Below are 219290 nucleotides of genomic sequence, written 5' to 3' on the forward strand. Positions count from 1 at the left end.
ATGATGAACGGCCACAGGAATGGCCGGCGGCGGCGTTCAGCGGCTGCGGCGGTGGATCCCATGAGTGTGTCCCCGTTCTGTGTGTGTCCTCGTTCGAGGACCGACCTCTCGAGCCACCCACCTACCCCGGGGACTCGGAGACTTCAGCGTAGCAACGTGCCCCGCCGCGCCACCCCGCCCGGCCGCGTAGGCTCGAGGTCATGAGCGAACGCACCACCCACCTGCTGGTGGACGGAGAGAACATCGATGCCACCCTGGGAGGCTCGGTCCTCGGCCGCCGCCCGCACCCGGAGGAGCGTCCGCGCTGGAACCGGCTGATCGAGCACGCCGAGGAGATGTGGGATCAGCCCGTCAACGGCCTGTTCTTCCTGGCCGCCAATGACGGCATGCCCATGCCGTTCGTGCAGGCGCTGCTGGCCATGGGGTACCGCGCGGTGCCCCTGCGCGGCGAGGGCAAGGTGGTGGATCTGGCCATCCAGCGCACCGCCGAAGCCCTGCTGGATCGCGAGGATGACGTCCTCCTGGTCAGTCACGACGCCGACTTCACCCCGCAGATGACCGCCCTGGCCGAGACCGAGGGCCGCCGCACCGGTGTGATCGGGTTCCAGGAGTTCATGGCCTCCAGCCTGCGCGCTGTCCCCGGGATCGAGTTCCATGACCTCGAGTACGACGTCCACGCCTTCACCAGCACCCTGCCGCGCATCCGCATCATCGAGATCGACGAGTTCAACCCGCTCGACTTCATCTGAGTCAGGGGTGCAGCGGCACCAGCAGACCCACAGCAAGGCCCACCACGACGGCGGCCACCACCGGAAGCACCATCCACACCTTCACGGTGGGGCTGGCTTTCCCGTCGGGCTTCTGGTCCGGCTTGGGTGCGGTGAACATCCCGATCACCAGGGCCGCGACCAGTACCGCTGCTGCCGTTCCCGCGCTGAGCAGGGCCTGCGCCACCAGGCTGTCCGTTCCTGAGGAGTCCAGGTGGTCGCTGGCGATCTGGTGGAAGGCGCCTTGCGGGGTGTCGCTGAACAGCAGACCGGACAGCGCGCCCGGGGCGAAGGTCCCGAGGGTGATCAGCCCGGCCCCCGGCGCGCCGGTGATCTGCAGGTTCACGGCGGTGTCTGAGCTGCGCAGCCGGAACAGTGCGATGCCGCAGAGGTAGGCGACTGCCGGGATCACCATCAGCAGTGCGGCGGTGAGGCTGACTCGCACCACCGTGCCAGCGCCGTGCTCCATCAACGTGGTCTGGTGGGTGGGTCCTGCCGGCTCGCCGACCAGGGCACCGAGCAGCGGGACGATCGCCGGCCAGAAGAACACGGTCCACAGCACGGCCAGCACCAGCGCACCGATCGTCAGCATGAACCGGCTGCGCATCACGGCGAGGAACGGATTGCTCATGGGCATGCCAGCAACGCTACCGGGGGCTCACTCGCCGAAGCGCAGCAGCCGATCGTCGCCGGGACCGGGCGAACTGCGGCCATCGGTCCGGAGCGAGCCTTAGGATCAGCTCGACACCGAGGATGAGGAGACCGGGATGATCGTGATCGAGCATGAGGCGCAGGTTCCGGTGGGGGAGTACGGTGCCTGGTTGCCGCCGCACACCGTCCTGCGGCCCAGCCAGGGTGATCCGTTGCCGGACCGTGCGCAGGAGCCTCTCGTGGTGCTGGGCGGGACCATGAATGCGGTCGCGGACGCTGAGCATCCGTGGCTGGCCCCGGTGCGCGACCTGATGGCCGACGCGGTGGACCGTGAGATCCCGGTGCTGGGGATCTGCCTGGGAGCACAGATGCTGGCGGTGGCGACCGGCGGTGATGTGGTGGTGGGTGACCCCGCCGGTCTGGAGCTGGGGGTGACGGACATTCAGCTGACCGAGGCCGCCGCGAAGGATCCGCTGTTCAGCGGGATGCCGGAGCGGTTCCAGGCACTGTCCGCCCACAGTGACGGCTTCCGCCGGTTGCCGGAGCACGCCCAGCTGCTGGCCGAGTCGGACCGGTACTGGCAGGCCTTCCGCGCGGGGACCTGTGCGTGGGGTGTGCAGTTCCACCCCGAGGTGGACCGGGAGACCTTCCGGTGGTGGGCTCGGAACGACATCGGGCAGCATGCAGACCCCAGCGAGGAGAACCTCGAGCGGATCCTTCGGGAGGCCGACGAACGGTGGGACGCGATGGCGCAGACCTCGCGACTGCTGGCCGAGCGTTTCGGCCGGATTGCTGCCGGAACGGCGTGAACAGAGGCAGGATGAAGACATGACGACGACGAAGGACTCCGCTGCAGGCACTCCCATGGTGCGGGAGCTGATGGACGAGCTTGCGGCGCTGGAGGATCACCGGTCGCGGGCGGTGAACGAGCGGCACGGTGATGACCACGGGGTGAACCTGACGAAGCTGCGGGCGGTGGCCAAACGGGTCAAGACCAACCATGGGCTGGGCGTGGAGCTGTGGGGGACCGGGGACACGGCGGCCCGGCTGCTGGCACTGCTGATCGTGCGGCCCAAGGAATTCACGGCGGAACAGCTGGATGCGATGCTGCGGGAGTCGCGCGCGCCCAAGGTGTTCGACTGGCTGGTCAACTACGTGGTCAAGAAGTCCCAGCACGCCGAGCAGCTGCGGGAACAGTGGACCGGCGACGCCGACCCCGTGGTGGCCAGTGCGGGCTGGGCGCTGATCACCGAACGCGTGAAGAAGAAGCCCGAGGGCATGGACTTGGACGGGCTGCTGGACACGATCGAGGTGCAGATGAAGGAGGCGCCGGATCGTCTGCAGTGGGGCATGAACAACTGCCTGGCCGAGATCGGGATCCGGTTCCCGGAGCATCGGGACCGGGCAATCGGGATCGGCGAGCGGCTCGAGGTGCTCAAGGACTACCCGACCCCGCCGAACTGCACCTCCCCGTACGCGCCGATCTGGATCCGAGAGATCGTGCGCCGGAACGAGGAGGAGTGAGCAAGAAGAAGGCGAAGGGACGGTCGGTCGCCAGACCGGAGGCGCCCGAGGCGGAGTACGGGTTCCCCGAGGAGCTGACCACTGAGTTCCCGCGCGAGGTCATCACCCGGGTCGCCCAGAACTATCTGCGCGCACAACGCCCTTACCACCGGATGAGGAAAGCCGTCCACGACCGGTGGGTGCAAGGTGGCAACTGGACCACGGACGAGGAAGAGCGTCGCAGCGAGGAGCTGACGAACAGCCCGTTCTATGAACAGGCCGACAATGAGGCGTACGAGATCATAGCTCTGGGATCCAAGAACGACAGGGACTTCCTGATCTTCGAACTGCTTCGAGGTGCCGAGAACGAATGGGAGTCCAGTCATATGCTGGGGGTTGTCTTCTACCTCGACATCGAACCGCCTCTGCCCCGTGCCCTGCAGACACAGATCCGCAAGGCCATTGCGCTCGATCCTGACCTGGGACCGGTGGCGGAGGACCACCGTTGGTTCGACGAGACCGTGCCAGAACGGCCGAAGCGCAAGAATGGCCCACGCTGGCCGAAGAAGCGCCCCGGGGACGACGGTCCGCTGGAGGTCTACTCGCAGCTACTCTAAACAATTTAGAGTAGCTGCGAGTAGGTCTGAGAGTAGATCGGCCGCAAGGCATCCGATCGCCGGGTGGGACGGACCGAAGCGGAACGGCCCTGCTCGCCTGGTGCCGGTGGGCACTCAGGTGAGCAGGGCCGTCGTCGGGCAGGATCCCGTGAGGGGTGCTGAGGGTCAGTCTCGGACGGGGACCTGGGTCATGGCCGTGGTCTCGCCGTCGCGCCAGATGGTGACGCCCTTGGCCTCCGGCAGGCTGGAGGCGCGGAACACGGGGTCCTGGCCGGCGGCGCGCTGACGGCTGTAGTCCTGGAGCAGCTTCACCGCCAGACCACCCAGCGGAATGATCGCGATCAGGTTGATCGTGGCCATCAACCCCATGAACAGGTCCGCCATGTTCCAGATCAGGGACACCGAGCCCAAGGCTCCGCCGAACACGCACAGCATCACCAGCACGCGGTAGGACAGCACCCAGGGACGGGCCTTGGCCTCGCCGGCCAGGAACTCGATGTTGGCCTGACCGTAGTAGTAGTTGCCCAGGATCGAGGACCACGCCAGGAAGAAGATCACCGTGGTCAGGAACGGACCCGCCCAGGCGCCGACCTGCTCCTGCAGAGCGGACTGAGTCAGGGCGATGCCGGCCACCTCATCGGTCCCGAAGGACGGGTTGGAGAGCAGGATGATGAACGCGGTGGCCGAGCAGACGATGATCGTGTCGAAATAGACGCCCAGGGACTGGGTCAGCCCCTGCTTGACCGGGTGGGACACCGAGGCGGTGGCCGCGGCATTGGGGACCGAGCCCATGCCGGCCTCGTTGGAGAACAGTCCGCGGCGCATGCCCTGCATCAGGGCGGCACCGAACGCGGCACCGGTGATCTGTTCGAAGCCCAGCGCGTGGCCGACGATCAGTGCGATCATGGCCGGCACCTCGGTGATGTTGATGAACACCACGACCAGGGCGAGCACGATGTACGCGGTCGCCATGACCGGCACGATCACGTTCGTCACCGAGGACAGACGACGGATGCCACCGAAGATCACCACGCCGGTCAGCAGGGCGATCACCGCGCCGGTGATGATCGCGACCGTGGGGGAGCCGCCCACATTGGCCTGGACCGAGTCGCTGATCGAGTTGGACTGCACGGCGTTGAACACGAAGCCGTAGGTCACCGTGATGACCACGGCAAACACCGCCGCCAGCCAGGGCTGACGCAGACCGTTCTTGATGTAGTACGCCGGGCCGCCGACGAAGCCCTCCTTGCCGCGCACCTTGTACAGCTGTGCCAGCGAGGACTCCACGAACGCCGTGGCGCCGCCCATCAGCGCCAGGAGCCACATCCAGAACACCGCTCCGGGTCCGCCGATGCTGATCGCGAGGGCCACGCCGGCCACGTTGCCGGTGCCCACGCGGGAGGCCGCTGAGACCGTGAACGCGCGGAAGGCCGAGACGCCGTGGTCGGCATCGTGCCCGCCCGGCTTCTCGGTGATGGTCCGGAGCATGTCCGGCAGGAAGCGCACCTGGACCAGAAAGGTCCGTGCGGAGAAGTACACACCAGCGATCACCAACAGGGCGATGACGATGTACCAGTACTTGTCATTCACCCAGAGGATCTGCTCCGCGAGGGAGTCCATGAAAGATTGCATGGGAACAGGCTAGCGACTGCGAAAACCATCTGCGCGGCTCCAAGGCATGGCGGGGGAAGGAACAGAGAGCGGGGCGTGGCTGAATCGTGTCTTGTGGGGGGGCGTGCCAGGTATAGGATCAGCTCAGACACCGGGGATGTGCCTGGTCAGAGGGGAACAGGGGGAGCGGCGCATGGGGCGCAGAGGCGCGCGGATGTCCGGGGCGGCGGTGCTGCTGCTCAGCGGGCTGTGGATCGCAGGCTGCACCGGGACGGCCGAGGTCCCCGACCCGGGCACCACTGAGCCCCCGGCCGCGCAGCCCGCGCCGGCGGAGAGTCAGCCCGTCCCAGAGGTTCCGGACGAGCCGTCCATGGACGCCGTGGCCTACACGACTCTGATCGACGGAGAGCAGTATGTCGGCCTGAAGGACCAGGTCACCCCCGGCCAGGATTATGGAGTGCGCGTGGTCTGCGACGCCGGCGAACTCGAGTACGAGGTCCGTGCACCCGAGGAGGTAGAGGCATTCTCCGACGAGCAGGTGATCGCCTCCGGACGGGTCTCCTGCCCGGTGGACACGATCCAGGACAGCTTCACCGTCCCCACGGGGGACCCCGGGATCCGGCTGCCCAATGACGGCTCGTGGCAGATCAGCCTCTCCCACATCGACGGTGTGACGAATGCCCTCGCGGAGCTTGTCCCGGCCCCGTCCACCCGCGGCTGAGCGGTTCGTCCCCGAGAGTGGCTCCCCGGGCATATGACCTGACCCCACACACACGGCGACCCGGCACGTGAAGGTGCCGGGCCGTCGTCGGGAAGTGCTGGAGAGGTGAGAGGCGCGGGAGGTGGGCTCAAAGGCCGAGGTCGCGCCCGATCAGCTCCTTCATGATCTCGTTGGAGCCGGCCCAGATCCGGTTCACGCGGGCGTCCTTCCAGGCCTTGGCCACGCGGTACTCGTTCATGTAGCCGTAGCCGCCGTAGATCTGAACACAATGGTCCAGGATCTCGCCCTGCACGTCCGAAGCCCAGTACTTGGCCTTGGCGGCGTCCACTGCGGAGAGCTCGCCGGCGGAGTGCGCCATCACGGCGTCGTCCAGGAACGCCTGGGTGACCTCTGCCTTGGTGACGAGCTCGGCCAGCAGGAACTTGGTGTGCTGGAAGTGGCCGATCGGCTGCCCGAACGCCATGCGCTCCTTGGCGTACTCGATGGTCTCGTCCAGGATGGCCCGCGCGTGGGAGAGTCCGTAGACCGCGGCGCCCAGACGCTCCTGGGGCAGGTTGACCATCATCTGGATGAAGCCGGTGTCCAGCTCGCCGATGATGTTGGCCTCCGGCACGCGCACGTTGTTGAAGAACAGCTCCGCGGTGTCCGACTCGGGCTGGCCCACCTTGTCCAGCTTCCGGCCGCGCTCGAAGCCCTCCATGCCGGCCTCCACCCCGAACAGCGTGATGCCCTTGGCCTTCTTCTCCGGGCTGGTTCGCGCAGCCACCACCACCAGGTCCGCCGAGTAGCCGTTGGTGATGAAGGTCTTGGAGCCGTTGAGCACCCAGTGGTCCCCGTCCTTGACCGCGGTGGTGCGCAGGTTGGCCAGGTCAGACCCACCGGAGGGCTCGGTCATGGCGATCGCGGTGATGATGGAGCCGTCCGCGATGCCCGGCAGCCAGCGCTGATGCTGCTCCGGGGTGCCCAGCTTCACGATGTACGGCGGCACGATGTCCGCATGGATGCCCACGCAGGAGGAGATGGCGAAGCTGGCCTTGGAGAGCTCCTCGAACAGGACGGTGTTGAACCGGTAGTCCTCCGGGTAGCCCCCGCCGAACTCCTCCGGCACCTCCAGCCCCAGCAGCCCCTGCTCGCCGGCCGCGGTCCAGAACTCGCGCGGCAGCGCCTTGTCCTCGATCCACTGCTCCAGGTTCGGGGTGACGTGGCGCTTGACGAACTCGGCGACGGATTCGCGGAAGTCCTCGTGGTCGGTCTCGAAGATGCGGCGGCGCATGGGGGTCCTCTCGGTGGTGTGGGGGCGGTGCTGAGGTGTCCTCCCGAGGGTGCCAACCGCGCGGCCGAAATGCAATACCCGCCGGTAACTTCGTGGTGTGGGTGGGGTGGGGGCGGCGTGAGGGGCGGCGGGTCAACTGTCGTACCCTCTGCGACTTTGCGTACCGACTGCCGGTGCGATATGTCGCAGTGGCGACGCAGAACGCTGGGGTGCGATCAGTGGTACAGGTCAGCCACGCCCCGGCTCGTCCGCCCACGGGTCCGTCAGATCGTCCCCGCCCCTGCGCATCCAGTCCCGGTGCCACGCGGGCATCCACTGCCGCGGCCACCACACAAAGCTGACCAGGCCCAGGCCCAGGAACACGGTGCCGAGCAGGTCGTACACCTCGGTGTCCCCGGGGATCCCCTCCGGTCCGGCCACGAAGCCCAGCGCCAGGAACACCAGGCCCAGTCCCATGAACCCGCCGACCAGGGGGAAGGTGGTGAACGGGACCACGCTGAGCAGCATGCGCGGGAAGAACACCCAGCGGCGCCACCGCCCGGAGAGTGCGAGCACGGCAGCCACCACTCCTGCGACTCCCAGCCCGATCATGATGCTCCACAGCAGCCAGCCCAGCGTCTCCGATGACACGCGCCTCATCCCCTCCTGCACAGCGGACCTGTTCCGCCGGTTCGCCCACGAGCGTATCCGCACCCCGCCCCACCCCGCAGGCGCCGCCGTACAGTGGGAAGCATGGCGTTCCAGTACTGGACAGAGACCGCAGGACACGGGGCCTGGCGCGAGGTGCCCGAGCCCCACGCCGACGTGAGCGCGGGCCAGCTGCGCGTGCGCACCACGGCCACTGCCGTGTCTCGCGGCACCGAGACCCTCGTCCACACCGGGAAGGTGCCGGCCGCCGTCGGGACCCTGATGAAGGCGCCCCACCAGCTCGGCGAGTTCACTTTCCCCGTCTCCTACGGGTACCTCGGCGTGGGCGAGGTGGATGAGGGGCCGCAGGAGTGGCTGGGCGCGCGCGTGTTCGGTCTGCTCCCGCACCACAGTCACCACATCGTGTCCGCGGCGGACCTCCAGCGGATTCCCGACGACGTCCCTCACCACCGCGCCCTCCTCGCCGGAGCGGTGGAGACAGGGCTGAACATCCTGTGGCAGGAGCCGCCGCGGCTGGCGGACCGGGTGGCGATCATCGGGGCCGGGATGATCGGGACGGCCGCCGCGCTGCTGGCCTCCGGCATGGGGCTGGACCGGCTGGAGGTGCTCGAGACCAATGAGGATCGGCGGGAGCTGCTGGCCGGGCTGGGGCTGACCGCCGTGCACCCGGAGCAGGCCGCGGGCGACTGCGACATCGTCATCCACACCTCCGGCTCCGAGCCCGGGCTGGCGCGCGCCCTGGAGATCGCCGGGGACGACGGCACCGTGGTGGAGGCCTCCTGGTTCGGCTCGCAGGCTCCCCGGGTGCCGCTCGGCGCTGACTTCCACGCCCGGCGGCTGAAGATCGTGGCCAGCCAGGTGGGGCAGGTGGCTGAGGGGCGCCGCGCTCGCCGGACCCGGGCCGAACGGCTGCAGACCGCCCTGCGCCTGCTGCGGGACGAACGGTTCGAGGCCCTGCTGACCGGGCAGTCCCCGCGCGAGGAGCTGCCCGCCGTGATGGACCAGATCACCTCGGACACCGAGCTGGCGCGGACCACGCTGTGCCACGTGCTGACGTACTGATTCACCGGAACCACTGACCTTCCACACCACCACACCCCGATCCGAGCAGGAGAGACATGTACAGCCTCACCGTCAACGACCATGTGATGATCGCGCACAGCCTGCCGAACGAGTTCTTCGGCCCCGCCCAGGGCATGCACGGCGCCACCCTGGCCGTGGAGGCCACGTTCTCCCGGGCCGAACTGGACGAGCACGCCGTGGTCCTGGACATCGGGGCCGCCACGGAGATGCTGGACGAGGCACTGTCCCCATTGCGCTACGCCAACCTGGACGAGCACCCCGACTTCGCCGGCCGGCTCTCCACCACGGAGGCCACCGCCGAGTACATCGGCAGTCGCCTGGAGGACGCGCTGGCCGACCAGCCGGACGTGGGCATCACCGTGACCCTGACCGAGAATCCCCGGGCGAAGGTGTCCTACACGGTGCCGGGCCGCCCATGAGCGACTGCGGCCGGCACATTCGCCGTGACCCGAACGACGTGGCGCACCTGGAGCCCCTCCGGGCGCGTGGAGATCGGCCTGCACTTCACCTGATCGAGCCGGACTTGGGGCGAGTCTCCGGCGGGTTGCGGTACAACGAGTCCCTGGCCGCGGGGGCTGACGAGCTGCTGCACCAGACCGGCGTCATCCAGCGGCACTCGGTCCCCGGGGCCTGGCCGCACCCGTCCGCCGAGGATGAGGCCGCCGTGCACGAGCTCGCCGCCACGCTGGACGCCCCTGTGGTGGTGGACGGGCTGATCGGGTCATCGCTGAGCGCCCCGTTGGACCTGGACGTCCCGGTGATCCAGCTGATCCACGCGATCCTCGCCGAATCCGATCCCGCCGCCCTAGACCGCGAACGGGCCAACATGCACGCCGCGGACGCCGTGGTCACCACCAGCCCGCATGCGCTGCGGACGCTCCAGCAGCTCACCGGGATCTGGGCGTCGGTGGCCAGGCCGGGGGTGGACCTCAGGCCAGTGACGGAGGGCAGCCCGGACGGGAACAGGTTCATCTGCGTGGGCGCCGTGGAGCCGAACAAGAACCAGCTCTTCCTCACCGAAGTGTTCGCCGCGCTCGCCGCCCGGGGCCTGGCCGACTGGCACGTCACCTTCGCCGGACCGCACACGGACCCGGACTACGCCGCGCGGCTGGTCCGAGCCTGCGAGCAGTTGCCGCCCGGGACCACCACGGTTACCGGCGAGCTGACTCCCGCCGAGGTCGATGAGCTCTACCGCACCTCCGATCTGCTCCTGCTGCCCTCCGTCCGGGAGACTTACGGTATGGTGGTGACGGAGGCGGCGGCCGCCGGACTGCCCTCCGTCGTCACCGAGGGGACCGGTGCGGAGGACGCTCGGGTGGCCGGGGCCCTTGCAGCTCCCGAGGTCACCGAGTGGGCGGACATCCTCGAGGGGTGGCTCACGCAGCCGTACCGGCACGATCTCCAGCGTCAGGCCGTGCAGGCGCGCAAGACCCTCTACCGCTGGCAGGACACCGCTGACGACCTCTTCCGCGCCCTACACGCCATCTCCCACTGCACCGAGAGGACCCCATGACCGGAGCCGCTCCCGACTGGCTCGAGGCACGTGCCCCCTTCGACGACGCCGCGCGCGAGCAGTCCCTGCCCCTGCTCGAATCCGCTGCGCACACCCTGCTGGAGAGCACCGATCCCGGAGACACCGTCACCGTGGTGGACCTGGGTGCCGGCACCGGCAAGTCCGCGGCCTGGTTCCGCCGCCACCTCACCCCGCTGCTGCCAGACCGCCAGATCGCCTGGCACCTGGTGGACGGCCACGCGCCCTCGCTTGAGCTCGCCGGAGAAGCCTTTCCCGACGCCGGCCGCCTCCTGAGCATGATGTCTGACCTCCCAGCGGCGCTGGGTGAGCACCTGGAGGAGACCTCCGGGCGGCCCGCCCCGGGCAGCCTGCTGCTGACCTGCAGTGCCGTGCTGGACGTGCTGACCCAGGCCGACGTGGACGCCGTGTTGGACACCCTCACCCGCTGCCGGGGGCTGGGGCTGTTCCTGTTGAGCATCACCGAGCACTGGCACCTGGATCCGGCCGACCCTCGGGACGAGCAGCTCGCCCAGGCCTTCACCGACCACCAGCGGTGGGGAGACAAGCTCGGTGCCCACGGTGGTCAGACCATGGCGCAGTCCGCTCGTCAGCGGGGGATCACCGTGGAGACCTCTGAGAGCCCATGGCGACTGCACGCGCCGCAGGATGCCGAGTTCATCCAACGGTTCCTGGCCGAGCGCGTGGCCGCGGTGGTCGAGGCCGAGCCGGACCTGCAGCGTGTAGCCGCCGACTGGCTCGGGCTGCGCACCCGTCAGGCTGGAGGGGACGAGGGTCTGGCTGTCACGGTCGACCACGTGGACGTCCTGCTCAACGCCCGCTGACCGTGGCCCCCTGGATTCGCCGCACCGTCGCCCTGGCGACCACGGTGCTGTTGCTGTGGCTGACCGTGCGGGCCGTCGGCTCTCAGGCACTGCTGGACGCCGGTGCCGTGCTGACCCCACTGGCCTTCTTCGCCGCGCTCACCGCCGGGCTGGTGGTGGCGCTCAGCCAGGCCCTGCGCTGGCGGGTGCTGGCCGCTGCCCAGGGGATCCGCATACCGTTCCGCCAGGCCGTGCGAGACTGCTACGCCTCCAGCTTCGGGAACATGGTCCTGCCCGGCGGGCTCGGGGGAGATGCCGCGCGACTGGTGGTCTACCGGAACGAGGGGCGGCGTCGGTGGTGGTCACCGCTGGTCGCCGTCGGGGCTGAACGGCTCAGCGCTACCACCTGGGTCTTCGCCACCGCCGCTGCCGTCCTGACCGCCGCCGGCGCACCACCTCTGCTCACCCTCCCGGCAGTCCTGGCCGCGGCCGTGTTCCTGGCCGCCGCCGTCGCCTGCACGCGGGGCATGCGTGCACGGCGTCAACTCCTGGTCTGGTCCACCTCTGCCGTCAGCGTGGCCGCCCTGGTCGGACTCTTCCTGGTAGCCATGGCCGCGCTCGGCGGACCGGTCCACGCCCCCGTGGCGCTCATCGGGCTGGCCTCCATGAGCCTGCCGATCGGGGCCGGCGGCTGGGGCGTGCGGGAGTTCAGCGTCGGAGCCCTGGCGCCCACCCTCGGGGCGGAACCCGACTGGGCCGTCACCATGGCCACCGGCTACGGACTGCTCGCCACGGTCTCCACCCTGCCCGGCGCCGTGATCCTCGCCTGGACCGCCCTGCGCGCCCGCGCCGACTCGTCCCGCTAGGCGCAACCCACGCGCGCAGCCCACTCCACCCGCTCCCTGCGCAAAGTGACAAAACCAGGTCACTTGGGTGGGGGCGAGGTCACTGTGCGCTTGGGGGTGGGGAGTCGTGGTCCTTGGCCGCATCGCTGAGCACGAACTCGGTGCAGATGTCCTCGCCGAAGGTGTAGCGGCGGAACGGGGTGCGCAGGGCCTCGGCCATCATGGGGGAGCCCTCGAACCGGATCCCGGGCACGCCGTCGCCGATCAGCACCGGGGCCACGGTCAGGAACAGCCGGTCCAGCAGCCCCGCGGAGAGGAACGAGGACACGGTCTTCCCGCCGCCCTCCACCAGCACCGAACCACTGACGCGCTCCCGGACCACCGCCAGGACCGCGGCCGGATCGACCAGGCCAGCCGAGCCGCCGTCGGGAAGTCTCACTGTCTCCACATGCCCACCCAGGCCGGAGGGCACCTCCGCCTCCGCGCTCACCAGCCACAGCGTGGGGGCGTCCGGGGACTGCAGCACGCGGCTGTCCACGGGGATCCGCGCGTGCGGGTCCACCACCACGCGCAGCGGGTTCTGCCCGTGCACGGCTCGCACGGTCAGCTGCGGGTCGTCCGCGCAGACCGTCCCGGCGCCCACCAGCACGGCGTCCACCGCGGCCCGCAGGTGGTGCAGGTGCGTGCGGTCAGCCTCGCCGGAGACGAACTCGGCGTCCCCTCCGCGCGCGGCGATGAACCCGTCCGCGCTCTGGGCCATCTGCGCCACCACCTCGGGGTGCTCGGCCAGGGTGCTGTAGACCGGGAAGGTGTCCTCCTGCACCGTCAGCGCCGCGGCACCGCCCTCGCGCCCGGCCTCACCGGCCAGCGGATCATGCCGCATCCGGGCTCGCTTGGTCTGCAGGTAGTGCGAGTTCTCCGGGCGGTCCAGCACCGGCAGCACCACGCGGTCGGCCACCGTGATGCCCAGCTGGGTCAGCGCCTCGGCCTTGGCCGGGTTGGAGGAGAGCAGGCGGACGGTGGTGCAGTCCAGATCGCGCAGCATCTCGGCGGCGGCGGTGTAGTCCCGGGCGTCGTCCGGCAGGCCCAGGGCCCGGTTGGCGTCCACGGTGTCCATGCCCTGGTCCTGCAGGGCGTAGGCACGCAGCTTCGCGGCCAGCCCGATCCCGCGGCCCTCATGCCCGCGCAGGTAGAGCAGGATGCCCGTCCCGGCGGCGGCGATCGCGGCCAGCGCGGCGTCCAGCTGATCCCCGCAGTCGCACCGGTGCGAGCCCAGCGCGTCCCCGGTGAGGCACTCGCTGTGCAGGCGCACGATCGGCGCCTCCGCCCGCTGCGGCTCGCCCATCAGCATCGCCACATGCGTCACGCCCTGGTACGTGTAGGCACAGGTGGTGAAGACGCCGTGATCCGTGGGCAGAGAGGTCCGAGACTCAAGGACGAGGGTGTGGGTGTGGTCCTGGTCGGTCTGCTTCATGCGCTTCAGTCTAGGGTCCGGACCGGCGCGGATCGGCGCTCCCGCACCGCCCCGTGGCGCTCCAGCCAGGCGATGTCCCGTCCGAAGGAGACCAGCAGCGAGACCACCGCCGCTGCCGCACAGGTGATGCCCAGTGGTGGGATGCCCACCGCGCTCGAAGTCCCCGCGGCCAGCAGCAGGATGCCCTGCATCGCGGCGATCACCTTGCGGCTGAACAGGGCGGGCAGGCGCCGGCGCCAGGCGGTGCGGACCCTGCCGGTCAGCCGGAACGCGTAGTGCAGCACCCCCGGGATCAGGCACCACACACCCCAGACCGGCACCAGCGCGATCGAGAGGATCAGCACGAACAGCGCGTCCACGTCCTCATCGAACCGCGCGCCGGCCCGCGTGGTCCCACGGCGCCGGGCCACCTGCCCGTCCACACCGTCCATGGCCAGGGCCACCGCGCCCAGCAGCACGGCGGGCCACGGGAACGCGAGGGTCTCCCGGTCCAGCAGCAGGGCGGTCACCACGACGACGGCCGCGCACCTGAGTGAGGTCAGGTCATCGGCCGCGGTCCACGGGTCAGAGCGCCGTAGGCTGCGGGCGGAGCCCGCGACGGCGACCAGGACGCACAGGGCGAGGGTGGCGGGGTGCGGATCGATCTGCCAGCTCAGGATCAGGGCTGTGGCGAGGGCGAGTATGGGCACGGGGAGGCGCCGGGCGGGGTGCCGGGTGCCGCTGACTGCCATCTCTCTCCTGTCCGGAAGGGGGTTGTCTGATGCTACTGGGAGCCCTCCGTCCATCGGTGTGCACAGGGGCCGAAGCGTGCCCGGCCCCGACCGTAGACTGATCCACGTGAACACGCCCGAGACCACTGCGGAGGACTCCGCCGACCGTCCAGCAGGCCCGCAGCACCCGGAGGGCCGGAACTGGCCGCGGTTCCTGGTCATCGCGCTCTCGCTGGCCGGGCTGGTGGTCTGCATCATGTTCATCCAGGGGCTCCAGGCGATCATAGCCCCGGTGTTCCTGGGGCTGAACCTGGTGATCGTGGCCTACCCGCTGCAGGCCTGGCTCAACCGCCGCGGGGTTCCCCGCTTCCTGGGAGCCACCGTCACGGTCCTGCTGGTGCTGGTGGTCCTGCTGGTGTTCATCGGGCTGATCTTCTGGTCCGCCTCGGAGCTGATCTACGCCCTGCCCAAGTACGGACCGCAGTTCAACTCGATCTACGAGGGCATGGTGACCTGGATCGGCAGCTTCGGCGTCACCCCGGACATGGTGCTCAATGAGCTGGGCAACCTGAACATGTCCACGGTCGCCTCCACCGCGGTCAGCTTCATCACGCCGCTGCTCTCCAACGTCTCGGCGGTGATCGGCCTGGTGGTGACCGTGGTGATGACGGTGTTCTTCCTGGCCATGGACTCCGTGGCCGTGGAGCGCCGCGTCGCCCTGCTCACCTCCTCCCGCACCGACATGGGGGTGGCCCTGATCGACTTCGCCCAGGGGGTGCGCCGCTACTGGGTGGTGACCACGGTGTTCGGACTGATCGTGGCCCTGCTGGACGTGGTGGCCCTGGCGATCATCGGCGTGCCCATGATCTGGGTCTGGGGCGTGCTGAGCTTCTTGACCAACTACATCCCCAACATCGGGTTCGTGCTGGGGATGATCCCGCCGGCACTGCTGGGTCTGGTGGAGGGCGGCTGGGGTGCGTTCTTCGCCGTGGTGGTCTCCTACAGCGTGCTGAACTTCGTCATCCAGTCCATCATCCAGCCCAAGTTCACCGGGGACGCCGTGGGCGTGATCCCCACCGTCAGCTTCCTCTCCCTGCTGTTCTGGGCCTGGGTGCTGGGGTGGATGGGCACCGTGCTCGCCCTGCCCGCCACGCTGCTGTTCAAGGCGATCCTGATCGACGCCGACCCCCAGTCCCGCTGGCTCAACTCCCTGATCGCCTCGGATCTGAAGGGCATGGAGGCCCGGGAGCGCGGCTTCACCCGGGCGTTCAACCGCCAGGCCCGGTACGAGGTGGCCGAAGACGGGTTCGGCGGGACTGAGCAGACCGTGCACCCCGAGGACCAGACCCTGGCCACGCCCGATCCGCCCCAGGGCGTCCCCACGGTCGAGCACTGAGCGCCCCGCTGGCTCCAGCGTCCGTTCAGACTGATCAGCTCCTGATGAGCCGACGGACCTGGTCGATCAGCCCGTCCACGCGGTCGATCTGCTCCTCGGCCGCCCGCACGTCCTGCTCCACGGCGGAGCGGATCTCGTCGCCTTTCAGATGGCCCAGGTTGGTCTCCAGGGTCACGACGGCGGCCGTCAGTCCCGCACGCACCGCACCCAACGCTGCGCCCACGTCAGAGAGGACATTCCCGTTGGCGTCGGCGAGGACGGCCTCGGCCACGCCGATCAGCTCCCGGGCACACTCCACCATCCGCTGGGGCGGCTTCACCGCATCCCGCAGGGCGGACTGGATCCGTTCCGAGCGCTCTCGACGTGCGTCCTCGGAGTCCTCCGGCAGCTCGAAGGTCTCCGCGGTGGCCCCGAACCCGGCCTCGTCCTGATCGGCCAGCTTCAGCGCGGTGTCCGCCAGCTCGGCGCACCGCTGCGCGAGGTCCTCGCGATCGCTGAACCGGGCCGCCATGGAGATCAGCCCGGCGGCCAGGGCCAGCTGCACCGAACCGGTGGCGCCGCCGCCCGGGGTCGGTTCGCCCGAGCCCAGCCGCTCCAGGTAGCCGCGGACGGTCTCGTCCCGGATCATGCGGCCGAGGCCGTGGGCCGGGCCGGTCGGGCCGGCTGGGTCAGTCCCACGTGCCGGATGCCCACGCCGCGCTCGTAGACCTGACGGGCCGGCACTGGGATCACCTTGCGTCCCCAGAAGGCGGCCTCCAAGACCTGGTGAGCGCCGTCGTCGTGCTCGTCCTCGAAGGAGGGGACCACCACGGCTCCGTTGACCGGCAGGACGTTGACGTAGGACCAGCCCACGGGTCCGTGGCGATCGGTGAGCGTGGACGGGGCCGGGATGGTGGCGATGTTCAGCGGGCGACCCTGGGCATCCGTCTCACCCTGGAGCAGCTCCAGCGCGGTCTGGCTGACGGCATGGTCCGGGTGGGAGGGGTCATCCTGCCAGTGCAGCAGCAGCACGGTGGGGGAGGCGAAGTTCACCAGCTGATCCACCATGCCGCCGGTGCCGCGCGGACCGGCGTCCCGGGTGAGGCCGCCGGGCAGCCAGATCACCTTGCGCACATCCGTGTACCGGTGGAATTCCAGCTCCACCTGACGCCGGGACCAGCCGGGGTTGCGGGCCGGGTCCAACAGCGCGGCCTCGGAGGCGATCACCGTGCCCTCACCGTCCGTGACGAACGCGCCGCCCTCCAGGGTCATCAGCGACAGCTGCCGGGTGGCCCCGGTCATCTGCGCCATGGTCCCGGTGACCACCGAGTCCGAGAGGTAGTCCAGGCCCGGGCGGCGGCCGAAGCCGTTGAAGACGAAGTCCATCATGCCCAGCGCGCGGCGGCCGTTCGCGTCAACCTTCGCCTCGGGGCCGGTGGTGAAGACGGGTCCGGTCAGACGGATGAAGGGGCTGTCGAAGCGCTGCGGGATCACCGGGACGATCGGGTCCACATAGGTGTGCACCATGGTCCGGTCGGCCGGATCCACCAGCAGGGTCACCGGCTCAAAGTCCGCCACCTCGTGGGCGATCCGGGCCCAGGCGCGGCGCGCGGCGGAGATCTCCCACGGGGTGCTGCCCATCAGGGCGGTGGCCCGGGGGAAGGAGAGCCACATGCGCTCCTGCGGCTCCGTGTCCGCGGGCAGGTGCCAGGAGAGATCGGTCATGGGGTCCTTCCTGGTCAGCACCGTGCGCGCGGTCAGTGACGAGCCGCGGCGGGAAGAGCCGGCGTGGCGCAGGACCACCCCCATGCGACTGCACCTTCCATGGTAGGCGGTGCGCGGGGGTGGATGCCGGTCATCAGCGCACGGTGCGGACCGAGTGCGCTGAGGGCCAGGAGACCAGGGCCAGAACCAGCCCGACGACGGCCAGTCCGGCCAGGATCACGGCCACCGGCGCCAGGCCGAGAGCGGCTCCAAGCGTTCCGGCCAGGGGATAGGTCACCAGGAAGCAGGCATGGGAGAGGGAGAACTGTGCGGCGAACACGGCGGGCCGGGTGCCCTCGGTGCTGTTACGGCGCAACAGTCGGGCCGAGGGGGTCAGCACGGCTGAGGTGGCGGCACCGGCCGCGAACCACAGGGCGAGCAGAATGATGCACTGGGCCGTGCCGTCCGTCCAGTGGATGGCGGCCGCAGTGGCCAGCAGCATCACGGGCAGGGCCGTGGCGCCGGCGACCATGACGGTGCGGTCCGGGCGGCGGGCGAGCAGCCGGGTCATGAGCAGGGCCACCACCATGGACCCGCCGCCGTAGGCGCCGAGCATCAGCGCCACGTCCGGTTGGGGTCGTTCGAGCAGCCCCTGCACCAGGACCACGGTGTTGATGATGACCATGGCGGTGGAGGTGGCCACCACCAGGTTCAGCCCCAGCAGGCCGCGCAGCTCCCGCTCGGCCCAGAAGATCCGGGTGCCGCGGGTGAGCCGGTCCAGGAACGGTGTGACCGGTGGGGCGGGGATGTGCGGCAGGCGTGATGCCGCCACCAGGACAGCGGAGACGATGAAGCCGACCACGGTGCCCACGAAGAGGTTGTGGTAGCTGATCACCGTCAGCAGGGCGGCGGCGATCAGGGGGGAGAGCAACGACTCGAGGTCGTAGGCCAGGCGGGACAGGGACAGCGCCTGGGTGTACTCCTCCTCGTCCGGCAGCACCGAGGGGATGACCGCCTGGAACGTGGGGGTGAAGGTGGCCGAGGCGGACTGCAGCAGGAAGATCAACACGTAGATCTGCCAGGCCTCGGAGACGAACGGCAGGGCCACGGCCACGGCCGCGCGGATCAGGTCAGCGGCGATCAGCACGGGCTTGCGGGGCAGCCGGGCGGTCAGGGCGGTGGCGATGGGGGAGACCACCACATAGGCGATCATCTTGATGGTCATCGCCAGGCCCAGCACGATCCCGGCATCGCCTGCGGCGATGTCGAAGGCCAGTAGCCCCAGGGCCACGGTGAGCAGGCCCGTGCCCAGCAGGGCGATGACCTGGGCGCTGAACAGCTGGGCGTAGGTGCGGTGGCGCAGGACGGAGAGCATGGTCGGTTCAGCCCTCCCGGTGGTGGGGAGGCAGCTGCCCGTGGGCCACGGCGTGCTCGGCCTGGTTCAGTGCCTCGACGATCAGGGTCAGGGCGTGCTCGTCCACGAGCCGGTACAGCACGCTGGTGCCCTGCTGCCGGGTGGTGACCATCCGGGCCATGCGCATGCGCGCCAGATGCTGGGAGACGCCGGAGGGCTTCTTGCCCACCGCCTCGGCCAGGGCGTTGACCGAGAGCTCGCCGTTCTCCTGCAGGGTCAGCACGATCCGGATCCGGGTGGGATCGGAGAGCAGGGTCAGGACCTCGGAGGCCAGGTCGATCTGGTCCGAGCTGACGGTCGCGAGGTCAATCTTCTTATCCGCGTGCATACGCAGATACTAACACCCGCGAGCCCTCACCATCCAGATCACGTGCGCAGCTGATGCCGCGACACGCCGATCCAACCGGCAGTTGTCGTGATCATGATCGGCGGGGTGCGGAGGTGAGTTCGGCGGCGGCCTCCTCCAGGATCCCGCGCACAGCGGTGATCGCCGGCGACTGCGCCGACGAGGAGCGGATGGAGGTGAACACCGTCCGCAGTGGGTCGCCCGGAAGCCGGATTCGCCGCACCGCCGCAGGGGTGTCCACCAGCATGAGTCCGGGCAACAGGGCCACCGCGTTGCCGGAGGCCACCAGGCCCACGTGCGACTGCAGGTCCGAGGAGATGTACCGGACGTCCGGCTCGAACCCGGCGGACCGGCAGACCTGTTCGGCCCAGTGCCGGGTGGCCGTGCCGTCCGGTTCCATCACCCACGGCAGCGGCCGTGCGGTCAGCAGGGTCTCCAGCTCCCGACCCTCCGGCAGGGCCGCGCCGTCCACGCTCAGCTCGGCCGGCACCACCAGCTGCAGGTCGTCCCGCAGCAGCTCCTTGCGGTCCAGCCCGGGCCAGTGCGGGGCGGCGTGCCCGGGGTACTGCTCGGCCACCACCACGTCCACGTCCCGGACCCAGGTCTCATGCAGGGCGGTCTCCGGTTCGTACTGGAACACCTCCAGGCGCAGTTCCGGATGCCGCTCGCGCAGGATCGTCAGCGCGCGGGGCAGCAGGGCGATCGCCGCCGACTGGAACAGGGCCAGCTGCACTCGCCCGGTCACCGAGTTCCGCGCCCGGGTCAGGGCGGTCTCGGCCTCCTCGAGCGCGTCCAGGATCGGGTCGATCCGCGCCACCAGCGCCTGGGCCTCAGCGGTGAGCTGCACGCCGCGTCCGGAGCGGCGCAGCAGCTCGGTCCGGGTCTCGCGCTCCAGCACGGCCAGCTGCGCGGACACTGAGGACGGGGCCATGTTCATGGACTGCGCCACCGCGGTCACCGACCCCCGGATGGACAGCTCCCGCAGCAGCACCAGTCGCCGGACCTCCAGCATCGCCTCTCCCGTCTGACCGTTCCTCACCCCCGCCCCGGAAGCACACCCCGCCGTACGGGGGTGAGGGTCCGGTCCGGGGGTGCAGAATCACGGTGCCACCTGAACCACCACCAGCGTTCGTCTAAGCCGAACGATACCGTGCAGAAACATTCGCTGTTCACGCACGGTGTCACTCAGACACAATCGCTCCATGACTGCCAACACCCCTGCGCACGACTCCGCGCCCACTGCCGGTGCCACCACGCTCTCGCTCACCGACACCCCAGACCCGGCTGACCTGCGACGCCTGGCCCCGGCCGCCGTCGAGCAGGTCAAGACCTGGCTGCAGGATGCCCGTCAGTACCCGGCGAACTTCTCCGCGCGCCAGCTGGCCGGAGTGCTCAAGGACCCCAACGGTCTGGACTTCACCGTGGGCTTCGTGGACCGCGTGGTCCGCCCGGAGGACCCCAAGATCGCCGCCGAGGCGCTGCGCGAGCTGGCCCCCATGGTCCCGGGCTTCCTGCCCTGGTACATGAAGTCGGCCATGGGCGCCGGCGGCAAGGTCGCCCCGTTCGTGCCCCAGGTCGCCGTCCCGGTGGCCCGCAAGGTGCTGCGCGAGCTGGTCTCGCACCTGATCGTGGACGCCACCGAGTCCAAGCTGGGCCCCTCGATCGCCAAGCTCAAGCAGCCCGGCACCCGTCTGAACATCAACCTGCTCGGCGAGGCCATCCTGGGCAAGGAGGAGGCCGAGCGCCGCCTGGACGGGATCCGCACGCTGATCGAGCGTCCGGACGTGGACTACGTCTCGGTCAAGGTCTCCGCCGCCACCGCCCCGCACAGCCCGTGGGCGTTCGACCAGGCCGTCACCGAGGTCACCGAGCACCTGCTGCCGCTCTACCAGCTGGCCGCCAGCCAGGCTCAGGACCCCGCCCAGAACCACACCTCCACGTTCATCAACCTGGACATGGAGGAGTACCACGACCTGGACATGACGCTGGCCGTGTTCATGCGCCTGATGGACCAGCCCGAGCTGAAGGATCTGCCCGCCGGGATCGTGCTGCAGGCCTACCTGCCGGACGCGCTGGACGCCATGATCCGCCTGCAGGAGTGGGCCGCCCGCCGCGTGGAGGCCGGTGGCGCGCCCATCAAGGTCCGCGTGGTCAAGGGCGCCAACCTGCCCATGGAGCAGATGCAGGCCTCCCTGATGGGCTGGCCCGTCGCCACCTGCCCCACCAAGCAGGCCACCGACGCCAACTACAAGCGCGTGCTCAACTACGCCCTGACCCCCGAGCGCACCCGCAACGTGCGCATCGGCGTGGCCGGGCACAACCTCTTCGACGTCGCCCTGTCCCTGCTGCTGGTCCGGGAGCGTGGGCTCACCACGGCGTGGCCGGAGGACGTGAAGGACAGCCAGCCCGACGACGGCACCTCGCCGTCTGCAGGCAGCGGCACCCAGGTGCCCCGCGCCCAGCAGTCGGCACCCGGGCACGCACCGGATGTGGAGTTCGAGATGCTGCTGGGCATGGCCACCGGTCAGGCCGAGGCCGTGAAGAAGGACGTCGGCTCGCTGCTGCTCTACACCCCCGTGGTGCACCCCGGAGAGTTCGACGTGGCCATCGCCTACCTGGTCCGCCGCCTGGAGGAGGGCGCGTCCCAGGAGAACTTCATGTCCGCCGTGTTCGAACTGGACTCGGACCAGCGCCTGTTCGCCCGTGAGGAGCAGCGCTTCCTGGCCTCCGTGCAGGACGTGGACCTGACCGTCCCGGCGCCGGCCCGCAACCAGAACCGTCTGGCCGGGGACCTGGGCGATGTCCCGGCACCGGTGGACGGCTTCGCCAACACCCCGGACACCGACCCCTCGCTGGCGGCCAACCGGGAATGGGGACGTCAGATCATCGCCAAGATCCCCACCTCCACCCTGGGGGTGGACACGGTCCGCGAGACCAAGGTGAGCACCATCGCCGGGGTGCAGGACGTCGTCGGGAAGGCTGTGCAGGCCGGACAGGCCTGGGGTGCCCTCTCCGGGACCGAGCGCGAGGCCGTGCTGCAGAGGATCGGGGACAAGCTCGAGGAACGCCGCGCCGACCTGCTCGAGGTGGCCGCCGCCGAGACCGGCAAGACCCTGGACCAGGGTGACCCGGAGATCTCCGAGGCCATCGACTTCGCGCGCTACTACGGCCGTCTGGCCCGCGGACTGGACGAGGTGCGCGGCGCCACGTTCCAGCCCTCCAAGCTGACCCTGGTCATCCCGCCGTGGAACTTCCCGGTGGCCATCCCCGTGGGTGGTGTGCTGGCCGCGCTCGCCGCCGGTTCGCCCGTGGTGTTCAAGCCCGCCTCGCAGTCGGCCCGTACCGGCGCCGTGGCGTTCGAGGCCATCCGCGAGGGCCTGCGCGAGGCCGAGGTCCAGGACGCCGACCACCTGGTCTCCTTCCTGACCCTGGACCGCAGCGGCGAGGAGAAGATCGGCGAGAGCCTGATCGCCCACCCGGACGTGGAGAAGGTCATCCTCACCGGCGGGTACGAGACCGCGCAGCTGTTCCGCTCCTTCCGCAAGGACCTGCCGCTGCTGGCCGAGACCTCCGGCAAGAACGCGCTGATCGTCACCCCCAGCGCCGACCTGGACCTGGCCGCCAAGGACGTGGTGAACTCCGCGTTCGGCCACGCCGGACAGAAGTGCTCCGCGTCCTCGCTGGTCATCCTGGTCGGCTCCGTGGGCACCTCCGAGCGGTTCCACCGCCAGCTGCTGGACGCCGCCGCCTCCCTGCATGTGGGCTATCCGGACGACCCGCGCTCGCAGATGGGCCCGGTGATCGAGAAGCCCGGCGAGAAGCTCCAGCGCGGTCTGACCCAGCTGGGCGAGGGCGAGTCCTGGGAGCTGGAGCCGAAGCAGCTGGACGAGACCGGCCGTCTGTGGTCCCCGGGCATCCGCTCCGGCGTGCAGCCCGGCGCGGACGCCCACCTGACCGAGTACTTCGGACCGGTGCTGGGCGTCATGCGTGCCGAGACCCTGGAGGAGGCCGTCGGCCTGGTCAACGCCGTGGACTACGGACTGACCTCCGGCCTGCACAGCCTGGACCCGGAGGAGATCGAGTACTGGCTGGAGCACGTCAACGCCGGCAACCTCTACGTCAACCGGGGGATCACCGGGGCGATCGTGCGCCGTCAGCCCTTCGGCGGCTGGAAGCGCTCCGCCGTGGGTGCGGGCACCAAGGCCGGTGGCCCGCACTACCTGCACGGGCTGGGCACCTGGCATGACGAGCCGATCCTGCGCTCCACGCTGCAGACCCCCTCGGCCGCCTCCGCGGCAGGGACCGACGGCGGCGCGGCAGGTCGACTGATCGCCGCGGCCGGGCGCATCCAGGGTGAGGGTCCCTCGGTGGAGGAGCTGAACTGGCTCTCGGCCGCGGCAGCCCTGGACGAGGCCGCCTGGCAGCAGACCTTCGGCGTGGCCGAGGACATCTCCGGGCTGATCGCTGAGCGCAACGTGCTGCGCCACCTGCCGGTGCCGACCCTGATCCGCTGGGAGTCCGGTCCGCTGGTGCACCTGCTGCGTGTGATCGCGGCCGGCCTGCGCTCGGACGCCCCGCTGACGGTCAGCGCCCCCACCGAGCTGCCCGAGGAAGTGCTCGGTGCACTGCGGGCGGCCCGCGACGTGACCGTGGTGGTGGAGGACACCGCCGCGTTCCACGGCCGGGCCCTGCAGCGCACTCGCGTCCCGGCCTCGGCTGACGGCGGCGGGGATCCCCGTGTGCGCCTGGTCCTGGACTGGGACGGCGACCCGGAGGGCTCCCGTGCTGCGGTGAAGGCACTGTTCGAGGCTGTGGACGGGTCCCCGGACCTGGCCGTGTACTCGGGCCCGGTGGTCTCCGCCGGCGACGTGGAGCTGCTGCCGTACCTGCACGAGCAGGCCATCGCCATCACCGCCCACCGCTTCGGCACCCCGGACGGCCTGACCGACCACCTGCTCTGATCGGTTCGGCCCCTCCAGCGTCTGTCTCAACCTCTGCGACTCGTCATACCGGTTATCGGTCTGATGAGTCGCAGAGGGACTGACAGCCCACGATCGGCAGCCTGTCCGCTGTGCGGGGCCTCCTGCACAACTGCCCTGTCCACCCCGGGCGTCCCCAACCCGGGTTACGGATCAGAACGCGACGGGTCCGTCAGGTCAGGCTGAGGGCGTGACACCTCCTGCACCTTCACAGCTCCGCACGACTGCCGGTCTCTCACCGCTGATCGTGACCCACCGACATGATGGTGGCGCGGTGGCTCGCTCCATCGACAGGGACTTCGCCCGTGGAACCCTGGTCCGCCTGGCACGCGGTGTCTACTGCCCCACGGAAGTGTGGCTGAAGGCTGCGCCGTGGGATCGGCACCTGCTCAATGCCGTCGCTCTCAGTCTGGGATCGCACCGTTCACCGGTGTTCGCAGGCCCCACCGCTGCTGCCATCCACGGACTTCCGCTCACGTCCACGCCGTCCATGCTTCATCTCCGAGCCCCCTCCCGTGGGGCCTCCGGCCGCCGCGATCGAAAGACCCCTTACGGCAATCGCACCACCGCCGAGACTCTGCGCCGGGCTCTCGCCAAGACCGGCACCGTCCCGCATCGTCTGCCGGATCTTCCCGTCGTCCACGGCCACTGGAACCTGCCCAGCCACCCCTCTTACCCTGCGCAGACTGTCCCGGTCACCCTCAGCGACGGGACCTTCGTCGGCACGGTCCTCGCCGACCCAGCACCCATCGCCCTGGTGGCCCTGATGCGCACCGGCGACCTCGAACTCGTCGTCCCGCCGCTCGATGCCTACCTCCACCGCCACCCCGACGGTCTCACCACTGTCACCGAGCTCCGGGACACACTCCCCTCCCGGGCCCAGAAGCTCCGGTTCGACTCCGTCCTCGCCCTCGCAGACGCCCGTGCAGAGAGTGCAGGTGAGTCACTGAGCCGGGTGGTGATCCACCAACTCGGCTTCGAGCTCCCCGAACCGCAGGTGGAGATCAGGGACGCTGCCGGCCAGCTCATCGCCCGGGTGGACGGACTCTGGAAGCAGACCGGCCTGGTCGGCGAGTTCGACGGTCTGCAGAAGTACTCCGGCACCTTCGCCGTTTCCACACCGCCCAGCGAGATCGTCGTGGCAGAGAAGCGACGCGAGGATGCTCTCCGCCGAGCCGGGCATGACGTGGCCCGCTGGATCTGGTTGGATCTGCGCAACCCCTCACGGCTCGAACGCATCCTCACCCAGCACAGCGCTCCCCGCCGCCGAGCATGACGTTCAGTACCGTGAACCCATGACCCCCTCGCCCCGCCGCCTGCTGCTCACCGTGCCGGCCGGCATCCTCTTCGGCGTGCTGATGTCCCTCGCCTCCGGCAACTGGGGCATGGTGGGCGTCGGTCTCGTCATGGGCGTGGGCACCGGGCTGGCCTGGTCGGCCACAGCACGTCAGTCCGACTCCTCCACAGCGGACCGGTCCGCCCCCGCCGCCCCCACACACCCCTCAGATCCGCCCCCGCGTCCCACCTCGTCCGCCACAGGTGACAGCATGGAGTCATGATGTCGCGACGGAACTACAGCGGAGGCCGTTCCCAGCCACCCCGCTCGAACTGGAACTCTGCGCTGCAGAACGCCCAGGCGCCGTCCTTCCCGCAGATCAGCCGTGCCGAGATCCGTGAGCTCGTGGGTCCGCAGTCTGCACAACGTGGCTGGATCTACGCCGAAGAGGGCGCCGTCACCCGCCTGCAGTGGTCGATCGACGGCACCGGCACCACGCGCGAGGGCAAGCGCCAGCTCCAGGGCACCCTGTTCGGCACGGTCGCCGGCAGCGGCAACAACGCCTACGGTGCCGCGGTCATCCTCTGGCCGGACGCGGACGAACAGACCATCACCGGCCCCGCCTCCGTCCGGCTCTGGCGTCCCATCCGCAGCTCGTGCACCTGCCCCGTCGCACCGGAGTGCAAGCATGTGGCCGCCCTGATGTACGAGTCCACCAGCCGCGCCCTGCGGGCCGCAAACCCCCACGGCTTTCCCGACGACGGCCCCTCACCTCTCGCAGATCACGCACCGGAGCAGGTGAATGGTCGGGACGGGGACGACGAGTACGACCCGGGCTCTGCACCGTTCAACCCGGCAGACCTGCGCCTGCCGGGGTCCCATGAGGTGCGTCCACCGGAGGCGCTGACCTCGGCCAGGTCCCGTGTCACGGGTGCTGCGCCGATGCCCTACCAGGCACCCCAGCCACCGGCACCGCCGTCCTGGCGGCAGGTGCTCTCCGGCAACCCCGGGGGAGCGGGATCGCGCGGGCCCCTCACCCAGAGTCCTGCCGCTGAGATGCCCCTGGCGATCGGCGTGGAGCTGCGCACCGAACCCCAGCCCGGTGCGCGCCGCTGGGGTGCCACCGCCACCACGCTCGAGGACCTGACGACCCCGGAGAACCGCTTCAGCCTCCGTCTGATCCCGCTCAAACCCGGCGCCAAGGACAACTGGATCAAGGGCGGACTGACCTGGCGTGCGTTCCAGTACCCCGGCACCCAGTTCGGACTGCGCCGGGACCACGCGGACATCTTCGGCCAGCTCTACCGGCTCTACCAGGCCGACAATCCGCACCTGCATGGCAGCGAGGCCGAACTGCAGTGGGAGAGCTTCCGCAGCCCCGCCGCTTGGCTGCTGCTCCAGCGCGCCGTGGCACTCGGCGTGGAGTTCGACCCCCGGGGGATCCTCGGGCACGTCAGCGTCGCCACCGATCAGGCCTCCGTCCACCTGGACCTGAGCGAGACGGATCCGGCCGCCTCCCTGGACACCGTCACGAAGGGGCCCTCACCGATCGCCGTGCGCGTCGTCGTCGGGGCGGAAGGCGAGGAGCTGGAGACCCCGCGCCGCGTGGGCCCCTATGGCGTGTTCATCGTGGAGCTGCCCGAGTCCCCAGGCCGGAGCTCGAAGGGGTCCGTGCGGCTGCGGCTCATTCCCACGGCGGACGAGATCCCCGCCCCCGCTCGGGAGCTGCTGGACCGGGGCGGGCAGATGATCATCCCGAGCGAGGAACAGGGTGAGTTCCTGCGGGAGTTCACCCCGCGTCTGCAGGCCCAGGTCCAGGTGACCAGTGCGGACCAGACCGTGAAGCTGGCCGAGGTCGCCCCGCCGGTGCTGGTGCTGCAGGCCGTCTACTCCGGGGATGACCGCACCGAACTGCGCTGGTTCTGGCAGTACAGCGCCCCGGACCGGCAGCTGCCGGTGCTGCGCAGGGGAGTCGGCGCGGGGCGGCAGCTGCAGCACGAGCAGACTGTGCTGGAGGCCGTGCGACTGATCTGGCCGGACGCACTGGCCACGGACGAGCAGACCTTGGACGGGGTGGCCACCGCCCGCTTCGCCGAGCACATCCTGCCCCGGCTGCTGGACGTGGAGCACGTAGAGGTCAACGTCACCGGAGAGCTGCCCGACTACGAGGAGCTCACCGGGGCGCCGCGCGTGCGCATCACCCAGATGACCACCGAGGACACCACCCGCACCGACTGGTTCGACCTCGGCTTCGAGATCACCCTGGGTGAGCGGCTCATCCCCTTCGTGGACGTCTTCTCCGCCCTCGCCGGAGGCAAGAAGTCCGTGATCCTGCCGGACCGGACCTACTTCAACCTCAATGACCCCGTCTTCGACCAGCTGCGGGACCTGATCGCCGAGGCCCAGCAGTTGGGGGAGTGGGAGCCGGACAAACCTCGGATCAGCCGCTACCAGGTGACCCTGTGGGAGGACTTCGAGGACCTGGCCGAGGAGTCCGTCGAGGCGGTCAGCTGGCGGGAGACCGTCGGGGCGCTGCGGGACCTGAAACAGATCCCGGAGGTCCCGGCCCCCACCGGGCTGGACGCCACCCTGCGTTCCTACCAGCTCGAGGGCTACCAGTGGCTCAGCTTCCTCTACGAGCACCACCTCGGCGGGATCCTGGCCGATGACATGGGACTGGGCAAGACCCTGCAGACCCTGGCCCTGATGGTCCGCGCCCGCCAGCTGCGCCCGGAGGATCCGCCCTTCCTGGTGGTCGCGCCCTCCTCCGTGGTCTCCGTCTGGGCTCAGGAGGCAGCCCGGTTCGCTCCCGGACTGGACGTGCGCGTGCTGGACAGCACCGCCCGCAAGCGCAAGACCGACCTCGCCGAAGCCCGGGCCGGGGCCGACGTGGTGGTCACCTCCTACGCCGTGCTCCGCCTGGACGAAGAGGAGTACGGAGAACTGGAGTGGACCGGACTGATCGCCGACGAGGCCCAGTTCATCAAGAACCGTTCCTCCAAGGTCCACGGGGCCGTGAAAGCCGTGCGGGCACCGTTCCGTCTCGCCATCACCGGCACCCCCATGGAGAACTCCCTCACCGACCTCTGGGCCCTGCTCAACGTCACCGCACCGGGCCTGTTCGCCTCCCCGCGTGTGTTCTCCCAGGAGTACATCAAGCCGATCGAGGACCCAGACCCCTCGGACGACGGCGCACGCCGCGCCCAGGAGCGGATGGCCCGGCTGCGCCGCAGGATCCGGCCGTTCATGCTGCGCCGCACCAAGGACATGGTCGCCCACGACCTGCCCGAACGGCAGGAACAGGTGGTCGAGGTGCCCCTGCAGCCCAAGCACCGGCGTCTCTACGACCAGGTGCTCCAGCGCGAGCGGCAGAAGGTCCTCGGTCTCATCCAGGACCTGGACAAGAACCGGTTCATCGTCTTCCGCTCCCTGACTCTGCTGCGCATGCTGGCCCTGGACCCGGCGATCGTGGACGAGGAGTACGCCGAAGTGCCCTCCTCGAAGCTCGAGGACCTGATGGAACGGCTCCAGGAGATCCTGGCCGAACAGCACCGGGTCATCCTGTTCAGCCAGTTCACCTCCTTCCTGGGCCGGGTGGCCGAACGGCTCTCCGCTGCGGGCGTCACCTACTCGTACCTGGACGGCTCCACGCGCAACCGCGGCGACGTGGTCAATGAGTTCCGCGAGGGCAACGCCTCCGTGTTCCTGATCAGCCTCAAGGCCGGTGGGTTCGGACTCACCCTGACCGAGGCGGACTACGTGATCCTGCTGGACCCCTGGTGGAACCCCGCAGCCGAGGCACAGGCCATCGACCGCGCCCACCGGATCGGGCAGACCAAGAACGTCATGGTCTACCGGCTCGTGGCCGAGGGCACCATCGAGGAGAAGGTGCTGGCCCTGCAGCAGCGCAAGGCCGCCCTGTTCAGCTCCCTGACGGACGAGGACGCCGCATTCAGCCAGTCCATCACCGCCGACGACCTCCGCGAGCTGTTCTCCGGCTCCTGAGGATCGATCATCGCCGCTCCGACCTCGCAGGCTACTCGTCAGTAACCAACCGTGGCACCATGGGGAGCATGCATCTGATCTTCCGCACGCTCCTGCTGCTGATCCGCGCCCGCCGCAAGTCCAAGCTCACCATCTGGGACACCTCGTCCCTCCCGCTGCGCGCCCTGCCCACGGACGTGGACGTGGCCGTGCACATCAACAACGGGATGTACTTCTCCCTGATGGACCTGGGCCGGTTCGACCTGATGATGCGCTCGGGCGTCTGGGACCTGATGCGCCGCAACAAGTGGTCCCCGGTGGTGCAGTCCGAGCAGATCACCTTCCGCCGCTCGATCAACCTGTGGCAGCAGTACACCCTGGAGACCAAGATGCTCGGCACCGATGACAAGTCGGTCTGGTTCGAGCAGCGCTTCGTGGTGGACGGGGAGATCTACGTCCGTGCCTACGTGGCCACCCGACTAGTCAGCAAGGACGGACCGGTCTCCAACGAGGACATCCTCCGCGCCGTGGAGCAGGAACTGGGGCAGCCCAACCCGGACGGCCGTCAGATCCCCGACTGGCTGCACCAGTGGCGCGTGGACGCCGCCCTGCCCGGTTCTCGCAAACCGGCGCCCCACATCTGGTGACCTCGGCCGAGGCGGCCACGGAAAGGCACAACCTATGCATCTGCCCTGGCAGGCACGCCGATTCATATCCCTGATCATCGGGCTGGTCCTCTCGCTGACCTACGCCCTCTGGGGTGTGCCGTTCGTGGGGATGCTGGCAGGTCTCAGTGGACTCTCGCCAGCCGACGCCGCCAGTCCCGCCCCGGCCTGGAGCATGGTCACCATGACGCTGGGTGGACTGCTGGCCTCTGTCCCCGCAGCGGTGGCGTTCGTCGCCTGGGTCCTCGGGGACGCGGCACAGGGTGCGGGTCAGGGCGCCGATATCGCCCGGATGACCCCCATGTCCCCGGAACGCCGAAGAGCGCTGATGAGCATGCGCCTGCTCGGCTGGCTAGTGGTGCTGGGAATGCTGGTGGGCATGATGTTCTCGTCGACTGGGCTGTTCGACTCCTGGTCAGAAGGCATGCGGAGCCTGACGGGGGTCGGACTGGACCTCACGGTCGCCCAGGCTACGGCTGCAGCTGCCCAGATCCAGGCGTTCCCGTTCTCTGCGGCCGGCCTGTTCGCTCTCTCACTGCTCTACTCGGTCCTGCCGGTGCACTTCAGCCGCGCGACGGCGCGGGGCACCTGGGTGCCGTGGAGAGTGTTGGCGTGGGGCGTCGTCATGTGGTTGGCCTGTGTGCTGGTGGCCGTTCTTCCCACGTACCTGGACCTGACGGCGACGAACTGATCTGATCGGGGCCGCCAGGAGCACACCGTCCACCCAGTGAGACAAATCACCTGAACCGGGGCAAGATGGACGGGTGAACAACCGTCTGCTGATCATCGCTGGTCTGTCCCTGCTCGCCGTGGCCACGCTGCTGGCCGCGAACCTCGGTTCTGCGGGCTGGTACATCCTGGCCGCCGTGGTGGTGGCGCTGCTGATCCTGGGGATCTGGGACATGACCCAGAAGCGCCACGCGATCCTGCGCAACTTCCCGGTGCTCGGGCACATGCGCTACCTGCTGGAGTCCATCCGGCCGGAGATCCAGCAGTACTTCATCGAGCGCAACTTCGACGGCAAGCCCTTCGACCGCGACTCCCGCTCCCTGGTCTACTCCCGCTCCAAGGGGCAGGACGACCACAAGGCCTTCGGCACCGAACGGGACACCGGCGAGATCGGCTACGAGTTCCTGCTGCACTCCACCGCCCCCGTGAACCCGCCGGAGCAGATCCCCACCGTGCGGATCGGCGGTCCGGACTGCACCCAGCCGGCCGAGATCTCGCTGATGAACATCTCCTCGATGTCCTTCGGCTCGCTGTCCAAGAATGCCGTGCTCGCCATGAACAAGGGCGCCGGCATGGGCGGATTCATCCATGAGACCGGCGAGGGCGGACTGACCAAGTACCACCAGGGCAACGGCGCGGACCTGTTCTGGGAGATCGGCTCGGGCTACTTCGGCTGCCGCACCCCGGAGGGGAAGTTCAACCCGGCGCGGTTCGCCGAGAAAGCCACCCTGCCGGAGGTCAAGGGCATCACCATCAAGATCTCCCAGGGCGCCAAGCCCGGACTGGGCGGTGTGCTGCCCGGCGCCAAGGTCACCCCGCAGATCGCCGAGGCCCGTGAAGTCCCGGTCGGCGAGGACTGCGTCTCCCCAGCCTCGCACTCCGCTTTCCGCACGCCCCGGGAGATGGTCCGGTTCATCGGCCAGCTGCGCGAGCTCTCCGGCGGCAAGCCCGTGGGCATCAAGTTCTGCGTGGGCTCCCGCACGGACGTGCTGGCCATGTGCAAGGCCATGTGGGAGGAGCGGATCGCCCCGGACTTCATCATCGTGGACGGCTCCGAGGGCGGCACCGGCGCGGCCCCGCTGGAGTACTCCGACCACGTGGGCACCCCTCTGACCGAGGGCCTGATGCTGGTGCACAACGCCCTGGTCGGCGCCGGTCTGCGCCACATGATCAAGATCGGTGCTGCCGGCAAGGTGGTCTCCGGCTCGGACATCGTCAAGCGGCTGATCCAGGGCGCGGACTTCACCATGTCCGCCCGCGCCATGATGATGGCCACCGGCTGCATCCAGGCACAGAAGTGCCACACCAACCACTGCCCGGTGGGTGTGGCCACGCAGGATGAGCGTCTGATGAAGGCCCTGGACGTGGACGACAAGTCCCACCGCGTGCACAACTACCACAAGCTCACCGTGCGCGAGGCGGTCCAGATCATGGCGTCCATGGGCGTCACCGAGCCCTCGCAGCTGAACACCCGCATGCTGCGCCGCCGCGTGGACCACCTGAACACCCGCTCCTACGCCTCGATCTACCACTGGCTGCGCGAGGACGAGCTGCTCAACGAGCCCCCGCGCGGCTGGGCCGCCGACTGGGACGAGGCCGACGCCGACCACTTCGGCGAGCACGCACCCATCGGCTACCTGGACCGCAACCCCCAGTGGCGCGACGAGTTGGTCCCGGAGACCGAGCAGACCCGCACCCGCCGAGCGGTCTCCACCGAGACCTCTGCGCTACCGCTGCATGAGCTGCGCGCCGCTCTGGCCCAGGGCGGTCAGAACGGACACCACGACGACGACTCTCTGGCAGGTGCCTCGGCTCACCGCGGCCAGGGGGCCGGGGGAGCAGGGGTCGCTGAGCAGGGCGGCGACGCGGTGGAGGGTGGCGGACGCGGCTCGTCCGGAACCGGCGGCCAGCAGCGCACCGGTGGCGTCAAGCCCGTCCGGGATGCGGATCCGGCCACCCACGGCACGGACCAGGACCCGGTCTCGTGCCGCACGGACACCGGATCCACCCCGATCGTGGACGACTCCACCCGCCCCGAGGGCCGCCGCGGCTGATGGCTGATCCGCACAGCGGCGGGCTCTCTGCCCCAGAGCTGGAGTACCTGACCCACCTGGAGATCCTGGTGGGCACCCCGGTGGAGGTCGGGCAGACCCACGCGGGACTGCGCCGGATGATCCCCATCCTCGGCGGCAGCGCCACGGGACCGGAGCTGACCGGCACCATCCTGCCCGGCGGCGCGGACTTCCAGGTGCTGCGCTCCGAGACGGTGACGGACCTGGACGCCCGGTACGTGATCGAGTCGGACACCGGCGAACGGGTGTTCGTGACCAACCTGGCCTATCGCACAGGATCCGCCGAGGACGTGGCCGCGCTGGTCCGGGGCGAGCAGGTGCCCGCTGAGCGCATCTACTTCCGCTGCGCGCCCCGGTTCGAGGTGTCCGGCGCGGAGCTGTCCTGGCTGGAGTCCACCGTGGTGATCGGATCCGGCCGCCGGGAGCCGGACCGTGTGGTGATCGACCTCTGGTCGGTGCGCTGAACGGACGGCTACGCTGGCGCCCATGAGCACCTCTGCCGGAACCTCACCCAGCACCCAGACCTCCGTCCCCCAGGTCCCCGAGATCCCCGCCGAGGTGCGCGAGCGGATGCTCGAGGTGTACCAGCACCTGCACTCCCACCCGGAACTGTCCATGCAGGAGCACCGCACGGCCGAGTTCATCGAGACCCAGCTGGACCGGCTCGGGATCGAGCACGTCCGCTGCGGCGGCACCGGCGTGGTCGGGATCCTGCGCAACGGGGACGGACCTGTGGTCGGCTTCCGTGCGGACTCGGACGCCCTCCCCATCGAGGAGGAGTCGGAGGTGCCCTACCGCAGCACGGCCCGCGGCACCCTCCCGGACGGCACCGAGGTCCCGGTCATGCACGGCTGCGGTCATGACACCCACGTGACGGCCCTGCTCACCGCCGCCGAGGTCCTGGCCGCAGACACCGCCCGGTGGTCCGGCACCGTGGTGCTGATCTTCCAACCGGGCGAGGAGACCGGGGCCGGAGCCGCGGCCATGGTGGAGGACGGACTCTGGGACAAGGCCCCGCACCCGGAGATCGTCTACGGCCAGCATGTGATGCCCGGCCTGGCCGGCACCGTCAGCCTGGTCTCCGGGCCGGTCATGGCCTATGCCGACTCCTGGAAGGTGACCCTGTTCGGCGAGCAGTCCCACGGGTCCCAGCCGCAGGACTCGATCGACCCCATCGTCCAGGGCGCGCACATCATCACCCGCCTGCAGGGGATCGTCTCCCGTGAGGTCGCCCCGTTGCGTTCGGCCGTGGTCACCGTGGGCACCTTCCACGCCGGCCTGAAGGAGAACATCATCCCGGACCGGGCGGAGTTCACCCTGAACGTGCGCACCATGGACGACGACGTCCGTGAGCAGGTCCTGGCGGCCATCCGCCGCATCATCCTGGCCGAGGCACAGGCCTCCGGTGCCCCGGAACCGCAGATCGAGGAGCTCTACACCTTTCCCAAGAACCTCAACGACCCGGAGGCCACCCAGGCGCTCACCGAGGCCCTGCACAGCACCCTGGGCGAGGAGAACGTGCTGGAGACCGAGCCGAAGATGGGCTCGGAGGACTTCGGCCATCTGCCCACCGCGCTCGGCGTCCCGTCCGTGTTCTGGTTCTACGGCGGGTTCGATCAGCAGACCGTGGACTCGGGCACCATGCCGGTGAACCACTCGCCCCGCTTCGTCCCGGTCCCCGAGCCCACCCTGTGGACCGCCGCGCGGGCCGCTCTGACCGCCATCCTGTCCCGGGTGGGTCACCGGCCCTGATTCGTCCGCCGGCGGCGTTACTCTGAACCCGTGACCAGCCCCGCCGAGCCAGACCAGCCGCACGAGCAGCACTCCCAGCGCACCCGCACCTCGGGGGCGCTGCTGTTCGTGCTGCTGTGCGCCATGGGCGTGGGACCGCTGTTCAACTACGGCATCTCGGTCTCCTCCGCGCTGGTGATCGAGCAGATGGGCATCACCGCCGGCCAGCTCGGCCTGGTGGTCACCGTGGTGTTCGCCTCCGCCGCGGTCTCCAGCATGTGGCTGGGCCGCCTGGCCGACCGGATGACCCCGCGCGCCCAGCTGATCCTGATCTTCCTGGGCACGGCGCTCGCGCTCGTGGTCGGCGCGTTCGCCCCCACGTACTGGGTGCTGATCATCGCCGCGATCCTGGCCGGACCGGCCCAGTCGATCTCCAACCCCACCACCAACCGCATCATCATCGAGCAGGTCCCGCCGGCGAAGCGGTCCGGGGTGATCGGCGTGAAGCAGTCCGGCGTGCAGGCGTCCCAGCTGTTCTCCGGCCTGTTCTTCCCCGCGGTGGCCCTCTGGCTGGGCTGGACCGGCGCGGCGCTCGGAGCGGCGGCCGTCGCCCTGATCCTGCTGGCCGTGGGACTGCGCGTGGTGCCGGATTCACCTCAGGTGACCGGCCGTCGTCGGGAAGCAGGCGGCAGGGCCGCCCCTTCACAGCAGGGCCCGACGACGGCTCCGTCACCTGACGCTCCCACCTCACCGACGCGTCTGCCCACCACGGTGTGGATCTTCGCGGCGATCGGGATGCTCTCCGGGTTCGGCATGCAGGCCACCAACGTGTACCTGCCGCTGTTCGCGGTGGAGGAGCTGGGGTTCTCCCTGGTGCTGGGCGGGGTGGCCGCGGCGGCCTCGGGCGTGATCGGGGTGATCTCCCGGATCTGGTGGGGACGGCGGATGGCGGCAGGCTGGCGGGCCTCCACCCTGCTGCTGATGATCACCGCCGGGGCCATCCTGGGTGTGGCCGCCTTCCTGGGTGCGGCGGCCTGGCACGCCCCCGCACTGATCTGGGTGGGGGCGGCGCTGCACGGCATCACCGTGCTGGGCGCGAACGTGGTGATCAACGCCGGGCTGATGCTGGTGGTCCCCGCGCATCGGATCGGGACGGCCTCCGGGGTGAACTCGATGGGCATGTACACCGGGTTCGCGCTGGGGCCGCTGGTGATGGGCGCGCTGCGGGACGGCACGGGGGACTTCACCCTGGGCTGGATCACGGTGGCGGGGGTGTACGTGGCGTGCGTGCTGACCGCCCTGGTGCTGCGCGGCTACGGCCAGCGGCATCCGGCCGCCCGCGGCCGGCAGGGCTGAACGCCCGTCCGCAGGTCTACCCTGGAGGCATGACCCCCGCACCCGAGTCCGCTCCCCGCACCGCGGCTGCCGCTGATGCCGCCGCCCCTCCCGCCGGGCCGGGCGGCCCGGTCTGGGCGCGGGCGCTGCTGCTGGTGATCCCGGCCGTCTGGCTGGGACTGCTGATCGGGATCTCGCTGATCGAGGCGCCGCTGAAGTTCACTGCGCCGGGCATCACCATCCCGCTGGGACTGGGCATCGGCCGCCGGGTGTTCTTCGCCATGAACATCGTCGAAGTGGTGCTGGTCCTGGTCCTGCTGATCGCCCTGGTGCGCAGCCTCGGCCGTCCTCCGTGGGCCCGGCTGACCGCACCCGGGACGAACCGGCTCTGGCTGCTCGGACTCATCTCCGGGGGGCTGCTGCTGATCAAGTTCGCCGCCATCCGCCCGTTCCTGAACCAGCGCACCGACGCCGTGCTGGCCGGTGAGTTCGCCGGCGGCTCGAACCTGCACTACGCGTACATCGCGGTGGACGGGCTGTTGATCATCGCCCTGGTGCTGATGCTCGCTCTGACCTCCCGCGCGCTGCTGGCGCCCCCGTCCTCGGCGGCACTGCACCGGTGACCGGGTCCGGCTCCAGCGGCTCCACCGCCAGCAGCAGGCCCGCCCGTGGAGACCTGACCTGGCTGTGGGTGATGGTGGTGGCCGCCATCCTGACCCAGACCTCCCTGAACCTGCTGCGCCCGGTCACCAGCTACCGGCTGATCGAGATCGGGGCGGACGAGGCCGCGATCGGCCTGGCCACCGCCGCCTACGCCATCCTGCCGCTGTTCACCGCCATGTGGCTGGGTCGGTCCACCGCACGGCTGCCCTCCCTGCGCGGCATCATCGCTCTGGGCGCGGCCGTCATGGCGATCAGCGGCGTCGGATTGGCGCTGGGCCAGTCCGTGCTGGTGATCATGGTCGCCTCCGCCGTGCTGGGCATGGGCCACCTGGTCTTCACCATCGCCGGCCAGGCCGCCATCGGCCGGCGCGCCCCCGCCCACCTGATGGACGCCGCCTTCGGCTGGTTCACGGCGGCGTTCTCCGTGGGCCAGATGGCTGGACCGCTGCTCTCCGGGCTCATCCTGGGCAACACCACGCTGGCCGAGTCCGCCACCGACGCCGGATTCGACGACCGCATCACCGCCTCACTCTGGCTCGGCGCCGGCATCTCCCTGCTCGCGGTCCCCGTCATGCTCGCCCTGCGCCCGGACGGCGGCTCCGCCCGCCGGAGGTCCACCACGGACCCCGACGACGGCCTGGCACCTCAGGCGACCCGAGGCACCTCAGGTGAGGGGACGGCGTCGGGAACCGCGTCTGCCGCCGGTGCTGAAGGCAGGCCCACGATGCTCGCCATCCTGAAGGTGCCGGGGATCCCGTCCCACATGTTCGCCGCCCTGGCGCTGCTGGCCATGCTGGACATCCTCACCGCGTTCATGCCGCTGGTGGGCGAGCGGGCCGGAGTGGCCCCGTTCTGGGTGGGCGTGCTGCTGGCTGTGCGCGGCGGGTTCTCGGTGCTCTCGCGCGTGTTCCTGCCGTGGATCTCGCGCCGGTGGACCAGGAACTCGCTGATCCTGGTCTCGTTGCTGGTCTCCGCCGTGGGGATCGGGCTGGTGCCGGTGGCGCTGACCGTGTGGCAGTCGATGCTGCTCGCGGTGCTGTTCATGGCGGCGGGCGGATTCGTGCTGGGACTGGGACAGCCGCTGACCATGACCCAGATCTCCCAGGCCGTCCCGTACACCTGGCGCGGACCAGCGCTGGCACTGCGCCTGGTGGGCAACCGGGTGGGGCAGGTGGCACTGCCGGCCCTCGCCGGTCTGGTGGCCGCACCCCTGGGGCCAGCGGCCGGGGTGTGGTTCGCCTGTGCCGTGCTGGCCGCCTCCGGGGTGGAACGGGTGACCAGCGGCAGGACCGGTCCGGACCGCAGCTAGGTGAGGTGAGCTGGGGGACGGCCCCGGGGCTCAGCGCTCGTCCTCGTCCTCATCCTCGAGGTCGCGCGGGGTCCAGTCATCGTCCGGATTGTCCGGGTCGCGGAACGCCTCGGAGCCGTCGTCCTCGAAGGCCAGATCGTCCTCGTCCTCCTCGGGCTCATCGTCTTCGGAGTACTCGCCGCGCTCCTGATAGTCCGGGACGCGGTTGTAGTCCTCGTCCCCGTCCAGCAGGTAGGTGTCTCGGCGCAGCGGATCGATGGCGTCCAACGAGTCAGGATCGTCCGAGGAGCCTTCGGCGGGGGAGCCGTCACGGCCGTCCTCCGGCGATTCCAGATCGTCCTCGACCTCGTCCACGAACTGCTGGTCGAGCTCATCCTCGTAACGGGACATCACGCACCTCCAGTGGGTCAGTCGGCCCGGGTGGCGGCGCTGGTGCCGAACCCCGGCCGTGTGCGCCCAGTCTAGACCTCGCGGCGGCTGCGCCATAGGCCGATCAGACCCACGGCCAGGGCGGCGAGGAGCAGCAGCGGGACCACCCAGACCCGGGACGAGCTCTGGGAGTCTGAGACCAGGTCACGGGTGTCTGAAGCGTCCGGTCCAGCCTGGTCCTGAGGGGTCTCCACGATCACCGTCTCCGGTGCCAGCGTGGGCTCCTGGACCGTGGGTGCCGCCGGGGCGGTGGTGCTGTCCGGTGGGCTGCCTGGAGCCAGCGGGGCGGTGCCACCGTCTGCAGAGCCGGCCCCCGGACCTGAGCCCAAGGCGATCGGCAGCAGGGGGCCGTCCTGGCGGTTCGACTCGGCAGGGGAGTCGGGGCTGGGCTGCGCGGGCGACGGGGCTGGGGCCGAGGTGGGCGCGGGGCCGGGGGTGCCGGGTGAGGTGGTCGGCGCAGGGGCGGTGGCCGTGGGAGCCGAGGTGGGGGTGGGCGCAGACGTGGTGGTGGGCGCCGGTGCCGGGGAGGACGGCGTGCCGGTGGACGGCGGTGCGGACGTGGGCGCCGGAGTGGTGCTCGGAGCAGGGGCGGGAGTGGTGGGCTCCGGCGTGGGAGAGACGGTCGGCTCCGGTTCCGGCTCCGGTGTGGGGGTGGGGGCCGCCTCGACCTTGACCGTGATCTCGCAGCTGCTCGTGGTGCCCTCTGTGTCAGTGGCCGTGACCGGGATGTAATCCTCTCCGGCGTAGTCGGTGGGGGCGGTGTAGGTGACGGTCAGCCCGGACACGCTCACCTGTCCGCCGGCGGTGGAGCGTCCGGCGGTGATGGTCACTGAGGCGTCGCTGACCTCCACTCGCGCGGATTCGGTGCGGCCGCTGATCACCAGCAGACCCGGGCAGCTCACCAGGGGCGGGGCCGTGGTGGGGGTGATGCTCTCGGACGGTGAGGGGGAGGGCTCAGGCAGGGTGTCGGCCGCGGCCGGGAGGGCGCCGGTGACCAGGGCGGAGCAGAGCAGGGCGGCACCGGTCAGGGCGGAGGCGGTGCGGCGAGGAGAGGTCCTGGGGGATGACTGCGCTCGAATCGGGTTCGCTCGGCTGGGGCTGGGTGACACGGTCGAGTCGACGCGTGGCATGATCTCCCCCTGATCAGCCGAAGTCCCTCTGCAGGGTTGGCCCCGTGCTGCCCGCTCCGTCCAGCGGAACGGGCAGCACCGGCGTAAGAGTTATCGTACTGTGATCTGGCGTCTCGGCAAGGTCTCATGTGAGCGAATGTGACCAGGACCTCAGGTCAGACGCCCCTCCGGCACGGCCACCTTGGTCGGATCGTCGGTGACGATGTGGCCCACGGCGGCATCCACGGCCGCCATGGTCGAGTCGTCCAGGTACAGGCCGGAGGCCTTGACGTTCTCCACCAGCTGCTCCGGACGCGAGGCGCCCACCAGCGCGCCGGCCACATTGGGGTTCTTCAGCACCCAGGCGATGGCCAGCTGACCCATGGTGCAGCCCACGTTGTCCGCCACGGGCTTGAGCTTCTGCACGGCGGTGAGGACCTCGTCGCGCATCCAGCCGGCGATCATCTTCTTCCCGCCGCCCTTCTCGTCGGTGGCGCGGGATCCGGCCGGCGGCTCCTGGCCGGGCAGGTACTTGCCGGTCAGCACGCCTTCGGCCATGGGCGACCACACGATCTGGGAGACGCCCAGGTCCTCACAGGTCGGCACCACCTCGGGCTCGATCACCCGCCAGAGCATGGAGTACTGGGGCTGGTTCGAGATCAGCTGGATGCCCAGCTGCCGGGCCATCCCATGGGCCTCCCGGATCTTGTCCGCCGGCCATTCGGAGACGCCGATGTACAGGGCCTTGCCGGCACGCACCACATCGGCGAAGGCCTGCATGGTCTCCTCCAGCGGGGTCTCCACGTCATAGCGGTGGGCCTGGTAGAGGTCCACGTAGTCCATCTGCAGGCGCTGCAGCGAGCCGTTGATCGACTCCATGATGTGCTTGCGGGACAGCCCCGTGTCATTGGGGCCCTTGGGGCCGGTGGGGAAGTAGACCTTGGTGAACACCTCCAGGGACTCGCGGCGCTGACCCTTCAAGGCCTCGCCCAGCACCACTTCGGCCTGGGTGTTGGCGTAGGTGTCCGCCGTGTCGAAGGTGGTGATGCCCTGCTCCAGGGCGGTGGTCACGCACTGGTGGGCGATCTCGTTCTCCACCTGGGAGGCGTGGGTGAGCCAGTTGCCGTAGATGATCTCTGAGATCTTCAGTCCGCTGTTGCCGAGATACCTGAATTCCATGGATCCACCCTAATGTGCTCTGGCGCACAGGGATACTACGACGACGGCCGCTCACCCGGGTGGGTGAGCGGCCGTGGTGTGCCGGTGCCGGCTCAGAGTGAGCCGGGCGGTCGAGTCAGATCAGAGAGGGCGGACCGAGGCGGCCTGCAGGCCCTTGGGGCCCTGCTGCGACTCGAACTCGACCTTCTGATCCTCCTGCAGCTCCTTGAAGCCGGAGCCCTCGATGGCGGAGAAGTGCACGAAGATGTCAGCGGAGTTGTCGTCCGGAGAGATGAAGCCGTAGCCCTTCTCAGCGTTGAACCACTTGACGGTACCGGTAGCCATGATGGCCCCTTTCATTCGGTGTCGCCCACCGGTGTTCCGGCGGGATGAAGCGATGTGTTGCACCGCTTGCACGACTCCGACAGGCCCGGGGGGCCGGCTGGTGGACCGCTTCAAGACGGACAGCTACTACAACTTCGAGATCGATGGTACTGGCTTCCTCAGTGATTGGACACCGTCCGAAAAGAGCAGACACGGAGTTCGCCCAGAGTTCACCCGTCTGCTCTCACAGGGGTGGTTCGGAGTCCCGTCCGCGCAGCCGATCCATCTGCCGACGGTCGCGTTTGGTGGGACGCCCCGCCCCGCGCTCCCGCACCGGGACGGCCATCATCTCCCGGGGGGCAGGCGGTGGTGAGTGGTCGATGTAGTGCCGGACCGCCTCCGGTGCTCCCACCCGTTTGGAGAGCAGTCCGGTCACCTCCAGGATCCGTTCCCGGCCGGGTTGGCGCAGGCGGATGGTGTCTCCCACCGTCACAGACTGTGCGGCCTTGACCGGGGCGCCGTTGACTCGGACGTGGCCGGCACGGACCGCGGCGGTGGCGGCAGAGCGTGTCTTGTACATGCGCACGCCCCACAGCCAGGCGTCCAGGCGGACGGGGCCGGACGGGGTTCTGGAAGCAGGAGGTGGAGGAGTCATCTCCGACATCGTAGTCAGCGGCCAGGCACAGGTGTCTCGGTGCCCTGGCGGCAGACAGAGAGAGACCCCGGGCCGGCTGCGTGAGGGGAACGCATTCTCGCCGGGCCCGGGGCCTCTATGTCATCACTCGCACCTTGATGAGGTAGTCACCACTGTAGGAGTCGGGTGTGGGAGTGGGCCTGGAGCCAGCTGGGAGGTCGCTGGGAAAGATGCAGGACGTCCTACTGATTCGTCACTGGTTGCCTTCGGCCGTGCGCAGGTTGCGGAAGGCCGAGCGGTGGAACACCAGCGGCTCGTGCTCGCCGGACTGGTCCGAGACGCCGTGGACCTGCAGCAGCACCATCTGGTGGTCCCCGGCCGGCAGCTCGGCGTAGACGGAGGTCTCCAGCCAGAGGGCGGCCCCCTCCAGCAGCACGGCGCCGTCCTCGGTGACCTGCAGGCCGAGTCCGGCGAACCGGTCTCCGTCCTTGCTGGCCATCTGGCGGCAGACCTGGTCATGCCCCTCGGCCAGCACGGAGACGCCGATCCGTTCGGCGCGGCGCAGCCGAGGCCAGGTGCGTGAGGAGTTCTGGACGGCGAAGGAGACCAGCGGCGGGTCGAGGGAGACGCCCACGGTGAAGGAGGAGGCCACGAGCCCCTCCTTGACGCCGTCGGCATAGCCGGCCAGGGCGGCAACGCCGGAGGGGAAGTGGGAGAACGCGTTGCGCAGGGAGAGCGCGGAGAGGTCGGTGCAGAGGACGGTGTCCGTCTCCAGTGCGGTGGACTCGTGAGTGGCCAAGGCGGTCATAATCAGGCCTTCCTGAACGTGCGCGGCTGTGCCAGGGAGATCCTGCTCAGCTGAGCGGTCCCGTCCGGGCTGTCCGGCGGCCCGGACGGGACCGTTGGACTCAGTGACGCTGTACTTGTCACCCGGGGTGGTCCGAGCGACCGAATCATCACCTGGAGCACCCCACTACTGCGTGAGAGGGTTGCCGTCCCGCCAGCCAGGGCTGCATCGGCGGGGACTCGTGATTCTGGGTATGACGCTAGGACAGCGGCCCGGGGCAGGTCAAAGCCCCGTCCACATGCCGGAACGCGGTGCCGGAAACGGGGGCCGCCTTCACGCCACAGAACGTCACACTCAGCTGAACCGCAGCCGCACGGCCGCGCCGTGGGCGGGCAGGCCCTCGGAGTGGGCCAGGGCGGAGATGTTGTCCGCGAGCTCCTTCAGTCCGGTCTCCGCATAGCGGATCTGCTGCTGCAGGCGCAGGAACGTCACCGTGTTCAGTCCGGAGGAGAACCGTGCTGAGCCGCCGGTGGGCAGCACGTGGTTGGACCCGGAGGAGTAGTCGCCCAGCGGGACGGGGGAGTGCCCGCCCACGAACACCGCGCCGGCGTTGGAGATCCGGTCCGCCACCTCAGCGGCGTTCTCGGTGTGCACCTCCAGGTGCTCGGCGGCGTAGGCGTCCGCCACGGTGATCGCGGTGTCCAGGTCCGAGACCACCAGGATCCCGGACTGCTCCCCACCCAGGGCCTGGCGGATCCGCTCCTCCTGGGCCGCGCCGGGCACCTGCTGCTCGATCTGCCGGACCACGTCCGCCGCCAGCTCCGGGGAGGTGGTGATCAGCACGGAGGCGGCCAGGGGGTCGTGCTCAGCCTGGCTGATCAGGTCCGCGGCCACCCAGGCGGCGTCCGCGGTGGCATCAGCCAGCACGGCGATCTCCGTGGGCCCGGCCTCGGCGTCGATCCCGATGGTCCCCAGCAGCGCCCTCTTGGCCGCGGCCACATACACATTGCCCGGCCCTGTCACCAGGTCCACCGGGGCGCAGACCTGCGTGCCGTCGTCGTCCCTCACGCCGTACGCGAACATGGCCACCGCCTGGGCGCCGCCGGCCGCGTACACCTCGTCCACACCCAGCAGGGCACAGGCGGCCAGGATGACCGGGTGCGGCAGCCCGCCGTGCTCGGCCTGCGGGGGAGAGGCCACCGCCAGCGAGGCCACACCAGCGGCCTGGGCCGGCACCACATTCATCACCACCGAGGAGGGGTACACGGCGCGGCCTCCGGGGACATAGAGGCCCACGCGGTTCACCGGCACCCAGCGGTTCACCACGACGGCCCCCTCGCCCAGCTCGACCGTGGAGTCCTCCGGCATCTGGGCGCTGTGCACGCGGCGGGCACGGCTGATGGACTCCTCCAGGGCCGCACGGACCGTGGGGTCCAGCTGCTCCAGCGCACGCTCCAGCGCCTCAGCCGGCACCCGCAGGGAGGGAGGGCGGACACCGTCGAAACGCTCGCCCAGGTCCAGCACCGCCTGGACGCCGCCGTCACGGACCTGGTCCAGGATCGGGCGGACGGTCTCCACCGCGGAGCTCACATCCAGTTCGGCCCGGGGCAGCACGGAGAGGGGATCGACGTCCTGGCCGCGCAGATCGGTGAGGGAGAGCATGGGGTCCTTCCGGAGACGGTGCTGAGACGGGTGAGAGTGACTCAGTCTCCATTCTCCACCTGTCCAGGGAGCGGTGAGTGAACGGTGTCAGACTGGGGTCATGCCCCTGCTGACCCCACCTGTTCAGTCCCTCCTGGCCCCGGTGGCCCTCGCCGAACCCGGGCCCGATCCCACCGGTCCCGTGGAGGAGGCCGTCCCTGACCCGGTGCAGGAGTCCGCTGAGGGCACCGTGGAGGCGATGGGCCCCGTGCTGGGGATCCTGGTCAACATGCTGATCGGGGTGGCCGCGGCCATCGCCCTGGTGGCCGTGGTGGCCCTGGTGCTCAACGTGGTGCTGCGCCGCCGGCCCGAACTGCGCCAGCAGATCCGGCGGGTGCGGATCCCCGTGATGACGGCCCTGGCACTGCTGGCCGCCCGGGTGGCCCTGGGACTGACGGCCGAGGGTGAGCCCTGGTTCGACGCTGTGCGGTTCCTGCTGTTGGCCGGGGTGGTGGCTGCCCTGGGGTGGCTGGCCCTGCGCGTGGTGCGGATCGTGGAGGAACGGCTGCTGGTCAAGTACCAGGCGGCCGGAGTGGACGACCGCCGGGACCGCAAGATCCGCACCCAGACCATGCTGCTGCGCCGGATCCTCAACGCGGTGATCATCGTGATCGCGGTGGCCGCCATCCTGCTGGCCATCCCCTCCGTGCGGGCGGTCGGCGCCGGCCTGCTGGCCTCAGCCGGTGTGCTCTCCGTGGTGGCCGGCCTGGCCGTGCAGTCCACCCTGACCAACGTCTTCGCCGGCGTGCAGCTGGCCTTCACCGACGCCATCCGCGTGGGCGATGTGGTGGACATGGAGGACACCTTCGGCACGATCGAGGAGATCACCCTGTCCTCGGTGGTGGTCAAGATCTGGGACGGCCGCCGGATGATCTACCCCTCCAGCCACTTCACCACCACCCCGTTCGAGAACTGGACGCGCACCGGCTCAGCGCTGTCCGGGACCGTGCTGATGGACGTGGACTGGAATGTGCCCCTGGACGCCATGCGGGAACGGCTGCGGGCCCTGGTGGAGTCCACGGAGCTCTGGGACGGGCGCGAGTGCTCCATGCAGATCACCGACGCCGTGGGCGGCATGGTCCAGATCCGCGCGGTGGTCTCGGCCCGCAACTCCGGTGACCTCTGGGACCTGCGCTGCCTGGTCCGCGAGGACTTCGTGACCTTCTTGCGCGCTGACCACCCGGAGGGCATCTACGCCCAGCGGATGCTCGAGGCCGTCCCCGGGCTGGCCCGCGGGCAGGCCCACGGCCAGGGCGGGCAGGGCAGGACGGGAGCTGCACCCGGTGAGGATTCGCAGCAGCCGCAGCCGAGCGTGCCCGGTGAGGGGACGTCGTCGGGACAGGCCGGAGCCGGAACCCGTGCCGACCGGACCGGGGACACCGTGCCCGGGCCGATCTCGCAGACCTCCCCGTTGGCGCAGGTGAGCGAGGACTCCTCGATGTTCACCGGATCCATCACCGCCGTGGAGCGCAACCGGGAGTTCGCCGGGCCGGGCGAGGCGGCCTACCAGGAGCGCAAGGAGCGGCAGGAGCGGCAGGACCGCAAGGACACCGGGCAGCTGCCGGTGCAGGCCAGGCCGGAGCATCAGCCGGAGTCCGAGGGCCGAGCCGGCTGACGCGCTGACTCGCGGAGGTGCCGGGCCGACCGCGGCGGGGTCAGTCCCTGCGGGCGCCTTTCAGCGGCTCCTTGACGCAGAGCACCGGCTGGTCGATCTCCTTGAGGACGTCGTCGGTGACCGAGCCCATCAGGAACTTGCCGAAGGAGCCGCGGCGGCGGATGCCGACCACCACCAGGGACGGGTCCAGTTCGGCGGCCACGTCCCGGATCTCCTCCACCGTGGAACGGCCGCGGGCGAACTGACGGAACTCCGTGCGCAGTCCGGAGGCGTCCAGCACCTGCTGCAGGCGCTCGGCCTCGGTCTCGTCCACCGCGGCGTCGTGCTTGTGGTCTCCGCCGGGCGTGGCATTGACCACCACCAGGTCCTCGTGGGAGAGGTGGGCCAGACGGATGGCCTCGTCCAGGGCGGCCCGGCTCTCCTCGAATGGGGCGTAGGCGACGAGGATGGTCATGAGCGGGACTTCTCTCCGGTGCGATCGGCAGGGCGGGCGGGGGCGGACTGCTGCGCGCTCACCGTGGACACGGTGGACGCCTGAGGGTCTTTGGATTCCTTCGAGTCCTTCATCTCTTTGGCCTCGTGCCGGGAGAACCACTCGAGCACGGCGTCCGGGCTGAACCGGGCGGCGCGCATCAGGGAGCGGTAACGGCGCGAGGGGATGCAGACGCTCTGCCCCTGGGCGGCGGCGGTGAGTCCCTCGCGGACCACATCATCCACGTCCATCCACATCCACTTGGGGTGCGAGGCGGTCTTGATCCCGGCGCGCTGATGGAATTCGGTGCGCACCAGTCCCGGGCACAGCGCGGTCACCGTGACGCCGTCCGCGCGGTAGCGCACATTGGCCCACCGGCTGAAGCTCACCGCCCACGCCTTGGCCGCCCCGTAGGACCCGTCCGGGATCAGTCCGGCCACCGAGGCCACGTTCAGCACGCGTCCTCCCCCGCGGGACAGGAAGGCGTTGATGGCGGCGTGCGAGAGGGCCAGCGGCGCCTCGATCAGCAGCCGCATCATGGCCAGCTCGTCCTGCAGGTCCGAGGCGTGGAAGTCCGTGGCCAGGCCGGAGCCGGCATTGTTGATCAGCATGCTGACAGGCCGCTCGGCCTGCGTGAGGCGGTCGGCCGTCGACTGGATGCCCTCCTGCGTGGAGAGGTCCGCGGTGATGGCCTCCACGCTGACTCCGTACTGGGCCTCCAGCGCCTGCACCTTCCCGGCCAGCAGCTCCCGGTGGCGCGAGACGATCACCAGGTCATGGCCCTGTCCGGCCAGCTGCCGGGCGAACTCGGCGCCGATCCCGGAGGTGGCGCCCGTGATCATCACCGTCTGCCCGGTCCGCCGGGCACGCACGGGGGCCTGCTGGCGCGGAGCAGGAGTGGGGGACTGGGGAAGGTCGTTCTGGGGCACGCGGTGATCCTGACGCAGCAGCCTGACGGCGAATCGAATGATGCCCCTCCATGCTAGGTCGAGGCACGGACGCACTGAGGGTGGGAAAGGTCACGGTCTGGACACGGACCACGCAGGATCGGTGGCCAGCGCCGCCATGTACTCCACATCCACCCAGGAGTCGTCGAACCGCAGGGCGTCACGGCCGGTCCCCTCATGGCGGAAGCCCACCGACTCATACACATGCCGGGCCCGCGGGTTGAACGCGTACACCTCCAGGCTCACCCGGTGGAGTCCCACCGTGTGCAGGGCGTGTTCCACGGTCAGCCGGGTGGCCTCGGTGCCCATCCCGCGTCCGCGCCCCTCCGGTCCGATCAGGATCCGGAACCCGCAGGAGAGGTTCGGTCCGTCCAGCTCGTTCAGCACGGTCTCGCCCACCACCTGACCGGTGTCCGGGTCCTCCACGGCGAACACCATCCGGTCCGTGGCCTGGGCCCAGTCCGCGTAGATCTGACGCAGCCGCTCCGGGGCGTACGGCTCGTCTCGCTCCCCGCTGCGGTGCACCGACCCGGTCAGCTCGGCGACCTCCGGGTCCTGGAAGATCACCGCCAGCAGCGGGGCATCCTCGGCACGGATCGGCCGCAGCACCACGCGTTCGCCGCGCAGCGTGGGCTTGAGCGAGAAGTCCGGCAGGACCGGCTCCGAGGCCCCGACGACGTCACTCACCTCAGGCGCTCGGCGCGCCGGAGTGCCCGGTGGCAGGGGCCTCCCGCAGGTGGCGCAGATGGGCGGCCATGGTCTGGGTGGCCACGCGCTGCACCGTGCCGGACAGGCCTGGGTAGACCTCGGCGGCCAGTTCCTCGGCGGTGACCGCGTTCCGTTCGGCCTCCGGGCGGGACTGCAGCAGAGCACTGACCTGCTCCAGCCGCTCCTGGCGGTGCGCCCGGTAGTGGGCGGCCACCTGCGCCACCGAGTCCAGGGCCGGGCCATGGGCCGGCAGAACGAGAGCCTGGCCGAGCGCCTCGAGGCGGTCCAGGGAGTCCAGATAGTCGGCCAGGGTGCCGTCCGGATGGTCCAGCATGGTGGTGCCCTGCCCCAGGATGGTGTCTCCTGTCAGGACCGAGCCGGCCGGGCCGTCGTCGGGAAGGTGGAAGCACACCGAGTCCGAGGTGTGGCCGGGGGTGTGCAGGACCTGCACGCGCACGCCTGCCGCCTCGATCTGCTCGCCGGGGGAGAGCGGCTCGGCCTGGCGGCACCACTCAGGGCTGTGAGCCCGGACCGGGGCGCCGCTGCGCTCGTGGAACACGTCCACCGCGCCGGTGTGGTCACCGTGGTGGTGGGTGACCAGGATCAACTCCACCCGCCTGCCGGCCGCCGCCTCCTGCACCGCGTCCCAATGCCGCTCGGAGTCCTCCACCGGGCCTGGATCCACCACGGTCACGGTCCCGGACTCGAGTGCGGACAGCAGGTAGGTGTTGGTCCCGGCCAGGGTCATCCCGGAGGGGTTGTCCGCCAGGACACAGCGGGTCAGATCGGTGGGCTCTGGGGTGGAGGCGGCAGAGGTCATAGGCTCAGTGTATGGATGAGCAGCAGAAGGATCAGCCGCAGAAGCAGGGCGTCTACGTGATGGACGGCCAGGAGTTCTCCCGGGACACGAACTACATCATGGACCGGATCGTGGCTGATCCGGCGGCCGTGGAGGCGATGCCCCGCGAGGAGGTGGACAAGGTCGGGCGCGTGCACGGCGGGCTGACCGAGGACGCCCAGGCCTGGCCCGTGGAGGCCGGCCGGTACCGCCTCGTGGCCGCCCGCGCCTGCCCCTGGGCCAACCGCACGATCATCGTGCGCCGCCTGCTGGGCCTGGAGGACGCCATCTCCCTGGGCACCCCCGGACCCACCCATGACGAGCGGTCCTGGACCTTCGACCTGGACGAGGGCGGCACGGACCCCGTGCTGGGCACCGAGCGTCTCCAGGAGAACTACTTCACCCGCTTCCCGGACTACCCGCGCGGCATCACCGTGCCGGCGATCGTGGACATCCCCACCGGCGGTGTGGTCACCAACGACTACCCGCAGATCACCCTGGACTTCTCCACCCAGTGGACGCAGTTCCACCGCGACGGCGCCCCGGACCTGCTGCCGGAGGAGAAGCTGGATGAGATGCACGAGGTCATCACCCGGATCTTCACCGAGGTCAACAACGGGGTCTACCGCTGCGGATTCGCCGGCTCCCAGGAGGCGTATGACGCCGCGTACGAGCGACTGTGGACCGCCATGGACTGGCTCGAGGAGCGCCTGAGCGGCCAGCGGTACCTGATGGGCGAGACCATCACCGAGGCCGACGTCCGTCTGTTCACCACCCTGGCCCGGTTCGATCCGGTCTACCACGGGCACTTCAAGTGCAACCGCACCAAGCTCGACCAGATGCCGGCCCTCTGGGGCTATGCCCGGGACCTGTTCCAGACTCCCGGGTTCGGGGACACCATCGACTTCGAGCAGATCAAGAGCCACTACTACGAGGTCCACCGGGACATCAATCCCACCGGGATCGTCCCGCAGGGGCCGGACCTGTCCGGGTGGCTCTCCGAGCATCGGCGTGAGGAGCTGGGCGGCTCGCCGTTCGGCGACGGCACCGCCCCGGACCCGGTCCGCGAGGACGAGCGTGTTGAGGCCGGCCACAACCCGATGTATCTGGCCTGATCCGCTGGTCGGCTGGGAGGTGCCGGCCGTCGTCGGGACGCCGTGAAGTGAGGACAGCCTGACCTTGCTGGCGCGACCTGGTGCGGCGGGAGGACACTGATCGCCATGAGCAGCGCACAGACCTCCACTCCCGCCTCAGCCGACCACGCAGAGCGGTCCGAACCGCACAGCAACGGCGACGGCGGCAGGAACCTGGCCCAGAAGCTGAACTGGCTGCGCGCCGGGGTGCTCGGGGCCAACGACGGGATCGTCTCCGTGGCCGCCACCGTGGTGGGCGTGGCCGGGGCGACCACCGGCAACGGACCGGTCATGGTGGCCGGTGCGGCGGCGGTGATCGGCGGGGCGATCTCCATGGCGCTGGGCGAATATGTCTCGGTGTCCTCCTCCTCGGACAGCCAGCAGGCGCTGATCGCCAAGGAACGCCAGGAGCTGGCCGAGGACCCTGAGGGTGAGCTCGAAGAGCTGGTGCAGATGTACCAGGACATGGGTCTGAGCGCGCCGACCGCCCGTGCGGCCGCAGAGGAGATGACCGAGAAGGACGCCCTGGGTGCGCATCTGCGGGCCGAGATGAACCTGCACGAGGACGAGGTGCTCAGCGCGTGGGCCGCAGCCGGAGCCTCGTTCATCTCCTTCCTGATCGGAGCGCTGCTGCCGTTCCTGGCGATCATCCTGACCCCCGAGCCGATCCGCATCCCGGTCACCTTCGGCATCACCCTCGTGGCGCTGGCCCTCACCGGTGCCGTGGGCGCGTGGCTGGGGCAGGCCAGGGTGCTGCCGGCCACCCTCCGTGTGGTGGTGGGCGGTGCACTGGCACTGGCCGTGACGTTCGGCGTGGGTGCCTGGCTCGGCGCCTCCGGGGTGGTCTGACCCGGCTCCTGACGGGCAGGAACCGGGCTGAGAGCAGCCGCTGTGAGCCCCGTCCTTGTGCGTGTCCGCCCCGGCCTGTAGAGAAGACAGTGACCCTCACGGAACGGTGCGGGTCACTGTGCCGGGTCGGTTCGGCCGGGCACAGTCATCCCCTCGCAAGGAGCTGATCATGACCGAGACCATGCGCGCTGTCGTCTTCGAGAACTTCAAGACCTTCCCCTCCCTGAAGGACGTGGAGAAGCCCACCCCCGGACCCGGCGAGGTCCTGCTCAAGGTCGCCGGCGCCGGTGCCTGCCACTCGGATGTGGCCATCTTCGAGGACTTCGACGAGAACAACCCCGCCGGCCTGAAGCCCGAGTTCACCCTCGGCCATGAGAACTCCGGCTGGGTCGAGGAGGTCGGCGAGGGCGTCACCGGGTTCGAGAAGGGTGATGCCTACCTGGTCTACGGTCCGATCGGCTGTGGCCGCTGCAAGGCCTGCTCGCGCGGTCAGGACACCTACTGCGAGAACGCCGCCACCAACCCCTATCTGGCCACGGGCCTGGGCCGGGACGGCGGCATGGCCGAGTACATGACCGTGCCCGCGCGCAACCTGGTGCCCCTGGGCGAGGCCGACCCCATCAACGCCGCTCCGCTCTCGGACGCTGCGCTGACCCCGTACCACGCCATCAAGCTCTCTCTCGGACACCTGGACGGCGGCGGGAAGTTCGCCCTGGTGATCGGCCTGGGCGGTCTGGGTCTGATCGCGGTCCAGATCCTCAAAGCCCTCACCGGCGCCACCATCATCGCCACCGACATGAAGGAGGAGGCGATGGCCGAGGCCGAGAAGCTCGGTGCCATCACCGTCCCCGGAGGCGAGGACCAGGTGGCCAAGATCCGTGAGATCACCGGGGGCCGTGGCGTGGACGCCGCCTTCGACTTCGTGGGCGTCACCCCCACCATCGGTGCCGCCATGGGCGCGATGGCCATGCAGGGTCGCCTGACCGTGGTGGGCATCGCCGGTCAGCCGCACTCCTGGTCCTTCTACACCGCCCCCTACGAGGTGGAGCTGACCAGCACTTACTGGGGCACCATCGAGGAGCTGCACGAGGTCGCTCAGATGTACCGCAACGGCCAGATCGTCCCGCAGGTCACCCGTTACACCATGGACCAGGCCCTGGAGGCCTACCAGGCACTGGTGGACGGGAAGATCTCCGGCCGGGCCGTCGTCGTCCCTCATTCCTGAGGCAGGCTGAGGTGAGGGAGGTGAGGGGCCCGACGACGGCCGCTCACCTCCCACAGGCGGGCGCGGGCCTCAGTCACTGTTATCTCAGGCATGACGCACATCAGTGAGGCTTGGCACCGCAGACTACGCTCAGAGGCGTCGTCACAGCGCCCAGGAGGAGCACATGGCCCAGCAGATCGACCTGAACGCGGACCTGGGTGAGTCCTTCGGCACGTGGACCCTGGGCGATGATGCCGCCGTGATGCGCTCCATCTCGAGTGCGAACATCGCCTGCGGGTTCCACGCCGGTGACCCCCACGGAATGGCCCGAACCTGCCGGGAAGCCGTGACCGCCGGGGTGGGCATCGGGGCGCATGTGGGATACCGGGACCTGGCCGGGTTCGGGCGGCGGTTCCTGGACGTGGACCCGGTCGAGCTGGCCGATGAGGTGCTCTATCAGATCGGCGCCCTGGACGCCCTGGCCCGGGCCGCCGGAGGACAGGTCTCCTACGTCAAGCCGCACGGTGCCCTGTACAACGCGATCGTCCACCATGAGGCACAGGCTCAGACCGTGGTGGACGGGGTCAAGGCCTTCGGCGGGGACCTGCCCCTGCTGGTGCTGCCCGGCTCGGTGGCCGCCGAGCGTGCCCGGTCCGCCGGGCTGCGAGCGGTGGGCGAGGTCTTCGCCGATCGCGGCTACACCCCGGAGGGCACCCTGGTCCCTCGGCGTGATCCCGGAGCGCTCCTGCAGGACGAGTCCGAGGTGGTGCGGCGCATGGTCCGCTGGGTGTCCGGGGGGACGCTGACCGCGGTGGACGGGTCCGAGGTCCGCGTGGAGGCCGAGAGCATCTGCCTGCACGGGGACACCCCTGGAGCCGTGTCCCTGGCGGAAGCGGTGAGATCCGGGCTGGAGGACGCCGGGGTGGCCGTCCGCTCGTTCGTCCCGTGAGTGGGCCCGAGCCGCGTAGCGTCCGCTGGGCGGGAACCCGCGCCCTGCTCGTCGAGTGCGCAGGCCTGCCCGACGTCCTCGCCCTGCACGCCCATCTCGCGGCCCACCCCCGGCGCGGTCAGCTCGAGGCCACCGGCGCCGCGGGGACCGTGCTGGTCACCTTCGAGTCCGTAGAACGTGCCAGGGCCGCCGTCGGGACGCTGCGCGAGCTGACCCCGGACGCCGCCCGCGACCAGGACGCCCGTGCCGTGGAGATTCCGGTGGTCTACGACGGTGAGGACCTCGCCGAGCTGACCCACCTGACCGGCCGCAGCGGCGAGGAGCTGATCGCCGCCCACAGTGGCACCATCTGGCGTGCGGCGTTCGGCGGCTTCGCACCCGGGTTCGCCTACCTGACGCCGGAGCCGGGCAGCCCGTGGGACGGGATCGACGTGCCCCGCCGGTCCAGCCCGCGCACCGCCGTGCCCGCCGGGTCCGTGGCCGTGGCCGGCGGCTTCTCCGCGGTCTACCCCAGCCGTTCGCCTGGCGGATGGCAGCTGATCGGACACACGGATGCCGTGCTCTGGGACCTGCACCGCGACCCGCCCGCCCTCATCCGTCCCGGCGATCTCGTGCGGTACACGGCCATCCGCGAGCGTGTGGAGATCAGCTCCCCGCCTCAGACCCCCCACGTCCCGACGACGGCCACCTCAGCAGGTGCGTCGGTTGCAGCAGCGCTGGTGGTCGAGGACCCGGGGCTGCAGTCGCTGGTCCAGGACCGCGGGCGGCCCGGCCTGGCCGACCTGGGCGTGGGGGCCTCCGGTGCGGCAGACTCCCGCTCGGCCGCGCTGGCCAACCGCCTGGTGGGCAACCCCTCCGGTGCGGCGCTGATCGAGTGCACGCTGGGCGGACTACAGGTGCAGGCGGTGGGGGAGCAGATCGTGGCGCTGACCGGTGCGCCCGCTGCCGCCGCCGTGGTCTCAGCGGAGGAGTCGCCGGACCAGTGGGCCCCGCACGGTGAGCCGTTCGTCCTGGCCGACGGGCAGCGCCTGGTGCTGGAGGTGCCCGCTGCCGGGCTGCGCACGTACCTCGCCGTGCGCGGGGGAGTGGAGGCTGCGCCCGTGCTCGGCTCCCGGTCCACGGACGTGCTCTCCGGCATCGGCCCGTCACCCCTGATGCGGGGCACCCGCCTGCCGGTGGGCACCCTCGGTGAGGGAGCCGCCGTCGGGCATCCCGAGCCGATGCCGGACCTGCCGGCGGCCGGGGAGATCACGGAGCTGCGCGTGGTGCTGGGGCCGCGGGAGGACTGGTTCACGGAACGGAGCCGGGAGGCGTTCGTGGGGCAGGAATGGGAGGTGTCCAGTGCCTCGAACAGGGTGGGCGTGCGGCTGATCCCGGTGGAGGGCGGGACGGTGCTGGAGCGCTCGCGGGGCGGCGAGCTGGCCAGCGAGGGAATGGTGCTCGGGGCGTTGCAGGTGCCTCCGTCCGGGGAGCCGGTGCTGTTCCTGGCCGACCATCCGGTGACCGGCGGCTACCCCGTGATCGCGGTGGTGGTGCCGGAGGACCTGCCGTTGGCCGCGCAGCTGCCGCCCGGTGCGCGCGTGCGGTTCACCCCCCATCGTTGATCCAGAACCAGTGGCGACCATGACCCCTGATGCCCGCCACTGCTTCTGACTCAACGCAGGGGACGAGTGCGCGGACACCCCTGCGACGGTGGCATCATGGGCGAGCACCCATCATCGATGCCCCGGGAGGAGGACCATGACGCTCACAGCGGTGCTGCCGATCGTGGCCGCCTGGATCGTGGCGATCGCCTCCCCGGGGCCGGACCTGCTGATGATCCTGCGGCTGACCTCCGTGCGGAACGGTGGCGGGAGCGAGGATGCTGGAGCGGCCGCACGCGCTCGCGGACTGGCCGCCGCGCTGGGGATCATGACCGGCAACCTGCTGTGGATGACCGGTGCCGCCTTGGGCCTGGGAGCCGTGGTGGCACTGTTCCCGGCGGCGCTGCCCGTCCTGAAGATCTTGGGCGGGGCGTTCCTGGTGTGGATGGGCGTGTCCGGGCTGCGCGGGGCGATGCGGACGTCAGCTGCGCAGGCCGCCTCCGGCGGGGGCAGCGGCCCGTCAGACCTGCTGCGACCCGTCAGACCGGACACCGTGATGACGAGTCGCAGAGATGCTGACAGACACCGAGTGGGTGTTCTGACCGGGAGCGGAGCAGGCCTCGGGGCCGCCTACGCCACCGGAGTCGCCACGAACCTGGCCAACCCCAAGGCGCTGATCTTCTTCACCGCCCTGTTCGCCCCGTTCATGAGTGCGGGCTGGCCGCTCGGTGAGGTCGCGCTGCTGCTGGGCGTGCTGATGGTGATCGGGGTGGCCTGGTTCTGCGGGTTCGCCCTGTTGGTGACCAGTGCCGCGGCCGAACGCTGGCTGGGGCGGCACTGGAGCATGATCGAGCAGCTGACCTCGTGGGCGTTCGTGCTGATCGGGGCTGGGTTCCTGATCAACGGCGTGCTGAGCCTGGTCGACTGACCCCTCCGCCCCGACCCCTTGCCAGGCCCGCCGGCGCGCGAGAAGACTGACCCCATGGCTGAGAAGAAGAGCTCATCGAGCAAGGACTCCGACGCCCCGCAGATCAAGGACCCGGAGGTCTACGAGGCGGTGCGCAAAGACGGTGCGAGCAAGGAGAAGGCGGCCCGGATCGCCAATGCCGCCGCGCGCGACGGGCGCACGAAGGTCGGCGAACGCGGGGGTGAGTCCGAGTCCTATGAGGACTGGACGGTCGAGGAGTTGAAGGACCGGGCCAAGGAGCTGGACCTGACCGGCTACTCCGATCTGACGAAGGACGAGCTGATCGAGAAGCTGCGCAACCACTGACGCCCTGGCGGCGCACTCCGGTTCAACGCCGAGCCAGAAGCAGTGGTGAGCATCGGCCCTGATGGTCACCACTGCTTCTGGCTCGGCGTGTGTGTGGGGTGGGACGGGGAACGGGGAACGGTCGCGAACGCCCGAACCCGCTCAGTCCCCGCCGAGCAGCTTCAGCAGTGCCTGGTCCGGCTGCCCGCGCAGCTCCACCACCTTGCCCTGTTCGAACAGGTCGATCACGCGCGGGTTGACGTACGCCTCCCGCGCCACCGTGGGGGTGTTGTGCAGCAGCTCGGCGGCGGCCTCCATCGCCACTTTCACGGCCTCGGGCGAGGAACTCCCGCTCTGGTGGGCGCGGGCCAGTGACCGGGCGGCGGCCAGGGTGCCCTGCCAGGTGCGGAAGTCCTTGGCGGTGAACTCCAGCCCGGCGATCTCGGTGAGGTAGTCGTTGATGTCCTGCGCGGAGACGCCCTTCCACTCCCGCCGCCGTCCGTTCTGCACCGGGTAGCAGACTGCCGGGGCCGTGCGCGGGGTCTGGGGCGCCTCGGAGAAGAACTGCGCCAGGGCCGCGTCCTTGAGCACCAGGTCCCATTCGCTGGCCGACTTGCCTCGGAAGCTCAGATGCACGTGCGGGGCGTCCACCTCCACGTGGCGCCGCTGCAGGGTGGAGGCCCCGAACGCCTCCAGCTGCCCCTTCTGCTCGGATCCGCCCACGCGCAGGGAGCCCTTGTCCATCAACCGGACCGCCGCCGCCAGCGCGCGCCGGCGAGGGCCGTCGTCGTGCTTTCGCTTGCCGGTGGGGGCCTTGAGGTCCTTGGTCACGGCACTACGCAGCGCGGGCAGGGTGGCGGCGAACGCCAGCGACTTCTCGAACTTGGCCTCATCCTGCTTGCGCCGCCAGTCGGGGTGGTAGAGGTACTGGGTGCGCCCGGCCTCGTCCACGCCGGTGGCCTGGATGTGCGCCTTCTCCTCCCGCGCGATCCACACATCACTCCAGGCCGGCGGGATCACCAGCGCACGGATCCGCTCCAGGATCTTTTCGTCGGTGATGCGCCGCCCGTTCGCGCCCTTGTACGTGAAGCCCTTCCCCGCGCGGCGCCGCGTGTACCCGCCCTCACCGGGGGTGACCGAGACCAGGCCCACGCTGCGGGGCATCAGGCACTCTTCTTCTTGGCGGGCTTCTTGGCGGAGGTTCCGGACTTCTTGGCCGCCGGCTTCTTGGTTCCCGACGACGCCCCCACCTCGGTCTTCTCGCTGGACTTCTCGCTCTTCCCGCGCTTGCGGTCCAGGGAGGCCTTGAGCGCCTCCATCAGGTCGATGACATCGGCGTCCTCGCCGTCCCCGTCGCCGGAGCCGTCCTTGGCGTCGACGGTCTCGCCGAAGGTGGCGGCGGTGTCCAGAGTGTCGCCGGCCTCGAGCTTGGCGTCGATCAGCTTGCGCAGCTCCACCTGGTACTCGTCCTCGAACGCCTCCGGGGTGAAGTCCGAGGCGTACTGCTCCACCAGCGCGGCCGAGAGCTTGAGCTCCTTCTCGCCGATCTTCGCGCGGGACTTGGTCCCGGGGAAGTCCACGTCCCGCACCTCGTCCGGCCAGAGCATGGCCTGCAGCAGCAGGACCTTGCCGCACACCCGCAGGGCTCCCAGTCGGGTCTTCTGGCGCAGGGCGAAGGTGACGATCGCGGTGCGGTCGGTGTCCTGCAGGGTCTGACGCAGCAGCAGGTAGGACTTGGGGGACTTGCCCTCGGGCTCCAGGTAGTAGCTGCGCTCGAGCATGATCGGGTCCACCTGCTCCGAGGGGACGAACTGGACCACCTCGATCTCATCGTTGTCGGACTCGGGGAGGGCCTCGAAGTCCTCGTCGGTCATCACGACCGTGTCCCCGTCCTCTTCGAAGGCCTTGTCGATGTCCTCGTACTCGACCTTCTTGTTGCACACCTCGCAGCGTCGCTCATACCGGATCCGGCCTCCGTCGGCGTTGTGGACCTGATGGAAGTGGATGTCATGGTCCTCCACGGCGCTGTAGGCCTTCACGGGGACGTTGACGAGACCGAAGGAGATGGATCCTGACCACACTGCGCGCATGGCGCTCAGCCTAGGCCCCGGGAGCCAGCGGTGGGAGAGGCTGGGGCGGACGGTGTGGGGACGCGCACCGCAGACGGGGCTGACCACGCAGGCGTGCGGGGCTAGTGTTCCGAGCATGGCGCGCGCAGACAGGTCCGGTAGGCAGCGGTTCCAGGTGGGGGAGCGCACGCTGTCCGTGTCCAGCCTGGACAAGGTGCTCTACCCGGAGACGGGGACCACCAAGGCCGATGTCATGCACTACTTCCTGGCCGTGGCCGAGGTGCTGATCCCGCAGGTCGCACGGCGGCCGGTCACCCGGAAGCGGTGGGTGGACGGCGTGGGGACCGAGGACCGGCCCGGGGAGGTGTTCTTCCGCAAGGACCTGGAGGACTCCGCGCCGGACTGGATCTCCACCGGGCGGATTCAGCACTCCGAGCGCACCAACACGTACCCGCTGGCCCAGGAGCCTGCCGTGCTGGCCTGGTTCGCCCAGGTGGCCGCCCTGGAGCTGCACACCCCGCAGTGGCGGTTCGGCCGCAACGGACAGCCCCGCAACCCGGATCGGCTGGTGCTGGACCTGGACCCCGGGGAGGGGGTGGGCCTGGCTGAGTGCGCCGAGGTGGCCCGATGGTGCCGGGAGGTGCTGGACGGGATGGGCATGGAGTCCTTCCCGGTGACCTCCGGCTCCAAGGGCATCCACCTCTATGCCGCCCTGGACGGGAAGCACAACGCGGAGGCGATCTCGAAGGTCGCCCACGAACTGGCCCGCGCCCTGGAGACCGACCACCCGGACCTGGTCATCTCCAGCATGAAGAAGGCCGACCGCGCCGGCAAGGTGTTCCTGGATTGGAGCCAGAACAACGGCGCCAAGACCACCGTCAGCCCCTATTCCCTGCGCGGCCGATCCCGCCCCTGGGTGGCCGCCCCGCGCACCTGGGAGGAGCTGGAGGACCCGGACCTGACCCAGCTGGAGCTGGACCAGGTGCTCGATCGGGTGGCCGACGGACTGGACCCCATCGCCCCGCTGGGCTGGTCGCCGGACGATGATGCGGACGCCGACTCTGACGCAGACGCCCCGGACGCCGTCCCCGCCCAGACCTTGGACCGCCTGGCCACCTACCGCTCCATGCGCGACCCGGCCAAGACCGCCGAGCCCGTCCCCGCCGATCCGCCCGCACCCCGCGAATACGCCGAGGGGGAGCTGCCCACCTTCGTCATCCAGGAGCATCACGCCCGGCGGCTGCACTGGGACTTCCGCCTGGAGCACTCCGGCGTGCTCGTCTCCTGGGCAGTTCCCAAAGGCCCACCGCTGGACCCGGACACCAACCGCCTGGCGGTGATGACCGAGGACCACCCCCTGGAGTACGGCACGTTCGAGGGCACCATCGCGAAGGGCGAGTACGGTGCCGGCGAGGTCACCGTCTGGGACTCCGGGGTCTACGAGCGGGAGAAGTGGCGCGAGGGCAAGGAGGTCATCGGCGTCCTGCACGGCCGTCCGGACGGTGGCCTGGGCGGCGTCCCGCGTCGCTACGCGCTGATCAACGCCCCCGGGATGGGCGGAGAGAAGAACTGGCTGCTCCACCTGATGAAGGACCAGCCAGAGCCCGACGACGGCCCCTCGCCACCGGTGCCCCAGGAAACCTCCCAGCGGACGCGGGGGAAGCAGAAGCAGCGGAAGGACACGTCGGCAGCGAAGACCCCCGCCGTGTTCACCGTGGACGACCTCCCCGCACCCATGCTCACCACCGCAGGGACACCCGCGCAGGTCCAGCACGCCGTGCGCGACGGTGAGGACTGGGCGTTCGAGATGAAGTGGGACGGTTACCGGGTGATCGCCGGGATCGGCCTGGGCCCGGACTCGGATGGCACCGTGGTGCTCTCCAGCCGCAACGGCCAGGACCTCACCGACCGCCTCCCGTCACTCACCGGCCCCGGCGGGCTGGCCGAGGTGTTGACCGGGGAGGCGCGCGAACTGGGCGGAGCCGTGCTGGACGGGGAGCTGGTGGCGTTGGACGAGCAGGGCCGGCCGGACTTCGGACTGCTGCAGGCCGTCCTCGGGGACAGCTTTCGCAACGGGCCGGGAGGCCGCACCCCGTCCCGCGCCCGACGCACTGCCGCCGAGAAGGCCGAACTCGACCGCCTCCGCGAGGAGACCGAGCTGCGCTACATGGTCTTCGACATCCTGCACCTGGGACCTCCCGGTGCCACGGACGGTGCCCGCCGATCCCTGCTGCGCACCCCCTACGGCGAGCGTCGGGAGATCCTGCGTGACGTCGTCGGGAAGGCGGTGGAGGACGGGGCTGGAGACGGGACCGTGGCCGTGCCGCCGGCCCACACCGGGACCCTCGCCCATGCGGAGCGGGCCAGCCGCGAGCTGGGGCTGGAAGGTGTGGTGGCCAAGCGGATGGACGCCGTCTACCTGCCCGGGCGGCGGGGGAGCGCGTGGGTGAAGCTCAAGACCCAGGCGCACCAGTCCGTGGTGGTGATCGGGGCGCGGGAAGGCAAGGGCGGGCGGGCCGGCGGGATCGGGTCCCTGCTCACCGCCGTTCCCGGGGACGACGGTGAGCTGCGGTACGCCGGTCGCGTGGGCACCGGATTCAGTGCCGCGCAGCTGAAGCAGATCGAGAAGGAGCTGCGGAGGCTGGAACGGAAGACCCCGCCCGTGGAGGATGCCCCGGTGGAGGACAATGCCGATGCCTGGTGGGTCAGACCGCAGCTGGTCGGCGAGGTGTCCCTGGCCGGGCGCACTCGTGAGGGACGATTGCGGCAGGCGGTCTGGCGCGGCTGGCGCCCGGACCTGAGCGTGGAGGACGTGACGTGGGAGAACTGAAGAAGGTCCTGGCCGGCGAGGCCGACGTGCCGGACACCGGCGTGATCGAGACGGTCCAAGGGCATCCGGAGGCCCGGCGGAACGAGACCGCGTTCGAGAAGCTGGACCGCAACTGGGGCGACCTGCTGCAGGAGCTGCGCGTGATGCAGACCGGCACACAGATCGTCACCGCGTTCCTGATCATCCTGCCGTTCCAGTCCCGGTTCGAGGAGCTGGTGGGCGGACTGGAGGGCTGGTATGTGGCCCTGCTGATCAGCGCCGTGCTGCTCACGGTGCTGATGCTGATGCCTGTGGTGGCTCACCGGCGCTACTTCGGGCGGCAGATCAAGAACCAGACGGTGGCCTGGGGCAACCTGTTCGTGAAGATCTGCCTGGCCGGACTGGCGTTGTTGCTGATCGGCTGCATCGCCTTCATCACCCACCTGGTGCTGCCGGACGTGATCGGGTGGATCGTGGCCGGCGCCACGGCCGTGGTGATCATCGCGGTGATGACCCTGCTGCCCCCGCGCAGCAGCGTTCCGGTGCAGGAGTGAGGAGTGAGATGAGTCAGAAGGCGTACAGCGTGACCAGCGACCGGACCGGACTCGGGCTCGGATACCGGATCGGGTGGCGGCTGTCCTACATCGCCACGTCCATCTACGGCTCCGCCGACCGCCAGGGCACACTGGACCCCCGCAGCCAACTGCGCCAGGAACGGGCCCGCCGGCTGATGGACGGCTACCGCGAACAGGGCACTGAGCCTCCCACCGAGCTGCGTCAGCTCCTCGGCGGCTGACCAGCCGGCCGGGTTCGGCTGAGCACCGCGTCCGCCAGCGCCGCCAGCACCACTCCGGCGGCGTAGGCCAGCAGGTCAACAGGCACGAACGTGGTGCCCAGGACCAGGCGGACGAGCGGCCACTGCTGGGCCAGTTCGGCGGGGATCCCGGTGGCCTGGAACAGCTCGATGGCCGCGCACAGGCAGAATGCCACGACGACGGCCACCCACCGCGGCCGTCTGGGCAGCAGGAACGCCACGGCCAGGTAGACCATCACGGCATACAGCACATCCCCGGCCGGCCCCGCCCACGCGGCATCCACGAGCGTGCGGATGCCCAGCCCCAGTGCGATCGTCACCACTGCGGCCAAGGCCAGCCCGACCCGTCTGCCCACCCCACGCGATGGCGCGGGGCGCTGAGAAGGTGACGGGCCGTCGTCGGGAACCCCTGGTGTCCTCACGAGGTGTCGGACTCAGTCCAGCGGCAGCTGCGGCAGGACGAACTCGCCGCTGTTCAGTCCCTGCTGGTCCAGGACCCATCCCATGCGCTTGACCGGACGGAGCGAGACCACGGACTGCTGGATGGAGATCTCCGGCGCGCAGGACTGGATGAACTGCTCGGCCTCCATGATCTCGGCGACGTTCTTGAGCCACATCACCACCAGGAAGTTGGCGTCACCGGTGATCGAGGCGACCACTCGGGTGCGGGAGTCCTCGGAGAGCCGGGCCGCCGCTGCGGCGTGATCGGCGGCGCTGAGCCGGGTGAACCACTGCACGGTCAGGGGATGCCCGGAGAGTGATTGGGCCAGGTCGCACCGCAGACGGATCGCCCCGCTGGCCAGCACCTTCTGCAGGTGACGGCGGGCCGTGGCCGGGTGCAGTCCCGTGGAGCGGGCTATCTCCGCGGCCGAGGCGCGGCCGTCACGCATCAGCACCTGGGCCACCGCCCAGTGCTCCTCGGTCAGCGAGGACCGGCGCGGAAGGGACTTGGCCTCGGCAGCGGCGGCGGCCTGAGCCCGTTCGACCTGCTCGGGAGAGAGCACCTTCAGACGCCAGCTGTCCCCGGTGGCGTGCAGCTGCGAGGCGAGCAGCACGCGCAGGCCCTTCACCCCCGGGACTCGTGAGATCTTCTCCTCCGCCAGGGTGCTGAGCTCCGCCAGGTTGCAGGCCGTCACCGTCAGGCCCAGATTGCGCTCACCGGAGAAGGACTCCACCGAGACCACCTCGGGCATGGCCACCAGGGCCGCCAGGGTCTCCGGGATCAGATCCGATCGGCTCTCCAGCTCGATGAACGCCAGTCCCGCCGGACCGGGCTCGATCTGGATCTGGGCGGTCATCCAGGCCGCGCCGGACTCGCGCAGCCGGTCCCAGCGCACGGCCAGCGTGGTGGGGTGCGTGCCCAGGATCTCGCCGGCCTCTCCCCAGGTGATGCGCGGTGCGAACTGGAGGAGGTTGATCAAGGAGAGGTCCAGAGGGCTCAGCTCCGGCAGGTGGGCGGCCGGATCGGGCATGGAGACTCCTTCGAGACGATCGATGTTCGTTGATGAGCATAGTGACCGCACTGTGACGGTGGCGGCAGTGCAGACACGCACTGCCGTCTTCGGCCATAGTGGAGAGTGCATCACTGCTTGTCACGACCGGAATGCGCAAGACGGCAACGATGGACACAGCATCGCTGGAGGAGCCGACGTCCTCGCGCGCTGCCGAGGTTCCGCCGTCCACACACCGCACGCTGGTCACCACGGGGGTGGGCAATGCCCTGGAGTGGTACGACTGGGGCATCTACGCCACGTTCTCGATCTACTTCGCCACGGAGATCTTCGCTCCGCACGATCCGGTGGCGGCCATCCTGGGGGCCATGGCCGTCTTCGCCGTGGGGCTCGTGGTCAGGCCGCTGGGAGGACTGGTGTTCGGCTGGCTGGCCGATCGCCGCGGCCGCCGCACCTCGATGCTCCTCACCGTGGGGTTGGCCTCCCTCGGGTCGCTGATGATCGCCCTGGTCCCCTCCTATGCGGCGGCCGGTGTGGGGGCGCCGGTGCTCCTGCTGCTGGCCCGCGTGCTGCAGGGGCTGGCGCATGGCGGGGAGATGCCCACCGCTCAGACCTACCTGGCAGAGATGGCCCCGCGGGAGCGCCGCGGTCGGTGGGCCTCGCTGATCTACGTCTCCGGCACCTCCGGCGTCCTGGCAGGCGTGCTGATGGGAGTGATCCTGGACCTGATGCTCAGCGACCAGGACATGTCCGCGTGGGACTGGCGCATCCCCTTCCTCGCGGGTGCCGTGTTGGGCGTCTGGGCCCTGATCAGCCGGGTCCTGCTGGCAGAGTCGCCCCACTACCAGGACGAACGGAGGACCAGGAGAAGCGCCGGCCGCCGTCCGTCCGCCCTGCGTCCGATGCTCGCCGGGCACTGGCGTGAGTCAGTGCAGGTGGTCGGCCTCGTGGTGGGCGGAACGGTCTGCTTCTACGTCTGGTCGGTCTCGGCCATCCAGCAGGCGGTGGTGGTGCACGGGATGAGTCAGGGAACCGCCCTGCAGGCCAGCCTGGTCTCGAACCTGATCCTGATCTTCACCCTGCCGCTCTGGGGGCCCTGTCTGATCGGGTCGGCCGCCGCCCGGTCCTGGCGATCGGCAATCTCGCCCCGGCTGTGCTGTTCCTGCCGATGAACGCCCTGGTGGGCTCCAGCTTCCTGTCCCTGTTCCTGCCTGCCGCCGTCATGCTCGTCCTGCCCTATGCGGTGGCGGTGGCGGTATTCGGCGGGACAGCCCCGTACCTGCAGAACTGGATCAGCATCACCTACTCGGTCACCGCCTTCTCCGTGTACGTGATCGTGTTGCTGCTGATCTCCACGGGGGTCGCCCTCACCCTCCCCGAGACCCGGGCCCGGGACCTCACCGCCTGACCGCAGGCGCAGATCAGCCGCCTCAGCCCCGGAACACGGCCTCGTGCCAGAACCGGGTGGGGTGGGGGTCGTGGTTCGCCAGCACGTGCTTGACCTGGGTGTACTCCTCCAGGGAGAACACGCTCATGTCCTTGCCGAACCCGGAGGCCTTGTACCCGCCGTGCGGCATCTCCGAGGTGATCGAGATGTGGTCGTTGAGCCACACACAGCCGGCCTGGATCTCCGCTGAAGCGCGGAAGCAGCGATTCACATCCTTCGACCACGCGCTTGCGGCCAGACCATAGGGGGTGTCATTGGCCAGCTCGATGCCCTCGTCGTCCGTCTGGAACGGCAGCACCACCAGCACCGGACCGAAGACCTCGTCCTGGACGATCTCCGAGTCCTGAGCGGCCCCGGTCACCAGGGTGGGCGGGTAGAACGCCCCCGACGACGGCACCTCACCCGGCTGTCCGGGTGCGGACCCAGCCTGGTCGGCTCCGGGGAGCATCCCTCCGGTCACCACGGTGGCGCCGGCCTCCACGGCGCGGGTCACCATGCCATGCACCCGGTCCCGGTGCTCGTGGCTGATCAAGGCGCCCAGGTCCGTCTCCGGGTCGGAGGGGACTCCCATACGCACACCGGCCATCAGCTCGGCCACACGGGCCACGAACGGCTCGTAGAGATCGCCCTGCACGTAGGCGCGGGTGGCCGCGGTGCAGTCCTGACCGCCGTTGATGAGGGAGCCGGCCACCGCACCGCGAGCGGCGGCCTCGAGGTCGGCGTCGTCGAACACCACGAAGGGGGCCTTGCCGCCCAGCTCCAGGTGCACTCGCTTGCCCTGCTCCGCGGCGATCCCCATGATGTGCCGGCCCACGGCCGTGGACCCGGTGAAGGAGGTCATCCGCACCTGGGGGTGACGCACCAGGGCCTCACCCGCCACCGGGCCGGTGCCGGTCACGATGTTGATCACCCCGGCCGGGATCCCGGCCCGGGTGGCCGCCTCAGCGAACATCACCGAGGTCCCCGGGGTCATCTCCGAGGGCTTGAGCACGATCGTGTTGCCGGCGGCCACCGCGGGCAGGATTTTCCAGGCGGCCATCTGCAGCGGGTAGTTCCACGGGGAGATCGAGCCCACCACGCCGATCGGCTCGCGCCGGACCATGGAGGTGGTCCCTTCGATGTAGCTGCCGGCAGAGACGGCCTGCAGACTGCGGGCCTGCCCGGCGAAGAAGCGGACGTTGTCGATCGAGCCGGGGACGTCGAACTCGGTGGCCAGGCGCAGCGACTTCCCGGTCTGGGCCGACTCCAGCGCGGCCAGCTCCTCGGCCACCTGCTCCAGCTCACCGGCCCAGGCGAGCATCAGCTCCGAGCGCTCCACCGGGGTGGTGCGCGACCAGCCAACGAACGCACGCTGTGCCGCCGCCACCGCCTCGGCCACGTCCTCCGCCGAGGCCAGGTCCACGGTGAATCCGGTGTCTCCGGTGGCGGGGTCTCGGCGCTCCAGCGTTCCACCGCGTCCGGTGCGGCGCTCGCCGTCGATGTACTGGAATCCGGTCTGCTCGGTCATCGTGGTGTCCTCCGGGATAGATGGCTGGGTCAGTGGTGGTCTGGGGTGGACGGAATCGCTCGATGCTCAGGCCAGGTAGAGCTTGCGCAGCGGTCTGCGCACGGTCCACCGGGTCTGCATGCCCTGGGCCAGTCGCATCAGGGTCCCTGGACGGAGTTCGGCCGCAGGCAGGTCTGGGTCCAGGAACTCCACGGTGCCCTCGCCGGCCACCACCAGGAACAGCTCATCGGCCTCGGTGTCCGTCATCACGCCCACGGACATCTCCCACACGCCGGCTTCGTCCAGTCCGGCGGCTGAGCCGAGTGGACGGGCTGCCGTGGTGGTCCCGGGGGACCCCAGCTGACCATCCGGCACGGCCTCGTGGTCCTGGTCCAGGGGCAGGGCGCTCAGGTCCACGGGCACGCCCGGAGCCAGTGCCTTCCACCCGGTCATGAGTCGAAGCCCATCCCCAGGGCGCTGGTGAACCTCAGCCACAGCCCCTGCTTGCCACCCTGGCGATCCGCCCGGATCATCTCCCGCTTGGTCAGCTCGATCCCGGCCCAGGCGATGGGGTCCGGGGGGAAGGGCAGGGGACGCTTGCGCACTATCTGCAGCTCGGTCAGCTCCGTCTTCTCCCCGGAGACCAGATCCAGCAGCACCTGGGCGGCGAAGCGGCTGGCTCCCACGCCCAGTCCGGTGAACCCGGCGGCCCGGGCGGTCAGTCCGCCGTGGGCGGTGTCGAAGAAGGAGAAGAACCGAGAGCAGGTGTCGATCGCCCCGCCCCACTGGTGGGTGAAGCGGATGCCTTCCAGCTGCGGGAACGTGGCCAAAAAGTGCGCGGCGAGCCGGCGGAAGGTCTCCGGGCGCTGGTCGTACTCGGGCAGCACCCGCCGACCATAGTGGTAGACGGCGTCGTATCCGCCGAACAGGATGCGCTGCCGGCCGGTCTCCCGGTCCGTGGTGAGCCGGTAGTAGTGGAACCGCGAGTCGGGGTCATCCAGTCCCTGCCGGCGGTCCCACCCGATCGCCCGTTCCTGCTCCTCGGTGAGCGGTTCGGTCACCAGCGCGTAGTCGTAGACGGGCACCGTGAACAGTCCGGTGGTGGGCAGCAGTGAACGGAACACGTTGGTGGCCAGCACCACCCGGCGCGCGGTGACCACCGCGTCCGGCGCGGCGCCCTGCGGGGTCTGGTGGCCGCCGTCGTAGGTCTCCTCCGGCAGCGGGGCCGGGGGAGCGGGGATGCCCTCCACCGTGCCCCCGGTGGTGGCGACCATGCGGGCGGCCGAACCGGAGCCGGTGCGCTGGAGTCCGCTGACCGTGGTGTGCTCGTGGATCCGCACACCCAGCTTCAGGCACGCGCGCTTCAGGCCCCAGGCCAGGCGGGCCGGGTCCACCAGGGCGGACTCGTGGTGGTCCCAGAGCCCCGCGCGGTAGAGCGGGGAGGCGATCTCGGCCTGGATCTGCTCCTGGTCGAAGTAGGTGGTGTCCGGGTCCTCGGCGTGCGCGGCCCGCAGCTGCTGGACGTGGTGGTCCTCGATCGCCACGGTCAGGGTGCCGTTCCACTCGAAGTCGCAGTCGATCCCGTGGCGCTCGAGAGTCTGGCGCATCTCCTCCACGTTCTGCCGGCCCAGCTCATCCAACCGGTCCACCTCGTCCGGGACATGCTGCAGGCCGTTGGAGCGCCCGTGGGTGAGGGAGGTGGAGACGAACCCGCCGTTGCGTCCGGAGGCGGCCCAACCGACCTCGTTGCCCTCCAGCAGCAGCACGTCCCGGGCAGGGTCGCGCTCCTTGGCGATCAGGGCGGTCCACAGCCCCGTGTAGCCGCCGCCGACCACCAGCAGGTCTGTGGTGGTGTCCTGGGTGAGCGGGGGCTCGGGGCTGGGCCGGTCAGGAGAGTCCAGCCAGTAGGACGTGTCACGAGCCCCGGCCAGGGCGGCGTCCACCACCGCAGTGGGGACCTGCTGCTCGGCCCGTTCGTAGACGGTCTGCTGGTCGGCGCGGTCTGCTCGGTCTGTGTCGGTCTGGTCAGCGGCCATCATGGACCACCTCTCCGTTGCTCAGGGTCAGGACGGTGCGGGTCTGGCAGATCTCCAGAGGGTCGACGTCCGGCGCCAGCGGGTTGCGGTCGGCCACCGCGAGGTCGGCCACCATCCCCGGCTCGATCCGGCCGCGGTCCTCCAGGTGCAGCTGCCAGGCGGAGCCGGCGGTGTAGGCGGCCAGCGCGGTGGTCAGCTCCAGCGCCTCGCCCGGCTCCAGCGGCGGATTCTTCCCGACGGCGGCGTCCAGGGTGGGCGGATAGGTCCGGTTCACGGCCACATGCAGGGCCTGCCAGGGATCCGGGGTGCTCACCGGCCAGTCCGAGCCCATGCAGAGCCGGGCGCCGGCGGCCTGGATGGAGTGGAACGGATACTGCCACCCGGCGCGCTCCTGCCCGATCAGCGGGACGGTCTGGTCCTGCATCTGGGCGTCGTTGCACGCCCACAGTGCCTGCAGATTGGCGGCGGCGCCGGTGCTGGCGAAGCGGGGCACATCATCCGGGTGGACGATCTGGATGTGGGCGATGTGATGCCGAGCGGTGGTGTCCGGATTCACGGCGTGCACCGCCTCCACCGTGTCCAGGGCCCAGCGGACGGCGCGGTCGCCGATCGCGTGGAAGTGCAGGTCGAAGCCGGCGGCGTCCAGGGCGGTGCCCACGGCCAGCAGGACCTCATGGTCCAGGTAGGCCAGGCCGCGTCCGTCCGGTCCGGCGTTGCTGGAGCCCCCGGTCAGGCGCTCGCAGCTGCAGTAGGCCTCCAGCATGGCCGCGGTGCGGTTCTCCGGAACGCCGTCCACCATGATCTTGGCCGCGCGGCTGGTGAATCCGGCGCGGGCGTTCTCCTCGCGCCTCCGCACGAAGTCCTCCACCAGGGCGGGGACGGACTCCACCGTGATGTCCCGCGGAACCCAGAGGGCTCCCGTGGCGGTCTCGGTCACCACGCCCTGCTCCCGTGCCCGCCGGTAGGCGGCGGAGACGTCCGAGTAGCCGGCGTAGTCGCCCAGGATGGCCTCCTGCCAACCGGTCACGCCGACCGAATGCAGATACTCCACGCCTGCGGACAGTCCTGCTGCAAGTTCCTCCGGGGTGTGCTCGGGCAGGAGGTCGCCCACCAGGTTCATGGCGCCCTCGTGCAGGATGCCGCAGGGGGAACCGTCCGGGGCATGCTCGATCACCCCGTCCGCCGGATCGGGGGTGTCCGCCGTGACACCGGCCCGCTGCAGGGCCGCGGTGTTCACCCAGGCACCGTGGTGATCGGCGTTGATAAGGTAGGCGGGACGGTCCCCGGTGACGGTGTCCAACAGCTCAGCGGTGGCCGCGCCCGGCGGGAAGTCACCCTTGTACCAGCCGCCGCCGACGATCCACTCGGAACCGGGACGGTCGGTGGCTGGATGCTCCTCGACGTAGGCGCGGATGGTGTCCAGGACCTCCTCCTGCCCGTCGGCCGCCGTGAGGTCGCAGGCGTTGCGCTCCATGCCGCCCATCACCATGTGCACGTGTGCATCCACGAACCCGGGCGTGATCAGGCCGCCCTGGAGGTCGATGCGGCGGACGGCCTGGGGACAGGTGTCCTCAAGCTCCGCGTCCGTGCCCAGGGCGGCGATCTGTCCGTCCTGCACCAGCACGGCCGTGGCCGTGGGATGCAGCTCCGTGCCGGTGAAGACGTAGCCGGAGTGCAGCAGCAGGGAGTCGGTCATGGCCTCATTCTCTCGGTCCCTCCAAGGCGTTGTCAACGGTGTTGACTATCGACCCCTCCGGCGTCAGACTGCCTGCATGACCATCCACCCGACCCCGCCGCACACCGCACCGGGGCCGGTGCCAGCCGGCGCCGGACGCCGGGGGCGCCCTGCCAAGTCCGGGGCCGCGCCCCTGGACCGAGAGCGCGTGGTGCGGGCCGCCGTCGGGATGACCTCCACCGCGGAGGGCGAGCCGCTCACCTTCCGTGCCCTGGGGGCGCGCCTGGGGGTGGACCCCTCGGCGCTGTACCGGTACGTGGCGTCCAAGGACGAGCTGCTGCTGGCGGTGGCGGACGGGATCATCGGCGAGGCGATGAGCGGGTTCGCCGAGACGGGGGACTGGCGGGCGGACCTGACCGAGCTGCTGCACCGGGTGCACCGGGCGTATCTGGACCATCCGCAGGTCGCCGTGGCCGCCACCCCCCGCGTGACCCGGCTGCCGGCAGAGATGGACCTGACCGAGACCCTCCTGCGCATCCTCATCCGCGCCGGTCTGGACGAGCCCCGTGCCGTGCTGGTCTACCGCGCGCTGGAGGACACCGTGCTGGCCTGGACCGGATTCCGCGCCGCCGTGGACCTGCACCCGGAGGCCGAGGCGGATCAGCGCAAGTGGGAGCAGACCTACCGTGCCGCTGATCCACACACCCACCCCTTCTCCGCCGCCCACGCCGGCCCGATGACCGCCGTGGAGCTGGAGGAGGCCTTCGCCACCGCCCTTCAGCTGCAGTTGGCTGGACTGGCCACCGAACTGGAGAGCGCACCGTGACACGCGACTCTGACCAGACCCCTCTCCCGGGCCCCGCCAACGGACAGGTCTCCTTCTGGCATGCCCAGCTCGGTCAGCCCGAGCCCGGCCCGCCGCTGGAGGGAGACCGGAACGCGGACGTGGCGATCATCGGTGCGGGGTACACCGGACTGTGGACCGCCTACTACCTGGCCCAGGCCCGCCCGGACCTGCGGGTCGAGGTCCTGGAGGCGCGGTTCCCCGGCTACGGTGCCTCCGGACGCAATGGCGGCTGGCTGGCCAACTCTATGACCGGCGGCACCGAGCGGTGCGTGAAGGCCCACGGGCGGGCGGCCACGGAGGCCTTCCAGCATGATCTGGACGCGGCGGTGGATGAGGTGATCGCGGTGGCCGCAGCGGAGGGGATCGAGGCGGACATCGTCAAGGGCGGCGAGCTGCTGGTGGCCCGGAATCTCGCGCAGCTCTCCCGTCTGCGCGCCCTGGACGCGCAGCTGCAGGACTGGCCCTCCGAACGGCACCGCGTGCTGGACGCCGATGAGCTCGCCGACCGCATCCGGGTGGCCGGTGCGCTCGGCGGCATCCATCTGCCCCAGTGCGCCCGGCTCAACCCCGCCAAACTGGTGCGCGGACTGGCCGAGACCGTGCGCCGGCTGGGCGTGCGCATCCACGAGCAGACCCCCGTCCGGCGGATCGAGGGGGACCGGCTGGTCACCGACCACGGCACCGTGCGTGCGCGCCACCTCCTGCGCTGCACGGAGGGTTTCACCGCGCTGCTACCCGGGCACCGGCGTGACTGGATCCCGATGAACTCCTCGATGATCATCACCGATCCGCTGCCGCGCCACGTGTGGGACCGGATCGGGTGGGACGGCATGGAGACCGTGGAAGACCTGGCCCACGCCTACGTGTACCTGCAGCGCACCGCGGACGGGCGGATCGCCCTGGGCGGGCGCGGAGTCCCGTACCGCTACGGCTCCAGGGTGGACGCCGACGGCCGCACCGCTCCGGAGACGGTGGCCGCGCTGAGCAGGATCCTCGCCGAGTTCTTCCCGGCGGTGAGGCACGACGACGGCCGCGTCCCGGTGGCGCACGCCTGGTCAGGGGTGCTCGGCGTCCCGCGGGACTGGCGGCCCACCGTCAACTATGACCCCACCACGGGGCACGGCCACGCCGGGGGCTATGTGGGCACAGGAGTGACCGCCACGAACCTGGCCGGACGCACGCTGGCCGACCTGGTCCTGGGACAGGACACCGCCCGGACGCGGCACCCCTGGGTGTGCCACACCGTGCGCCGGTGGGAGCCCGAACCCCTGCGCTACGCCGGCGTCCACGGGCTGTACCGCGCCTACCACCTGGCGGACGCGCGCGAGTCAGCGGGACGGCCCAGCACCCACCCGCTGGCCACCCTGGCCGACCTGATCAGCGGGCGGTGAGGGGCCGTCGTCGGGAATCTCTGGCCGGGTGACCTGACGCGACGGTGACCCTGCCGCTCAGCCCTGCACCGCGCGGTCAGCGACCTCCAGAGCCTGGTCCAGGATGTCCAGTCCCTGGCGGACCACCTCGTCCGGGGTGTTCAGCGGCGGAGTCAGGTGCAGGCGGTTCTCGGCCACGAACGGCAGCAGCCCCAGCTTCTTGCACTCGGCCACCAGCTCGCCGATGTCCAGGGGCTCCTTGGTGGTGCGGTCCTGGACCAGTTCCACCGCCCAGAAGGCGCCCAGACCGCGCACATCCCCCACCGAGGGGTGACGGTCCTTGAGCTCCTGCAGGCGGGGGCCGAAGATCTCGGTGCCCAGCCGGGCCGCGTTCTCCACCATCCCCTCCTCCTGCATGGCGGTGATGGTGGCCACGGCCGCCGCACAGGCCAGCGGGTGGCCGGAGTAGGTCAGTCCGCCGGGGTAGGGGGTCTCGGCGAAGGTCTGGTAGACCTCGTCCGAGATCGCCACGCCGCCCAGCGGGACGTAGCCGGAGTTCACGCCCTTGGCGAAGGTGAGCAGGTCCGGCTCCACACCCCAGTGGTCCACGCCGAACCAGCGGCCGGTCCGGCCGAAGCCGGCCATGACCTCGTCGGCGATGAACAGGATCCCGTGCCGGCGGGTCAGCTCCCGCACGCCCTCCAGGTACCCCGCCGGGGGGACGAAGATGCCAGCGGTGCCGGGGACTGACTCCAGGATCACGGCGGCGATCGTGGACGGACCCTCCAGGGTGATGACCTGCTCCAGGTGCTCGAGCGCGCGCTGGCCCTCCTGCGCGTCATCCTCCGCATGGAAGCTGCTGCGGTAGGTGAACGGCGGCAGGAAGTGTGCAGTGCCTGCGGCCGCCCGGTCCACCGGGATGCGGCGGGCACCGCCGGTGATGTTGATCGCCAGGTCGGTCCCGCCGTGGTAGGAGCGGTACGCGGAGAGGATCTTGGTCTTGCCGGTGTGCACGCGGGCCATGCGCACGGCGTGCTCCACCGCGTCCGCGCCGCCGTTGGTGAAGAAGACGTGGTTCAGATCCCCGGGCGTCAGGTCGCTGATCAGCCGGGCCGCCTCCGACCGGGCGTCGTTGACGTGCGCCGGGGCGATGGTGGCGATCCGCGCGGCCTGCTCCTGGATGGCCGCCACCACCGCCGGGTGGCCGTGCCCGATGTTCGTGTTGACCATCTGGGAGGAGAAGTCGATCAGCTTCCGCCCCTCGCCGTCCCAGACGTGCGGCCCCTCGGTCTTGACCACGGTCATCGGATCCAGGCTGGCCTGCGCGCTCCACGAGTGGAAGACGTGCGCACGGTCCAGGTCGCGGGCCTTGCGTCCGGCGGAGAGCAGCTCCTCGCCGATCTCGGGGTCAGGGGTGATGGGCTCGATGCTCATGATCTCTCCTTGGCGGTCGTTGCTGACCACTGTGCCAGACCGGCACGCGGACGGACAGGGACGGGATGGTGCAGGTGCAGCGTGGGGTCAGTCGTTCTGCGGGAAGCCCAGATTGATGCCCCCGTGCGAGGGATTGGCCCAGCGGGTGGTGACCACCTTGCCTCGGGTGAAGAACTGCACGCCCTCCACGCCGTGGGCGTGGGAGTTCCCGAACAGGGAGTTCTTCCATCCGCCGAAGGAGTAGTAGGCCATCGGCACCGGGATCGGCACGTTCACGCCGATCATGCCCACGGTGACCTCGTTCTGGAACCGCCGGGCCGCGCCGCCGTCGTTGGTGAAGATCGCGGTGCCGTTGCCGTACGGGTTGGCGTTGATCAGCTCCAGGCCCTCGTCGTAGGAATCCACCCGGATCACCGAGAGCACCGGACCGAAGATCTCATCGGTGTAGATGCTCATCTCCGGGGTGACATGGTCGAACAGGGTGGGGCCGAGGAAGAAGCCCGAGCCGTCGGCGTCGAACTCGCCGGTGCGGCCGTCCACCACCACGGTGGCACCCTCCCGCTCGCCGGCGTCCACGTAGCCGGCCACCTTCTCCCGGTGCTGGGAGGTGACGAGCGGGCCCATGTCGCAGCCGCGCAGCCCATCGCCGGTGCGCAGGGCGCGGGCCCGTTCGGCGATCTTCTCCACGAGCTCGTCGGCGATCTCGCCCACGGCCACCAGGGCGGAGATGGCCATGCAGCGTTCACCGGCCGAGCCGAAGCCGGCGTTGATGGCATTGTCCGCGGCCAGGTCCAGATCGGCGTCGGGCAGCACGAGCATGTGGTTCTTTGCCCCGCCGAGCGCCTGCACGCGCTTGCCGTGCGCGGTGCCGGTCCGGTAGACGTGCTGGGCGATCGGGGTGGAGCCCACGAAGGAGACCGAGGCGATGTCCGGGTGCTCCAGCAGCCGGTCCACGGACTCCTTGCCGCCGTGCACCACATTGAACACGCCGTCCGGCAGGCCGGCCTCCTTCCACAGCTCGGCCTCCCAGTTGGCGGCCGAGGGCACCTTCTCCGAGGGCTTGAGCACCACGGTGTTGCCGGTGGCGATGGCGATGGGGAAGAACCACATCGGCACCATGGCGGGGAAGTTGAACGGGGAGATGATGGCCACCGGCCCCAGGGGCTGGCGCACGGAGTGGACGTCCACCTGGGTGGAGGCGTTCTCGGTGTAGGCCCCCTTGAGCAGATGTGGGATGCCGCAGGCGAACTCCACGACCTCCAGGCCACGGTTCACCTCGCCCAGGGCATCGTCCAGGACCTTGCCGTGCTCGGCGGTGATGAGCGCGGCCAGCTCCTCCTTGCGCTGGTTGAGCAGTTCGCGGTAGCGGAAGAGCACCTGGACGCGCTTGGACAGGGACGTGTCCCGCCAGCCGGGGAAGGCCTTCTTCGCCGCTGCCACGGCCTGATCCACCGTCTGGGCGGAGGCCAGCGTGACCTGGCCGGTCACCTCACCGGTGGCGGGATTGGTGACGTCGGCGGTGGGATCGGAGTCCGCTCCGGCAGCGGGTGCGTTGTCGATCCAGTGGCGGATGGTCTCCACGGAGTGTGTCCTCTCGTCGGCAGGGCTGGGGGCACTGCGCCTCGGGTGCGTAGGCGTTCTTCCTCCATGCTGGAGGCAGACCACGACGACGGCCAGAGACACAGTGTCACGTTCGGCTGGCTGATCTCTGACACAGTGTCAGATCAGAGCTACACTGGCGCCGTGACCGCTCCCCGTGCGCCTGAACCGATGCCCCGTGCGGCCCTGATCCTGGACGAGATCCTCACCATGGAGGCGTTCCAGGCCGGCGCCCCCGAACTGATCTCCGCAGCGCGGCCTGTGGCGGAGCGCTCGGACCCCGTCCCCGTGCGGTGGATCCACGTGGCCGAGACCCTGGAGGCCACCACCCTGCTGGAGGGCGGGGAGTTCGTGCTGTCCACCGGGCGACTGCTGGACGGACCGGCCTCCGCCGAGGAGGGGGTGCGCGAGGCCGAGCGGATGCTGGACGAGCTGGAGGCCGCGCAGGTGGCCGCCGTGGCGGTGGAGGTCCTGCCTGAACGTGAGGAGGTGGCTCGGGCGCTGGCGCAGGCGGCCGCACACCGGAGCCTGCCCGTCTATCGGCTCAGCCGTCAGGTCAGGTTCGTGGCCATCACCCAGGAGGTGCACCGCCGGATCTCCGAGCGTCAGCTCGAACAGCTCACCACCGACCGGCGCATTCATGACGTCTTCACCGACCTCTCCCTGGAAGCCGCACCGGCTCCGCGCATCGTGGAGGAGGCGGGGAAGCTGTTGGGCACCCGGGTGCACTGGCATCGAGACGCCGGGGGGCCGTCGTCGGGAATCCGAGACGGGGGACCGGCGGTCCCGCAGGTGCCGGTGATGGTGGCCGGCGAGCCTGCGGGAGTGCTGGCCGTGGAGGTGCCGGAACGGGGGCCGGTGCCGCCGCGGGAGCTGTGCTCCACCGTGTTGGAGCGCGCCGCCCAGGCGGTGGCCCTGGGCCTGCTGACCGAGCGCAGCCGCCAGGACCAGGCGCGGCAGGCCGAGTCCACCCTGCTGCACGAGCTGCGCCGGCCCTGGCATCTGGAGGAGGACGAGGCCCTGCGGCGGGCGCGGGCTCTGGGGATCGGGGTGGTGCGCGGCCGGCCGGAGGACGGTCCGGTCCCGGCGGCGTGGGTCCCGGTGGTGCTGCGGTGGGATGCCGGACGGCGCACGGACCGGGAGGTGCTGGACGCGATGACCTGGTCGCTGCGCCAGGCGCGGACCACGGCGCTGGCCGGCCGGCTGAACGCCGCCGGACTGGCCCTGCTGATCCCGGTGGCCGCACGGGCCCTGGAGGGATCGGTCCTGGAACGGGTGCTGGGCGGAGTGCGTCGACGTCTCGGCGCGGAGGCGGGGTCGGTGGCCGGCGCCGGACCTGCCGAGCCACTGCTGCTGACCGCGGCGGCGCGACTGGACGAGGCGGCCATGGTGGCCGAGGCGGCGGAGGCGCTCGGGTCCGCGCCGGGCCTCGGGCCGGTGGGCGGAGACGATGCCAGGGCCGGTGCGCGGCGGACCTACTACCGGGCACGGGATGTCCGACTGCGCGGACTGTTGGCCTCGTTGCGCGGGGATGAACGGGTGCGTCGGTTCGCCGCGGCCGAACTGGAGCCGGTGCTGGGACCGGATCGGGCCACGGACCTCGAGCTGCTCGAGCGACTGCTCGCCAGCGGCGGCAACAAGAGCGCCCTGGCGCAGAGCCTGAACGTGTCCCGCCCGGCCCTCTATGCCCGGCTGGCGCGGCTCCAGCGCAGGCTCGGGGTGTCCCTGGAGGACCCTGAGTCGCTGGCCTCGCTGCAGGTGGCCCTGCTGGTGCACCGGCTGCACGCGGACTGACCCGGTCCGTCCGCGTGCCGCCGGTGGACAGCAGCCTCGATCAGAGCCGGTTCGAGGCTTCGGTGAGCACCCCGCGCAGGATCTGCTCGATCTCGTCGAACTCGCCCTGGCCGATGGTCAGCGCGGGGGAGAGCTGGATGACCGGGTCGCCGCGGTCGTCGGCGCGGCAGTACAGTCCGGCGTCCCACAGCTTGGGGGTGACGAAGTCGCGCAGCAGGCTGTCGGCCTCCTCGCCCTCGAAGGTCTCCTTGGTGACCTTGTCCTTGACCAGCTCGATCCCGAAGAAGTAGCCGGCGCCGCGCACATCGCCCACGATCGGCAGATCCAGCAGCTTCTCCAGGGTGGCCCGGAACGCGTCGGTGTTCTCGTGCACGCGCTGGTTCAGTCCCTCGCGCTCCATCAGGTCCAGGTTGGCCATGGCCACCGCGGCCGAGACCGGATGTCCGCCGAAGGTGTAGCCGTGGTAGAACGTGGCGTCCTTGCCGAAGGGCTCGAACAGGCGCTCGGAGGCGATCATCGCGCCGATCGGGGCGTAGCCGGAGGTCATGCCCTTGGCGCAGGTGATGATGTCCGGCACGTAGCCGAAGTCGTTGCAGGCGAACATCTCGCCCACGCGCCCGAACGCACAGATCACCTCGTCGGAGACCAGCAGCACGTCGTACTCGTCGCAGATCTCGCGCACCCGCTGGAAGTACCCCTCGGGCGGCGGGAAGCAGCCGCCGGCGTTCTGGACCGGCTCGAGGAACACGGCCGCCACGGTCTCCGGACCCTCGAACTCGATCGCCTCCCGGATCCGTTCCGCAGCCCAGAGACCGAAGTCCTTCTCGTTGTCCGCGCAGAACTCCGGTGCCCGGTAGAAGTTGGTGTTGGGCACCCGGAACCCGCCCGGGGTCAGCGGTTCGAACTGCTGCTTCAGATCGGGGATGCCGGTGATGGACAGGGCGCCCTGCGGCGTGCCGTGGTAGGCCACCGCGCGGGAGATGACCTTGTGCTTCATCGGCTTGCCCACCTCCTTGAAGTAGTTCTTCGCCAGCTTCCACGCCGACTCCACGGCCTCGCCGCCGCCGGTGGTGAAGAACACCCGGTTCAGGTCGCCCGGCGCGTAGGCGGCCAGCCGTTCGGCCAGGTCGATCGCCGGTGCGTGGGAGTAGGACCACAGGGGCATGAAGGCCAGCTCGCGCATCTGCCGTGCGGCGGCCTCGGCCAGCTCCTCCCGGCCGTGTCCCACCTGTGTGGTGAAGAGCCCGGCGAGGCCGTCGATGTACCCCTTTCCGGCGTCGTCGTAGATCATGTGGCCCTCACCGCGCACGATCATCGGCACGTTCGCGCCGCGCTGGATCGGCCCCATGGCGGTCATGTGCATCCACAGGTGGTCACGGGCGGCGTCCTGGCGGGAGGTGCCGGCGGGCGTGGTGGCGTAGCTGTTCTCGGTCATCGTGTTCCCCAGTCGTATTCCTGTTTGCGCAGTGAGAGATAGGTCAGTGTGTCGGTCTCGACCACGCCGTCGGTGGCGCGGATCGTGGTGAGGACGTCGAGCAGGTGCTGGTCGTCCTCGCAGACGACCTCCAGCAGCACGTCCCAGCGCCCGGCCACCACCACGCAGTAGTCCACTTCGGGGATGGCGGCGAGGCGGTCGGCGGTCTCAGTCAGGTCCGGTCCGGTCTTGACATGGACCATGGCCTGACGCGGGAACCCCAGCTGCATGGGGTTGGTGACGGCCACGATCTTGACCACCTGGTCGTTGAGCAGGCGGGTCATCCGCTGGCGGACCGCCGCCTCGGAGAGGCCCACGGCCCGGCCGATCGCGGAGTACGAGCGCCGCCCGTCCTGCTGCAGCTGCTCGATGATCGCCTTGGCCCGCTCGTCCAGATGCGTGGGCTCGTGGGATTCCTGACCTGCAACGGCCAGGCTACGTGCCGGATCGGTCATCGGACCTCCGAAGGTTCTTCAGCGGCGGTGAGCAGGCGGGCCGGCTCCAGGACATCCCGACGACGACGCAACGGAATGCGATCTCCGTCACCCTTCGCGGGTGTCCCCATTGAATCCTGAGCCAGAGGGGATTGCAAGAGACGGATTTCGAGGTGAAACAAGAATGTAACAACGAAAACCCTTGTGCCCTGATATGCCCTCTGACACACTCGTGTCCACACGAATGCTGGATTCGCACCGACACCCCGTGTGCCGCCCTCGGCCACGGACCGTCGTCCCCATCCGTCTCGAGGAGCCGTCATGTCCCGTCGTCACACCGATCCCCGTCAGAACTCCGCAGCGCTGCGGCCAGGGCCGCAGGATCCGGCCGTCCAGGCCCTGGTCCGGCTCTCCCGCACAGCCTCGGGCTCACGGCTGAGCCGCCGTTCGCTGCTGGCCGGCGCCGGTGGCATGGGCGTGGCCTCCCTGCTGGCGGCCTGCGGCACCGGCGGCGGGACTACGCCCAGCGGTGCAGCCACCTCCTCGGCGGCGCTGACCGCGGCCACCGACGTCTCCGACACCGAGAAGACGGTGCGCTGGTCCAACTGGACCCTGTACCTGGACTACAACGACTCCGCCGGGAGCTACCCCACGCTCGAGGCCTTCCAGGAGGAGAGCGGGATCGATGTCTCCTACACCGAGGACATCGACTCCAACGACTCCTACTTCGGCAAGTACCAGAACCAGCTGGCCGGTGGACAGGACATCGGGGCGGACATCATCACCCTGACCGACTGGATGGCCGCGCGGCTGATCCGTCTGGGTTACGTCCAGGAGCTGGACAGTGCGAACATGCCGAACGCGAAGAACCTGCTGGCGAACTACCGCGACGTGGAATGGGATGCCGGTCGGAAGCACTCCCTGACCTGGCAGGGCGGCTTCACCGGTCTGGCCTGGACCAAGGCGGATGTCCCTCAGGGCCTGCGCACCCTGGACGACCTCTGGGATCCGCAGCTCAAGGGCCGCGTGGTGGTGCTGGACGAGATGCTGGACACCGTGGGCCTGCTGATGATGGCCGACGGCGTGGACATCTCCGGGGACTGGGGCGATGACGAGTTCGACACCGCCCTGGAGACCCTGAAGAAGCACATCGCCAGCGGACAGATCCGCCAGGTCAAGGGCAACGCCTACAAGGAGGACCTGATCTCCGGGGACGCCCTGGCCGTGATCGGCTGGTCCGGGGACATCACCCAGCTGAACTTCGAGAACGGGGACCGGTGGGACTTCGCGCTGCCGGACTCCGGCGGCACCCTGTGGGCGGACAACCTGATGGTGCCCATGGGGGCCACCCACAAGAAGAACGCCGAGACGCTCTTCGACCACTACTACGACCCCGCCGTGGCCGCCGAGGTGGCCGCCTACGTCAACTACATCTGCCCGGTGGAGGGCGCCCGCGAGGAGATGGAGAAGACCGACCCCGAGCTGGCCGAGAACCCCATGATCTTCCCCACGGACGAGTACCTCTCCAAGGCCCGGGTCATGCGCTCGCTGACCCCCGAGGAGGACACCAAGTACAACCAGGCCTTCCAGCAGGCGATCGGCAACTGATCCATGAGCACCGACACCGCACAGGACACCCTGGATTCCACTCCCGCCCGCGAGGAGGAGTCCCGCGGCTCCGAGCTGACCCTGGACCAGGTCAGCAAGAGCTTCGGGGACTTCCACGCCGTCAAGCCCCTGGACCTGACCGTCCCGGCCGGTGAGTTCTTCGCCCTGTTGGGGCCCTCCGGCTGCGGCAAGACCACCACGCTGCGGATGGTCGCCGGGCTGGAGAAGCCCACCGGCGGGCACATCCGGATCGGCGGGACCGAGGTCACCGCCCTGCCGCCGTTCAAGCGGCCGGTCAACACCGTCTTCCAGTCCTACGCGCTCTTCCCGCACATGTCCGTGAAGGAGAACGTGGCCTTCGGCCTGCGCCGCCGCAAGGTGCGCAACTGGAAGGCCCAGGCCGATGAGTTCCTGGACCTGGTCGAACTCGGACACCTGGCGGACCGCAAGCCTGCCCAGCTCTCCGGCGGCCAGCAGCAGCGCGTGGCCCTGGCCCGGGCGCTGGTGAACCAGCCGGAGATCCTGCTGCTGGATGAGCCGCTCGGAGCCCTGGACATGAAGCTGCGCCGTCAGATGCAGTCCGAGCTCAAACGGATCCAGACCGAGGTCGGGCTGACCTTCATCCACGTCACCCACGATCAGGAGGAGGCCATGACCATGGCCGACACCGTGGCCGTGATGAACGCCGGACGGATCGAGCAGATGGGCGCCCCCGAGGACCTGTACGACCTGCCGCGCACGGCGTTCGTGGCCAACTTCCTGGGCCGGTCCAACCTGATGTCCGGCACGGTCACCGGGACCGGATCGGGCGCGGATGGGCTGCTGGAGGTCGAGACCTCCGGGCATCGGCTGCTGCTGGACGCCTCCCGCGCGGTCTCCACCACGGGCGATGTCCTGCTGGGGGTCCGTCCGGAGAAGATCGCCCTGCGTCCGGCCGGCACCCGTGCCGGGGGCCAGCCGGTCGTCGTCGGGACCTCCGGGGTGGTCAATGAGGTGGACGGGACGGTCACCGACGTCTCCTTCACCGGCGTCTCCACCGAATACCGCGTGGATGTGCCGGGACTGGGCGAGCTGGGCGTCTTCGCCCAGAACCGCGACGGCACCCGCATCCGCCCGGGCGATCCGGTGGAGCTGACCTGGGACCCGGCGCGTGCCTTCGGACTGGACGGCGCGGAGGATGCCGCCGCCGGTGAGGGTGCGGCATGAGTGCGGGCACCGAGACCCGCGCCTTGGCGCGCGTAGCCCAGGCCCAGGCCGCCTCGCCGCAGCCAGGCGAAGGCGGTTCCCGACGGCGGCGGAAGACCAACGCAGTCACCGAGCCTGAAGGGCGGCGCGGCAAGGCCGGCTACGGTCTGGTCAGTCCCGGACTGATCTACCTGCTGCTGTTCTTCATCCTCCCGGTCTTCACCCTGCTGGCCACGTCCCTGTACGTGAAGCCGCCCGGAGCCGATGTGGGCCAGTTCGCCCCGGCACTGGAGTTCGGCAACTACGCGGTGGTGCTGGGCGGCTACTGGACGGAGCTGCTGCGCTCCTTCTGGTTCGCGCTGCTGGCCACGGTCCTGTGCCTGGTGATCGGCTATCCCATGGCCTACCTGATCGCGGTCCGCCTGCGGGGGCATGCCTTCCTGCAGGGTCTGCTGCTGGTGCTGCTGATCGCCCCGTTCTTCACCTCCTTCGTGCTGCGCACCCAGGCGTGGAAGCAGATCCTGGCAGACCAGGGATTCGTGGTGCAGACGCTCAAGACGCTGAACCTGATGCCGGACGGGGCCTCGCTGACCACCACCTCGGTGGCCGTGGTGGCCGGTCTGACGTACAACTTCCTGCCCTTCATGGTGCTGCCGATCTACGCCAACCTGCAGGGGCTGGACAGCCGCCTGCTCGAGGCCGGGCAGGACCTGTACGCCAACGGGGTCACCACCTTCCGCACGGTCACCTTCCCGATGTCCATGCCGGGCGTGCTCGCCGGGACGCTGCTGACCTTCATCCCCGCCTCAGGCGACTTCGTCAACGCCGCGATCCTGGGCAACAACCGCAACACCACGATGATCGGACAGGTCATCGAGTCCAAGTTCATGCGGGTGCTGGACTACCCCGGCGCCGCGGCCCTGTCCTTCATCCTCATGGTGGCCATCCTGATCCTGGTCACCCTGTACGTCCGCCGCTTCGGCACACGGGACCTGGTGTGAGTCCGATGCCCGCCTCGACCTCAGGAGCAGAGACCATGAGCAGCCAAACCCGGCAGCGGAGCCAGACGAGTCCGTCCACGAGCGTGCGGCCGGACTCCGGAGGCGCCCGGTTCGGCCGGATCCTGGGCCGCTGGGCCATCCCCGTGCTCGGCGGACTGGCCTTCGTCTACCTGCTGGTGCCGATCGTCTACATCTTCGTGTTCTCCTTCAACCAGCCCGCCCGCACGAACCTGACCTGGCGCGGCTTCACCTGGGAGAACTGGCAGAACCCGTGCGGTGCGCCCGGCGTCTGCGAGTCCGTCCAGCGCTCGCTGCAGATCGGCCTGACCGCCACGGCGATCGCCCTGGTGCTGGGCACCCTGCTGGCGTACGGACTGGCCCGCTACGCCTTCCGGTTCCGGGACGCCGCCGGGTTCCTGATCTTCCTGCCCCTGGCCACCCCCGAGGTGGTGCTGGGCGCCTCGCTGCTGGCCCTGTTCCTGAACGTGGGCATGCAGCTGGGCTTCTGGAGCGTGGTGCTGGCCCATGTGATGTTCTGCATGTCCTTCGTGGTGGTCACCATCCGCTCCCGGGTGGCCACCCTGGACCCGCGGCTGGAGGAGGCCGGCCGGGACCTGTACGGATCGCCGTTCCAGGTGTTCCTGCGGGTGACCCTGCCCCAGTTGGTCCCGGGGATCCTGGCCGCCGGTCTGCTCTCCTTCGCCATGAGCTTCGATGACTTCATCATCACCAATTTCAACTCCGGCACCTTGGAGACCTTCCCCAAGTTCGTCTACGTGGCGGCGGCCAGAGGCATTCCCGCGGAGGCCAATGTCATCGGTTCAGCGATGTTCCTCATCGCACTGCTGGTGGTCGTGGTGATGCAGATCGTGTCCTGGCAGCGGCGTCGGCGACTGATGTCTGCGCGCTGAGGCACGAATGCGGCGAAAGTCTCGGTTCAGGTCTTCCCTTATCACGGCGCCCTGATGGAATACTGGTCCCCATGGATGAGGGACCGGTAGACGATCTAACAGATCAGGCGGCGGGAACGGACGCCCCTGAGGTGCGGTGGCTGGATCCGGTGGAACGGCGCGCCTGGCTCTCCATGGTGGCCACCCACATGCAGCTGATGCCAGCGCTGGAGGCGGACCTGCAGGAGCACGGCGCCGTCAGCATCTTCGAGTATCAGGTGCTGGCCATGCTCTCCGAGCACGGGGATCCGCTGCCCATGAGCGAGCTGGCCAGTAGGACCAACTCCTCGCTCTCCCGGCTCTCCCACGCGGCGCGCAAGCTGGAGAAGCGCGGATGGATCCAGCGCAGCACCTCTCCGGTGGATGCCCGTGTCACCCTGGCTCAGATGACCGAGGTGGGGATGCAGGAGGTCATGCGTCTGGCGCCGGTGCACGTGCGCAGTGTCCGCCGTCGGCTGCTGGACGTGCTGGACGCCCGGGACCTGGAGGACATCGGTCGGATCGGCGGCAAGCTGATCGGCCATCTCAAGCCGGACCACTGGGTGTTCCGTGACCCGGCGCTCACCGAGGTCTGCCCCCAGCTCCAGGAGCCTGACTCGAATTGAACGAGTCGGTGGAACGTCGTAGGATAGGACGGCGCTAAGCCACGTTGGGCTTCTCTGTGCCCTGCCGAATGCAGGTGACGGAGGAGCGTCGGAAAACAACGTGCTTCCCGTAAACCGGATCCTGAACCATCACCGTGCGGTCCACACTGTGCGGTCGGCTCAGGGCTCACCGTCTTCCCCAGCGATCAAGGGCACTTCGGTTGGTTCTCACCCAGCCTGGTACACCTTCGGAAAGTCGCAGTAAGAGCGCGGTGTCACAACTGGTGGCGGGGCTCCTGGACGCGCGACCGCCGCAGGCTCGGTTCAGCTGAGCAGGCGGCACTGCACGTCCACCAGCGGGTTCCGCCCGTACTTTTACTACTACTTGCAACGAGGAGTGATCATGGCAGCTCACTGCCAGGTAACCGGGGCTGGGCCGAACTTCGGCCACAGCATCTCCCACTCGCACCGTCGCACCAAGCGTCGGTTCGACCCCAACATCCAGAAGAAGACCTACTGGGTCCCGTCCCTGCGCCGCAACGTCACCCTGACGCTGTCGGCCAAGGGCATCAAGACCATCGATGTCCGTGGCATCGACGCCGTGGTCGCCGATCTCATCGCCAAGGGAGTGAAGCTCTGACATGGCCAAGGACAAGGACGTACGTCCCATCATCAAGCTGAAGTCGACCGCCGGCACCGGGTACACCTACGTGACCCGCAAGAACCGCCGGAACGACCCCGACCGCATCGTGCTGAAGAAGTACGATCCGGTCGTCCGCAAGCACGTCGAATTCCGAGAGGAGCGCTGAGACATGGCCAAGAAGTCCAAGATCGCCAAGAACGAAGAGCGCAAGGTCATCGTCGCCCGCTACGCGGAGAAGCGTCTCGAGCTCAAGAAGACCCTGGTGGACCCCAACGCCTCTGACGAGGCCCGCGAGGCCGCGCGCGTGGGTCTGCAGAAGCTGCCCCGCAACGCCTCCCCGGTGCGCGTGCGCAACCGCGACGCCATCGACGGCCGTCCGCGCGGCACCTTCCAGAAGTTCGGCATCTCCCGCGTGCGCCTGCGTGACATGGCGCACCGCGGCGAGCTGCCCGGCGTCACCAAGTCCTCCTGGTGATCCGCTGATCAGCTGACGCTGTCCAGTCCTCGGGGCGGTCCGCCGTCGATTCCTGCGGGAGTCGAGCGGGCCGCCCCGAGGCGTTTCCGCTCCCACATGGGACGTTGTCAGCCTCCTCGCAGGTGGCCTCTCCGGGCGGCCAGAGGGGACGCTGACCGCGAAAAACCGTGGAAAAAGGCCAGAATCCGCGGAAAATCGGCTTGAAACCGCGCGTCCCGGCGCTCTGGGTGGTAGTTTGCGAGACGGAAGCCCGGAGAGAACCCCTCGGGCCCATGGAAACAACCATCCAGTCCAGGAGGACCTATGGCTATGAACCGCAGTGAACTTGTCGCCGCCGTCGCAGAGAAGTCCGGCAACTCGCAGGCCGCCGTCAACGGCGTTCTCGATGCCGTCTTCGAGGTGTTCACCTCTCAGATCTCCAAGGGCGAGAAGGTCACCATCCCGGGCTGGCTGTCTGTGGAGCGCACTGACCGTGCCGCTCGCACCGGCCGCAACCCCCAGACCGGTGAGACCATCCAGATCCCGGCCGGCCACTCGGTCAAGATCTCCGCTGGCTCCAAGCTGAAGGCTGCCGCCACCGGCAAGTGATCCTCAGTTCGGCCTCAGGGCGCTCCACCACCGGTGGGGCGCCCTGATCCGTCTCTGGGCACGTGCCGCCTGACTCGAGGTGCTGACTTCTACGTCATGTAGAACTCCCGTAGACTGCTGGATCAGCACCGCACGCCCGTCAGAGCCAGAGGAGGACCCCGTGCCGCGTCCTCACCTCGGCTCCGGGCCCGGCCGCCTCGCGCGCGGCTGGGGCGCCGCCCTGATCGCCACCCTGGTGGCCGCCGGGTCCCATTCGCTGGCCGGCCCAGGCCATCACGCCGACACCCCCTCATCTCTGGTCTTCATCCTCACCCTGGCCTTGGCCGGTCCGCTCTGCACCGCGCTGGCCGGCCGGGTCCTCTCGTGGACCCGCCTCTCGGCAGGCGTTCTGCTCAGCCAGGGCCTGTTCCACGGTCTGTACTCCCTGGGTCCCGGGGTCGCACCGAGTCCGGCCGGGATCACGCCCGGACATGAGCATCACGTGCAGCACCTCACCGTGGCCGCTGCCGAGCCCCTTCCTGTGTCCGAGGCCGGCGTGTCCATGGCGGCCGCGCATCTGGTCGCCGCGGTGGTCACCGTGCTGCTGCTGCGTCAGGGCGAGCAGGCGGTTCTGACCGCCGCGGAGTGGGTGCTGCTGCGCCGCCCTGTCCTGACACTGGTGCCCGTGGTCCTGCCCTCCGTCTTCGGCCAGGGCCGCGCGGCCTGGCATCGCCCTCCGATCCTGCAGCCGTTCCGGGACGTGGTGACAGGGCTGCAGTGGCGGGGTCCGCCGTCGTGGTCGTTGGCACCCTGACCCCTCGACGCTGACACTCGACCCGGCGCGCCGGTCTGACCCCGCGCCCCGAAGGACACCATGACACGGCACCACCCTCATCCCCGCCGCCTGCTGGCCGCCGCCGCAGCCACCGGACTGCTCGCCAGCGGACTCTGGGCCGCCGCTCCGGCCCTGGCCCACGACCAGCTGCTCTCCGCCGAACCTGGCGACGGCGCCACCCTGCAGACCGCTCCTGAGGAGCTGCTGCTGAGCTTCTCCGGCAACCTGATCACCGGACAGGGCATCCAGAACCTCGTCCAGGTCCGGGACCAGGACGGCCACCAGTGGCAGGACGGCGCGGCCACCGTCACCGGGCCGACCCTCAGCGCCGCCCTCTGCGACGGCATGCCCAACGGGGACTATGACGTCTCCTACCGTGTGGTCTACTCGGACGGCCATTCGGAGGAGAAGCAGTACGCCTTCACCGTGCAGGACCCGAACGGGCCGGACACCGGTGCACCCGCTGACGGGTGCGGCGTCCTGGCCGCGGGCGCTTCGCCGTCCTCCCCGGCCGGCACCGAGCCCACCCAGGACCAGGGCACGACGACGGCTCCGTCCGGTGCAGAGAGCACTGCGCCTGGCGCTGGCGAGACGGCACCGGCCGAGGACACCGTGGTGGAGGACTCCTCGCAGGAGTCGGCTCCGCTGCCGGCCTGGGTCTGGGCCGTGGGCTTCGGCGGCGTCGCCGTGGTGGTGCTGGGCCTGGTGGTGGCCGCCCGCAAGGCCAAGAGTCTGGGCTGACCGGCACCTGCCGTCCCCGTGCTGAGATGCGGCATCGGCCGCATCCTCCTCTGCGTGCCCTCGGGCCGCATCCGCACACCTTTCCTGATCCTGCTTTCTTCTCTGCGCGCGCTGCCGCGCCTCAACGACGAGGACTCCCCTGATGAACATCCAGAACACCCAGAGCCCCCAGAACACCCAGCCGACCCGGACCGCGCTGTCCCGGCGCCTGAGGGCCCTGAGCGCTGGAGCCGGCGTGACCGCCCTGCTGCTGACTGGCTGCAGCGCCGCCTCCGACCCCGCGCCCGCCGACGGTGGCGCCACAGGAACCTCCAGTGCCAGCACCACGGTTCCCTCCGGGCAGATCTCGGTGACGGACCCCTGGGCCAAGGCCGCGGACGAGCACATGACCGGCGTCTTCGGGGTCATCGCCAATGACTCCGACCGGCAGCTGCACCTGGTCGGCGCCCAGAGCGAGGCCGCCCAGCGGGCCGAACTGCATGAGACCGCCGACGACGGCACCGGCTCCACCCTGATGCAGGAGAAGGAGGGCGGTTTCATGATCGAGCCGGGTCAGAGCCTGGAGCTGGTCCCCGGCGGTGACCACATCATGCTAATGCAGCTGACCGAGCCGATCGAGCCGGGCCAGCAGGTGCTGGTCACCCTCGAGTTCGCCGACGGCACCACGCTGCCGCTGGAGGCCGTGGCCAAGGAGTACGCCGGGGCCAACGAGGTCTACGAGGCGGACGACACCGATGAGTCCGAGGCCGAGTCAGGTGACGGGGACGAGGACGGCCATGGCGACCACTGACCCCCATCCCGAGTCCACCGGCCCGGCACCGGTCCAGGACCCCGAGCCGCGGACCACCTCCCGGCGAGCCTTCGTCCTGGGGACCGGTCTGCTGGGCGGCGGCATGATCGGCACCGCTCTGGGCTACGTGGCCGGGCACGGCTCCGGATCCACCACTGCAGGAGCCAGCGTCCCCGCCTCGGGGCAGGCGACCAGCGGACCGAGTGAGGCCGGGGCACCCGCCGCGGGGGCCGACGTCGGGAATCCCACCTGGGCCGAGCCGGGAGGCGAGGCCGGGCGCGTGGCCGTGAGCTCGCCGGTGGGGACGGACACCGTGCCCTTCTACGGCCCACGGCAGGCCGGTGTGGACACCCCGGCGCAGACGCACGCCGTGTTCCTGGCGCTGGACCTGAAGCCGGACGCGGACCGTGAGCGGATCCAGCGGATGCTGCGCCTGCTCACGGACGACGCCGCCCGGCTCACGCAGGGCCGGGCGACCCTGGCGGACACCGAACCGGAGCTGGCCGCCGCGCCGGCCCGGCTGACCGTGACGTTCGGGTTCGGGCCGGAACTGGTCCGGCGCGTGGACCCTGCCCGGATGCCGGACTGGCTGCGGCCGCTGCCGGCGTTCGGGATCGACCGGCTGCAGGACGAGTACAGCCACGGAGACCTGCTGCTGCAGCTCTGCGGCGACGACCCCGTCTCCCTGGCGCACGCCCGGCGGATGCTGCTCAAGGACACCCGGGCGTTCACCACGCTGCGCTGGGTGCAGACCGGGTTCCGCTCCGCGCGCGGATCCCACCCCGGCGGGACCACCATGCGCAACCTGTTCGGCCAGGTGGACGGCACCTCGAATCCCTCCCCGGACACCGCGCACCTGGAGCGGGTGGTGTGGGGCCAGGGGGAGGGGCCGCTGCCGCTGACGCCGTGGCTGGAGGGCGGCACGTCCCTGGTGCTGCGGCGGATCGCCATGCAGCTGGACACCTGGGACGAGCTGGACCGGCCGGCCAAGGAGCAGGTGATCGGGAGGCGGCTGGACACCGGTGCGCCGTTGACCGGCCGGGAGGAGCATGACGAGCCGGACCTGGGGGCGATGAACGAGCGCGGGTTCCCGGTGATCTCGGACATCTCCCACCTGCGCCGTTCCCGCACGGACATCCCGGAGCAGTCCATGCTCCGCCGGGCCTACAACTACGACGACGGGCCCTCCGGTGCGGACTCGGTCTCGGACTCGGGACTGCTGTTCGCCGCCTACCAGTGCGATGTGGACCAGCAGTACCTGCCCGTCCAGCGGCGTCTGGCCGAGTCCGACCACCTGAACCTGTGGACCGTCCCGGTGGGCTCGGCCGTGTTCGCCATCCCCCCGGGCTGCCAGGAGGGCGGCTACGTGGGGGAGGGACTCTTCAGCACCTGACCCCGCAGCCCGCCCACACACCGCCCCCTCGAACCCTGAGAGAATGGACCTCGTGCCTTCCCCCCGCTCCACCCGACCCCGCCGTGACTCGACCCCAGCACCCCGGTCTGCCCAGCAGACCCCCTCGGGGCGTGGCTCCGGTGCGCCCCGGGGGCGTGACGTCGTCGGGACCGTGGCCGCAGTGCCCCGCTGGGTGTGGATCGGGGTGGCCGTGGCAGCCGCCGTGGCCCTGGCGATCGCGGCGAGCCTGACCGGGATCACCGCGGTCCGGGAGCTCTCGGACCCGGGCTCGGTCACCCGGTGGGGTCTGCCCCTGGCCAAGCTGGTGCACAACATCGCGATGCCGGTGACCCTGGCCGCACTGGTCTTTGCCGTGGGGATCCTGCCGCCGCACGCCGCCGGGGGGCGGGCCGGCCGAGGCCGGACGGCCAAGGACCGCGAGCAGCAGCGGGCCGATGAGGTCGCAGCTCCGGAGCATCCGGCGTTCGCGCTGCTCATGCGCGTGGCCGCGGTGGCCGCCGCCGTCTGGACGGTGGCGGCACTCGCCATGGTGGTGCTGAGCTACTCGGACCTGGCGGGCATGCCGCTGGACCCGGGCCCGGGATTCACCTCCGGACTGGTGGGGTACATCGAGTCGATCTCGGTGGGTCAGGCCTGGTTCTGGGTGACGGTGATCGCCGCCGTGGTGACCTCCCTGGTGATCGCGGTGCGCTCGGTGACCGGTCTGGCCTGGACCGCACTGCTGGGAATGGTGGGGATCGTCCCGCTGGCGCTGATCGGCCACTCGGCCTCCGGGGACGACCACAACGCCGCGGTGAACTCGATCGGCCTGCACCTGCTCGGCGTGGTGGTGTGGATCGGAGGCCTGCTGGTGCTCGCGCTGATCTCAGGGCGGCTGACCGGTCCGGACGGTGCCACGGGCCGGGGCTCGGCGCACCGCCAGGGTCCGGAGCCGCTGATCCACACGGTGGTCTCGCGCTACTCGCTGCTGGCCGGGCTGGGACTGGCCACCGTGGCGATCTCCGGTGTGGTCAACGCCGGCATCCGCATGGACCAGTGGGAGCAGCTGACCAGCCCCTACGGGCTGATCGTGCTCGCCAAGTTCGTGGGCACACTGCTGCTGGGCGCGATCGGCCTGATGCACCGGCTCTGGATCATCCCGCGCCTGGCCACCGGCACCGAGCAGCCTCCGGCGGCCGCGCGGCGACTGCTGTGGCAGCTGATCGCCGTGGAGGCGGTGCTGATGGGCGCGATCCTGGGCCTGGCCACCGTGCTGGGCCGCACCTCACCCCCGGTCCCGGAGGAGCTGGCCCCGGACGCCTCCCCGGCGCGCATCCTCACCGGCTACGATCTCCCGCCGGAGCTCACGCCCGAGCGCTGGTTGACGGTGTGGCGGCCGGACTGGCTCTGGGTGGCGATCATCGTCTTCCTGCTGGCCTGGTACATCCGTTCCACCATCCGCCTGCGGCAGCGCGGGGACTCCTGGCCCATCCTGCGCACGGTCTCCTGGACCCTGGGCCTGATCGTGCTGTTCTGGGTCACCTCCGGTGCGCCGGCCGTCTACGGTCAGGTGCTGTTCAGCGCGCACATGGTGGCGCACATGACCCTGACCATGATCTCCCCGCTGTTCCTGGTGCTGGGCGCCCCGATCACCCTGGCCCTGCGCGCCCTGCCGGCCCGCTCGGACGGCACCCGGGGCCCGCGCGAGTGGATCCTGTGGATCGTGCACTCCTGGTGGGGGCGGTTCATCACCCACCCGGTGGTGGCGGGGATGAACTTCGCCGGCTCGATCCTGATCTTCTACTACACCCCAGTGTTCGGCTTCGCCCTGAACGAGCACGTGGGCCACGAGTTCATGAACGTGCACTTCCTGCTCACCGGGTTCCTGTTCGCCTCGGTGATGGTGGGGATCGACCCGCTGCCGCGGCGCACCATGTACCCGCTGCGTCTGGTCCTGCTGCTGGCCACCATGGCCTTCCACGCGTTCATCGGCGTGGCCATGACCGGGTCCGACTCCCTGCTGCAGGCCTCCTGGTTCGGCTCCATGGGCCGGGACTGGGGCCCCTCAGCGATCGCCGACCAGCAGATCGGCGGCGCCATCATGTGGGGGATCGGCGAGGTGCCCACGGTGATCATGGCGGTGATCGCGGCCTACCAGTGGTGGCGCAACGACCAGAAGGAGACCAAGCGGCTGGACCGCAAGGCCGACCTGAACGACGAGGCAGAGCTGAAGGCGTGGAACGCCATGTACGCCCGCCTCGGTGACGACGAGACCGAAGGACCCCGCCCGTGACCCGCCCTGCACCCTCTGTCCGGCCCCGTCGTCGGAGCCTGGCCGCCCTCGCTCCTCTGGCCGTGCTGCCGCTGACCGCCGGTCTGCTGGCCGGGTGCGGTGCGTACGAGTCGCCGGAGGAGGCCACCTCGGCCTCCACCCCGGCAGGCCATCCCGACGTCGGCTCCGGCACCTCCCAGCCCAGCGCGCCTGCGGAGGGCGAGGGGACGTCGTCGGGAGAGGGCGGCGAAGCCGCTGAGGGCGCTGAGGCTGACCGTCCTGATCAGCGTGCGGCAGCGGCAGCGGCGGAACGGGCGGCCAGCTTCGGCTTCACCGAGCAGGCCGTGGCCACCGAGGAGCAGGTGTCCGGTCTGCGCGAGGACGTGCGGCTGCGGCAGTCCAACACCACCGGCACCCGCGTGGACCCGTCCGAGTGCAAGTCGGCGCTGACGGCCGTGGACTGGTCGCCGCTGCTGGCCCCGGGCAGTGCGGCCTCGCGGATCGACGTGGGATCGGCGACCTTCCGGGGGACCGGGACCGTGGAGGTGGCCGCGCTGGAGGACATCGGCGTGGTGGACCAGCACGTGCAGAATGTGGACCGACTGGTGCAGGACTGCGGCGAGCTGAGCTTCACCGTGGACGGCACGTTCTCCGGCGAGGGCGGAGCCGCCACGTTCGAGCTGGCCAGCTCGGTGCCGGAGGCGGAGACCTCGCAGGCCGTGGAGTCGGCCCTGCTGTGGACGCGCAGCCCGGTCAGTGGGGACGGTGCCCCGGCCACCGCCCAGGTGCTGGTGGGTCGGCAGGGCGAGCATGCGGTGATGGTCTCGTTCATCGGGTCCAGCCAGGTGGCCGATGCCGAGTTCACCGCCATGGCGCAGGCCATGCTGGACGCCGCGCTGGCCGAGCTGTAGTCCCCGGTGCCGGAAGCGGAGGTCTTCACGAGCCCCGGGTCCGGCTGGAAGCATGGGTCCATGACTGAGAATCCCGACATCGGACATGCAGACCAGACCAGGGACCCGGAGCTGGACGCCAACACCGGCACCGGCGAGACGGAGCAGCAGATCCGCCAGGACGCGGAGACCGCCGCCCGCTCGGCCAACCCGGACCCGGAGGAGGGCAACGTCACCGGCCTGGAGCCCGGCGGCGGCGTGCCTCCGGGAGAGACCCCGCCCGCCGAGGACCAGATGAGCATGGACCAGAACACCGAGCAGGACGACCGCCACCACTGACGGTCCGGGGCGGGCCGGACCGGGCAGGCCGAATTGCTGGCCCTGACCGGGGTCCCCCGACGGTTCTGCGTCGTCTCTGCGACATGTCGTACCGACTGCCGGTACGACATGTCGCAGAGACGACGCCGTTTCGCCCGCCGGCCCCACCGGCCCGCCATCTCACCCCGCGTGTGTCCTCATGAGGCCGCACGGACACACGGACTGCCCGGATCCGGGACAATGGTGGACATGACAGATGCAGCCGCAACGTCCCAGAACACCGACCGCACTAATCCCGCCGCACCAGCCCCCCGTGCCACCAGCCGGGTCCGCGCCTCCGAGCTGATCGGACGCGGCTGGCTCAACACCGGGGACCAGCAGGTCACCCTCGAGGACCTGCGCGGCAAGATCGTCATCCTGGACTTCTGGACCTTCTGCTGCATCAACTGCCTCCACGTGCTGGACGAGCTGCGTCCGCTGGAGGAGCGCTTCCATGACGTCCTGGTCACCGTGGGCGTGCACTCCCCGAAGTTCGAGCATGAGGCCGATCCGGATGCGCTGGCCGCCGCCGTGGAGCGCTACGACATCCAGCACCCCGTCCTGGACGACCCGAACCTGACCACCTGGCAGGCGTATTCCGCCCGAGCCTGGCCCACGCTCGTGGTGGTGGACCCGGAGGGCTACATCGCCGCGCACCTTTCCGGCGAGGGCCACGTGGCCGGCCTGACCTCCCTGGTGGAGGAGCTGGCCGCCGAGCATGAGGCCAAGGGCACCCTGCACCGTGGCTCCGGCCCCTATGTCCCGCCCGAGCCCGTGGCCCGCGACCTCAAGTTCCCCGGTAAGGCCATCGCCCTGGGCGAGCGCGGCACCGAGACCGGCTCGTTCCTGGTGGCAGACACCGGCCACCACCGGCTCGTGGAGATCGCCACGGACCTGAGCACCGTCCTGCGCACCATCGGCGGCGCCGGTGAGTCCGGCGGCGAGGGGACGAAAGGACATCACGACGGCTGCCCCGAGGCCGCGCTGTTCAACGAGCCTCAGGGTCTGGCCCTGCCGCCCGTCGAGGTGGCGGAGCAGGTCGGCTATGACGTGATCGTCGCGGATTCGGTCAACCACCGCCTGCGTGGGGTCCGGCTGTCCGACGGCACCGTGACCACCCTGGCCGGCAACGGCGTGCAGCGGCTGATCGACTCCGAGCTGGCCAAGGCCGCGCACCGTTCCACCCACGCGGCGGATGCCACCGACGCCGAGCTCTCCGCCGAGGCAGAGTCCGCCGCCAGATCGTCAGCAGGACAGGACGGGGTGACCGTCTCCCTGGCGCCCTTCGGCTCCGATCCGCTGCAGACCTCGCTGTCCAGCCCGTGGGACGTGCTGTGGTCCACCGCAGAGGACACCCTGGTGATCGCCATGGCCGGCACCCATCAGCTCTTCTCCTTCGACCCGCGCACCGGTGACCTCGCCGTGTACGCCGGAACCGGCCTGGAGGGACTGCTGGACGGTCCGGCGGACGCGGCCTGGTTCGCCCAGTCCTCGGGTCTGGCTGAGTCCGCTGACGGCACCGTCTGGGTGGCCGACTCCGAGACCTCCGCCCTGCGGGCCATCACCCCGGCGCGCTCTGCCGACTCGGCCGCGGCGGCAGGTGACGTCCAGCGCCAGGTGCGCTCCGTCGTCGGGACCGGCCTGTTCGACTTCGGCTTCCGGGACGGCGCCCCGGATCAGGCGCGGCTGCAGCACCCGCTGGGGGTGACCGCCCTGCCGGACGGCTCCGTGCTGGTGGCGGACACCTACAACGGCGCCATCCGCCGGTACGCCCCGGAGGGGGTGGCCGCGGACGGGCGTCCCACCCCGGCCAGCGTGTCCACGGTGGCGCGGGGGCTGAAGGAGCCCTCGGACATCCTGGTGGAGCCGGGTCCGGACGGTGCCGCGGCGAGCATCGTGGTGGTGGAGACCAACGCCCACCAGCTGGTGCGCCTGTCCGTCCCGGAGGAGTTCCTGCAGGTGGATGAGGGCGCGCAGCAGACCCAGCGGCCGCGCACCCCGGTGGCCGCCGGCGACCTCGAGCTGACCGTGGCCTTCAGTGCCCCCACCGGCCAGAAGCTGGATGACCGCTGGGGTGACCCCACGCAGCTGAAGATCTCCGCCTCCCCGGAGGAGCTGCTGCTGGACGGGGCCGGGACCTCCACCGGTCTGGCCCGCACCCTGCGGATCAACCCGGAGATCCCTGAGGGCGTCCTGCACATCACCGCCCGTGCGGCCTCCTGCGACGGCGAACCCGGCCAGCCCATCCCGGACCACGCCGCCTGCCACCTGTACCAGCAGGACTGGGGCATTCCGGTCACGGTCCACGGCGAGGATGCGGCGGCTGACGGCGGCGTCACTCCGGAGACCCGGTTGGACCTGGACCTGCGCGGGATACACTGACAACGAGTGCCGGTGGGCCTGCTGGTCGCGCCGCACCACTGACCACACGCACCCCGACCCGAAGGCGGCTGTCCTGATGACCACCCTCGTCGTTGCCTCATCCCAGCACGGATCCACCCGCGAGATCGCCGAGCGCGTGGCGGAGGTCCTGCGGAAGAACAAGGGCGTGGGCGTGGAGGTCCAGGACCCGGCGCACGCCCAGAAGTGGGTCCAAGGCGCTAACGCCGTGCTCGTCGCCCTGCCCGTCTACCGCGGCAGCCTGGACTCGGAGGGCAAGAAGTTCCTGGACGCGAACCGGGCCGAGCTGACCGGAAAGCCCCTGTTCATCCTGGCCTCCGGTGGCGGGCCTGAGCTGGACCCGAAGCTGCGGCTGGTCCTGGAGTCCTACCACCCCAAGGAGATCGGCTACTTCCGGGGCGCCCTGGTGGAGGAGAAGCTGGGTTTCCTGGAGAAGCTGCAGATCCGGATGGCCAAGGGACAGTACGGCGACTTCCGTGACTGGTCCGCCATCGAGGCCTGGGGCAAGTCCCTGGCCCACCGCGGCGCCAGCTGAACAGCCCTTCCCGACGGCGTCACCTCACCTCAGGGGTGAACCGCACCGACTCCGGGGTCACCAGCACGGTGCCCGTGAAGGTCACCGGCAGATCCTCCTGCACGCGCTGCTGGGCCCCGGTCATCAGGTCCCTCTCCGTGACGGTGATCCGTGCCGTGCCCTCCAGGGTGGCCTCGGTGAGGGGTCCGGCTGAGATCAGCTGAGCCTGAGCGAACTGCGGCATCTGGACCATCTCCCACCGGATCGAGGACGGGTCCACCCTCTGGGCCGACTGGTAGTCCAGCGGACAGCCGGTGGGGTGCAGGACCTGCTGCTCGGTGCACTGGTCCAGGTACTGCTCCACCTGCTCCTGCACCCGTTCGACGGCCAGCTCCGTGGCAGTCACCGTCAACGGGAGCACCTCATCCTGTCCGGCCCGCGCCACGGTCAGATGGGCCGGCTCGGACGCCAGGTGGCTGCTCTGGAACTGGGCCTGCAGGTGCGCCGGTGGGAAGACCGCCAGGCGCGGGGCCACCAGGGAGCCGTCTGTCCGGGTCAACGGCAGCTGCGCCCCGTTCAGGGTGGCGGAGAGGGGATCGCCGTCCGTGTCCTGAGTGGATCCCGCAGCGCCCACATCCGTGGTCAGGCCGCGAGGCTCCACCGTCACGGTGGGCAGCCGGAGAGGATCCATGGCCCAGCGGTCGAAGAAGAGCCAGTCCCGGCCCTGATGGCTCACCGTGAACGCGGTGCGGAACGGGGTGCCGCCGGCGGTTCCCGTCACCTCGATCTGCCGTCGCTCGGTGTCAGGGGCGGGCGCGGTCGAGCCCGTGACAGCGCCGGTGGCGTGGCCGGCGTCCTGGACCTCCAGGTCCTGCAGGTGCGCGACCGCTGCGGTCAGCGGCTCACCGTCCAGCAGCTGGGTTCCGGCCTCGGTGCCCTCCGGCAGGACGGCACCGGACAGGCCCAGCGCCGCAGCCCCGTCCCCGTCCTGGAGCGCCGCCAGGTACTGCTCCACGGGTGCGGTGGGGGAGCGGACCTCCTGGTTCGCCCAGGTGATGCCCGCCGCCCCGGCCGCCCCCACCAGCACGGCACCGAGCCCACCGAGCACCAGGGGCAGCGGTGAGCGGCGGTGGGACCGACGGGGAGCCTCGCTCATGCGGGGATCAGCCGAACAGGCCGCCCGTGCGGCGGCCGCGGCGCTTGGTGCCGAAGATCGAGCGCACCACCTGACGTCCGAACGCGGTGGCCGCGGCGGTGGCGATGTCCTTGGCGATGTCCGCCGCCGGGTTCGGCTCGGCCTTCTTCCGCGGTGCGGGGCGCTCGGCCTGCGGGGCGGGATCCGCCTTCTGACGTGCCGCAGGACGCTCGGCCTGCGGCGGGGCCGGTGCGGAGGGGATCCCGTGCCCCAGGATCTCGGCCTCGATCCGCCGTGCCTCGGCGTCGATGTCCGCCTGGGACTGTCCCGCTCCGGGCTGCTGAGCCCCCACCGATCCGCCCGTGCTCACCGTGCCCGCCGGCGCGGGGGCACCTGCCGGTGCGCCGCCGTCGGGAACTCCTGCCAGCCGCTCCGCCGCGGAGACGCGGTCCTGCTCGGTCCCGTAGGCCGCGAACAGCGCGGAGCCCTGGACGATCCCGTCCATCACGGACGGCTCGGAGGGGCCCATCACCGACTGCGGGGACCACATGCGGGTCAGTGCCACCGGGGTGGGGGAGCCGTCCTCGTCCATCACGGTCACCACGGCCTCACCGGTGCCGGCGGAGGTCAGGACCTTCTCGAGGTCGTAGTCGGTGTGCGGGAAGGTGGAGACGGTCTTCTTCAGGGCCTTGGCGTCATCCGGGGTGAAAGCGCGCAAGGCGTGCTGGACGCGGTTGGCCAGCTGGCCCAGCACATCCGCCGGGACGTCCTGCGGGGTCTGGGTGACGAAGAAGATGCCCACGCCCTTGGACCGGATCAGCCGGACCGTGGTGGTGATGGTCTGCAGGAACGCCTTGGACGCATCCTTGAAGAGCAGGTGTGCCTCGTCCAGGAAGAAGACCAGCTTGGGCTTCTCCGCGTCCCCCACCTCCGGGAGCTCGGCGAACAGGTCGGCGAGCAGCCAGATCATGAAGGTGGAGAACAGCACCGGCTTCTGCTGCAGGGTGGGCAGCTCCAGGCAGGAGATGACCCCGCGCCCGTCCGGGGCCTGGCGCAGCAGCTCGGCGGTCTCGAACTCCGGCACGCCGAAGAAGCGGTCCATGCCGCCGGCCTGCAGTGCGGTGATCTCGCGCAGGATGACGTTGGCGGTGGACTTGGCCACCCCGCCCAGGCCCTTCAGGTCCTCCTTGCCCTCGTCCGAGGTCAGGTGCATGACCACGGCGCGCAGGTCCTTGAGGTCGTCCAGAGGCAGCTCGCGCTCGTCGGCCCAGTGGAACATCAGCTGCAGGCTGGACTCCTGGGTGTCGTTCAGGTCCATCACCCGGGAGAGCAGCAGCGGCCCGAACGAGTCCACGGTGGCCCGGACGGGAATGCCGGTGCCGTCCCCGCCGAGCGCCAGGAACTCCACCGGGTACGCGGTGGCCTCCCAGGGCATGCCGGTCTGCTGGGTGCGTGCGGTCAGCTTCTCGTTCGGGGTGGCGGCGGTGGCCAGTCCGGAGAGGTCGCCCTTGATGTCCGCCAGGAACACCGGGACCCCGGCCTGGGAGAGCTGCTCGGCCATCACCTGCAGGGTCACCGTCTTGCCGGTTCCCGTGGCGCCGGCCACCAGTCCGTGGCGGTTCATCATGCCCAGCGGCAGGCGCACGGGGACGTCCGCGTGGACGGTGTCCTCGGTGATCGCCGCGCCCAGGGTGATGGCGGGCTCGGTGAAGGAGTACCCCTCCCGCAGCGTGGTCAGCAGTGCGGAGTCGGCGGCGGAGGTGGGAGCAGCGTTCTGATCGGCCATGTCAGCAGTGTAGGAGTTCTGCGGGCCGGCCGGGGTCAGGCCAGCAGCAGCGCGACGGCGATCATCGCCGGGATGGCCACCACTGTGGTGACCAGGATGGTGTCCTTGGCCACGGTGGTGCCGGACTCGTACCGCGAGGCGGCCACGAACACGTTCTGCGCGGTGGGCAGCGAGCCCAGCACCACGGCGATCAGCAGATCACGGCCCTCCAGGCCGAACACGAAGACCGCCAGCACATAGGCCAGCGCCGGGTGGACCAGCAGCTTCAGCACCGAGGCCACCGTGACATCCCGACGACGGCCGGAGGACTTCTCCAGCGGCCTCGCCCCCACCAGGGACATGCCGAAGGCGAGCAGCATGGCGGGGATCGACGCCCCGCCGATCAGGTGGATCGACTCGGCCACCGGCCCCGGCAGCGACCAGCCCGTGGCGGAGAAGACCAGTCCGGCCACGGAGCCGATCACCATGGGGTTGCGGGCCACCGCGCCCAGCTGCCGCCAGAACGCCACCCACCGGCTGCGCGCTCGCACCCGGACCGTGCGCTGACCGGCTTCATGCTCAGCGCCGGTCACTGCGGGCAGACGCGCCTCGCGTGCCGTCAGGGTGTCCATGGCCGCCACGTAGATCGGGGTGTAGATGGCCAGCTGGAAGATCAGCACGGGGGCGGCCAGGGCGGCATCGCCCAGCACGTAGGCGGCGATCGGGATGCCCAGGTTCGCCGAGTTCACCATGGAGGAGCTCAATGCCCCGATCACGGTCTCCGACCCGGTCCGGCGGGCCAGGACCAGCCGAGCGAGCGCCAGGTACAGCAGGGCCACCAGGAACGCGGAGAGGGTGGCCACCCAGAGCTGGGGCCCGAGCACGGCGCGGACGTCGGCGGCGCTGAGGGTGTCGAACAGCAGGGCGGGGCTGGCCACGAAGAACGCCGTGCGGGAGAGGACCATCTGGGCGTGCGGGCCCAGGACGCCGGTCCGGCCGGTGATGTAACCGACCAGGATGATCACCCAGACCACGGTGAATCCGGAGAGCACCTCGAGCATGGCCACCTCCGCATCCGGGCATGAAGAGAGCGGGTGACGGGAATCGAACCCGCGTATCCAGCTTGGGAAGCTGGCGCTCTACCATTGAGCTACACCCGCAGCGCCCTCCACCATATACCAGTTTCGGACGTCGTCGACTCCTCTGACGCGGCGAGGCCAGCGGATGACGAGAGATCCCGACGACGTCAGGCGGCGTCGTCGGGAATCCCCGGCCGGTGCCCCTAGCGGAAGATGAGCGCCGAGGCCAGGCCCTGGACCAGGCCACGCTCGGCACCGAGGGTGCCGGTGGAGGAGAGCGTGCGGGCGTGCAGCAGTCCGTTGCTGGGACGGCGTGCCAACAGTGTCTGGGTGCCGGGTCCGTCGAATCCCTGGACCACGTGCAGGGCTGTGGACGAGTTCCATCCGGTGGCCATCACCCGTGAGGTGCCGGTCAGGGTCCGCGTGCTGCTGCTCGGGTAGGCGCGCAGCGTGCCGTTGCGGTCCACGATGCCCAGGTCCATGGAGGAGTTGCCGTCCAGCCGGGCCAGGAAGACCTCTCGCGGCGCGGCCACTCGTCCGATCACGGTGGAGCCGGTCACCGGACCGGTGGAGTGCGTGTGGCGATAGACCGTCCCGGTGGAGCTCACGCTGATCAGACGATCACGTCCCTCGGAGGCCCAACGACCCACCGTCAGCTGACGCCCGGTCAGGCCACGCGCCACCACCACGCCACCGCCGAAGCCGCCGCCCCGCCGGCCCAGCCGCAGCACCAGTGTTCCGTCGCGGCGCTGCATCAGCACGTCCTGCAGCCCGTCCACGTCCCAGTCCGCGGTGAACGCCGCCACCACGTCCGAGGGCACGCCCAGGGGGATCGACCGGGCACCGCGGTACCCGCCGCGGAAGGTGGCGTTCCGGGTGGCCCCCTGGCCCGCGATCGCGTACGCCAGGCTGGCATCGGTGGTGACGGAGGGGTTCCGGCCGTCGTAGTACCGCTCGAGCAGGGTGATGCTCCGGGTCTTCAGCTCCGCGGCCAGGGACGGACCGACGTAGCGGAAATGCCAGGGCTCGTACATGTAGCCGGTGATGGACTCGGTGCCCTGCGGGTAGCGCAGGATCAGCCCGTACCGCCAGGCGTTGGCGGCCACCCACTTCCCGGCGGCGGTGTCCCCGAAGCAGGAGGTCGCGCTGATAGCTGTAGGACCGGTACGCGCTGACCATCCGCAGGCTGTACCCGCGGGCGGCGGCGTCCTTCTTCAGCCGGGACCAGGCGGTGGCGGTCTCCGGGCGCATCTGGAATCCGTCCACCGTGGTGAGCTGTGCCGGCACGTAGGTCAGCGGGCTCAGCGGGTAGGTCTTGTTCACCAGGACCGTGAGGCTGGACGCGGTCCGATTGATCAGCGCGGTCTGGACCGGGACGGATGGGAGTGCTCCGGGTGCCGGTCCGGCCATGGTCAGCGTCAAGGCCGCCGCCATCAGGGCGGTGATGACCCGGCGCAGGGTCCGGTGCGGACGCGGTGCTGCGTGCTGTTCGGTCATGGCGGTTCCTCTGCTTCCCCCTGAGGCCGAGGGGTGGAGGCACTCCCCGGGCACTCTCAGTGTCTGCCTGCGCGGGGGAGCCGACAAGTCACGACCGCACGCATCCCATAACGATTCGGCTAGCGTGGTGCCGTGCTTCTCTCCGACCGCGACATCAGGGCCGAACTGGACTCCGGCCGCGTGCAGCTGGACCCGCTGGACCGCTCCATGGTCCAGCCCGCCAGCGTGGACGTGCGCCTGGACCGCTACTTCCGGCTGTTCGACAACCACCGCTACGCGCACATCGACCCTGCCGAACCGCAGGAGGAGCTGACGCGACTGGTGGAGGTGGCCCCGGACGAGCCGTTCATCCTGCACCCCGGAGAGTTCGTCCTCGGCGCCACCTACGAGCAGGTCACCCTGCCGGAGGACATCGCCGCCCGACTGGAGGGCAAGTCCTCCCTGGGGCGGCTGGGCCTGCTCACGCACTCCACCGCCGGGTTCATCGACCCCGGCTTCTCCGGCCACGTGACCCTGGAGCTGTCCAACATGGCCACCCTGCCGATCAAGCTCTGGCCCGGGTCCAAGATCGGCCAGCTCTGCTTCTTCCGGCTCACCTCGCCGGCCGAGCACTCCTATGGATCCGGTCCCTACAGCAACCGGTACCAGGGCCAGCGCGGCCCCACGGCCTCCCGCTCGCACCTGAACTTCCACCGCACGGACATCTCCTCCTGACCGACTCACCCCGCTGACGGTGACCCAGTTCACCTGTGGGTGCCCTGGTCCCAGTAGCATGCCCGGCATGAGCCCCTCGCGCCCCCACAGCTCCGCGGACCCGTCCCGTGCTGACCTGACCCCCTCGGAAAGCCTGCCCGACGACGCCACGCACCCGGCCGTCGTCGGGAACCTCCCAGCGGGGCTGGGAGAGAGGGCGGACCGCGCGAAGGGTCCTGAACGGCGCCGGGTGAACCGGAAGCATGTGACCGCGTGGGCGCTGTGGGACTGGGGCTCGGCGTCCTTCAACGCCGTGATGGTCACGTTCGTGTTCGGCACCTACCTGGCCTCCGGTGCCTTCGGACCGGATGACCGCGGCACTCAGTGGCTCACTGCGGCGAACGCGATCGGCGGCGTGATCATCGCCCTGACCGCCCCGGTGATCGGCCAGCGGGCGGATGCCGGAGGACGGCGCAAGCTGTGGCTGGGGATCTACACGGGTGTGGTGCTGGTGCTCACCGCGATGTGCTTCTTCGTCAAGCCGCAGGAGTCCTACCTGCTGCTGGGCGTGGTGCTGCTGGCCGCAGGCAATGTGGTCTTCGAGTTCGCCAATGTGAACTACAACGCCATGCTCCTGCAGATCTCCACCAAGCAGACCATCGGACGGATCTCCGGGATCGGCTGGGGCGCCGGCTACGCGGGCGGGATCTTCCTGCTGCTGATCCTCTACGTGGGGTTCATCGGCGGGGACACCCACTGGTTCGGCATCACCGAGGACGAGGCCCTGAACGTCCGGGTGGTGGCGGTCTTCGCGGCCGTCTGGTTCCTGATCTTCGCGCTGCCGGTGTTCTTCACCGTGCCGGAGAACCGTGCCGTCGGGGACGGCAGGCAGGTCAGCATCCTCGAGTCCTACCGGCGGCTGTGGCGCACCATCAGGGGCCTGTGGCGCACCGACCGCAACACCTTCTGGTTCCTGGTGGCTCAGGCCGTGTTCCGGGACGGGGTCGGGGCGATCTTCACCTACGGGGCCATCCTGGGCGTGACCGTGTACGGGGTGGCGCAGGGGGATGTGCTGATCTTCGGGATCGTGGCCAATGTGGTGGCGGCGGTCGGGTCTTTCCTGGGCGGCTGGATCGACGACCGCGTGGGGCCCAAGCGGGTGATCTTGGCATCCCTGGTGGGGCTGATCGTCACCGGCGGCATCGTCTTCTTCTTGGACGGCACCACCGCGTTCTGGATCTTCGGGTTGACCCTGTGCTTCTTCGTGGGGCCGGTGCAGTCCTCGGCGCGGTCCTTCCTGGGGCGGCTGAGCACTCCCGAACGGGCGGGGGAGCTGTACGGGCTCTACGCCACCACGGGGCGTGCGGTGTCCTTCCTGGCCCCGGCGCTGATCTCGATCGCCGTGGCGCTGACCGGGGACGCGCGGTTCATGGTCCCGGCCATTCTGGTGGTCATGTTCCTGGGCCTGCTGCTGCTCCTGCGGGTGCGCGATCCGCAGCCGGAGCAGGTGCCCGGCGACTGACCGGTGACTGCCCGGTCAGCGCACGGGCAGCGCACGGGCCGCGCGGCGCCTCGCTCTGACGTGCACACTCGATGGCCGGATGCGACCATTTCGCAGAATGCGGAAGTGGGCCCTGATCTGAGGGCTTCGGTCCACGCGGTCGGGCGTGGCCGCTAGACTGGCACGAGCCCCCCACGACCCGCAACGTTCGGAGGACGCCCTGTGCTGACTGTGCTCATCGCGCTCTTCGCCGTGGCACTGGTGGCACCGCTGATCTTCCGCCGGACTGAGCGCAACGGATTCTATGTCCTGGCCGCGGTTCCCGCTGCAGGGTTCGTGTGGCTGCTGTTCCAGCTCCCGGCTGTCATCGAGGCCCAGCATCGGGTCAACTCCGGTGCCGCGCCCCCGGAGAGTGCAGGACTGGTCGAGTCCTTCGCGTGGATCCCGGACCTGGGCATCTCCCTGACCTTCCGGCTGGATGCGCTCTCGGCCTTCATGGGACTGATTGTGCTCGGCGTGGGCGCCCTGGTGCTGGCCTACTGTGCCCGGTACTTCATCCACCACGAGCCGCGCAACGCCACCTTCGGCGCCCAGTTGCTGGCCTTCGCTGGCGCCATGTGGGGTCTGGTCACCACCGATGACCTGATGATCCTCTACACGTTCTGGGAGATCACCTCGGTGCTCTCCTTCCTGCTGATCGGCTACGCCGGTCACCGCATCTTCGCCCGTCGCTCGGCCATCCAGGCGCTGATCGTCACCACCTTCGGCGGATTGGCCATGCTGGTGGGCCTGATCATGCTGGGCCAGGCGGCCGGCACCTACCGCCTCTCCCAGATCGTGGCCGCCGGACCGGACCTGCTCACGGGAGAGCGCGCCGGTGCGTTCATGGAGTGGGCCCTGGTCCTGGTGCTGATCGGGGCACTGACCAAGTCCGCCCAGGTGCCCTTCCACTTCTGGCTGCCTGCCGCCATGGCCGCCCCCACGCCGGTCTCGGCCTATCTGCACGCTGCCGCCATGGTCAAGGCCGGCATCTACCTGGTGGCCCGGATGGCCCCCGGCTTCGCCGAGTCGGGCACCTGGCAGGTCATCGTGATCGCCATCGGCCTCTGGACCATGCTCGTCGGTGGCTGGCGGGCCCTGCGGCAGACCGACATCAAGCTGATCCTGGCTTACGGCACCGTCTCCCAGCTGGGCTTCCTGCTGCTGGCCAACGGTCTGGGCAACCGGGATGCGGCCATGGCCGGACTGGCCATGCTGCTGGCCCACTCCTTGTTCAAGGCGCCGCTGTTCATGATCGTCGGCGTGATCGACCACGAGACCGGCACCCGTGATCTGGCCAAGCTCTCCGGGCTGCACCGCACCCACCGCTGGCTCTTCCTCACCGCCCTGATCTGCTCCGCCTCCATGGCAGGCCTGCCTCCGCTGCTGGGCTTCGTGGCCAAGGAGTCCGTCCTGGACTCGCTGGTGCTGTGGGGCGAACACGGTGCCGGTGGAGATGTCTGGATGAGCCTGTGGGCCTGGCTGCCGCTGATCGGCGTGGCCCTGGGCTCGGTCCTGACCGTCGCCTACACCGCCCGGTTCATGTGGGGCGCCTTCGCCACCAAGCGGGTGCAGACCGATCAGGGTGTGCGGGCCGTCCAGGACACCGCCTTCCACACCCCGGTCAGTGCCGGTCAGCTCAGCCCGTCGATCGTGCTGGCCGTGGCCGGCATCCTGCTGGCCTTCGTGCCCGGTCTGGTCGCGCCCCTGCTGGACTCCTTCGCTGCCTCTGCGGCACCGCTGCCGGACGCGGACAAGCCGCTCTACCTGGCCATCTGGCACGGTCTGACCCCGGTGCTGGGCCTGTCGATGGCCATCATCGTCCTCGGCCTGGTCCTGTTCTGGGCCAAGAACCCGGTCGCCCAGTTCCAGGCCGCAGTCCCCGGCTGGCTGGACGCCCAGCGCGGCTACCGGACCATCCTGCGCCGCGTGGACGACGTCGCCGTGTGGGTGACCGGACGCACCCAGCGAGGCTCCCTGGGCTTCTACCTGTTCATCATCCTCTCGGTGGCCGTCCTGGCCCCGCTGATCGCCCTGCTCTTCCCCCAGGAGAAGGACGGGGACACCATTCCGCTGACCCAGGTGGCCTTCTCGGCCGACTGGGTCTGGGCCCAGCACGGCGGTCAGCTGGTGATCGGCATCGCCATGATGGTCGCGGTGATCGCCGCCATCCGCGCCCGCAAGCGCTTCATGGCGGTGTTGCTGATCTCCGTGGTCGGCTACGGCCTGGCCGGGATCTTCGCCCTGGCCGGCGCACCGGATCTGGCCCTGACCCAACTGCTGGTGGAGTCCATCGTGCTGGTGGCGCTGGTGCTGGGTCTGCGGGTGCTGCCCGCGGGGTGGTACACCCGCAACCGCCAGGACTACCGGTGGGCCCGTGCCCTGCTCGGCGTCGCCTTCGGCCTGGTCATGATCTGGGTCGGCGCCACGGCGCTGAGCTCCCGCGTGGCCGCCCCGATCTCCCTGGACATGGCGGAGATGGCCTACGAGGGCGGAGGGGGCACCAACATCGTCAACGTGCTCCTGGTGGACATCCGTGCCTGGGACACCTTCGGTGAGCTCACTGTGCTGGCCGCTGCCGCCACCGGTGTGGCTTCGCTGATCTTCATCCAGCAGCGCGATCGTCGCCGCCGTGAGCTGACTGAGGTCAAGACCGGTTCGGTCGGGCGCTACACCGCTGACGGCCCCCTGGAGCCCGAGGAACTGGAGACCGTGCGCCGGTTTGCCATCGTGGACCGGGACCAGTGGCTGGTGGCCGGCCGCACCCTGGCGCCCGAGCGTCGCTCGATCATCTTCGAGGTCATCACCCGACTGCTGTTCCACGTGATCATCCTGCTCTCGCTCTACCTGCTGCTGGCCGGACACAACACCCCCGGTGGAGGCTTCGCCGGCGGCCTGCTGGCCGGTCTGGCCCTGGCCATCCGCTATCTGGCAGGTGGCCGGTACGAGCTGGAGCAGGCCATGCCGATCCCGGCCGGCGTGCTGCTGGGCTCCGGCCTGGCGGTCGCCGCCCTGTCCGGAGTGGCCCCGCTGTTCTTCGGAGGACAGGTCTTCCAGTCCGCCATCGTCGAGTTCTGGCTGCCCATCCTGGGTGACGTGAAGCTGGTCAGCGCGACCATCTTCGACATCGGCGTCTACCTGGTGGTCATCGGCCTGGTGATCGACGTCCTGCGCTCGTTGGGCTCCGAGGTCGACCGCCGCTCCGAAGCCGATGCCAGCGCCCGCGCTGAAGCCGACCGTCGTCGTCGGGCCTCCAGCAAGCCTCAGGGCGCCGTCTCCAGCGAGACCGCCGGGAGGTCCCAGTCATGACCGTGAACTTCCTGCTGCTGCTCGTGATGGGCGTGATGTACGCCGGAGGGATCTATCTGCTCCTGGAGCGCACCCTGACCCGTGTGCTGCTGGGGATGATGCTGATCACCAATGCCACCAACGTGCTGATCCTGGTCATGTCCGGCCCTCCCGGCCGGCCCCCGATCGTGGTGGACGGGGTGGACCCCTCCGAGTACTCGGATCCGCTGCCGCAGGCGCTGACCCTGACGGCCATCGTCATCTCCTTCGCCGTCACGGCCTTCATGCTCGGCATGATCTACCGCTCCTGGAAGCTGGGCCGCCGCGACGAGGTCCAGGTGGACACCGAGGACGTCAAGGTCGCCGAGCAGCCCTCCTTCGACGCCGAGGATGACGCCGAGCTGCAGGAGGAGACCTCCGAGTTCCTGGACGAGGACGAGGACCCCAACGCCGACTACGAGCACGCCACGGCCCTGAACCCGGCCACCGGCGCCCTGACTGTCAAACACCAAGCCGATGGCACCGTGTCCGTCACCTCCCGGCCCGGCCGGCAGGAGGAGGGGCACGACGACGACCATCACCCCGAGGAGGACGAACGGCCCGGCAGCCCCGGGGCCCGTCCGGGAGTCCACGGTGTGAGCGGGCCTGGCTATGACACCACCGACGACCAGAAGGGAGACCGGACGTGACCATGAACCTCGTCTCCCTGGCGCCGCTGGCGGTGCTGCTGCCCATCCTGGGTGCGGCTGCCGCCTTCATGATGGTGCGCAAGCCGCGCGTGCAGATCACCGTCACCGTGGTCACCATGACCGTGACGCTGATCCTGGAGTGCCTGCTGCTGGCCTACACCTGGGACACCGGGGCCACCGCCGTGTTCATCGGCGGCTGGGAGTCCCCGTGGGGCATCTCGATGGTTGTGGACCGGTTCTCTGCGCTGATGCTGGTGGTCTCCTCGGCCATCGTGCTGGCGGTGCTGGTCTACGCCTCCGCCCAGGGCGTGACGGACACCGACCAGGGCGGGCCCGTCTCGATCTTCCACCCCACCTACCTGATCCTGGTGGCCGGTGTCTCCAACGCGTTCCTGGCCGGCGACCTGTTCAACCTCTACGTCGGCTTCGAGATCCTGCTGACCGCGTCCTATGTGCTGCTCACGCTGGGCGGCACCGGTCCGCGTGTTCGCGCGGGTGTGACGTACGTGGTGGTCTCGGTGATCTCCTCGGTCATCTTCCTGATCGCCATCGCCATGATCTACGGCGCCACCGGAACCGTGAACATGGCTGACCTGGCCGTCAAGCTGGCCGATCTGGACCCGGACCTGCAGATGGTGCTGCACCTGATGCTGCTGGTCGGCTTCGGCATCAAGGCGGCGGTCTTCCCGCTCTCGTTCTGGCTGCCGGACTCCTACCCCACCGCGCCGGCGCCGGTCACCGCCGTGTTCGCCGGACTGCTGACCAAGGTCGGTGTGTACGCGATCGTCCGGACCGAGACCCTGCTCTTCCCGGGGGACCGGGTGAACAACCTGCTCATGGTGGTCGCCGCCCTGACGATGATCGTGGGCATCCTGGGTGCGCTGGCGCAGAACGACATCAAACGTGTGCTCTCCTTCACCCTGGTCTCGCACATCGGCTTCATGATCTTCGGTCTGGCGGTCTCCTCGGTGCTGGGGTTGGGCGCCACCGTCTTCTATGTGGTCCACCACATCACCGTGCAGACCTCACTGTTCCTGGTGACCGGACTGATCGAACAGCGGGCCGGCACCGCCAACATGGACCGGCTCGGCGGCCTGGCGCGCATCTCCCCGATCATCGCGGTCCTGTTCTTCATCCCGGCCATGAACCTGGCGGGCATCCCGCCGTTCTCCGGCTTCTTGGGCAAGATCGGCCTGATGACCGCCGGCGTGGGCCTGGGCACCCCGCTGGCCTGGGTGCTGGTGGGAGCCTCCGTGCTGACCTCCCTGCTGACCCTGCTGGTCATGGTCCGCGTCTGGGCGCGCGCGTTCTGGCGCAAGGTGGAGGACGTCGAGCACCCTCCGGCCAAGCTGACCAACGCCGCCAATCAGGACCGGGAGGAGCGCACCGGCCGCCGCCGGGTCGCGGCCGGCATGCTGGTTCCCACCGTCGGTCTGGTGTCCTTGGGCGTGGCATTCACGGTCGTCGCCGGACCGCTCTACAACCTCTCGGACCAGGCCGCCCGGGACATGCTGGCCCGCACCCCGTACATCGAGGCCGTCCTCGGCCCGGAGGCCGCCGCCAAGGCCGAACGCGATCTGGAGCTTCTGGACGAGCAGGGCATCAACCGGACCGACGACGGCAGCGTGGGCCCGGGCAACGGCCAGGGCCTGGAAGCTCCCGTGGACAGCGACGGCCAGGACACCGGCACGCGTCCCGGCGAGTCTGGCGGAGACGATGACAGCTCCGGTGAACCGGTGGACACCGAGAACGACACCGACGAGGGGGTGCAGCCATGACCGACCAGACACGTCCTACCGCGGCGGAGGCCTCCGCCCACCAGGATCAGGACAGCGAGGACGAGCGCCTGTCCGTCTGGAGCCAGTGGCCCCTGCTGATCGGGCTGGCCCTGGTCTGGGGTGCACTCTGGCAGGACTTCAGTCCCGGGGTGCTCCTGATGGGCGCGCTCTACTCGCTGGTGATCCTCTGGTTCTACCGGCTTCCCCGGGTGAAGTTCAGCGGTCGGATCAACCTCTGGTACGTGCTGGTGTTCACCGCCCGGTTCATCGGCCGGATCATCACCGCCTCGATCGCCGTGGCCTGGGATGCCATCTCGCTGGGACCGAAGATCGTCAACTCCGTGGTGGCGGTGCACCTGCGCTCCCATGACGACCTGATCGTCACTCTCACCGGGCACGCACTGGCCCTGATCCCCGGGTCCCTGGTGATCGACGTGGACCGGCCCTCCTCCACCCTGTACCTGCACTGCCTGGACGTGACCAACGAGGAGGAGGTCGAGCACTTCCGCGAGGAGGCGCTGGCCACCGAGGCCGCCATCATCCGGGCCATCGGCTCCCGGGAGGACCTGGAGCTGGTGCGTGAGGGCGAGCGCGGCGCAGACACCCGGCGGAATCGGCAAACCGAGGAGGAGTCCGCATGAGCCTGATGCAGATCGCCGCCGTGGTATGCCTGGTGCTGCTCACCGCCGGAGCGGCCGGAGCCATCTATCGGATCGCCAAGGGACCGTCCATCCTGGACCGCGTGGTCGCCACCGACGTGCTGTTGATCATCGTCTCCTCCGCCCTGTGCGTGGAGATGGCCCTGAACCACCACACCAGCAACATCGTGTTCGTGGTGGTGGCCTCGGTGATCGGCTTCGTGGGTTCGGTGACGGTGTCCCGCTTCGTGGCTGACCGTCGGAAGGAGACCAGCTGATGCTTGAGCTCGACTCGAATGCCTGGGTGGTCCTGACCGACAGCATCGCCGCCGTGCTGCTGATCCTCGGCGCGAGCCTGTCCACCATCGCCGGCATCGGCCTGCTGCGCTTCCCGGATCAGCTGAGCCGAATGCATGCGGGCACCAAGCCCCAGGTGCTCGGCCTGCTGCTGATGCTGCTGGCGCTGGCCTTCGCCTGGCGCGCCTGGGTGTGGATCCCGGTGCTGCTGCTGGCCTGGGTGCTGCAGATGCTCACCGCCCCGGTGTCCGCCCACCTGGTGGGACGGGCCAGCTACCGCACCAAGCACCTGAACAGGGACCTGCTCTACGTGGATGAGCTGTCCGATGTGGTCACCCGTCAGGACGACGAAGGCCAGCCCGCGGAGAAGGCCTCAGACCAGCAGTCCGTGCCGCGGCAGGACCGCAACGACGGCTACTGAGAGACTCTCTGAGCCGGGCTGGCCCTGAGTCGTGGACCCTGTGGGTCCGGCACCTGGTGGGTGCGGTGCGGATCAGACCTCGCCGCGGCCCAGCCGCTTGGCCGAGGTGGACTGAGCGGCCAGCTTGTCCATGGCCGAGGCCGCGCCGCGCTTGGAGGCCACGCGGATCATCGCGGAGATGCCTGCCGAAATGGTGGCGAAGGTGATCGCACTCCACATGTTGGCCTCGGTGTCGTCCAGGTCCTTGGGGGCGTCGTGGCCGGTGATGGCCTTCCAGCCGAACTCCACCAGCTTGGTACCGATGATGCCGCCGCCGATGGTGATGCCGGTGGCGATGAGCTTCTGCAGAACGTTGTTCATGGGGTGTCCTCCTGGCTGGTCGTGGGCACGTGCCTTGTCCGAGGATCAGCCTACCGCCGGGTCACCGTGCTGTGTCGTCATCCGGATCGCCCAGACCGGTCCGGTGGCCTATGCTGTCTGGACAACGACAGGGGAGCGCCACACCGGCGCTGAGAGTGCGCCCGGCGCAGACCCTCGAACCTGACCCGGTTAGGACCGGTGGAGGAAGTCGAGTTCTCACTGAGCTGTCACCGCACGGGTGACCAGCCCATCCCCTCCTTGATCCTGAGGAGGACCACCATGAGCGCACCGAGCGCACCCCGCGACCGCACCGCGTCGCCCACGAGCACCACAACCACCAGCACCACCGCCCGCCCGGCCCAGCGCTCCTGGCGCGTGGTGGACATCGTGGTCGCGGCCGTCGTCGCCGTGGCCTGCGGCGTCATCTTCTGGGCCTGGAACCTGGCCTACGCCGGCATCGGCGGACTGTTCGTGGCCTTCCCGCCCTCCTCCGGCCTGGTCGCCGGGATGTGGCTGTTCCCCGCGGTCCTGGGCGGGCTGCTGATCCGCAAACCCGGTGCGGCTCTGTTCACCGAGATGGTCGCCGCCGCGGTCTCGGCCCTGCTGGGCTCCCAGTTCGGCCTGACGGTGCTGGCCTCCGGATTCGTCCAGGGCCTGGGCGCGGAGATCATCCTGCTGCTGTTCCTCTATCGCCGCTTCACCCTGCCCGTCGCCCTGCTGGCGGGTCTGCTGACCGGGATCCTGGGCGGCATCAACGACGCCCTGATCTTCAACTGGTTCCCCGAGTACACCTTCGAGTGGAAGCTGATCTACGTGGCGTTCATGGCTGTCTCGGGCGTGATCATCGCCGGCCTGCTCTCCTGGCTGGCCACGCGCGGACTGGCCGCCACCGGTGCCCTCTCTGCGCTGGCCTCGCGCCGGGCACATCAGGAACCTGTGGTCTGATCGGTGGCCATCATCGGTGCCGAACAGACCCCCGGCTTCCCGACGACGGCCCCTCACCACTGCGCCCCGGCGGCGGTTCCGCGCGGGGCGCGGGTGCAGGCCCAGGGATGGGGCTGGAAGCACGCCGGGCGGGACCGTCCGGCGGTGGCCGGACTGGAGATGGACATCCCCGCCGGGCAGCGTGTGCTGCTGGTGGGTCCCTCCGGTGCGGGCAAGTCCACCGTGCTGCATGCCCTGGCCGGGGTGCTGGACGGTGGGGACGAGGAATCCGAGCAGACCGGGACGCTGCTGATCGAGGACATCCCCGCTGGTCAGCAGCGCGGGGTGGCCGGACTGGTCCAGCAGGACCCCGAGTCCCAGGTGATCCTCTCCCGGGTGGGAGACGACGTCGCGTTCGGGGCGGAGAACCTGTGCGTGCCCCGGGCGGAGATCTGGGACCGTGTGCGGGGCGCCCTGCAGGAGGTCGGCCTCGGCCCGGAGGAGGGCATCACCCTGGACCGGGACACCTCCCGGCTCTCCGGCGGACAGAAGCAGCGGATGGCCCTGGCCGGGATCCTGGCCATGCGCCCGCCGCTGGTCCTGTTGGACGAGCCCACGGCCAACCTCGACCCCGAGGGGGTCCTGGAGGTGCGGGACGCCGTGATGCGACTGGTCGAGCGCACCGGGGCCACCCTGGTGGTGGTCGAGCACCGGCTGGACGTCTGGGCCGAGCACGTGGACCGGATGCTGGTGTTGGAGCCGGCCGGCGGGATCAGCCATGATGCCGCCCCCGCGGAGCTGCTGGCCCCCGGGCCCGTGCGGGACGAGCTGGCCGCGGCCGGGATCTGGGTCCCGGGGTATGTGCCCGAACCCGTGGAGCTGGAGTCCCGTGCCCTGCGCCGCGTGGTGGAGCACTCTGACGAGCACGACCCCCGCTCATCGTCGGTCTCCGACGCATCGAACAGCGCCGTGCTGCTCACCGGGACCGGGCTGTCCGTCTCCCGTGAGCCGCGCACGCCCGGATGGCGTCGACGCTTCTCCGCGCCGCCCGCCCCCGCGCAGACCGACCTGGATGTGGAGCTGGACGGAGGCAGCGCCGTCGTGGTGACCGGTCCCAATGGGGCAGGGAAGTCCACGCTGCTGCTGAGCCTGGCCGGGCTGATCCCTGTCCATGCCGGGATGCTGGCCGCTGGGGCTGCCCTGAAGGGCCCGCGGGGAGCGGATCTGCCGGATGACCCGTTCCGGTGGAAGGCCGCCGATCTGGTCAGCCGCGTGGGGACGGTGTTCCAGGAGCCGGAGCACCAGTTCGTGACCACCACCGTGCGCAAGGAGGTCCTCTACGGGCCGCAGCACGCACGGGATCCGCGGTCCGGGGAGCGCCTGTTCACCGACGAGGAGGCCGAGCAGATGGCCGATGACCTGCTGGAGCTGCTGGGGCTGACCCACCTGGGGGAGATGAACCCGTTCACCCTCTCCGGCGGGGAGAAGCGGCGGCTCTCGGTGGCCACCGTCCTGGCCGCCGGGCCGGACCTGGTGTTCCTGGACGAGCCCACCTTCGGGCAGGACGCGAACACCTGGGCGGTGCTGACCGGGCTGCTGCGGCGGCTGGTGGCGGAGGGACGGTCCGTGGTGGCGGTGACGCACGATCGGGACTTCATCGACGTGCTGGACGCGAGGGTGGTGGCGCTGAGATGACCGCCGTGTTCCCCGCCGGGGCCATGCGCTCGGACCAGGGTGTGCCGTTCGACCCCGCCGCGCCGTCCCGCCCCCAGCGGGCGTCCCTGCTGGAGCGGGCCAATCCGTTGGCCAAGCTGCTGGCGCTGTTGCCGGTCACGGGTGTGCTGGTGGCGTCCATGGACTGGGTGTCCTCCGGGATCGTGCTGCTGGCCGCGGTGGCGCTGCTGCCGGTGTCCGGGATCCGTCCGCTGGAGTTCCTGCGCCGAGCCTGGATCCTGGTGCTGGCCGCTCTGGTCTCCGCCTGGGGGACGGCCCTGGTGGGGGAGGACTCCGGTGCCACGCTGGTCGCGGCCGGACCGGTGACGCTCTCCGAGGGGTCGGTCATGGCCGGCCTGGCCACGGGCCTGCGCATTCTGGCGGTGGCCCTGCCGGGCGTGATGGTGTTCATCACCACCGACCCCACCGACCTGGCCGACGCCCTCTCCCAGAAGGCCAAGCTGCCGGCGCGGTTCGTGCTGGGCTCCCTGGCAGCGTTCCGGCTGCTGGCCGTGCTGACCGAGGAATGGCGGACCGTGGGCTACGCCCGGCGGGCCCGCGGGGTGGGGACGGACGGCAACCTGGTCCACCGGACCGGGTCCTGGCTGGGGCAGGCCTTCGCACTGCTGGTGCAGGCCATCCGCCGCGCCACCCGGCTCGCCGTGACCATGGAGGCCCGCGGGTTCGGGGCAGGGGAGCGGACCTGGGCACGGGAGTCCCGGTTCACCGCCCTGGACGCCTGGGTGATCCTGGGCGGGATCGCGCTCGCCGTCCTGGCCGCCGGACTCTCCGTGGCCACCGGCTCCTGGAACCTGGTCTGGGCCTGACCCAGCGGTCTCCGCTCAGTCCACGGGGCCGTGCGAGCCCGGGTCCAGGTCCTCGGCGAGGAACGCGGAGAGCTGCTCGGTGAGTTCGTGGTCCACGGTCAGCTCCACTCCGTCCAGGTGGGTCACCGGGGCCACCAGTCGGACCGAGGACACCAGCCACAGTCCGTCCGCGTCCATCAGGTCGTCCGGCACCAGCGGCCCGTAGCCCAGCTCCCAGCCGGCGCGCTCGGCCGCGGCGAAGATCACGCCCTGGCTGGTGCCGGGCAGGATGCCGTTGCGCCGCAACGGGGTGATCAGCTCCACGCCTTGGGTGCCGTCCGCTCGCGGCACGCGCCGGGCCATCAGCACGGTGGAGGTGGGGCCCTCCAAAACCTTGCCGTCCGAGGAGGTGAAGATGACATCATCCGCTCCCTGGGACTTGGCGTGACGCATGGCGGCCATGTTCACCGCATAGCTCAGCGTCTTGGCGCCCAGCAGCAGCCACGGTGCCCGCTCCTGTACACCGGACTCGTAGCCGCGGTCCAGCAGCAGCACCTTCAATCCGGTCTCACGGGCATGGCTCGAGGCCTCGGACACCGGCGAGACCAGCGCCCAGTACGTGCCCGTCAGCTGCTCCACCCGCGCGGGACCGGACGGCGCGCTGGAATCCAGCCCGCCGGCGTCGAGCCCTCCTCCATAGTGGCCGCCTCCCGGAGCGGCCTCCGGACCGCGGGTGGCCACCAGCTTCACGACGGCGGCCCGGCCAGGATTACCGGCGGCGAAGACTCCCAGCCCCGCGGCGATCCCGTCACGCCAGTCCTGCTCGGACGGGACCGGGATCTGGGTGGCCTCGGCGGAAGCGGCGAGCCGGGCCAGGTGCGCGGCAGACTTGCGCAGGTGGAACCCAGCGCCGTCCTGACCCTGGCCGGGGGTGGCCATCAGGGTCTCGAAGATGCCGTCGCCGCGCGTGACGCCCTGGTCGGTCACGGTCAACGCCGGCAGCCGGGGGTCCTGGACCTGCGCGGTGACGGTGCCGGATGCCCGGTCGGGGGTGAGCATGACCAGCACGGAGCCGCCCGCTTCCGGCACGAAGGACTGCGTGGTGGGTGCGGTGTGCTCGGTGGACGACTGCTGGGGGCGCGGCAGGAGCTGGTCAGGCTGAACGTGCTTGACGAGACGGCGAGAGAACATGGTCTCAGCCTAGTGTTCAGCCGCCCGTGGACGGGACAGGGCCGTGAGGATCAGAACCGCCCCCACCGCGTTGAGTGCAACCCACGCGATCACTGCCGGGGCGCTTCCCGCCTGGTCGGCCAGGAGGCCGCCGCCGATGCTTCCTAGGGGCACCACTCCCATGGACAGGGTCCGCCGAGTGGCTGAGACCCGCCCCATCAGAGCGCCCGGTGTGAGCTCGGCGGCCAGGCCAGCGAGCAGCACGTTGTACGTCACCATCACCACGCCCCACAGGAAGGTGCCGGCACCCAGCCAGAGGACCGCTCGACCTGGATCTGCCAGGGCTACCAGTGTCAGGGCAGCAACGGGAGGCAGCATCAAGACTGACGCTCTGAGCACGGCCGGAACTCCGAGCCGGGTCCCCGAGGGCACTGCCACGAGTGAGCCGGTCAGTCCGCCCAGCGCTCCAGCCGTGACGAGGGCGCCGAAGACCGCGGGCCCCAGGTCCAGCACTCGGAGGATCAGCACCACCTCGATGGCGGAGTAGGAGGCCAGGCCCAGGTTGATGGCCATGACACCCCACGTCATGCGCCACAGGGGGCGGATCTCACGCAGCGTGGTCCAGCCCTCGCGCGCCTCACCGAAGAAGCGTCTGAATGCACGTGCAGGTGTGGCGGCCTCGTCGCGAGAGTCCTGGTCCGTCTGGTGCGTCTGAACCGGCGGGAGAACCGTCAGCTTCAGCACGATGACGGCGCCGAGTGCTATGAAGGCCGTGGACAGGCCCAGGGTGGGGCCTGCGCCCAGGACGGCGACGAGTGCGCCTGCGGCTGCGGGGACCACCAGTCCGATCACCGACTCGGCTGACTGCAGGCGTGCCACCAGGGAAGCGACCCTGTCCGTTCCGACCGCGCGAGGGACGACGGCGGTCTGCGCGGTCTCGGTCACCACCCCAGCGGTGCCCGCCAGGGCGGCGACCACGTAGAGATGGGGCAAAGACAGCGCATCCAGTAGTCCGACAAGGACCACGGTGGAAAGCAACCCGGCGCGCGTGAGACCGGCGTTCAGGATCAGACGAGTGGTGGGAGAGCGGTCGACCAGGACGCCGATGGGAATGCCGAGCACCAGGAAGGCCAGCGTTCCCAGGGCATTGAGCAGACCCATCTGGGCCGCGGTGGCTCCTAAGATGGTGACGGCCAAGACGTCGAGAGCCAGATCCGCACCCTGGCGTCCTGACGCATCGACGGCATTGGAGAGGAGCAATGGCAGACCGCGACGTGGTCGATTGCCAGGTTCGTCGGGCGCGCGGGGGCCAGGGGCGGATGGAATGGAAGACATGAGTCACCTCAGGACAGCTGTGGAAGGAATCAGAGCATGTCGACACTGACCCGTGCACATCGGTGTGCGGGGCCGTGGGGCGTCAGATGACTCAGTTGGAGTCGCTGCGGGCTCTGAAGAACACGTCCTGGTCCTGAGGTGGAGGAGCTGCGCTGGGCAGTCGGTCGATGTCGTCGACCTGCACTGAGCCTAGCGGCTGCGCCGGAGCCGGGGGATCAGGGCCGCGGCCGCGCAGCCCACCCAGAGCCACGTGGTGGCCGGAGTGCCCATAGCGGCACCCACCAGGCCGGCGAGCAGTGCCCTGATCGGCATGATCCCGACGACCAGGGTCCGTTGAACGCCCAGGACGGTGGCGAGTATCTGCGGTGTGCGGTGGGCAGAGGCTCGGGAATCGGTCAGGCGCTGGAGGTGACCCGGCAGTCCGCCTGGGAGCGCTTCACCAAAGACCAGTCCGGGAGCTGACCGGCCGGAACGTTCCGGACAGCAGAGCGGGCCGACGGTGGATCACCGTCGGCCCGCTCTGTGTCTTGAGTTGGTCAGCGCTTCAGCTGGACAGCTGCCCAGCGTGCTCCCACCGCCAGGGTCAGTGGGCGGCGTGGCGTCCGGACGGGGCCGGCTGCTCGGCCGCCGTGTCCGCACCCTCGTGGTCGCCCACGTGCTCGAAGCCGTGGCTGCGCTCCAGTGCGGAGCCCTCCACGTCCACGTTCGGCATGATCCTGTCCAGCCACTTCGGCAGCCACCAGGCGGCATCGCCGAAGAGGTGCATCAGGGCCGGCATCAGCAGCAGGCGGACCAGGAACGCGTCTACCAGCACGCCAAACGCCAGGCCGAAGCCGATCGGACGGATCATCGCCGACTCGGCGAACACGAATCCGCCGAACACCGAGATCATGATGATCGCAGCAGCGGTCACCACCGCCCGGCCGGCATGCAGACCCTCCATCACGGCCACGCGCGCCTTCGAGCCATGCGCATAGGCCTCGCGCATCCCGGAGGCCACGAACAGCTGATAGTCCATGGCCAGCCCGAACAGCACGCCGATCATGATGGTCGGCAGGAAGGAGAGGATCGGGCCCGGGTTGTGCACCCCGAACAGCTCCGAGAGCCAGCCCCACTGATAGATCGCGACCACTCCGCCCATGGCGGCGAACACCGAGAGGATGAACCCACCGGTGGCGATCACGGGCACCAGGAGGGAGCGGAACACCAGGATCATGATGATCAGCGAGAGCCCGACGACGACCCCCAGGTAGAGCGGCAGGGCGTCAGAGAGCTTGTCCGAGACATCGATGAACCCGGAGGTCATGCCGGCCACGGACAGGTTGGTGGCCTCGCCGGCGGCCTCAGTGCCGCGCAGGGTCTTGACCAGCTCCTCGGTGGAGACGGCGTTGGGGCCCTCTTCCGGAATCACCTGGAACATCATCACGGACTGGTCCTCGTTGACGGCGGCAGGCACGGCGGAGACCACGTGGTCCATGCCGGCCAGCTGCTCGCCCACGGCGATCTGCTGGTCCATGACCTCGCCCTCGTCCAGACCGGAGGGCAGGTCTGCGGTGACCACGAGCGGACCGTTGCGGCCCTCGCCGAACTCCTCGCCGATGGTCATGTAGGACTGGTGCGCGGCGGACTCCACGGGCTCCGAGCCGCCGTCCGGCAGGCCCAGGCGCATGGAGAAGAACGGGATGGCCAGCACCACGAGGATGCCGATCGCCAGCACCGAGGTCAGCACTGCACGGGCGGTGGACATCGGCTGACGGGAGGCCGGCTTCGAACCGGACTCATCCCGCACCGAAGCGGCAGCGGAGCGGCCGGCATCGGTGGCCAGGGTGGCGGACCCGGCGGACTCGCGACCAGCCTGCTCCTGGTGGCGCAGTCCACGCTCCACCAGCTCGGCCTCCTCGGCCGTGGCCGCCGCACCTGCACCGGTGAGGGCACCGGAGGCCTGGGTGGAGCGGGAGGCGAGGGAGCCGTCGTCGGGAAGGCCTGCCTGCGGATGTGCCGCGGCCAGTGCCGAGCGCTCCTTCCTGCTCAGCACGCGGTGCCCGATCAGGCCCAGCAGGGCCGGGGTCAGGGTGGTGGCGATCAGCACGGCCACGGCCACGCAGACCGCGCCCACGGTGCCCATCAGGCCCAGGAACGGGATGCCGGTGACGTTCAGGGCGGCCAGCGCGATGATCACGGTCAGGCCGGCGAACACCACGGCGTTGCCGGAGGTGCCGTTGGCCAGGCCGATCGACTCGTGCAGGGGCATGCCGTCCTTGAGCTGACGACGGTGACGGTTGATGATGAACAGCGCGTAGTCGATGCCCACGGCCAGGCCGAGCATGATGCCCAGCACCGGGGTCACCGAGAGCATCTCCACCACACCGGAGAAGGCCAGGGTGGCGGTGGCGCCGATGCCCACGCCGATCAGCGCGGTCAGGATCGGCAGGCCGGCGGCCACGAAGGTGCCCAGCATGATCAGCAGCACGATGGCCGCCACGATCAGGCCGACCACCTCGGCCGGGCCCACGATGCTCGGGATGGTCTGGGACAGGCCCTGCGTGGGCAGCACCTCCACGCCCTCGATCTCCGCGGTCTCCAGGGTGTCCACCACGGCAGTCTGGTCAGCGGCGTCCACGTCCAGCATGGGGGTGGTGAACAGGATGGTCCCGACGGCGGCGCTTCCGTCCTCCGAGACGCTGCGGAAGTCCTCGGTAAGGGTCAACAGCGACTCGCCGCGCTCCAAGTCCTGCGTGCCGGACTCGGCCTCGGCCACGCCCTGCTCGAACTCGGCCTTCTGCTCCTCCAACTGAGCGCGCCCCTCCTCGAGCTGCGCACGTCCCTGGTCCAGCTGGGCCTGCTGTGCGTCGAGCTGCTGCTGCTGGGCATTGAGCTGACCCAGCATGGCAGCAGGTGCTCCGGCGGCCTCGGCCTGGGCGCGGGCCTCGTCCAGCTGCGCCTGACCGGCGTCCAGCTGCTCCTGGCCGGAGTTCAACTGGTCCTCGGAGGCCTGGAGCTGCTCCTCGGCCTCGGCGATCTGGGCCCGGCCGTCCTCGATCTGGGCCTGACCGTCCGCCAGCTGGGTCTTGCCGTCCTCCAGCTCCTGGCGCTGGTCCTCGATCATCTGGTCGGTCTCGAAGGGGTCTACCACCGAGTCCACGCCGGAGAGGCCCTCCACCTCAGTGAGCAGATCGGCGATCTCGGTGCGCTGGTCCTGCGTCAGCTCGCCGCCGGACTCGCTGCGGAACACCACCTGGCCGGAGCCGTTGGCCGCCTCCGGGAACTCCTTCTGCAGGCGGTCGGTCACCTCCGTGGTGGGGGTGCCCGGGATGGTGATGGACGTGGTCAGCGTGCCGGAGAACGCCAGGAAGGCGCCCACCGACAGGGCCAGTGCCACGATCCAGGCGACGATCGCGGCCCACGGCTTCGTTGAGGATGAGAAGCCGAGGCGATAGAGCAGTTCGGCCATGAGCAGGCCACTCCTTCGGGTCCGGGGAGGATGGTGAGGGAAAGTTCAGGTGAGGTCGACAGACACGGCGACGGAGCCGCCGTCGTACATGCGCCCTGATCTATAGTAGACGCAACGTCTCGTATTCAAAATGCGCCCTGGGTCACACTCGTCTCCCCGGGCAGACCTGTCTGAAGGAGCCTTCGGTGAGCGCTGAGCAGAGCCCGGACCCCGCTGAGGAGCCCGCGCGCCGCGGACGGCCGCGCAGTGAGGCCTCACGACTGAAGGTGCTCACCGCTGCCGCGCGGCTGATGGTGGAGGGCGGATTCGAGCACCTCACCGTGGAGGGGATCGCCGCTGAGGCCGGAGTGGCCAAGCAGACCGTCTACCGCTGGTGGGGCTCCAAGGCCGATGTGGTGGTGGAGACGATCGCCGACGGACACCTGCCCACGCCCGTGGAGGGACCTGAGGACACGGGGGACCTGCGTGCCGATGTGCGGGCCTGGCTCGAGGAGATCTTCGGCGCCGTGGAGCTCGGGGACACCTCACGACTCGTCCGGGCCCTGCTGGCGGCCCTGGCCTCCGCCTCGGAGACCGCCGCGGCCATCAACGCCGCGCTGATCGAACCCATCCAGGAGGGGCTGCGCGAGCGGTTCGTGCTCGAGGCGCAGCGCCGGCCCGGTGCCCTGCCCTCGGATCCCGGGTTCCTGGCGGACACCGTGGGCGCCAGCGTGCTGCTGCACATCATGCTGGGCGATCCGCTCGAGCAGCAGTGGATGCAGCAGCTGCTGGACCTGGTGGCGCCGGCGGGCAGTAGGCTGGACTGATGCTCTGGCCCGTCGCCGAGTTCGGCATGTTCCCGCAGTGGCTCACCATCCTCATGTGGATCGCCGACGTGGCCATCCGTCTGCTGCTGCTGGGCATCGTCCCCGGCAACCGGCGCCCCGCCACAGCCATGGCCTGGCTGCTCATCATCTTCTTCCTGCCCCTGCCCGGGCTGGTGCTGTTCCTGTTGGTCGGCTCCTTCCGCCTGGGCGGGCAGCGCCGGTCCCGGCAGGAAGCCGTCAACGAGGAGCTGCGCGAGGCCACCGAGCACCTTGAGCTTCCCAACGAGGTGGGCCACGCCCCGGAGTACGTGCGCTCGGCCGCCGCGCTGACCCGTCACCTCACCGGGTTCCCCATGCTGGACGGCAGCCACTTCGAGTTCATCACGGACTACCGCCAGTCGCTGCACCGGATGGCCCAGGACATCGACGGCGCCCAGAAGTACGTCAACCTGATCTTCTACATCTTCTCCGAGGACCCCAAGGACCGGCAGGGCTACGTCTCCGAGGTACTCCAGGCCCTGGAGCGCGCGCAAGCTCGCGGAGTGAAGGTGCGGGTGCTGTTTGACCACATCGCCACGTTGCGCGTCACCGGGTACTTCTCGCTCAAACGGCGCCTGCGCGAGGCCGGGATCGAGTTCCATGTGACCATGCCGGTGCGGCCGCTGCGTGGTCAGTACCAGCGCCCTGACCTGCGCAACCACCGCAAGATCCTGGTGATCGACGGGGAGATCGGCTACACCGGCTCGCAGAACTTGATCGAGCCCGGGTACAAGCGCCGCTCCGCGCACGCCATGGGACGCGAGTGGGTGGACCTGATGGCCCGGGTGACCGGCGTGACCGTCACCTCCCTGGACGTGGTGTTCGCCACCGACTGGTTCGCCGAGACCGGGCGCCACCTGCTCGGAGAGCTGCGCATGCCCACGGACGAGGAGTACCGGCGCACCGAGGGCACGATCGCCCAGGTCATCCCCTCCGGCCCCGGATTCGTCACCGAGAACAACCTGCGCCTGTTCAACCACCTCTTCTACGCCGCCAAGCACCGCCTCACCGTGGTCAGCCCCTACCTGGTCCCGGACGACTCCATGCTCTACGCGATCACCACGGCGGCGCAGCGGGGCGTGGAGGTGGAGCTGTTCGTGTGCCGCAAGGCCGATCAGTTCATGGTGCAGCACGCCCAGCAGTCCTACTATGAGGCTCTGCTGCGCTCCGGCGTGCGGATCCACCGCTACCCGGACCCGGATGTGCTGCACTCCAAGCTGTTCACCGTGGACGACGACGTGGCCGTGTTCGGCTCCTCCAACATGGACATGCGCTCGTTCTCGTTGAACATGGAAGTCTCGGTCATGCTGGTGGGTGCCGAGTCCGTGGACGCGCTGACCCAGGTGGTGCAGCAGTACCGCGAGGTCTCTGAGGAGCTCACCCTGGACGAGTGGCTGGCCCGGCCGCGCTCCCACCGCTGGGTGGACAACGTGTTCCGGCTGACCTCGGCCCTGCAGTAGGTGCAGGTTGAAGCGTGTAGGGGTTGGTGGGGGTTGGTGAGCCTCGGAGCGGACGGTTCTCGGCTCCTCACCCCCTTCTCGGGACATCTGGAGGTGTTCGCGGGGGTCAGCGTGTCCCGGGAAGGGGGTGGACGCACTGATCAGCCCCGATTTGTCCGGGTTGGCTCAGATCACTCCGGGAAGTCCGACCCCAGCACGCCCAGCACGCCGCGGGCCTTGGTGCGCACCTCGTCCCACTCCTCCTCCGGGACCGAGTCCGAGGTGATCGCCCCCCCGACCCCGAGCGAGAGCCGGGTGGCCGGTTCCCCGCCGTCCGGGTTCCCGCCCCTGTCCTCACGTCTCACCCCGTGCACCACCACCAACGTGCGGATCAGCACGTTCAGGTCGGCCGCCCCGTCCGCAGACAGGTACCCCGCCACGCCGGAGTAGACACCGCGCGGTCCCGACTCCAGCTCCTCGAGGATGTCCATGGTGGAGATCTTCGGTGCCCCGGTCATCGAGCCGGGCGGGAACGCGGCAGCGACGGCGTCGGCGCGCGGCACCCCGGGCTGCAGCCGGGCGGTCACCGTGGACACCATCTGGTGCACGGTGGGGTAGGACTCGATGGCGCACAGTCGCGTGGTGGCCAGGGTCCCGGGCACGGCGAACCGGGAGAGGTCGTTGCGGGCCAGATCCGTGATCATGATGTTCTCGGCGCGGTCCTTCACGGACTCGGCCAGCTCCCGCGCCAGCGCCGCATCCGTCTCCGGGTCCGCCCCGCGCGGCCGGGTGCCCTTGATCGGCTCGGTCACCAGGGTCCCGTCCGCCCCGATCCGCAGGAACCGCTCCGGGCTGCTCGAGACCACCTCGGCGTCCAGCCCGTCGGCCCCAGCGCCGGTCACACCCGAGCCCTCCAGCCGCACGCGTGCGTACAGCGTGAACGGCGCCGGGTTCGCCGCCACCAGCCGGCGGTACACCGACCACCCGTCGAACCTCACATCACCGAACAGCTCGGCCTGCAGCTGCGTGGTCAAACACACCTCATAGGAGTTGCCCTGCCGGATCTGCTCCTGCGCCGCGCGCACCGTCCCCAGGTAGCTCGCGCGCTCGTCGCGCAGTCGGAACATGGGCCCGGCGATCTTCTCACCCTCCGCAGTGCTCGGCTCCACCTCCGTCCCGACGACGGCCAGCACCTTCTTCGCCCAGGCCTCGCCTGCGCGGTCCTCGGCAGACCAGAACAGACAGACGGTGCCGGTGCGGTGGTCCAGCACCCCGCCGCGATCCGGCTGGAAGAACAGCGCGTCCGGCAGATCGCGTGCGGCACGGCCGGTGGCGGCCCCGTCCGGGGATCCGGTCTCGCGCTTGAGCTCGTGGCCCATCCAGCCCAGCCAGCCCGGCTGGAAGGGGACGCCTTCGGGGGAGGAGGCGGCGTCGTCGGGAATCCGGGGCGTGGGCCAGGCCGAGGCCAGCCAGCTGAAGAAGCCCTGCTCGCGGCGGACGGTGACCGCGCCCTGGCGCACCGTGGTCACGCCGTCCCGGTGCTGCATCACCGGGCCCGCCGAGGCCGAACCCAGCCCGAAGATCGAATGCCCGCTGCGGTGCGGATCCGGGGTAACGGCGTGGTCGGAACTCTCCAGCAGCACGGCCAGCTCGGCGTCCGGACCGCCCGCGGCGGCGAAGAGCTCCTGGACGGTGGTGGACGAGCCCTCGAGATGCACTGTGCGCCAGGAGTGCCGGCGCTGTGGCGGACCGGGCACCAGGCGCAGTGCGGGCTCCCACGCGGGCAGCAGCCGCAGCGCCTCCAGCACCTGTGCGGCGGCGGGAGGGGCGTGCGGGGTCTGCTCACCGACCCGCAGGATCAGTTCAGCCTCCTCGGCCACCGGGTCCTGCGCCAGGTAGGCCCGCTCCTGCCGCGCCCACTGCTCCCAGTGCCGCTCGAAGGTCTCCCCGTCCCGGTCCAGGGCCCGGCGCCGGCGCTCGGTCTGGTCCAGCTCCACCCACACCACGGTGTCCAGCAGGGTCCGGGCGCTCCGGTTCCCGGCGCCCACGCCTTCGATGATCACGACGTCGGCCGGTTCGGTGCTGGCGGCACGGCCCGGCTGGTCGGTGGTCCAGTCCCACCACCTCCAGTGTGCGGTGCGGCCCTGGGCGAGGGGCTCGAGGATGAGGTCGGCGAGCTCCTCGACGGTGTGGGACAGCCCGTCCCAGCCGGGGTAGATCGAGTCCAGATGGAACACCGAGATGCTGAGATGGGGACGCAGCAGGGCGGCCAGTTCCAGGGCCAGGGAGGTCTTGCCCGCGCCGGAGCGTCCGTCGATGCCCAGCAGCATCGGGAGGGGCCGGTTCACCGGGTGCTCGGCTCCGCGCGGGGCGGTTCGGTCCCGCGGATTTGCTCTTCGGCGTCCAGCATGCCGGCGGTGGCGGCTTCCAGGACGGCTGCGGCGGTCTGCATCTCCTGCTCGGTGAACTCGGAGAGGTGGCGCATCAGGTGCTGGGCCAACGGGGCGAAGATGGCCCGGCCGTCCTGGGTGGCCGAGTCGGTGTGCCGGACCAACACCCGGCGGCGGTCCGTGCTGGAGCGCTCGCGTTCGGCATGGCCATTGGCCACCAGGCGGTCCACGAGCGCGGTGGTGGAGGCCGAGGTCAGGTGCAGGAGCCGGGCCAGGTCCGTGGGGGTGGTCTCCAGTCCCTCGGCGTGACGCTGCATCAGCACCGTGAGCGCTCGCAGATCGGTGCGGTGATGGCCGCCCACGCTGCCGGCCATGTCCGTGGCGCGGTCGGCGGACTCGGAATAGCGGCGCAGGGCCTGGATCAGCCGGAACGCGCTGACGTCGCGCGGGGACGGGGCTGCGGCAGACGGTGGGCCCTGGGGGGCATGGGGGGCAGGGTGAACGGCGCTCTCGCGGGTCACTGCGCCTCCTTCTGCCGTGGGTCAACGGCTGATTCTACTGCTCAGCCTGTGGCGGAGACGGTGAGGGATCTCTCCGACGGAACTATCTCGATCATCGAGGGATTACCGTAGGATGTCCAGCATGACCCCACCCTCCTCTGGTTCTGGGCGCCATCGCGCCCCTGGCGATCCCTCCACTCCGGACAGCGGCATCCCGGAGACTTCCGGCTCCAGCGTGGCCACCGCCGACGCTGACCGCAGCGCCCGCAACGACTCTGGCGCCGGCACATCCTCCGGAACCTCCCGACCCCAGCGCGGGCGAGGCATCGCGCTCCGGGTGGTGGCGGCCGTCGTGCTGGTGCTGGCCTGGCTGGCCGGCTCCGCTGTGGGCGGACCGACCTTCGGCAACCTCAGCGAGGTCTCCTCCAATGACCAGTCCACCTTCCTGCCGGCCTCCGCGGAGTCCACGCAGGCTGGGGACTGGGTGAGCAGGTTCACCGAGTCCGAGCAGATCCCCGCGATCGTGGTGGCCAGCGCCGCCGACGGGCAGACGCTGGCCGAGGACGATGACGCCGTCACCGAGCAGCTCTCCGCCTTCGGTGAGGAGCTGACCGGCGTGGAGGGCGTGGACCAGCTGATCGGCCCGCAGGTCTCTGAAGACGAGCAGGCCGTGGAGTACATCCTGCTGCTGGACGCCGAGAACGCCTCCCCGGAGGACACCGTCGAGTCCCTGCGTGAGGTGGTGACCGCCTCCGCCGGCGACGTGGCCGCGCTGGACGCCGAGTCCGTGCACGTGGCCGGACCTGCAGGCCTGGCCGCCGACCTCGCCGGGGCGTTCGCCGGGATCGACGGCATCCTGCTGATCGTGGCCCTGTCCGTGGTGTTCGTGATCCTGGTGCTGGTCTACCGCTCCGTGCTGCTGCCCATCCTGGTGCTGCTGAACTCGGTGGGCGCGCTCTGCGTGGCCGTACTGGTGGTCTACTGGATGGCCAAGTGGGAGTGGATCGCCCTGAACGGTCAGTCCCAGGGCATCCTGTCCATCCTGGTGATCGGCGCCGCCACGGACTACTCGCTGCTGATGGTGGCGCGGTACCGCGAGGAGCTGATGGTCCGCGAGGACGTCTGGGAGGCACTGCGCCATGCCTGGAAGGGCTCGTTCGAGGCGATCACCGCCTCAGCGGCCACCGTGGCGGTCGCCCTGCTGTGCCTGCTCTTCTCCGACCTGAACTCGAACCGTTCGCTCGGCCCGATCGCCGCGACCGGGATCGTGCTGGCCTGGCTGTCCTCGCTGACCTTCCTGCCCGCACTGCTCTACGTGTCGCGCCGGGCCGCGTTCTGGCCCTCCATCCCGCGCCCGGGCAAGTCCCGCACCAAGAAGGGCAAGACCTACACCCAGCCCGAGTTCGCCGACGGCCGGAAGATCGCCGGACTGGAGCAGGACCACGGCGTGTGGACCAAGATCGGCGCGCTGGTGGCTCGCCGGCCCCGCGCCGTCTGGACCATCACCGCCGCTGTGCTGCTGGCCGGCGCGGTGGGCATCACGCAGCTGCAGGCCAGCGGCGTGGCCCAGACCGATGTGCTGCTGGGTGAGTCTGACGCCAAGTCTGGACAGGAGCTGATCGCCGAGCACTTCGACGCCGGCACCGGTGCTCCCGCCACGGTGGTCGCCCCCGCTGAGCGTGCCGACGAGGTCCTGTCCGCGGTCGAGGAGACCGACGGCGTGGCCAGCGCCTACCTGACCGCCGAGGGCGGTGCCCCCGCCGGCACCCCGGACCCGGAGGCGATCGAGCAGCTGCAGGAGGAGGCGCGCGCCGCCGCCGAGGCCGGCCAGGGCGCTCCCGCCGAGGGTGCCGGACCTCCTCCCGGGGTGACCGGTGGAGACGGTGAGGCTCCTGCGGAAGGTGCCGGGCCGCCGTCGGGAATCTCCATGGAGGACATTCCCACCCTGGAGCCTCAGGAGGTGGACGGCAAGGTCTACCTGCAGGCCACCCTGGAGAACCAGGCCGACTCCGCCGAGGCCGAGCAGACCGTGGTGGAGCTGCGTCAGACCCTGCACGGGATCGACGACTCCATCCTGGTGGGTGGCACCACCGCCACCGCGCTGGACTCCAACACCACCGCCCAGGCCGATCTGCGCCTGATCATCCCGCTCGTGCTCCTGGTGGTGCTGGGCATCCTGATGATCCTGCTGCGCTCGGTGCTCGCCCCGGTGCTGCTGGTGCTGGCCACCGTGGTCAGCTTCGGCACCGCCATGGGCATCTCCGCCCTGGTGTTCAACCACCTGTTCAAGTTCCCGGGGGCGGATCCGTCCGTGCCGCTGTACGGGTTCGTGTTCCTGGTGGCGCTGGGCGTGGACTACACCATCTTCCTGATGACGCGCGCCCGCCAGGAGGCCGTGCAGATCGGCACCCGCCCGGGCGTGCTGCACGCGCTGACGGTGACCGGCGGGGTGATCACCTCGGCGGGGATCGTGCTGGCCGCGACCTTCGCGGCGCTGGCCGTGATCCCGCTGATGTTCATGCTGCAGCTGGCGTTCATCGTGGCCTTCGGCGTGCTGCTGGACACCTTCCTGGTGCGCTCGCTGGTGGTCCCGGCGCTGACCTACGACATCGGACCGAAGGTCTGGTGGCCCTCCAAGCTCTCGCGTGCGGAGGAGCCGCGGCAGTTCGCCAGTGAGGACTTGGACGCCGAGCAGCGCCGCGAGCTGCAGAACGTCTGAGTCCGAGCTGAGGTGGGCTGAGTTGAGCGAATTGTCGCGAAGCTGTCGCTCTGAGGCGCCCTGAGCGGTGCCATTCCGACAGCTTCGCGACAATCGAGCGCCCTCGGGCACGGCACAGGCCCGGTACGACGACGGCCCCTCACCTTTCGCAGGAAAGGTGAGGGGCCGTCGTCGTGACGGTGGCGCAGCGGAGGAGGCGTCAGGCCTTCTTGGCGGCGGCCTTGCTGGCCGCGCCCAGCTCGGTGCTGGCCTCGCCGGTGGCCAGGGTGCCGTCGGCGTCGGTGAGGAAGGAGCGCATGAACCACTGGAACAGCTCCAGCTCGGCGACCTGGCCGATCAGCATGTCCTCGGACACCGGGTCCAGCTCGCCGACCTCGTCGATGGCGTCCCGGTGGTCGGAGATGACGCCGTCGTAGACCTGGTCCAGGGCGGCCAGGTGCTCCAGGGTGCCGGCCCGGCCCAGGGAGTAGTCGTCCCAGCTGCGGTCGGCCACGATCGCTCCGGGGGTGCCCTTGGGGGAGACGCCCAGGGTGGCGATGCGCTCGGCCACCACATCCACGAAGGCACGCACGGTGTCGATCTGCGGGTCCAGCATCTCGTGGACGCCGATGAAGGAGCGGCCCACCACGTTCCAGTGGGCGTGCTTGAGGGTCAGCTGCAGGTCGTTCAGGGCGTGCAGGCGCTCCTGGAGGATGTCAGCCACGTGGTGACCGTCCTTCAGGTCCAGCCCGGGCACGGTGTAGTTGGCCGGCTTGCTGGTGGTGACGGCGGACTTGCGTGCGGTCGACTTCTTCGTCGTGGAGCTCTTGGTCTTCTTGGCTGCCATGGATGACACCTTCCTGCTCGTCTGAGGTCCGCCCGGAGGTCCGGGGCGGAACGGGGCACGCCGGGGTGGACGTGCCGTTGCCCTCATCCAAGCACCGGGGGTCCCTCAGGGCCAGCGTTGTTCGCCACTGGCGTTCGCCGTGCGCGAGCAGTTCGAGCGCGGATCCCCGGGCCCGGGAATGAATCCGCGGGATGCCCGGTTGTACCCGGTGAACGAAGTTGAGTCCGCTCCACTCAAGTCTGATTGACAGCGGCGGGGCGGACGTGACACCTTGTGTGTCGAACGCTCAAGGGCGTGACTGGCTTCGTACCAGCAACAGACCTGTAGTCCTGATGAAAGGAACCGCGCATGTCCCGTGCAGTGGGAATCGACCTCGGTACCACTAACTCCGTCGTCTCCGTCCTGGAGGGCGGCGAGCCGGTGGTCATCGCCAACGCTGAAGGCTCCCGCACCACCCCGTCGGTGGTCGCCTTCTCCAAGTCCGGAGAGGTCCTGGTCGGCGAGATCGCCAAGCGCCAGGCCGTGAACAACCCGGAGCGCACCCTGGCTTCCGTCAAGCGCCACATGGGCACGGACTGGAAGGTGGAGATCGATGGGAAGGAGTACACCGCTCAGGAGATCTCCGCCCGTACCCTGATGAAGCTCAAGCACGACGCCGAGGACTACCTGGGCGAGAAGGTCACCGACGCGGTGATCACCGTGCCCGCGTACTTCAACGACGCCGAGCGCCAGGCCACCAAGGAGGCCGGTGAGATCGCCGGTCTGAACGTGATGCGCATCATCAACGAGCCCACCGCGGCCGCTCTGGCCTACGGCCTGGAGAAGGGCAAGGAGGACGAGCTCATCCTGGTCTTCGACCTCGGTGGCGGCACGTTCGACGTCTCCCTGCTCGAGGTGGGCAAGGACGAGGACGCCTTCTCCACCATCCAGGTCCGCGCCACTGCCGGTGACAACCGCCTGGGGGGCGACGACTGGGACCAGCGGATCGTGGACTGGCTGCTCCAGCAGGCCAAGTCCAAGGGCGCTGACCTCTCCAAGGACAAGATCGCCCTGCAGCGTCTGAAGGAGGCTGCCGAGCAGGCCAAGAAGGAGCTGTCCTCCGCGACCTCCACCAACATCTCCCTGCAGTACCTCTCCGTCACCGCGGAGGGCCCGGTGCACCTGGACGAGCACCTGTCTCGCGCCAAGTTCCAGGAGATGACCAACGACCTGCTCGAGCGCACCCGCAAGCCGTTCCAGGACGTCATCAAGGAGGCCGGTGTCAGCGTCTCCGAGATTGACCACGTGGTCCTGGTGGGCGGTTCCACCCGTATGCCGGCCGTGGCCGAGCTGGTCAAGGAGCTGGCCGGCAAGGAGCCGAACAAGGGCGTGAACCCGGATGAGGTCGTGGCCGTGGGTGCTGCTCTGCAGGCCGGTGTCCTCAAGGGCGAGCGCAAGGATGTGCTGCTGATCGACGTCACCCCGCTGTCCCTGGGCATCGAGACCAAGGGTGGTGTGATGACCAAGCTGATCGAGCGCAACACGGCCATCCCCACCAAGCGGTCCGAGACCTTCACCACCGCTGAGGACAACCAGCCCTCGGTGTCCATCCAGGTCTTCCAGGGCGAGCGCGAGTTCACCCGGGACAACAAGCCGCTGGGGACCTTCGAGCTGACCGGCATCGCTCCGGCTCCGCGCGGCATGCCGCAGGTCGAGGTCACCTTCGACATCGACGCCAACGGCATCGTGCACGTCTCCGCCAAGGACAAGGGCACCGGTGTGGAGCAGTCCATGACCATCACCGGCGGCACCTCGCTCTCGGATGAGGACATCGACCGCATGGTCAAGGACGCCGAGGCCCACGCCGAGGAGGACAAGAAGCGCCGCGAGGCCGCCGAGCGGCGCAACGCCGCCGAGCAGTCCGCCTACTCCGTGGACAAGCTGCTCAAGGACAACGCGGACAAGCTGGACGACTCGGTCAAGACCGAGGTCCAGGCCGACGTCGACGCCCTGAAGGCCGCCCTGGAGAAGCAGGACAACGACGACGAGGTCCAGGCCGCGTTCGAGAAGCTGCAGACCTCCCAGGTCAAGATCGGCGAGGCCCTGTACGCCTCCCAGGCGGCTGACGCCGGTGCAGAGGGCGCTGACCAGGCCAGCGCATCCGGTGCGGATGCCTCCGCCGACGAGGACATCGTGGACGCCGAGGTCGTGGACGAGGAGGAGCCCGGGGACAAGAAGTGACCCCGATGCTCCACCGCATCTGACCGGTTCCGGGCCGGCCGGTCCTGCCCTGACGGCAGGGTCGGCCGGCCTCGGAGCACCGGTCCACACCCCGTCCGCACCCACCACACAGACCAGGAGTGAGACACATGCCGCATCACGGCAACGAGGACGAGCACCAGAACGAGCAGGAGCCGGTGAGCTTCCAAGACAAGCGCCGGATCGACCCGGACACCGGCAAAGTGCGCGACGGCGGCACCGCACCGTCCACAGACCAGGGCACCGAGGGGTCCCCGCAGGACGCGAAGGGCGCAGAGTCCGCCGGCGCAGCTGACCAGGGCGAGGACGCCGTGTCACAGGCCGAGCAGATCCTGCGTGACGCCGCCGATGCTGAAGGGCTCTCCGAGGAGGAGGCCGCCCTGGCCGGGACGGTCAGCGACGCTGAGGCTGGCGCCGGCTCCGCCCGCGAGGAGGAGCTGCGCACCGACCTGCGGCGCCTGCAGGCCGAGTTCGTGAACTACAAGCGCCGCGTGGACCGGGACCGCAACGTCGCCAGGGACACCGCCATCCAGTCCATGCTGACCGCGCTGCTGCCGGTCCTGGACGATCTGGACGCCGCCCGGGCCGCCGGTGACCTCACCGAGGGACCCATGGCCTCGATCGCGGCCAAGCTGGACCAGATCCTGGCCGGTTTCGGCCTGGAGCGACAGGACCAGGAGTCCCTGGCCGGGCAGGAGTTCAACCCCGCCCAGCACGAGGCCATGCTGCGTCAGCCCAGCGAGGAGGTCCCCGCCGAGCACATCGTGCAGGTCTTCCGCAACGGCTACGTACGGGGCGAGCGTGTGCTGCGCGCCGCCCAGGTGATGGTCTCCGCCGGCAAGGGCTGACCATCAGCCGCCCCGGCAGCAGCACAGCAGACAGCAAACGTCAGAGGTAACAGGAAGGAGGCGCCATGGCCTCGCAGGACTGGGTGGACAAGGACTTCTACGCCACTCTGGGTGTCTCCAAGGACGCCTCGGAAGCCGACATCAAGAAGGCCTACCGCAAGCTGGCCCGCAAGTACCATCCGGACCAGAACCCCGGTGACGCCGCAGCGGAGAAGAAGTTCAAGGAGATCACCGAGGCCAATGCGGTGCTCTCCGACCCGGAGGACCGTCAGCAGTACGACGCCATCCGAGCGATGGGCTCAGGTGCCCGCTTCCAGGCACCCGGCGGCGCCGGGGCTGGTGCAGGCTCCGGAGGCGGTGGCTTCGAGGACATCTTCGGCGGGCTTTTCAACCCCGGCGGCGGTGGTGGCCGTGGCCGGACCAGCTATTCCACGAACGATCTGCCCCCGGAGTTCGCCGATCTGTTCGGCGGCGGTTTCGGTGGGGGAGGCGGTTTCGGCGGCGGCCGGAGCGGTTACGGTGCACCCACCAAGGGCGCAGATCGCACCGCCACCACCACCATCTCCTTCGCCGGTGCCATACGCGGGACCACGGTCTCGCTGCGTGAACCGGACGGGGATGTCATCGAGGTCCGAGTCCCGGCCGGGATCAAGGATGGCCAGAAGGTCCGGGCCAAGGGCAAGGGCGCTCCCGGATCGGCTGGGCCGGGCGATCTGCTCGTCACGGTCAAGGTCAAGGATCACCCATTCTTCCATCGAGAGGGCATGAACCTGCGCATCCACGTGCCGGTCACGTTCGATGAGGCTGCCCTGGGCGCCACCGTGGAGGTCCCCACCCTGGACGGGAACGTCAAGGTCAAGGTCCCCGCGGGAACCGGTTCCGGCAAGGTCCTGCGGGTGAAGGGCCGCGGGGTGAAGACCGCCAAGGAGACCGGTGACCTGCTGGTCGAGCTGGAGATCGCTGTTCCCTCGAGCCTGTCCGACGATGCTCGCGCCGCCGTGGAGGCCTACGCCGCCGCCTCGGCCGGTCACAACCCGAGGGCAGGACTGGCGGACAAGGCCCGGCTGTGACCCCCCTGCCCGACCCCAGCACCCGCTCGTCCCGCGGTCGTCGTGACCGCCGGGGCGAGTGGAGTGCGCCCATCTACGTCATCTCGGTGGCCGCCGAGCTGGCGGACATGCACCCCCAGACCCTGCGCCAGTACGACCGTCTGGGCCTGGTGGTCCCGCAGCGTCAGGGCGGTCGCCAGCGCCGCTACTCCCGCCAGGACGTGGACCAGCTGCGCACCATCCAGCGCCTGAGCCGGGACGGGGTATCCCTGGAGGGGATCCGCCGGATCGTCCAGCTCGAGCGTGAGGTCGAGCAGCTCCAGGGCACCATCACCGAGCTGGCCGGCCAGATCCAGGCCTTCCACACCTACGCCCGCTACGAGCGGGTCTTCACCGCCGGCGCCGCGGGAGACGTCACCACCACCTTCGGCTCCCGGAACAGGACCCAGCCCGACGACGGGACGCGGGCACGCAGGACATCACCGGTCCGGCGGTGGCCGGCTGCCGCGCTGACCGCGGGCACCTCACCGCTGGGCGTGGCCGGGCGTCGCTCCCGCCGGACTGCCGACGGACAGGACTGACCGTGCCCTCCGGGCAGTCGGCAGGGCACTCGACTCCTCAGGGCACCGAACAGCGCCACCCCGGCTGGGCCGCGCGGCTGCGCGAGCGTGCCGCAGAGACCGCGATCGGCCTCAAGGATCGGCTCAGCCCCGTGGTCGGGGTGGCTGCTGATGCCGTCATGGTCTCCGTCAACGGTGCTGTCGGCGGGGTGATCGGAGCCGCGCACGCTGTGGCCGAGCACCTGCCAGGCGCACCCTCCTCCCCGCACGTGGAGCAGGTCTCCCGCCGGGACATCTGGGATCGCCAGGAGCGAGCGGCCACGCTGGCCCGGCTCCGTGAGGACATGGACCGCCGCGAGGAGCTGGGACCCCGGCAGAAGTCCGCGCTGGACGGGATCGTCCACGCCCTGCGCCGGGACTCCATGGATCGGTCCTACCCTGGGCGGATCCTGCTGGCCTATGACCTGGGTACCCCCACCCGCCCACCCACGGCCGTGGTCGCCGTCGGGAATCCTGATCAGGCCAGCCACGTCACCTGGCAGGTCTCAGGGATGGGGGTGTTCGTGCACACCGCCATGTGGGGGACCGTGCGGGAGGCCGCGCAACTGTGCGTCTCTCAGCGCGAGGCCGGGGCGCGGAGTCCGTGCGTGGTGACCTGGCTGGGCTATGCGCCGCCGGGGCCGTGGGGGGTGCTCTCCGGTGCCGCTGCGCTGCAGGGTGGTGCCCGTCTGGCTCAGCACCTGCACGGCTGGTTCGACGCCGTGGGGCGGGGCTGTCTGCCGCAGGCTCACACCGCGGTGGAGTCGCACTCCTACGGGACGCTGGTGGCCGCGCGGGGGCTGCAGATCCTGAACCGGGGGATCCCGCCACGCCAGGTGGATGCCCTGGTGGTCTCTGGCCCGGTGGGCCTGCCGCGGGACCTGGCTGAGGACCCGGAGGCCATGGGTCTGCCGGCGGAGAAGGTGTTCTTCGCACTCTCAGACACCGACTGGCTCTCGGCAATCGGCTTCCGGCTGTCCGGGCGCAAGCCGTGGAAGCACTACACCCGTCTGCCCGTGCTGGCCGACGAGGCCCTGAACCTGGCCGGCGTGGTGGGGCACAACACCTCCCGGCACCTGCCTGAGGGCGGGTTCCTGCACCGCGGCCACGGCTACCGGGACCCGGGCTCGGCCTCCCTCTACCGAATCGCCCGGGCGACCACCGGGCTGGTCTGACAGGCGCGGGTCTGTCCGAGCTTCCTGAGCCACTCCAACGTGTCGATGAGGTCGGCGAGTTGCAGGACAACCTGGCCACGCTCCAGACGGTCTTCGTGGGAGTGGCCATCACCTCGTTGGCCGTATCTGCCTTGGGGCTGCTGAACATCGGGCTCGCCTCACTCGCTGAACGCGCACGCGAGCTGGTCATCCGGCGAGCACTGGGTGCCCGTCGCATCCACACGTTCGTCCAGGTGATCGGTTCGTCGCTGATCCTGGCCGTGTGGGTGGCCGCCGTGGCCACAGCCATCTGCTTGGCGGCCATCTACTGGGGTGTGCCGCACTGGTTGCCTGAGCACTCGCCGGTGACCGCCCCGTCCGTACCCTGGGAGGCACTTGTGGTCGGCTTGGCGGCATCTGCCGCCACCGCCGTCCTCGGGTCAGTGTTCCCCGCGTGGAAGGCCACCCGACTGCCCGTGGCCGACGCCCTGCGTCAGTGACACTGGCAGCCAGAATCGGCGGGTGCGCTGGGATCAGCGGAAGATGAGAAGGCCCTCATTCTGGTCTCACGGACAGCTCACCTCCGACTGGTGAAGTAGGGGTTATCAGAAGAACACCAGCGGCCATGAGGAGCAGGACAATGACGACGACGAAGAGCACCAAGTGGATCGTGACCGGCGCGGTGGGCCTGCTGGCCCTGGGCGGTTTCGGAGTCGCGGCGTCGGCCGACAGCGTCCAGCAGCCGAGCACCCTGTCCGCCTCGGTCTCCGCTCCCGCTGCGAGCCCGACTGCCAGTCCCGCAGCCGTGAAGGCCACTCAGCAGAGCACAGTCCAGACCGTCTCGGCCACTTCGGCGCCCACCGCAGTGTCCGTGGTTTCCGCCAAGTCGGTTGTCTCTCCCGTGACTCCCGTGTCCACGCAGAGCCCCATCAGCCCGAAGTCGCCGGTCTCAGCCACGAGCCCGGCCAGCCCGGCGTCCGCGGCCTCCGCACCGTCGGCTCCCTCGGCTGACTGACCCCCACCCCATCGACCCCCGGTGCCCTGTGGCGCTGGGGGTCGAACTTTGATGGAGTGAACTCATGAGCAACCCCCTCGAACTGCTGACCGGACCAGAGGCCGCGACGTTGCCGAAGACGGCGCTGAAGGGACTACCCGGCGGTGCTGTCCCCGGGTTCCGCTGCGTGGTGGACCAGGTGCATGACCGCCCCGGTGCCGAGACGTCCGTGGGGTACGACGTCCACTACGGGCTGCCGGGACAGGAAGAGCAGGACTACCTGGTGGCCACCACCGCACAGGTGCCTTCAGCTGCAGAGGTGCAGGCCGGAGAGACCACCGTGCGGGTCTGGCGCCACCCGTCGGACCCCCTGTTGACAGGGCTGGCCGAGGCCTGCACCGCGGGGGTGATCAGCAGCTGGCTGCCCACGCCGCCCGATCCGCAGGCGCTCGCCGGGGAGCACGCCGAGACCACCGAGATGCTCGTCTACCGCCCCCTGAGACGGGCTGTCCTGCGCACCCGGCGGGCCGGCGAGACCTTCTTCACCAAAGTGGTCCGCCCTGACCGCGCCGAGGCGCTGTTCCGGCGTCATGAGCTGCTCTCTGGCCTGGGCCCGGACGTGGCGGCCACCCCCGTCCCGGGAGTCCTGGTCACCGCCGAGGTCCCCGTGGAGACCCTGGCCGTGGCGCTTGCCGCCTGGCAGCTCGGGGAGACCGACGTCCGCCCGAACCCGGCCGATGCCCTGGCCCTCTTGGACCGGCTGCCCACCGAGGCACTCGAGTTCCCCGCCCGGCCTTCCTGGACGGACCGGGTGGACCTGCACGGTGCGAGTGCGGCCACCACGCTGCCCCAGTGCGCCGAGGAGATCCGTGCGATCGCCCAGGAGATCCAGGACCTGGCCGAGCGGCTGCCAGTGGGCCCGCTCGTCCCCACCCACGGAGACTTCTACGAGGCCAATGTGTTCTGTGCGGACGGGCGTCCCCAGCGGCTGATCGATGTAGACACCGTGGGTCCCGGCCGCCGGGAGGACGACCTGGCATGCATGGTGGCTCACCTGGCCGTGCTTCAGGACTTCTCCCCGCAGCACTACCCCCGCGGGGCCGAGGTGGCCGACACCTGGGCACGGGCCTTCGAACAGACCGTGCACCCGGGTGCCTTCCGCACCCGGGTGCACGGTCTCCTGCTCAGCCTGGTCTCCGGTGCCGAACAGGCGACGGCGTTGGCCCGCCTGGACCTGGCTCGATCCTGGACCTGGCGAGCCCGCCAGGCCGCCTGACCTCAGGCCCGCGGGGCCTGATCCCCGGGCACACGCCCGGGTGCGACGTCTGCGGGACCGGACCGGCCGTCGTCGGGAAATGCCTGGTCTGTCTTTGACGACTCCGCGCCGGACTCGGTGTCCGGGGTCCAACCGTCCGCGTAGGTGCCGGTCTCATAGTCGTAGTCGACCGGCTGGCCCTCCTCGTCGGTGCGCTGGTACCACTCTGTGACCTCCTCCGCGGTGGAGTCGAAGTCCGCGCCGGCGCCACGACCCTCAGGGGCCTGCTGGACGGCGAGCTCGAATTCGTCCCCGTGCTCCTCGATGCCACGGCGGACCGCGTTCTGCACGGCGGACTCGGCATAGTCATTGCGGATCGCGGCCGGGTCGGTGCGCAGGTCCTGCAGGAACGCCACCGCCATTAGCAGCAGGATGATGGCGAAGGGCAGGGCGATCAGGATGGTCAGGTTCTGCAGTCCGGTGAGCGCGGTCTCGCCGCCGGTCAGCAGCATCACCACGGCGATGCCCATCATGCACAGACCCCAGAAGACCACCACGAGCTTCTTCGGGGAGGGATCGCCCTTGGAGGACAGGGTGCCCATGACCACGGAGGCGGAGTCGGCGGAGGTGATGAAGAAGATGGAGAGCACCACGATCACCACGAACGGGGTGAACTGGGCCAGCGGCAGGTTCTCGAACACCGTGAACAGCAGCGACTCAGCGGTGGCCTTGCCCTCGGTGCCCGGCACGCCCTGACGGTTCATCCAGATCGCGGCGCCGCCCAGCACGGTGAAGGCGAAGATCAGGATGGCCGTGGGCACGGCCATGACCACCAGCACGAACTCGCGCAGGGTGCGGCCGCGGGAGATGCGGGCCAGGAAGATGCCCACGAACGGGGTCCAGGCGATCCACCAGGCCCAGTAGAACGCGGTCCACCAGGACTGGAACTCCACGGTCCCGGCACCCCAGGACAGGGACTTGCCCATCATCGAGAAGAACTCGTCCGCGTACTCCATCACGCCCGAGGGGATCAGGTTCAGCAGGAACAGGGTGGGTCCGGCGATGAACACGAACAGGATCAGGCCCAGGGTCAGCACGATGTTCGTGGTGGAGAGGTACCGGATGCCGCGGGCCACCCCGGAGACGGCGCTGACGATGAACGCCGCGGTGAGCACGGCCAGGATGATGATCAGACCCTGGTTGCCCAGCGGCCCGGCGCCGGAGATGATCTCCACGCCCTGACCGATCTGGATGGCGGCCAGGCCCAGAGACGCCGCCGTGCCGAACAGGGTGGCGATGATGGCGAAGATGTCCACCAGGCGACCGGCGAAGCCCTCGGTCTGGCGCTGGCCGAACAGGGTGCGGAACACCGAGCTGAGCAGCGGGACGCGGCCACGACGGTAGGAGGCGTACGCGATCGAGCCGCCGACCAGGGCGTACATGGCCCAGGCGTGCAGACCCCAGTGGTAGTGCGACTGCGCCATCGCCATGTGCAGCGCAGGCGTGGAGGCCGCCTCCACGGTGTGCGGCGGGGGAGAGAGGTAGTGCGAGAGCGGTTCGGAGGGTCCGAAGAAGAAGATGCCCACGCCGATCCCCGCGCCGAACATCATGGCCACCCAGGAGAACCGGGAGAACTCGGGCTGCTCGTCGTCCTTGCCCAGACGGATCCGTCCGAACCGGCTGAAGCCGATGTAGACCATCACGCCCAGGGACACGATCGCCGCCGCGTTGAGCAGCCAGCCCATGTTGGTCATCGCCCAGCTGAACGCCGTGGAGGAGACCTCACCGACCGAGCCCGGGTTGGACACGCCCCACGTCACGAACGCGACGATCAGCACGGCGGTGATGCCGAAGACGATCTTGTCCAGGCCGAAGCGGTGCCGGGACTCCTCCACGCTGATGCCCGGGACCAGGCCGGGGTGGATGTCATGCGGGTATTCGGGCGTGCTCTGAGTGGCTGCCGTCGAGCCCTGCGGCGAGCTCTCGGTGGACTCGGTGCGTGATGCAGGAGTGGAGGACACGAGGTCCCTTCCGGTCAGGTCCCGGCCCGGTGCTCACCCGCCTCAGGGCGCGCGCACACGGGCCGGACGGGCTGGTGGTGGGTGGTTCAACGGTCCAGTATTCCCAGTTCCGCGGGCCAGGGCAAAGCCTGAGGCCGGTTCCGTGGCCATTCTCACGGGGTTGCGGGGTGGGGGAGGGCTCAGATTCCCGACGGCGGCCGTCTGGGTTCCAGCGCGAGTGGGGGTGATGGGTGGGCGGCTGGGGATGCGCCGGGCTGCAGGGTGCCCTGTCCTGCACAGGTGGCCGGTTGGATGTTCTTCTCCCCGTTCCCGTGATGTGGTCCTTATCGTGTCCGTGTTGCGTGGTCGAATATATGTACGAGGACGGCGGGGTTCTTGGGAGATCAGCAGTGAGTCACCGGGGAGGAGGTGGATCGGATGGCAGTCACCGTGGACGAGGCTGGCGCCGGCGGCACGGCCGAGGCGGGAGCAGTGCGATCTGCCGGCCCGGGGCTGGTCGCGGGCCAGCCTGCTGGTCCGGGTCGGGTTTCGGGGTCAGGCCCTTCGGATGTGCCGGTGGACACCTCGGGGCTGGGGTTGGGTGAGCTGATCGAGCTGGCACAGACGGTTGCCCAGGACCTGGCTGGCCGGTTGTGCGCTGCAGACCTGACCGAGCAGCTGGCGCCGGTGACTGAAGACTTCTCCACGGGTTCAGCCTCCCTCGCCGAGGGCTCGGCCTGCGGGGCTTCCGTCAGCGTTCCCGCCGGAACAGCCCTGAGCACTGCCGGTGGCCCCACCGCGGGTCTGGCATCGGGACCCTGGCTCGTGACGTTGGCCCAGGTGCAGTCCGGGGTGGGGCGTCTGGCCCGGGTGGTGGAGCTGGCCCAGACCGCGGTGGCCGGGGTGACCGACCGGGTGCTGCAGGACCCGAAGGCTCGGCACCGGCTGCTGGGACTGCCGCAGGGCAAGACCAGGTACCGCAATGCCGCCGAGTTCCTGGAGAAGACCCAGCAGACCCCTCGGCGGGAGACTCACCAGCGCGTGGACCGAGCCGCCCACCACCTGACCCCACCCCAGGGAGAGTCCCCAGACGGCACTGCCGTCCCGGCCTCACTGCCACAGGTAACCGGGGCCCTGCGTGATACGTCCTTGGACCCGGCCGTGGTGGATGCGATCACCAGGACACTGACCTCCGCGCGTGCTGCCGCGGTGCGGGCCGGAGCAGACCGGACCCTGGTAGATCGGCTGATCACCCAGGGCCAAGCCCGGCTGATGGGCCAGGCCCGGGGTGCTGCCCCGTCGGCGGTGAGCCGGGCCTGCGCCCGGTGGCGGACCGAGTTCGACCAGCTCATCACCGAATCCGGTGCCCGAGCCACCCAAGCGGTGGTGCATCAGGGCCGGTCAGCGAAGTACGTGCGCGAAGAGAACGGACTGTTCCTCTGGCAGCTCTGGCTCACCCAGGCCCAACACGAGATCATCCAGACCGTCACCAGCGCTGGCACCAACCCCCGCGCCCCCAAGAACCGGCAGCGCGATCACGGAACCGGGGCCCCGGGAACTCGATCCGATGGTTCCTGCCCCGAATCAGAGGACAGCCAGGGCCTGTTCGACCTCACCGCCCCCACCGGAGCGGGGGATCAAGCAGGTCAGGGCGCAGAGGGTGAAGACGACCCAGTGGATGCCGGGTTCTTCCACCCGGGGATGCTGCGGGCCGAAGAGCGTCAGCGCCAGCAGGTCGATGCGATCATCGCCGCCCTGGGCGCAGCCCTGCAGATGACCGAGGCCGACGCGCTCTCCAACACCGGCGGAGCCCGACCCCAGGTGATGGTCCACATCGACTACCAGACCCTCACCGGAGAACTGGCCGCCCACCCGAATCTGCCCCCACCCCCACCGATACCGGAGCACCTGGCTGATCAACACCCACCCGGGGTGCTGCGCGGACCGGTCGTCTCGGCCGGGACGTTCACCGGGCCGATCGACCCCCGGGCCATCCGAGCCTGGGCCTGTGATGCAGACCTGATACCCGTCGTGCTCGGAGGTGCCGGTGAAGCGTTGGACATCGGACGAGCCCAAAGACCCTTCCCGCCCGGGATCCGCAAGGCCATCATCGCCCGCGACCAAGGCTGCGCCGCCCCAGGGTGCTGGAGCCCAGCGGCCTGGTGCCAGATCCACCACATCCGGTTCTGGAAGAAACACGAAGGGCCCACCTCCGTGGAGAACGGGGTCCTGCTGTGCTCCCACCACCACCAAGCCCTGCACCACGACCAACTCACCATCCAGATGAACAACGGCATCCCGCTGGTCCAGGACACCAGCGCGTCACAGCAGACCCAGGAACACCAACCCGTCCCCGAACGCAACCTGCACTGGCACGACCAATGAACCAGGGGACAGCTGTGTCGAGAACGCGAGAGGCTGAGAGGTCAGCTCCGCTGGTAGGCGAGATCGAAGATCAGGCGCCCTGCCCGTTCCGCTTTGGACTCGAAGCTGGTCAACGGGCGGGTGGCGAATCGAGGTGCCCAGCCGCCCTCGTGGTCCACCGGGTCTTCCAGGGTGGAGGCCTGCGCTGCCTCGCGGAGGCCGGCGCGCGGCTGGGCCGGCAGGGGCGTGCCGTCCGGGGAGACGGCGCTCGGCTTCGCCTTCCGCAGCGGTTGGGCTCCGACCTCCAGTTCACGTTCCTCGAGCCGGACTCGGGTCAGGGGCGACTCCTCGCCGGCCGCTCGTCCGGGGTGCAGGTTGGTGAACTCGGGGTGGGCCTCCATGACCTGGCGCATGTGGACCGCGTAACCCGACCAGTCCGTGGCCAGCCGCAGGATGCCGCCGGGCACCAGGGCCTGGGCGGCGCGGTCGGCGAAGGCCGGGGAGATGAGCCGGCGTTTGTGGTGCTTGGTCTTGTGCCACGGATCCGGGAAGAACACCCAGATCTCCTGCACGGAGGCCGGCGGCAGAAGCCGCTCCAGCACCTCAGGAGCGTTGGCCTGCACGCCGCGGATGTTGGAGAGCTCCTGGTCCTCGATCTCCACCAGCAGGGCGCCCAGGCCCGGGGTGTAGACCTCCACGGCCAGGAAGTTCCAGTCCGGGTGTGCGGTGGCGCCAGCTACGGTCGACTCTCCGAGCCCCGGACCGACGTCCACCACCAGGGGAGCGGTGCGGCCGTAGATGCGCTCGAGATCGTCCGGGGTGAGCGTGGCGTCCGGGGCCACCGAGGTGTCCGCACGGTGCCGGGGCACGTCCAGGATGTATGCCGCGCGGCTGCGGTCCCAGCTCAGCTGCCGGCGGGTGGTCATCCGATCGCCTCGGCGGACGAAGGACACCGGCTCGCGGCGGTACAGGGCAGGATCGGGGTTCGGGTTGTGACCGTGTTCGTGCTCGCTCATCAGGCGTCCAGCCTACGTGGATGCAGCGTGCGTTCAGATTCGCCGCCGAGCCAGAAGCAGTGGCGGGCATCAGCATGCATGCCCACCACTGGTTCTGGGTCAACGGGACTCTGGAGCCGGTTCAGAGGGGAAGATCTCCTCTGCGGCGGTGAGGAAGTCGCGCATCACCGGACCATTGGTCTGGGCGCCGCCGAAGCCCTCGTTGAAGAACAGGGCCACAGCCAGGTCGCCGTGGATCGCCACCAGCCAGGTGTGTGCCAGGGTCTCGCCCTCAGAGACGAACTGGGCGGTGCCGGTCTTGGCCAGCACGGGGGCGCCCGGGACCTCCTGCAGGATCGGCACGGTGCCGTGGGTGACGGTCCCGGTCATCATCTCGCGCAGCTGGACCGCCTCCTCCTCGGTCAGGCCACCGTCCCCTGGGGCCGCCGCGGTGGGGAGGTCGATCTCCGGGTGACTGACCACCACTGGCTGGACGGTGTGACCGGCCGCCACGGACGCTGCCATCGTGGCCATGCCCAGAGGCGAGGCCTGCACCACGCCCTGGCCGAACAGGTTCGCGGCGTGCTCCGTGCCCTCGGAGTCCTCCGGGATCGAGGCCAGGAACGCGCCGTTCAGACCCACCACCGGCTCCGGCGTCAGCCCCAGGGCACGTCCGGCAGCGGCTTCATCCTCGGGGGAGATGTCCTGCCACTGCCCCACGAACACCGTGTTGCAGGACTGCGCCATCGCCTCCTTCAAAGGAATCGCTCCGAGCGAGGCGGCCGGGTAGCCGTCGAAGTTCTTGATCTCCATGCCGCCCACATTGATGGTCGGCGGGCACTGCACCGCGGTCTCCGGGGTCATCCCGTTGCGCAGCATGGCCAGGCCGGTCACCACCTTGAACACGGAGCCTGGGGCATACCTCCCGGACGTCCCGATCGGCGTGCTCATCCCCTCCGGACCGGCCGCAGCTGCCAGCACATGCCCGTCCGAGGGGCGCACCGCAACCAGAGCCGAGGGGACTCCGGAATCGGCCAGGGTCCGCTCGGCCAGCTCCTGCAGTCTGCGGTCCAGAGTGGTGGTCAGGTCCTGGCCAGGCACGGGATCCACCGTGAATCCAGGGCTTCCCGACGACGGCCCGTCACCGTCTGTGGTCTGCTCACCGGAAGTGCCCGGTGCGCTGGGCGAGGCCCCTGGGGAGGCGCTGCCGGAAGTCTGGGGCGAGGAGCCGCCGTCGGGAAGCGCGGTGCCGTCCGGGTTCTGGACCGTGATGTCCAGACCAGGCGTCCCGACGAGGTACTCGTCCCAGGTGGCCTGCAGTCCGGAGAGCCCGGCGGGCTGACCGGCGGTGAGCCGTCCGTCCGAGTTCTCCACCTGCTCGGCGGTGGGCTCGCCGTAGGTGCCGAGCACGCCGCGGGCGAAGGCGCGCGTGGGAGCGAGCACGGCGGTGTCCTCGATCAGTCGGCCGCCCGGGACCTGCTGGACCGCGGAGGTGGGCAGGTTCACCGAGCCGTCCGCGCGCAGGGTGATCGCCTCCACGAACGCCTGCTCGCCGGCAGAGGCCGCACGGGCGGCGAAGGCGTCGGGGTCGATCTCGGCCATGGCCGCCAGAGCTCGCGCGGAGGACTCGACCTCGTCCGGGGTGATGTGGGACTTGTCCAGACCCAGCCGGACCACATCCCGCTCCATCATCAGCGGGTCGCCGGCGCCGTCCAGGATGCGCCCGCGATCGGCGACCGTGGTCTCCACTTCCAGGGTGCCACCCGGGGCGAGCCCTGCCACGACGTCGTCCGGGCGCAGATCCAACTCCCAGGCCTGGGCGTCCTCATCCCAGATCAGGTCAGCGGTGGTGGGGTAGGTCCAGGCCGAGCCCTCGGCGCCCAGCTCTGTGAGGTCCCAGGCGACGTCGAGGTCGGCGGTGGCCCGGTTCGCATCATCACGGTCCACCGCGACGTCGTTGACCGTAACATGGCCGCGCGCCTCGCCCAGGGGCTCGAGGACGGTGGGCAGTTCTTCTGCCACGGGAGCGGAACCGTCGGTCAGTGGCAGGTCCGAGAACTCGCGGGTGTCGATGGCGGTGGCGAGCCGCTCGGCGGTCAGACGCGGATCCGGGCGGGTGTCCGTCTGGCAGGCCGTCAGGGCGAGGACGCCGGACAGCAGCACCCCGGTGGCGGCACGCCGCAGGACCTGGCTGCGGGTGGGCTGTGGGGGAGTTGTGGGCGCCATGTCTGTCCTCTGGTGGGGATGGTGCTGCGTGGTGTCAGCGTACGGGTCCACCGGCGCGGACCCTGGTGGTCGACCTGGACCGGGTGGGCCGGGCTGAGCAGGCGGGGCACGGCAGGTGGCACGAACTCCATGGTGCGCCTGACAACACTGGGCGAGGGGCCGTCGTCGGGATGTTCAGGCAATCGTCACCAGATCGGTACCGTTCTGAGACCTGCGCCCTGAGCGGAGCCACACCCGCGAGGCTGGTCCGGTTGACCCGCGCCTGCGAGCATGGAGACATGAACGGTGCGAACAGTGTCCTGAGCCTGATCCTGAACATCATCTGGCTGCTCTTCGGCGGGCTCTGGCTCGCGCTGGGCTACATGCTGGCCGGGGTGGTGTGCTGCCTGCTGATCGTGACCATCCCGTTCGGCATCGCGTCCTTCCGGATCGCCGGATACGCGCTGTGGCCGTTCGGCCGCATGGTGGTGGACGCGCGCCCGGTCACCGGTCCGTTCACCGTGCTGGGCAACGTCATCTGGTTCATCGTGGCCGGGATCTGGATCGCGATCGGCCACGTGCTGACCGCCATCCCCATGTTCCTGAGCATTGTGGGCATCCCGCTGGCCATCGCCAACCTGAAGATGATCCCGGTGTCCCTGATGCCGCTGGGCAAGCGGATCGTGGACTCCGGCTCGGCCGGCTCCCTGCCGCAGTACGCCCCCGCCGGACACGGTCACCGCTACCCGGTGGCACCGTACCGGGGCTGAGACTGATGCCGATGTCGGACCCGGCCTGAGCCCGGACCTCAGGCGCGGGTGGAGCCGCCGGACTGGCCAGCCCCGCCCTGAGACCCCTTGCTGCCCTTGCCCTTGGAGCGCAGGTCCAGCGACTCGTCGTTGAGCAGGGCGTCCACACGGGCCGCGGCCTCATCGGCGGACGGGGCCACGTAGTTCGGGTCGTGGGCACGGCGGCGGTTGCGCAGCACGCGAGCGATGATCCACCACGCCAGGAACAGCAGCACGGCGGCCAGCACCACATTGGAGAACACGTCCGCGTAGTCCGAGACCAGGTGCCAGGACTCGCCGAGCAGGTAGCCGCCCCAGACGAAGATCGTGTTCCAGAGGGCCGAGCCCAGCAGAGTCAGTAGGGTGAACAGGCCCAAGTGCATGCGCTCGATGCCCGCCGGGATGGAGATCAGCGAGCGGAAGATCGGCACCATGCGGCCCAGGAATACGGTCCAGTAGCCGTGCTTGTGGAACCAGCGCTCGGTCTTCTCTACGTCCTCGAAGTCCACCAGCGGCAACCAGTCGGCGATCCGGTACATCCGCCGCCGTCCCAGGGCCGCGCCGATGCCGTACAGCGCCACGGCGCCCACCACGGAGCCGATGGTCGCCCAGATCACGGCCTCCCACGGGCCGAACGAGCCGTTCGCGGCGGTGAACCCGGCCAGCGGCAGGATCAGCTCCGAGGGGATGGGCGGGAAGATGTTCTCCAGGAACACCGCCAGCGCCACGCCGATCGGACCGATCGCCTCCATCACCTGCACCACGATGTCGCCGAGCCAGCCGTAGGAGACCTCGCCCCCGTCCTGGGCGGCGGTGGCCACCGGGAGATTCCCGACGACGGCACTCACCTCAGCGGGGGCGGGCAGGGCGGACAGCGGGGAGACAGAGGAAGACATGGCCCCCATTGTTCCGCATGACCTGGGGTGGGAGGTCCCGGGCGCGCAGGCGGGTGCCGAACCTCACGGGGAGGAACCAACTGGACGGGCCCGCCGGCGTGGGGCAGCCGTGGCAGGTCAGGAGCGGGTGTCCTGGGCTGCTGCCCTGTGGAAAGCTGCACAGGGTACGGGCATAGTGGAGGACATGAGGCTCAAGCCGTCCACCGCCGAACTGGTCGGCGCGCACGTGATGAGCTGGGTGTCCCTGTCCCCGAGCTTCATCCCGCGGACCTGGTGGATGACGGCGGTCTCCACGGGCTTCTCGCAGGCGTTCGGGTACCTGGTGGGCGCGGCCGGGCATGGACTGGCCCGATCCGCCGTACGGCTGACCGGTGCGGAGATCGCCGTGGACCCGGCGAGACTGCAGCCGGTGCGCGAACGGGTCCCCTGGGCGATGGCCGGCATCAGCGCCGTGGCCTGGCTGCGGTCGGTGAACCGCCAGGCAGAGATCTGCGGACTGATGGAGACCCGACCCATCCCGTTGAAGGAGCACGCCTACGGCACCGTCATGGGTGCGGCCCTGGGCGCCTCGCTGATCCAGGCTGGCCGCGCGCTCACGGCAGGCGGTCAGGCTGTCTCTCGCGTCCTGCGGCCCGCGCTCCCGGAACCGGCAGCGGCACTGGCTGGAGCCGTCGTCGCGGGTGCTGCCACCACCCTGGTGCTGGACAAGGTGGTCTACCGGCGCCTGCTGGAGCGCGTCTCCCGGGCCGCCCACGAGACCAATGACCTGCTGCTGCCCGGGCGCTTCCAGCCCACCGAGCCGGAGCGATCCGGATCGCCGGCGTCCCTGGAGCCGTGGGACACGCTGGGGTCCAAAGGGCAGGCCGTGGTCTCGGACGGCCCGCGCGCGGTGGACATCGAGGCCGCCACCGGGGAGCCCGGGCTGACGCCGATCCGCGCCTACGCCGGCTGGCGCGAAGACCGAGACCTGGAGGCCACCGCCCAGGCCGTGGTGGCCGAGCTGCGGCGCACCGGCGGGTTCGAACGGAAGGTGCTGCTGGTCATCAACACCACCGGGACCGGGTGGCTGCAGGAGTGGTCGGCCTCGGCGGTGGAGTTCCTCACCGGTGGGGACTGCGCGCTCGCGGCCATGCAATACACCTATCTGCCCTCGGGCGTGGCCATGGTGGTGGACCGCGCCACACCCACGGCTGCGGGGGAGGCGCTGCTGCACGCGGTGGAGGCCGAGCTGGCCACACGTCCGGCCGACCGTCGCCCGATGCTCCTGGTGGGCGGGGAGTCCCTGGGGGCGCTGGGTGGGACGTCCGCGTTCGACGGGCTGCAGGACATGCTCGAGCGGGTAGACGGTGCTGTCTGGACGGGGATGCCGCGGATCTCCGCGTTCTGGCGGCAGCTGGTGTCCCGGCGGCGCCTGGGTACCCCGGAGATCCTCCCCGTGGTCGACGACGGCCGGCACGTCCGGTTCGTCTCTCGCCCCCGCGACCTGGTCACCGACATCACTGGGGTGGACTACGGGGAATGGCACCACCCGCGCGTGGTGGTGGCCCAGCACCCCTCCGACCCCGTGGTGTGGTGGAGCCCGGAGCTGATGTGGCGGGAGCCGGAGTGGGCGCGCGAGCAGGCCGGATCCGACGTCTCCCGGTCGGTGCGGTGGATGCCCTGGGTGACGTTCTGGCAGGTCGCCTCGGACATGCCGCGATCAGCCACCGTCCCTGGTGGACACGGTCATCGATATCTGGAGGAGATGGTCTCCTACTGGGCCGCGGTGCTGGGGCTGGATCCGCTGGAGGACCGCTCGAGTATCATGCAGGCGATCCGTCGACTGATCGTGCCCAGCGAGGGGTGAGCGCCGGGTCTCACCCACTGGCGAACCGGATGTCTTGCCCGGCGGGGTCGCCAGGCGTAGCTTCGCCGCATGGCTATCCGCTGGTACTCCGTGGTGATCGACTCCCAGGACGTGGCCGCCCAGGCTCGATGGTGGGCTCAGGTGCTCTCCTGGGAGATCGTCTACGAATCAGACGACGAGGTGGTGATCGTGCCGCCGATCGCCGTCCAGCAGGAACAGGACCCGTCCTCCACCCCGTTCGCCGACCGTGCTCAGGGGTGGGTGTTCGTGCCCGTCCCGGAGGGCAAGACCGTGAAGAACCGGATCCACCTGGACCTGGCACCGGACCGGGACTCGGACCACGCCGCCGAGGTCCAGCGGCTGGTTGACCTCGGTGCGCGCCACGTGGATGTGGGCCAGATCGAATCCGGGCCGGACGCCGTCACCTGGACCGTGCTGGCCGACCCCGAGGGCAACGAGTTCTGTCTACTCTCCCCGCGTGACTGACATGACTGACGCGACTGATCGGAGCACCCCATGAACACCGAGGACCGACTTCTGACCTGTCTCTGGTTTCCCGGTGAACAGGCAGAGGCGGCTGCGACCCACTACGTGGACACCTTCGCGCCCTTCCGACGGGACACCGCCCTGGGCACTGTCACTCGGGCGCCTCTGGACCTGGTGGACCGGGACGGAGAGTTCCGAGCTGAGATCCGCCGGGAGGGCGACGACGTCCACGTCGAGCAGGGGCGGGTGCTGATGGTCGAGTTCACCCTGGACGGCCGCCCGTTCATCGCGATGGACGACAACCGCTCCGGGCGGACCTTCACCGATGCCACCTCCTTCCAGGTGATCTGTGAGGATCAGGCCGAGGTGGACCACTTCTGGGATCGGCTCACCGCGGGCGGCGAGGAGGTCATGTGCGGTTGGCTGAAGGACCGGTTCGGCGTGAGCTGGCAGGTGGTGCCCCGGCTGCTGATGAAGCTGATGTCCGGTGCCGACCGTGAGGCGGCCGGGCGGGTGCAGCGGCAGATGATGTCCATGGTCAAGCTGGACCTGGCGCCCCTGGAGGCCGCCGCGCGCGGCTGACGCAGTACCTCAGGGGATCCTGCCCCGGCGTACGCTGAGGGCTCATGGAACCCTGGATGGCCCTCGCCGCGCTCGCCGCCTGCATGGTCGGGGCGTGCCTGCAGCGTGTGTCCGGAGCCGGCGTCGGACTCGTGGTGACCCCCGTGATGGTGCTGATCTTCGGCCCCGTCTCCGGGGTGCTGCTCACCAACGCGACCACCATCGTCTCCGCCGCCCTGATCATGTCCGTGGTCTGGCGGAACATCGACTGGCACCGCTTCCGGCAGATCGCACCCATCGGGCTGCTCGGCTCCGTGGCCGGAGCGCTGCTGGTGGGGGCACTGCCCGCAGCCGTCCTGCAGGTGGTGGTGGGCGTCGTCGTGCTGGTGGCCCTGGTGATGACCTTCGCCCTGCCGCGCGTGCCCCATCTGACCGGGCCCGCGCCGGGAGTGGCCGCTGGGACCGTGGGCGGGTTCCTGAACACCGTGGCGGGGGTGGCGATGCCGGCCATGGTCATCTACGCCACCGTCTCGCGCTGGGAGCAGGCGCGGTTCGCGGCCACCCTGCAGCCGGTGTTCCTCACCTTCGGCGCACTGTCCGTGGCCACCAAGCTGGGCATGGGGACCGCCTCGGTGGAGCAGCTGCCGCCGCTGTGGTTCTTCGGGCTGCTCGCCGCCGGGATCGTGCTCGGGGTGCTGGCCGGCTCCGTGCTCTCGAAGAGGGTCAGTGCCGTGCGGGCCCGATGGGTGGCCGTGATCCTGGCCGGAGCCGGTGCCACTCTGACTGTGGTGCGTGGGCTGACGCTCTGATCCAGCCGTGACACGCCGCACGAGATTGGCGATAGGCTGAAGGGCGGAACCACACCGACCCATCGGAAGGACACCCCCATGAGCATTGTCCAGATCCCCCTGCGCCTGACCTCAGGCGCCTTCATCCTGAACTCCGGCATCGGCAAGACCAAGATCTCCGAGGAGCAGGCTGAGGGCATGCGGGACATGGCCGCCAACGGCATCCCCATGCTGAAGGACCTGAGCCCGGCCCAGTTCAAGCAGTTCATCGTGGCCTCGGAGATCGGTGTGGGTGCGGCCCTGCTGGCTCCGTTCGTTCCCGGCTGGCTGGCCGGCGCCGCCCTGACCGCCTTCTCCGGCGGACTGCTGGCGATGTACAAGAACACTGAGGGCATGACCCAGGAGGACGGCATCCGTCCCACCCAGGAGGGCACCGCCGTGGCCAAGGACGTCTGGATGGCCGGCATGGGCCTGGCCCTGATGGCCGACGGCGCCGTGAACCGCACCGCCCGCAAGAACGCCGCCGCCGCCCGCCGTGCCAAGCGCATCGGCAAGGCCAAGGACTCCAAGGTCGAGGCCATCAACAAGGCCCGCGACGAGCAGATCGAGGCCCTGCGTGCCGCTCGTCACGACCTGGCGGAGCTGCGCAAGCAGATCTGATCCCGCTCAGGCACTGACCGCCTGACACCCACTGAGGCCACGCCGCAGGTGCTCCTGCCGCGTGGCCTCAGTCGTCCCCGCAGACGGGCCCGGGGGAGCGGGGGAGCCGAGCGGTGCGCGGGGGCTCGGAACCGTGTGGAGCGCGGGGCGGGGAGCGGGAGGCGGGGAGCCTGTCAGCCGGAGATCCGGGAGGCCAGCCGTGCGGTCTGGTCCGGGGTCAGCACCGCTGCGGGGTGGGGGCCAGCGCCCAGCAGGTCCGCGCGCAGGTCGTTCAGCTGCTCGGTGTGTGCGGGCGCCAGCGCGGGGCCGGCGGCGAGCACCAGGTTCCCGGCCTCGCGCCGCTCGATCAGGTTCGCGTCGGCCAGCGTCCACGCGCCGCTGAGCCCCGCACCCGCGGCAGCCTGGTCCAGGCCGGCGGCCTGCCTGGCGTAGAACCGGTGGCCGTTGTCGTCACCCACGTTGACCAGCAGCAGCCCTCGCTCGGTCAGGGCACCCAGCAGCACGGCGTAGAAGTCCGTCCCGGTCAGATGCTCCACCTCACCCTCGCCGGTGTAGATGTCCAGCACCACGGCGTCGAACAGACGGGGGCTCAAAGCGGCGAGTTCGACACGCGCGTCCCCGATCACCACCTCCAACTCCGTCCCCTCCGGCAGCGGCAGCTCGGTGATCACCAGGGACGGCAGCTCGCGTTCCAGCTCCACCGTCACCTGGTCCGACCCCGGTCGCGTGGCCTGCACATACCGGGGAAGCGTGAGCGCCCCGGCCCCCAGGTGCAGGACGCTGATCGGCTCGCCCAGCGGGAACGAGTGGTCGAGCAGCGCCGCCATCCGAGCCAGGTACTCGTACCGGATCCGGGTGGGCTCGGCCAGGTCCACGTGGGACTGGATCATCCCCCCGATCTCCAGCACCCAGCCGTCGTCATGCTCATCCGGGACGATCCGCGCCTGCTGTCCGGACACGCTGAGCTGCACGGTGCGGCCGGAGGGTGAGGGGGCGGCGGGCGGCGGAGGAGATGGAGGGCAGACCATGGGTCCATTCTTCCGTTACGCTGAGCCGCGTGAGCACCGCTCTGGAGATCCACTACCCCTTCACGGGCCGCTGGCTGGTGCAGAACAGTCCGGCGAACCGGGTTCCCAGCCACGGCACGGAGCTGTTCGCCACGGCACATGCCATCGACTTCGTCCCGGTGGATGAGCAGGGCCGCACGGCTTCGGTGCGGCTGCGGTCTCTGGTCCGCACCGAACCGCCGGAGTCCTTCCCGGGCTTCGGCGCGCCGATCCTGGCCCCGGTTGCCGGGACAGTGGTCTCCGCGCATGACTCCGTGCCGGACCACCATGCCCACCGCGGGCTGCCCTCCCTGAGCTACGCCCTGACCCAGCGACGCCGACTGGCTGACGGCTGGGCCGGGCTGGCCGGGAACCACGTGATCATCCGGGTGTCCGAGCGCGGCACGTTCGTGGCACTGTGCCACCTGCAGCGGGGCAGCGTCCGGGTGTCGGTGGGGGAGATCGTCCGGACCGGTCAGCCGGTGGGTGCCTGCGGGAACTCCGGCAACAGCACCGAGCCGCACCTGCACCTGCAGGCCCAGGACGCCCCTGACCCTGCCGCGGCTGCGGCCGTGCCGTTCACCCTCCAGGGGTCAGTGCCGCGCAACGGGCAGATCGTCCACGTTCCCTGACCCGAGGCGGCGCTCAGCCGCCGATCTCTGCGGGCGTGGACCAGCCGTCGTCGGGATCTGCCGGAAGGTCCTTGAGCACCTTCGCGGGCACGCCAGCGGCCACGCTGTCGGCCGGGATGTCCTTCACGACGACGGCCCCCGCGCCGATCACGGAATTCTCACCGATGGTGACGCCAGGGCCGACGATCACCCCGCCGCCGAGCCAGACGTTGTCCTCGATGGTGATGGGGGCGCTGCCCTCCCACTTGTCCCGGCGGGGGCCGGCCTCGAGCGGGTGGGTGGCGGTGAGCAGCTGCACGTGCGGGCCGAACTGGCAGTCCGCGCCGATCCGCACCGGGGCGATGTCCAGCACCGTGAAGCCGAAGTTGGCGAAGGTGCGCGCGCCAATGCTGATGTACCGGCCGTAGTCCACGTGGAACGGGGGACGGATCTCGATGCCCTCGCCGGCGTGGCCGAGCAGCTCCTGGAGGATGCGGCGGCGCTCGGCACGGTCCGTGATGGAGCTGGCGTTGTACCGCTCGGTCAGCAGCTGGGCGCGCGTGGAGAGCTCACCGAGCTCCGGATCCAGGGCGATGTACGCCTCTCCGGCCTCCATCCGCTCACGCATGGACCGGCCATTGGGACGGTAGGGGTTCGTGGGGGTGGGGGGTGTGCCGGCGGCGTCGGTGCCAGTCAGGGGGCTCATGGTCCCACCCTACGGAGCGTTCGGGCCTCGTTCACAGCGTGTGGCTGGGATTCCGCGGTCGAGGACCACCGTCACCACGGATTCTCAGCCACACGTTGTCCTCGGCGGTCACGAGAACAGCTGCTGGACCAGTGCGATGACTCTGACGAACCCGTTGTTCAAGTCCTCATGCGTCACACGGATCACCCGCCACCCGTGGCTCTGGAACCACGCGTCCCGTCGAGCGTCAATGGCCTGCTGTGCGCGAGTCAGGTGGTGGCCGCCGTCGTACTGCAACGCGATTCTCCATTGTGGATAGGCGAGGTCTGCGGTGAACGGCGCCCCCGGTGCGGGCGAGACCTGCAGCTCCGGCTCTGGGAGTCCCGCGCCCACGAGAGCGAGCCGCAGCGCCGTCTCCGGGGATGAATCGGCGCCGACTGGGATCAGGCCCAGTGCCGCTCGGGCCAGCCGGACGCCCTTGAAGGTGCCGATGGTCGAGAGCTCCTGGTCGAGTCGTGCCGGTGTGGTCAGAGGGGAGTGCCTGATTCCGTTGACCCAGGGGGAATGCACAAGATGGTCACCGGCCGCCACCAGATCGATCAGCTGCCCGTCGTCCATCATCGCCGCCAGATCCAACCACGCCCGCTCCGGTGTGACCGCGGGAACGTCGAAGCGGACGCTGCGATGTCGCTCAGGCAGTGGACGGCGGTGGCCGACGACTCCCGCGCGCTGGGCCCGGCGACGCTGGTCTGGGCCGGTGAGATGAACTCGCGGGTCGCCGGCCAGGGCTGGGGGCAAGGGCACTCCATAGAGATGCGCGGCGGTGGTGTGGGAGACGAAGCCTCCGCAGACCTGGGTGAGGGCGGCCAGCGATGCGGTGTCCAGCCCGTGAGGCGGTTCGTCGAGCCGCAGATAGGACCACGGCATCTCCGGGAACAGGGAGGACCGATACAGGCCGTGAGAGACGCGCCGCAGATCCGACCTCTGGAGGCGTTCATCCGAGACGTCAGCGGCTCGGGCCGCGGCACGCGTGAGGTGGGCGCGCCGGATGATGGGAGGCAGAGGTCTGCGAGCAGTCATGGACTCACCGTGCCGGGTGGAGGTTCGCCGGGACGACCTGCAGGGGGCAGCTGTGGAGAGGCGGCTGCTCTGGAGCACCTGTGGAGGAACGACGGGAGGTCTCCAGGGCATCCTCGTGGAGAGTGTGGCTTGAAATCCGCGGTTGCAGACCGAAGGACCTGTGATGTCAAGCCACACGGTGGACGTGGGGCGAGGAACCCGCATCAGGCGTCTGCGCCGGGGGAGCATCTGGCCGCGGAACGCTGGGGCGGGGGAGAATGCGGGGATGGACACCGATCATGGCACCCCGGACCACGTCGCCGGCACCCCGGACACCGATTCAGACGCCAGCACACCGGCCCCGGAGCCGCGCACACCGACCGGCAGCGTCGAGACCACGAAGGCCGGGCCCCTGCTCCACCTGGCGCGCGAACTGCAGCATCCGCCCACCGTGGTCTGGGACCACCTGACGGACCCGACCCTGCTGGGTGGCTGGTATGGCACCTGGACGGGAGAGCCGTCGTCGGGAAGCGTACAGCTGGCCATGGTGGAGGCGCCGGACAGCCCCGGCGAGTGCCGCATCCGCCGCTGCGAGCGCGGGCACGCGCTCGAGGTGACGCTGGCGGACCCGGAGGGCAACGCATGGCAGCTGGACCTGGGGCTGGCAGAGCGTCCCGACGGCGGCACTCACCTGACCTTCCAGCAGTCACTGGGCGGGTTCGAGGGCATGGCGGCCGATGTGGGTCCGGGGTGGGAGTACTATCTGGACCGCCTGGCGGCGTCCCTGGACGGGCGCGATGTGGAATCCGTGGTGTGGGAGGCGTACTGGCCGCACCAGCGTGAGCACTACGCGGTGGGCTCGCCCGGCCGGGCAGACTCCTCCGACTGACCCTCCGCTGTGGACCCGGCATCGTCCTCCGGTCCCAGCAGGGAGCGGGGCATGAACGGGGTGCCGGTGGAGACGTCGTCGTCCAGGGCGTCGATCGCCCACAGCGAGTCCGCCTCAGCCAGCCAGGGCGTGCGCGGACGGGTGACGGGGGCGTCCTCACGGGCGGCCTCGGCCACCGTCCGGGCGGTGGTGCGGGCGGCCACGGTCTGCTCATCCAGGAACTTCAGCACCCCGGTGTGCCGGGTCCGCAGCTGCAGCACGTCCCAGGCGGGCAGCCCGGCGGCGAGCTGACGGGCGCGCAGCAGCTCGGCGTCGAACGCGGCGCCGGCCACCAGCACGATGAACCCTGCCCACACGAGCACCAGCACCGTGATCACGCCGTTCAGCGTCCCCAGTACGCGGTCAAATGCCCCGAAGGACTCCGCGAGCCAGCCCAGGATGACCGTGGCGGCGAACAGCAGCACCACGGTCACCACGCCCCCGGCGGACATCAGCCGGTAGTGCGGCAGCTTCACGTTCGGGCCCCGGTAGTACGCCAGGGAGACGGTGAAGATCAGGATCGCCAGGATCACCGGCCACTTCAGCGCGTTCCACGTGGCCACGGACTCGGCGGTGAACCCGAGCACCCGCCCGAGCCGTTCGGAGAACTCGCCGCCGATCACCACCAGCGTCAGGGTGGCGATCATCCCGAGCATCAGCACCAGGGTCTCCAGCGCCACCACGGTGCGGAACCACAGGAACTGCCGTCCCTCGCGGGTGTCGTGGATGCGGTGCATGGCCCGGTGGAACGAGGCCACGGCGTTGGACGCGGAGATCAGTGCGCCCACCAGGCCCAGCACCACGCCGAGCACGCCGCCGGAGGTGTTGGCCAGGGCGAGCAGCGCACCGGCTGCCACCTGCGGGTCCACGCCGGGGATCAGCTCGTGGATCAGCTGCGCGCCGGTGTGGACGGTCTCGTCGGCCATGCCCACCAGGGAGACCATGGACACCATCGCCACCAGGGCCGGCAGCAGGGAGAGCATGGAGTAGAAGGTCATCGACGCCGCCACGTCCCACACCTGCAGGTCCACCAGGCGCATGACGGTCCGCCGGATCACGTAGGCCTGGGACACCCGAGGTTCGCGGTAGGTGCGGGCGGGGCGCTCGCGGCGGAACAGGCGGCTGGGCATGCTTCGAGGGTAGCCGGGTCCTGCGTGCGGCACCGTGATCGAAGTGCCAGGATGGACGGACGAGAACGGACCAGTCGAAGGGGAACACATGTCCATCCGCACCAGCCACCGCACCCGCTCCGCCCGCATCGGAAGGACCGCCTCCCTGGGACTGGTCGCCGCGCTCGCTGCCTGGGGCCTGACCGCCTGCACGGTCACCTCCGGAGAGGAGTCCTCGCAGAGCCCGACGACGGCCACCACCTCGGCCGCGGAGGGCACCTCCCCCAGCGGCTCGCCCAGCGAGTCCTCGACGTCCCCGACCTCCGCCTCCGAGTCACCGTCCGCGTCGGCCTCGCCCTCGGAGTCCTCCACCGGATCCGGTCAGGCGGCCGGTGTGATGAGCCTGGACCAGCTCGGCGAGGCCCTGCTGGACGAGGAGAGCTTCCCGGTGGCGGACTCGGTGACCCGTGAGGACACCCGGGTGGAGTCGGCGCCGTTCACCATGTACGTCAACCTCAACGGGTTCACGCCGGAGGGGGAGTGCGCCACCGCCCTGGAGAAGGTCAACACGTTCGAGGCCCCGAAGTCCTCCGCTGTGGCCTCGACCTACACCACGGACCTGCAGCCGAGCGGCGACTCCGAGGCGGCCACCGTGCAGTTCATGGCCGTGACCACCCAGAGCGCCATGGACGCCATGTCCGTCTACTCGGAGATCCCCGAGGCCTGCGGCACCCTGCAGGGCGATGAGGGCACCGGCGCCACCGCCACGTTCTCACCCGTGGAGCTCGGCTCCGGCGCCGAGGACGTGCACGCCATGGAGCTGCGCATCGAGGCCCCCGACGGACAGGAGCAGACCATCGTGATCGGTGGACGCTCCGAGGGACGCAACCACCTGTATGCGGTGCTGTCCGTGGCAGATCTGGAGGACGCCCAGTCCATCCTGACCGCTCAGGGGGAGCGGTTCGACCAGGCCCTGGAGCAGCTGGACTCCTGAGACCAAGACGGCCCCGCGCCTGGCCGGTGATGAACCGGTCAGGCGAGGGGCCGTCGTCGGGAAGGGCCTGTTCAGAGGTCGATGTCCGTGGGGTGCAGCACCCGCGCCAGGAAGTCCTGGGTCCGCTCCTGCTGGGGATCGCCGATCACCTGAGCGGCCGGGCCCTCCTCCACCACCACGCCGCCGTCCATGAAGACCACGCGGTCGGCCACCTCGCGGGCGAAGCCCATCTCGTGGGTGACCACCAGCATGGTCATGCCCACCTTGGCCAGGCGGCGCATCACGGAGAGCACCTCGCCCACGGTCTCGGGGTCCAGAGCTGAGGTCGGCTCGTCGAAGAGCATCAGCTGCGGGTCCATGGATAGCGCCCGGGCGATCGCCACGCGCTGCTGCTGACCGCCGGAGAGCTGGTCCGGATAGCGGGTCTCCATCTCGGAGAGCCCCACGCGCTCCAGGTTGGTCCGGGCCACCTGTTCGGCCTCGGCCTGCGAGCGGTTGAGGACCTTGCGCTGGGCGATGGTGCAGTTCTCCAGCACGGTCAGGTGCGGGAACAGGTTGAACTGCTGGAAGACCATGCCCACGTGGCGGCGCATGGTGTCCAGGTCCACGTCCGGGTCGGTGACCTCGAACCCGCCCACGGTGACGGTGCCGGAGTCGGGCACCTCCAGCAGGTTCACGCAGCGCAGCAGGGTGGACTTGCCGGAGCCGGACGGCCCGATCAGGCAGACCACCTCGCCGGGGGCCACCTGAAGGTCGATCCCGCGCAGCACGTGGTTGTCCCCGAAGGACTTGTTGAGCCCGACGACGTCCACGCCGGTGGCCTCGAAGGTCGCCTTGGCCTCCGCCTCAGCGGGGGAGGCGGCGGCGTCGGTGCCGGTCTGGGGGCGGACGGGGACCTGCTGCTCGGGCGTGCCGGGGGTGCCCGGAGTGCTCTCAGGAGTGGTGCTCATGGCTCACGCGTCCTTTCGGGTGGCTCGGGAGGGCCGGGCGGACCGGGACTCGAAGCGGCGGGCCAGCAGGGAGAGCGGCACGGTGATGATCAGGTACATCAGGCCGGCCACCAGCACGGGGGTCAGTCCGGCGCCGAGCGCGGTGATGCCGTCGCGGCCGAACTTGGTCAGCTCATACTCGTGCGCGGCCAGTCCCAGCACGTAGACCAGGGAGGAGTCCTTGGTGAGCAGGATGACCTCGTTGGTCAGCGGGGGCAGGACCAGGCGGAAGGCCTGCGGGATGACGATGGTCAGCATGGCCCGCCAGCCGGGCATGCCCAGGGAGCGTGCGGCTTCGTACTGGCCCATGGGCACGGCCTGCAGCCCGGCGCGCAGGGTCTCGGAGATGTAGGCGGCCGAGACCATGCCCAGCGCAGCCATCACCACCACCGGGATGGGCCACTGCACGCCGAAGGCGATCGGCACCCCGTACCCGAAGGCGATGAACACCAACAGGGCGGGCACGCCGCGGAAGAACTCGGTGTAGGCGGTGGCGATCCACCGGTAGGGGGCGAAGGAGCTCATCCGCATCAGGGCCAGGACGATGCCGCCGATCAGGCCCACGATGAACGAGGTGACCGTGTACAGCAGGGTGTTGCCCAGCCCGACCAGGATCACGTCCGGGAACATCGGGCCGATCGCGGCGAAGTTGAAGACGGAGGTGCCCAGGGTCTCCCAGTCCATGGCCAGCAGGATCGCGGCGATCACGGCCACGAACACGGCGGCCTGGATGCCGATGGAGATCTGGCGGCGGCGTTTGGCCCGTCCGGGGCGGGGTCGGGTGGCGCTGGTCTCGGCCGGTGCGCTCGGGCTGGATGCGGTGCTCACTGGCCGTCCTCCTCGGTGTCGGTGCTCTCGGATCCGGCCGCGGCGCCGGACTGGGTGATGTGGGCGTCAGCGGCCTCCTGGCCGAACCACTTGGTGCGCAGCTCGTACAGGGTGCCGTCCTCCTCCATCTCGGTCAGGGACCGGTTGACGGCCGAGAGCAGCAGGGAGTTCTCGGGGCCGACGCCGATCCCCAGAGACTCCCCGGTGTCGAAGGAGTCCACCACGGAGAAGCGCTCATCGTCCTTGAGGCCGTAGAGGATGACGGACTGGTTGCCCAGCAGGGCGTCCACGGTGCCGGCCTTGAGGGCCTCCAGCTGCATGCCGCCGTCCTCGAACTGCACGGTGTTCAGGCCCTGTTCCTCGGCGTAGGCCTCACCGGTGGTGGCGGCCTGCACGCCCACGCGTTTGCCCTGGGCGGAGTCGATGTCGGTGATCCCGGAGTCCTTGCCGGACACCAGGACCAGGTCATCGTCCAGGTAGGGCAGGCTGAAGCCCATCAGACGCTGGCGTTCTTCGGTGATGGAGATCGAGGACTGGTTCAGGTCGCAGCCGGAGAGGGACGCTCCGGACTCGATCCCCTCGAAGGAGGTGTCCACCACGTTCAGCCGCACCCCGAGGTCGTCGGCGATCCGCTGCGCGATGTCGATGTCATACCCCACCAGGGTGTTGCCCTCGAAGAACTCGAAGGGCGGGTAGGGGACGTCCGCGCAGACGGAGAGCTGGTCGGGGTTGAGCAGTGGGACGGTGGTGGTCTTCTCGGCGATCGTGTCCGAACCGGTGCCGTCGGCGGCGGGCCCGAGCACGGCGCATCCGCTCAGCGCGAGCGCACCCAGTCCCATCGCGGCCACGGCGGTCAGCCGGGGTCGTGTGGCGGTCATGGAGTTGCCTTCCCATGGGGCAGTGACCCCGCGCGGGAGTGGCAGGGCGTGTCAAGGGCCTCATGATAGGCCAGAGTGGATGGTGACCGGTATCTCAGACCAGCGAGGGGGACTCTCTGTGACCATGAACGTCTCTTCCGGCCGACGGCCTCTCCGCACCACCACCGCGCTGTGCATCGCCTCTGCCCACCGGCTCCAGGATGCGGCACCTCGCCTGCTCCTCCCACAGCCGGAATATCTCAGCCTCACTCAGGGTTGAGTTGAGTAGACTCAAGTTTGAGTGGAACACTGTGAATCGTTGACTGATCAGCCCGCGGACGGGCTGGAAGGAGCATGCTGTGGACGCCAAGTTCACCACCAAGAGCCAGGAGGCTCTCTCGGCTGCGGCCATGAACGCCTCCACTGCAGGCAACCCCCAGATCGAGCCCGCCCATCTGCTCAAGGCGCTGATGGACCAGCGGGAGTCGGTCGCCGTTGCGGTGCTCAAGGCCGCCGGTGCTGACCCGGATGTGGTCTCCACCGCCGCCAGCACCGCCATCCGTGCACTGCCCTCCACCTCCGGGTCCTCCGTGGCCCAGGCCCAGCTCTCTCGGCAGGGCGTTCAGGTGGTCCAGGCCGCGCGCCAGCAGGCCGAGGCCATGGGGGACGACTACGTCTCCACCGAGCACCTGCTGCTCGGCCTGGCCGCAGACGCCGGAGCCGCCGGTGAGGCCCTGCGTGACGCCGGTGCCACCCCGGATGCGCTGAGCTCTGCGGTGAAGCAGGTCCGCGGGGACACCCGGGTGAGCACGCCGGACCCGGAGAACACCTTCCAGTCCCTGGAGAAGTTCGGCACGGATCTGACCGAGGTGGCCCGTTCGGGCAAGCTGGACCCGGTCATCGGCCGTGATGCCGAGATCCGCCGGGTCATCCAGGTCCTCTCCCGCCGCACCAAGAACAACCCGGTGCTGATCGGTGAGCCCGGTGTGGGCAAGACCGCCGTGGTCGAGGGCCTGGCCCAGCGCATGGTGGCCGGCGATGTGCCCGAGTCCCTGCGCGGCAAGACCCTGATCTCCCTGGACCTGAGCGCCATGATCGCCGGGGCCAAGTACCGCGGTGAGTTCGAGGAGCGCCTGAAGGCCGTGCTGGAGGAGATCAAGGCCTCTGACGGCCAGATCGTCACCTTCATCGACGAGATCCACACCGTGGTCGGCGCCGGTGCCTCCGAGGGCGCCATGGACGCCGGCAACATGCTCAAGCCCATGCTGGCCCGCGGCGAGCTGCGGCTGATCGGGGCCACCACCCTGGATGAGTACCGCGAGAACATCGAGAAGGACCCGGCCCTGGAGCGTCGCTTCCAGCAGGTCTACGTGGGTGAGCCCAGCGTGGATGACACCATCGCCATCCTGCGTGGACTCAAGGAACGCTACGAGGCCCACCACAAGGTGGCCATCGCCGACTCCGCCCTGGTGGCCGCGGCGAACCTGTCCCACCGGTACATCTCCGGCCGGCAGCTGCCGGACAAGGCGATCGACCTGGTGGACGAGGCCGCCTCTCGGCTGCGCATGGAGATCGACTCCGCCCCGGAGGAGATCGACCAGCTGCGCCGTTCGGTGGACCGGCTGACCATGGAGGAGCTGGCCCTGCAGGACGAGACCGACCCCGCCTCGGTGGAGCGTCTGGCCGCCCTGCGTGAGGAGATGGCCAACCAGAAGGAGCAGCTGGCCGGCCTCACCGCGCAGTGGGAGCAGGAGAAGGCCTCGCTGAACCAGTCCGGTGACCTGCGCGTGAAGCTGGACGAGCTGCGCTCTGCGGCCGAGAAGGCCCAGCGTGACGGTGACCTGGCCGAGGCCTCGCGCATCCTCTACGGGGAGATCCCGGCCCTGGAGCAGCAGCTGCAGGACGCCGACGCCGCGCAGTCCCAGACCGCACAGTCGGAGTCGTCCATGGTCTCCGAGGAGGTCACCGCCGACGACATCGCCGAGGTGATCTCCGCCTGGACCGGCATCCCCGCCGGTCGGATGATGCAGTCCGAGCAGGACAAGTTGCTGACCATGGAGGACCACCTGGGGGAGCGGCTGATCGGCCAGCGTGCCGCCGTGGCCTCCGTCTCCGATGCCGTGCGCCGGGCGCGGGCCGGCATCTCGGATCCGGACCGGCCCACCGGCTCGTTCCTGTTCCTGGGCCCCACGGGCGTGGGCAAGACCGAGCTGGCCAAGGCGCTGGCGGAGTTCCTCTTCGACGACGACCACGCCATGGTGCGGATCGACATGTCCGAGTACTCGGAGAAGCATGCCGTCTCGCGTCTGGTCGGTGCCCCTCCCGGGTACGTGGGCTATGACGAGGGCGGCCAGCTGACCGAGGCCGTGCGGCGCCGTCCGTACTCGGTGGTGCTGCTGGACGAGGTGGAGAAGGCCCACCCGGAGGTCTTCGACATCCTGCTCCAGGTGCTCGACGACGGCCGCCTCACCGATGGACAGGGCCGCACCGTGGACTTCCGCAACGTGATCCTGATCCTCACCTCCAACCTGGGCTCCCCGTTCCTGGTGGACCCCACCCTGAGCGAGCAGGAGAAGAAGGACGCGGTGATGAAGGTGGTCAACGCCTCCTTCAAGCCCGAATTCCTGAACCGGCTGGATGACATCATCCAGTTCGACCCGCTGAGCATCGAGGACCTGACGGAGATCGTGGACCTGCAGGTGCAGTCACTGGGCCGCCGCCTCTCCGAGCGCCGGCTGACCCTGGAGGTCACCCCGGCCGCCCGTGAGTGGCTGGCCCTGACCGGCTATGACCCGGCCTTCGGTGCCCGCCCGCTGCGCCGGCTGGTGCAGCGCGAGATCGGGGACCGGCTGGCCCGGGCTCTGCTCTCCGGGACGATCCAGGACGGGGACACCGTGCTGGTGGACCGCGAGGAGGACACCCTGAGCGTCACCCGCGCCGGCTGAGCCCGATCACCGGTGACGCACACGGCGCCGCCACCCTGACTGGACACTCCAGACCAGGGTGACGGCGCCGTCGTCGTACGGGTGGTTCCTGCGGAATCAGCAGGACTTCGGCGTGCCGGACTTGCCAGCGGAGCACTTGCTGTTGATCAGCGAGGTGTCATACATGAACGTGCCGATGATGTTGGCTGTGGCTCGAGCCGAGTGCGTCAGCGAGGTGATGGAGACGTTGTCGATGTCGTCCTCGGGGGTGTGGTAGTTGTCGTCGTAGTAGGACAGCAGGCCCGTGGCGGGGATGCCCGAGGCCACGAACGGCGCATAGTCCGAGTTGTTGCCGTTGCCGGCCGGACCGTACTCGTGGCCGTCCCGCTCCAGCTGATCCTGCAGCAGGCTCTCCGCGCCGAGCGAGAAGTCGCCCTGCAGTACGCCCATGGTGTTCTGATGGTCCAGCGGGGCCACCATGTCCAGGTTCACGTACATGGCGATGGCCTCACGCTCGGCCGGGGTCAGGGACTCGACGTAGTGGGCCGCGCCCAGCAGGCCGATCTCCTCAGCGCCCCACAGGGCGAAGCGGACCTTGTTGTTGACCTTGTTCGCCTTCGCGGCCTGACGGGCCACCTCCAGAGCCACCACGGAGCCCGAGGCGTTGTCATGGATGCCCGGCCCCTCCGGCACGCCGTCCAGGTGCGCGCCGAGCATGACCACATTGTCCTCACGGCCGGTCCGGGTCTCGGCCAGGATGTTCACCGTGGGACGCTGCTCGGTGAGCTGGTCCAGATCCAGGGAGAGCGTCACCGGGCCCTGCTGCAGCTGGCCCAGCAGCTCCTGACCCACCGCGCGGGTCACGCCGATGGTGCCGACATAGTCCTGCGAGGGCTCACCCAGGGTGCCGTTCAGCGGCCCCTCGGCGTTGTTGTAGATGATGACCGCCTCAGCTCCGAGACCGGCCGCGGTCACGGACTTCTGAGCGAATGGGCAGTCGCCGCGCGAGACCAAGGCCACCTTGCCCGTCAGATCCGCGTTGCCCCAGGAGGCGGTGGTGCAGCCGAGGGGATCGCTGGGAGCGGCCACCTGCGCCTGGCTGGCCTGGGCCGAGGGGGAGTAGGTGAACACCGTGTGGGCCAGGTCCTGCTCCACCGGGGTGTGCTGGGTCAGCTCGGCGCGCAGCGTCTCGGTGTAGGTGATCTCGAACTCCTGGAGCTCGACGTCATAGCCAGCCTTCTCCAGCTCGCTCACCGCATAGTCCACCGAGGCGTCATAGCCCGGGGTGCCGGCGGCACGGTTGCCGTGCTCCTCGGCGATGTCCGCCAGAGCCCGGATGTCCTGCTCCAGGTTCGTGGAGCTGATGGAGCGCACCAGCTTCTCCGGACTGTTCGGGTTCCCTCCGGCCCGATGGTCCGGGGTCTGCGAGGCCGCTGCTGCGGTGGGCGCCGCAGCGAGCGAGACAGGTTGGGCCAGCGCCGTGGGGGCACTGATCAGGGAGGCGGCCAGGACACTGGCGGCCAGGAAGGTCGATGAACGACGCATGGGATCACAGCTTTCCGTTTCAGGGGAGTGATGTGAAACACACCCTAAACGGGAGAGCGGACCCGGTGAAGAGTCGGCGTCAGCCGTCCGAGGGGCTGGGCGAGGCCGACGGCGTCGGTGATGCTGACGCCGACGGTGTGGGGGACGGCTCCACCACGGGGGTCTCCACCAGGGACGCCGTCAGGGTGCCCTGCAGGGCGTGGGCCACGCAGTCCACGCGGCGGTCGCCCTCCTCCCAGGTGGCCTGGTTGGGATGGGAGATCTCGATCCGCACCTGGGCCTGCGGGGACCCGGTCAGGGGCACCTGGCCGCAGAACTCCTCGGCCGGTCCGCGCATCCCGCCCTCCGGGAAGGAGGCCGACTCCGGCCACGTCTTACGAGCGATCAGCTGGGCCTGGTGGGCCTTCTCACACTCGACCACAGTGGAGGCGGACTCGATGTCCTCGAAGTCCGTCAGGCAGTCCCCGGGCACCTGCTGCGCGGCCGGCACGGCGCGCGCCACGATCCCGTCCACCCCGGGGGAGGGATTGCGGGAGACCGAGGCCTCCGGGGTGGGCGCGGTCCGGGAGGAGGACTGCAGCCACGGCACCAGCAGGGCGCCGAGCAGCACCAGGGCCGCCACCGCGGCGACCACCACCCAACCGGCCACGCGCCGCCGAGGTGCGGGGCCGTCGTCGTGATGGTCCTCCTGCCGGTCCTGGGGGCCGGGGTCCCCGGATGGGCGCGGAGGCAGATAGGGCGAGGGGGTCTCGTCCGGAGTGCTGCGAGGTTCCATGGGTGCCGGGATCCTTCCTGGCCTGGAGGGGCGGTGGGGGCGGCGGCGAGGGGGCCTGAAACATGTTAACCTAGGGAGCACGAACCATCATGATCAGTGCGCACTCCCGCCCAGCCATGCCTAGACGCTGACGGCGCAGGAGTCCGAGAACAAAGGGGGTCACGCTCATGGGGCGCGGCCGTCAAAAGGCAAAGGCAACCAAGCAGGCCCGGGATATGAAGTACTTCTCCCCGGCCACTGATCTGTCGGCTCTTGAACGTGAGCTGGCCGGCGGAAGCGGGTCCCGCGGAGGCGACTATTCCGCCGTCGGGGACGGCTCGGACGAGTTCGAGTACAGCGACTACGCCGACAAGTATGCGGACTACGTCCCTGAGGACGGCGATGACCGCTGACCGGATCCATCTCCGGTGAGCCACCCGTCCGACCCCGCTGAGACCGCAGCTGCAGGTCAGACCCAGGGTCCCACCACACCACCGTCGAACCCCTCGCCCCGTTGGAGCGAGGGGTTCGACGCGCTTCACCCCGCCGCCAACGGCCACCGGGCCGCACTGCGGTCCATCGCCCGCGTGGTGGAGGACACCGCGCCCCTGCAGGACGAGTCCGAGGCTCGGGCGGGGATCCTGGAGCTGCTGCGCGAGCACCGACCGCTGGTGATCACCGGCGCCGGGGTCTCCACCGACTCCGGCATCCCGGACTACCGCGGTCCCGAGGGCTCCCTGCGGCGGCACCGGCCGATGACCTACCAGGAGTTCCGGCACGACCCGGGTGCCCGGCACCGGTACTGGGCGCGCTCTTACGTGGGCTGGCGTCAGATGGACGTGGCCGCCCCCAACGCCGCCCACCGGATCCTGGCCGACTGGCAGCGCCGCGGACTGACCGCCGGCCTGATCACCCAGAACGTGGACGGACTGCACGCCGCCGCCGGGACCCCGGAGCTGGTGCCGCTGCACGGTGACCTGGAGACGGTGATCTGCCTGCACTGCGGCGCCGCCGAGGACCGCCGCTCCCTGGACGCCCGGCTGGAGCAGGCCAACCCCGGCTACCTGGACTCGGTCCGGGTGGATCCGAGCCTGGTGAACCCGGACGGGGACATCGAGCTGGACGCCGTCGCGGTGGAGCGGTTCACCATGGTGGGCTGCCTGGTCTGCGGGTCCGAGGAGCTGAAGCCGGACGTGGTGTACTTCGGGGAGTCGGTGCCGGCGGTGCGCAAGCAGGCGGCCGCCGAGGCGTTCGAGCGAGCCGGATCGCTGCTGGCCGTGGGCACCTCACTGGCCGTGATGAGCGGCTTCAAGTTCGTGCTGGACGCCGGGCGCACCGGTAGGCCGGTGGGGCTGATCAACGGCGGGCCCACCCGTGCGGACAGCCGGGCGCAGTGGCGCTGGCGCACCTCGATCATCCCGGCTCTGGAGTGGCTCGACGCCCAGCTCTGAACCTGTGGTTGCATGGGCGGCACCGATCCGTGCATGCCGACCCGTCAGGAGTGCCCCCGTGGCCTTCACCGCCCCGCCGTCCTTCACCACCCGTCCCACCCTGCGCGGGTCCTTCGGGATGAGTGCCTCCACCCACTGGCTGGCCACGGCCTCCGCGCAGTCGGTGCTGGAACGCGGAGGCAACGCCTTCGACGCCGCCGTGGCCGGAGCCTTCGTGCTGCATCTGGTGGAGCCGCACCTCAACGGCCCCGGCGGGGACATGACCGGGATCTTCGCCACGGCGGAGGACCCCGGACGCCCCGTGGTGCTGATGGGACAGGGGCCTGCGCCCGCGGCGGCGACCCCGAAGCACTTCCGTGCTGAGGGACTGGAGCTGGTGCCCGGATCAGGCGCGCTGGCTGCGGCCGTCCCCGGAGCAGTGGACGCCTGGCTGGTGCTGCTGCGGGACCACGGAACCTGGGAGCTCGCCGCGGTGCTGGACTACGCGATCGGATACGCCCGGGACGGCCACGCCGTGGGGGAGCGGGTCTGCGCGACGATCGCCACCGTGCAGGAGCTGTTCACCGAGCACTGGCCCAGCTCCGCAGCACAGTGGATGCCGCAGGGGAGGGTTCCGGTGGCCGGGGAGGTCGTTCGGAACCCGGAGTACGCCGAGGTCCTCGCCCGACTGGCCCGGGCCGGCGCATCCTCCGGGGCTGACTCGCGAGAGGACCGGATCGAGGCGGCGCGGTCTGCCTGGCGGACCGGATTCGTGGCGGAGGCGATCGTGGAGTTCGCCGCCACACCGCACCGGCACTCCTCTGGGACCGACCACGCCGGAGTGATCTCCCGGGCGGACGTGGCCGCGTTCAGCGCCGGGTATGAGCCGGCCGCCACCCTGGAGTTCCGGGGGCACACCATCGCCAAGACCGGGGCCTGGGGCCAGGGTCCGGCACTGCTGCAGACACTGGCCATCCTGGACGGATACGACGACGCAGACCTGGACCCCTCCACCGCGCGCGGGATCCACACCGTGCTGGAGGCGCAGAAGCTGGCCCTGGCCGACCGAGAGGCGTACTACGGGGACACGGAGGTTCCCCTGGAGACGCTGATCAGCCAGGAGTACGCCGCCGCACGGCGGGAGCTGATCGGCGAGCAGGCCTCCCACGAGTTCCGTCCGGGCCTGGTGGAAGGGCGCACCCCGTTCGTCCCGCCGCTGCGCACCGACTACACGCCACCGGCGCTGCGCGGGCAGGACTCGTCCGTTCCAGGCGTGGGAGAGCCCACGGTGTCCCGCACCGGAGAGACCCGCGGGGACACCTGCCACATCGACGTGGTGGACCGGTGGGGCAACATCATCTCCGCCACGCCCTCCGGCGGCTGGCTGCAGTCCTCGCCCACGGTCCCCGGGCTGGGGTTCTGCCTGGGCACGCGCCTCCAGATGACCTGGCTGGAGCCGGGGGCGCCCACCACACTGACCCCGGGCCGCCGTCCCCGGACCACGCTGACCCCCACCCTGGTGCTGAAGGACGGACGCGCGGTGGCGGCCCTCGGATCACCCGGTGGAGACCAGCAGGACCAGTGGCAGCTGCTGTACCTGCTGCGCACGATCGTGGGTGGGTACGAGCCCCAGCAGGCGATCGACGCCCCAGCGTGCCACACCACCTCCGTGCCGGGCTCCTTCTGGCCGCGCACCTGGACCCCGGGCGGGGCTGTGGTGGAGTCACGCGTGGGCGAAGAGGTCCTGGCCGAGCTGGAACGGCGCGGTCACGTGCTGGAGCGAGCCGGGGAGTGGACGCTGGGCCGACTCTCCGTGGTCACCCAGGATCCGGCCACCGGGCAGCTCAGCGCGTCGGCGAACCCCCGCGGTGGCCAGGGCTACGCCGCCGGCCGGTGAGCGCGCCAGCCCACGAAACGTGTGGCTGGAATTCTGCGGTCACGGGCTCTGGAACCACAGATTCTCAGCCACACGTTCGAATGGGCGGTCTGTTGAGCTTCGTCAGCGGGAGGCGTAGGCGCCGGTGAGGAGCACGGCGCCGCCGTCCACGCCCTTGGCGCCCTGCACGTGGTCCTCGGCCGGAGCCTGCTCCACGGCGGAGACCGACTCGGCGGCGGAGGCCTCGGCCACCTGTCCGGCCACCCAGGCGGTGATCCCGCGCGAGGCCAGGCGTTCCCCGGCGGCGTCTGCGGCGGCGGGGTCCACCACGGCCACCATGCCCACACCCAGGTTCAGGGTGCGCTCCAGGTCCGGCAGCGGCACCTGGCCCAGCTGGGCCACGAGCTGAAACACCGGGGGCAGCGACCAGGTCCCGCGGTCCACGGTGGCCAGCACGCCCTGGGGCAGCACGCGCGCGAGGTTCGCGGCCAGGCCACCGCCGGTCACGTGGGAGAACCCGCGCAGGGCGGCCTCCCCGGACGCGGTCTGCACAGCAGCCGAGGCACCGCTCACGGTGTCCCCGTTGAGGTGGCGCATCAGGTCCAGGCAGTCGGCGGCGTACACGCGGGTGGGCTCGAGCAGCTCCTCGCCCAGAGTCCGGCCGAGCTCGCTGACCTCACGGTCCAGGGACCAGCCGGCGGAGTTGATCACGCGGCGCACCAGCGAATAGCCGTTCGAGTGGATGCCGGAGGAGGCCATGGCGATCACCACGTCGCCCGGGCGCACGCGCTCCGGACCCAGCACCGCGCTGGCCTCCACCACACCGGTGGCGGCACCGGCCACGTCATACTCGTCCACACCCAGCAGGCCCGGGTGCTCGGCGGTCTCGCCACCCACCAGGGCGGTGCCGGCCACCTGGCAGGCCTCGGCGATCCCGCGCACGATCCCGGCGATCCGCTCCGGGACCACCTTGCCGCAGGCGATGTAGTCGGTCATGAACAGCGGCTCCGCGCCGACCACCACGATGTCATCCACGACCATGCCCACCAGGTCGAACCCGATGGTGTCGTGCTTGTCCAGGGCCTGGGCGATCGCGACCTTGGTGCCCACGCCGTCCGTGGAGGTCGCCAGCAGCGGCTTCTGGTACTTCAGCAGCGCCGAGGCGTCCCACATCCCGGCGAACCCGCCGAACCCGCCCACCACGGAGGGCCCGTGGGTGGCCTGCACGGCGGCCTTCATCAGCTCCACCGCGCGGTCCCCGGCCTCCACGTCCACCCCGGCGGTGGCGTAGGTGATGGGCTGGGCAGGGGCATTCCCGACGGCGGCCGGCGGGGTGGTGTTCTCAGGTGCGGTCACAGCGGGGTCCTGTCATTCTCGCTCAGCAGGTTCTCCAGTTCGGCGCCCGGGCCCGGCTCGCAGCCATTGGCCCCGGGCCGTTCGGCCGGGTCCACGGTGGGGGAGAGCGTCTCGCCCTCCAGGGTCTCGGCGGCAGCACGCGAGTCCGTCGAGTCCGTCGAGTCAGTCGACCTCGCCTCCGGCGAGGCCGCCGGGGAGGCGACTGGGGTCGCCTGAGGTGCCGGAGCCGTCGTCGGGCCGGAGGTGGTGGAGGTGGGGCGCTCGAGCAGGTTCTTGCCGCGCTCGTCCTCGGTGGCCAGCGGGATGGGGTAGTCGCCGGTGAAGCAGGCGGTGCAGAGGGTGGCGCGGGGCTGGCGGGTGGCCTCGATCATGCCGTCCTCGGAGATGTACTCCAGGGAGTCGGCGCCGATGGACGCGGCGATCTCCTCCACCCCGGCGCCGTTGGCGATCAGCTCCGCGCGGGAGGCGAAGTCGATCCCGTAGAAGCAGGGCCACTTGACCGGCGGGGAGGAGATGCGCACGTGGACCTCGCGGGCGCCGGCCTCCTTGAGCATGCGCACGATGGCGCGCTGGGTGTTGCCGCGCACGATGGAGTCGTCCACCACCACCACGCGCTTGCCGCCCACCACGCCGGGCTGGACGTTGAGCTTGAGGCGGATGCCCAGCTGCCGCAGGGTCTGGGAGGGCTGGATGAAGGTGCGGCCCACATAGGCGTTCTTCACGAAGCCCTGGCCGAACGGGATGCCGGACTCCTCGGCGAAGCCGACCGCCGCGGGGGTGCCGGACTCGGGGACGGGGATGACCACGTCCGCCTCGAAGGTGTTCTCGCGGGCCAGCTGGCGGCCCATCTCCACGCGGGACTCGTACACCGAGCGGCCGTTGATAGCGGCGTCCGGGCGGGCCAGGTAGACGTACTCGAAGACGCAGTGCGCGGGCTTCGGCTCGGCGAAACGGGTGGTGCGGATGCCCTCCTCGTCGATCGCGATCATCTCGCCCGGGTCGATCTCCCGGATGAACGAGGCGCCCACGGTGGCCAGGGCGGACTGCTCGGAGGCGACCACCCAGCCGCGTTCGAGCCGGCCCAGCACCAGGGGACGCACGCCGTGGGGGTCACGGGCTGCGTAGAGGGTGGTCTCGTTCATGAACACGAAGCAGAACGCACCGCGAATCTGGGGTAGCAGCTCCTTGGCGGTCTGCTCGAAGGAGGTCCCGGACTCACCCTGCATCAGGGCGGTGACCAGGGCGGTGTCCGTGGTGTTGCCCTGGGCCATCTCTCCGCGGGCGGGCACGCCGTAGCGCTCGGTCACCATGCGGTGCAGCTCGGCGGAGTTGACCAGGTTGCCGTTGTGCGCCAGGGCCACGGTGCCCTCAGCGGTGGCGCCGAGCGTGGGCTGGGCGTTGGCCCAGTGGGAGGAGCCGGTGGTGGAGTACCGGCAGTGGCCGATGGCGATGTGGCCGGTCAGGGTGTTCAGGGTGGACTCATCGAAGACCTGGGAGACCAGACCCATGTCCTTGTAGACGCTGATCCGCTTGCCGTTGGAGGCGGCGATGCCCGCGGACTCCTGGCCGCGGTGCTGCAGGGCGTAGAGACCGTAGTAGGTCAGTTTGGCGACCTCTTCACCGGGGGCCCAGACGCCGAAGACACCGCATTCGTCCTGCGGTCCCTTCTCGTTCGGGAGGAGGTCATGGTTGAGCTGGCCGTCACCGCGCTTGTGAGTCACGGTCCTCATTCTCCCACCGATCGCGCCACTGCTGGACGTCTGTTCCACGCAGAGCGACATCTGCCTGCGACGGGTCCTGCACGGACTCCGCATGCACGGTGTACATCTCCTTGCGGGAGCGGCGGTCCAGGACGAGCCAGACCAGCGAGCCCAGGGCGGCACCGACGACGGCGAAGAGCACGAAGAAGAAGCCGAACGTGGTGGCGAAGGTGAACTCCGGGTTCTGCGGGCCGAACGTGGTCACCAGCAGGGCGGCGATCAGACCCAGCGCAGCGCCGGAGGCCATGAAGACACCGATCCTGGGGGCGCGGCGCACCACGAACTCACGCTGTACCGGGGGCGCCTGCGGGGGATGCTCGGCCGAAGAAGTCATGCCCTCCAGTCTAGTGGGGGTCGTCGATGCGGCGGGTCGGTCAGAAGCGGTCGTGACGCTGGGCCACGGCGATGCCGCTGGCGATCAGACCGACCAGGAGGAAGAGTCCGGCGATCACGGCCACCACAGGCTCTCCGCTGCCGGCGCCGAGCAGGGGGACGAGCAGGGCCACCGGGGTGAAGGTGGCTGCGGTGGCCAGCGCCGAGATCGCGCTGATGGGGCTCTCATGCCGGCCGCCGATGACGGACACCACGGTGAAGACCAGTCCGATCAGCCCCACGAGGATGCTCAGCAGTCCGCCCCAGAGCAGTCCCGCCAGGGCGCCCCAGCCGGTCTCATCGGTGATGCTCATGATCAGCACGGCGACCGGGGTGATCAGCAGGGCCCCGGGCACCAGGATCTCGCCGATGGCGTCCAGCCAGCGGCGGCCGTCGGTGCGGCGCCTGGCCTCGACCACGGCTGCGATGACCGCGATCACGGCTCCCACGCCGGCGACCAGCATCAGGCCCACCACGAACTCGCCGAAGACCAGGCTGAGCACGAGCAGGAGCATGGCCGCCGGGGTGCCCAGCAGTCGCGCCGCCAGCAGCCCGCGGTCGGTCTCCGTCTGCGGGGCACGCACAGTCTGCGGGGCCTGCGGTGCCTGTGGAGCAGCGACAGCGCCGGACTCCTCGGCAGCGGGGACAGCCCCGTCATCACGACGGGCGCGCACCGCCAGCACCAGGCCGAGCACGGCCATGACCGTCACCACGATCAGCACCAGTGGCTGGAGCCACGGGAGGCGGGGGCCGTCCAGAGGCACGAACAATCCGGTGCTGCCCACGGTGAGGACCATGAGGGCACCGGCGGCCAGGACGGTGGCGAGCAGTGCTCGACCCGGAGCGTGGTGAGTGGGGTGATCGCGGTGATCGTGCGACTGACCGCTGCCGCGCAGGGCCAGGCCCACGAAGACCAGCCCCATGACCGAGGCCAGCACGGCCACCGCGCTGGTCACGAGATGCAGGGTCATGAGTGCCTCGGGCTCGGCGACCACGACGTGGAACGGCGGGCAGAGGACCAGCACGGCGGCGGCCACGCAGGACATCCCCGTGGTCTCATGCCAGCCGCTCGAACCGGGGCCACGCTGTTTCAGGGACATCGCCCCGAGGACGATCACGGCCACAGCCAACCCGGCAGCCACCAGGGTGAGCAGAAGGTTGGTCACGTTGACGATCGAGATCAGTCTCGCGAACCGACTGCCGACCATGCCGAAGTCACCGGAGGGGAACAGCACGGCCGAGGCGACCGGGCGCAGCACCACCGCCAGCACACTGCAGGCCACCAGGACCCGTGCCAGACCGCGACGTCGCGCTGGGTCTGTGGTGGCCGTCGTCGGGCCGGTGCGGGTCTGGTCCATGGGGTCCCCTCCGTCTGGCCGGGCCGCGCGGCACCGCCTGAACGTGAATCTACCGGTGGGAACCGTGACCAGGATCATGCGGCGCGGCATAGGGGTTTACCGCAGATCCGTCTGACCGGGGACGGGCCGGCTCGGCGGAGAACCGGGCGCTCTCCATGCAGCCGAAGACCAGGCCGGCCAGGACAGTCGCCAGAGCCACCGGCAGCAGGAGCTGACCTCCCACGGCGATCAGCGGCAGGGCCAGGCCAGCGGGGATGAGTGTGGCCGCAGTGGCCACGGCGGACACCCGACCGGCCCACGTGCGGTGCAGCGCCGACCGGGAGGAGAAGGTGGTGACGGCGGTGAAGACCAGGCCGATCAGCCCCAGCAGGAGCGAGGCGATGCCGCCGATCCCGAGCCCGAGCAGGGCGCCCCAGCCGCCGGTGTCGTCGTTGATGCTGAACACCAGGATGGCGGCCGGGGTGAGCAGCACGGCCAGGGGGACCAGCACTGCGCCCACAGCGACCAGAGTGCGGCGCGGATGGGTGCGGCGTCGGGCCTCCAGGACAGCGGCGACCAGCGCGGCCAGGGCCAGCAGGCAGGCCACCCGCAGCAGCACGAAGCCCTCGGTCCCCTGGATGACCGCGAGCATGATCAGCAGCAGGGCGGCGGGGGTGCCCAGCAGTCGGAGGCCCGCCAGGGTGCGCAGGGCGGTGTCGGCGGGTGCCTGCGCCGAGGCCGGAGCCGGATCCAGTGGTGAGGAGGCCGGGGGAGCGTTCCGGCGGTCCATCCACCGCAGGACCACCGCCACCAGCGCCAGCACCGTCAGCACGGCGGAGGCGGTGAGGCCGAACCAGGGCAGCAGCGCCTGGGTCACCGGGTCCAGCAGCCCGGTGCTGAACGCGCCGTTGATCAACGCGGTCAGGATCACCAGCAGCGAGCTGACCAGTTGCCCCGTGGAGGCGTAGCGCCGGCGGGCTGCGGCGAACAGGAAGAACACCAGGCCCACGAACGCCGCCACGGCACCCAGGGTGGCGACCACGGTGAAGATCGGTTCCATCTGGTCATACCCGAACGGCAGGATGGTCACCGGCAGGCTCAGGATGATCAGCGCGATCGCCGTGCACAGGTCCGCGACGGCCGGCTCCCAGGGGGTGCGTCTGGCGCGCAGCGCGGTGGCCGTGACGACCAGGGAGGCGATGCCGAGCCCGATCACCACCATCTCCATCAGGGTGGCCAGGGTGTTCGTCAGGCTGAACAGCGTGCGCGAGTCGGAATCCGCGGTCACGGCCGTGGTGAACACGACCCTGAGCACCAGAGAGGAGAGCGCCAGCAGCAGGGCCGCGAGGGGCAGGAGCAGAAACGACGCCTGTCTGGCAGTGAACTGGTCCACCGCGCCGGCGCAGGATGGCAACTCCAGGGAGGCGACCCTGATTACTTACCTGGGGAATGGGGCTGGTGGCACTTTGCGTCTCTGCGCAACGCGGTTCAGTGTCTGTTCGTGGATGGAGCGCACCATCTGCACAGGGTCAGCATCTTCGATTCCGAGACGTCCCCAGCGCCACGTTGCGGTAGCGGTCACGCCGCTGATGCTGAACCGCTGAAGGCGTGATTCGCTGTAGGTGAGGTCGCGGTAGAAATCTCCTTCGATAGTGAGGCTTCGCAGGCCTGTTGAAAGCCACCACTGCTGGAACTCGGGATTGAAGTTCGCAGCAAGCGTTTCGCGTGTCAGCTCCCACATCAGCGGGGCGGTGGTTGGGCTCCAAGCATTGATCGGCGCAACTTCATCGAAGAACGTGATGCGTCCCGCGCGACGGATGTCATGTGGGAGGACCGGATACCAGGGGGCAACCGCCTTATAGGCGATTTCGTAGTTGTCGATGGAGCCCAGGAAGGCGTGGACGCCCTCGTCGTAGAATTCGGTCTGCTCTGGCATCTGTGGCAGAAGGTGTCTCCCCAGTCGATACAGATTGATGGCGAACTGATCGTCCGGGTCTTCGACCGTCGGGTTGTATACCCACTCTTCACCGATGTCGTCGTCAGGCAGCGTCCTGGTGTCGACCTGCTCGTCGTCGCGGTTGAGATAGGACCCGATGTCCTCAACTCCCTCGACGGGCAGAATGACGCCGAATCGCTTCAGCTGGGGCTCACTCATGTAGGTCACCGCCAGGTCCAGAATCTCGCCCTCTGGCACAGCCTCGATGACCGGTCCGTAGTCGGAATCCCAGCCAGCCTCGTCCAAGACGACCTGGATTGCCTCTGCAGAGACATCAGCGGGGTACTTCTTGAAAAGCGGCCGCAAGCCCGAGGGCCCCACTCGCCAGGCTTGAGTGAACTCCGCAGCCAACGCTTGGCTAACCATATTTGCTCCTATCGGAGATAGTTGCCCCTGTGCCCTTTGGGGAAGTATCCGTATGTGTTTTTATGCCTTTGAAGTAGTAACGATTTTGTCGGAGGGCGTCTCCGCGGGTGTGCCCTGCATGGTGGTCACCCTTGTGCGCACCCGTCGGTCCGGTCGGCGTCAGTCCAGTGGCAGAAGCGAGCTCAGGTCAGCGCGGCTTCCGGAGGCGCTGACGCGCCCCTGCCCGACGGCGGCCTGCCAGCTCAGCTGCCCCGTGGCCAGTCCCAGCCAGGTCGCCGGGTCGGTCTCGATCACGTTCGGAGGCGTCCCTCGGGTGTGGCGTGGCCCGGCGATGCACTGGCACACCCCGAACGGGGGGACGCGGACCTCCACGGAGTTGCCCTCCGCGCGGGTGGCCAGTTCCTCCAGGGTGTAGCGCACGGCTGTGGCGCGAGTGGTGCGGGGCAGGGCGGCGGCGTCCTCGGCACCGGTGGCGGCGGCCTCGGCCCAGGTGCGCAGGGCGGAGCGGCCCTCCTCCACGGGGATGCGGCGTTTGACGGCCATCGGGGTGCTCCTGTTCAGTCCAGCAGCTCGAGGACCGGCCGGGCCAGCTGCACCCGGCCCACGGGCTCGCCGCGGCCCAGGATCTTCGGGGCCACCTGCTCCAGCACGCCCGGCAGGACCTCCATGTCCACGTGGTCCGGGGCGAACTGGGCCAGCAGCGCCAGGGAGACGAGATTGCCCGCCCTGGTGCCGCCGTCGAGTGCCTTGACCGCCACGGCCGTGCCGTCCGGGGCGGCCATCACCATCACGCCGTCCGCCCCGAGCTTGGCCAGCAGCCCGAGTTCGCGCAGCACCACGGTGTTGGAGTTGGTCGCCCCGTGCACGGCCCAGGGGTGCTCGAGCATGGCGGTGGCCACCCGGGCGGCGTGCAGCTCGGCGTCCCGGCGCTGAGGGGCCACAGCCACCCGGCCGATCCCGCGGGCCAGTCCGGTCAGGGACAGCACCGGCGCCGGGGCACCACAGCCGTCCACGCCCAGGTGCGCCACCGGCTCGCCGCAGTACTGCTCGATCACCGAGACCACCTCACGCTGCACGGGGTGCTCGGCGTCCAGATAGGTGGCCGGGTCGTGCCCACCGTGCCGGCAGGCGGAGAGGAATCCGGCGTGCTTGCCGGAGCAGTTGTAGGCCAGCGGGGTCTTCTGAGGTCCTTCCGGGCCGGCGTCCATGGCCATCCGCACGATGTCCTGCGGATCGGCCGGCCAGGCGGGCGGGCACTGCAGGTCCGACTCGTCCATCCCGGCGTAGGCCAGCACCGTGCTGGCGGTCTGGCGGTGGCGGGACGTGCCGCGGTGGGACCCGCAGGCCAGGGCGATCTGCTCGTCCACCAGCCGGGCGCCGTGCCGCAGGGAGGCGATCGCCTGCAGGGGCTTGAGCGTGGACCGCGGGTAGATCAGGGCATCTGGATCGCCCAGCCGGGCCAGGACAGAGCCGTCCGGGGCGGTCACCACGGCCGAGCCGGCGGTGCGGGACTCCAGGAATCCGTTGCGGACCACATGGACGAGCTCCACGGCACGGTCCAGCGGGAAGGTGGCGTTGGGGGTGCGAGTGGTCTCAGTCACGGGATCCACTGTAGGCGAGCGGTCAGCCGTCGCGGCGGCGCAGCCAGGCGGTGATGCCGATCGCTGCCGCCAGGGACACCACCAGGGAGACGAGGGCTGCCCCGATGTCCCCGCGTTCGAAGCCGAACATCCGGGTGGCGAACCACATGATCAGGGCGGTGGTCACCCAGATCATCAGGAAGGTGTAGACCCTCCCGAGCGGACTCCGCCCAGCGGTGGGGGCCTTGCCGTAGGGGTGCCCGTAGTTCTGCTGCTGCTCATGCTGGCGGATCGGCTCAGGGTTCATCCCACCGAGGCGGGGGTCCTGGCGGGGGTCGTGCGGCTGGGGCATGCTCATGCACCCAGGCTACGGGGTGGTGACCGGGCTGGTCGGTGCAGGCGCCGCGGCAGCACAGCCACCGCAGACGCACAGGCGCACTCCGCCCCGCCACCGCCTAGGCTGGGGAACTGTGAAGATCCTCGTGCTCGGCTCCGGCGGCCGCGAACATGCCATCATCCGTGCGCTGCTGCGCGACCCCTCCGTGGACGAGGTCCACGCTGCACCCGGCAACGCGGGGATCGCCCGCGATGTCCCGGTCCACCCCGTGCAGGCCACCGATCCGGTGAGTGTCACGGAACTGGCCGGGGAGCTGGGAGTGGACCTGGCCGTCGTCGGGCCGGAGGCGCCGCTCGCGGCGGGTGTCTCGGACGCCCTGCGCGAGGCCGGGTTCACCGTGTTCGGCCCCTCCCGTGCGGCTGCCCAGCTGGAGGCCTCCAAGGCGTTCGCCAAGGACATCATGGCCCAGGCCGGGGTGCCCACCGCCCGCGCGCACAGCTGCGAGACCGAAGAGCAGGCCGCCGCCGCACTGGACGAGTTCGGCGCACCCTATGTGGTCAAGGACGACGGTCTGGCCGCCGGCAAGGGCGTGGTGGTGACCGGGGACCGCGAGGCAGCCCTGGAGCATGCGCGCAGCTGCTTCGCCGCCGGTGGGACCGTGGTGATCGAGGAGTACCTCGACGGACCCGAGGTCTCGCTGTTCGTCATCTCCGACGGCACCAATGCCGTCCCGCTGGTGCCCGCCCAGGACTTCAAGCGCATCGGCGACGACGACTCCGGCCCGAACACCGGCGGCATGGGCGCCTACACCCCCCTGGACTGGCTGCCCGAGGGCTTCACCGAGGAGGTCGTGGAGACGGTCGCCCGCCCGGTCATCGCCGCCATGGCCGACCGCGGCACCCCCTTCGCCGGGGTGCTCTACTGCGGCCTGGCCGTCACCGCCCGGGGCATCCAGGTCATCGAGTTCAATGTGCGCTTCGGCGACCCCGAGACCCAGGCTGTGCTCGCCCGACTGCGCACTCCGCTGGGCCAGCTGCTCATGGACGCCGCCACCGGGTGCCTGGCCCTCGTCGGCGCCCTGGACTGGTCCCCGCAGCACGCCGTGGACGTCGTCGTGGCCGCCGCCGGCTACCCCGACACCCCGCGGAAGGGTGACGCCGTGAACGGTGTGCAGGAGGCCGAGTCGCTCGAGGGCGTCTCCGTGCTGCACGCCGGAACAAGCGTGAGTCCCGACGGCGGAGTGGTCGCCTCGGGCGGCCGGGTGTTGGCCGTCGTCGGGATGGGTGATTCACTGGCCGAGGCCCGCGAGCGGGCCTACGCCGGAGTGGACCAGATCCAGATGGCGGGCTCCCAGCACCGCACCGACATCGCGCTCAAGGCCGAGCGCGGTCAGATCACGCTGCCGGCGACTGCGGGCGCGGCGACCGATGCCGCTGGCCAGACTGCTGAGAACGAGGAGGCCATCTGATGGCCGGACTGGACACGCAGGCACAGGAGCTGCCGGGCTGGCGTCATGTCTACTCGGGCAAGGTCCGTGACCTGTACGCCCCGGCCGGGTCTGGCGCTGATCCTGACGCGGAGAAGCCCGACACGCTGCTAGTGGTCGCCTCGGACCGGATCAGCGCCTATGACATCGTGTTGAGCACCGAGATCCCCGACAAGGGTGCGGTGCTGACGCAGCTGTCGCTGTGGTGGTTCGAGCAGTTGGCCGATGCCGGGCAGGGCGGCGAGCCGATCCTCAACCACGTGGTCTCGTTGGATGTGCCCGAGGTGGTAGCTGGCCGGGCCATGGTGGTGCGCGCGCTGGACATGTACCCGGTGGAGTGCATCGCGCGCGGGTACCTGACCGGCTCTGGGCTGGCGGAGTACCGCGAGTCCGGCACCGTCACCGGGCTGCCGCTGCCGGCGGGACTGGTGGACGGCTCGCGACTGCAGCCGGCGATCTTCACCCCCTCGGCCAAGGCGGAGGTGGGGGAGCACGACGAGAACATCACCTTCGAGCAGATGGTCGAGCGGGTCGGTCCGGAAGCGGCCGAGCGGCTGCGCGAGCTGACCCTGGCGGTCTACGGTCGGGCCGAGGCCATTGCCCGGGAACGCGGGATCATTCTGGCCGACACCAAGGTCGAGTTCGGAGTGGATCCGGCCACCGGCCAGATCGTGCTGGGCGACGAGGTGTTGACCCCGGACTCCTCGCGCTTCTGGGATGCCGCCGACTATGCGCCGGGACGCCCCCAGCCCAGCTTCGACAAGCAGTTCGTGCGGGACTGGCTGACCTCGCCGGAGTCCGGCTGGGACCGTCACTCCGGTCAGGAGCCGCCGGCGCTGCCGACGGAGATTGTGGAGAAGACCCGTGCGCGTTACGTGGAGGCGTACCAGCGTCTGACAGGTCGGACCTTCAGCGCCTGAGCTAGGAGCGCAGCTCGCGCGCGCGAGCGCGCATGCGAAAGACCAGTTCGTCGAGCCAACTGCCCACGCTCTGCCGGGCTTGGACGGTGTCGGGGTAGCGGCAGCGCAGGTGTACCCCGGTCTCGTCGACAATGAACCACAGCATGACACCGCTGGTGCGGATGGCCGCGGAGACGTAGTGGGCACCGAGCCCAGCCGCGTCGATACGCACCGGCAGGCGGCGCAGGTCCAGCCAGGAGACCGCGAACATGCCCGGGGCCTCCGGCATCCCGCCATAGGGTGCCATGACCGGAGCCAGCGGCCAGGAGCCCAGCCGGACCGCCTCGCGGACGGCCAGCGCACAGGCGGCGGGGTCCGGGTCGGCGGATTCCAATACGGAGTTCGTGATGAACCAGCCGACAGAATCGTGCCATCGCTCCTGGGAACGACTATGGACGGGGAACACCACGCGCAGCGGTGCTCCCGCCGTCGTGATGGTGGTCTCGGTCATCACAGAGACGGTCAGCGCGAGCGTGGAGACGGCGGCCTCAGCGGCGACCGAGGAATAGGCGGCGAGTTCGGCGACCCCGAGGACATCGCGCACCTCGACGCGTTCGGGGTGGGGGACCGGCTCGCCCAGTGGCAGCGGGAAGCGGGGCATGAGGCCGCCGCCGGCGTCGAGGATCTCGCTCCAGCGACGGCTGACCTCGGGCGGGGCGGCCGGGCGCTCGAGCAGCTCGCGGGTGTGTTCGGCGAACTCCGGGACGGCGGGCAGCTGGGGCTCCTCGCCGCGCAGGCACTGCTCGAGGGCGGCCAGCAGGTCGCGCACCAGCACCAGCAGCGACCACAGGTCCACGTGGGAATGGTCGGAGGCCACCACCACGTGCGGCCCGTCGGCGGTCTCGATCACGCAGAGCCGATGCGAGGGCCTCTTGTAGGGACTGCAGGCGGCGTCGAGCACCTCGCGCAGGGCATCGTGGACCGGTTGGCCGGGGCTGATCTCGTGCTCGCGCCAGGACGGTTCGCCCACGCTGACCCGCCGCAGCTGGGGGCCTTCGTCGTCGGGAAGGAAGATGGTCTGCAGGGTTCCATGCGTCCGGACGACGGCGCGCCAGGCCCGCCCGATGCTCGACGTGGGCACCGGGTGGGGAAGACGGAAGGACAGCGCCATCCAGGATCCGGCGCGATCGCCCATGCTGACGTGGCGGTGCTGGTCGAAGGAGACGGGCAGCTCGTCCAGCAGCTCGTCCAGCGCGGCACCGCCCGCCAGCTCGCCCGCATCGACGGGATCCGCGGGGAGGACCTGCACCGGCAGGTCACAGCTGAGCAGACGGCCGAACGGCAACCACAGGGAGTTGATGTGGCTCAGTCGCATGGCAGTACCGTAGGGGCATCGCGTTACGTCGTCGTTGCGGCTATGCGGCCGCTGCGTTCCAGAGGCCGGAGGCACACGATGCACAAGTTCAAGGTTCCCGGGGCCGAACTGGCCTGGTCGTTCAGCGATGAGTCCGGCCAACCGGTGGTGCAGCTGCACGGGCTGACCTCCAGCCGCTACCGCGACCGTGTGCTGGACCTGGATCTGGGGCGAGGCCTCTCCGGCACCCAGCTGCTGCGCTACGACGCCCGCGGGCACGGTCACTCCACCGGGCGGCGCGAACCGGAGGACTATCGCTGGCCGGCGCTCGCCGAGGACCTGTTGGCCCTGCTGGACCATTGGTTTCCCGACGAGCAGGTCCACGGGGTCGGCCCCTCCATGGGCACCGGCACCCTCCTGCACGCCGCGATGCGCGCGCCCGAGAAGTTCAGCGGCTTCACGCTGATGCTCCCGCCCACCGCCTGGGCCACGCGCACCGCGCAGGCCGGGGACTATCGCCGCCTCGCCGAGTTCATCGAGCAGCACGGCATGGAGCGCTTCGTCGCGGCCAGCACCCAGATGCCGCGCCCGCCAGCCACCATCGGCACCCCGGAGACGGTCCCGCACGTCAGCGGCGAGCTGCTGCCCTCGATCTACCGCGGTGCCGCGATGAGCGATCTTCCCACCCCGGAGCAGATCGCCTCACTGGACATCCCGACGACGATCCTGGCCTGGGTGGACGATCCCTCCCATCCGCTCTCCACGGCTCAGGCACTCGTGGAGCTGCTGCCGAGCGCGACCCTGCAGGTGGCCCACACCCCGCAGGACGTGGCTGGCTGGCCGATCATCCTGGCGGCCGACGTGGAACGGTCGGCGTCACACAACGATCGACCGGCAGCGCGTTCACAGGCTGGGAGTTCAGGCTGATGCACCGCTCGGTGTCGTCCAACGATGGACCAGGTAGCCGTAGGTGAGCGCCGTCGTCTCCGGATGGTCGGCCAGCCACGAATCTGCGAGCTCGACGGGGAACTCGAGGTGAAGGACTGCCTCCAAGTCCTCGCGAGTATCGAACGTCCAGGAGCTCATCACCTCGGTGGTGTCAGCACCCTGGGAAGCCCACCACTGCCTCGCGTAGGTGTCCTGACCTTGCGCGGCAGCGGCAGCGCTTCTCCGAAGCAGTTCGGCGAACTCCCCGGTCTCCGTGTCATTGTCGATCACCACGAGTGTTCCGCCCTCGCGCAGCACCCGCCCGACTTCACGCAGTCCGGCCGACGGGTCGAACCGGGGGTGCGGAAAGAAGTACGCGAACCTGGCATGCACCACATCCACGGAGGCGTCAGCAAGTGGAATGTGCTCCGCCGAGCCCCGCAGGACCACAGCCTCCCCGGGCCGCTGTTCAGCGAAGGCAATCAACGTGGGGTCGGGCTCCACGCCGATGACCTGCTGGGCGTCACCGTAGTGAGGCAGCCAGTAGCCGGATCCGCAGCCCAGGTCCAGGATGACGCGATCCCGCCAGTCCGACTGCCGCCGCAGCTCGGTCCAGAGGGTCTGCTCGCGGTCCATCGCCCGGTTCTCGATCTCATACACGTCCGGATCCACGCGCTGGTTGGCCGAGGGGACGAAGTCCTCCAGATCGTCCATGGCTGCTCCCACTGGGTTGCCGGAGGTGCTGTGGGCTGTCACGGGGGCACTGTGCCGGGCGAACGCGAAGACCACGTCCGGGGCGTGGACGTGCACGTCATCGCAGCGGTAGCCGCGCAGCCAGGGGACGCCGTCGATCACGCGCAGGTAGAAGCCTTTGGGGACCTCGTGGTCCTCACTCACCGGGGCGGAGGCCACGTGGATCGAGCCCGTGGGTGCCCGTCCGGTGGAGAGGACCGAGTCCGGCGCCGACTCCTGGTCCAGCAGGGCCAACCGCAGCGCGGGGCCGGTGGTCAGAGGACACAGCCTCAGGCCTGCGGACGCTGCGGCGGCGAACACCTCCGGCAGGGTCCCACCGTCCGTCAGCCCCAGCTCCGAGACGCTCCGCAGGACCACCTCCACGGTCTGCGGCTCGGGAGACTCAGTGCCGAACTCAGGTCGGTCCAGCAGCGCCTCGGCATACGCGTTCAGCCTCACCCCGGCCGCCGCGAGGTCTGCCCGCACCATGGATGCCGGCCTGTCACCGACGCGCACTGTCAGCTCTCCGGACACCGGACTCACTCGTCCCCGGAGACCAGCGAGTTCCGCCAGGCCCCGTGCAGCTCTGCGAACCGTCCGCCGGAGGCGATCAGCTCCGCGGGGGAGCCGTCCTCCACCACGCGGCCGTCATGCACCACCAGGACGCGGTCGGCGATCTCCACGGTGGAGAGCCGGTGCGCGATGATCAGGGCCGTCCGGTTGCCCAGCAGCCGTTCCAGACCGGCCTGCACCAGCCGTTCGCTGGGCAGGTCCAGGGAGCTGGTGGCCTCGTCCAGGATCAGCACGGCGGGATCGGCCAGGAACGCGCGGGCGAAGCTGACCAGCTGACGCTGACCGGCCGAGAGCCGTCCGCCGCGTTTGGTGACGTCGGTGTCGTAGCCCTCGGGCAGGGCCAGGATGAACTCGTGCGCGCCCACGGCCTGCGCGGCGGCCTGGATCTCGGCGTCGGAGGCATCCGGCCGGCCCAGGGCGATGTTCTCGGCCACCGTCCCGGAGAACAGGAACGCCTCCTGGGTCACCATCACCACGTTGCGCCGCAGGTCGGCCTGGGAGAGCTCATTCAGCTCCACCCCGTCCAGGGTCAGTGACCCGGAGCTCAGGTCATAGAAGCGGGCGATCAGCTTCACCAGCGTGGACTTGCCGGCACCGGTCTGGCCCACCACCGCCACGGTCTGCCCGGCGGGGATGGTCAGGTCGAACTCGGGCAGGATGACCTTGCCGTCGCCGTAGCCGAACACCGCGTCCCGGAACTCCAGGCGACCCTCGGCAGCGGGCAGCGGCACGGGCCGGTCCGCCTCGCGCACAGTGGGCATCTCCTCGAGCAGTCCGGAGACCTTCTCCAGCGCCGCCGTGGCGGACTGGAACGAGGAGTAGAACATGGCCACCTGCTCCATGGGCTGGAACACGCGCTTGCCGGCCAGCAGCAGCGCCACCAGCACGCCGACCGCCAGGGTGCCGTCCAGCACGCGGAAGCCGCCGAAGAGCAGCAGCGCTACCACGGTCAGGTTGCCGGTGATCACCAGGGTGGGCTGCAGCACGCCGAACAGGTTCAGCGAACGCACCATGTCGTCGCGGTACTTGGTGGCCAGCCGCTCGTACTTCTCGTCATTGGCACGCTGACGGCGGAAGGCCTGCACGGCGCGGATGCCGGTCATGGTCTCCACGAAGTGCACGATCATCCGGGCCGAGGACACCCGCGACTCGCGGTACACCGCCTCCGAACGCACCTGGTACCAGCGCACGGCGATCGTCACCGGGATGAACGCCACCAGCAGGATCAGCCCGGAACGCCAGTCCAGGATGAAGATCGAGGCGGCGGTGAAGAGCATGAACATCATGCCGGAGACCAGCGAGGACACACCCTGGTCCAGCAGCTCGCGCAGCGACTCCAGGTCCGAGGTCTGCCGGGAGATCACCCGCCCGGAGGTGTACGTCTCATGGAACTCCAGACTCAGCCGCTGGGTGTGCCGGAACACCCACACGCGCAGGTCCAGCAGCATGGCCTGGCTGACCCGGGCGGTCATCCAGGTGTAGGTGCCCAGCAGCAGGCCGGCGGTGAGCGCGGCCGCCAGATAGGTCCCCCCGACGACGGCCATCACCGTCCCTGCAGAGCCTCCGGCCTCCAACGTGGAGACGATCTCCGGCAGGCCCCAGTCGATGGCCCAGGCGATGATCAGGGGGAAGGCCGCACGGGCGGCGTTGGAGATGACCACCAGCACGGCGGTCAGGATCAGCTTCCACTTCACCGGGCGGGCCAGGTCGGCCAGAAGTCGCCAGGAGCGCTGGCGGATGTACCGGCGTTCGGCCACGGAGAGGTCCAGCCGCTCCTCGCCGCGCACGCCCAGCAGGGTGGGGGAGTCGTTCTCGGGGGTGTCCGTTCCGGGCGCGCGGGAGGGCTGCGGCGTCGAGGGCGTGCGGCTCATCGGGCCTCTCCTGTCCGTGCGTCGGTGCCGGGGGTGTCGGCATCGGTGACCGCCTCGGCGGGGTTATCGGCGACCACGTCCGCCCTCGCCTCCACGGCCCGGCGTTCGGTCTCGGTGAAGTCCGCCCCGTCCTCGTCTCCACCCGCATCCGGCGAGGCGCCCTGCCCGGGTGCGTGGCCGTCGTCGGGACCCTGGTGGTCCGGGGAGACCACCGGGAGCATTCCGGTGATGACGCCGGAGTCCATGACCGACTCGATGGAGCGGTCCTCCTCGAAGCTGGAGATGATGAAGCGGTAGTCGGCCGAGCGGCGCAGCAGCTCGGTGTGCGTGCCCACGTCCACGATTCGGCCCTGCTGGAGCACGGCGACGCGGTCGGCCAGGGCCACCGTGGACGGGCGGTGCGCCACGATCAGCGTGGTGGTGCCGGACAGGACCTCGCGCAGACGGGCGGTGACCTTCTCCTCGGTGCGCACGTCCAGGGCGGAGAGCGGGTCGTCCAGCACCAGGATCTGCGGCTGGGCGGCGATCGAGCGGGCCAGGGCGATCCGCTGGCGCTGACCGCCGGACAGACTCAGGCCCTCCTCGCCGATCTCGGTGTCCACGCCCTCGGGCATCTCGTGGGCGAACTGTGCCTGGGCGGTGTCCAGCGCGAGCTCGAGCAGGGCGTCGGCGAGGGCGGGATCGGCCAGAATCTGCTCCGGCGCGCCCAGCAGGACGTTGTTGCGGATGGTGTCCGAGAACAGGGTGGCGTCCTCGAAGGCAATGGACACGCGCCGGCGCAGCTCGGTCAGGTCGAACTCGCGCACGTCTGTCCCGTCCACCAGCACGGCGCCTGCGGTGACGTCGTACAGGCGCGGGACCAGCTGGACCAGGGTGGACTTGCCGGAGCCGGTCAGTCCCACCAGGGCCATGGTCTCCCCGGGGACCAGCTCCAGGGTGATCTCCTGCAGCAGCGGCGTGGAGTCGGCCGGGGCATCCGGGTAGCGGAACTGGGCGCCCCGGAACGCCAGGGCGCCCCCGCCGCGGTGCTCCTGCGCCGACGCGTGCGCCGCCGGCTGGGCTCGCTCGTCCCCGCCGAAGGTGGCCTCACCGGGGGAGGCGATGTCCACGGGGGAGTCCAGCACGTCGATGTGCCGATCGATGGCGGTCTTGGCCGAGAGGGTCATGCCCATCAGCTGGCCCACCGACTCCACGGGCCCGGCGAGCACGGCCGCGGTGGCGAAGAACGCGGCCAGGGCGCCCACCGTGATCTCGCCCGTGGCGGTCAGGTAGAGCCCCACGGCCAGGGCCACGCCCAGCACCGCCTCCGGCAGGGCGACGATCAGCGCGATGAACTTGGAGAGCACGGTGGCCTTGTGCACCTCGGTGCCGCGCAGGGTGTCGGCCTGTCCGCGGAAGCCCTCCAGCGCCTCGCGGCCGCGGCCGAACGCCTTGAGCACGCGGATCCCGTGGACGGACTCCTCCACGGTGGTGGCGAGGTCGCCGGCCTGGTCCTGGGACAGACGCGACGCCGCGCGGAAGTCGTTGCGGAAGTAGAAGGAGCGCCACATGATCGGGATCGCCCCTGCCAGGTAGATCAGTCCCAGCACCCAGGAGGAGCTGAACAGCAGTGCCAGGCCCACCGCGATCGTGACCAGCGAGACCACGAACATGACCGAGCCGAACGCGATCCACCGGCGCAGCAGGCCCAGGTCCGCCACCGAGCGGGAGAGCAGCTGACCGGAGGGCCAGGAGTCGTGGAAGGCCACGGGCAGGCGCTGCAGGCGGCGGTAGAGGGCCACCCGCGCGCTGTTCTCCACGCCGGCGGCGGGAGGGAGGATGAAGACACGGCGCAGGAAGATCAGCACGCCTTCGGCGATGCCCAGCGCGGCGATCACGACGACGGCGCTCCAGACATCTGTCTGGGAGCCACCGGGGCGCAGCACGGAGTTGACCAGGACCTGGATGACCTGCGGGATGGCCAGGGCCACCAGTCCGGCCAGCATGGCGGCGATCAGCCCGGCGACCCAGCGCCAGCGCATGCCCTGCAGGTACGGGGAGAGGCGGCCCAGAGCCTGGCGGAGGGTGCGTTCCTCCCCCTGGACGCGCCTCGTCTGAGACGGTGCAGAGGTGGACATGCGGGGCCTCCTGGGGCGTGGCCCTGGGATGCGCGCGAGGGGCGGTGACGACGGTGCACCGGCTCGAGGCCAGGGTCAGACGGGGTGAAGCGCATCCGATCGGACGCAACGGTCGACCATCCTACGCCCGGACCCGCACTTCTGAAAGGGTCCCTGGAGACCGCTCCGCGTCAGCCGGCGGTGACCGGCTCCACCAGGGGAACCAGGTCCAGCACCACGGCTTCGGGTTTGCAGGCGATGCGCACCGGGAACGACGGGGCGGCGCCGATCCCGGCCGAGACCTCCAGCGGGACCGTGCGCTCGAAACGGGTCCATGCGGAGAGTCCGCTGGCCTGGCTGGTGGGCAGATCGCAGTTGGTCACCAGCGCTCCGTACCCGGGCAGGCAGATCTGCCCGCCGTGGGTGTGGCCGGCGAAGATCAGGTCCGCGCCGTCCTCCACCATCGCATCCAGCACCCGGCGGTACGGAGCGTGCGTGACGCCGATCGACAGGCTGCGCGCCGGAGTGCCGCTGCCCTGGGGGAAACCGGGCCACTCGTCCCGCTCCAGGTGGGGGTCATCCGTGCCGGCGACGTCCAACCGCACGCCCTCCATCACCCGGGACCAGTGCGTGTTGGTCACGTCGATCCAGCCGTGCTCGGTGAAGGCCTGGAACAGCTCACGCCATGGCAGCTCGTTCGGCCGGTGGGTGTGCTTGGAGGGGCCCATGAGGTAGCGCAGGGGGTTGGCCCGGCGCGGCTCGTAGTAGTCGTTGGAACCGGGCACGAACACCCCGGGGACCTCCAGCAGCGGGCCCAGGGCGTCCAGCAGGGGCCGGATGGACTCGGCCGAACCGATGTTGTCCCCGGTGTTGACCACCAGGTCCGGCTCCAGGGTGTGCAGCGTGGAGAGCCATTCCAGCTTCTCGAACTGGGTGGGCATCAGGTGGATGTCGGACAGGTGCAGGATCCGCAGGCCCCGTCCCCCCGGGGGGATGATCTCCAGGCGCTCGCGCCGCACCTGGAAGTCCCGGGCCTCCACCAGGGCGCCGTAGGCCAGGGTGCCCGCACCGGCCGCCGCCGTGACGCCGGCGGCGGCCCCGAGGGCGGTCAGCAGTCCGCGTGCCCTCATCAGCCCTCCGACCCGGTCGCGGTGTCGTTGGTGGCGCCGCCGTAGGTGGAGGGGTCGTCATCCAGTCGACGCTCGGGCAGCGGCCCACCGCGCCCGGCGTCGGCGTCGACGACCTCGCCCTCCGGATGCCGCCCGTCGGTGCGCACCGGATCCGAGACCGGGCCGGTGTACTCGGTGAACTCATTGCGCTCGGCCAGCGGTCCGGCCACCTTCATGAAGTCCACCCACATCGGTCCGGCGATGATCGAACCCCAGACGTCCTCGAAGTAGACCCCGCCGATGGTCTTGCCGGACAGGCCCTCGACCGTGGTCTTGTAGTTGCCCACCCAGGAGGCGGTGGACAGGCCGGTGCTGTAGCCCACGAACCAGGTGGAGGAGGAGTTGTTGTTCGTACCGGTCTTGCCGGCCACGGGGAACGGCAGCTCGCCGCGCGCCGTGCGCTCACCGGCGATCGCCTCCAGCGTGTGGTTGACCTCGGCCACCACCTGGGTGTCCACGGCCTTGGTGCAGTCCACCTCGGGGACCCGGTACTCGGTGCCACGGGTGTCGGTCACCGAGACCAGCGCGCGAGGCTTGCAGTAGGTGCCGTCGTCGGCCAGCGTCGCGTAGGAGGCGGCCATGGTCAGGGGGGAGACCTCTTCGGCGCCGAGGATGAAGGACGGGCGCGTGGCGTTGATCGGATCGCCGTTGTCCGCACGGTGGACGCCCATGCGCTCGGTCAGGTTGCCGACCTCGCACATGTCCATCAGGTAGAACTCAGCGGCCGTCGCCGTGTTGATCGACCAGTACAGTCCGTAGTCCACCCGCATCGGCTTCTTCATGTTGGCGATCGCGTTGTTCACCGCCCAGCCGTCCTCATCGGGCAGGCGGAAGCCCCCGCCCTCCTGGCAGGAGGCCTCGAACTCGGTCCACTGGGGGTAGTAGTCGTTGGCGGCATCGATGGTGTCGATCATCGAGTGTCCGGCCTCCACCCAGGCCAGGGAGACGTACGGCTTCATGGTGGAGCCGGCCTGGAAGCCGCGCGAGCCGCCACGGTTGAAGTCGGTGTTGAAGTTCAGTGTGGTGTTCCCGTCGCCGGCCTCGGGGCTGTAGACGGTGTTCTGGGCCATCGCCTTGATGTTGCCGGTGCCCGGCTCCACGGAGACCATGGCTCCGCCGGCGCCGTCGAAGGAGTCGTGCGGAACCCGCGAGGAGACCTCCTCCTCGGCGGCGCGCTGCATCTCCGCATTCAGGGTGGTCTGGATGGTCAGGCCGCCGCGGTCCAGCAGGCGCTGACGGGCCTCGCGGTCCGGGCCGAAGGCCTCATCGTCCAGGATCTCCAGCTGCACGTAGTCGCAGAAGTAGGCGCCCAGTTCGGCGGCGAAGCAGCCCGAGCCCTGCGGCGTGACATCCAGCATGCTCTCCACCGGGACGGCCTTGTACTCCTCGTACTCCGCCTGGGTGATCTTCTCGTTCTTGAGCATCGAGGCCAGCACCACGTTGCGGCGGCCTTCAGCTCCCTCCGGGTTGGTCACCGGGTTGTAGCCGTTGGGGGACTGGACCATGCCGGCGAGCATGGCGGCCTCGGGGACGGTGAGGTCGGCGGCGTTCTTGTTGAAGAAGTAGCGGCTGGCCGCCTCCACGCCGTAGACGCGACCGGAGAAGAGCACGATGTTCAGGTAGCCCTCCAGGATCTGGTCCTTGGACATCTCCTTCTCCACCGCCACGGCCAGCTTCATCTCCCGCAGCTTGTCTGCCGGAGTCTTGGTGCCGGAGATGGTGGTGCGCTCGTTGTTCAGGCTCTGGTAGTTCACCAGCACGTTGTTCACGTACTGCTGGGTCAGGGTCGAGGCGCCCTGCTGGGAGTCGGAGGTGGCGTTGTTCACCAGCGCGCGGGCCAGGCCGCGGGCGTCCACGCCGGAGTGCTCGTAGAAGCGCTCATCCTCGATCGAGACGATCGCGTCCTTCATGTTCTGCGAGATCTGGTCCAGCTCGACCGGAACGCGGTTCTCCGCATAGAAGGTGGCCAGCACGGTGCCGTCCTCCGCGAGGATGCGCGAGGGGACCGAGAGCGGCTCCTCCTTCAGCTCGGCCGGCAGCTGGTCGAAGACCTCCTGGCCGCTGTCGGCCAGCGCGCCGCCCATGGCCGCCATGGGCATCATCAGACCCGCCGCCAGGACACCGCACAGGGCGCTGATGCCGAGGAAGGCGACGATCTTGCCCAGGGTGGTGGCAGTGTCGAAGAAGGGGGAAGTGCTCTTGGCCATGCGGGCGATTCTACGTGCCCAACCTGGACGGCCCGGCAGGGCGGCGGCGTGAACGTCACAGCATTCCCGACGACGGCCCCTCGCCTCGCGGGAAAGGCTTAGGCTGGGCGCATGACGACTTGGGAGTACGCGACCATTCCATTGATCATCCACGCCACGAAGCAGATCCTGGACCAGTGGGGGGCAGACGGCTGGGAGCTCGTCACCGTCATCCCCGGTCCGGACGGCAACGCCCCCGTGGCCTACCTGAAGCGCCCCACCGGCGAGACCGGCGCGCACTGATGAGCCGCGTCGAGGACCGCCTGGCCGAACTCGGCCTGAGCCTGCCCGAGGTGGCCGCCCCCGTGGCCGCCTATGTCCCCGCCGTGATCGACGGCGACCATGTGCAGACCTCCGGTCAGCTGCCCTTCGTGGACGGACAGCTGCCGGCCACCGGCAAGGTCGGCGCCGAGGTCTCCCCGGACCAGGCCGCCGAGCTGGCCCAGCGCTGTGCGCTCAACGCGCTGGCCGCCGTGAAGTCCGTGCTGGGCGATCTGGACCGGATCGAGCAGGTGGTCAAGGTGGTCGGCTTCGTCGCCTCTGACCCCTCCTTCACCGGCCAGCCCCAGGTGGTCAACGGCGCCTCCGAGTTCCTGGGCCAGGTGCTCGGGGACGCCGGCGTGCATGCCCGCTCCGCCGTGGGCGTGGCCGTGCTGCCCCTGGACTCCCCGGTCGAGGTGGAGCTGACCGTTCGGTTCCACTGAGGTGAACCCCACCGCGGCAGGTGAGGGGCCGTCGTCGTACCGGCCGGTGCCTGCACCCGCCGCGGGGACGGTGCCTGGACGACCCCGGACCGGGCTGGCTGTGGGCCACGGCCCGGTCCGTCGCCAGCCGCCTCCGGCCGTCTTGCGCACCTTCGACCTGCCCGACGAGCAGATGACCGCCGCCCGCAGCTGGGTGGCCTACGGCGAACGCCGCCCCCGAGCAGCACGCCGGGCCTCCTCCGTGGCCGTCGTGCGTGACGGGCTGCATGGAGTGGAGACCCTGCTGCGGCATCGCGCCGGACCGACCCCGCTGGGGGCGCTGGCCTTCCCCGGCGGATCCCTCGAGGACTTCGACGAGGAGGAATGCACCTGGTACGGGCCCACCCCCGCCCAGTGGTCACGCGTGCTGGGAGTGAGCGATCACCGCCTGGCCCGCCGCCACATCATGGGGGCCGTCCGGGAACTGTTCGAGGAGACCGGGATCCTGCTGGCCGGACGGGATCGGTTCTCCGTGGCCGAGGACCCCGGCGGCGGGGAGTGGATGGAGATCCGCCAGGGGCTGGACCGGCAGGAGCTCACCCTCGCCTCGGTGCTACGCAGGCGCGGCTACGGCGTCCGCACGGACCTGCTGCGTGCCGTGGGTCAATGGCACAGCCCGGGCTTTGCGCACCGACGATTCATCACGCACTACTTCGCCGTGGCCGCGCCCCAGGGACAGCAGGACTCGCTGCTGGCAGGCAAGGGCACCTGGGCCCGCTGGCGCCCGGCCGGCCTGCTGACGGCCGGTCTGGGGGAGACCCGGCTGGGAGATGCCGTGGGACGCCCGGACACGGTGGGGCGCACCTTCGGGCGGCTCACCGTCCCGGCCGTCCCCCTGCTGCTCGAGCGGATGGCCGCAGCCGGCTCCACAGTCCGGTTCATGATGGACCTGACCATCCGCGGCTCAGTGCCGGAGTTCCGGGTGGAGCTGCTGGACCGGATCGACGGGCACACCCCGGACCCGGACACCGACCCCACGCCGGGCACCTCAGCGGTGCACGACGACGACCTTCGCCTGGGAGTGGAACTGCCGGGAGGCCGCTGGTCCTGACGCGGGTGCATCAGGACCAACGGCCTCCCGGTGACGGTTCAGCGGGTGATCGTGACCGATCAGCGCGAGCGTTGGCGCAGCCGCTGCAGGTCCAGGATCACCACGGCGCGGTTCTCCAGACGCAGCCAGCCGCGCTGGACGAACTCAGCCAGGGCCTTGTTCACGGTCTCGCGGGAGGCGCCCACCAGCTGGGCCAACTCCTCCTGGGTGAGGTCGTGGGCCACGAGCAGGCCGTCGGCGGCCGGGCGGCCGAAGCGGTCGGCCAGGTCCAGCAGGGCCTTGGCCACGCGGCCGGGGACATCGGAGAAGACCAGGTCCGCCAGGGACTCGTTGGTCTTGGACAGGCGCTGGGCCAGAGCCTGCAGCAGCTGCATGGAGACCTCGGGGGCCTCGCGGATCACCTTGCGCAGGTTCTCGTGGCGCAGGCCGGCCAGGCGCGTGGCCGAGACCGCAGTGGCGGTGGCGGTGCGAGGAGCCGGGTTGAACAGGGCCATCTCACCGAAGATCTCGCCCGGACCCAGGATGGCCAGCAGATTCTCCCGGCCGTCCGGGGCGGTGCGGCCCAGCTTGATCTTGCCGGACATGATCACGTAGAGCTGGTCGCCCTGGTCGCCCTCGTGGAACGCCGAGGCGCCGCGGGAGAGGTCCACCTCAGTCAGCTCTGCGGTCAGAGCCCGGAAGACCTCGTCATCCAGGTGGGTGAACAGCGGTGCCTTGCGCAGTACCTCAAGATCCATGAATCCTTCGTCCTCACTGGTCATGTGCTGGCGCTCGCCGAGGCCGGTGGCGCGGGTCACGGACCATTCTGCCCCATCCGCCCATGATCTTCAGGTTTCTCTGCGACTGCGCCGGTAGTCTGGGCATTCATCGTGCGCCATGGAACCTGCAGGGCGGCCCCGGCACGATGCCTCCGGCCCCGCCGGACCCTGTCCTTCTCGGCCGCCCGGTCTGGAGATGCCTTGCCCTGGGGACTGACCTGGCTGGATGCGGCCCTGCTCCTGATCCTGGTGATGTTCCTGGTGGCCGGCTACCGTCGCGGGTTCTGGGTCACGCTCGGCACCATGGCGGGGCTGATCGCCGGCGCCATCGCCTCGTTCTTCTCCATCCCCCTCGTCTCATCCTGGGTCGACGACCCTGCCTGGCGCTGGGTGGCCATCATCGCCGCGGCCATCCTGCTGATCGTCGTGGGCCAGGCCATCGGCGCCGCCATCGGACGGTGGATCCGGCTGCGTCTGTCCCTGCCGGCGCTGCGCACCGCCGACCGTCTGGCCGGAGCCGTGGCCAACACCGTGGTGGCCGCGGCGCTGATCGGCCTGCTCGCCTTCTCCGCCGGGACCATGGGTGTGCCGTCCGTGACCTCGGCGGTCTCCCAGTCCCGGGTGATCAGCACCATCAACAAGGTGGCCCCAGATCAGACCAAGGGCATGATCGCCCAGATCCGTGCGGCGGTGGCCGGTGCTGGCCTGGTGCCGGAGATCGACCAGCCGGTGGCACCCGAGGCCTCCACCCCCACGGTGGCTCCAACGGCTCCGCCGCCCGGTGATGCCCTGACCGAGGCGTCCAAGTCCGTGGTGCGCATCACCGGAACGTCCGTGGAATGCGGTCAGAACCAGACCGGCTCCGGCTTCGCGATCGCCCCGGACCGGGTGGTCACCAACGCGCACGTGGTCGCCGGTCTGACCGAGCCGGCCGTCGAGCAGATCGATGGGGCCGTCTACGCCGGCCGTGTGGTCCACTTCGACCCGGAGCGCGACCTGGCCGTGGTGGCCGTGGACGACGCCGACCTGCCCGTTCTGCCCACGGGGGCCGACCTGGAGGACGGCGACTCGGCGCACATCATGGGATACCCCGCCGGCGGCCCCTTCTCCCTGGACCCGGCTGAGGTCCAGGCGCGCGGGTCGGTGCCGATCAGCAGCATCTACGGCGGTGAGACCGGGATGCTGGAGATCTACCAGCTGCATGCCGACGTCCGACAGGGTGGGTCCGGCGGTCCGCTGCTCTCCACGGACGGCTCGGTGGCCGGGGTGGTCTTCGCCCGTTCCGCCGCCGACGTGGCCGTGGGCTACGCCATCACTGGGGACGAGGCGCGCGATGTGTTCACGCAGGCCGAGGACTGGGAGCGGACCGTCTCCACCGGACAGTGCATCCAGGGCGGCTGATCCACTGCGGAGCTGGATACGGGCCATTCTGTCCACGCTGGACTACCGTGGTCTGCATCACACAGACGGTGTGCGGTGCGTCCATCCCCTGTGCCGCACTCCGGAGGGACACTGACAAAGGACACGACCATGTCATCCACTTCTGCACCGGCGCGGTCCGGCGCTGGGCCGGCCCGGAAGATGTCCGGGCGCGAGGAGTTCGCGGGCCGCTGGGCCTTCATCCTCGCGGCCATCGGCTCGGCCGTCGGACTGGGGAACATCTGGCGCTTCCCCTACATCGCCTACGAGAACGGCGGCGGAGCGTTCATTATCCCGTATCTGGTCGCTCTGCTGACCGCGGGCATCCCCCTGCTGTTCTTCGACTACGCAATCGGCCACCGCTTCCGCGGGTCACCCCCGCTGTCGTTCCGCCGGCTGAGCCGCTGGACCGAGTCCATCGGCTGGTGGCAGGTGCTGATCTGCCTGGTGATCGGAGTGTACTACGCCGCCATCATCGCCTGGGCCATCATGTACACCTGGTTCTCCACCACGAAGGCCTGGGGAGATGACCCCGCTACCTTCCTGACTCAGGAGCACCTGCAGGTGGCCGAGGACGTGGCACCCAACCTGGACATCGTCCCCGGGGTCTTCTGGCCCATGCTCGTGGTCTGGGTGATCATCATCCTGGTGATGGGCTTCGGTGTCCGCCGAGGCGTAGCCATGGCCTCGCTGATCTCCATCCCCGTGCTGGTGCTGATGTTCCTGGTCCTGGTGGTCGTGGCACTCACCCTGCCCGGTGCCACGGAGGGACTGAACGCCCTGTTCACCCCCAACTGGGCGGCACTGGCCGACCCTGGAGTGTGGATCGCGGCCTATGGGCAGATCTTCTTCTCCCTCTCCGTGGGCTTCGGCATCATGATCACCTACGCCTCCTACCTGAAGAAGCGGACCAACCTGACCGGCTCCGGCCTGGTGGTCGGCTTCTCCAACTCCGGCTTCGAGATCCTGGCCGGCATCGGCGTCTTCTCCGCCCTGGGCTTCATGGCGCAGGCCAGCGGCGTGCAGATCGCCGACGTGGTGGAGTCAGGCATCGGTCTGGCGTTCATCGCGTTCCCGGCCATCATCTCCGAAGCCCCGATGGGTGCGCTGATCGGCGTGCTCTTCTTCGGCTCCCTGGTCCTGGCGGGCTTCACCTCGCTGATCTCCATCCTCGAAGTGGTGGTCTCCGCGGTGAAGGACAAGATGGGCTGGGGTCGGTGGACCACGGTGCTGGTGGTCGTGGGACTGAGCGCGGTGGTCTCCCTGGCCATGTTCTCCACCACCAGTGGACTGAACCTGCTGGACATCACCGACGCCTTCGTCAACAGCTTCGGGATCGTGGGCGCCGCCCTGGTCTCGGTCCTGGTGGTCGCGGCAGTGCTGGGCCTGCTGGACCGGATGGTGGCGCACCTTAACAGCGTCTCCTCCTTCCGGCTCGGCGCCCTGTTCAAGGTCATGGTGGGCGTGATCATGCCGATCGTGCTGGCCTACACCTTCCTGTCCGACTTCATCGCCAAGCTCAACGACGGCTACGGGGAGTTCCCGGCCTGGTTCGTGAACACCTTCGGCTGGGGCATGGTCCTGAGCCTGGTGGTGCTGGCCGTGCTGCTCTCCCTGATCCCGTGGTCCAAGAAGTCCAACCTCCACCAGGAGCACCTGGACGACGACAGCCCGTTCGTGGAGCACGAGTCGCTGAACCGACGACGGCGGGGCCGCACCCCGGATCGGCTGGAACCGGTCACGGTCTCGGCTGACGAGGGCTGGACCGAACCTGATGCCGACCCGGCGCACCGCAGTGACTCGCAGAAGGGACTCTGACCATGGACCCCATTGCCATCGTCATGATGATCATCGCCATCCTCACCGTCTGGGGCGGTCTCGCACTGTCTCTGGTGCACCTGAAGCGCCATCCGGATGAGGAGTCCGGAGACACCACGATCTCCACCGGCCCCACCACGTAGAGCCACCCACACCAGACAGGGTCCGGCCCCCGCTCCGTCTGGAGTGGGGGCCGGACCCTTCTGTCGGTCGGTCTGTCGGTCGGCCGGGTGAGGGCTACTTCCGTAGGGACTCGGCGATCTGCTGCATGATCGTCGGATCCGAGAGCGTGGTGGCGTCTCCGGGGTCCCGGCCCTCGGCCACGTCCTTGAGCAGGCGGCGCATGATCTTGCCCGAGCGGGTCTTGGGCAGCTCCGGCACCACCAGGACGTGCTTGGGCTTGGCGATCGGGCCGATCTCCTTGGCCACGTGAGCGCGCAGATCTGCCTCGGCCTGCTCGGCCTCGGTCTCAGCGTGCTCCTCCGTGAGGATGACGAAGGCGACGACGGCCTCACCGGTGGTGGCGTCGGCGGCACCGACCACGGCGGCCTCGGCCACGATCGGATGGGAGACCAGCGCCGATTCGATCTCCGTGGTGGAGAGGCGGTGCCCGGAGACGTTCATGACATCGTCCACCCGGCCCATCAGCCAGATGTCACCGTCCTCGTCCCGGCGGGCACCGTCCCCGGCGAAGTACATGTCCTGGAACCGGGACCAGTAGGTGTCCTTGAACCGCTCCGGGTTGCCCCAGATGCCGCGCAGCATGGCCGGCCAGGGATCACGCACCACCAGGAACCCGCCGGAGCCGGCCTCCAAGGTCTCGCCCATTTCATCCACCACGTCCACCGTGATGCCCGGAACCGGGACCTGGGCCGAACCGGGCTTGGTGGCCGTGACACCGGGCAGCGGGGTGAGCATGTGCGCTCCCGTCTCGGTCTGCCACCAGGTGTCCACGATCGGGGCAGGGGACTCCTTCCGGGCACCCGGGGTGACGGAGCCGTCGTCGTGCCGGGTGCCGGCACCGTTGTTGCCGCCGATCACCTCCCGGTACCACATCCAGGCCTCCGGGTTGATGGCCTCACCGACGGTGCCCAGCACCCGCAGGGAGGACAGGTCGAAGGAGTCCGGGATGGACCGGCCCCACTTCATGCAGGTCCGGATGGCGGTGGGCGCGGTGTAGAGGATGGTCACACCGTACTTCTGCACAATCTCCCACCAGCGGCCCGAATGCGGGTGGTCCGGGGTGCCCTCGTAGATCACCTGTGTGGCGCCGTTCACCAGCGGCGCGTAGGTCACATAGGAGTGGCCGGTGACCCAGCCGACGTCCGCGGTGCACCAGTACACGTCCGTCTCCGGGTGCAGGTCGAAGGTGTCTCGGTGGGTGACCGCGCCCTGGACCAGGTATCCGCCGGTGGTGTGCAGGATGCCCTTGGGCGTGCCGGTGGTGCCGGAGGTGTAGAGGATGAACAGTGGGTGCTCGGAGTCATGCCAGACCAGCTCATGGTCCTCGGACTGCTCGGCCAGCACCTCGTGCCACCACAGGTCCCGGCCCTCGGTCATCTCCACGGGCTGCTCGTTGCGCCGGACCACCAGCACATGCTGGACCGACTGGGCCTGGCCTTCGCCGGCCTGGCCGGACAGCGCGGTGTCCACGGCGGGCTTGAGCGGTGAGGGCTTGCCGCGGCGCCAGGAGCCGTCCGCGGTGACGACCAACTTGGCCTGGGCGTCGTCGATGCGTGAACGCAGAGCCTCGGCCGAGAAGCCGCCGAAGACCACCGAATGCACGGCACCGATCCGGGCACAGGCGAGCATGGCGACCACCGACTCCACGATCATCGGCATGTAGATGGCCACGCGGTCGCCCTGGGTGACTCCCAGGGACTCGAAGGCGTTGGCGGCGCGGCGGACCTCGGCGGCCAGCTCGGCGTAGGTCCAGCCCCGGGTGTCACCGGGCTCGCCCTCGAAGTGGATCGCCACGCGGTCGCCCAGACCGGCCTCCACATGGCGGTCCAGGGCGTTGTAGGCGGCGTTGGTGGTGCCGCCCACGAACCACTTCGCGAACGGTGCATCCGACCAGTCCAGGGTCTCGGAGAAGTCCGTGTCCCAGTGCAGCACCTCGCGGGCGCGGCGGGCCCAATAGGCCAGGCGGTCCTGCTCGGCCTCTTGATAGAGATCCGCCCCGGCCACGGCGTCCTGCGCGAACTGCTCCGAGGGCGGGAAGGTGCGGCCTTCGTGCATCAGGGTGTCGGTGGTGCCCGACGGCGATGGGCTCGACGCGGTCTGTCCGCTGGGCCCGGCCTGGCCGGTCTGGGGTGCTTCCTGGTCGCTCATGCGTGCTCCTCCACGGGTGATGCTGCGGGACGGAGACGGTTCCGTCCGGCCCCCCTGGACAGCGATGAGGTGACGGCGGTCACGCGTCTGGGGCACAGCCTAGCGTCGTGCGCATGACACCGGTAGGTGCGACTGGTTCAATGGGCGGAGACTGAGCGGTCACCCCACGCACCGGGGCGGCCGAGTGACCGTGCATGAGCCTGTCCGTGGCACGGTGTAGAGATGCACAGACAACGCAACACTGCGTCATGCGTGAGGGGTAGAGATGTCTTCCACAGTGTCACCGGGGCCGGAACCGTCCGCTGATCAGACGGCCGTGCCGCACCGGCAGGTGCCGGGTCCCGGACGGACCGCCGGACTGCAGCTGTCCGGATGGGCGATCGGCTTCCTGGTCTCGGTGGCCGTGGTGCTGATCGGCTCCGTGGTGCCGCTGTGGCCCGGCGGACAGAACCTCTGGACGCTCTCCGGCCTGTTCCTGCTCGGCGTGGGCGTGGTGGCCCCGCTGACGGCGGCCGGGCTCGAGATCGCCCGGGCCGCCGGAACAGGGCAGGACGGGCACGAGCCGCGAGTGGGCTCCCTGACCACCGACCAGTTCAGCCATGTGGTCTCCTGGCTGGCGTTCGCCCACTTCTTCCTGCTCTCCGTCACCACGCTGAACCCGGTGGCCCTGGTGGGCCTGGTGGGAGCGATCGGCATGCTGGTGTGCTCGCCGCTGCGGTTCCTGTTCGGCGGACGCGCTGCGGCCGCCCGGCCAGGGAGGCGTGCCGGAACCGGTGACCGGCTGGAGGACGGTTCTGCCGAGGCTGGCGGCCAGCTGCCCGCCGGACCGGAGACTCCCGAGGACATCCAGGCCTCCTGGCAGTCCGCTCAGGCCGGATGGCAGCCGGCCGGTGAGACCGGGTGGTACACCGCCACCGGACGTCAGCAGGGCAGCTGGAGTGCGAACGAGGACGCCTCACCGTCAGCCGCGCAGCCGGCACCGGGGCAGACCGCACCGGGCGCTGATGCCCCCGCCGGTCCCTCCAGCCAGGCGGCAGGACAGCCGAGCGTGTGGGAGATCGACCCCCACGAGCAGGAGGTCTCCGCCGAGCAGACCGTGCTGCGCTCGGAGCTGCGCACCCAGATCCAGGACGAGGACCTCGAGTCGAGGCCCGGCACCGGGCCGGACCTGGTCGGCGACTCCGGTGCCGACCCAGACGCCGAGCTGGGCATGACCCGGCTCAGTGACCGCGCCGCCCACGGCGGCGCACCGGCCGCATCGCTCACCGCCACCGCGCCGGAGGCGAGCGGAGGCACCCCGGCCGGCGGCAGCGGCGCCGTCGGGACCGCCGGCCTGGGAGGGCAGCCCCAGCAGGGCGAGGCGATCTCCGCGGAGTCCGCCGAGCAGGCCACCACGCCGCGCGGTGCCGAGCCGGCCCAGTACGAGGCGTTCTGGTTCGCCGTGGGCTCCCCTCGGCAGGCGGTCGGACCGGACGGCAGTCCCCTCTTCGCGCTGGAGCCGGGCGGCTGGATCCTGGCCCTGGAGGACCGCGGGGACGAGTTCCTGGTGCAGAACACCGACGGCCGCACCGGCGTGCTGCGGGACCTGCGGGACATCGAGCGGGCGTGAGCAGGACGTGACCGGCGAGCAGACCCCCACCGGCGAGACCCGGCTGGCCCTGAAGCGCCGCGCCCGCAGGATCCACCGGGACCTGGGGCAGGCCTACCCCTATGCGGTGGCCGAACTGGACTTCACCACTCCGTTCGAGCTGCTGGTGGCCACCGTGCTCTCGGCCCAGACCACGGACGTGCGGGTGAACATGACCACCCCGGCGCTGTTCGCCCGGTTCCCGGACGCCGAGGCGATGGCGCACGCGGATGAGCGGGAGCTGCAGGAGCTGGTGCGGCCCACCGGGTTCTACCGCAACAAGGCCGCCGCCATCCAGGGGCTCTCCCGTGCGCTGGTGGACCGGTTCGGCGGGGAGGTCCCGGGGAAGCTCGAGGACCTGGTGACCCTGCCCGGCGTGGGGCGCAAGACCGCGTTCGTGGTGCTGGGCAACGCGTTCGGCCAGCCCGGCATCACCGTGGACACGCACTTCGGACGGCTCGCTCGGCGACTGGGCTTCACGGACCAGACCGATCCGGTCAAGGTGGAGCACGAGGTGGCCGCGCTGTTCGAGAAGCGCGACTGGACGGACCTGTCCAACCGGCTGGTGTTCCACGGTCGGCGGGTCTGCCACGCGAAACGCCCGGCCTGCGGTGCCTGCCCGGTGGCCCGGCTGTGCCCGTCCTACGGGGAGGGCGAGACGGACCCGGAGTCGGCGAAGACACTGTTGAAGTATGAGCTGGCACCGGGCCGCGAGGAGCTGCTGGAGCGGATGCTGGCCGGGGCCACGCGCGCCCAGCTGCGTGCCGAGGGCTACGGGCTGGGGGCCTGAGCGTGGAGGACGGAGCCCGCATGTACCCGCCACGCCGCGGGAACGAGCCTGCGCAGCACCCGGCCCCACCGGACACCGCCGGGGCCCTGGCTGACCTGCGCGCCCTGGTGGGGCGCTACGGGACACTGAGTCCGGAGGTGGCCTCCCGTGCCCCGGCCGGTCATGAGGACAGACTTCCCGACGGCGGCGGGCCGGGATGGGACTTCCAGCTCGCCGGGCTGCCCCCGCTGGTGAATGCGCGCGAGTCAGCGGTGCTGGTGCTGTTTGGCGCCCTGGACGACCGCCCCTCCCACCACCACACCTCGGCGGTGCCCGAGGACCTGGACATCCTGCTGACCCAGCGTGCGGTCACCCTGCGCAAACACCCCGGCCAGGTGGCGTTCCCCGGCGGCATGCGGGATCCCGAGGACTCCTCCATGACCGCGTGCGCGCTGCGTGAGGCGGAGGAGGAGACTGGGCTGGACGTGTCCGGGGTGAAGGTGATCGGGCAGCTGCCGCCGGCCCCGCTGACGGTCACCAACTTCCTGGTCACCCCTGTGATCGGCTGGTGGGACCGGCCCTCGGACGTGTTCGTGGTGGACGAGGGCGAGGCCTCCCGCGTGTTCCGCGTGCCGGTGGCCGACCTGGTGGACCCGGCCAACCGCCTCACCACCGCGCGTGCCCCGGAGCCCTCAGTGGGTGCCCGGCGGTTCAAGAGCCCCGGCTTCCAGGTCTCCGACACCCTGGTCTGGGGGTTCACCGCGATCCTGCTGGACCGCATGCTCGAGCTGCTCGGCTGGGCCCAGCCCTGGGACCGGAACCGGATCCTGGACGTCTCCGGGTGGGACGGGACCACGCCGCCGCCGCGGCTGGACTGACCTCTCCGTCCGGCGCCGGGCCGACTCCTGCACAGCCGACCTGGTGACCTGAGTCGTGCCCAGGCGGGCCGAACGCCCTGGGGCGGGGCCGTCGTCGGGCCCAGGCTGGAGACATGCCTGCTCCACGACTCCTCATCCCGCGATCCCGGCCTGTCCCCCTGCCGCCCACGGAGCTCCACCTGCACGGCGGGCCGGGTGTGCCGGGGCCGGATGCGCGGTTCTGGGCCGCCGCCTGTGCGGCCGCAGCCGGCCTGCGCCTGGTGGTCGAGGAGATTCCCGACGACGGCCGGCCGCCGTCCCCGGCCCAGCTCACCCTGCGTGCCCCGCAGGAGGGGCAGGCTGAGCGATCGGGGCAGGCTGAGCGTGACGAGGCTGCAGAGTCCGGCTGGGAGCTGTGGGCGCCCGCGGGACCGGGCAGACCGGCGGTCCCGTGTGCACGGGTGGAGCTGCCCGGGGACCGGGAGCGGCTCGTGCAGCTGCTGCTGGAGTGCGCGGGGCCCGGGGGAGCGGGAACCGGGCTGGTGCTGTGCCATGCCGCGAGTGAGGGCGAGGCTGATCCTGGACCCGATGCTGACAGGCGCCCAGGGCTGGCGTGGAGCGTGGCCCGGCTGCTGTCCGCACCACGGCACGGCGTCAGCGTGGACCTGCCCTCCGCACGAGTGGACGGCATGGACGCGGCGCTCCTGGGCGAGGACCTCTCACCGGAGCGGATGGCGCGGCTGCTGAGCATGCCTGCTCCGGGGGCCGTGGTGGTGGACGTGGGCGCGGATCGAGACCTGGCCGAGCGGCTGCATCCAGCGGCCACGCTCGGGGTGATGATCGGTACGGGGGCACGCGCACCGGACCCGCCCGGGCCGGACTGGATCGGTGTGCGCGTCCAGGGACGGATCGGTCAGGGGCAGGGGCCAGCAGACTGGGCGCGTCACCTGGGGCGCCGCAGCGCGCTGGACCTGGGCGCCCGGGTGGAGCTCGCCGTGGAGCAGCGCCGTGTGACGCACACTGAGCCGGCGGCCCACGGTCAACCCGCCCTCCCGTCACGGCGCTCCCTGCGCGGGGCACGGTCATGACCCGCGGCTGGGCGCCCACCGCCCCACCGGACCCTGCAGGGGGACGGCGAGTGAGCCGGCGTCGGGATGGGATCTTCCAGCCCGGCCCCCGCCCGTGGGACCAGGCCAAGCGCTGGCTGGCCCATCAGCTGCCGGGCGTGGGGTCTGCAGCGGCGGACGGCGGCTCGGGAGAGGTCCCCGCCGAACTGCTGGCGGAGTCCGTGCGGCGGCACGGAGCGGTGGCGGATGCGGACCAGACCGCCGGTCAGATGCGCGCGCTCGCCGACGAGCTGACGGGCCTGGGACCGCTGGCACCGATCGCCCGACGGCCCGGGATCACCGACCTGCTCGTGGACGGCATCGGCGCGGTGTGGTCGGACGGGACGGACGGACTGACCCGGGAGCCGCTGGTGCTGACCGGGGATCAGGTGCGGCAGCTCGCGGTACGGCTGCTCACCCAGGGCGGGCGGAGGCTGGATGCCGCCCAGCCCTTCGCCGACGCGCAGATCGGGGGAGCCCGGGTGCACGCGGTCCTGCCGCCCGTGGCCGAGGGCGGGACGCAGCTGAGCATCCGCCTGTCGGCGGCACGCACGGTGCGGCTGGAGGAGCTCTCCGCAGAGTGGCCGCACGCGCAGGCGTGGCTGGAGGTGCTGCGTCACCTGGTGGGCACCCGTGCCAATGTGCTCATCAGCGGGGCCACCGGTTCGGGCAAGACCACCCTGCTGACCGCGGTGCTCGCCGAGGCAGGGCCCGCCGAACGGATCCTCACGGTGGAGGACACGCGCGAGCTGCGGCCGGACCACCCTCATGTGGTGGCGCTGCAGGCCCGCCCCGCCAATGCCGAGGGGGCAGGGGAGATCACCCTGTCCGACCTCGTTCGGCAGGCCCTGCGCATGCGGCCGGACCGACTCGTCGTGGGGGAGTGCCGCGGCGCTGAGGTGGCCGACTTCCTGGCCGCCATGAACACCGGTCACCGCGGTGCCTGGGGGACCCTGCACGCCAACTCCGCGCAGGACGTCCCCGCCCGACTTGCCGCGATGGGAGCGCTCGCCGGACTCTCGCCCCAGGCGCTGGCCCTGCAGGCGGTCTCTGCGGTGGACGCGGTGGTGCACGTCGAGCGGACGGCCACCGGTCGGCGCCCGGTGGCTCTGGCGCTGGTGGGTACCCCTCCGGACGGTGCCCGGGACCGGCTGGAACTGACCCCGGTGATGCACGACGACGGACGGCAGCTCTCCTGGGGGCCCGGACGAGCGCTGTGGGGGGCCGGATCCGGCGGGGGTCGTCATGTGGCACGGGACTGAGATGCGGGGTGCGGTCGGTCGCCTCATCGGTGCTCGGGGACGGCGTGAGCGCGAGGCCGAGGAGTTCATCGCGCTGCTGCGTCAGGCCTCGGCACTGCTGCAGGCCGGACGAGGGATCGGAGAGCTCTGGGCCGAGTTGGCCGGGCTGCATCCGTCCTGCGCGGTGATGCCGGCGGAGCTGTGGGATCGGGCCGAGCCGCCGCGATGCTGCCTGCACCACGTGCTGCGGCACGCTGAGGTCTCCCAGCGGCTGGGGGCACCGCCGTTCAGGGGTGTGACGGGTCCGGGGCGTGCGGAGGCGTGGGAGCAGCTGCAGGCCTGCCTGGAGCTGGCGGCCCGGGCCGGTGTGGCGCTGGCGGTGCTGCTGTCTCGCATGGCCGACGCCCTCGAGGACGGCCAGGATGCGCACCAGGCCCGTGAGGCGGCCACCGCCGGGCCCCGTTCCACGGCTCGGCTGCTGATGGGCATGCCGTTGGCCGGGGTGGGCCTGTCCCTGGTGGCCGGCGCTTCGGCGACGGAACTGCTCTCCGGACCGCTGGGGTGGATCGTGCTCAGCACCGGCGCCGCCCTGACCCTGGCTGGACAGATGTGGACCCGTGCACTGATCCGCACGGCGGAGGAGACGGCATGAGCGTGACGGGGAGGATCGAGCGTCACCGGGGCGAATGGCATCGGTCAGACCCGGTGCTGGACGTTCCGCTCGCCCTGGACCTGATGGCCGCCCTGGTCGGTGCCGGACAGGGGCTGATCGCGGCGCTGGCCCTGCTGGGCGAGCATCTGCCGGGCGCGGAGCGGTTGAGCGGGGTCGCCTGGCACCTGCTGCTCGGCGCCGCCTGGGACACCGCCTGGCAGGTGGTCGAGGACGACGCAGACCTGACGGAGCTGGGCAGAGAGCTGCGCTTCGCCCACGCCACCGGGGCGCCGACGGCCCGACTGCTGCACTCCACCGCCGCGGCACTGCGCCGATCCCGGCGGCGCCGTGCCGAGCAGGCCGCCGCACGGCTGGCCATCCGCCTGGTCATGCCCCTGGGACTGTGCCTGTTGCCGGCGTTCATCTGTCTGGGTGTGATCCCGCTGGTGCTGGCCCTGCTTCCGTGAGCGCTGTGCCGACCGAGTCGCGAGGAGGCACACTCCTCCACAGCGGACCGAACTGCACCGGCCATCCAGAGACGGCAGACGCGGCCGGACAGAGAGCATCCACGGGACCGAGTCTGGAAGCAGGCCACCCACCGGTGGCCCCGCTGGATCACCAGCGGCACACCGAACCGAGAACCACCATCCACGAGAGGACACCGTCATGGACCACACCACCACCCCCCTCACCCCGGAGGTCGCCGTCGCCACACCGGCCAACGAGACCGGCACCGGGATCGACTGGCGGGATGACACCGGAGCGCAGACCGCTGAATACGGAATCGTCACCTTGGCGGCCGTCGGATTCGCCGGACTGCTGGCCGTCATCCTCTCCGGGGGAGACGTCCAGGGCATGCTGACCGACCTGATCAAGGGCGCCCTGACCCTGGGGTGATCACGCCGGGGGAGACCACGCAGCGGGGCGTGCTGGAGCCCGCCCCGCTGCGCCCTCGGCCGAGAGGAGAGACCATGCAGACGCAGGATGACCGGGGTTCGGTCACGGCGGAGTACGCCGTGCTGCTGCCCGCCGCCGCCCTGGTGCTGGTCGGGGCGATCACGGCCGGGGCCGCTCTGTGGCAGCAGATCCGCCTCGAGGAGGCCGCCGCCGCCGCCGCCCGCCAGGTGGCGCGGGGAGAGGACCAGGCGGCGGCGAGCTCCACGGTCCAGCGACTGGCGGGTGACGGCGCTCAGCTGACCGCCCACAGCACCGACGGCTGGGTCAGCGTCCGCGTGGTCCACCCACCTCCGGGGCCGCTGGACTGGTGGGGCGACTGGATGCTCGAGGCCACCGCCCACGCGCCGGACCAGTGGACCGTCGCCCCGGGCGGTGCACCATGACGCAGCGTCACAAGGGAGCCGACCCCGACTCCCGAGGTGAGCTCGGAGCCGGGACGGTCACCGTCCTGGCCAGCGTCGGTGCCGCGCTGGTCCTGCTCGTCGGTGCCCTGGGACTCGGCACCGCAGCGGTCTCAGCGGCCCGCGCAGGAGCCGCTGCCGACCTGGCCGCACTGTCCGCCGCGGATGCCTTCCGGGGGCTGCACCCGGCAGATCCCTGCGCGCTCGCCGAGCAGACGGCCCTCCGGCACGGCGCGGCTGTGACCCAGTGCGAGCTGCAGGAGGGCGGCACGGTCCTGGTCTCCGTCAGCCTGTCCACCGCGCTGCCCTGGCCCGCCGAGGGCACCGCTCGTGCTGGACCACCGCCGATGCCTCCGTTCCAGCCGTGAGGTCACTCCCGTTCGAGGCCGGACCGGTGCGCCTTGGCGCCCAGCCGCTCCAGCACGTAGGCCAGCAGCGTCTCGGCGCCCCGCTTGTCCAGGGGGCTGTTGCGGTTGCCGCACTTGGGGGACTGCACGCAGGACGGGCAGCCGTCCGCGCAGGAGCAGGACTGCACGGCCTCCAGGGTGGCCCGCAGCCACACCTCGGCCTGCTCATACCCTCGCTCGGCGAAGCCCGCACCGCCCGGATGACCGTCGTAGACGAACACCGAGGGCTGGCCGGTGTCCGGGTGCAGCGCCATGGACACCCCGCCGATGTCCCAGCGGTCGTTGGAGGCCACCAGGGGCAGCAGACCGATCATCGCGTGCTCGGCGGCATGCAGGGACCCCGGGAGCCGATCCATGGTCAGCCCGGCTGCCACCAGCTCCTCGGACGAGCAGTGGAACCAGACCGCTGTGGTGAACAGGTCCCGGGCGGGCAGCTCCAGGGGCTCCTCGCCCAGGATCTCCCCGGACACCACAGCCTTGCGCTGGAAGGAGACCACCTGGGTGGTGACCTTCACCGGACCGGTGCACCACTGCAGGGGACCTCCATCCCGGCGGCGGCTGCCCTCCGGGTCCAGGATCTCGATCTCGGTGATGTCCCGGGCCTGCGTGTAGAACTCCGGCCACGCCCGGGTGACCAGCACCGCGTGGGCGTCCTCGTCCAGTTCCTCCACCAGATAGGTCCGGTCCTGATGGACGTACACCGCGCCCGGGTGTGCCTGGTAATGGGTCTGCGGGGAGCCCATGGTGCCCAGCAGCGCACCGGTCTCAGCGTCGATGATGTCCACCGGGCCGCCGCCGTCCTCGCGCAGCGAGACCATCCCGGCCGCATGCTCTGGATGCGTCCAGAACCAGCCGGCCGGCCGTCGTCGGAGGTATCCGTCGTCGGTGAGGCGCTCCACCAGGTCCCGCACCATCACCGGGTCGCCGAACAGCTCCAGTCCCTCCGGCACCAGGGGAAACTCCGCCGCCGCGGCGCACAGGTGCGGGCCCAGGATGTAGGGGTTGGCGGGGTCGGTGACCGAGTCCTCCACCGAGAGCTCGAACACCGCCTCCGGGTGGTGGACCAGGAAGGTGTCCAGGGGGTCGTCCCCGGCCACGTACACCGCCCAGGACTGCTGCCCGGCACGCCCGGCTCGGCCCAGCTGCTGGAAGAAGGACGCGCGGGTGCCCGGCCATCCGGCCACCAGCACGGCGTCCAGCCCGGCGATGTCGATCCCCAGCTCCAGCGCCGGGGTCGAGGCCACGCCCAGCAGCCGTCCGGTGCGCAGGTTCTCCTCCACGCTGCGCCGCTCCTCCGGGAGATAGCCGGCACGGTATGCGGCCACCCGGTGCCCCAGGGACGGGTCCACCTCAGTCAGCTCGCGCTTGGCGGCCGAGGCCATCGCCTCTGCACCGCGCCGAGAGCGGATGAATGCGATCGTGCGGATCCCGCCCACGGCCAGGTCCGTCATCATCGAGGCGCCCTCGGCGGTGGCCGAACGGCGCACCGGTGCACCATGCTCGCCACGCTTCTCGGTCAGCTCCGGCTCCCAGAAGCCCACCGTCACCGCACCGTGCGGGGAGGCGTCCTCGGTCACCGCCACCGCGTCCATCCCGATCAGCCGGCCGAACGATCCCGCCGGATCCGCGCTCGTGGCCGAAGCCCCGATGAACACCGGCCCACCCTCAGCAGCCCCGGACCCGTCCCGGCGCCGGTAGTGCGCGCAGACCCGCCGCAGCCGGCGCAGCAGCACGGCCACGTGGGAGCCGAACACTCCTCGGTAGACGTGCGCCTCGTCGATCACCACGTAGCGCAGATTCCGGAAGAAGGTGGCCCACCGTTCGTGGTGCGGCAGGATCCCCACGTGCAGCATGTCCGGGTTCGTCAGCAGCACATTGGCGTGCTGACGGGCCCAGGTGCGGTCCGCGATCTCCGTGTCCCCGTCGTAGGGGGCCGGGCGCAGCCAGTCGGCACCGTCCCGGGCCAGGGTCCGCCAGGCCGCCAGCTGGTCTGCGGCCAACGCCTTGGTGGGGGAGAGGTACAGGACGGTGGCCAGCGGGTCCTCACGCAGGGCGGTCCCGGCGGCGAGCTGGTAGCCCAGGGACTTTCCCGACGCCGTCCCCGTCGCCAACACCACATGGGTGCCGGTCCCAGCGTGCTCGGCCGCCGCCACCTGGTGCCGCCAGGGCTGCTGCACGCCGCGGGCACCGAAGGCGTGGATCAGCTCAGCAGGGGTGCCCTCCGGCCAGGGGGCCAACACGGGGCGGCGTTCGGGCAGATGCCGCACGTGCAGCAGCTGCGGGGGAGCCACCCTGCGGCCCAGGGCCGCGGCGAGCGCGGCGGCGTCGTCGGGATGGTCGGTGCGCGGGCCGGCCGGGGTGCTGCCGACCTCCACTCAGCGGTCGTCCGAGTGGGAGGGGTTGTCTGCGGTGTGGTCCTCGGCCACGCCCAGCACGGTGACGTCGGCCAGCTCGGTCCAGCCCAGGTAGCCGTAGAGTCCCTGGCCGTCGGCACTGGCCACCAGCAGCCCCTCCTCGACGTCGTGCTCCAGCACCAGGGAGACCAGGTAGCGCATCACCAGGGAGCCCAGACCGCGGCGGCGGAAATCAGGAGAGGTCCAGATCCGGTCGAACACGGCGTGGCGGTCCACCGCGGCCACGCGGCCCCGAGCTGCGGCCACACCCGGGCCGTCCGGGTGGTGTTCGGAGGTCTGGATGGTCAGCAGGAACCAGCCGTCGTGGCGGTCCACCACGGCCTCGTACTCCTCGGGGACCAGCGGGTTCTCCACGTCCTGGGCGGTCATGTCCACCACCATGAGCTTCTCACCGGAGGTCAGCGGCTGCAGGGAGGTCATCTGGGCCTGGGCGTGGGGCGTGCCCACAATCGTCAGCAGGCGGTGCGGGTGCTGCTCCACCTCTTTCGCCACCGCTGTCAGCTCCTCGACCTGGGGGTCGAACAGCACGTACTCCCAGTCGCCCACGGCGCCGTCCTCGTCGCCCACGCGCAGGGCGGCATGGATCCGTCCGTCGTGACGGACTTCGTATTCGCGGCACCGGGCCCAGCCGGTGACCCAGGTGCTGACCAATGCGTCGTTCAGGGCGGAAGTCATGCTCAGAGACTAACCCGGCGGCGCGGCCAGCGGCAGGGCGGGGGCGTCCGAGAGCGTCATCGTCACCCGATTGTCATCCTCCGGCCGTGCAGCGCCCGGCGTCGCACGCCCACCCGGCCTGCGGCCCTACCCTGGTGAGGTGAGCCAGTCCAAGATCGCCCTGTACTACCGCTTCGCCCCGCTCTCGGACCCGGAGGCGGTGCGGCTCTGGCAGCACGCGCTGGCCTCGTCCCTGGGCCTGACCGGACGGATCATCGTCTCCCCGCAGGGGATCAACGGCACCGTGGGCGGCCCGATCGCCGCGGTCAAGCAGTACGTCAAGACCACCCGGTCCTACACCCCGTTCCAAGGGATGGAGGTCAAGTGGTCAGACGGTTCCGAACAGGACTTCCCGCGCCTGACCGTCAAGGTCCGTCCCGAGCTGGTGGCCTTCGGTGCCCCGGACGAGGTCACCGTGACCGCCGAGGGCGTGCAGGACACCGGTGTGCACCTCAAGCCCCAGGAGCTGCACGAGCTGATGGAGGACCGCGAGCGCGAGGGCCGTCCGGTCGTGTTCTTCGACGGCCGCAATGCCGTGGAGGCCACCATCGGTCGCTTCAAGGACGCCGTGGTCCCGGACACCACCACCACGCGCGACTTCCTCACCGAGCTGGACTCGGGCAAGTACGACCACCTCAAGGACCAGCCGGTGGTCACCTACTGCACCGGCGGGATCCGCTGCGAGGTGCTCTCGGCCCTGATGAAGCACCGCGGCTTCGAGGAGGTCTACCAGCTGGACGGGGGGATCGTCCGCTACGGGGAGGCCTTCGGAGACGCCGGCCACTGGGAGGGCTCGCTGTACGTCTTCGACGAGCGCATGCACACCGAGTTCACCCCGGACGCGGTCACCATCGGCCGGTGCAGCCGCTGCCAGTCACCCACCTCGGAGCTGCGCAACTGCTCTGATCCCTCCTGCCAGACCCTCACCGTTCTGTGCGCTGAGTGCGCCGCCGCCACCCCGGACCGCGTCTGCACCGTCTGCCAGGAGCGCGCGGCATGAGCGGGCGTCCGTTCCACCGTGAGTCCCTGGTCCCGCGCACCGCAGACCTGCAGGCCCTGCGGGACCTCGCCGCCGACCTGCGCCAGCTGCCGTACACCACGGAGGCGGTCGAGGCGCTGCTGGGCCCGGTGGCCACGCAGGCCCTGGACCGCGAGCAGGCCGAACCGGCCAGGCTGCGCCTGTCCCAGGTGATGCCCGACGACGGCTCCCTCGCCGCCCAGCGCGGCCTCGCCGCGGTCGTCTCCGCCTGGATGCTCGGCGACCCGGTGCCGGTGGAGCTGCTCGATGCCGCCCTGCCCCGGCTCAGGGCGGACGGCGCCGCGCGGCTGGAGCTGGGCTGGATCCGGGACGGGATGTTCCACCCGGTGGTCGATCTCTCGCCGTACTCCACCGACGATCTCGGGGACCTCTGGGTCGCCAGTGACCAGACCGCCCTGCAGGCACGGTCCGCGTTGCCCTCCTGGCACGTGCTCGGGATCGGCCGGGCCTCCCTGACCCTGGCCGGGAACGTGGATCGCCGTCCGGTGGAGCGGGCCCTGGACCTGGGCTCCGGGTGCGGGATCCAGACCCTGCATCTGCTGCCGCACGCCCAGCACGTCACCGCGACGGACCTGTCCGAGCGGGCGCTGGAGTTCACCCGGTTCAACCTGGTCCTCAACGCCCCGGCCCTGGGGCTGGAGCTGACCGAGGACGGACAGCTGCCCGCCGAGCGCATCCGTCTGGTCCAGGGCGACCTGCTCGAGCCCGTGGCCGGAGAGCAGTTCGACCTGATCGTCTCCAATCCGCCCTTCGTCATCACCCCGCGTGACTCCGAACCGGGCGCCGCCGAGGGAACCGGGTCCGCACAGATCCCCGAGGGCATCAACACCTACCGGGACGGGGGCCGCACCGGTGACCGCCTGCTGGCGGAGCTGATCACCCGGCTGCCCGAACACCTCACCCCGGGCGGGACCGCCCAGCTGCTGGGCAACTGGGAGATCCACACCCCGGACACACTCGGCACCGTGGACACCCCGGACACCTCCGTCCCCGGCGCCGCCAGCCCCCAGGTGCCCGGCTGGGACGAGCGGCTGCGCACCTGGGTGCCCCAGGGCACCGACGCCTGGTTCATCCAGCGCGACCTGCTGGATGCCGCCGGGTATGCCGAGACCTGGCTGCAGGACTCCTCCGAGCAGCTGGACCCGGAGCACTTCGCCGCCGGGTACCGCCGCTACCTGGAGGACTTCGAAGCCCGGGGCGTGGCCGCCGTCGGGTTCGGCTACCTGTGGCTGCGCCGCCCCGCCGAGCCCCGCGCCGGGCGGATCCGCACCGAGACCGTGGAAGGTGAGCTGCAGCGTCCGCTGGGCCCGGCCTGGGCCGCGGCCGTCGAGCGCTGGGACCTCACCGCGGGCAGCACCCCGGGAGCCCGCGGCTCTGCAGACCCTGACACCGACCCCGTCGACCTGGACGCCGTCCGGGCCCTGCACCTGCAGGTCCCGCCGGATGTCACCGAGGAGCGCCACCAGCGCTTCGGAGCGGCCGACCCTGAGGTCATCCTGGCCCGCCAGGGCGGTGGCTTCCGCAGGGTCGCCCGCCTGGACACCGCCACCGCCGGGTTCCTGGCCGCCGCGGACGGGGAGTTCACCGCTGGGCAGCTGGCCGGGGCCATCGCCGGGCTGCTGGAACTGGATGCAGACGCGGAGCGGCACCTGCTGCTGGCCGTGGCTGATCTGCTTCGTGACGGCTTTCTCATCCACTGTGACGCAGGTCATGCCTAGAATGAGCAGTCATGACAGACCAGCAAGCTCCGCCGGCCCCTGATCGGACAGGTGTGCATCGCACGTCCGCCACGATCTCCGACCCCCAGGCCATCCGGGCCCTGGCCCACGAGGCGCGGCTGGAGGCCCTGGAGGAGCTCTACTCCTCGCAGTCCACCCGCACGGCCACCGAGCTGGCCTCGCGCTGCGGTCTGACCCCCTCGGCCATGAGCTATCACCTGCGGGCCCTGGAGAAGTACGGCTTCGTGGAGCGCTCTCCCTCCGAGGGGGACGGTCGTGAGCGGCGCTGGCGGGCCGCGGCGAACTCCCTGCTGGTGGACTCCCTGAACCACTCTGCCGCCTCCAAGCACGCCTTCATCGATGTCCAGCTGAACACCTTCCGTCAGCGCATCTTCCGCGAGGTGGACGCCCGCGAGGCCGCCGACGCCCAGATCTCCGCCCAGGCTGCTGAGTCCTCGGCCTCCGCTGACGGCACCGGCCCGGGCCAGAAGACCCGTCGTCTACCGGTGCTCACCACCGGCATGCTCTTCCTGAACGCGGAGCAGTTCCAGGACTTCTCGGACCGCATGTACGCACTGATCGACGAGTTCGAGGAGCTCAACCCGGCCGAGCAGCGCAACGTGGATGCCCAGCGTGCCTACTACATGGTCTCGCTGCTGCAGGATTCATCCGGCTCCGGTCCTGCTCATGTACAGTCAGGGACCGCAACGCACCCCTGACCTCCGCGCCCTGGCGGGCCGGTGCACAGAAGGAGCCTGAGTGTCCCCGTCGATGTCCGAGAAGACCGCCTCCCACACCCCTGCCGAGGGCACGAAGCTGGTCATCGTTGAGTCCCCCGCCAAGAGCAAGTCCATCGCCAAGTACCTGGGCGAGGGCTGGGTCGTGGACGCCTCAGCCGGTCACATCCGGGATCTTCCGCAGCCCTCGGACCTGCCAGCGGACATGAAGAAGGGCCCGTTCGGCAAGTTCGCTGTGAACACCGAGGAGGGCTTCGAGCCCTACTACGTGGTGTACCCGGAGAAGAAGAAGCGGGTCGCCGACCTCAAGCGCCAGCTCAAGGACGCTGAAGCCCTCTATCTGGCCACGGACGCCGACCGTGAGGGCGAGGCCATCGCCTGGCACCTGCTGCAGGTGCTCAAGCCCAAGGTCCCGGTGTACCGGATGACCTTCACCGAGATCACCCAGGAGGGCATCAAGCGCGGCCTGGAGTCGGTTCGTCAGATTGACACCGACCTCGTGGACGCCCAGGAGACCCGGCGCATCCTGGACCGCCTCTTCGGCTATGAGATCTCCCCGGTGCTCTGGCGCAAGGTCTCCCGCGGTCTGTCCGCCGGTCGCGTGCAGTCCGTGGCCACCCGCCTGGTGGTGGAGCGCGAGCGTGAGCGCATGGCCTTCATCACCTCGGACTACTGGGACTTGGAGGGCACCTTCACCCCCGGTTCAGGTTCAGTCTCTCCCGACGCCGGCTCTGGCGCCTCCTCCTTCACCGCTCGGCTCAGCGCGGTGGACGGGGTCCGCACGGCCACGGGCCGTGACTTCACCGACCGCGGTGAGCTCAAGAAGAGCGCCGCCGGTCAGGTCATCCACCTGGATCAGGAGGCGGCCACCTCCCTGGCCGAGGGCCTGCAGGGTGCCGGGTTCGCGGTGGAGTCGGTGGAGGACAAGCCCTACACCCGCCGTCCGGCCGCACCGTTCACCACCTCCACCCTGCAGCAGGAGGCCTCGCGCAAGCTGCGCTTCTCCTCGCGGGTGACCATGCAGGTGGCCCAGCGGCTGTATGAGAACGGCTTCATCACCTATATGCGTACCGACTCGGTGATGCTCTCGGACGAAGCGGTCAACGCCGCTCGCCGTCAGGCCACCGAGCTCTATGGGCCCGAGTCCGTGCCGCAGGCCAAGCGTGTGTACAAGGCCAAGAACGACGCCGCGCAGGAGGCCCACGAGGCCATCCGTCCTGCCGGTGACCACTTCCGCACGCCGGGCCAGGTGGCCGGGCAGCTCTCGAAGGACGAGTTCCGTCTCTATGAGCTGATCTGGAAGCGCACCGTGGCCTCCCAGATGGCCGACGCCAAGGGCTACACCGCCACCGTCAAGCTCTCCGGCACCGCCACCGACGGCCGGGTCGCCCAGTTCAGCGCCTCCGGCACGGTCATCACCTTCCCCGGCTTCCTGGCCGCCTACGAGGAGGGCAACGACTCCACCGCCGAGGAGAGCGAGTCCGGTTCGGCCGAGACCGCGTCCAAGGACAAGCGTCTGCCGGACCTGAGCGCCGGGCAGTCCCTGGTCGGCGACCCCGTCACCGCCAACGGACACCAGACCTCCCCGCCCCCGCGGTACACCGAGGCCTCGATCGTGGCCGAGCTGGAGAAGCGCGAGATCGGACGTCCCTCCACCTACGCGCCGACCATCTCCACGATCATGGACCGCGGCTACGTCACCAAGCGCGGCAACGCCCTGGTGCCCTCCTGGACCGCCTTCTCGGTGATCCGCCTGTTGGAGGAGCACTTCGGCAAGTACGTGGACTACGACTTCACCGCCCGCATGGAGGACGACCTGGACCGGATCGCCGCCGGCGAGCTCCAGCGCGAGGCCTGGCTGCAGGGCTTCTACTTCGGCGCTCCCAACGGCACCGAGGGCCTCAAGTCCGTGGTGGACAACCTGGGCGACATCGACGCCCGTGCCGTGAACTCCATCCCGGTGGCCGAGGGCATCACCTTGCGCGTGGGCAAGTTCGGCCCGTACCTGGAGAAGGACCGCCCGGCGGATGCCGAGGAGGGCGCCGACCCCGAGCGAGCCAACGTCCCCGAGGACCTGGCCCCGGACGAGCTGACCGCGGAGAAGGCCGAGGAGCTCTTCGCCACCGCCGGCCCCTCCGAGCGCGACCTGGGGCAGGACCCGGACACCGGCCGCCGGATCGTGGCCAAGGACGGACGCTACGGACCGTACGTCACCGAGGTCATCCCGGAGCTGAGCGAGCAGGAGCAGCAGGAGCTGCTGGACTCCCTGCCCACCGAGTACTACAAGAACGGCAAGCCCAAGCCCAAGAAGCTGCCCAAGCCGGACAAGCCCCGCACCGGCTCGCTGTTCACGTCCATGACCGTGGACACCGTGACCCTGGAGCAGGCCCTGCAGCTGATGAGCCTGCCGCGCGTGCTGGGCACCGACGCCGAGGGCACCGAGATCACCGTGCAGAACGGCCGGTTCGGGCCCTATCTGAAGAAGGGCACGGACTCGCGCTCGATCGAGTCCGAGGAGCAGATCTTCACCATCACGCTCGAGGAGGCCCTGGCGATCTACGCCCAGCCCAAGCAGCGAGGCCGCGGGGCTGCCAAGCCGCCGCTGGCCGAGTTCGGTGAGGACCCGTCGTCGGGAAAGAAGGTCACCGTCAAGGAGGGCCGGTTCGGTCCCTACGTGACCGACGGCGAGACCAATGTGACCGTGCCGCGGGCCATGGACCCCGAGTCCCTGACCGCCGAGCAGGCCTACCAGCTGCTGGCGGACAAGCGGGCCAAGGGGCCGGCGAAGAAGCCGGCGCGCAAGCCGGCCGCCCGCAAGGCCCCGGCCAAGAAGAAGTAGCTCGTCGACCCACCGTCCTGCAGAGAGATTCGGGGAGAACATGCGTCTGGGCGTCCTGGACATCGGCTCCAACACCGTGCACCTGCTGCTGGTGGACGCCCACCCGGGTGCGCGTCCCTCCGCCTACGCCGACCACAAGCGCTCCCTGTCCCTGGTCCAGCACCTGGACGGGGAGGGGCGGATCGACGAGTCCGGGCAGTCCGAGCTGGTCTCCTTCATCCAGGAGGCGGTCTCCTTCGCCCAGGAGAACCGTGCCGAGGACATGATCGCCTTCTGCACCTCGGCCATCCGCGAATCGGCCAACGGTGCTGAGGTGTTGGAGCGGGTGACCCGGGAGACCGGGGTGCACCTGGCCGAGCTCTCCGGTGACCAGGAGGCGGCCATGACCTACTTCGCGGTGCGCCGCTGGCAGGGCTGGGACGTGGGCTCGATCCTGAACTTCGACATCGGCGGCGGCTCCTTCGAGATCGCCTACGGGATCGACGAGCTGCCCTCGCACGCCGTGTCCCTGCCGCTGGGCGCCGGGCGGCTCACCCTGGACTGGCTGCCGGGGGACCCGCCCACGCCGAAGTCCGTCAAGCGGCTGCGCAAGCATATCCGGGGCATGATCGCCGAGGCCTGGGAGGGCTTTCCGCCGATCACCGCCCCTGTGCTGGTCACCGGCACCTCCAAGACCTTCCGCTCCCTGGCCCGGATCACCGGTGCCGCCCCGTCCGCGGCTGGCCCATTCGTCAAGCGCCACCTGCGCGCCGAGGACCTGAAGCTGTGGATGCACCGCCTGGCCGCGATGACCGCCGAGGACCGTGCCGAGCTGCCCGGGGTCTCCGAGGTGCGGGCCCGGCAGATGCTGGCCGGTGCGCTGGTGGCCGAGGCAGCCATGGACCAGTTCGGGGTCTCCGTGGTGGAGATCTGCCCGTGGGCGCTGCGGGAGGGCCTGATCATGAACCGGTTGGACGCCCTGATGCTGGACGGCGTGCTGGGCCGGGACGGCGCCCCCGGCGTGGTGGGTCACGTGAACCTGAACCCGGATCCCACCCTGCCCGGGTTCTCCGTGGGGGTCACCAGTGGCTGACGGCGCTGAACACGTGCACCCCAGCGGGCTGGTCCCGCGCGAGGGCCGGATCCCGGTGACCCTCTCCTCCTCCTCGGTGTTCCCGCTGGGCACCCAGGACGTCTTCGCCATGGCCCAGGACCTGGGCTACGACGGCGTGGAGGTCATGGTCACCCACAACTCCTGGTCCCAGGACGCGGTCCGGTTGAACCGGCTCTCCCAGGAGCACCACATGCCCATCCACTCCATCCACGCGCCCACCCTGCTGTTCACCCAGCAGGTCTGGGGCTCGGCCTGGACCAAGATCGCCCGCAGCGCGGACCTGGCCCGGGAGGTGGGGGCCGAGATCGTGGTGGCGCACCCGCCGTTCCGCTGGCAGGGCGGCTACGCCTCCGGATTCGCCGAGGGCATCCAGGAGATCATGGAGTCCACCGGGGTGAAGATCTGCGTGGAGAACATGTACCCCTGGCGCACCCGCGGTCGTGAGGCCCTGATGTACCTGCCGCACTGGGACCCGGTGCCGGAGGGCTACGAGCACATCACCTGGGACTTCTCCCACGCGGCGATTGCCCAGGCCGACTCACTGGCCGCGTTCCACCAGCTGGGAGACCGGCTGCGCCACATCCACCTGACCGACGGCACCGCCAACGGCAAGGACGAGCACCTGCTGCCCGGAGACGGGGACCAGCCGGTGGCCGAGTGCATGCAGCTGCTGGGCCACCAGGACTGGGACGGGGTGGTCTGTGTGGAGGTGGGCACCCGCAAGGTCAAGTACGCCGGGGCCCGTGAGGAGTGGCTGGTACGGTCGCTGGAGTTCGCCCGGCGGCACCTGGCGATCGGCTGGCAGCAGCGGGTCGAGGCCACGGACGCCGCCCCGGGTGAGGACCACTGAACCGCGCCCACTGCGGCGCACCACTGCACCCGACGCACACGGAGGAGATCCCGATGACCGACCACGCCCGCGTGAGCTTCCTGGGACTGGGCAACATGAACGGGGCCATCCTGGCCGGTTACCTGGCCGGGGGAGCGGACCCCTCCACGGTGACCGCCACGGTGCACACCCCGGAGAAGGCCGAGCCTGCAGCGCAGAAGTACGGCGTACAGGTCAGTGCGTCCGGTGCGGACCAGAAGGCGAACCAGCAGGCCTCGGCGAGTGCCGACGTCGTGCTGTTGGGCGTCAAGCCCAAGGGGATCCTGGCCCTGTGCCGGGAGATCAGCGATGCCCTGCACCCTGAGACCGTGGTGGTCTCCGTGGCCGCCGGCGTCTCCCGTGAGGCCATGGAGCAGAACCTGCCCGAGGGACAGCCGGTGGTGCGGACCATGCCGAACACACCGTTGACCGTGGGCTCGGGCGTGGTGGGTGTGGCCCCTGGTCCGACTGTGACCGCGGAGCAGCTGGAGTCGGTCAAGGCCGTGTTCGCCGAGTCCGGTCTGGTGGTGGAGGTCGAGGAGGACCAGCTCTCCGCCGTGGTGGCCACGGCAGGCTCGGCTCCGGCCTACGTGTTCCTGCTGGCCGAGCTGATCGCCGCCCACGGGGCGGAGCTGGGCCTGGACCGGGCCGATGCCGAGGCCATGGCCGCCGCCACGGTGAAGGGTGCGGGCCTGATGCTCACCCGGGGCGAGGAGACCGCCGAGACCCTGCGCAAGAACGTGATGAGCCCGGGCGGCACCACCGAGAAGGCCGTGGAGAGCTTCCTGGCCGGCGGGCTGCCGGACCTGGTGGCCCGCGCCATGGACGCCGCCGCCGCGCGCGACCGGGAGATGTCCGAGGAGTTCACGGACTGATCTCTCCCGTCACGGCCGGGCGGCGAAGCGCTCCAGCAGATCGGTGTGACCGGAGACGATCAGGGTGTCCCGGGGGCCCACGGTGGTGTCCGGCTGGGCGTAGGTGAAGTCCTCGCCCGGGGTCTTCACGCCCACCACGGTCACCCCGTACTTGGCGCGGACATTGGACTCGGCCAGGGTGAACCCCACGGTCTCGGTGGGCGGGTACATCTTCACGATCGCGAAGTCGTCGTCGAACTCGATGAAGTCCAGCATCCGCCCGCCCACCAGGTGGGCCGCGCGCAC

At 70.2% G+C, this 219290-nt stretch carries 197 protein-coding genes, 1 tRNA gene, 1 pseudogene and 2 riboswitches (1 of these 201 running past the window's edge); of the genes and pseudogenes, 119 read left to right on the forward strand and 80 right to left on the reverse strand.

The window, feature by feature from the left end; translation table 11 throughout:
* Window positions 1-62, reverse strand: partial view of a hypothetical protein gene (locus tag BM355_RS04935; RefSeq protein WP_091695634.1) — the 5' end (the start) only. 574 nt of this gene lie to the left of the window's left edge; 62 of the gene's 636 nt are visible here — the first part of the coding sequence; its start codon is at window positions 60-62; the stop codon falls past the left edge of the window.
* 138 nt (window positions 63-200) lie between these two features.
* On the opposite strand from BM355_RS04935, the gene BM355_RS04940 reads away from it, so the two are divergent.
* Entirely contained in the window at window positions 201-749 is a 549-nt protein-coding gene (locus tag BM355_RS04940; protein ID WP_091695637.1) for an NYN domain-containing protein, read from the forward strand.
* A 1-nt stretch (window position 750) separates the two neighbouring features.
* Here BM355_RS04940 and BM355_RS04945 read toward each other — a convergent pair whose 3' ends face one another.
* On the reverse strand, window positions 751-1404 hold the full coding sequence (locus BM355_RS04945; protein WP_143109424.1) for a hypothetical protein: 654 nt from the start codon (window positions 1402-1404) through the stop codon (window positions 751-753).
* A 130-nt stretch (window positions 1405-1534) separates the two neighbouring features.
* Between BM355_RS04945 and BM355_RS04950 the strand changes: the two genes are divergently transcribed.
* The 3 genes from BM355_RS04950 to BM355_RS04960 are packed head-to-tail and all read left to right on the forward strand — an operon-like array spanning window position 1535 to window position 3538.
* On the forward strand, window positions 1535-2227 hold the full coding sequence (locus BM355_RS04950) for a type 1 glutamine amidotransferase (RefSeq protein ID WP_091695642.1): 693 nt from the start codon (window positions 1535-1537) through the stop codon (window positions 2225-2227).
* 19 nt (window positions 2228-2246) lie between these two features.
* Window positions 2247-2942 (forward strand): DNA alkylation repair protein, encoded by a 696-nt coding sequence (locus BM355_RS04955; protein ID WP_218154311.1) that lies wholly within the window; start codon window positions 2247-2249, stop codon window positions 2940-2942.
* Complete coding sequence (locus BM355_RS04960; RefSeq protein WP_091695645.1) at window positions 2939-3538, forward strand: hypothetical protein; 600 nt, start codon at window positions 2939-2941, stop codon at window positions 3536-3538. The genes BM355_RS04955 and BM355_RS04960 overlap by 4 nt, the downstream gene beginning before the upstream one ends.
* Before the next feature lie 165 nt (window positions 3539-3703).
* On the opposite strand, the gene BM355_RS04965 is transcribed toward BM355_RS04960, so the two are convergent.
* Window positions 3704-5158 (reverse strand): alanine/glycine:cation symporter family protein, encoded by a 1455-nt coding sequence (locus BM355_RS04965; RefSeq protein ID WP_091695647.1) that lies wholly within the window; start codon window positions 5156-5158, stop codon window positions 3704-3706.
* Window positions 5159-5342: 184 nt separating this feature from the next.
* Here BM355_RS04965 and BM355_RS04970 point away from each other — a divergent pair, with 184 nt between their 5' ends.
* Window positions 5343-5870 carry a hypothetical protein gene (locus BM355_RS04970; protein WP_143109425.1) on the forward strand — a complete coding sequence of 176 codons (528 nt, stop codon included), beginning with the start codon at window positions 5343-5345 and terminating at the stop codon, window positions 5868-5870.
* 127 nt (window positions 5871-5997) lie between these two features.
* Here the strand turns inward: BM355_RS04970 and BM355_RS04975 are convergent, their stop codons facing one another.
* A complete protein-coding gene (locus tag BM355_RS04975) occupies window positions 5998-7143 on the reverse strand; it encodes an acyl-CoA dehydrogenase family protein (protein WP_091695652.1) in 1146 nt (381 codons plus the stop codon).
* A gap of 228 nt (window positions 7144-7371) precedes the next feature.
* Window positions 7372-7773 (reverse strand): hypothetical protein, encoded by a 402-nt coding sequence (locus tag BM355_RS04980; RefSeq protein WP_091695655.1) that lies wholly within the window; start codon window positions 7771-7773, stop codon window positions 7372-7374.
* A 102-nt stretch (window positions 7774-7875) separates the two neighbouring features.
* Here BM355_RS04980 and BM355_RS04985 point away from each other — a divergent pair, with 102 nt between their 5' ends.
* Genes BM355_RS04985 through BM355_RS05000 form a run of 5 tightly spaced genes read left to right on the forward strand, consistent with a single transcriptional unit; the run spans window position 7876 to window position 12074 of the window.
* On the forward strand, window positions 7876-8853 hold the full coding sequence (locus BM355_RS04985) for a zinc-dependent alcohol dehydrogenase (RefSeq protein WP_143109426.1): 978 nt from the start codon (window positions 7876-7878) through the stop codon (window positions 8851-8853).
* 56 nt (window positions 8854-8909) lie between these two features.
* Window positions 8910-9293, forward strand: coding sequence for a 6-pyruvoyl trahydropterin synthase family protein (locus tag BM355_RS04990; protein WP_091695660.1), 384 nt, complete (start codon window positions 8910-8912; stop codon window positions 9291-9293).
* A complete protein-coding gene (locus tag BM355_RS04995) occupies window positions 9290-10387 on the forward strand; it encodes a glycosyltransferase family 4 protein (RefSeq protein WP_091695663.1) in 1098 nt (365 codons plus the stop codon). Before BM355_RS04990 ends, BM355_RS04995 begins: the two co-directional genes overlap by 4 nt.
* A complete protein-coding gene (locus BM355_RS14325; RefSeq protein ID WP_177227841.1) occupies window positions 10384-11229 on the forward strand; it encodes a hypothetical protein in 846 nt (281 codons plus the stop codon). Before BM355_RS04995 ends, BM355_RS14325 begins: the two co-directional genes overlap by 4 nt.
* Before the next feature lie 2 nt (window positions 11230-11231).
* A complete protein-coding gene (locus BM355_RS05000) occupies window positions 11232-12074 on the forward strand; it encodes a lysylphosphatidylglycerol synthase domain-containing protein (RefSeq protein ID WP_177227842.1) in 843 nt (280 codons plus the stop codon).
* A 79-nt stretch (window positions 12075-12153) separates the two neighbouring features.
* Here BM355_RS05000 and ribA read toward each other — a convergent pair whose 3' ends face one another.
* Both ribA and BM355_RS14105 read right to left on the reverse strand, forming a co-directional pair.
* Entirely contained in the window at window positions 12154-13527 is a 1374-nt protein-coding gene (gene ribA / locus BM355_RS05005; RefSeq protein ID WP_091695669.1) for a GTP cyclohydrolase II, read from the reverse strand.
* A 5-nt stretch (window positions 13528-13532) separates the two neighbouring features.
* Entirely contained in the window at window positions 13533-14258 is a 726-nt protein-coding gene (locus BM355_RS14105; protein ID WP_245760606.1) for a CDP-alcohol phosphatidyltransferase family protein, read from the reverse strand.
* A 106-nt stretch (window positions 14259-14364) separates the two neighbouring features.
* On the opposite strand from BM355_RS14105, the gene BM355_RS05015 reads away from it, so the two are divergent.
* Window positions 14365-15633, forward strand: coding sequence for an AI-2E family transporter (locus BM355_RS05015; RefSeq protein WP_245760607.1), 1269 nt, complete (start codon window positions 14365-14367; stop codon window positions 15631-15633).
* 34 nt (window positions 15634-15667) lie between these two features.
* On the opposite strand, the gene BM355_RS05020 is transcribed toward BM355_RS05015, so the two are convergent.
* From BM355_RS05020 to BM355_RS05040, 5 genes are all read right to left on the reverse strand, one after another.
* A complete protein-coding gene (locus tag BM355_RS05020; protein WP_091695676.1) occupies window positions 15668-16261 on the reverse strand; it encodes a cyclodeaminase/cyclohydrolase family protein in 594 nt (197 codons plus the stop codon).
* Window positions 16258-17337 (reverse strand): agmatine deiminase family protein, encoded by a 1080-nt coding sequence (locus BM355_RS05025; protein ID WP_177227844.1) that lies wholly within the window; start codon window positions 17335-17337, stop codon window positions 16258-16260. The genes BM355_RS05020 and BM355_RS05025 overlap by 4 nt, the downstream gene beginning before the upstream one ends.
* Window positions 17338-17470: 133 nt before the next feature.
* Window positions 17471-18691, reverse strand: coding sequence for an MFS transporter (locus BM355_RS05030; protein ID WP_091695682.1), 1221 nt, complete (start codon window positions 18689-18691; stop codon window positions 17471-17473).
* Window positions 18692-18698: 7 nt separating this feature from the next.
* On the reverse strand, window positions 18699-19058 hold the full coding sequence (locus BM355_RS05035; protein ID WP_091695685.1) for an ArsR/SmtB family transcription factor: 360 nt from the start codon (window positions 19056-19058) through the stop codon (window positions 18699-18701).
* Between the two features lie 91 nt (window positions 19059-19149).
* Window positions 19150-20088 carry a LysR substrate-binding domain-containing protein gene (locus tag BM355_RS05040; protein ID WP_091695688.1) on the reverse strand — a complete coding sequence of 313 codons (939 nt, stop codon included), beginning with the start codon at window positions 20086-20088 and terminating at the stop codon, window positions 19150-19152.
* A gap of 190 nt (window positions 20089-20278) precedes the next feature.
* Here BM355_RS05040 and BM355_RS05045 point away from each other — a divergent pair, with 190 nt between their 5' ends.
* The 12 genes from BM355_RS05045 (at window position 20279) to BM355_RS05100 (ending at window position 37819) form a co-directional block, all read left to right on the forward strand.
* Entirely contained in the window at window positions 20279-24037 is a 3759-nt protein-coding gene (locus BM355_RS05045; RefSeq protein ID WP_091695691.1) for a proline dehydrogenase family protein, read from the forward strand.
* Between the two features lie 508 nt (window positions 24038-24545).
* The gene (locus BM355_RS05050) at window positions 24546-25331 is read left to right on the forward strand and encodes a hypothetical protein (protein ID WP_143109428.1); all 786 of its coding nucleotides are present in this window, start codon (window positions 24546-24548) and stop codon (window positions 25329-25331) included.
* A gap of 19 nt (window positions 25332-25350) precedes the next feature.
* Window positions 25351-25614, forward strand: a complete 264-nt coding sequence (locus BM355_RS05055; protein WP_091695696.1) for a hypothetical protein — start codon at window positions 25351-25353, stop codon at window positions 25612-25614.
* A complete protein-coding gene (locus BM355_RS05060) occupies window positions 25611-29336 on the forward strand; it encodes a DEAD/DEAH box helicase (RefSeq protein ID WP_245760608.1) in 3726 nt (1241 codons plus the stop codon). Before BM355_RS05055 ends, BM355_RS05060 begins: the two co-directional genes overlap by 4 nt.
* A 68-nt stretch (window positions 29337-29404) precedes the next feature.
* Complete coding sequence (locus tag BM355_RS05065) at window positions 29405-29962, forward strand: acyl-CoA thioesterase (RefSeq protein ID WP_091695700.1); 558 nt, start codon at window positions 29405-29407, stop codon at window positions 29960-29962.
* 34 nt (window positions 29963-29996) lie between these two features.
* Entirely contained in the window at window positions 29997-30671 is a 675-nt protein-coding gene (locus tag BM355_RS05070) for a hypothetical protein (protein ID WP_091695702.1), read from the forward strand.
* Between the two features lie 73 nt (window positions 30672-30744).
* On the forward strand, window positions 30745-32763 hold the full coding sequence (locus tag BM355_RS05075; RefSeq protein WP_091695704.1) for an FMN-binding glutamate synthase family protein: 2019 nt from the start codon (window positions 30745-30747) through the stop codon (window positions 32761-32763).
* Window positions 32763-33245, forward strand: coding sequence for a DUF3237 domain-containing protein (locus tag BM355_RS05080; protein ID WP_091695707.1), 483 nt, complete (start codon window positions 32763-32765; stop codon window positions 33243-33245). The genes BM355_RS05075 and BM355_RS05080 overlap by 1 nt, the downstream gene beginning before the upstream one ends.
* Window positions 33246-33351: 106 nt before the next feature.
* Window positions 33352-34533, forward strand: coding sequence for an amidohydrolase (locus tag BM355_RS05085; RefSeq protein ID WP_245760629.1), 1182 nt, complete (start codon window positions 33352-33354; stop codon window positions 34531-34533).
* Window positions 34534-34563: 30 nt separating this feature from the next.
* A complete protein-coding gene (locus BM355_RS05090; RefSeq protein ID WP_245760609.1) occupies window positions 34564-35868 on the forward strand; it encodes an MFS transporter in 1305 nt (434 codons plus the stop codon).
* Between the two features lie 29 nt (window positions 35869-35897).
* The gene (locus BM355_RS05095) at window positions 35898-36470 is read left to right on the forward strand and encodes a hypothetical protein (RefSeq protein ID WP_245760610.1); all 573 of its coding nucleotides are present in this window, start codon (window positions 35898-35900) and stop codon (window positions 36468-36470) included.
* A complete protein-coding gene (locus BM355_RS05100; RefSeq protein ID WP_245760611.1) occupies window positions 36467-37819 on the forward strand; it encodes an MFS transporter in 1353 nt (450 codons plus the stop codon). The genes BM355_RS05095 and BM355_RS05100 overlap by 4 nt, the downstream gene beginning before the upstream one ends.
* Window positions 37820-37849: 30 nt before the next feature.
* Here the strand turns inward: BM355_RS05100 and BM355_RS05105 are convergent, their stop codons facing one another.
* The 7 genes from BM355_RS05105 to hisD all read right to left on the reverse strand — a co-directional run bounded on the left by BM355_RS05105 (window position 37850) and on the right by hisD (window position 43922).
* Window positions 37850-38209, reverse strand: coding sequence for a hypothetical protein (locus tag BM355_RS05105; RefSeq protein ID WP_091695711.1), 360 nt, complete (start codon window positions 38207-38209; stop codon window positions 37850-37852).
* A gap of 71 nt (window positions 38210-38280) precedes the next feature.
* The gene (locus BM355_RS14110; protein WP_143109429.1) at window positions 38281-39357 is read right to left on the reverse strand and encodes an Ig-like domain-containing protein; all 1077 of its coding nucleotides are present in this window, start codon (window positions 39355-39357) and stop codon (window positions 38281-38283) included.
* A gap of 171 nt (window positions 39358-39528) precedes the next feature.
* On the reverse strand, window positions 39529-40536 hold the full coding sequence (locus BM355_RS05125) for an aldo/keto reductase family protein (RefSeq protein WP_091695719.1): 1008 nt from the start codon (window positions 40534-40536) through the stop codon (window positions 39529-39531).
* A 120-nt stretch (window positions 40537-40656) separates the two neighbouring features.
* Window positions 40657-40860, reverse strand: coding sequence for a cold-shock protein (locus BM355_RS05130; protein ID WP_091695721.1), 204 nt, complete (start codon window positions 40858-40860; stop codon window positions 40657-40659).
* 223 nt (window positions 40861-41083) lie between these two features.
* Window positions 41084-41494: an RNA-binding S4 domain-containing protein gene (locus BM355_RS05135; protein WP_091696050.1), complete on the reverse strand. Its 411-nt coding sequence runs from the start codon at window positions 41492-41494 to the stop codon at window positions 41084-41086.
* Between the two features lie 232 nt (window positions 41495-41726).
* A complete protein-coding gene (locus tag BM355_RS05140) occupies window positions 41727-42281 on the reverse strand; it encodes a flavin reductase family protein (protein ID WP_091695723.1) in 555 nt (184 codons plus the stop codon).
* A 106-nt stretch (window positions 42282-42387) separates the two neighbouring features.
* Window positions 42388-42507, reverse strand: a riboswitch (SAM riboswitch).
* Window positions 42508-42614: 107 nt separating this feature from the next.
* Entirely contained in the window at window positions 42615-43922 is a 1308-nt protein-coding gene (gene hisD, locus BM355_RS05145) for a histidinol dehydrogenase (protein ID WP_091695726.1), read from the reverse strand.
* 100 nt (window positions 43923-44022) lie between these two features.
* Here hisD and BM355_RS05150 point away from each other — a divergent pair, with 100 nt between their 5' ends.
* A complete protein-coding gene (locus BM355_RS05150; RefSeq protein ID WP_091695729.1) occupies window positions 44023-45576 on the forward strand; it encodes a mechanosensitive ion channel family protein in 1554 nt (517 codons plus the stop codon).
* 40 nt (window positions 45577-45616) lie between these two features.
* On the opposite strand, the gene BM355_RS05155 is transcribed toward BM355_RS05150, so the two are convergent.
* From BM355_RS05155 to BM355_RS05170, 4 genes are all read right to left on the reverse strand, one after another.
* Window positions 45617-46030: a universal stress protein gene (locus BM355_RS05155; RefSeq protein WP_091695731.1), complete on the reverse strand. Its 414-nt coding sequence runs from the start codon at window positions 46028-46030 to the stop codon at window positions 45617-45619.
* Complete coding sequence (locus tag BM355_RS05160; RefSeq protein ID WP_245760612.1) at window positions 46027-46977, reverse strand: SDR family NAD(P)-dependent oxidoreductase; 951 nt, start codon at window positions 46975-46977, stop codon at window positions 46027-46029. Before BM355_RS05160 ends, BM355_RS05155 begins: the two co-directional genes overlap by 4 nt.
* Before the next feature lie 90 nt (window positions 46978-47067).
* Complete coding sequence (locus BM355_RS05165; RefSeq protein ID WP_245760613.1) at window positions 47068-47682, reverse strand: GNAT family N-acetyltransferase; 615 nt, start codon at window positions 47680-47682, stop codon at window positions 47068-47070.
* A 1-nt stretch (window position 47683) separates the two neighbouring features.
* On the reverse strand, window positions 47684-48523 hold the full coding sequence (locus tag BM355_RS05170; protein WP_091695733.1) for an MBL fold metallo-hydrolase: 840 nt from the start codon (window positions 48521-48523) through the stop codon (window positions 47684-47686).
* An 11-nt stretch (window positions 48524-48534) separates the two neighbouring features.
* Between BM355_RS05170 and BM355_RS05175 the strand changes: the two genes are divergently transcribed.
* From BM355_RS05175 to BM355_RS05205, 7 genes are all read left to right on the forward strand, one after another.
* Complete coding sequence (locus tag BM355_RS05175) at window positions 48535-49656, forward strand: glutathione S-transferase family protein (protein WP_091695736.1); 1122 nt, start codon at window positions 48535-48537, stop codon at window positions 49654-49656.
* 105 nt (window positions 49657-49761) lie between these two features.
* Complete coding sequence (locus tag BM355_RS05180) at window positions 49762-50523, forward strand: VIT1/CCC1 transporter family protein (RefSeq protein WP_091695738.1); 762 nt, start codon at window positions 49762-49764, stop codon at window positions 50521-50523.
* Window positions 50524-50704: 181 nt separating this feature from the next.
* Window positions 50705-51748, forward strand: coding sequence for an NAD(P)-dependent alcohol dehydrogenase (locus BM355_RS05185; protein ID WP_091696057.1), 1044 nt, complete (start codon window positions 50705-50707; stop codon window positions 51746-51748).
* A 163-nt stretch (window positions 51749-51911) separates the two neighbouring features.
* On the forward strand, window positions 51912-52676 hold the full coding sequence (locus tag BM355_RS05190; protein WP_091695739.1) for a LamB/YcsF family protein: 765 nt from the start codon (window positions 51912-51914) through the stop codon (window positions 52674-52676).
* Window positions 52673-54280, forward strand: coding sequence for a 5-oxoprolinase subunit B/C family protein (locus BM355_RS05195; protein WP_091695741.1), 1608 nt, complete (start codon window positions 52673-52675; stop codon window positions 54278-54280). Before BM355_RS05190 ends, BM355_RS05195 begins: the two co-directional genes overlap by 4 nt.
* A gap of 136 nt (window positions 54281-54416) precedes the next feature.
* Complete coding sequence (locus tag BM355_RS05200; RefSeq protein ID WP_091695742.1) at window positions 54417-55187, forward strand: LysE family translocator; 771 nt, start codon at window positions 54417-54419, stop codon at window positions 55185-55187.
* A gap of 54 nt (window positions 55188-55241) precedes the next feature.
* The gene (locus BM355_RS05205; protein ID WP_091695744.1) at window positions 55242-55532 is read left to right on the forward strand and encodes a DUF7218 family protein; all 291 of its coding nucleotides are present in this window, start codon (window positions 55242-55244) and stop codon (window positions 55530-55532) included.
* 141 nt (window positions 55533-55673) lie between these two features.
* Here BM355_RS05205 and BM355_RS05210 read toward each other — a convergent pair whose 3' ends face one another.
* On the reverse strand, window positions 55674-56675 hold the full coding sequence (locus BM355_RS05210) for a DNA topoisomerase IB (RefSeq protein ID WP_091695745.1): 1002 nt from the start codon (window positions 56673-56675) through the stop codon (window positions 55674-55676).
* The gene (ku, locus tag BM355_RS05215) at window positions 56675-57601 is read right to left on the reverse strand and encodes a non-homologous end joining protein Ku (protein ID WP_091695746.1); all 927 of its coding nucleotides are present in this window, start codon (window positions 57599-57601) and stop codon (window positions 56675-56677) included. The genes BM355_RS05210 and ku overlap by 1 nt, the downstream gene beginning before the upstream one ends.
* Window positions 57602-57716: 115 nt before the next feature.
* Between ku and BM355_RS05220 the strand changes: the two genes are divergently transcribed.
* The 3 genes from BM355_RS05220 to BM355_RS05230 are packed head-to-tail and all read left to right on the forward strand — an operon-like array spanning window position 57717 to window position 61185.
* Window positions 57717-60410: an ATP-dependent DNA ligase gene (locus BM355_RS05220; protein ID WP_091695748.1), complete on the forward strand. Its 2694-nt coding sequence runs from the start codon at window positions 57717-57719 to the stop codon at window positions 60408-60410.
* A complete protein-coding gene (locus tag BM355_RS05225; protein ID WP_091695750.1) occupies window positions 60398-60943 on the forward strand; it encodes a DUF6328 family protein in 546 nt (181 codons plus the stop codon). The genes BM355_RS05220 and BM355_RS05225 overlap by 13 nt, the downstream gene beginning before the upstream one ends.
* An 8-nt stretch (window positions 60944-60951) precedes the next feature.
* On the forward strand, window positions 60952-61185 hold the full coding sequence (locus BM355_RS05230) for a hypothetical protein (RefSeq protein WP_091695751.1): 234 nt from the start codon (window positions 60952-60954) through the stop codon (window positions 61183-61185).
* On the opposite strand, the gene BM355_RS05235 is transcribed toward BM355_RS05230, so the two are convergent.
* Window positions 61167-61523: a ribosomal maturation YjgA family protein gene (locus BM355_RS05235; protein WP_245760614.1), complete on the reverse strand. Its 357-nt coding sequence runs from the start codon at window positions 61521-61523 to the stop codon at window positions 61167-61169. The genes BM355_RS05230 and BM355_RS05235 overlap by 19 nt on opposite strands.
* A 114-nt stretch (window positions 61524-61637) precedes the next feature.
* Window positions 61638-62675 (reverse strand): Lrp/AsnC family transcriptional regulator, encoded by a 1038-nt coding sequence (locus BM355_RS05240; RefSeq protein WP_177227845.1) that lies wholly within the window; start codon window positions 62673-62675, stop codon window positions 61638-61640.
* Window positions 62676-62824: 149 nt separating this feature from the next.
* Here BM355_RS05240 and BM355_RS05245 point away from each other — a divergent pair, with 149 nt between their 5' ends.
* Together BM355_RS05245 and BM355_RS14560 are read left to right on the forward strand one after the other, a co-directional pair.
* The gene (locus BM355_RS05245) at window positions 62825-63826 is read left to right on the forward strand and encodes an MFS transporter (protein WP_245760615.1); all 1002 of its coding nucleotides are present in this window, start codon (window positions 62825-62827) and stop codon (window positions 63824-63826) included.
* The gene (locus tag BM355_RS14560; protein WP_245760616.1) at window positions 63808-64062 is read left to right on the forward strand and encodes a hypothetical protein; all 255 of its coding nucleotides are present in this window, start codon (window positions 63808-63810) and stop codon (window positions 64060-64062) included. Before BM355_RS05245 ends, BM355_RS14560 begins: the two co-directional genes overlap by 19 nt.
* 22 nt (window positions 64063-64084) lie before the next feature.
* On the opposite strand, the gene BM355_RS05250 is transcribed toward BM355_RS14560, so the two are convergent.
* From BM355_RS05250 to BM355_RS05265, 4 genes are all read right to left on the reverse strand, one after another.
* Window positions 64085-65608 (reverse strand): gamma-aminobutyraldehyde dehydrogenase, encoded by a 1524-nt coding sequence (locus BM355_RS05250; protein WP_091695755.1) that lies wholly within the window; start codon window positions 65606-65608, stop codon window positions 64085-64087.
* Window positions 65609-65674: 66 nt separating this feature from the next.
* Window positions 65675-66040: a cupin domain-containing protein gene (locus tag BM355_RS05255; RefSeq protein WP_091695757.1), complete on the reverse strand. Its 366-nt coding sequence runs from the start codon at window positions 66038-66040 to the stop codon at window positions 65675-65677.
* On the reverse strand, window positions 66037-67623 hold the full coding sequence (locus BM355_RS05260; RefSeq protein ID WP_091695758.1) for an NAD(P)/FAD-dependent oxidoreductase: 1587 nt from the start codon (window positions 67621-67623) through the stop codon (window positions 66037-66039). The genes BM355_RS05255 and BM355_RS05260 overlap by 4 nt, the downstream gene beginning before the upstream one ends.
* Window positions 67613-69319 carry an amidohydrolase gene (locus BM355_RS05265; protein WP_091695760.1) on the reverse strand — a complete coding sequence of 569 codons (1707 nt, stop codon included), beginning with the start codon at window positions 69317-69319 and terminating at the stop codon, window positions 67613-67615. The genes BM355_RS05260 and BM355_RS05265 overlap by 11 nt, the downstream gene beginning before the upstream one ends.
* A 76-nt stretch (window positions 69320-69395) precedes the next feature.
* Between BM355_RS05265 and BM355_RS05270 the strand changes: the two genes are divergently transcribed.
* Window positions 69396-70124, forward strand: coding sequence for a TetR/AcrR family transcriptional regulator (locus BM355_RS05270; RefSeq protein WP_177227846.1), 729 nt, complete (start codon window positions 69396-69398; stop codon window positions 70122-70124).
* Window positions 70121-71536, forward strand: a complete 1416-nt coding sequence (locus BM355_RS05275; protein ID WP_091695763.1) for an NAD(P)/FAD-dependent oxidoreductase — start codon at window positions 70121-70123, stop codon at window positions 71534-71536. Before BM355_RS05270 ends, BM355_RS05275 begins: the two co-directional genes overlap by 4 nt.
* Before the next feature lie 57 nt (window positions 71537-71593).
* Here BM355_RS05275 and BM355_RS05280 read toward each other — a convergent pair whose 3' ends face one another.
* Complete coding sequence (locus BM355_RS05280) at window positions 71594-72949, reverse strand: aspartate aminotransferase family protein (RefSeq protein WP_091695764.1); 1356 nt, start codon at window positions 72947-72949, stop codon at window positions 71594-71596.
* Window positions 72950-73036: 87 nt separating this feature from the next.
* Window positions 73037-74530: a CoA-acylating methylmalonate-semialdehyde dehydrogenase gene (locus BM355_RS05285; protein WP_091695766.1), complete on the reverse strand. Its 1494-nt coding sequence runs from the start codon at window positions 74528-74530 to the stop codon at window positions 73037-73039.
* Window positions 74531-74692: 162 nt separating this feature from the next.
* Here BM355_RS05285 and BM355_RS14785 point away from each other — a divergent pair, with 162 nt between their 5' ends.
* Window positions 74693-76342 (forward strand): helix-turn-helix domain-containing protein, encoded by a 1650-nt coding sequence (locus BM355_RS14785; protein ID WP_281247561.1) that lies wholly within the window; start codon window positions 74693-74695, stop codon window positions 76340-76342.
* A 40-nt stretch (window positions 76343-76382) separates the two neighbouring features.
* Here the strand turns inward: BM355_RS14785 and BM355_RS05295 are convergent, their stop codons facing one another.
* Window positions 76383-77777 (reverse strand): aspartate aminotransferase family protein, encoded by a 1395-nt coding sequence (locus tag BM355_RS05295; protein ID WP_091695767.1) that lies wholly within the window; start codon window positions 77775-77777, stop codon window positions 76383-76385.
* The gene (locus BM355_RS05300; RefSeq protein WP_091695769.1) at window positions 77774-78271 is read right to left on the reverse strand and encodes an Lrp/AsnC family transcriptional regulator; all 498 of its coding nucleotides are present in this window, start codon (window positions 78269-78271) and stop codon (window positions 77774-77776) included. Before BM355_RS05300 ends, BM355_RS05295 begins: the two co-directional genes overlap by 4 nt.
* A gap of 300 nt (window positions 78272-78571) precedes the next feature.
* On the opposite strand from BM355_RS05300, the gene BM355_RS05305 reads away from it, so the two are divergent.
* The 18 genes from BM355_RS05305 (at window position 78572) to BM355_RS05390 (ending at window position 95476) form a co-directional block, all read left to right on the forward strand.
* Window positions 78572-79858, forward strand: a complete 1287-nt coding sequence (locus BM355_RS05305; RefSeq protein WP_091695770.1) for an ABC transporter substrate-binding protein — start codon at window positions 78572-78574, stop codon at window positions 79856-79858.
* Window positions 79859-79861: 3 nt separating this feature from the next.
* Entirely contained in the window at window positions 79862-81064 is a 1203-nt protein-coding gene (locus BM355_RS05310; RefSeq protein WP_091695772.1) for an ABC transporter ATP-binding protein, read from the forward strand.
* Window positions 81061-82044, forward strand: coding sequence for an ABC transporter permease (locus BM355_RS05315; RefSeq protein WP_091695774.1), 984 nt, complete (start codon window positions 81061-81063; stop codon window positions 82042-82044). Before BM355_RS05310 ends, BM355_RS05315 begins: the two co-directional genes overlap by 4 nt.
* Before the next feature lie 35 nt (window positions 82045-82079).
* Complete coding sequence (locus BM355_RS05320) at window positions 82080-82955, forward strand: ABC transporter permease (protein WP_245760617.1); 876 nt, start codon at window positions 82080-82082, stop codon at window positions 82953-82955.
* A gap of 71 nt (window positions 82956-83026) precedes the next feature.
* Window positions 83027-83599 carry a MarR family winged helix-turn-helix transcriptional regulator gene (locus BM355_RS05325; RefSeq protein WP_091695779.1) on the forward strand — a complete coding sequence of 191 codons (573 nt, stop codon included), beginning with the start codon at window positions 83027-83029 and terminating at the stop codon, window positions 83597-83599.
* Between the two features lie 382 nt (window positions 83600-83981).
* Window positions 83982-84218, forward strand: coding sequence for a 50S ribosomal protein L28 (gene rpmB, locus BM355_RS05330; RefSeq protein ID WP_091695781.1), 237 nt, complete (start codon window positions 83982-83984; stop codon window positions 84216-84218).
* A gap of 1 nt (window position 84219) precedes the next feature.
* Window positions 84220-84387, forward strand: coding sequence for a 50S ribosomal protein L33 (rpmG, locus tag BM355_RS05335; protein ID WP_091695783.1), 168 nt, complete (start codon window positions 84220-84222; stop codon window positions 84385-84387).
* Window positions 84388-84390: 3 nt separating this feature from the next.
* On the forward strand, window positions 84391-84696 hold the full coding sequence (rpsN, locus tag BM355_RS05340; RefSeq protein ID WP_091695785.1) for a 30S ribosomal protein S14: 306 nt from the start codon (window positions 84391-84393) through the stop codon (window positions 84694-84696).
* 303 nt (window positions 84697-84999) lie between these two features.
* On the forward strand, window positions 85000-85284 hold the full coding sequence (locus BM355_RS05345; RefSeq protein ID WP_091695787.1) for an HU family DNA-binding protein: 285 nt from the start codon (window positions 85000-85002) through the stop codon (window positions 85282-85284).
* A 160-nt stretch (window positions 85285-85444) separates the two neighbouring features.
* Window positions 85445-86077 (forward strand): hypothetical protein, encoded by a 633-nt coding sequence (locus tag BM355_RS05350; protein ID WP_091695789.1) that lies wholly within the window; start codon window positions 85445-85447, stop codon window positions 86075-86077.
* A gap of 60 nt (window positions 86078-86137) precedes the next feature.
* Window positions 86138-86839: a copper resistance CopC family protein gene (locus tag BM355_RS05355; protein WP_091695791.1), complete on the forward strand. Its 702-nt coding sequence runs from the start codon at window positions 86138-86140 to the stop codon at window positions 86837-86839.
* A 142-nt stretch (window positions 86840-86981) separates the two neighbouring features.
* The gene (locus tag BM355_RS05360; protein WP_091695793.1) at window positions 86982-87629 is read left to right on the forward strand and encodes a copper chaperone PCu(A)C; all 648 of its coding nucleotides are present in this window, start codon (window positions 86982-86984) and stop codon (window positions 87627-87629) included.
* Window positions 87616-89022 (forward strand): Dyp-type peroxidase, encoded by a 1407-nt coding sequence (locus BM355_RS05365; protein WP_091695795.1) that lies wholly within the window; start codon window positions 87616-87618, stop codon window positions 89020-89022. The genes BM355_RS05360 and BM355_RS05365 overlap by 14 nt, the downstream gene beginning before the upstream one ends.
* A gap of 43 nt (window positions 89023-89065) precedes the next feature.
* Window positions 89066-91315: a bifunctional copper resistance protein CopD/cytochrome c oxidase assembly protein gene (locus BM355_RS05370; RefSeq protein ID WP_091695796.1), complete on the forward strand. Its 2250-nt coding sequence runs from the start codon at window positions 89066-89068 to the stop codon at window positions 91313-91315.
* Window positions 91312-92205 carry a hypothetical protein gene (locus BM355_RS05375; RefSeq protein WP_091695798.1) on the forward strand — a complete coding sequence of 298 codons (894 nt, stop codon included), beginning with the start codon at window positions 91312-91314 and terminating at the stop codon, window positions 92203-92205. Before BM355_RS05370 ends, BM355_RS05375 begins: the two co-directional genes overlap by 4 nt.
* A 60-nt stretch (window positions 92206-92265) precedes the next feature.
* Window positions 92266-92523, forward strand: a complete 258-nt coding sequence (locus BM355_RS05380; protein ID WP_091696060.1) for a DUF6480 family protein — start codon at window positions 92266-92268, stop codon at window positions 92521-92523.
* A gap of 228 nt (window positions 92524-92751) precedes the next feature.
* Complete coding sequence (locus BM355_RS05385; protein WP_091696062.1) at window positions 92752-94923, forward strand: NHL domain-containing thioredoxin family protein; 2172 nt, start codon at window positions 92752-92754, stop codon at window positions 94921-94923.
* A gap of 76 nt (window positions 94924-94999) precedes the next feature.
* A complete protein-coding gene (locus BM355_RS05390) occupies window positions 95000-95476 on the forward strand; it encodes a flavodoxin domain-containing protein (RefSeq protein WP_091695800.1) in 477 nt (158 codons plus the stop codon).
* 19 nt (window positions 95477-95495) lie between these two features.
* On the opposite strand, the gene BM355_RS05395 is transcribed toward BM355_RS05390, so the two are convergent.
* The 5 genes and pseudogenes from BM355_RS05395 to BM355_RS14790 all read right to left on the reverse strand — a co-directional run bounded on the left by BM355_RS05395 (window position 95496) and on the right by BM355_RS14790 (window position 100931).
* Complete coding sequence (locus BM355_RS05395) at window positions 95496-96611, reverse strand: hypothetical protein (protein WP_091695802.1); 1116 nt, start codon at window positions 96609-96611, stop codon at window positions 95496-95498.
* A gap of 7 nt (window positions 96612-96618) precedes the next feature.
* The gene (locus tag BM355_RS05400; protein ID WP_091695805.1) at window positions 96619-98376 is read right to left on the reverse strand and encodes a helicase HerA-like domain-containing protein; all 1758 of its coding nucleotides are present in this window, start codon (window positions 98374-98376) and stop codon (window positions 96619-96621) included.
* A 35-nt stretch (window positions 98377-98411) separates the two neighbouring features.
* A complete protein-coding gene (locus BM355_RS05405) occupies window positions 98412-99416 on the reverse strand; it encodes an AEC family transporter (protein WP_091695808.1) in 1005 nt (334 codons plus the stop codon).
* Window positions 99417-99444: 28 nt separating this feature from the next.
* Window positions 99445-99515, reverse strand: a tRNA-Gly gene (locus tag BM355_RS05410).
* A gap of 122 nt (window positions 99516-99637) precedes the next feature.
* A pseudogene (locus tag BM355_RS14790) lies at window positions 99638-100931 on the reverse strand (M15 family metallopeptidase).
* A gap of 132 nt (window positions 100932-101063) precedes the next feature.
* Here BM355_RS14790 and dcd point away from each other — a divergent pair.
* The 8 genes from dcd (at window position 101064) to mnhG (ending at window position 110275) form a co-directional block, all read left to right on the forward strand.
* Window positions 101064-101645: a dCTP deaminase gene (dcd, locus tag BM355_RS05420; protein WP_091695810.1), complete on the forward strand. Its 582-nt coding sequence runs from the start codon at window positions 101064-101066 to the stop codon at window positions 101643-101645.
* A gap of 67 nt (window positions 101646-101712) precedes the next feature.
* Window positions 101713-103146: an MFS transporter gene (locus BM355_RS05425; RefSeq protein ID WP_091696065.1), complete on the forward strand. Its 1434-nt coding sequence runs from the start codon at window positions 101713-101715 to the stop codon at window positions 103144-103146.
* Between the two features lie 201 nt (window positions 103147-103347).
* Window positions 103348-106473 (forward strand): Na+/H+ antiporter subunit A, encoded by a 3126-nt coding sequence (locus BM355_RS05430; protein ID WP_091695813.1) that lies wholly within the window; start codon window positions 103348-103350, stop codon window positions 106471-106473.
* Complete coding sequence (locus tag BM355_RS05435; RefSeq protein ID WP_091695816.1) at window positions 106470-107141, forward strand: Na(+)/H(+) antiporter subunit C; 672 nt, start codon at window positions 106470-106472, stop codon at window positions 107139-107141. The genes BM355_RS05430 and BM355_RS05435 overlap by 4 nt, the downstream gene beginning before the upstream one ends.
* A 2-nt stretch (window positions 107142-107143) precedes the next feature.
* Window positions 107144-108919: a Na+/H+ antiporter subunit D gene (locus BM355_RS05440; RefSeq protein ID WP_091695818.1), complete on the forward strand. Its 1776-nt coding sequence runs from the start codon at window positions 107144-107146 to the stop codon at window positions 108917-108919.
* Window positions 108916-109560, forward strand: coding sequence for a Na+/H+ antiporter subunit E (locus BM355_RS05445; RefSeq protein WP_091695821.1), 645 nt, complete (start codon window positions 108916-108918; stop codon window positions 109558-109560). Before BM355_RS05440 ends, BM355_RS05445 begins: the two co-directional genes overlap by 4 nt.
* Window positions 109557-109835: an MrpF/PhaF family protein gene (locus tag BM355_RS05450; RefSeq protein WP_091695823.1), complete on the forward strand. Its 279-nt coding sequence runs from the start codon at window positions 109557-109559 to the stop codon at window positions 109833-109835. Before BM355_RS05445 ends, BM355_RS05450 begins: the two co-directional genes overlap by 4 nt.
* Window positions 109835-110275 (forward strand): monovalent cation/H(+) antiporter subunit G, encoded by a 441-nt coding sequence (mnhG, locus tag BM355_RS05455; RefSeq protein WP_091695825.1) that lies wholly within the window; start codon window positions 109835-109837, stop codon window positions 110273-110275. Before BM355_RS05450 ends, mnhG begins: the two co-directional genes overlap by 1 nt.
* 72 nt (window positions 110276-110347) lie before the next feature.
* Here mnhG and BM355_RS05460 read toward each other — a convergent pair whose 3' ends face one another.
* On the reverse strand, window positions 110348-110635 hold the full coding sequence (locus BM355_RS05460) for a DUF4235 domain-containing protein (RefSeq protein ID WP_091695827.1): 288 nt from the start codon (window positions 110633-110635) through the stop codon (window positions 110348-110350).
* 119 nt (window positions 110636-110754) lie between these two features.
* A riboswitch (TPP riboswitch) is annotated at window positions 110755-110859 on the forward strand.
* 55 nt (window positions 110860-110914) lie between these two features.
* On the opposite strand from BM355_RS05460, the gene BM355_RS05465 reads away from it, so the two are divergent.
* Genes BM355_RS05465 through BM355_RS05475 form a run of 3 tightly spaced genes read left to right on the forward strand, consistent with a single transcriptional unit; the run spans window position 110915 to window position 114099 of the window.
* The gene (locus BM355_RS05465; RefSeq protein WP_091695829.1) at window positions 110915-111580 is read left to right on the forward strand and encodes an ECF transporter S component; all 666 of its coding nucleotides are present in this window, start codon (window positions 110915-110917) and stop codon (window positions 111578-111580) included.
* Window positions 111581-111583: 3 nt separating this feature from the next.
* Window positions 111584-113254, forward strand: a complete 1671-nt coding sequence (locus tag BM355_RS05470; protein WP_342715197.1) for an ABC transporter ATP-binding protein — start codon at window positions 111584-111586, stop codon at window positions 113252-113254.
* 23 nt (window positions 113255-113277) lie between these two features.
* Entirely contained in the window at window positions 113278-114099 is an 822-nt protein-coding gene (locus BM355_RS05475) for an energy-coupling factor transporter transmembrane component T family protein (RefSeq protein ID WP_091696067.1), read from the forward strand.
* 15 nt (window positions 114100-114114) lie between these two features.
* On the opposite strand, the gene BM355_RS05480 is transcribed toward BM355_RS05475, so the two are convergent.
* The 3 genes from BM355_RS05480 to BM355_RS05490 form a co-directional block, all read right to left on the reverse strand.
* Entirely contained in the window at window positions 114115-115137 is a 1023-nt protein-coding gene (locus tag BM355_RS05480) for an aminotransferase class IV (protein WP_091696072.1), read from the reverse strand.
* Between the two features lie 141 nt (window positions 115138-115278).
* On the reverse strand, window positions 115279-116583 hold the full coding sequence (locus BM355_RS05485) for an MFS transporter (RefSeq protein ID WP_091695831.1): 1305 nt from the start codon (window positions 116581-116583) through the stop codon (window positions 115279-115281).
* Window positions 116584-117166: 583 nt separating this feature from the next.
* On the reverse strand, window positions 117167-120034 hold the full coding sequence (locus BM355_RS05490) for an MMPL family transporter (RefSeq protein ID WP_091695834.1): 2868 nt from the start codon (window positions 120032-120034) through the stop codon (window positions 117167-117169).
* A 185-nt stretch (window positions 120035-120219) separates the two neighbouring features.
* On the opposite strand from BM355_RS05490, the gene BM355_RS14455 reads away from it, so the two are divergent.
* Window positions 120220-120840 carry a TetR/AcrR family transcriptional regulator gene (locus BM355_RS14455; RefSeq protein WP_218154312.1) on the forward strand — a complete coding sequence of 207 codons (621 nt, stop codon included), beginning with the start codon at window positions 120220-120222 and terminating at the stop codon, window positions 120838-120840.
* Window positions 120840-122339, forward strand: coding sequence for a cardiolipin synthase (cls, locus tag BM355_RS05500; protein WP_091695837.1), 1500 nt, complete (start codon window positions 120840-120842; stop codon window positions 122337-122339). The genes BM355_RS14455 and cls overlap by 1 nt, the downstream gene beginning before the upstream one ends.
* Window positions 122340-122509: 170 nt before the next feature.
* On the opposite strand, the gene BM355_RS05505 is transcribed toward cls, so the two are convergent.
* Window positions 122510-124666, reverse strand: a complete 2157-nt coding sequence (locus BM355_RS05505) for a chorismate-binding protein (protein WP_342715199.1) — start codon at window positions 124664-124666, stop codon at window positions 122510-122512.
* Complete coding sequence (locus tag BM355_RS05510) at window positions 124663-125229, reverse strand: MarR family winged helix-turn-helix transcriptional regulator (RefSeq protein WP_245760619.1); 567 nt, start codon at window positions 125227-125229, stop codon at window positions 124663-124665. Before BM355_RS05510 ends, BM355_RS05505 begins: the two co-directional genes overlap by 4 nt.
* Before the next feature lie 121 nt (window positions 125230-125350).
* Between BM355_RS05510 and BM355_RS05515 the strand changes: the two genes are divergently transcribed.
* On the forward strand, window positions 125351-127927 hold the full coding sequence (locus tag BM355_RS05515; protein WP_091696077.1) for an MMPL family transporter: 2577 nt from the start codon (window positions 125351-125353) through the stop codon (window positions 127925-127927).
* Window positions 127928-128126: 199 nt separating this feature from the next.
* Here the strand turns inward: BM355_RS05515 and BM355_RS05520 are convergent, their stop codons facing one another.
* On the reverse strand, window positions 128127-128753 hold the full coding sequence (locus BM355_RS05520) for a Dps family protein (RefSeq protein WP_091695843.1): 627 nt from the start codon (window positions 128751-128753) through the stop codon (window positions 128127-128129).
* Between the two features lie 348 nt (window positions 128754-129101).
* Between BM355_RS05520 and dnaK the strand changes: the two genes are divergently transcribed.
* The 8 genes from dnaK to BM355_RS05560 all read left to right on the forward strand — a co-directional run bounded on the left by dnaK (window position 129102) and on the right by BM355_RS05560 (window position 136911).
* Entirely contained in the window at window positions 129102-130973 is a 1872-nt protein-coding gene (gene dnaK, locus BM355_RS05525) for a molecular chaperone DnaK (protein WP_091695845.1), read from the forward strand.
* A 128-nt stretch (window positions 130974-131101) separates the two neighbouring features.
* A complete protein-coding gene (locus BM355_RS05530) occupies window positions 131102-131839 on the forward strand; it encodes a nucleotide exchange factor GrpE (RefSeq protein ID WP_091695848.1) in 738 nt (245 codons plus the stop codon).
* A 65-nt stretch (window positions 131840-131904) separates the two neighbouring features.
* Window positions 131905-132909 carry a DnaJ C-terminal domain-containing protein gene (locus tag BM355_RS05535; RefSeq protein WP_091695850.1) on the forward strand — a complete coding sequence of 335 codons (1005 nt, stop codon included), beginning with the start codon at window positions 131905-131907 and terminating at the stop codon, window positions 132907-132909.
* Window positions 132910-133016: 107 nt separating this feature from the next.
* Entirely contained in the window at window positions 133017-133469 is a 453-nt protein-coding gene (locus BM355_RS05540) for a MerR family transcriptional regulator (protein ID WP_245760631.1), read from the forward strand.
* A gap of 2 nt (window positions 133470-133471) precedes the next feature.
* The gene (locus BM355_RS05545) at window positions 133472-134662 is read left to right on the forward strand and encodes an alpha/beta hydrolase (protein ID WP_091695852.1); all 1191 of its coding nucleotides are present in this window, start codon (window positions 133472-133474) and stop codon (window positions 134660-134662) included.
* Between the two features lie 59 nt (window positions 134663-134721).
* Complete coding sequence (locus tag BM355_RS05550; protein ID WP_177227849.1) at window positions 134722-135141, forward strand: ABC transporter permease; 420 nt, start codon at window positions 134722-134724, stop codon at window positions 135139-135141.
* A gap of 140 nt (window positions 135142-135281) precedes the next feature.
* Window positions 135282-135656: a hypothetical protein gene (locus tag BM355_RS05555; RefSeq protein WP_091695857.1), complete on the forward strand. Its 375-nt coding sequence runs from the start codon at window positions 135282-135284 to the stop codon at window positions 135654-135656.
* A 64-nt stretch (window positions 135657-135720) separates the two neighbouring features.
* Window positions 135721-136911, forward strand: coding sequence for an aminoglycoside phosphotransferase family protein (locus BM355_RS05560; RefSeq protein WP_091695859.1), 1191 nt, complete (start codon window positions 135721-135723; stop codon window positions 136909-136911).
* A 2-nt stretch (window positions 136912-136913) separates the two neighbouring features.
* On the opposite strand, the gene BM355_RS05565 is transcribed toward BM355_RS05560, so the two are convergent.
* Entirely contained in the window at window positions 136914-138911 is a 1998-nt protein-coding gene (locus BM355_RS05565) for a BCCT family transporter (RefSeq protein WP_091695862.1), read from the reverse strand.
* Window positions 138912-139466: 555 nt separating this feature from the next.
* Here BM355_RS05565 and BM355_RS05570 point away from each other — a divergent pair.
* Window positions 139467-141275, forward strand: coding sequence for an HNH endonuclease signature motif containing protein (locus BM355_RS05570; RefSeq protein ID WP_143109431.1), 1809 nt, complete (start codon window positions 139467-139469; stop codon window positions 141273-141275).
* 41 nt (window positions 141276-141316) lie between these two features.
* On the opposite strand, the gene trmB is transcribed toward BM355_RS05570, so the two are convergent.
* Complete coding sequence (gene trmB / locus BM355_RS05575) at window positions 141317-142270, reverse strand: tRNA (guanosine(46)-N7)-methyltransferase TrmB (RefSeq protein WP_091695867.1); 954 nt, start codon at window positions 142268-142270, stop codon at window positions 141317-141319.
* Window positions 142271-142369: 99 nt separating this feature from the next.
* The gene (locus tag BM355_RS05580) at window positions 142370-144475 is read right to left on the reverse strand and encodes a penicillin-binding transpeptidase domain-containing protein (protein WP_091695870.1); all 2106 of its coding nucleotides are present in this window, start codon (window positions 144473-144475) and stop codon (window positions 142370-142372) included.
* A gap of 299 nt (window positions 144476-144774) precedes the next feature.
* On the opposite strand from BM355_RS05580, the gene BM355_RS05585 reads away from it, so the two are divergent.
* Window positions 144775-145224, forward strand: a complete 450-nt coding sequence (locus BM355_RS05585; RefSeq protein ID WP_091696081.1) for a YccF domain-containing protein — start codon at window positions 144775-144777, stop codon at window positions 145222-145224.
* 38 nt (window positions 145225-145262) lie between these two features.
* On the opposite strand, the gene BM355_RS05590 is transcribed toward BM355_RS05585, so the two are convergent.
* Complete coding sequence (locus BM355_RS05590) at window positions 145263-146138, reverse strand: DedA family protein (RefSeq protein WP_091695872.1); 876 nt, start codon at window positions 146136-146138, stop codon at window positions 145263-145265.
* Window positions 146139-146322: 184 nt separating this feature from the next.
* On the opposite strand from BM355_RS05590, the gene BM355_RS05595 reads away from it, so the two are divergent.
* The 5 genes from BM355_RS05595 to BM355_RS05615 all read left to right on the forward strand — a co-directional run bounded on the left by BM355_RS05595 (window position 146323) and on the right by BM355_RS05615 (window position 150479).
* Window positions 146323-147984, forward strand: coding sequence for an alpha/beta-hydrolase family protein (locus tag BM355_RS05595; RefSeq protein ID WP_177227850.1), 1662 nt, complete (start codon window positions 146323-146325; stop codon window positions 147982-147984).
* 69 nt (window positions 147985-148053) lie between these two features.
* The gene (locus BM355_RS05600) at window positions 148054-148470 is read left to right on the forward strand and encodes a VOC family protein (protein WP_091695875.1); all 417 of its coding nucleotides are present in this window, start codon (window positions 148054-148056) and stop codon (window positions 148468-148470) included.
* Window positions 148471-148500: 30 nt separating this feature from the next.
* Window positions 148501-149052 carry a VOC family protein gene (locus BM355_RS05605; RefSeq protein WP_091695878.1) on the forward strand — a complete coding sequence of 184 codons (552 nt, stop codon included), beginning with the start codon at window positions 148501-148503 and terminating at the stop codon, window positions 149050-149052.
* A 44-nt stretch (window positions 149053-149096) separates the two neighbouring features.
* Entirely contained in the window at window positions 149097-149840 is a 744-nt protein-coding gene (locus BM355_RS05610; protein WP_091695880.1) for a sulfite exporter TauE/SafE family protein, read from the forward strand.
* Window positions 149841-149918: 78 nt separating this feature from the next.
* Window positions 149919-150479 carry a hypothetical protein gene (locus BM355_RS05615; protein WP_091695882.1) on the forward strand — a complete coding sequence of 187 codons (561 nt, stop codon included), beginning with the start codon at window positions 149919-149921 and terminating at the stop codon, window positions 150477-150479.
* 173 nt (window positions 150480-150652) lie between these two features.
* Here the strand turns inward: BM355_RS05615 and BM355_RS05620 are convergent, their stop codons facing one another.
* Entirely contained in the window at window positions 150653-151507 is an 855-nt protein-coding gene (locus BM355_RS05620) for a spermidine synthase (RefSeq protein WP_091695885.1), read from the reverse strand.
* Window positions 151508-151536: 29 nt separating this feature from the next.
* On the opposite strand from BM355_RS05620, the gene BM355_RS05625 reads away from it, so the two are divergent.
* The gene (locus tag BM355_RS05625; RefSeq protein WP_245760620.1) at window positions 151537-152157 is read left to right on the forward strand and encodes a M23 family metallopeptidase; all 621 of its coding nucleotides are present in this window, start codon (window positions 151537-151539) and stop codon (window positions 152155-152157) included.
* A 13-nt stretch (window positions 152158-152170) separates the two neighbouring features.
* Here the strand turns inward: BM355_RS05625 and BM355_RS05630 are convergent, their stop codons facing one another.
* Complete coding sequence (locus BM355_RS05630) at window positions 152171-152842, reverse strand: sugar O-acetyltransferase (RefSeq protein WP_425435600.1); 672 nt, start codon at window positions 152840-152842, stop codon at window positions 152171-152173.
* 108 nt (window positions 152843-152950) lie between these two features.
* Window positions 152951-153901, reverse strand: coding sequence for a DUF559 domain-containing protein (locus tag BM355_RS05635; RefSeq protein WP_177227851.1), 951 nt, complete (start codon window positions 153899-153901; stop codon window positions 152951-152953).
* Between the two features lie 265 nt (window positions 153902-154166).
* On the opposite strand from BM355_RS05635, the gene BM355_RS05640 reads away from it, so the two are divergent.
* On the forward strand, window positions 154167-154769 hold the full coding sequence (locus BM355_RS05640; protein ID WP_177227852.1) for an SRPBCC domain-containing protein: 603 nt from the start codon (window positions 154167-154169) through the stop codon (window positions 154767-154769).
* Here BM355_RS05640 and BM355_RS05645 read toward each other — a convergent pair.
* Window positions 154727-155938: a YihY/virulence factor BrkB family protein gene (locus BM355_RS05645; protein ID WP_091695891.1), complete on the reverse strand. Its 1212-nt coding sequence runs from the start codon at window positions 155936-155938 to the stop codon at window positions 154727-154729. The genes BM355_RS05640 and BM355_RS05645 overlap by 43 nt on opposite strands.
* An 88-nt stretch (window positions 155939-156026) precedes the next feature.
* Between BM355_RS05645 and BM355_RS05650 the strand changes: the two genes are divergently transcribed.
* Window positions 156027-156911: a hypothetical protein gene (locus BM355_RS05650; RefSeq protein ID WP_091695893.1), complete on the forward strand. Its 885-nt coding sequence runs from the start codon at window positions 156027-156029 to the stop codon at window positions 156909-156911.
* A gap of 71 nt (window positions 156912-156982) precedes the next feature.
* Here BM355_RS05650 and BM355_RS05655 read toward each other — a convergent pair whose 3' ends face one another.
* From BM355_RS05655 to BM355_RS05665, 3 genes are all read right to left on the reverse strand, one after another.
* The gene (locus BM355_RS05655; protein WP_091695895.1) at window positions 156983-157861 is read right to left on the reverse strand and encodes an amino acid ABC transporter ATP-binding protein; all 879 of its coding nucleotides are present in this window, start codon (window positions 157859-157861) and stop codon (window positions 156983-156985) included.
* 3 nt (window positions 157862-157864) lie between these two features.
* Window positions 157865-158644: an amino acid ABC transporter permease gene (locus tag BM355_RS05660; protein ID WP_245760633.1), complete on the reverse strand. Its 780-nt coding sequence runs from the start codon at window positions 158642-158644 to the stop codon at window positions 157865-157867.
* A gap of 80 nt (window positions 158645-158724) precedes the next feature.
* Complete coding sequence (locus BM355_RS05665) at window positions 158725-159606, reverse strand: ABC transporter substrate-binding protein (RefSeq protein WP_091695899.1); 882 nt, start codon at window positions 159604-159606, stop codon at window positions 158725-158727.
* Between the two features lie 338 nt (window positions 159607-159944).
* Here BM355_RS05665 and clpB point away from each other — a divergent pair, with 338 nt between their 5' ends.
* The gene (clpB, locus tag BM355_RS05670; RefSeq protein WP_091695901.1) at window positions 159945-162530 is read left to right on the forward strand and encodes an ATP-dependent chaperone ClpB; all 2586 of its coding nucleotides are present in this window, start codon (window positions 159945-159947) and stop codon (window positions 162528-162530) included.
* A gap of 96 nt (window positions 162531-162626) precedes the next feature.
* On the opposite strand, the gene BM355_RS05675 is transcribed toward clpB, so the two are convergent.
* Together BM355_RS05675 and BM355_RS05680 are read right to left on the reverse strand one after the other, a co-directional pair.
* The gene (locus BM355_RS05675) at window positions 162627-164054 is read right to left on the reverse strand and encodes a M20/M25/M40 family metallo-hydrolase (protein WP_091695903.1); all 1428 of its coding nucleotides are present in this window, start codon (window positions 164052-164054) and stop codon (window positions 162627-162629) included.
* A 79-nt stretch (window positions 164055-164133) separates the two neighbouring features.
* Window positions 164134-164829 (reverse strand): hypothetical protein, encoded by a 696-nt coding sequence (locus BM355_RS05680; protein ID WP_091695905.1) that lies wholly within the window; start codon window positions 164827-164829, stop codon window positions 164134-164136.
* Between the two features lie 167 nt (window positions 164830-164996).
* Between BM355_RS05680 and BM355_RS05685 the strand changes: the two genes are divergently transcribed.
* The 3 genes from BM355_RS05685 (at window position 164997) to BM355_RS05695 (ending at window position 168135) form a co-directional block, all read left to right on the forward strand.
* The gene (locus tag BM355_RS05685; RefSeq protein ID WP_091695907.1) at window positions 164997-165221 is read left to right on the forward strand and encodes a DUF3073 domain-containing protein; all 225 of its coding nucleotides are present in this window, start codon (window positions 164997-164999) and stop codon (window positions 165219-165221) included.
* A gap of 156 nt (window positions 165222-165377) precedes the next feature.
* A complete protein-coding gene (locus tag BM355_RS05690; protein ID WP_245760634.1) occupies window positions 165378-166259 on the forward strand; it encodes a Sir2 family NAD-dependent protein deacetylase in 882 nt (293 codons plus the stop codon).
* Between the two features lie 58 nt (window positions 166260-166317).
* On the forward strand, window positions 166318-168135 hold the full coding sequence (locus BM355_RS05695) for a gamma-glutamyltransferase family protein (RefSeq protein WP_091695911.1): 1818 nt from the start codon (window positions 166318-166320) through the stop codon (window positions 168133-168135).
* 102 nt (window positions 168136-168237) lie between these two features.
* Here the strand turns inward: BM355_RS05695 and purM are convergent, their stop codons facing one another.
* The 9 genes from purM to BM355_RS05740 form a co-directional block, all read right to left on the reverse strand.
* A complete protein-coding gene (gene purM, locus BM355_RS05700) occupies window positions 168238-169470 on the reverse strand; it encodes a phosphoribosylformylglycinamidine cyclo-ligase (protein WP_245760621.1) in 1233 nt (410 codons plus the stop codon).
* Entirely contained in the window at window positions 169467-171191 is a 1725-nt protein-coding gene (purF, locus tag BM355_RS05705; RefSeq protein ID WP_425435602.1) for an amidophosphoribosyltransferase, read from the reverse strand. Before purF ends, purM begins: the two co-directional genes overlap by 4 nt.
* On the reverse strand, window positions 171172-171564 hold the full coding sequence (locus BM355_RS05710) for a hypothetical protein (protein ID WP_091695915.1): 393 nt from the start codon (window positions 171562-171564) through the stop codon (window positions 171172-171174). Before BM355_RS05710 ends, purF begins: the two co-directional genes overlap by 20 nt.
* Before the next feature lie 40 nt (window positions 171565-171604).
* Window positions 171605-172960, reverse strand: coding sequence for a hypothetical protein (locus BM355_RS05715; protein WP_091695917.1), 1356 nt, complete (start codon window positions 172958-172960; stop codon window positions 171605-171607).
* 49 nt (window positions 172961-173009) lie between these two features.
* Window positions 173010-174332, reverse strand: a complete 1323-nt coding sequence (locus BM355_RS05720) for a spermidine synthase family protein (RefSeq protein ID WP_091695919.1) — start codon at window positions 174330-174332, stop codon at window positions 173010-173012.
* Window positions 174333-174377: 45 nt separating this feature from the next.
* Window positions 174378-175301, reverse strand: a complete 924-nt coding sequence (locus BM355_RS05725) for a hypothetical protein (protein ID WP_091695922.1) — start codon at window positions 175299-175301, stop codon at window positions 174378-174380.
* A 159-nt stretch (window positions 175302-175460) separates the two neighbouring features.
* Window positions 175461-175844, reverse strand: coding sequence for a sterol carrier family protein (locus tag BM355_RS05730; protein WP_091695924.1), 384 nt, complete (start codon window positions 175842-175844; stop codon window positions 175461-175463).
* A 14-nt stretch (window positions 175845-175858) separates the two neighbouring features.
* Window positions 175859-176902 (reverse strand): asparaginase, encoded by a 1044-nt coding sequence (locus BM355_RS05735; protein WP_091695926.1) that lies wholly within the window; start codon window positions 176900-176902, stop codon window positions 175859-175861.
* 22 nt (window positions 176903-176924) lie between these two features.
* Entirely contained in the window at window positions 176925-177239 is a 315-nt protein-coding gene (locus BM355_RS05740; protein ID WP_143109432.1) for a phage holin family protein, read from the reverse strand.
* A gap of 112 nt (window positions 177240-177351) precedes the next feature.
* On the opposite strand from BM355_RS05740, the gene purD reads away from it, so the two are divergent.
* Together purD and BM355_RS05750 are read left to right on the forward strand one after the other, a co-directional pair.
* Window positions 177352-178686, forward strand: coding sequence for a phosphoribosylamine--glycine ligase (gene purD, locus BM355_RS05745; RefSeq protein WP_091695931.1), 1335 nt, complete (start codon window positions 177352-177354; stop codon window positions 178684-178686).
* Window positions 178686-179624: a phosphoribosylaminoimidazolesuccinocarboxamide synthase gene (locus BM355_RS05750; protein WP_091695933.1), complete on the forward strand. Its 939-nt coding sequence runs from the start codon at window positions 178686-178688 to the stop codon at window positions 179622-179624. Before purD ends, BM355_RS05750 begins: the two co-directional genes overlap by 1 nt.
* A 1-nt stretch (window position 179625) precedes the next feature.
* Here BM355_RS05750 and BM355_RS05755 read toward each other — a convergent pair whose 3' ends face one another.
* On the reverse strand, window positions 179626-180978 hold the full coding sequence (locus BM355_RS05755; RefSeq protein ID WP_091695936.1) for a condensation domain-containing protein: 1353 nt from the start codon (window positions 180976-180978) through the stop codon (window positions 179626-179628).
* Between the two features lie 78 nt (window positions 180979-181056).
* On the opposite strand from BM355_RS05755, the gene BM355_RS05760 reads away from it, so the two are divergent.
* Window positions 181057-181884 (forward strand): alpha/beta fold hydrolase, encoded by an 828-nt coding sequence (locus tag BM355_RS05760; protein ID WP_091695938.1) that lies wholly within the window; start codon window positions 181057-181059, stop codon window positions 181882-181884.
* On the opposite strand, the gene BM355_RS14580 is transcribed toward BM355_RS05760, so the two are convergent.
* The 5 genes from BM355_RS14580 to BM355_RS05790 all read right to left on the reverse strand — a co-directional run bounded on the left by BM355_RS14580 (window position 181876) and on the right by BM355_RS05790 (window position 190532).
* Window positions 181876-183105, reverse strand: a complete 1230-nt coding sequence (locus BM355_RS14580) for a class I SAM-dependent methyltransferase (protein WP_245760622.1) — start codon at window positions 183103-183105, stop codon at window positions 181876-181878. The genes BM355_RS05760 and BM355_RS14580 overlap by 9 nt on opposite strands.
* A 50-nt stretch (window positions 183106-183155) precedes the next feature.
* A complete protein-coding gene (locus tag BM355_RS05775; RefSeq protein WP_091695941.1) occupies window positions 183156-185060 on the reverse strand; it encodes an ABC transporter ATP-binding protein in 1905 nt (634 codons plus the stop codon).
* Window positions 185057-187177 (reverse strand): ABC transporter ATP-binding protein, encoded by a 2121-nt coding sequence (locus BM355_RS05780; RefSeq protein WP_245760623.1) that lies wholly within the window; start codon window positions 187175-187177, stop codon window positions 185057-185059. The genes BM355_RS05775 and BM355_RS05780 overlap by 4 nt, the downstream gene beginning before the upstream one ends.
* Window positions 187178-187347: 170 nt before the next feature.
* Window positions 187348-188286 (reverse strand): metallophosphoesterase, encoded by a 939-nt coding sequence (locus tag BM355_RS05785; protein ID WP_091695943.1) that lies wholly within the window; start codon window positions 188284-188286, stop codon window positions 187348-187350.
* Complete coding sequence (locus BM355_RS05790; RefSeq protein ID WP_091695945.1) at window positions 188286-190532, reverse strand: transglycosylase domain-containing protein; 2247 nt, start codon at window positions 190530-190532, stop codon at window positions 188286-188288. The genes BM355_RS05785 and BM355_RS05790 overlap by 1 nt, the downstream gene beginning before the upstream one ends.
* A 111-nt stretch (window positions 190533-190643) precedes the next feature.
* On the opposite strand from BM355_RS05790, the gene sp36 reads away from it, so the two are divergent.
* The 3 genes from sp36 (at window position 190644) to BM355_RS05805 (ending at window position 192365) form a co-directional block, all read left to right on the forward strand.
* Complete coding sequence (sp36, locus tag BM355_RS05795; RefSeq protein WP_091695947.1) at window positions 190644-190814, forward strand: Sp36 family protein; 171 nt, start codon at window positions 190644-190646, stop codon at window positions 190812-190814.
* Window positions 190814-191275, forward strand: coding sequence for a RidA family protein (locus tag BM355_RS05800; RefSeq protein ID WP_091695948.1), 462 nt, complete (start codon window positions 190814-190816; stop codon window positions 191273-191275). The genes sp36 and BM355_RS05800 overlap by 1 nt, the downstream gene beginning before the upstream one ends.
* Window positions 191276-191417: 142 nt before the next feature.
* The gene (locus tag BM355_RS05805) at window positions 191418-192365 is read left to right on the forward strand and encodes an NUDIX hydrolase (RefSeq protein ID WP_245760624.1); all 948 of its coding nucleotides are present in this window, start codon (window positions 191418-191420) and stop codon (window positions 192363-192365) included.
* Window positions 192366-192424: 59 nt separating this feature from the next.
* On the opposite strand, the gene BM355_RS05810 is transcribed toward BM355_RS05805, so the two are convergent.
* Window positions 192425-193102 carry a Crp/Fnr family transcriptional regulator gene (locus BM355_RS05810; RefSeq protein ID WP_091696096.1) on the reverse strand — a complete coding sequence of 226 codons (678 nt, stop codon included), beginning with the start codon at window positions 193100-193102 and terminating at the stop codon, window positions 192425-192427.
* 222 nt (window positions 193103-193324) lie between these two features.
* Between BM355_RS05810 and BM355_RS05815 the strand changes: the two genes are divergently transcribed.
* From BM355_RS05815 to BM355_RS05825, 3 genes are all read left to right on the forward strand, one after another.
* On the forward strand, window positions 193325-194524 hold the full coding sequence (locus BM355_RS05815) for a MarP family serine protease (protein WP_091695950.1): 1200 nt from the start codon (window positions 193325-193327) through the stop codon (window positions 194522-194524).
* A 129-nt stretch (window positions 194525-194653) separates the two neighbouring features.
* Window positions 194654-196360 (forward strand): sodium-dependent transporter, encoded by a 1707-nt coding sequence (locus tag BM355_RS05820; RefSeq protein ID WP_091695952.1) that lies wholly within the window; start codon window positions 194654-194656, stop codon window positions 196358-196360.
* Between the two features lie 2 nt (window positions 196361-196362).
* A complete protein-coding gene (locus tag BM355_RS05825) occupies window positions 196363-196503 on the forward strand; it encodes a methionine/alanine import family NSS transporter small subunit (protein WP_091695954.1) in 141 nt (46 codons plus the stop codon).
* 94 nt (window positions 196504-196597) lie between these two features.
* Here BM355_RS05825 and BM355_RS05830 read toward each other — a convergent pair whose 3' ends face one another.
* Window positions 196598-198598 (reverse strand): acetate--CoA ligase, encoded by a 2001-nt coding sequence (locus tag BM355_RS05830; protein ID WP_245760635.1) that lies wholly within the window; start codon window positions 198596-198598, stop codon window positions 196598-196600.
* Window positions 198599-198956: 358 nt separating this feature from the next.
* Between BM355_RS05830 and BM355_RS05835 the strand changes: the two genes are divergently transcribed.
* The 10 genes from BM355_RS05835 (at window position 198957) to BM355_RS05880 (ending at window position 206669) form a co-directional block, all read left to right on the forward strand.
* Entirely contained in the window at window positions 198957-200300 is a 1344-nt protein-coding gene (locus tag BM355_RS05835; RefSeq protein ID WP_143109433.1) for a hypothetical protein, read from the forward strand.
* A 7-nt stretch (window positions 200301-200307) separates the two neighbouring features.
* Window positions 200308-201108, forward strand: coding sequence for an endonuclease III (gene nth / locus BM355_RS05840; protein WP_091695961.1), 801 nt, complete (start codon window positions 200308-200310; stop codon window positions 201106-201108).
* Window positions 201109-201128: 20 nt separating this feature from the next.
* Window positions 201129-201965, forward strand: coding sequence for an NUDIX hydrolase (locus BM355_RS05845; protein ID WP_091695963.1), 837 nt, complete (start codon window positions 201129-201131; stop codon window positions 201963-201965).
* 113 nt (window positions 201966-202078) lie between these two features.
* Entirely contained in the window at window positions 202079-203032 is a 954-nt protein-coding gene (locus BM355_RS05850; RefSeq protein WP_091695966.1) for a hypothetical protein, read from the forward strand.
* A gap of 50 nt (window positions 203033-203082) precedes the next feature.
* Window positions 203083-204312: a TadA family conjugal transfer-associated ATPase gene (locus BM355_RS05855; protein WP_245760625.1), complete on the forward strand. Its 1230-nt coding sequence runs from the start codon at window positions 203083-203085 to the stop codon at window positions 204310-204312.
* The gene (locus BM355_RS05860; RefSeq protein ID WP_218154313.1) at window positions 204296-204943 is read left to right on the forward strand and encodes a type II secretion system F family protein; all 648 of its coding nucleotides are present in this window, start codon (window positions 204296-204298) and stop codon (window positions 204941-204943) included. The genes BM355_RS05855 and BM355_RS05860 overlap by 17 nt, the downstream gene beginning before the upstream one ends.
* On the forward strand, window positions 204940-205410 hold the full coding sequence (locus BM355_RS05865) for a type II secretion system F family protein (protein WP_091695973.1): 471 nt from the start codon (window positions 204940-204942) through the stop codon (window positions 205408-205410). Before BM355_RS05860 ends, BM355_RS05865 begins: the two co-directional genes overlap by 4 nt.
* Window positions 205411-205609: 199 nt before the next feature.
* The gene (locus BM355_RS05870) at window positions 205610-205840 is read left to right on the forward strand and encodes a DUF4244 domain-containing protein (protein WP_091695975.1); all 231 of its coding nucleotides are present in this window, start codon (window positions 205610-205612) and stop codon (window positions 205838-205840) included.
* A 74-nt stretch (window positions 205841-205914) separates the two neighbouring features.
* Entirely contained in the window at window positions 205915-206283 is a 369-nt protein-coding gene (locus BM355_RS05875) for a TadE family type IV pilus minor pilin (RefSeq protein ID WP_091695978.1), read from the forward strand.
* Window positions 206280-206669, forward strand: coding sequence for an Rv3654c family TadE-like protein (locus BM355_RS05880; RefSeq protein WP_091695980.1), 390 nt, complete (start codon window positions 206280-206282; stop codon window positions 206667-206669). The genes BM355_RS05875 and BM355_RS05880 overlap by 4 nt, the downstream gene beginning before the upstream one ends.
* Before the next feature lie 2 nt (window positions 206670-206671).
* Here BM355_RS05880 and BM355_RS05885 read toward each other — a convergent pair whose 3' ends face one another.
* Complete coding sequence (locus BM355_RS05885; RefSeq protein WP_091695983.1) at window positions 206672-209083, reverse strand: Zn-binding domain-containing protein; 2412 nt, start codon at window positions 209081-209083, stop codon at window positions 206672-206674.
* On the reverse strand, window positions 209084-209797 hold the full coding sequence (locus BM355_RS05890; protein WP_091695986.1) for a GNAT family N-acetyltransferase: 714 nt from the start codon (window positions 209795-209797) through the stop codon (window positions 209084-209086).
* A gap of 139 nt (window positions 209798-209936) precedes the next feature.
* On the opposite strand from BM355_RS05890, the gene trhO reads away from it, so the two are divergent.
* Genes trhO through proC form a run of 7 tightly spaced genes read left to right on the forward strand, consistent with a single transcriptional unit; the run spans window position 209937 to window position 219005 of the window.
* Window positions 209937-210836, forward strand: a complete 900-nt coding sequence (gene trhO, locus BM355_RS05895) for an oxygen-dependent tRNA uridine(34) hydroxylase TrhO (RefSeq protein ID WP_091695988.1) — start codon at window positions 209937-209939, stop codon at window positions 210834-210836.
* On the forward strand, window positions 210833-212593 hold the full coding sequence (locus BM355_RS14795) for a DUF7059 domain-containing protein (protein WP_091695990.1): 1761 nt from the start codon (window positions 210833-210835) through the stop codon (window positions 212591-212593). The genes trhO and BM355_RS14795 overlap by 4 nt, the downstream gene beginning before the upstream one ends.
* A gap of 11 nt (window positions 212594-212604) precedes the next feature.
* On the forward strand, window positions 212605-213312 hold the full coding sequence (locus BM355_RS05905; protein WP_091695992.1) for an ArsR/SmtB family transcription factor: 708 nt from the start codon (window positions 212605-212607) through the stop codon (window positions 213310-213312).
* A gap of 52 nt (window positions 213313-213364) precedes the next feature.
* Window positions 213365-216169, forward strand: coding sequence for a type I DNA topoisomerase (topA, locus tag BM355_RS05910; protein ID WP_091695995.1), 2805 nt, complete (start codon window positions 213365-213367; stop codon window positions 216167-216169).
* 40 nt (window positions 216170-216209) lie between these two features.
* Window positions 216210-217241, forward strand: a complete 1032-nt coding sequence (locus BM355_RS05915) for a Ppx/GppA family phosphatase (RefSeq protein ID WP_091695998.1) — start codon at window positions 216210-216212, stop codon at window positions 217239-217241.
* 13 nt (window positions 217242-217254) lie between these two features.
* Window positions 217255-218112 carry a sugar phosphate isomerase/epimerase family protein gene (locus tag BM355_RS05920; RefSeq protein WP_245760626.1) on the forward strand — a complete coding sequence of 286 codons (858 nt, stop codon included), beginning with the start codon at window positions 217255-217257 and terminating at the stop codon, window positions 218110-218112.
* Between the two features lie 53 nt (window positions 218113-218165).
* On the forward strand, window positions 218166-219005 hold the full coding sequence (gene proC / locus BM355_RS05925; protein ID WP_091696001.1) for a pyrroline-5-carboxylate reductase: 840 nt from the start codon (window positions 218166-218168) through the stop codon (window positions 219003-219005).
* Window positions 219006-219014: 9 nt separating this feature from the next.
* Here the strand turns inward: proC and BM355_RS05930 are convergent.
* Window positions 219015-219290, reverse strand: a 276-nt coding sequence (locus BM355_RS05930; protein ID WP_281247565.1) for a cation:proton antiporter regulatory subunit, incomplete at its 5' end; no start/stop codon positions are given.

This window comes from Micrococcus terreus, from assembly GCF_900116905.1.
Classification (GTDB): Bacteria; Actinomycetota; Actinomycetes; order Actinomycetales; family Micrococcaceae; genus Citricoccus; species Citricoccus terreus.

Bases quoted from the DNA above. Each gene is read 5' to 3' on its own strand.
- BM355_RS05780 (WP_245760623.1), bottom strand. From the start codon at position 187,177: ATGTCCACCTCTGCACCGTCTCAGACGAGGCGCGTCCAGGGGGAGGAA.
- BM355_RS05610 (WP_091695880.1), top strand. From the start codon at position 149,097: ATGGAACCCTGGATGGCCCTCGCCGCGCTCGCCGCCTGCATGGTCGGG.
- sp36 (WP_091695947.1), top strand. From the start codon at position 190,644: ATGACGACTTGGGAGTACGCGACCATTCCATTGATCATCCACGCCACG.
- BM355_RS05345 (WP_091695787.1), top strand. From the start codon at position 85,000: ATGGCTATGAACCGCAGTGAACTTGTCGCCGCCGTCGCAGAGAAGTCC.
- BM355_RS05065 (WP_091695700.1), top strand. From the start codon at position 29,405: ATGCATCTGATCTTCCGCACGCTCCTGCTGCTGATCCGCGCCCGCCGC.
- BM355_RS05220 (WP_091695748.1), top strand. From the start codon at position 57,717: ATGGCGCGCGCAGACAGGTCCGGTAGGCAGCGGTTCCAGGTGGGGGAG.
- BM355_RS05640 (WP_177227852.1), top strand. From the start codon at position 154,167: ATGGACACCGATCATGGCACCCCGGACCACGTCGCCGGCACCCCGGAC.
- BM355_RS05155 (WP_091695731.1), bottom strand. From the start codon at position 46,030: ATGACCATCCTCGTCGCCTACGCCCCATTCGAGGAGAGCCGGGCCGCC.
- BM355_RS05800 (WP_091695948.1), top strand. From the start codon at position 190,814: ATGAGCCGCGTCGAGGACCGCCTGGCCGAACTCGGCCTGAGCCTGCCC.
- BM355_RS05675 (WP_091695903.1), bottom strand. From the start codon at position 164,054: ATGCGTCGTTCATCGACCTTCCTGGCCGCCAGTGTCCTGGCCGCCTCC.
- BM355_RS04995 (WP_091695663.1), top strand. From the start codon at position 9,290: ATGAGCGACTGCGGCCGGCACATTCGCCGTGACCCGAACGACGTGGCG.
- BM355_RS05845 (WP_091695963.1), top strand. From the start codon at position 201,129: ATGTACCCGCCACGCCGCGGGAACGAGCCTGCGCAGCACCCGGCCCCA.
- BM355_RS04985 (WP_143109426.1), top strand. From the start codon at position 7,876: ATGGCGTTCCAGTACTGGACAGAGACCGCAGGACACGGGGCCTGGCGC.
- BM355_RS05140 (WP_091695723.1), bottom strand. From the start codon at position 42,281: ATGACCGCCTTGGCCACTCACGAGTCCACCGCACTGGAGACGGACACC.
- BM355_RS05465 (WP_091695829.1), top strand. From the start codon at position 110,915: ATGAGCGCACCGAGCGCACCCCGCGACCGCACCGCGTCGCCCACGAGC.
- BM355_RS04940 (WP_091695637.1), top strand. From the start codon at position 201: ATGAGCGAACGCACCACCCACCTGCTGGTGGACGGAGAGAACATCGAT.
- BM355_RS05020 (WP_091695676.1), bottom strand. From the start codon at position 16,261: ATGATCCGGGACGAGACCGTCCGCGGCTACCTGGAGCGGCTGGGCTCG.
- BM355_RS05025 (WP_177227844.1), bottom strand. From the start codon at position 17,337: ATGACCGATCTCTCCTGGCACCTGCCCGCGGACACGGAGCCGCAGGAG.
- BM355_RS05315 (WP_091695774.1), top strand. From the start codon at position 81,061: ATGAGTGCGGGCACCGAGACCCGCGCCTTGGCGCGCGTAGCCCAGGCC.
- BM355_RS05080 (WP_091695707.1), top strand. From the start codon at position 32,763: ATGGCTGATCCGCACAGCGGCGGGCTCTCTGCCCCAGAGCTGGAGTAC.
- rpmG (WP_091695783.1), top strand. From the start codon at position 84,220: ATGGCCAAGGACAAGGACGTACGTCCCATCATCAAGCTGAAGTCGACC.
- BM355_RS05250 (WP_091695755.1), bottom strand. From the start codon at position 65,608: ATGACCGAGCAGACCGGATTCCAGTACATCGACGGCGAGCGCCGCACC.
- BM355_RS05035 (WP_091695685.1), bottom strand. From the start codon at position 19,058: ATGCACGCGGATAAGAAGATTGACCTCGCGACCGTCAGCTCGGACCAG.
- BM355_RS05605 (WP_091695878.1), top strand. From the start codon at position 148,501: ATGAACACCGAGGACCGACTTCTGACCTGTCTCTGGTTTCCCGGTGAA.
- BM355_RS05175 (WP_091695736.1), top strand. From the start codon at position 48,535: ATGGATGAGCAGCAGAAGGATCAGCCGCAGAAGCAGGGCGTCTACGTG.
- BM355_RS05875 (WP_091695978.1), top strand. From the start codon at position 205,915: ATGCAGACGCAGGATGACCGGGGTTCGGTCACGGCGGAGTACGCCGTG.
- BM355_RS05890 (WP_091695986.1), bottom strand. From the start codon at position 209,797: ATGACTTCCGCCCTGAACGACGCATTGGTCAGCACCTGGGTCACCGGC.
- BM355_RS05865 (WP_091695973.1), top strand. From the start codon at position 204,940: ATGAGCGTGACGGGGAGGATCGAGCGTCACCGGGGCGAATGGCATCGG.
- BM355_RS05740 (WP_143109432.1), bottom strand. From the start codon at position 177,239: ATGAGCATGCCCCAGCCGCACGACCCCCGCCAGGACCCCCGCCTCGGT.
- trmB (WP_091695867.1), bottom strand. From the start codon at position 142,270: ATGAGCGAGCACGAACACGGTCACAACCCGAACCCCGATCCTGCCCTG.
- BM355_RS05210 (WP_091695745.1), bottom strand. From the start codon at position 56,675: ATGCCCCGCAGCGTGGGCCTGGTCTCGGTCACCCCCGGTGAGGGCGGG.
- BM355_RS05070 (WP_091695702.1), top strand. From the start codon at position 29,997: ATGCATCTGCCCTGGCAGGCACGCCGATTCATATCCCTGATCATCGGG.
- BM355_RS05485 (WP_091695831.1), bottom strand. From the start codon at position 116,583: ATGTCTTCCATTCCATCCGCCCCTGGCCCCCGCGCGCCCGACGAACCT.
- BM355_RS05600 (WP_091695875.1), top strand. From the start codon at position 148,054: ATGGCTATCCGCTGGTACTCCGTGGTGATCGACTCCCAGGACGTGGCC.
- BM355_RS05760 (WP_091695938.1), top strand. From the start codon at position 181,057: ATGCACAAGTTCAAGGTTCCCGGGGCCGAACTGGCCTGGTCGTTCAGC.
- BM355_RS04975 (WP_091695652.1), bottom strand. From the start codon at position 7,143: ATGCGCCGCCGCATCTTCGAGACCGACCACGAGGACTTCCGCGAATCC.
- BM355_RS05360 (WP_091695793.1), top strand. From the start codon at position 86,982: ATGAACATCCAGAACACCCAGAGCCCCCAGAACACCCAGCCGACCCGG.
- BM355_RS14795 (WP_091695990.1), top strand. From the start codon at position 210,833: ATGAGCGGGCGTCCGTTCCACCGTGAGTCCCTGGTCCCGCGCACCGCA.
- BM355_RS05580 (WP_091695870.1), bottom strand. From the start codon at position 144,475: ATGGCGCCCACAACTCCCCCACAGCCCACCCGCAGCCAGGTCCTGCGG.
- BM355_RS05560 (WP_091695859.1), top strand. From the start codon at position 135,721: ATGAGCAACCCCCTCGAACTGCTGACCGGACCAGAGGCCGCGACGTTG.
- BM355_RS05680 (WP_091695905.1), bottom strand. From the start codon at position 164,829: ATGGAACCTCGCAGCACTCCGGACGAGACCCCCTCGCCCTATCTGCCT.
- BM355_RS05445 (WP_091695821.1), top strand. From the start codon at position 108,916: ATGACCGACCAGACACGTCCTACCGCGGCGGAGGCCTCCGCCCACCAG.
- BM355_RS05590 (WP_091695872.1), bottom strand. From the start codon at position 146,138: ATGTCTTCCTCTGTCTCCCCGCTGTCCGCCCTGCCCGCCCCCGCTGAG.
- BM355_RS05595 (WP_177227850.1), top strand. From the start codon at position 146,323: ATGAGGCTCAAGCCGTCCACCGCCGAACTGGTCGGCGCGCACGTGATG.
- cls (WP_091695837.1), top strand. From the start codon at position 120,840: ATGCTCTGGCCCGTCGCCGAGTTCGGCATGTTCCCGCAGTGGCTCACC.
- BM355_RS05655 (WP_091695895.1), bottom strand. From the start codon at position 157,861: ATGAGCACCACTCCTGAGAGCACTCCGGGCACCCCCGGCACGCCCGAG.
- rpsN (WP_091695785.1), top strand. From the start codon at position 84,391: ATGGCCAAGAAGTCCAAGATCGCCAAGAACGAAGAGCGCAAGGTCATC.
- BM355_RS05105 (WP_091695711.1), bottom strand. From the start codon at position 38,209: ATGTCCCGTTACGAGGATGAGCTCGACCAGCAGTTCGTGGACGAGGTC.
- BM355_RS05325 (WP_091695779.1), top strand. From the start codon at position 83,027: ATGGATGAGGGACCGGTAGACGATCTAACAGATCAGGCGGCGGGAACG.
- BM355_RS05850 (WP_091695966.1), top strand. From the start codon at position 202,079: ATGCCTGCTCCACGACTCCTCATCCCGCGATCCCGGCCTGTCCCCCTG.
- BM355_RS05710 (WP_091695915.1), bottom strand. From the start codon at position 171,564: ATGACTTCTTCGGCCGAGCATCCCCCGCAGGCGCCCCCGGTACAGCGT.
- BM355_RS05190 (WP_091695739.1), top strand. From the start codon at position 51,912: ATGGCCCAGCAGATCGACCTGAACGCGGACCTGGGTGAGTCCTTCGGC.
- BM355_RS05905 (WP_091695992.1), top strand. From the start codon at position 212,605: ATGACAGACCAGCAAGCTCCGCCGGCCCCTGATCGGACAGGTGTGCAT.
- dnaK (WP_091695845.1), top strand. From the start codon at position 129,102: ATGTCCCGTGCAGTGGGAATCGACCTCGGTACCACTAACTCCGTCGTC.
- ribA (WP_091695669.1), bottom strand. From the start codon at position 13,527: ATGAAGCAGACCGACCAGGACCACACCCACACCCTCGTCCTTGAGTCT.
- BM355_RS05365 (WP_091695795.1), top strand. From the start codon at position 87,616: ATGGCGACCACTGACCCCCATCCCGAGTCCACCGGCCCGGCACCGGTC.
- BM355_RS05450 (WP_091695823.1), top strand. From the start codon at position 109,557: ATGAGCCTGATGCAGATCGCCGCCGTGGTATGCCTGGTGCTGCTCACC.
- BM355_RS04965 (WP_091695647.1), bottom strand. From the start codon at position 5,158: ATGGACTCCCTCGCGGAGCAGATCCTCTGGGTGAATGACAAGTACTGG.
- BM355_RS05095 (WP_245760610.1), top strand. From the start codon at position 35,898: ATGACCCCCGCACCCGAGTCCGCTCCCCGCACCGCGGCTGCCGCTGAT.
- BM355_RS05825 (WP_091695954.1), top strand. From the start codon at position 196,363: ATGGACCCCATTGCCATCGTCATGATGATCATCGCCATCCTCACCGTC.
- BM355_RS05755 (WP_091695936.1), bottom strand. From the start codon at position 180,978: ATGCGACTGAGCCACATCAACTCCCTGTGGTTGCCGTTCGGCCGTCTG.
- BM355_RS05620 (WP_091695885.1), bottom strand. From the start codon at position 151,507: ATGGTCTGCCCTCCATCTCCTCCGCCGCCCGCCGCCCCCTCACCCTCC.
- BM355_RS04945 (WP_143109424.1), bottom strand. From the start codon at position 1,404: ATGCCCATGAGCAATCCGTTCCTCGCCGTGATGCGCAGCCGGTTCATG.
- BM355_RS05725 (WP_091695922.1), bottom strand. From the start codon at position 175,301: ATGGTTAGCCAAGCGTTGGCTGCGGAGTTCACTCAAGCCTGGCGAGTG.
- BM355_RS05715 (WP_091695917.1), bottom strand. From the start codon at position 172,960: ATGGACCAGACCCGCACCGGCCCGACGACGGCCACCACAGACCCAGCG.
- hisD (WP_091695726.1), bottom strand. From the start codon at position 43,922: ATGCTCTCCCTCACCGATCTGCGCGGCCAGGACGTCGATCCCCTCTCC.
- BM355_RS05310 (WP_091695772.1), top strand. From the start codon at position 79,862: ATGAGCACCGACACCGCACAGGACACCCTGGATTCCACTCCCGCCCGC.
- BM355_RS05630 (WP_425435600.1), bottom strand. From the start codon at position 152,842: ATGAGCCCCCTGACTGGCACCGACGCCGCCGGCACACCCCCCACCCCC.
- BM355_RS05300 (WP_091695769.1), bottom strand. From the start codon at position 78,271: ATGACCGATCCGGCACGTAGCCTGGCCGTTGCAGGTCAGGAATCCCAC.
- BM355_RS05280 (WP_091695764.1), bottom strand. From the start codon at position 72,949: ATGAGCATCGAGCCCATCACCCCTGACCCCGAGATCGGCGAGGAGCTG.
- mnhG (WP_091695825.1), top strand. From the start codon at position 109,835: ATGCTTGAGCTCGACTCGAATGCCTGGGTGGTCCTGACCGACAGCATC.
- BM355_RS05040 (WP_091695688.1), bottom strand. From the start codon at position 20,088: ATGCTGGAGGTCCGGCGACTGGTGCTGCTGCGGGAGCTGTCCATCCGG.
- BM355_RS05135 (WP_091696050.1), bottom strand. From the start codon at position 41,494: ATGACTCCTCCACCTCCTGCTTCCAGAACCCCGTCCGGCCCCGTCCGC.
- BM355_RS05860 (WP_218154313.1), top strand. From the start codon at position 204,296: ATGTGGCACGGGACTGAGATGCGGGGTGCGGTCGGTCGCCTCATCGGT.
- BM355_RS05460 (WP_091695827.1), bottom strand. From the start codon at position 110,635: ATGAACAACGTTCTGCAGAAGCTCATCGCCACCGGCATCACCATCGGC.
- BM355_RS04955 (WP_218154311.1), top strand. From the start codon at position 2,247: ATGACGACGACGAAGGACTCCGCTGCAGGCACTCCCATGGTGCGGGAG.
- BM355_RS05535 (WP_091695850.1), top strand. From the start codon at position 131,905: ATGGCCTCGCAGGACTGGGTGGACAAGGACTTCTACGCCACTCTGGGT.
- BM355_RS05915 (WP_091695998.1), top strand. From the start codon at position 216,210: ATGCGTCTGGGCGTCCTGGACATCGGCTCCAACACCGTGCACCTGCTG.
- BM355_RS05435 (WP_091695816.1), top strand. From the start codon at position 106,470: ATGACCGTGAACTTCCTGCTGCTGCTCGTGATGGGCGTGATGTACGCC.
- BM355_RS05045 (WP_091695691.1), top strand. From the start codon at position 20,279: ATGACTGCCAACACCCCTGCGCACGACTCCGCGCCCACTGCCGGTGCC.
- BM355_RS05265 (WP_091695760.1), bottom strand. From the start codon at position 69,319: ATGACCGACTCCCTGCTGCTGCACTCCGGCTACGTCTTCACCGGCACG.
- BM355_RS05790 (WP_091695945.1), bottom strand. From the start codon at position 190,532: ATGGCCAAGAGCACTTCCCCCTTCTTCGACACTGCCACCACCCTGGGC.
- BM355_RS05810 (WP_091696096.1), bottom strand. From the start codon at position 193,102: ATGGATCTTGAGGTACTGCGCAAGGCACCGCTGTTCACCCACCTGGAT.
- proC (WP_091696001.1), top strand. From the start codon at position 218,166: ATGACCGACCACGCCCGCGTGAGCTTCCTGGGACTGGGCAACATGAAC.
- BM355_RS05870 (WP_091695975.1), top strand. From the start codon at position 205,610: ATGGACCACACCACCACCCCCCTCACCCCGGAGGTCGCCGTCGCCACA.
- BM355_RS05475 (WP_091696067.1), top strand. From the start codon at position 113,278: ATGCGCTCGGACCAGGGTGTGCCGTTCGACCCCGCCGCGCCGTCCCGC.
- BM355_RS05055 (WP_091695696.1), top strand. From the start codon at position 25,351: ATGACCCCCTCGCCCCGCCGCCTGCTGCTCACCGTGCCGGCCGGCATC.
- BM355_RS05530 (WP_091695848.1), top strand. From the start codon at position 131,102: ATGCCGCATCACGGCAACGAGGACGAGCACCAGAACGAGCAGGAGCCG.
- BM355_RS05440 (WP_091695818.1), top strand. From the start codon at position 107,144: ATGAACCTCGTCTCCCTGGCGCCGCTGGCGGTGCTGCTGCCCATCCTG.
- BM355_RS05230 (WP_091695751.1), top strand. From the start codon at position 60,952: ATGAGTCAGAAGGCGTACAGCGTGACCAGCGACCGGACCGGACTCGGG.
- BM355_RS05260 (WP_091695758.1), bottom strand. From the start codon at position 67,623: ATGGCCGCTGACCAGACCGACACAGACCGAGCAGACCGCGCCGACCAG.
- BM355_RS05125 (WP_091695719.1), bottom strand. From the start codon at position 40,536: ATGGAATTCAGGTATCTCGGCAACAGCGGACTGAAGATCTCAGAGATC.
- BM355_RS05490 (WP_091695834.1), bottom strand. From the start codon at position 120,034: ATGGCCGAACTGCTCTATCGCCTCGGCTTCTCATCCTCAACGAAGCCG.
- BM355_RS05540 (WP_245760631.1), top strand. From the start codon at position 133,017: ATGCACCCCCAGACCCTGCGCCAGTACGACCGTCTGGGCCTGGTGGTC.
- BM355_RS05515 (WP_091696077.1), top strand. From the start codon at position 125,351: ATGACCCCACCCTCCTCTGGTTCTGGGCGCCATCGCGCCCCTGGCGAT.
- BM355_RS05385 (WP_091696062.1), top strand. From the start codon at position 92,752: ATGACAGATGCAGCCGCAACGTCCCAGAACACCGACCGCACTAATCCC.
- BM355_RS05245 (WP_245760615.1), top strand. From the start codon at position 62,825: ATGGACACAGCATCGCTGGAGGAGCCGACGTCCTCGCGCGCTGCCGAG.
- BM355_RS05030 (WP_091695682.1), bottom strand. From the start codon at position 18,691: ATGCTCTCCGTCCTGCGCCACCGCACCTACGCCCAGCTGTTCAGCGCC.
- BM355_RS05685 (WP_091695907.1), top strand. From the start codon at position 164,997: ATGGGGCGCGGCCGTCAAAAGGCAAAGGCAACCAAGCAGGCCCGGGAT.
- BM355_RS05425 (WP_091696065.1), top strand. From the start codon at position 101,713: ATGAGCCCCTCGCGCCCCCACAGCTCCGCGGACCCGTCCCGTGCTGAC.
- BM355_RS05520 (WP_091695843.1), bottom strand. From the start codon at position 128,753: ATGGCAGCCAAGAAGACCAAGAGCTCCACGACGAAGAAGTCGACCGCA.
- BM355_RS05830 (WP_245760635.1), bottom strand. From the start codon at position 198,598: ATGCACGAAGGCCGCACCTTCCCGCCCTCGGAGCAGTTCGCGCAGGAC.
- BM355_RS05185 (WP_091696057.1), top strand. From the start codon at position 50,705: ATGCGCGCTGTCGTCTTCGAGAACTTCAAGACCTTCCCCTCCCTGAAG.
- ku (WP_091695746.1), bottom strand. From the start codon at position 57,601: ATGCGCGCAGTGTGGTCAGGATCCATCTCCTTCGGTCTCGTCAACGTC.
- BM355_RS05750 (WP_091695933.1), top strand. From the start codon at position 178,686: ATGGCCGGACTGGACACGCAGGCACAGGAGCTGCCGGGCTGGCGTCAT.
- BM355_RS05730 (WP_091695924.1), bottom strand. From the start codon at position 175,844: ATGGCCGTCAAACGCCGCATCCCCGTGGAGGAGGGCCGCTCCGCCCTG.
- BM355_RS05880 (WP_091695980.1), top strand. From the start codon at position 206,280: ATGACGCAGCGTCACAAGGGAGCCGACCCCGACTCCCGAGGTGAGCTC.
- BM355_RS05255 (WP_091695757.1), bottom strand. From the start codon at position 66,040: ATGACCGGGTGGAAGGCACTGGCTCCGGGCGTGCCCGTGGACCTGAGC.
- BM355_RS05405 (WP_091695808.1), bottom strand. From the start codon at position 99,416: ATGCTCGAGGTGCTCTCCGGATTCACCGTGGTCTGGGTGATCATCCTG.
- BM355_RS05270 (WP_177227846.1), top strand. From the start codon at position 69,396: ATGACCATCCACCCGACCCCGCCGCACACCGCACCGGGGCCGGTGCCA.
- BM355_RS05775 (WP_091695941.1), bottom strand. From the start codon at position 185,060: ATGAGCCGCACGCCCTCGACGCCGCAGCCCTCCCGCGCGCCCGGAACG.
- BM355_RS05240 (WP_177227845.1), bottom strand. From the start codon at position 62,675: ATGCCCGATCCGGCCGCCCACCTGCCGGAGCTGAGCCCTCTGGACCTC.
- BM355_RS05480 (WP_091696072.1), bottom strand. From the start codon at position 115,137: ATGCTCACCCCCGACCGGGCATCCGGCACCGTCACCGCGCAGGTCCAG.
- BM355_RS05130 (WP_091695721.1), bottom strand. From the start codon at position 40,860: ATGGCTACCGGTACCGTCAAGTGGTTCAACGCTGAGAAGGGCTACGGC.
- BM355_RS05400 (WP_091695805.1), bottom strand. From the start codon at position 98,376: ATGGCCGATCAGAACGCTGCTCCCACCTCCGCCGCCGACTCCGCACTG.
- BM355_RS05390 (WP_091695800.1), top strand. From the start codon at position 95,000: ATGACCACCCTCGTCGTTGCCTCATCCCAGCACGGATCCACCCGCGAG.
- BM355_RS05180 (WP_091695738.1), top strand. From the start codon at position 49,762: ATGAGCAGCGCACAGACCTCCACTCCCGCCTCAGCCGACCACGCAGAG.
- BM355_RS05170 (WP_091695733.1), bottom strand. From the start codon at position 48,523: ATGACCTCTGCCGCCTCCACCCCAGAGCCCACCGATCTGACCCGCTGT.
- BM355_RS05370 (WP_091695796.1), top strand. From the start codon at position 89,066: ATGGACCTCGTGCCTTCCCCCCGCTCCACCCGACCCCGCCGTGACTCG.
- rpmB (WP_091695781.1), top strand. From the start codon at position 83,982: ATGGCAGCTCACTGCCAGGTAACCGGGGCTGGGCCGAACTTCGGCCAC.
- BM355_RS14325 (WP_177227841.1), top strand. From the start codon at position 10,384: ATGACCGGAGCCGCTCCCGACTGGCTCGAGGCACGTGCCCCCTTCGAC.
- BM355_RS05645 (WP_091695891.1), bottom strand. From the start codon at position 155,938: ATGCCCAGCCGCCTGTTCCGCCGCGAGCGCCCCGCCCGCACCTACCGC.
- BM355_RS05615 (WP_091695882.1), top strand. From the start codon at position 149,919: ATGAGCATTGTCCAGATCCCCCTGCGCCTGACCTCAGGCGCCTTCATC.
- BM355_RS05380 (WP_091696060.1), top strand. From the start codon at position 92,266: ATGACTGAGAATCCCGACATCGGACATGCAGACCAGACCAGGGACCCG.
- BM355_RS05085 (WP_245760629.1), top strand. From the start codon at position 33,352: ATGCTCGAGGTGTACCAGCACCTGCACTCCCACCCGGAACTGTCCATG.
- BM355_RS05305 (WP_091695770.1), top strand. From the start codon at position 78,572: ATGTCCCGTCGTCACACCGATCCCCGTCAGAACTCCGCAGCGCTGCGG.
- BM355_RS05150 (WP_091695729.1), top strand. From the start codon at position 44,023: ATGCCCCTGCTGACCCCACCTGTTCAGTCCCTCCTGGCCCCGGTGGCC.
- BM355_RS04970 (WP_143109425.1), top strand. From the start codon at position 5,343: ATGGGGCGCAGAGGCGCGCGGATGTCCGGGGCGGCGGTGCTGCTGCTC.
- topA (WP_091695995.1), top strand. From the start codon at position 213,365: ATGTCCGAGAAGACCGCCTCCCACACCCCTGCCGAGGGCACGAAGCTG.
- BM355_RS05205 (WP_091695744.1), top strand. From the start codon at position 55,242: ATGGCTGAGAAGAAGAGCTCATCGAGCAAGGACTCCGACGCCCCGCAG.
- BM355_RS05835 (WP_143109433.1), top strand. From the start codon at position 198,957: ATGTCTTCCACAGTGTCACCGGGGCCGGAACCGTCCGCTGATCAGACG.
- BM355_RS05060 (WP_245760608.1), top strand. From the start codon at position 25,611: ATGATGTCGCGACGGAACTACAGCGGAGGCCGTTCCCAGCCACCCCGC.
- BM355_RS05355 (WP_091695791.1), top strand. From the start codon at position 86,138: ATGACACGGCACCACCCTCATCCCCGCCGCCTGCTGGCCGCCGCCGCA.
- BM355_RS05650 (WP_091695893.1), top strand. From the start codon at position 156,027: ATGTCCATCCGCACCAGCCACCGCACCCGCTCCGCCCGCATCGGAAGG.
- BM355_RS05665 (WP_091695899.1), bottom strand. From the start codon at position 159,606: ATGACCGCCACACGACCCCGGCTGACCGCCGTGGCCGCGATGGGACTG.
- BM355_RS05050 (WP_143109428.1), top strand. From the start codon at position 24,546: ATGCTTCATCTCCGAGCCCCCTCCCGTGGGGCCTCCGGCCGCCGCGAT.
- BM355_RS04990 (WP_091695660.1), top strand. From the start codon at position 8,910: ATGTACAGCCTCACCGTCAACGACCATGTGATGATCGCGCACAGCCTG.
- BM355_RS14105 (WP_245760606.1), bottom strand. From the start codon at position 14,258: ATGGCAGTCAGCGGCACCCGGCACCCCGCCCGGCGCCTCCCCGTGCCC.
- BM355_RS05555 (WP_091695857.1), top strand. From the start codon at position 135,282: ATGACGACGACGAAGAGCACCAAGTGGATCGTGACCGGCGCGGTGGGC.
- BM355_RS04950 (WP_091695642.1), top strand. From the start codon at position 1,535: ATGATCGTGATCGAGCATGAGGCGCAGGTTCCGGTGGGGGAGTACGGT.
- BM355_RS05395 (WP_091695802.1), bottom strand. From the start codon at position 96,611: ATGAGCGAGGCTCCCCGTCGGTCCCACCGCCGCTCACCGCTGCCCCTG.
- BM355_RS05320 (WP_245760617.1), top strand. From the start codon at position 82,080: ATGAGCAGCCAAACCCGGCAGCGGAGCCAGACGAGTCCGTCCACGAGC.
- BM355_RS05295 (WP_091695767.1), bottom strand. From the start codon at position 77,777: ATGACCGAGAACAGCTACGCCACCACGCCCGCCGGCACCTCCCGCCAG.
- BM355_RS05200 (WP_091695742.1), top strand. From the start codon at position 54,417: ATGACGCTCACAGCGGTGCTGCCGATCGTGGCCGCCTGGATCGTGGCG.
- BM355_RS14580 (WP_245760622.1), bottom strand. From the start codon at position 183,105: ATGGTGCGGGCAGACCTCGCGGCGGCCGGGGTGAGGCTGAACGCGTAT.
- BM355_RS05820 (WP_091695952.1), top strand. From the start codon at position 194,654: ATGTCATCCACTTCTGCACCGGCGCGGTCCGGCGCTGGGCCGGCCCGG.
- BM355_RS05635 (WP_177227851.1), bottom strand. From the start codon at position 153,901: ATGACTGCTCGCAGACCTCTGCCTCCCATCATCCGGCGCGCCCACCTC.
- BM355_RS05785 (WP_091695943.1), bottom strand. From the start codon at position 188,286: ATGAGGGCACGCGGACTGCTGACCGCCCTCGGGGCCGCCGCCGGCGTC.